The following is a 230,686-nucleotide window of genomic DNA, read 5'->3' as shown; positions in this document are numbered from 1 at the left end:
GCCCTGGGCCACAACGTGCCACGCGTGTTCATGCTGGTGTTCGGCGGTGGCGCTGCGTTGGCCGGTTTGGCTGGGGTGATTGGTGGCAATACCTACATCACCGAGCCAGCGATGGCTCTGGCCGTTGGCCCGATTATTTTTGTCGTGGTGGTGGTGGGCGGCATGGGCTCGCTGGGCGGAGCGTTTGTTGCCTCGATCCTGATTGGTGTGATGCAAACCTTCGCTGTGGCGATGGATTACTCCTTGCTGGGCATGTTGCGCGGCCTGGGTGTGGCCGCTGGACCTGAAACCTTTGGCTACCCGGTTTTGCGTTTGACCATTTCACAGGTGGCGCCGATTCTGCCGTATCTGCTGCTGGTGCTGATGCTCATTTTCCGCCCACGTGGCCTGATGGGAAAGCGTGAGGGCTAAGACTATGAATACATCCGTTTTGACTTCCACTTCCTCTTCAGGCGCCAATCCGCGCATTGGCGAGAATGTGCCCATTTTGAACAAATGGCGTGTGCTGACCTGGGCCATTTTTGCCTTGGTTTTGATTGCTGCGCCACACGTCTTTAGCAGTGGCCTGGCCTTGACCATGCTCTCGCAGATGGGTTACTTGATCATCATTTGTCTGAGCTACAACATCTTGCTGGGGCAGGGCGGCATGCTGAGCTTTGGCCATGCGGTCTATGTTGGTCTGGGCGCGTTTATTGCGATCCACGTGCTCAACAAGGTGGGGGATGGCGCGTTTGCGCTGCCGGTATCACTGATTCCCTTGGTCGGTGGCGTGGCTGGTGCCTTTTTTGCCATCTTGCTGGGCTATGTGACCACGCGCAAATCGGGCACGACCTTTGCCATGATCACACTGGGTATTGGTGAGCTGGTCGCATCGATGGCGCTGATGTTCCCCGAGTTCTTTGGCGGTGAGGGCGGTATCTCTACCGACCGAGTCGTAGGCCAGCCGTTCATGGGTATTACCTTTGGCCCTTCGATCCAGATGTACTACCTGATTGCGCTGTATTGCTTTGTCTGCACGGCCTTGATGTTCGCCTTTACCCGCACGCCATTGGGGCGCATGCTTAACGCGGTGCGTGACAATCCAGAGCGCGTCGAGTTCATTGGTTACAACACCCACAAGGTGCGCTATTTCTCCTTCATCATTGCCGGCTTTTTTGCCGGCATTGGGGGCGGTTTGATGGTGCTGCACTTTGAGATCATCACGGCGATGGACAGCCTCAATGCGATCCGCTCAGGCACGTATTTGCTGTTCACCTTCCTGGGCGGTGCGACCTTGTTTTTTGGCCCCATCATTGGTGCGGTGCTGATGGTCTTGGCGATGATTTTGCTGTCCGAGTTGACACAGGCCTGGATGCTGTATTTGGGCTTGATCTTCTTGTTCATGGTGATGTTCGCACCCGGCGGTGTGGCCAGCATCATCATGGTCAATGTGCGGGTGATCAAATTCCACCGCTTCGGGCCTCTGGTGTTGCCGTATGTGGCGCTGGCCATTACCGGATTGCTGGCTTTTTTGGGTGTGGCCGCATTGATTGAAATGATCTACCACTTGCAGATGAATGCCATCATGAGCACGCAGCTGACATTCATGCGCCAAACGCTGGATGTGGCCAACACCACGCATTGGCTGGTGGTAGGAGGCTGGACCGTGGTGACATTGGCGCTGTTTTTGTGGGCCAGGCGTGGCTTTGTGCAGCGCTGGCACCACCAGCAGGAGTTGATTGAGGCCGATATTCGCCAACTGCAGGAAGGAGTAGCTGCATGAGCCAGTCCACCCCATACGCCTTGGAATTGCGCGACTTGCGCAAAACATTTGGTAAAACTGAAATCATCCGTGGAGCCAACTTGTCGGTGCAGCAGGGTGAGCGCGTGGCCATCATTGGCCCGAACGGCGCAGGCAAGTCGACCTTGTTCAATTTGATCAGTGGCCGCTTGCTGCCATCGGGCGGTGACGTGCTGCTCAACGGCCAGCGCATCAATGGGCAAACGCCGTTCGAGATCAACCGCCTGGGTCTGGCGCGTAGCTTTCAGGTCAGCAACCTGTTCTCCAAGCTCAGCGTGTTTGAAAATTTGCGCTGTGGTTTGCTGTGGAGCTCCGGTTATAAGTACAGCTGCTGGCGCTTTCTGGCCAACTTGCACGATGCCAACCAGCGCACCGAAGAGTTGCTGCACAAACTGCATTTGGAAAAACGCCGCGATGTGTTGGCGATGAATCTGACTTACGCCGAGCAACGTGCGCTGGAGATTGGTGTGACGATTGCAGGCGGTGCCAACGTGATTTTGCTCGACGAGCCAACCGCAGGGATGAGCACCACTGAGACGTCGCACTTCATTGAGTTGATCAAAGAAGTCACGGTGGGCAAAACGCTGCTGACAGTCGAGCATGACATGGGCGTGGTGTTTGGCTTGGCCGATAAGATAGCGGTGGTCGTTTACGGCCAAGTGATTGCCTTTGATACGCCGCAGAAGGTGCGTGCCAATGCGGCCGTGCAAGAGGCCTATTTGGGCTCCACCCTGGCAGACAACCAGGCCAATGCAGTGTTGGCTGCTGACGTTTTGGAACAGGAAGGGGGTGAGCATGCTGCGCATTGACCAATTGCATGCCTACTATGGCAAAAGCCATGTATTGCATGGCGTGCAGTTCAACGTCCGCAAAGGCGAGATTCTGGCTTTGCTGGGACGCAATGGCTCAGGCCGCTCTACCACGGCCAAAGCCATTCTAGGTTTGGTGGACTGCCAAGGTGACATCGTGCTGACCCGTGCGGATGGGCAAGAGGTTAAATTGGTGGGCAAAAAACCCTATGAGATCGCCCATTTAGGCATTGGCTATGTACCAGAGAACCGGGATATTTTTCCCAAGCTCACGGTGCACCAGAACCTGATGCTTGGTGAGAAGCGCGGCCACCAATCGACACGCTGGAGTTTTGAGGATTCCTACCGTTTGTTCCCACGCTTGCGTGAACGGCAGCACACCGAGGCGGGCGTGTTGTCAGGCGGTGAGCAGCAAATGCTGGCCTTGTGCCGCGCGCTGATGGGCGATCCTGATCTGGTGGTGATCGATGAGCCCACAGAAGGTTTGGCGCCGAAAATTGTCGAGCAGGTTGGTGAGTTTTTACTCACATTGAGAGAGCGCGGCGTTTCGGTCTTGCTGATTGAGCAAAAGCTCACGATTGCATTGGAGATTGCCGATCGGTGCCTGCTGATGGGCCATGGCAGCATTGTGTTTGATGGCTCTGCCCAAGAACTCAAAGCCAATGCGGCCATTCGCAAGGAGTGGCTGGAAGTCTGATCAATTGCCGGAAATTTGTTCATGCTCTGCATGCAGATCGTGAACAGGCTCTTGAGGGGCACAAACCCTGTGCTTGGTGGTGTGAATGACCGTATCTTCACACCGCCAAGTACAGGTTTTTTTTTGCTGTCTTTTGCCAGCTTTTTGCCGTGTCTGGTTGGTGCAAGCCTGGCATCTCAAGGCGCATGCGTGCAGATTTCAGGCATTGCTGCGCGCACGTCAACAGTCGGTAACAATGGAATGGCATGGTTTGGATGGCATACTGTTTGCACATCCAGAATGAAAGTCCAGATACAGCTTTTGGCTGGATGTTTTTGATGCCACGGCTAGCATGGAGTTTTTCATGGGGAGACATCACATATGAGCGCACAAGACAATGGCCAGCCTGCACAAGTGCCTGAAGGGTGGCTGCAGATGCAGCAAGCTGCCTGGGAGCAGTGGAGCGCCTGGCTGCGGCAGAGTCAGCCTCCAGCGCAGGCACCAGCGCCAGCCGACATGCACAAGGCAGCTACCGAGTCCTTGGAGATGTGGAAGCAAATGGCCGCCCGTTTGGGCGAGCAGGCCAAGCCGGGCCAGTTTTCAATGGACCCAGAAGCCTTGCAGCAATTGCAGGCCGAATACATGGAACAAATCGGCCAGTTGATGCAACGCAAAACCTCTGAGTTGGGCGAGGTGCTGCGTTCAGACAAGCGCTTTTCCAGTGAGGGCTGGCTCAATAGTGCAGCAGCAGCATCGACTGCTGCGTTGTACAAAATCAATGCCACGGCACTGCAGAAGATGGTCGAGATCACGCAAACTGATGGCAAAAACCAAGCCCGTTTGCAGTTTGCTGTAGACCAGTGGTTGGCAGCGACCTCACCGACCAATTTTGTGGCGCTCAACCCCGATGTGCAGCGCAAGGCCATTGAGTCGCAAGGCCAGAGCATTGCCAAAGGCGTGCTCAATATGTGGCAGGACATGCAACGCGGCCATATCTCGATGACAGACGAGGCGCAGTTCGAGGTCGGCAAAAACCTCGCGATGACCCCCGGCAGCGTCGTGTTTGAGAATGCTTTTTTCCAGCTGATCGAGTACAAGCCCAGCACCGAATCCGTGTATGCGCGGCCGATGTTGCTGGTGCCACCATGCATCAACAAATACTATATTTTGGATTTGCAGCCGGGTAACTCGCTGGTCGAGTATGTGGTCGCGCAAGGCCATCGCACCTTTGTCGTGAGTTGGCGTAACCCGGACGCCTCGATGGATACCAAGACCTGGGACGACTATATCGAGCACGGCGCCATTCGTGCGATTGAGGCCGTGCAGGACATCACGGCCGCGCCCACAATCAATACGCTGGGCTTTTGTGTTGGAGGCACCATTTTGTGCACGGCACTGGCTGTCTTGGCCGCACGCTCCAAGCAAGTGGTGGAAAGCGCAACCTTGCTGACCACCTTGGTGGATTTTGCAGACACCGGTATTTTGGACATTTTCATCGATGAAAACATGGTCCAGTTCCGCGAAATGCAAATGGGCCAAAAGGGCTTGATGAAAGGCCAGGACTTGGCCACCACCTTCAGTTTTTTAAGGCCCAATGAACTGGTCTGGAATTACGTGGTCGGCAATTACCTCAAAGGCGAGACGCCGCCGCCATTTGATTTGCTGTACTGGAACAGCGATGGCACGAACTTGCCCGGTCCGTTCTATGCGTGGTATTTGCGCAATACCTACTTGGAAAACAATTTGATCGAGCCAGGCAAACTGGTGGTTTGCGGTGAGGCGATCGATTTTGGCCAAGTGCAGGTGCCAATGTACATCTACGGCTCCAAAGACGACCACATTGTGCCGATCAGGGGCGCTTATGCCAGTACGCAGATTTTCCCTGGCAAGAAGCGCTTTGTCATGGGCGCTTCTGGCCATATCGCCGGTGTGATCAATCCACCAGCCAAGGGCAAGCGCCACTACTGGACCTCAGAGCAGGCCACTTTCCCCAGCCACTGGCATGAATGGCTAGAGCAGGCTGTGCAACAGCCGGGCAGTTGGTGGCCCGATTGGGCTAAGTGGCTGGCTGGCAACGCAGGCCAGGAAGTGGCTGCCCCAAAGGCCCCCGGCAAAGCCCGGGCTTATGCAGTGATCGAGCCGGCCCCTGGCCGCTATGTCAAGCAACGCGCGTGAGCTGGGTTTGGGGGCTGCGGCGCAGGGTTTGTGCGGCCACCGCCGGATGTGAAAATTCGCTAAATTACTAGTGTTGGTTCTTACAAAAAGGAGATTTCAATATGAGTCAAAAAGTCGCTTACGTTACTGGTGGTATGGGAGGTATCGGGACTGCAATTTGCCAGCGTTTGCACCAGGAGGGCTTTAAGGTGCTGGCCGGCTGTGGTCCAAAGCGCGACTTTCAGAGCTGGTTGGCCGAGCAAAAGGCCTTGGGTTTTGAGTTTTACGCCTCGGTGGGCAATGTGGCCAACTGGGATTCGACGGTGGAGGCCTTCGAGAAGGCCAAGGCAGAGCATGGCACGATCGATGTGCTGGTGAACAACGCTGGCATCACCCGCGACAAAATGTTTGTCAAAATGACGCCAGAGGACTGGGGGGCGGTGATTGAGACCAACCTGAACTCGATGTTCAACGTGACCAAACAAGTCGTTGGGGACATGGTGGAAAAACGCTGGGGTCGTATTATCAACATCAGCTCGGTCAATGGCGCCAAGGGCCAGGCAGGGCAGACCAATTACTCAGCGGCCAAAGCCGGCATGCATGGCTTTACGATGGCGCTGGCGCAAGAGCTGGCCAGCAAGGGTGTTACCGTCAATACCGTCAGTCCTGGCTATATTGGCACCGATATGGTCAAAGCCATCCGCGAAGATGTGCTGGATAAAATTGTCGGAACGATTCCGGTCAAGCGCCTGGGTGAGCCAGGTGAAATTGCCTCGATCATTGCCTGGCTGGCCTCTAATGAGGGCGGTTACTCCACTGGGGCGGATTTCCCAGTCAATGGTGGTTTGCACATGCATTAATGATGAAGAACGCCCACAAAAAGGCGCGCAATGCGCCCTTTTGTGGGCGTGCTGCGCAAATAGGGGTTGGCACAACTGCCCGTCTGCGCTACTCTACAGAGATATTCAATACAAAGAGATCGCGGTTTTTTGCCCCGACTCTTTTTTTTGTGCTGCGTTCATGGAGGGCCAAGCCAGGCTAGGCTGCCTTCATTGATGCTTTTCTCGCCTTTATGCGCTTTCGCCTGTTTGCCAGTCGCTTTCCTGTCAATCGCCGTCGCTTGGTTGTGCGGCGGTTTTTGCCGCGTCCATTGCGCTGGTTGCTGATTGTTCTGCTGCTGGCGTTGTTGGTGCTTGCCGGTTTGGCCAGCCGCTGGGGCATCACCATGGTGGAGCGCTTTGGCAAGCAGGAACAGGCGCAGGCGCAGTTGGCGCGCTTGCAGCAGGACATGCTGGTGTTGCAGCAACAACTGCAAGCCCAGAGTGCCGAGCCTCATGAACGGCAAGAGCCCGCTACAGAGTCCAAAGAGCTTGCTGAGCCCTTGCCTTTGGCTTCTTTGGCTGATGGCTTGGCGGCAAGCAGGCAGGACTTGGAGGTGGTCGATGCATTGGCATTGGTCGATGAGGCGACACAGCAAGCGCTGCGTCAGCAGGTCAAAGAATTGCAATTGGAGAACCAGCACCTCAAAAACGAATTGCGCTTTTATGAAAACCTTTTGCCAGCTGACGACAAGGGCGACTTCTCAATCCGTGGTTTTACAGCGGAGCGGCGCAGCGAAGAGGCACTGAACTGGCAGTTGCTGTTGATGCAACTCAAGCGCGATGCCGGCACATTCAAAGGCGAGTTGGAGTGGCTTATTGTTGGTGAACTGGATGGCAAGCCTTGGCGCTTGCCGGCCAATGAACGCAGACAAGCCATCGACATGCAGAGCTATTTGCGCTTGGAGGGGCAATTGCGCATTCCTGCGCAATTGCAGCTTGGCAGCGTGACCGTCGTGGTTTGGCAAGACAAGCGAGAAAGAGCGCGCCAGTCGATTGCGTTCGATACTGATCCTGAGACAGAGACGCAAGAGTCACCATAAACGCGCTGAGCTACAGCATTCCAAACGCATAAAAATGCATATTGAAGGAGAGAGTGGAGCGATGTTTTCTAAAAACAAATTGGCAGCGATTCGCAGTCTGGTGGCCGATGGCTGCCGGATTCAAGGCGACATCACATTCAAGGATGGCATCCGCATTGATGGCGTGCTGGTAGGCAGCCTACAAGGCGAGTTGGCCGATACCAAAAACGGCAGTTTGGTGTTTGTGGCCGAGCACGGCACGGTGTCTGGTGCTATCAAGGCCGATGTGATCATCGTCAACGGCCGGGTGGAGGGGCCGATCCATGCGAGTCGCATGCTGGAGTTACAGCCCAAAGCCCGAGTCAGTGGCGATATCACCTATGCCAAGCTGGAGATGCACCAAGGTGCCTTGGTCTCAGGCTGCATGATTCCGCTCTTGCCAGTCAAGGAGTCAGTGGGCAAGGCCCTGCTGGAGACCGAGGTGGTGGCGCAAGAGAGGCCTCAGCTGGCTGGCCACAGTGAGTCCAGTCCATCGGCAACTATTGCATTGCAAGGCAGCAGTCGCCAGGTTGAAAGAGCTCAAAACGCATAGCGCGTGGGGATTCGCCGCACCCTAAGATCGTAAACACGTTCTAATGGCACCCCATGTGTTCCCTTGTCGAGGCAGCTCAAAACCAGAGACCCAGCACAGTCATCGGTTTTAGCCTAATATATCGGGTATAAACATGCTGCATACGCAGCGAATTTGCTGTTGGACGCTTGGGTTGCTGCCTCATGATTCCCATGAAGCACGCAGCGGGCAGTCTTCAGCTTTGGAGAAAATCGATGAATGCAGTCGCAGAGTTATCCACCACCACCGAGTTGCCAACCCCTATTGTTTTCACGGATTCAGCTGCTGCCAAAGTGGCCGACCTGATTGCCGAAGAAGGCAATCCTGATTTGAAGCTGCGTGTATTTGTGCAAGGGGGTGGTTGCTCAGGTTTCCAATATGGTTTCACTTTTGATGAAATCACCAATGAAGATGACACGACCATGACTAAAAATGGCGTGTCCTTGCTGATTGACGCAATGAGCTACCAATACTTGCTCGGCGCAGAGATTGATTACAAAGAAGACCTGCAGGGCGCGCAGTTTGTGATCAAAAACCCCAATGCCACGACCACTTGCGGTTGTGGCTCCAGCTTCTCGACCTGAGTTGCTGCGCTCGGAATAAAAAATGCGACCCTTAGGGTCGCGTTTTCTTTGGGCTTGACGATTTGCGCGAGCCCTGCGCTTTAAGCTGCTGCCCAGTACTGCGCGACGAGTTCGACCATTTGGCGTGATGAACGACCGCGGTGGCTATACTGGTTTTTTGTGGCCTCGGACAGCTCTGCAAAGGTGCAGCCAAGCTCAGGCACGATCAATACCGGGTCAAAACCAAAGCCGTTATTGCCCTGTCGCTGTCTGGCAATTTCCACCCGCACCTTGCCAACGGCGATCAAAGGCTCTGGATCGGCGGCTGAACGCACGCCGACCAGCGTGCTGACCATATAGGCGCCACGCTGGTCGATGTGCTGCATTTGCTCCAGCAAGGCTTGCACATTGTTGTCATTGCTTTTTGGATAGCCAAATTGCGTGCAGTAGTAGGCAGTTTGTACGCCCGGCAGGCCGCCGAAAGCATCGACGCACAGCCCTGCATCGTCTGCGATGGCAGGCAGGCCAGTATGGTGTGCGGCAAAGCGGGCTTTGGCTAACGCATTCTCTACAAAAGTGTCAAACGGCTCTTCAGCCTCGCCCTGGAATAATTGGCCTTGTGCAATGATATCAAAGCCAAGCGGTGCAAATAGCGCTTGTAACTCGACCAGCTTGCCTTGGTTGTTGGATGCTAAAACGATTTTCATAATGGAGTCGGGCAGGGCGCCTGCAACGGATTCTTGTTGTGCTGCGGGGCCAGCCCGTATGGGCCGGGTTGGGGGAGATCAGCTTGCCAGGGCTTGCGTTTGCAAGTCAATCAGCTTGGCTATGCCAGCGCTGGCCAAGTCCAGCATGGTGTCCATTTCCTGGCGCGAGAATGCCTGGCCTTCGGCTGTGCCTTGAACTTCGACGAAATGGCCACTGGCGGTCATGACCACATTCATGTCGGTGTCACAGGCAGAGTCCTCGACATATTCCAGATCCAGCAGTGCCTGGCCATCCAGCATGCCGACAGAGATCGCTGCCACGGCTTCGCGGATGGGTGATTGGCTGATGCGCTTGTTCTTGAGCAGCCAAGTGACCGCGTCGTGGGCTGCAATGTAGGCGCCGGTGATGGCCGCTGTGCGCGTGCCTCCATCAGCTTGCAGCACATCGCAGTCCAGGTGAATCGTATGCTCGCCCAGCAGTTTTAGATCAAACACCGAGCGCAGTGAACGGCCAATCAGCCTTTGGATTTCCTGTGTTCGGCCAGTCTGTTTGCCTTTGGCTGCCTCGCGCGCGCCACGCGTGTGGGTGGCGCGTGGCAGCATGCCGTATTCAGCCGTCACCCAGCCCTCGCCTGAACCTTTTTTGTGCGGCGGGACTTTTTCTTCGACCGAGGCGGTGCAGAGTACACGTGTATTGCCAAAACTGATCAGTACCGAGCCTTCAGCGTGGATCGTGTAGTTTCTGATGATCTCTACGGCTCTGAGCGATTGCGCAGAGCGCCCTTGTGGACGTGTGAATGGTGTGCTTGGAGTCGTCATGCAGGTATCTGAAAATCAATAGGTGAGAGAGAGGGCTTGGCGTGGACCAATTGCCAACGCCAGCTCGAAGGCCATGCGGTTGCGCTGTCTGGAGCCAGCTTTGCAATGTGCGTGCTTGCCGTGCAGCTTATGGTGTGTTGCCCGGCTTGCTTTTGCTCAATGCTTGGTTGATGTCATCGAGGCTTTGCTCGATGGCCGAGTCGTCCAGTAAATCGCCGGTGATGGTGGAGGTGAAATCCTCATCGTAGGCATAGTACTCTTCTGCCGGAATCGTTATCTGCGCCTCTTCTTCCCAATGTGCGGCAATCAGCGTGATGTTGTCACTGTGCTTGCCAGCTGCGGCGTAGGCATAATCCACGAGGATTGGACCGGCGTGGTCCACTGGGCCACTGACCAGGCGGGTCACAATGTCCTCTTCACGCAGCGGACCCCACAGCCCGTCCGAGCACAGCAGCACACGGTCGCCCAGGCTCAATGCAGTGCTGGCGCTGAGATCGTAAATCGGTCGGGTGGGGGAGCCCAGACAGGTGAACAGCACATTGCGGTTCATCTCGCCGACTTTGGTCAGAATCGAGTCGCGCAACTCCGAGTACGAGTGGTCACGGGTGCGCAGCACCAGAGTGGATGCGCGTGCAATATACAGGCGCGAGTCGCCACAATGAATCCATTGGATATAGCCGTTTTGGATGACTGCGGCCACAAGCGTGGTGCGCGGTGAATCGGGCATGGCCTTGTCAATCGCATAGCGCAGAATTTGTCGGTGTGCAGTCAGCAGGCTGGATTCGAGAAAATGCCCAACATTCTCAAGGGTGGGCTGGGCTTGTTTCTTGAACAGCGTGGCCATGGTTTGCAGTGCAATTTCTGCCGCAATCTCGCCTTCTGGGTGGCCGCCCATGCCGTCAGCAAGAACAAATAACGCGGACTCTTGCGTAAAACAGTAGCCCATGCGGTCTTCATTTTTTTGACGACCACCTTGGTGACTGGTTTGAAAGACGGAAAATTTCATGAAGCTTGTACAAAGGTATTAGAGCGCAATTGCCAAAGGCAAGTGCTGAGTTATTTGGCGTCTTTTTTGTTGCCGCTAACTAGGGTGCTGATTTGCATGCGCATTTTTTCTGCCATGCTCATTTTCGAATAGCGTAATTCGGACTCATGTGCGAGTTCTTTTTGCAGCGAGAACACCGATTGCGGACGCGCCAGAGGGTCGAGCGCCATGCACCACTCGACGACCTGAATCAGGTTGTCAGAGTAGATGTTGCGGATGCGGCTCAGTGACAGCGACAAGCGGTCTTTTTCGGTGCGCTGTGGTACATCATTGGGGGGCACGCCCAGCATGCAGGCATAAATGCAGGCGCCAATCGCGTAGATGTCTGTCCACGGACCCAGAGCGCCATCGCGCTTGTACATTTCGGGGGCGGCAAAGCCTGGCGTATACATGGGCCGGACAAAATTGCCCTCTTTGGACAAAACTTCACGCGCAGCGCCAAAATCAATCAGGACGGCCTTGTCGTCATCGGTGACGAAAATATTGGCCGGCTTGATGTCCAGATGCAGCATCTTGTGTTGGTGAACGATGCGTAAACCCCGCAAAATTTCATCAAATAGTGAACGTATCGTGGATTCTCGAAATACCTTGCGGCTATCGGGGTTGCGTGCTGTCACAATGAACTCTTGCAAGGTCGAGCCTTCCAGGTGGTTCATGACCATGTAGACGGTCTCGTTCTCGCGAAAAAAATTCAATACCCCCACTACGGAGTCGTGCGAAATTTGCGCCAGTGAGCGGCCTTCTTCAAAGAAGCTTTTCAGCCCCAGGCGGTAGAGGGACATTTTTTCTGGTGCCACCTGAGGAACCAGCTCACCAGGCGCGCGGGTGACCAGGGACCCTGGTAGGTATTCTTTAATGGCCACAGGATGGCCAGTGGGGCTGACGGCAAAATAAACGACACCGAAGCCACCAGAAGAGATGCGATGCAGCAAGCGGTATTCGCCCACCTTGGTGTTGGGTGGCAGCGGAGTGGGCTTGGGTTTGGGGGGCGTGTTCGCGCTGTTCGCTTGAGGCTGGGACATTGCTAAATGTCAATTAGATGATTATTAGGCAGCTTGCACAGGCGATAATAGCGCTATTTAAGCCAAATTCAAGAATGTTTGAAGATGGCCTGCGAGAAGGATTTCGTCATTTATGGCAGTTTACAGTATGACTGGCTTTGCTTCTGGGCAAGTCGAGCCACAAGACAATGCCGAGCAGCTCACGCTGGGATTCGAGATCAGAAGTGTTAATAGCCGTTTCTTGGACCTCGTTTTCAAGCTGCCCGAAGCCTTGAAGTCCGTGGAGTCGCAGTTTCGCCAAATGCTGGTGGATGAGCTCAGTCGCGGCAAAATCGAGGTGCGTGTGTTTGTGCGTCAATCCAGGCCGATAGCCGGTTCGGTGGTTGATTCTGCTGCAATTCAGCATCTGCTCAATCAGCAAGAGATGGTTTTGGCCTGGATGCCGCAAGCGCGAGCCTTGTCGGTGGCTGAAGTGATTGAATTGCAGGCCCGCATGAAGGGCTCCGATGGCGCAGAGGATGCGATCGAGTGGAGTGACGCGGCGGCCAAGGCGTTTGGGCAGTGCATTGCGCAGCTCAAGGCTGCACGTGCGACAGAAGGGGCGCGACTCAAGGCGGTTTTGGATGACAAGATAGAGGCTTTGCGTGACGCAGTTCACAAGGCTGGCCCGTTGATTCCTGCGGCAGTCGAGCAGCATAAGGCCAAGTTCATGGAGCGCTGGAGCGAGATGCTCGCATCCTCCAAGGACACGGTTTCACTGGACCTGCAAGCGATGGAGCAGCGTGCGATTGCCGAATTGACCGCTTATGCGATTCGCATTGATGTGGCTGAAGAACTCGCGCGCTTGCAGGCCCATTTGGATGAAATCACCAGCTTGCTCAAAAAGGGGGGCGCAATTGGCAAGCGTTTGGACTTCCTGATCCAAGAGCTGCACCGCGAGGCCAATACGCTGGGCAGCAAATCGGCCTCTTTGGAGCTCAGCCGCATCAGCATGGAAATGAAAGTGCTCGTCGAGCAAATGCGTGAACAGGTTCAAAATATTGAGTAAGAGAGATTTGACATGTCGAGTCATACAACAAACGATTCATTGAGCCACCAGGCCGCTGTGGCGCAGCCAGAGCCTAGTTTGCAAGACCATTATCCAGGCAGTTTGTTTGTCGTTGCAGCGCCAAGTGGTGCGGGCAAGTCCAGTTTGGTCAAGGCCTTGCTGGAGTTGGATACGCGTGTGCACCCAACGGTCTCGCATACGACCCGCGGGCCACGTGGACAGGAAAAGCACGGGCGCGAATATTTTTTCATCTCCAGCGATGAATTCGATGCCATGGTTGCCAACGATGCTTTCATCGAATGGGCCAATGTGCATGGCAATCGCTATGGCACGGCCAAGAAAGCCGTCGAAGACCGCATTGCCCAGGGTGCCGATGTGGTGCTTGAAATTGATTTTCAAGGCGCGATGCAGGTCAAGAAGATTTTTGCCAATGCCGTGCTGATCTTCATTTTGCCACCTAGCTTGGAAGAGTTGCGCGCACGCTTGGAGCGTCGTGGGGAAGACAAGCTCGATGTGATCGATTTGAGAATGCGCAATGCCTGTATCGAAATGGCACAGGCAGAAAACTTCGACTACGTTATAATCAACGAGGTTTTTGAGCGCGCTGTTTTCGATCTGAAAAGTGTCGTTCACTCGCAACGCCTGCGTTATCCAGCACAGCAAAGAGCCAGGGCCGATGTCTTTAACGCATTGGGCATCGTGGCCAAGGGCTAGGCTGGTTGATTTGGCGTGTCGTTGAGGTGGGCGATTTTTTTTGGCTGGCGCTGCGCCGCTCTGTATCAATCATTGAGAAAGAAGTTATGGCACGTATTACCGCTGAAGACAGTCTTCAAAATATCCCCAATCGTTTTCAGCTGGTGCTGGCAGCCACTTATCGCGCCCGCATGATCAACCAAGGCCATACGCCCAAAATTGAAACCAGCAACAAAGCCGCTGTGACTGCTTTGCGTGAAATTGCCGATGGCAAGACAGGCATTGAAATGCTGCGTAAAGTGCCGGTCTAATTTGGACGGTTGCTGCGGGCCCTGCATGTGGGCTTTTGGGCCCGCTTTGGCAGTCAAACGATAGATGAAACAAAGCACCCCTTTGGGGTGTTTTGTTTTTTCCCAACAGACCGTGCGTATGTTCGCTGCTTTTGATACATTGTCACAATGAAATTGGCAGGTTTAACAAGCCCATCCCCCACACCGCAGACTGCTGCTTTTTTAAAGCAGCAAGAGTCCGATGCGCTCACGCCTGAACACCGGCAGTTGGTCGATCAAGCGTATGCAGACTTTGCGCGCATGATTGAGTACCTGAGCGAGTCCGACCAGCAGCGCGTGCTCGAGGCCTTTCACTTTGCTGAGCGCGCGCATACAGGCCAGTACCGCAATAGCGGTGAGCCCTATATTACGCATCCAATTGCTGTTGCGGCCTTGTGCTCGCAATGGCATTTGGATGCCATTGCCTTAATGGCGGCCTTGATGCACGACGCCATGGAAGACTGTGGTGTCACCAAACATGACATTGAGGTGTTGTTTGGCAATGATGTTGCTGAGCTGGTCGATGGCCTGACCAAGCTCGACAAACTGGAGTTCCACTCCAGAGAAGAAAACCAGGCGCAATCCTTTCGCAAAATGCTCTTGGCCATGGCCAAGGATGTGCGCGTGATTCTGATCAAGCTGGCTGATCGCACCCACAATATGCGCACGCTGTCTGTGGCGCCGCGGAGCAAATGGGGGCGTATTTCAAGGGAAACCCTGGAGATTTACGCCCCTATCTCGAACCGCTTGGGGCTGAATGCGACCTATCGAGAGCTGCAAGAGTTGTCGTTCAAGCATTTGCACCCTTGGCGCTACCAGACCTTGTCCAAAGCGGTTGAGAAGGTCAAGTCGCGCAGGCGTGGCATGGCCGAGCGCATTGCGGCCGAGCTGGAGAAGGCGTTTGCGCAGCGCCAACTGAAGGTGCGCTTGCTGGAGCGTGAACAAGCACTCTACAAGGTCTACCTGCAAATGACCGCCAAGGGCCTGAGTTTTGCGAAGGTCAGCGATATTTTTGGCATCCAGGTTTTGTGCGAAAGCGCCATCGATTGTTATACAGGCCTGGGTGTGGTGCACCAAACCTACCGGCCTGTGCCTGGCTACTTCAAGGACTATATTGCCAGTCCAAAGCCCAATGGCTACCAGTCCTTGCATACGGCCTTGCTAGGACCCTCTTCGGTTGAGGTGGAGGTTGAGCTGCGCACAGAGATGATGCATGTGGTGGCCGAGACCGGCATTGCTGCGCATTGGCTTTACCAGTCCAAAGGTTTGGATCGGATGCTGGCAGACAGCCTCAATGGCCGTTGGCTTGAGTCGATGCTGGAGATTGAGCACTCCTCTGACGAGGCTGCTGACTTCCTCAACGATGTCAAGGTCGACCTGCATCCGGAGTCGGTGTATGTGTTCACCCCCAAAAACCAAATTGTCACCTTGCCGATAGGTGCCACTGTCGTGGATTTTGCCTATGCCATTCACAGCAACGTGGGCGACCATATTGCAGCGGCTCAAGTCAATGGCAATGTGGTGTCGCTGCGTACCATTTTGAAAAACGGCGATACGATTGAAATATTCACCTCGGATGAGGCCAGGCCCCATCCAGGTTGGCTGGAGTTTGTCAAAACGGGCCGTGCGCGCTCGCGCATTCGCAACCAGCTCAAGCATGCAGACCAGGAAGAGACCGCCGGATTGGGCCTGCGATTGCTCAACCAAGCCATGCGTGTGGCAGGCTATGACAATGTCCCCGAGGCGACTGAGCTTGCGCAGACAGTCTGGCAGCAATTGGCAGTGCTCAACCAGGGCCGCTCGCGCGAAGAGATTTTGCAGGAAATTGGTTTGGGTCGCATGATTGCCAGTGAGCTGGTCTCGCAAATTGGACAATTGTTGCAGTCCATAGGCTTCAAGCCTGATGCATTGGTATTGTCCAAGGAGCGCTTGAAGACCAGTGGTGGGGCTGAGGTGGTATTGGCCGTCGGTGGGGTCGATGGTGCGCCGGTGCGGTATGCCACCTGCTGTCGCCCCGTTCCTGGTGATGCCTTGGTGGGCTTGCTCATCAGTGGCAAGGGCCTGGAAGTGCACCGCCAGGAGTGCCCGGTAGCGGCGCGTCGTTTGAGCAAAGACACCTCAACTGCGATGCCGGTTGAATGGTCCGATGAGCCGGTCGGCGATTTTGAGGCCTGTCTTTCCTTGAATCTGCGCAACTCCAAAGGGGCCTTGGCCGAAGCAACCAGGGTCATTGCCCAATCTGAGGTCAATATCTTGCGCATTGACATGCTCGAAGAAGGGCGCCTTGAAACGATCGAGATTCGCATGACCGTCTCTGTGCGCAATCAGGACCACCTGGAGCAATTGCTGCGCAATTTGCGCCGTGTCAGGGCCGTGCAGCGCGTGCAGCGGTTTTTGCCAGATTGAGTGCCAATCGCGCTGGTGCTTGCAGGTCAATCCTGGCCCAGAGATGGGCCGGGCAAGCAGAGTCACAGCAAACACCTGCTAAATAGCAAGTGGATTGTTTCAAGTTGAGCGCAAAACGATAGAATCTCACCGGTTATCACGGCTTCGTTCGATGGGTAATGCTGTACTTGACCATGCAATGCCCTGATCGCCCCACTGATCACCCCTAGTTTGATGGTTTTGTCCCATGGAGCCGCCGCCGCTGCGGCTGCTTGTGTGTGCAGACCATCCCTTGTACTGTTTACATGAACCACATTCGCAATTTCTCCATCATTGCCCATATTGACCATGGCAAATCCACGCTTGCAGATCGACTGATTGAGTACAGCGGTGGTTTGAGCAAACGTGAAATGTCTGCACAGGTGCTCGACTCGATGGAGATCGAGAAAGAGCGCGGCATTACCATCAAGGCACAAACCGCAGCCCTGCAATACAAAGCCAAAGACGGCAAGGTCTACAACCTCAATTTGATTGATACGCCTGGCCACGTGGACTTTTCCTACGAAGTTTCCCGCTCGCTATCGGCTTGCGAAGGCGCGCTATTGGTGGTTGATGCGTCACAGGGCGTGGAAGCGCAAACCGTGGCCAACTGCTACACCGCGCTCGATTTGGGCGTGGAAGTGTTGCCTGTGCTCAATAAAATGGATTTGCCTCAGGCCGATCCAGACCAGGCCAAAGCAGAAATTGAGGATGTGATTGGCATCGATGCGATGGACGCGATTGCCATCTCGGCCAAGACCGGCATGGGCATTGAAGACGTGTTGGAGTTGATCGTGGCCAAAGTGCCAGCCCCTCAAGGCAATCCAGACGCGCCGCTGCGCGCAATGATCATTGACAGCTGGTTTGACCCTTATGTCGGTGTCGTGATGCTGGTGCGCGTGGTTGATGGCCAACTGAAGAAAGGCGAGCGCATTCGCATGATGGCCTCTGGGGCCGCCTACGAAGCCGGCAGCCTCGGGGTGTTTACCCCTGCTTCGACCTCACGCGAGGTCTTGTATGCAGGCGAGGTCGGCTTCATCATTGCCGGCATCAAAGAGCTGAAGGTTGCCAAAGTGGGTGACACCATTACTTTGGAGAAAAAGCTGCCGAATAATTTGGGCCCAGCTGAATCAGCGCTGCCGGGTTTTAAAGAAATTCAACCGCAGGTGTTTGCTGGCTTGTACCCGACTGAGGCCAGCGAGTACGACGCGTTGCGTGACGCGATGGAGAAACTGCAGCTCAACGATGCAGCCTTGCAGTTTGAGCCCGAAGTTTCTCAAGCCTTGGGTTTTGGTTTTCGCTGCGGCTTTTTGGGGCTGCTGCACATGGAAATTGTGCAGGAGCGCCTGGAGCGCGAATTCGATCAAGACCTGATTACGACGGCGCCCAGCGTCGTGTATGAAGTCGTCAAGGCGGATGGGGAAGTGATCCAGGTTGAAAACCCATCCAAATTGCCTGACGCGGCCAAGGTGCAAGAGATCCGCGAGCCCATTGTGACCGTGCACATCTTCTTGCCGCAAGACTACGTCGGTGTTGTCATGACCTTGTGCAATCAAAAGCGGGGTGTACAGCTCAATATGGCCTACCACGGCCGGCAGGTCATGCTGACTTATGAGATGCCGCTGGCAGAAATCGTGCTGGACTTCTTTGACAAGCTCAAATCGGTCAGCCGCGGTTATGCGTCCATGGACTACGAGTTCAAGGAGTACCGCCCATCCGATGTGGTCAAAGTCGACATTTTGCTCAATAGCGAGCGCGTCGATGCCTTGTCCATCATCGTGCACCGCAGCCAGTCGCAGTACCGAGGCCGTGCCGTGGTCGGCAAAATGCGTGAAGTGATTTCCCGCCAGATGTTCGATGTGGCGATCCAGGCTGCGATTGGCGGGCACATCATTGCCCGCGAAACGGTCAAGGCATTGCGCAAAAACGTGTTGGCTAAATGCTATGGCGGGGATATTTCACGCAAACGCAAGCTGCTGGAGAAACAAAAAGCCGGTAAAAAACGCATGAAGCAGATCGGTTCTGTTGAAGTGCCACAAGAAGCATTCTTGGCTATCTTGCAAGTAGAGGATTGATCGTTGTGAAAGCTATTGCTGTAATTACTGGCGCCTTATTGGCTGCTGTCGCGGCCTATATCGCCATGTGGCTGACGGGCCAAATCGAAGGCAATTTCCCATTGCTGCTGCTGCTGGCAACCGTCGTCACGGGGATTTATTGGGTGGCTGAAAAGCTGTACTTCTTACCCAAGCGCAAACGCACTGCACAGGCGCTGGCTGCGCAACTCGAGAGCAGGCAGCAAAGCCTGCAAGCGCAAGGCCTGCAAAACGATGAAGTCGATGTGGCCGGTGTCGTGGCCAAAACCATGCGCCAGCCTTGGTGGCTGGATTGGACTGCCGGTTTGTTTCCAGTGATCATTGTGGTGTTCGTGCTGCGCTCGTTTGTGTATGAGCCGTTTCGTATCCCCAGCGGCTCCATGATTCCGACCTTGCTGGTGGGGGATCTGATCCTGGTGAACAAATTCGCCTATGGACTGCGCATGCCGGTTTTCAATAACAAGCTGACCGAAGGTGAAAAGCCTGCGCGCGGCGATGTGATGGTGTTTCGCTTTCCGCCAAACCCCAAAATGGATTACATCAAGCGCGTGATCGGTTTGCCTGGCGATGTGGTCAGTTACCAAAACAAAAAACTCACCATCAATGGCCAGGCGATCAATTCGGTGGCGCAGCCCGATTTTGATGACAAGGACTCGATGCGCATTGCCAAGCAGTTTGAAGAAACCATTGGCGGGCGCTCCTACAACGTGCTCAATATAGAGCAAGTGCCTGCGATGTTCACCTCGGGTGACAACTTTGCATTCAAGGAAAACTGCAAATACACGATTGAAGGCGTAACCTGCACGGTGCCTGAAGGCCATTATTTTGTGATGGGTGATAATCGCGACAATTCACTGGACTCGCGCGCTTGGGGCTTTGTGCCGCAAGACAATATCGTTGGCAAAGCCGTCGTGGTCTGGATGAATCTGTCAGATTTTGGGCGTATTGGTAAAATCCAGTAATTGGCATCGGCTAGGTTAGCAATGAACGGGGGTTTCATGGGTAATGCACTCGCACAGTACACAACTCGATTGTCATGGCAGCGCCAACGTGGCATGTCTTTTATTGGTGTGTGTCTGCTCTTGGTTGTGCTGATTTTTGCTGGCTATGTGGTGGTCAAGTCCGTGCCCATCGTCAGTGAGTATTTGTCAGTCAAGCGGGTCTTGAAGCAGGCGGCAACTGGCACTACTGTTGAAGAAGTGCGCAGCATTTTTACCCGCCAATCGAATATTGATTATTTGGACGAGTACGACAATCCGCTGCAGGCACAGGACTTGATTGTGAGAAAAGTCAACGATGTGGTGGTAGTTGAGCTGCAGTACGAACGTGAAATCCCTTTGTTTGGCCCGGCCTTTTTGGTTTACAAATTTGACGCCAGTTCCCAATAAGCACTGGTGAGATGGCTGCAGTTCGGTCGAGGCAAATGCCTGGCCCACTGCGTGCTTTTTTTACAAAAGAAACACATTGTTTATTTCAGAATCTGACCTGATTGCCTTGAGCGCGCAATTGGGTTTTCCTGCGCAAAGGGCCTCGCAACTCAGGCACGCTTTGACGCACCGCAGTTTTTCTGCAACGCATAACGAACGCCTGGAATTTTTGGGCGATGCCGTCCTCAACCTTTGTATTTCAGACTGGTTGATGCAGCGTCTGCCAGCAGCCACTGAGGGCGAGCTCTCGCGCACACGGGCCAATTTGGTCTGTGAAGAGTCACTGCACAAAATCGGTTTGCAATTGGGTCTGCCCAAACTCTTGCTTTTGGGCGAAGGTGAGCGTAAAACAGGGGGCAGCCAGCGCGTTTCGATTTTAGCTGACGCGGTAGAGGCCTTGATTGGCGTCGTGTATGCCGAGCAAGGCTACGCGGCAGCGCAAACTTTGGTCAAACGCCTGTTTGAAAACGTGGATTTGTCAGCGACGGCCAAAGCCAAAGCCAAAGACCCGAAAACCAGTTTGCAAGAATGGCTGCAAGCCAAGCGCATGGCCTTGCCGGTCTACACACTCGATGAAGTGCGAGGTGCCGAGCACCAGCAGACCTTTGTGATCTCTTGCAGTGTGCCGGCAATGGATTTGCTCGCCCATGGCCAGGGCAGCTCCCGTAAAGCGGCTGAGCGCGAAGCCGCGGCAGCCCTGTTGAATTTATTGATGACCAAAAAAGGTTTAAAAACGTGATGGATGAATTGTCTGGTTCGGACGAACAAGCCGCTGGTGACGAGCCCGCGCAACGTTGTGGTTTGATTGCCATTGTGGGGCGGCCCAATGTGGGCAAATCCACTTTGATGAATGCACTGGTTGGACAAAAAGTCAGCATCACATCGCGTAAAGCACAAACCACGCGGCACCGCATTACCGGCATACTCACCGAAGGCGATACCCAGTTTGTGTTTGTCGATACGCCGGGTTTTCAGACCAAGAACCAGTCGGCGCTGAACAAGTCGCTGAACAAGGCCGTCACCGGCTCCATCACCGATGTGGACCTGATTTTGTTTGTCGTTGAGGCAGGTAACTTCTCGCTCAAGGATGCGCAGGTCTTGTCGCTGTTTGAAGGCCGTATTCCCGCCATTTTGGTGGCCAACAAACTCGACACCATGCACCGCCGCTCCGAGCTGGCGCCGTGGCTCAAGAACATGTCCGAGCGCCACCAATTTGCCGAATATGTACCGATGTCGGCCAAGAACCCCAAGGATATTGCGCGTTTGCTCAATGTCTGCAAAGGCTACTTGCCAGAGCAAGAATGGTGGTATGACCAAGACGAGCTGACCGACAAGAGTGAGCGCTTCATGGCCGCTGAAATGGTGCGCGAGAAGCTGTTCCGTTTGACTGGCGATGAGCTGCCCTACACCTCAACGGTGTTGATCGACAAGTTCACCGAAGAGCCGGGTAAAACAGCCAATCGCATGATCCGCATTGCGGCCACGATTGTGGTTGAGCGCGAAGGCCATAAAGCGATGGTGATTGGTGAGAATGGCGACCGACTCAAACGCATCGGTACCGAAGCGCGCGTCGAGCTGGAAAAACTGATGGACGCCAAAGTGTTTCTTGAGCTGTGGGTCAAAGTGCGCTCGGGCTGGTCAGACGATGCCACGCGCCTGCGTGCCTATGGTTACGAGTGATCGTGTTGGTCGTGGTCGTGGTCGTGGTCGTGGTCGTGGCCGTGATGCACGCATGGACTGCGTCGTGGTATTGCGCTGATACAAGGCTGCTCAATGCTGTCTAGAACGAGTGCCACCACAGCTCAGCGCAGCACTGCGCCAGCACGCAGTGCGCGCCGCGTCACGCAGCACCAGGCCTATGTGCTGCATCAATACCCGTACAGCGAGTCCAGCCTGATTTTGGAGCTGCTCACGCGTGAGCGCGGGCGCGTCGTGGTGATTGCCAAAGGTGCTAAAAAGCCCACATCCAACTTTCGCGCACTGCTCTTGCCATTGCAGATGCTGCGCGTGGACTACAGCTACACCGAAAGCGAGGGCGGTGAGATCGGCACGATCCGCAGTGCCGAACGCGCAGGAGGGCCAGCGACGCCGCGCGATGAGGCCTTGCTGGCAGGCCTGTATTTGAACGAATTGCTGATGCGCATGATGGTGCGTGGCGAGCCCAACGCGGCGGTATTCGATTCCTACCACACGACCTTGCATGTGCTCAGCCATGCGCCAGGCGCTGCATTGGAGGTTGTGCTGCGCTCGTTTGAATTGGTGCTGCTGCGCCAATTGGGCATGCTGCCAGATCTGGCCTACCAGACGCTGGAGCACCAGCCAGTAGAGCCGAGCGCACGCTATGCCTTGCTGCCCGAGGTGGGGCTGCATGAAATCCGTGATGGCAGGCGCAGTCTCAAAGGCCAGCAATGGCTGGACATCCAGCAGGCCTTGCAAAGCCCGCAGCCATTGGCGCAATGCATGCAGGCCTTGGGCGTGCACTGCACCGACCTCAAGCCCCAGTTGCGTGCTGCATTTGCGCATTATCTGGGCGGTGAGTTGCAAACCCAGCGCTTGATGCGCGGCTTGCGCAGCCTCTAAAGCATCGGGCGGCGCGGATGTCTTTTTTCAACCTGTTATTGCATGCGATTGCGCTGATCGCGCCGGCTTGGGGTATGGCGCTGATCTTTGTTTCGCTCACACGCCTGGTGCTGTGGCGCAGCCAGTGGCGCTATGCATGGGGCATCAATGTCTTGGCTAACGGCCTGCTGGGCAGCGTGAGCCTGCTGCTGGCCTTGGTCATGATGGGCGAGGATGGCACGCTGCTCGCATACACCGGTCTGGTGCTGTGCAACGCGACTGTGCAGTGGGTGTTGTTGCGCCGCTGAACAGGTTCTAAGCGGCGCCGCCTTCAAGCAGGCTTTTAGCGTTCCCAAGCCCGCAGATTCTGCTGCACCAAATCACGCAGCGCGCTGATCCAGCGTGGCTGCTCGTTCAAGCAGGGGATGTAGCGAAACTCCTGGCCACCGTGGTGCAGGAAGGCTTCACGCACCTCCATATTGATTTCTTCCAGGGTTTCCAGGCAGTCGGCTGGAAAGCCGGGGCAGATCACATCGACGACCTTGGTGCCGCTTTGAGCCAATTGTTCCAGTGTCGGCTGCGTATAGGGCTCCAGCCAGCGCGCCTTGCCAAAGCGCGATTGGAACGTCACGCGGTATTGTGATTCGTTCAAACCCAAGCGCTCGGCTAGGCGTTTGGAGGTTGCCAGGCATTGGCTTTGGTACGGATCGCCAAGCTGCACATTGCGCGCTGGGATGCCGTGGTAACTCACCACCAACTGCTCGGGTCTGCCATGGCTGCTCCAGTGCTTGCGCACCGTTTCTTCCAGTGCGGCAATATAACCATCAAACTCGGCATACTGGTTGACGATGCGCAGATCGGGGATATCGCGTTTGCTCGCCGCCCACGCGTAGGCCACATCGTAGACGCTGGCCGTGGTCGTGGCAGAGTACTGCGGATACAGCGGCACGATCAGAATGCGGCGCAAACCGCTTTGGTACCAGCGCTCGAGCAGACTCTTGAGACCAGGCTCACCATAGCGCATGCCGGCTGCGACCTGCACATTGCGGATGCCTGCCTCACCCAGCCAGCCGCGCAGCAGCAGCGCCTGTTGTTCGGTGTGGTAGAGCAGCGGTGAGCCGCCATCTTCCAGCCAGACTTGTTGGTATTTTTGGGCCGATTCTTTAGGCCGGCGCGGCAAAATCAGGCCGTGCAAAATCGGCTTCCAGATCAAGGCGGGAATTTCGACCACACGCGGGTCGCCTAAAAACTCGGCCAAATAACGTTTGACGGCGGCTGGCTCGGGCGCAGAGGGCGTGCCCAAGTTGCACAGAATGACGCCGATGCCAGGTGTTTGGGTGGTGTCATGGTCTGTGGATGTACTGGTCATGAAGTGCCTGTCGCTCTGAATGGAATGCACACGGCCTAACGTTAGGCTGGGCCGTGACAAAGAAGCAAGCGGAAATTGTACCTACTTCGCCAGCGCTGCCAAGTAGCAAGCGGCTGCGCGGGGGAATGCAGGTTTGGCGGCCTCAACATCGCGCACACGTTTGGGCAAGGACAGGGTGGCCATCGCCACAATGGGCGTTTCCGACCTGAAGAGCTGGCCATTGCTGCCGTGCACGGGCCGCTGCGCCATACAGACCAGCGCGGCATAGGCGCGCTGGTGCCGCGCGGCAGAGAGTCGCCTTCGCCATCCTATCGGCTTCAGAAGGCTTGCCAGTCCAATAGCTTGGTCTTGTCATCTAAGATCGTAAACACGTTCTAACAGCCTTCATGTGGCTGGCGCTGGTTGGGCTGCGGCTTCTCGGCGCAGCAGTTCGCGTTTGCGCTCAATGCCCCAGCGGTAACCAGACAGCTCGCCATTGCTGCGCACCACGCGGTGGCATGGAATGGCCACTGCCAGGCAATTGCTGGCGCAGGCCTGTGCCACTGCGCGTGCAGCTTTGGGCGCACCAATGCGCTCGGCCACCTGCGCGTAGCTGGCCGTCTCACCGGGGGGGATCTCGCGCAACGCTTGCCAGACGCGCTGCTGAAAGGCCGTGCCACGCACATCCAAAGGCAAATTCAAACCCAGGCCTGGGGCTTCAATCAGGCCAACCACTTGGGCGATCAGCTGTTCAAAATCCGCATCGCCGCCAATCAGCTCGGCTTTGGGAAACTGGTCCTGGAAATCGCGCACCAGGCGCTCAGGGTCATCGCCCAGCACAATCGAGCAGATGCCCAACTGGCTTTGCGCCACCAATATGGCGCCCAAGGAACTGGCCGCCACAGCAAAGCGGATCACCGCGCCCAGGCCGCCGGCGCGGTAGTCGCTGGCCCGCATACCCAGCACTTGCTGCGATGTTGCGTAGAAGCGGCTATTGGAGTTAAAGCCTGCGCCGTAGATGGCATCGGTGACACTGTTGCTGTCAGCCTGTAGCTCTGTGCGCAGTTTTTGTGCACGCTGGGCAGAGGCATAGGCTTTGGGAGTCAGACCGGTTTGTGCTTTAAAGATGCGGTGAAAGTGGAATGCACTCATGCCCGCTTGTTGGGCCAGTTCGGCCAGTGCTGGCGGGGTTTGAGCCAACTCGATCTGGCGGCAGGCCTTTGCAACGATGGCCGCACGCTCAGCAGCAGCGGCCGTGCGATCACTGAGGGCGCGGCGGCTGGGTCGGTAGCCGGCAGCTTGGGCTTGTGCTTCGGTCGCAAAAAATTCAATGTTCTCGCGTTTGGGTAGCCGGGCCGACGAGCTGGGGCGGCAGTACACGCCAGTAGTGCGCACTGCGTAGACAAAACAGCCATCGGCCTGGGCATCGCGGCTTTGCACCGCCGCCCAGCGGGCGTCGTCGCAGTCATAACTGGGGATGGGGGAGGGTGCACGGGGCATGGCGTCATCCTGTGTGGGTCAATGGCCTATAGATTAAATACTAAGGCCAGCATATGCACTCTGTTTATTGCTATTGAATTGGTCTGTACTCGCCAGGCATGCCTGGGCAGGCGCGCACAAACCACGTGGCGGCGGTGCGTGACGGGGTGGGGCTGCTGGGTGGCATCGGCGCTTGCTTGGCCGCTTACCGGCCTTATAGGTGCGGCAACTGCACCAGATTGCTTCTCGTGCGGACAACTCGCTAGCGCGTAATGCGCCAGTGGTCACCAGAGCGGTTGCGGTCTTGCCCAATGGCGCAAAGGGCGGGGCCTACGAGCTGCTGTGATGGTGCGAATCGCCCCGGGAATTGAGGAGGCTCCAACATCTGAGAAGATAGGGCCATGACAAAGTCAAACAAGTTCTCCCCGGAGGTTCGCGAACGCGCTGTTCGCATGGTGCAGGAGCACCGAGGTGACTTCCCCTCGCTGTGGGCAGCCATTGATTCGATAGCTCCTAAGATTGGCTGCGTGCCGCAGACCCTCAACGAATGGGTCAAGAAGGCCGAGGTTGACAGCGGCCTGCGTGTGGGCACCACCACTTCGGAGGCATAACGCATCAAGGAACTGGAGCGCGAGGTCAAAGAGCTGCGCCGGGCCAATGACATCCTGAAGACAGCCAGCGCGTTTTTCGCGCAGGCGGAGCTCGACCGCCGATTGAAGTCTTGAAGAACTACATCGACCGCCACCGTGATGGCTACGGGGTAGAGCCCATCTGCCGTGTGTTGCAGATGGCCCCGTCGTGTTACTGGCGCCATGCAGCCCGGCAACGCAACCCCCAATTGCGCAGTGCACGCGCCCAGCGTGACGAGGGGTTCAAAGCCGACATCCAGCGCGTGTGGCACGCCAACTGGCAGGTCTACGGGGCTGACAAAGTTTGGCTGCAGATGAACCGCGAGGGCATTCGGGTAGCGCGTTGCACGGTCGAGCGACTGATGCGTGCCATGGGCTTGCAAGGGGCACGCCGTGGCAAGACGGTGCGCACCACCATGCCAGACACCTGCGCACCGTGCCCGCTGGACCACGTCAACAGGCAATTCAAGGCCAGCCGACCCAATGAACTGTGGGGTGTCGGACTTCACCTACGTATCCACCTGGCAGGGGTGGCTGTGCGTGGCCTTCGTGGTGGACGTGTATGCCCGGCGCATCGTGGGCTGGCGGGTCAGTCGCAGCATGCAGACGGACTTTGTGCTGGATGCGTTGGAGCAGGCCTTGTACGACCGCCAACCAGCGGCTAATACCTTGACGCACCATTGCGACAGGGGCAGCCAGTACATTTCCATCCGCTATACCGAGCGCCTGGAGCAGGCGGGCATACGGCCCTCTGTGGGCAGCCGGGGCGACAGTTACGACAACGCACTGGCCGAGACCATCAACGGGCTGTACAAGGCCAAGCTGATTCACCGCAGGGGTCCCTGGAAGACCAGGGACTCCGTGGAACTAGCCACCCTACAATGGGTACACTGGTTCAATCAAGTCCGACTGCTCACGCCGATTGGGGGCATCCCTGCGGCAGAAGCTGAGGCAAAGTACTGGAGGCAATTCGCCAACAGCAACACCTCGACAGAGGTTCCAACTTAAACCAACCAGCCTCCTTGAAACCCGGGGCCGTTCAGCCTCGGTCGTCAACGACTGTCCCAGATCGGCCCAAAGTGGGCTTTGCTGGTTTGGCTAGTATGTTTCAATGAAAAAACAGCAGAACCTCACAACTCATCGCCTACTATTGCGTGCATTGCAGCCTGATGATAGAAATTTCGCGAGCACTTTATTGAGTGACGAAAAAGTACGTCTATACCTTGGCGGTATCGTACCGCTGCACAGCCAAGAACATGCGCTCGCCTCTTTGTTTTCTTTAGAAGCTGACACGATGGTTTGGCTCGCTGTGAAGCAAGCGACACATGAGAGGCTGGGACTGGTTTATCTATCAAAGCATTGTGAAGAAGCGTTTTTTGAATTGTCCTACCAATTTGCCGTCAACGCATGGAGCAAGGGTTATGCGACTGAAGCATGCAAAGCCGTCATAGATTTCGCGTTGCACAATTTGAAATTGGAGCGAATCGTCGCGGAAACTCAAGCTAAGAACCTTGCATCATGCCGACTGCTAGAGCGGTTGAACATGCAGGAACTACGCCGTCTTCAACGCTTTAATGCAGAACAAATAGTGTTCATAACGCAGTAGCTGACTTCCGCTTAGGGTCGAGGCTGTGTGAAAACCCGCAAAAGTCACGTTTTGGGGGGCTCTGTTGCATAAAAATAGCGTAGGCCGAATGACCCCAAACCCTAGACGCAGCTATCCCACAGCAACCGTCTCAGGGCAGCCCAGTTCGGTGAACCGATTGAGAATAGAGGCACGCACATTCAACTCAGCCACTTGCCGCTCGCTGCAGGCTGCCACTGCATGCCCGGCTCGAACCAGACGGTGAGCGAACCTCGCGCCTTCAACGCCTGGTTGTATTCTTTCCAGTTCTTTGTTCGGTATTTGCGCCCTGACCAGCGTGATTCACTCATGCTCACAGCCTACTACCGTTCACGGCTCGATTTGTGCAACAAAGCCTCACCCAGGGCCATCATCGATTCCTTGCCGCCCAGCATGAAGCGGTATCGGAAGGCCTTGACCCCATTGGGTTTGACCTCCAAATAGAGACCGTCACGGTCGTTTAGTCGGTAGAGCCGTTCGCGTGGCTTGGCGGTACGGCAGTGCATGTCGGTGAGCATGGACAGCTCCATACCCACCAGAACGAGAGGTGGTCAAGAGCCATACCCACAAGCGAACCCAATTTTTCCTTGAAAAGACATGAAAAACGACGCAACGTGATGCAACACGAAGCGCCGTCAAAGTCAATCTAACTCGTTGATTTCAAATAATCTATTGAAACATCATGAAACAACGTGAACAGATGCGAAACCTGGCAAGAGTGGTCAGACGTTGAACAAGAAGTTCAGCACATCGCCGTCCTGCACGATGTATTCCTTGCCTTCGGCGCGCATTTTGCCGGCTTCTTTTGCGCCTTGCTCGCCCTTGTACTGGATGTAGTCGGCAAAGCTGATGGTTTGGGCACGAATAAAACCGCGCTCAAAGTCACCGTGAATGACGCCCGCTGCCTGTGGGGCGGTCGCACCTTTTTTCACGGTCCAGGCGCGCACTTCTTTGACGCCAGCGGTGAAGTAGGTTTGCAGACCCAGCAGGCTGTAAGCGGCGCGAATCAAACGGTTCAGGCCTGGCTCGGCCTGGCCAATTTCTTCCAGGAACAGAGCGCGGTCTTCGGCTTCCATGCCGGCCAGCTCAGATTCGATTTTGGCTGAAATGGCAACAACTGGCGCGCCTTGGCTGCTTGCATACTGCTGCAAACGATCCAGGAATGGGTTGTTTTCGAAACCGTCTTCGCTGACGTTGCCAACGAACATTGCAGGTTTAGCCGTGATCAGGCTCAGAGGCTTGAGCAGCAGCAACTCGTCTGCGCTCAGGCCCAAGGTGCGAATCGGTTTGGCTTCGTCCAGTGCAGGCTGGATTTTTTGCAGCACGGTCAAAATTTTCGCTGCTTCTTTGTCCTGGCCAGATCGGGCCAGTTTGCTGTAGCGCTGGATGGACTTGTCGACTGTGCCCATATCGGCCAGGCACAACTCGGTTTGAATCACCTCGATGTCGGCAATCGGGTCGACTTTGCCTGCGACGTGGATGACGTTGTCGTCCTCGAAACAGCGCACAACGTTGATGATCGCATCGGTCTCGCGGATATGGGCCAAAAACTGGTTGCCCAGGCCTTCGCCTTTGCTGGCGCCGGCGACCAGGCCGGCAATGTCGACAAACTCGACCACGGCAGGAAGAATGCGCTCAGGGCCAACAATGGCAGCCAACTCTTGCAGGCGCGGGTCGGGCACTTCCACCACGCCTTCGTTGGGCTCAATGGTGCAGAACGGGTAGTTTTCTGCGGCGATGCCGGCGTTGGTGAGGGCGTTAAAAAGAGTGGACTTGCCAACGTTTGGCAGGCCCACGATGCCGCATTTCAAGCTCATGGAGGTTTCCTTAGGGGGCGCCTGCGCGTTCGTTCGGCAAACCCCGCCTGTTGGAGGCAGGGTGCTTATGCGGCACTCGGCAAAATAACAATGGGGGTTAGCGCTTGGCCGCTCAGTGGTTCAGCAAGGAGCGAGCTGCTACACCAAGATCTCATGCTAGGTTCTTTGAGCTATTGCGCTAGCGAAACGCGTATTTTAAGCCACTCGGAGCGTTTGCTGGCGCTGGCGCGATGTGCGCGGTTAAAGAGCAGGTGATCTTGCTGGGGAAAGGCGCCAAAACGGTGTGTGCTGACAGTGCACGCAGGAGTGAATGTCACCTAAATGACAATGCTGGCTTGCCTTTCAAAAAAGCGCGCCAAATAAGCATTCTTACTATGTCGCCAGCCAGGGCATATTCGTACAATTTGGCCTCTTCTAGGGCGATGCAATCAACTACACCCGCTGATTGCCCAGCCTCACTAGCCTTAATCTGGAGACACCATGCAGGCTCTACTTGCCCTATCAAGGGCTATCGACAGGCTCAATGCTTTCATAGGCAAATATGCGATATGGATCATTTTTATAGCCACCTTCGTCAGTGCTGCGAATGCGATTGTGCGCAAAGTATTCGGCACCAGCTCCAATGCTTATTTGGAGATGCAGTGGTATTTGTTTGCGTGGAGTTTTTTGCTCGCAGCCGGCTATACCTTGCTGCATCGTGAGCATGTGCGCATTGATGTGATCAATAGCCGCCTGCCGAAAAAAGTGCAGGTGTGGATTGATATTGTTGGCTTCGCCCTGTTTTTGACGCCGTTGTGCTTGGTCATCATCTACTACACCTGGCCGGTGCTGGTGCAAATGTATGAGTCCGGCGAAATGTCGGGCAACCCTGGTGGCTTGGTGCGCTGGCCGGTGTGGCTGTCAATTCCTGTGGGGGTTGCGTTGCTGATGCTGCAAGGCTGGTCAGAGCTGATCAAACGCATTGCATTCTTGACGGGCGATGGCCCAGACCCGATGGGCCGGGCCACAGACATCACGGCCGAAGAGGCCTTGGCCGAAGAGCTGCGCATGGAGGCCCAGGCGCGCGAGGCCAAGGCTGTCCAGGAGCGTCAAAACAACACGCTGTCTGCCACTGGGCAGCAGCTCTGATCAGCAGGCAAGGACAAGCACACCATGGAATTCATTGCCTCAAATTTTGCCCCCATCATGTTTGTGGGGCTGATCTTTTTTCTGTTGCTGGGTTTCCCAGTTGCATTCAGCTTGGGCGCTTGCGGGCTGTTGTTCGCTTTTATCGGCGTCGAGATGGGCGTGTTCTCATCGTCGATCATCGCCTGGTTGCCCCAGCGCTTGATTGGGATATTGGCCAATGACACTTTGTTGGCCGTGCCTTTTTTCACCTTGATGGGCTTGGTGATGGAGCGCAGCGGCATGGCCGAAGACCTGATCGAGACCATCGGCCAGGTGTTTGGCTCTATTCGCGGTGGTTTGGCGCTGGCGGTGGTGTTTGTCGGTGCGATGCTGGCGGCCACGACCGGCGTGGTGGCCGCTTCAGTGATCTCAATGGGCTTGATTTCGCTGCCGATCATGCTGCGCTACGGCTATGACCGCAAACTGGCCAGTGGGGTGATTGCGGCCTCTGGGACTTTGGCGCAAATTGTGCCGCCGTCCTTGGTCTTGATTTTGATGGCTGACCAGTTGGGCCGCAGCGTGGGCGAGATGTACAAAGGCGCCATGATTCCAGCGATGATGCTGATTGGCTGCTACATCGTCTGGATTGCACTTTTGGCGATTTTCCGCCCAAACTCTGTGCCGGCGCTTCCACCTGAGGCACGTATTTACCGTGAGGACAATGGCAACGCGGGCTATACCTCACTGGTAGTGCTGATGACTTTGTCGGCCATTGTCTCTGTATTTTTGGCCTCGCACATGGCCGATATCCACTCTTGGATTGAAGGGCGCGAAGTCACCAGCGTTGCAATGGATGAGAAAATTGTCACCGCCATGTGCGGTGGTGTTTTTGTGGCATTTTTGATTGCCAGTGTCAACCGCTTGCTGGGCTTGAAGTTGCTGTCACGTTTGGCCGAGCGCGTGACCTTTGTGTTGATTCCGCCGCTGTTGTTGATCTTTCTGGTTTTGGGCACGATCTTTTTGGGGATTGCCACACCGACCGAAGGCGGTGCGATGGGCGCGATGGCTGCAATCGTGATGGGTTTTTTGCGCAAGCGCCTGAACATGACTTTATTCAAGCAGGCGCTGGCATCGTCGACCCGTTTGACGAGCTTTGTGATGTTCATTTTGATCGGCGCAACCACCTTCAGTATGGTGTTTCAGGCCGCTGATGGGCCGATCTGGGTTGAGCATTTACTGACCTCCTTGCCTGGAGGTGAGGTCGGCTTTCTGATCTTTGTGAACATCCTGGTGTTCTTCTTGGCGTTCTTTCTGGATTATTTTGAGCTGTCCTTCATCATCGTGCCATTGCTGGGGCCGGTTGCGCATGCGATGGGCATCGACCTGATCTGGTTCGGTGTGATTTTGGCGATGAATATGCAGACCTCGTTCATGCACCCGCCGTTTGGTTTTGCGCTGTTCTTCTTGCGCTCGGTTGCGCCTGACAAGCCCTATGTGGACAGAGTCACGCGCCAGACCATTGCACCGGTGACCACCATGCAAATCTATAAAGGTGCGATTCCCTTTTTGTGCATCCAGCTGGTGATGGTGGGGAGCTTGATCGCCTTTCCAACATTGGTGACTGGCAGTTTGGATGCACCCATTGATGTCGACATGGATGCGGTGGGAGCGCAAATGCTGGATTCTTTGGGCGGTCACAGCGGCTATGGCAATGACAATCCGTTTGGTCATGCATATGGCGATGGAGATGGGGGTGATGCCTCGAATGGGTCAGATCCGTTTGCTGCGCCTGGCGATGGCTACGGCTCAGACGATCCTGCCCAAGCCTTGCAAGAGAGCTTGTCGCAGTAAGCTTTGCCAGAATGGTATTGGGCAAGAGCGGCCTTGGCCGCTCTTTTGGTGGGCGTGTGCCAAGGCCATTGCACGGCGTGCATGTGCGCACGCGTGCTGATGGCACAATTGCGCTTATGAACCGAGCGACACACGAACATGACATTCCCCATGCACATGCTGGCCACGGCCACGCCGCCCATGACGCGTTAAACAGTCCAGTACATGGCGAGCGCGCAACGCGCCAGCGGGCTGCGATTCGCGAAGTGATGGTCAAGGAAGCGCGACCGATGTCGCCGCCGGAAATTCTGGATGCGGCCAAAAAATTGGTGCCACGTTTGGGCATTGCCACTGTGTACCGCAACCTCAAGGCGATGGTCGAAGTCGGTGAGCTGTCGCCGGTGCAGCTACCGGGCAACCGCTTGTTCTACGAGTTGGCGCACAAGGCCGACCACCATCACCACCATTTTCGCTGCGAGGATTGTGAGCGCGTTTTTGATATCGATGGTTGCGATGAAACCTTCTCAGCCTTGCTACCTGCCGGTTTTACGCTGCATTCGCATGATTTGACGCTGTATGGCAGCTGCGCCGAATGTGCGACCAAAGCGCTGGCCAGGCAAGCCAAAGCACTGGCCAAGCAGGCCAAAGCAGCAAAGCCGCAAAGTCCCGCCGCCTAAGAACCTGTTTGCGATTTTTTCGCAGACCGCGTTGGAGTCCAAAAGGCAAGGCCGTAATGCCCTTTTGGGTGCCTTGCCAGGCTGCGTGGAAATTTTGAACAGGTTTGAAGGCTTAGCGTTTGGCGCGTTGCCACATCCCTGCAAAGTGGTGAATCGGGCCGTTGCCATGGCCGACATGCAAGCTGTCAGCATGGCGAATGCTTTCGGTGAGCCAAGGTTTGGCAATCGCCACTGCTTGGCCCCAGTTCTGCACTTGGGGCCTTAAGGTGGCCAGTGCCGCTGAGTAAGAACAGCCTGTGCCGTGGGTGTTTTTGGTCTCGACACGCTGGCCCGCAAATTCTTGTATGTGGCCATCGATGGTCACTAACGCATCGGGCGCTCTATGGCCTTGCAAATGCCCGCCTTTGGCCAATACATGCACCTGGTATTGCGCGGCCACTGCGCGCGCCTGCGCCAGCACTTCGGGCCATTCATGGGCTTCCTGGGTTTGCGCCAAGACCGCCAGCTCAGGCATGTTGGGGGTAATCAAGTCAGCTTTGTGCAGCAATTGGCGCAGCGCTGCTTCGGCCTCGGCGTTCAGTAAGCGGTCGCCACTGGTGGCCACCATGACCGGGTCGAGCACGACTACTGGCGGGCGGTTCTGGGCCAGCCAGGCGGTCACGGTGTCAATGATCTCGCTGTTGCCCAGCATGCCGATTTTGACGGCGTCAATCTGGACGTCATCACTGACCGCATCCAATTGCTCACGCAAAAACGCCACTGGTGGAATATGAATCGAGCGCACACCCTGGGTGTTTTGCGCCACCAACGCAGTCACGACGGCCATGCCAAAGCCACCATTGGCGGCAATGCTTTTGAGGTCGGCCTGAATGCCGGCACCGCCGGTCGGGTCGGTGCCCGCAATGCTGAGCACGCGAGGCGGCGGTGTGGTGGGAAAAAGGGTTTCAGTCTCGTGAGTAGTCATGGTCAAACAAGCCCAAAGGGCACGGCGAAGGGAAATTCAAAAAAGCAATGCCCATTGTCGGCTGTCAAGAGCTTGCTCATGGTCATCAAGGCGTTCGGTGCGCAGATCGTCTGCATGCTCTGATGGTAGGCCCACCAGGTGCGTTGTTCAGTGGAAATGGATCAGTGAGGCTTGCCAGTCACACCGAGTTGGGGGGAGGCGAGCTTGCTCTGGTGCAGGCATGGGGCGCTACTGCGATGGCAGCTGGTCTGCCAACGTTGCCCTCAGCTTTGGCTGAAGGGCCGGTGCGCGCAAGCGCTATGCCATGCTTGGGCCTCGGCCGCTATTGTAGAGTGGCCATGATCCAAGAGCCTGCTCATCATCTCCCCAATAGCGCAGGGCACCCAAAAGGGCATTGCGGCACAGAGGATTTTGCAGCGCGCCATCAAGTCAGATTGACTGTGCTGAGTTGGGTCAGTAGGTTGTGCAGTGCATGTGTGGGGGCTTTATCTCGATGCATCACGATATAAAACGGTCTGATTAAGCGTGGCAAAGAGGTTTGCAGTCGCACCAGTTTGCCAGACTGGACCATTTCCGAGACAACCCATTGAGAGACACAGGCGATGCCCAGCCCTTGTGCCGCTGCATATTTAATGGCTTCGGAGCTGCCCAGCTCGATGCTTTTGCGGTAGGTGTGGAGGCTGGGTAGCAGGGCTGCATCCATTGCCATGCGTGTGCCTGAGCCTTGCTCTCGCAGCAGCCAGACTTGCGCTTGCAAGCGGCGCAGAGACACCACGCCAGTGGCGTTATTGGCCTGCATTTTTGCAGCCATTGCTGGCGCAGCGACAAGAACCAGCTCGTCGTTGACCCATGGCCTGGTCTGCAAGTCGGGCTCATGGCTGGGGCCTTCAATCAAGCCGATATCGAGCTCAAAGGCGCAGACCATCCGGCACACTTCCGCGGTATTGCCAATCATGATGCGGGTGTGCCAGTCGGTCGTGGACGAGTGTGTTGTCCAGCGAGCAAGGTATTGCTGCAGCACCTGTGGCAAGACGTGGTTTCCGATGGTGGTGCTGGCACCAATGCGCAGCGGCGGCGGGCTGTTTTCCAGGCAGTCGGCCTCTCGCTCGATGTCTGCCGCTGCATCTAGCAAAGCCAAGGCTTTTGGCAGCAACAGGCGGCCATTCTCGTTGATGACCAAGCGTTTGCCAGTGCGATCAAACAGGGGGCGCGATAGCAGTCGCTCCAGCTCATTCAATGCGGCGCTAGAGGCCGATTGTGATAAGCCCACCTCGTCGCCGGCCGAAGCGGTGCTGCCATTGCGCGCAATCGCTGCGAATATTTGAAGTTGTCTCAGTGTGAGCCGCATAGCTGGATGTGCAATCAATTAATTAAATGGGTTAATGATAGATAAATAACTCATTGGACAGGATGATTATTTTTAAATAAATTCTGGTTATATCAATATTTCAGGCGTTTATAAAAGGTAGAGGTATGACCACGCTGTTGTTGACTGGTGCATTAAGAAAGGCAAACCACGCTGGTGTGCTGGTCCCGGGGATTGTTTTGAGCGCTGCTGTAGGCACGCTCTCCATGTTGCTGGCTGCACAGCCTTGGTTCAAAGGCATGGGGCTGAGTGCTTTGACACTGGCGATTGTGCTTGGGATGCTGCTTGGCAACTCCATGTATGGGCGCTTGAGCGCGCATTGCGGCGCGGGCGTTGGTTTTTCCAAGCAAACACTGCTTCGGCTGGGCATTGTCCTGTATGGATTCCGGCTGACAGTGCAGGATGTGGCTCAAGTGGGCATCGTCGGCGTAGCGACCGATTTGGCCATGGTCGTGACGACCTTTGGCTTGGCCATCTGGATAGGCGTGCGTTGCTTGGGCATTGATAAAAAAACCGCGATCCTGATTGGCGCAGGCAGCTCGATTTGCGGCGCCGCTGCCGTTTTGGCCACCGAGCCGGTTGTGAAGGGCAAGGCTGAGCAAGTGGCGGTGGCGGTGGCAACAGTGGTTGTATTTGGCACGATCGCGACTTTTTTGTACCCCGTGCTGTATGCGTTGAATGGGGCATGGGGCCTGGTGCCCGCAGGAGAGCAGGCATTTGGGGTTTATATCGGCTCTACGGTGCATGAGGTGGCGCAAGTCGTGGCCGCTGGCGATGCCATCAGTGCAAGCACGTCCGATACAGCAGTGATTGTGAAGATGGTGCGCGTGATGATGCTGGCGCCTTTCTTGATTTGCCTGGCAATCTGGTTGCGTGCTCAGGCGCGTGGCCAGGTAGCCGATGCCAAGGATTCGTCGTTTGCCAAGGCAGTGCCATGGTTTGCACTTGGGTTCATTGCGGTGGTGGTCTTGAACTCACTGCAGTTGCAGCCGGCCATTGTCAACGAGTGGATTGTGGTGGTGGACAATTTCTTGCTTGCAACTGCCATGGCTGCATTGGGCTTGACCACGCATTTGAGTGCGATCAAGAAAGCGGGTGTCAAGCCCCTGCTGATGGCTTTGGGCTTGTTCTTCTGGTTGGTGGTAGGAGGCGCGGCATTGAATGCTGGCATGGATGCGTGGCTGGCATGAGACATAGCCGGTTTCTCAAGCATGTCCGAATGCACTTGAGGGCGGGCATCCGCCCTTTAGACCGACAAACAGACTTGCAGCAAGATGGCACTATTCATCGGAATTTCCGATGCTAAGACAGGAAAAATTGAGTTTTGTTAAAAGAAATTCAATTATTAAGATGGGGCTCTGCAGCGTCCTTTCGTCCTAAAGCACGAAAAGCACGAAAAGCACGAAAAGCAAGCTTGTGCACAAAATCAAAAAAGGAGACAAACATGCGGCAAAGCATGGCATCCATCAGTGTGGATGAGATCGCAGCTGAAATCAAAGACGGTTGTCAACTGGCCATGCCGGTGGATTATGCCGGTGTTCCTATGGCCATGATCGGGCCCTTATTGCGATGCGCGCCGCGCAATTTGCATTTGGTGGGGGTGCCTACCGCAGGGCTGTCATTTGATATTTTGATCGGTGCGGGCCTGGTGCGCAGTCTGGAGACCAGTGCAGTGAGTCTGGGAGAAGCTGGCGGTGCGCCTTGTTTTATGCGCGCAATGGCCCGCGGTTCGATTCACATGAAAGACAGTACCTGTCCCGCCATCCATGCTGGTTTGATGGCTGCGCAAAAAGGCGCGCCATTTACCACGCTGCGCGGCCTGATTGGGACGGACGTTTTGTTGCAGCGCTCTGACTGGAAGGTGATGCAAAACCCATTCTCAGCCGAGCCAGATCCCGTGGTGGCAATTCCTGCCTTGCATCCGGATGTGTCGGTGTTTCACGCGCCCATGGCAGATCGAGAGGGCAATGTCTGGATTGGTCGACGCCGTGAGCTGGCGACGATGGCTTATGCCAGCCGGCGCACTTTTGTGACAGTGGAGCGCATTGTCGATCGACGCTTGCTGGATGACGAGGTCACTGCGGCAGGCGTGCTGCCTAATCTGTATGTGGATGGGGTGGCCCTGGCCGAAAAGGGTGCCAGCCCTTATGGCTTGTGGGGGGAGTACCCGCCAGATATAGGCCAGTTGCAGCGTTACGCACAGATGGCTAGAACAGAAGAGGGCTTTGCGCAATGGATGTCGGAGGTGTATGCATGAGTACTGCCACATTACGTGAACGTTTGATTGTGACGATTGCCAGTCTTTTGGACGGCGCGCGCCACGTGGCAGTGGGGGCCTCATCACCCATTCCCGCTGCTGCGGCGATGCTGTTGAGAGCCCAGCAAGAAGCTGCCAAGCAGGCTCCTGTGCGATTGTCGATTTTGGGCTCGGTCAAGCACAACCTTTTTACCAATGGCTCAGCCGAATTGTTCGACTGCGCAGGCCAAGGGCGCATTGATGCATTTTTTTTGGGCGGAGGGCAAATTGATGGGCAGGGCAATATCAATTTGGTGGGTTTGGGCGATTATCCGCAGACCTCTGTACGCTGGCCTGGCTCATTCGGCTCGGCCTATTTGTACTTCACTGTGCCAAAGGTGATTTTGTTTCGTGAGGAGCATTCGCCACGTGTGTTCGTGAACAAGGTCGATTTCATCAGTGCGCCAGGCGTCAGTGATCCGCAGGTCTACCGCAAAGGCGGACCCTATGCGCTATTGACAGGAATGGCTTTGTTCATGTTTGAGCCGCAGCGCGCACGCTTTCGATTACTGCATATCCATCCGGGCCACACTTTGGCTGAGGTCAAGGCTGCCACAGGGTTTGATTTTGACATCGATGCGCAATGGAGCCAGACACCCGATCCTGCGCCAGCAGTCTTGGCTTTATTGCGTGGACGTGTCTTATCCGAGTTGCATGAAACGTATCCTGATTTTGCACAACAACTCACAAAGGAGATCACTGCATATGCAGACTAATCATGTACCTGTAGGCGCTTTGGCGGGCATTCGCGTGATAGATGCCAGCCGTGTGCTGGGCGGGCCTTTTTGCGGACAGATACTGGCCGATCATGGTGCCGATGTCATCAAAGTGGAGCCCCCCATGGGCGACGAGACACGTGGCTGGGGGCCACCGTTTGCAGGTGATGCGGCCAGCTATTTCATTGGCGTCAACCGCAATAAACGTGATGTGTCGATTGACATGACACAGGCGCTTGGTCAGGAGCTGCTGCTGCGCCTGCTTGAGGATGCGGATGTGTTTGTTGAAAACTTCAAAATTGGCACCTTGGAGAAGTGGGGCCTGGGCGCAGATGCACTGAAGCAGCGGTTTCCACGTTTGGTGCATTGCCGCATTTCCGGCTTTGGGGCCGATGGTCCATATGGTGGCCAGCCTGGTTACGATGCGGCGGTACAGGCCATGACGGGCTTGATGAGTGTCAATGGAGAGCAAGGCGGGCCGCCTTTGAGAATGGGCGTTCCCATCATTGACATGGTCACGGGCATGAATGCCGTGATTGGGATTTTATTGGCTCTGCAGGAGCGCCATCGCAGTGGCCTGGGCCAATTTGTAGAAGCCACCCTCTACGACTCAGGCGTGTCCATGTTGCACCCACAACTGCCTAATTTCTACTTGAGCGGTACAGTGCCGCAGCGCTCTGGCAACCGTCACCCCAATATCTGTCCTTACGATGCATTTGAGACCAGCACCAGCCCGGTTTTCTTGGCCGTTGGCAATAATCGCCAGTTCGTGACATTGTGCAAGGTGCTGGGCAGTGCTGATCTGGCGAACGATGAGCGTTATCTGACAAATGCTTTGCGCAACCAGCATCGGGATGCACTGCGCCAAGAGTTGGTGGCCTTGCTTGCCCAGCGCGATGGCCTGCAGGTGTCTCAGGAATTGGTGGCCGCTGGTGTGCCTTGTGGGCCAGTGCGCACGATTGACCAGGTGGTGGACGATCCGCATACGCACCATCGTGGCATGATTGTCGACTTGGATGGATACCGTGGGACCGGCAGCCCCGTGAAACTGTCGCGCACGCCTGCGAGCTATCGCTCGCGTCCGCCGTCCTTTGCCCAGCATACCGACGAGGTATTGGCTGAGCGGGGCATAGATCCTGCGGCGTATGCCAGTGTCTTGCCTAGAGCGCCACAGCTGTAGGCCCGCTCTGGATGCACCCTGGCCATCGTTGGCCGGGGTTTTTTTGACACCAACCTCTCACGTCAGGGCTTTATGCTGATCAGATCGCTTCGCTCCTATTTAGCACTGCATCGTTACGGCACCATTGTGGCTGCAGCCGAGAAGGTCCACTTGTCGCAAGCAGCCGTCAGTGTGCAGCTCAAGAATATGGAAGACGAGCTTGGTATTGCCTTGTTTGTGAGAACCAAACGATCGCTGGAGTTCACCTCTGCGGGCCACCAGTTGGTGCCGTTGGCAGAGAAGATGATTTCTCTGTATGAGGAAATGAAGGCTTTGGAGGGGGGGCCTATCGGCGGTTTTCTTTCGCTCGGCGTGATCAACAGCGCGTTGGGCGGCGTTCTGCCGCAATTGCTCAAGGAAATGACGCTGAAAAATCCCAGCCTGGAGGTCAAGATTGTTGCGGGTATTTCGGGGGAGCTGGTCACGCAAATCAACCGTGGAACTCTGGATATGGCCATTGTCACTGAGCCGCCGCAAAAATTTCCAACGACGCTCAAGGTCCACTATTTGTACAGTGAGCCTTTTGCATTGATTACCCACGCAGATGTGCCCTGTGATGATTTGCAGCAGGCCTTTAAGTCGGGGATGGCTTACATTGCATTTGAGCGCAGCACTTGGGCGGGGCAGTTGATTGATGAGTTTCTCATGAAGCATGGCATCATGGTCAAACCCTCCATGGAGCTCAATTCGCTGGACGCCATTGCGGCTTTGGTGCGGCAAGGCTTGGGCATTTCCATCGTGCCATTGATTCGCGGCGCGGCTTGGCATGACAGTGCGAATTTGAACATCATGCGCTTGGCCAATTTTGAGCGGCCAGTGTCCTTAATCACCCGCACATCCAACCAGCATGATGCTTTTGCAGCGCTGCTGCTGTCCTCGTTCAGCACGGTGCAGTGGGGCAGCAGGCCCCACACCGAGCAGGCAACTGCTGCGGTTTGAGCGCCAATGCGCGCTATGCAAGCCTGGTCTTTGATTGGCCAAGAGCCTGTTCAACATCTCTGCGGTTGCGTCGAGATTATGAACGGGCTCATATAAGCCATTGGCTCTGGCATTAGCCAATGGTGCGGGCTGGCTCGCGCATCAGGACAAACTCTTCTGCCGCCGTGGGGTGCAAGGCCATGGTGCGGTCAAAGTCGCGCTTGGTAGCGCCTGCACTCAGCGCAATGGCCAGGCTTTGCACAATCTCTGGTGCGTCAGAGCCCAGCATATGCATGCCTAGTACCTGGTTGGATTGGCGGTCCACGAGCAACTTCATGAAAGTGCGCTCCTGGCTGCCGATAAAAGCCTTTTTCATGGCGCGAAATTCGCTGATGTAAACATCGGTTGGCCCTTGCTGCGCCGCTTGTGCTTCGGTCAGACCGACACTGGCTGCAGGTGGTATGCAGAACACGGCACTGGCCACGTTGCTGTGGTTGACTTGTACAGCTTGGCCACCGAATTCTGTGTCTGCAAAAGCACGCGCTTCGGCAATGGCTACAGGCGTGAGATTGACCCGGTTCGTGACGTCACCGATCGCCCAGATGCCGCTGGCCTGTGTGCGGCTGTCAGCGTCAACGGCAATCGCGCCAGCACTATTGGTCTGAATGCCCACGGTGTCGAGTCCGAGTTGACTGGTATTGGGTATGCGGCCTGTGGCATTGAGTACGGCCTCTGCCTGCAAAGAGTCAGCCTGCATGCGGTGCAGGCTCAATCCTGCGCTATTGGCTTCCAATGCACGCATGTGAGAGTTGGGGTGCAATACCACGCCCTGATGCTCAAGTGCCTGCGCGATGCGCAGGCGTAGGTCTTCGTCGAATCCGCGCAATGGCAACTGGCTGCGAAATGCCATGCTGACTTGAACGCCCAAAGCGGCGAGGATCGAGGCCAATTCCACGGCAATATAACCAGCGCCAAGCACAAGCAAAGAAGCAGGCAGGGCTGTGGCATTGAGCAGCTCGTCCGATGTCCATGCTTGCTCCAGGCCTGGAATCGCAGACCTGGCTGGTTTGCCGCCAGTCGCAATGACAATGCGTTTGGCATGGTAATGCTGTCCATTGACCGCTACAGTTTCATGGCCTGCCAGCTGGGCGTGTCCATGGATGACATGCACGCCTGCGTTGTTGAGCATTTGCTGGTAGATGCCTTCCAGGCGATCGAGCTCAGCGTCTTTGGCCTGTTTCCAGTCATGCATACTGAATGTGCCAGTGCCCAGGGTCCAGCCAAACGCGGCGGCATCTGAGAAAGCGGTTTGCAGCTCAGCGGCATACATCAGCAGTTTTTTGGGAATACAGCCGCGCAAAACACAGGTGCCGCCTAGGCGCACTCCTTCCACCAAAAGCGTGTTTGCACCGTAAGAGGCAGCGCGTCGCGCGGCCGCAATGCCTCCAGAGCCTGCGCCGATGACAATAAGATCGTAGTGGTGTTTGGCAGTCATGTGGCCGCTTTCGAATTGAGGTCGGGCAGATGCAGTGCCCGCTGCACCGCCGGGCGCAGCGCAATGCGTTCATACCAGCGGTGCAGCTGAGTGCGTGCTGACCAAGCCTCATCCAGCTTCTGCGATAAGCGCAGCCAGGGAAAGATGGCCATGTCTGCGATTGAGTAGTGGCTGCCGGCGAAATAGGCGTGATCGCGCACGTGTTGCTCCATGACCGCATGAATGCGGGCGACTTCAGCACTAAAGCGTGCAAGCGCATAGCCGCCATCGGACTGGTGCCTTGATTTGAAATGGTTGCATTGCCCCATCATCGGGCCTACTGCACTCATTTGAAACATCAACCACTGCATTGTCTGGTATCTGGCCGTGGGCTCGGTGGCCCAGAACTGTTGGTATTTTTCGGCCAGGTAAATAAGAATGGCCCCCGACTCAGCGATGACAAGCGGGCCTTGATTCGAGGCGGCATTATTATCGACAAGCAAAGGGATTTTCTTGTTGATGGTGAGTGAGGCAATTTGAGAGTCAATGCTTTCCTGATTGGAAATATTGACGGGGTGGATGCGGTATTGTGCATCGCACTCTTCCAGCATGATGTGCACTTTATGGCCATTTGGTGTGCCCCAAGTATATAAATCGAGCATGTGTTAATGAAGGCGTAAGGGGAAATGCTGCTAAGGCAGCATTCAATTAATTGCCAAATTGCAGATTGGCCTTTTTCATTGCATCAGCATACATTTGCAAATCGCTGACTACTCTGGCCGACATGGTCTCGGCAGTGCTTGGTGTGACTTCAATATCCAAGCTTTCAATTCTGGCTTTGACATCAGGCATGGCAAGCACCGCATTCAAGCTCGTGTTGGCTTTAGTGACAATATCTGCGGGTGTGCCAGCGGGGAAAACCAGTCCATACCAAACACCAATATCGAAGTCTCCAGGCACACCGGCTTCGGTCAAATGGGGCACGTCAGGCAGTGAGGCAGAACGTTTGCGGCTGGTTACCATCAACGGCTTTAGTTTTCCGGAGCTGATGAAGGGCTTAGCTGCCGTTGTGGTGTCAATGATGTAATCCACTTCATTAGACAGCATCGCATTGAGTGCAGGCGCACTGCCTTTATAGGGCACATGGGTGCCGTTGAGTTGTGTCACGGTCTTGATCATTTCGGCTGCAAAATACGTTCCAAAACAGCAAGATGCATAGTTCAAGTGATTGTTGTCATCGCTTGTAACTGCCTCAAGTTCTTTGAAGCTATTCACAGGTGAGTCGGCGTGCACCAGCATGATGTAGGGGGACTGGCCAATCATGCCAATCGATGCCAGATCGGTGACAGGATTGACGGGGAAATCCTTTTTGACAACTTTGTTGAGTGCAAAGCTGCCGGTAGTGAGACCGATGGTGTAGCCGTCTTTGTCTGCGCGGGCCACAGACTGCAAGGCGATCACCATGTCGCCGCCTGGTTTGTTTTGCACGACGACTGGCGCACCCCATTCCTCGGAAAATTTCTGACTGATGAGACGGGCAAGAATATCGGAGGCCCCACCCGGAGCAAACGGCACAATCATATTGATAGGCTTGCCTTTTTGAGGGTAGTCTTGGCCCAAGGCTGTGCCATGGATTGCCAGCATACTGACCGCAGTTAGAGCCAACGAAAAGAAAATTTTTTTCATGCATGTCTCCTTGATATTTCATTGTTTGATTCAACCTCGATGAAGTTTTTTAAACTTCACGAGATTTAAATATAAAGGATATTTTGCTGAAGAAGATTAGCTTTTATTAATGCTCGATATGGGTATTTTTAAATCTTGCGGGATGGGTCGAGGTTAATCATCCATTGGGTTGCTATGGATTGATTTTGATTTGATTTTCTTTTTATTTATTTATTTTTTAATTTGTTTTGATTTTTGCTTCATTCCAAAATGCCCGTGCGACTGGCGATAAGCGGTTCGAGTTTTGGCAAGCTAGTGCTATATACCGCTGCGTGGTCGGTGTGAGCGGTTTGTATACAACGCCAGGTATGGCATCTGGCAGGGCCAGTCGGGCGAGAATAGAGACGCCATCTCCTTGCGCCACATAGTGCAGGATGGAGGTGATTTGGTGCAGCTCATGGGCAATGCGCGGCTTGATATCGTGCTTGAGCAGCAATCGGTAAATCAAGGGTTTGGAGCCAGCGCGCGTGAGAAGAAAAGGGTATTGCATCAACTCTTTGAGCTGCACGATATCTTCCTTGGCCAATGGGTGCTCGCATGGCAAGACTGCCACCAGTTCGTCCATTGCCAAAGTGCGTGTTTCCAGCTCTAGTTTTGGCAGGGGAACCACAGCCAATTCAATGCGGTGTTCCATCAGGTCTAGGCTGGTCTGGTCTTCTGGCTTCTCAACGATATGGACATCGACCCCAGGGTGCTTGTGGCGGAACGCTCTGAGCAGAGGCGGCAAGGCCCTGAGTGTCCCACTGGCACCAAACGAGCCAATATGCAATTGGCCTGTTTTGAGTTCGGCATCGGAGCGTGCAATTGATTTCATCAGCTGCAAAGCAGCAAAGACTTCTTTGACCAAAGGCAGTATTTGCTCGCCTGAATAAGTCAAAGGGGCACCTGGCGCACTGCGATCTATCAATGGCGCCCCCAAGGCGGTTTCCAGCGCGCGCAGCGCATGGCTGGTGGCGGACGGAGACATGCCCAGCTTCGCTCCCGCGCTGGAGATGCCGTCAGACTGGGTCAGTGCCATCAACAGCTCCAGTTGCTTTAGCGTGGGATAGTTGTGCTTGCCGCCCAGTTTCAATGTGTATGTCCTTTTCGTTGTCCGCGCAACCACGCCGCGCAGCCTTAGAGCCTTTGAACAGGCTCTAAGCCAAGCGTGCCATTGCACACCTGCTATTGGCTTGGCTACGGATGCTACACGCTTGCATAGCCTATGGACATGGGGCAGGCCCTCATGTTTAGGACAAGGTACTGAAAGAGCGGGCATGGTGCGTGCGCACAATATTGCCAGGAATTGGGTTTAGGCTGGCGTGAGTTCAGCTTCGTTAGAGTAGCCAGAAATAAAGGGCTTGCGCTCACTTGTTTCTTGCACAAAGACGTGGCGCGAGATGCGGCCGATATTGCCCCCATACACATGCACGCTGATGGAGACCTGATCATCGAAAGCATTGGAGACGCGGTGGATGTCGCCGATGCTTGGTGAAACGCAATCGACATCGCCAGGGTGGAGTTTTTCTAGGCCCATTGAACGCATGCTTTGACCCGCAGGGGCACATTCAAACAGCTCGCCCACTTCTGCGCCACGCATCATGCCAATCAGTGCCCAGACAGTGTGGTTGTGGATTGGTGTTTTTTGACCAGGTCCCCAAACAAAGCTCACCACGGAAAAGCGCTCCTGCGGGTCGAGATAAAGCAGATATTGCTGGTAGTACTGTGGGTGTGGCTTTGCATAAGCCTCTTGGAGCCAGTCGTCCTGGCTGATCAGGGTTTTGAGCACTGCGGCTCCTTTTTCGAGGATCGCAGGCTCATTGCCATGGTGCGTATCAACAACCTCGGTGAAGTCGCGGACAAAGGTCTGGAATTTTTCGGGCATGGCATGCATAAGGTGTCTCCGGTCTATATGGTTGTTATCAAGAGGGCGCTGATGACAGCGCGAGGCCAAAGCACTATTGTGGTGCTTAATGGGGATTGGTTTGCAGGTAGCCGTTGCGGGTTTGTGGGAGTTTCATATTGAGCAATTTCGAGGCGACCTGTGTGCGCAAAATTTGCGCTGTTCCCCCTGCGATGGTGAACATGCGTGCGTCCCGGACGTGGCGCTCCATTGGATTGTGGCGGCCATAGCCAGAGGAGCCGTAAAATTGCAGTGCATCGTTGGTGACCTTATTGGCCGTCTCTGCGGCAATGATTTTTGCGCGTGCGGCTTTGTCGATGTCAGGAAAATGTTCACCACTAGCTGCTGCGTGGCGCAGCATCAAGCGTGCCGCTTCCAACTGCGTAGACATGTCCGCCAGCATCCACTGCAGGCCTTGGAATTCGGCAATCGGGCGACCGAATTGCTCGCGGCTCTTCAGATAGGCCAGGCCTTCTTCAAAGGCGCCTTGCGCAATGCCCAGGGCAACGGTGCCAGCGCCTACGCGTTGGGCGTTGTAGGCATTCATCAACGAGGCAAAGCCGCGTTGAAGCCCTCCTGGTGGAGTCAGCAGCATGGATTGGTGCACCCGCAGATCGTGAAACTCCATATGCGTCTCGGGAATGCCGCGCACGCCCATCGCGTACAAACGTCTGCCAATCACCAATTGATCACTGGGGGTGCGATCACGCACACAGATGAACGCGCCAATGCCTTGGTCAACGCCGCCATCAAAGACGCGCGCAAAAATCAAGTGCAAGTTGGAGACTCCTCCGCCTGTGATCCAGTACTTCTCGCCGTTAAGAATGTATTCGTCGCCTTTGCGTTCAGCGCGTGTAGTCATTTCACTGGCGGCACTGCCCGCGTTAGGCTCAGATATGCAAATGGCCGGTTTATCGCCGCCAAGTACAAGCTCTGCAGCGATCGCCAATTGCTCGGCTGTGCCATAAGCGGCAATCGCGCCAATCGCGCCCATGTTGGCCTCTACCGTGATGCGTCCCATACTGGCACAGGACTTGGCCATCTCTTCAACGACAATTACTGCATCCAAATAGCTCAGGCCTTTGCCACCGACGCGTTTGGGCAGGGTCATCCCCATGAATCCTGCATCGCGGAGTTTGGCGATGTTGTCCAACGGGTATTGCTCGGTGAGGTCGGTCTGTGCCGCAGTAGGTGCGAAGGCTGTTTGTGCCAGTTCGCGCGCGCGCGCCTGCAGGGCAAATTGTTCCGTGGTGAGTTCGTACATGCTGCGTCTCCATGAATTGAATAGGTTTGGAATAAAAACTTGGACAATTTGGCTCGTCTTGCTCAGCAGCTCAGAGCCAGTCAGCCAATATGCTCTCGGCATGCTCATTCAGGCGTGGCGGAGGGCGGCGGTAAGTTGGCGGTGTCGCAGACATTTTTAGGGGGTTTGCCAGCAGGCTGATTTCGCCCCCTTCGGCCCAGTCGCAGCGCATACGCAGCTCTGCGCCGCGCGCGACAACATGGGGATCAGCAAATACATCTGCCAGATTGTTCACCGGACCACAGGGCACACCTGCTTCTTCCAAGGCCACAAGCCAGTGTTTGCGTTGACGGCTTGACAGACGTTGCGTCAGCAGTGCGCACAGCGCCTCGCGGTTTGCGATGCGTGCACTATTGGTTGCATAGCATGGGTCTTGGGCCAGCTCTGGCAGTTGTGCGACCTCACAAAACCGTGCGAACTGGCTGTCGTTGCCAACGGCAAGAATCATCGGTTCATCCGCGGTAGGGAACACTTGGTAGGGCACTATATTGGGGTGGCCATTGCCCAGGCGGCTTGGCAACTGTCTCTGCGCTAGGTAGTTGGTGCCTGCATTGACTAGCCAAGCAATTTGTGTGTCTAGCAAGGAGATATCGATGTGCTGTCCAGCGCCCGTGGTGTTGCGGTGCTGCAAGGCGGCAAGAATGCCAACGGCGGCATACATGCCTGTCATGACGTCGGCAATGCCAACCCCCACTTTCATAGGCTCGCCTTGCGGCTGGCCGGTCAGGCTCATGATGCCGCCCATGCCTTGAATCAGAAAGTCGTAGCCAGGCCGACTGGCGTATGGGCCGGTTTGGCCAAAACCTGTAATGGAGCAGTAAATCAATCGCGGGTAACGCGCGCGCAATTGTTCATAACCAAGTCCATACTTGGCCAGTCCACCAGCCTTGTAGTTCTCCACCAGAATATCGGCCTTGGCAAGCAACTCATGAATCAAGGCGCAGCCTTCAGGGCTGGCAATATCAATTGCAATCGAGCGCTTGTTGCGGTTGGCTGCCAAGTAATAGGCGCTTTCCTGCGTCGGGAGTCCATTGGAGTCGGCAATATAGGGCGGCCCCCACTTGCGCGTGTCGTCGCCTTCTCCAGGACGCTCTACTTTGATGATGTCTGCACCCAAATCTCCTAATAGCTGGGTGGCGCTGGGGCCGGCAAGAATGCGTGAAAGGTCCAGCACCTTGATACCGGCCAAGGCGCTTGCTGGGGGGGACTCTTGCGTGTTGTGTACTTGCTGCATAGGGAGGCTCTGTCTGAGTGTGAGGGTCTGAATGGTCCGCTGCCCGAGCCACTGTGATCAAACCATGTTGTTGCAGGCAAGTATGTTTGTTGGCCATGTTCATGTTCAATTGAGTTTTTTTTCAATAGAGCGCTTGTATTCTTTCGTCTGTAGGCTGCACTGAATGCAGCATGGACATCTTTCGGTGCACTGGAGGGGGCTTGGGGTGGCGCAATTTGGGTGGCACTTGACCAGAGCGCAGGCCTTAGCCCTATTTTTCAGCGCATTTTTGGCACACACGAATACAGGAGCATCAGATGAAAGCCTTTCAGGACTGTTACCCCATGAAGTACGCCCATTGCTATGGCTGTGGACGTGAGAATGCGATGGGCCTGCAGCTCAAAAGTTACTGGAATGGAGTCGACACGCAAGCCCACTTCACGCCTGGTATGCAATACAGCGGTGGTGTTCCAGGCCATGTGTATGGCGGCATGATTGCGTCTTTGCTCGATTGCCATGGGACGGCATCGGCAGCTGCGTTCGCTTGTCGCGAAAGGGGCAAAGATATGACCCAGGAGGCAAATCCTGCACGTTTTGTAACGGTCTCTCTGTCAGTCAACTTCAAGCGTCCCACGCCGCAAGGTGTTGAGTTGTGCATGCGTGCCCAATTGCTGGGGGTCGAAGGCAGAAAAGTGCGTATGTCCCTGTGCTTGCTTGCAGGTGATCAGGTGTGCGCAACCGCAGACATGCTGGCGATTGAATTGCTGCCAGAAGCGCCGTAAGCCAGCCGGTGGTCTGGCTCGACTGGCGCGACTGGCGTGCAGCCAGCGCAGCAATCAACATGAATTTCAATCCCGCCACGGATCAGCTTGATCCACCAGGCATCCGACATCAGGAGACATGAAAAATGAATGGGGCCAAAAGTTTGGTGAAGACACTGCTTGCTGCGGGTGTCGATACGTGTTTTGCCAATCCAGGCACGAGCGAGATGCATTTCGTTGCCGCGCTGGATCAGGTGGAGGGAATGAAATGCGTGCTGGGCCTGCAAGAGAACGTTGTCACAGGCATGGCCGATGGTTACTATCGGATTGCGGGCAAACCTGCATGCACGCTGTTGCATTGCGCACCAGGACTCGCTAACGGCATGGCGAATCTGCACAATGCCCGTCGTGCCGGCAGCGGCATCGTGAATATCGTGGGCGATCAGGCCACCTACCATCGCCCGTATGATGCGCCGCTGACAGCCGATACAAGCGGCATGGCGCAGACGGTTTCAGCTTGGGTGCGCACCAGCGCGACTGCGGCTGAACTGGGGCGTGATGCAGTAGATGCGGTGCATGCAGCCACCACATTTCCCGGCCAAGTTGCCACATTGATCTTGCCAGCAGATGTTTCATGGGGAGAGGGCGCGGTGGTGGGGCAGCCCACGCCTGCCGCACGGCCACCAGCGGTGGATGGCCATGCCATCGAAACGGCCGCGCGCATTCTACGCAGCAAGAGCCCAGTACTGCTCTTGCTGGCAGGCGCTGCCGTATCTGGTCAAGCGCAGCAGCTTGCCTGGCGTATTGCCCGTGCTAGCGGCGCCTCCTTAATGGCCAGCTATGTCAATGCCAAGGTCGCGCGTGGCCGTGGCAGGCTGCAGTTGGAACGGGTGCCTTATGCGATGGCACCCGCCATGCAAGCGTTGGCCAAATTCAAGCACATTGTGTTGGTGAATGCAGAAGCCCCGGTCGGGTTCTTTGGCTATCCAGACATGCCCTCGATTCAATACAACCGGGCGGCTCAGTTGCATGTGCTGTCTCGCCCAGACCAAGACCCCCTTGAAGCCTTGCAAGCGTTGGTGGAGGCGCTGGGGGCGCCACACGCGGCGATCCCAGATCCTGGGCCGCGTCCTGAAGCTGCCCGGGGAGCGCCAACACCAGAAGGGCTGGCACAAACTGTCGCAGCCCTAATGCCTGAAAATGCCATCATTTCGGATGAGAGCATTTCCTATGGAAGGGGGTTTTACCAGTTCACACATGCTGCCCCAGCGCATGACTGGTTGCATTTGACAGGTGGCGCTATTGGCGATGGGATGCCGGTGGCCACAGGCGCTGCACTGGCTGCCGCCAAGCAGCGGCGAGTAATCAATTTGCAGGCAGACGGCTCGGCGATGTACTCGCTGCAGTCCTTGTGGACTCAAGCGCGTGAACAGTTGCCCGTCACCACAGTCATTCTCAACAACAGCAGATACAACATCCTGATCGGAGAATATGGCAGTGTAGGTGCAACACCAGGCCCAACCGCGATGAGCATGCTTGACCTCGGGCAGCCTCAGTTAGACTGGTTGAAGCTGGCCAACGGCATGGGGGTAGATGCCGCTCGTGCCTCCACCATGGAGCAATGTGCCGATCTGCTTAAAAGCAGTTTTGGACAAACGACACCGTTCCTGATCGAGTTGATGATTTGATCCAAGTCATCACGAGCGTGTGTTTCAGACCAAGGATGCCTCGCGATTAAATCGTTTGCTTACACTTTTATAGGGCCGCCTATCGGTCATTAAGAGCCTGTTCAAAGTCTCCACGCAGACCGTGTTGGAGCCAAAAGGGAACGATACGCGGCAAAAGCCGCAGTCGGGCTGTCTGCCCGGCGAGGATTTTTAGCCAATGCGCACGACATACACCATCATGTGTTTGCATGGCAGTGGCGTCTTGGCCAGTTTCACGCAAACAACAGGCCCAGGTTGCTGTCTATTATTAGAATGAATTATTCGGTTAGTATCTTGGCCTTTAAAAGCCTGTTCATCATCTCGATGCAGTCGTGGCAGATGCTTGCATGGTGTGTCACACACCTGTTGAGGTGTGTCTGTGCACAGTCACACGATAGACGCTTAGCCAAACTGCATGCCGTGGTCTGCGCGCTATCAGGCCATCTGCCAAGCTGTCTTTTTTCCATAGCGATGGCCATGGTTTGTAAAAGACCGAAGGCAGAGGCTGACTGAGCGATAAGTTGGCGCTGATAAACATTTTATGCATGCCATGCAAGCAGCGTTGGGCTGGTGATTGGGCCATGCTTTGGCGCTAGTGCGAGCGTATGCACAATGTATTTGACCATTTCGGCTGTGTGTTTCAGCCGCTTAACCCATTCATGAATATGCCCGCATCCATTGTTGCTGTTGTCATTCCTTCGTACAAAGTCAAACGCCACATCCTGGATGTGTTGAGCGGCATGCCTGAATGTGTGCACCGTATCTATGTGGTTGACGACGCCTGCCCAGATGGCAGTGGCGCGTTTGTTGAGGAAAACAACCAGGATCCGCGTGTGACGGTGCTGTTCCATGAGGAAAACCAGGGCGTTGGTGGCGCGGTGATGACCGGCTACCGCCAGGCCTTGGACGATGGCGCAGCCGTCGTGGTCAAGGTCGATGGCGATGGCCAAATGGATCCGAGCCTGATTCCGCGTTTTATCAAGCCGATTTTGGAGGGGCAGGCCGATTACACCAAAGGCAACCGCTTCTACCGTCCGCAGTCGCTGCAGGTGATGCCCAAGGTGCGCTTGATTGGCAACCTGGGCCTGTCTTTCATGACCAAGCTCAGCAGCGGTTACTGGCCCAATATGGACCCCACCAATGGCTATACCGCTATTGCTGCCAACATGATCAAGGTCTTGCCTTTGGACAAAGTCGCCAAGCGCTATTTTTTCGAGACCGACATTTTGTTTCGCCTCAATACGGTGCGGGCCGTGGTGCGTGATATTCCAATGGATGCGGTCTATGGCGATGAGGTCTCCAATTTGAATGTACGCAAAGTCTTGCCCGAGTTTTTCATGGGCAATCTCTCGCGCATGTTCAAGCGCTATGTCTACACGTATTGGATTCGGGACTTCAACGTTGGCTCACTCTACAGTTTTTTTGCCGTGATTTTCTTGCTGTTTGGCATGACTTTTGGCACGATCAAATGGATGCATAGCTGGCTCAGCCATGTGCCTTCGAGCAATGGCACAGTGATGCTGGCCGGGCTGAGTGTGCTCATCGGCGTGCAGTTCTTGGTGGCATTTTTGCATTTTGATGTCAGCAATGTGCCGACCCAGCCGGTCGCCAAAGAGCTGGAGTAAGCCCGTAAACGCGTTCTCAAACGTTGCGTGCCGCCGAGATGCTCAAGCACGGCACGCGACTGGCCAGCGCTTGCAAGCCTGCTGCGCTGAGTGTGGCTTGCAAGCGCTGCACACGCCTGGCAACGCGCTGCGCGTCATCGTGGCTGGTCCGTTGGACAAACGCAATCCAACCCGCCCAGGCCAGCGTTTGCAGCAGCGGGTTGAGCAAACCTGGGTGGCTGCGGTACGCGGGCAGTTGCGCCAAAGTCGCATAGCTTTGGGAGCCACTTTGCAACGCATCGAAAATGGGTTGTACCTGTGCCAGGGGCAGCTCGACAGGGCCAATGCGGGTTGGCAGCGCGATCGCGGTTGCGTTCGCGCCCGGTTGTGCGGCCTGAGCGGCCGGCAGGAGTACCAGCTGCTGCGCCAGCAGTTGCTGCCGGTGCGCGGTTTCAGACAAAGGCGTTGCGCTTTTTTGGTAGAGATCTCGCCGCAGATTCTGGTGACGGGCAATGTCCTTGGCCGTTTCAATGTGTGCCGCGCCCATGCCCTGAGTCTGCATATGGGCAAACACGCCTTGCAGCTTGGCAGGCAACGACAACGCATTGATGTTCTCGATGGCCGTGGCACTGCCGACATACTGGCAGTCGATGGTTGCGAAGGCCTGCATCACATCTGAGACATGGTGGGCGCACCAATGCGCGTTGAGAAACTCGTGCGCCAGATAGCTGTCGTCCATGCCGTTGATGCGCTCGAGCTCACGCAGCAAGGCTGGCTGCTCTACATAATTGCCTGCCCCTCCCTTGGCCAGTGCCATCACCAGGCTGAGGCTGTCGCGCACTTGGGCCGAGCTGCTGCTGTTGCCAAGCCGCTGGGCATTGAGCACCATCAGGCGCTGCGTAGCAGACAGGCTGGCTGCGCCTGGGTGGCTGTTATAGGCCAGGTAAGCGACACCTTGGGGGGCCAGGTAGCGGCCAATCAGTTGGTGGACCGCTTCGCGCACAGCAGGTGCAATCCACGAATACACGCCGTGGCTGACGATGTAGTCAAAGCCGCTGCCAGTGAGTGTTTGAGCGGTCGTGGTGGGGTCGCCAACATCGGCGCAGACCAGCTGCACATTCTCCAGGCCGCTGGCCCGTGCCCACGCTTGGCCTTGCAGAATTTCACGCGCACTCAGGTCAATGCCTACAAAGCGTGCCTGTGGGTAATTGGCAGCGGCAGCCAGCAAATTGCAGGCACTGCCGCAGCCAAGCTCGAGCCAGGTGAAGGCCGCATCCACGGCAGGAGCGGCAATGCCCAGGCCTGTCAAACAGGCATGCAGCCACTGCGGCATCATTTCGCGATGAAAATGGGCCGGGTAAGCGACATCGGTGATATAGGTGTCAGAGCGGGTGGGCATTACAGGGCTTAGGGTGAAAGCAAAGCAGTCGCTGTGCATGGGTGGTGTGCATCGGCGCAACCAAAGCGCGCGAGCAGTGGCAGCGATGGTCCATGCAAAAACCACCTTGGCTGGGTGAGCCAAAGTGGTTTTGCAGGCAAGCGGCGTTGCGACACGCTGTGCATCGGTGGACTTAGACCCTGTTCATCCTCTCCACGCGGTCTGCGTCGAGAGGAAGGGGAGGCTGTTAGATCGTAAACACGTTCTTAGAACGAGCCGGTCAGTGTCAGGTAATAAGCCCGGCCGGGTTCGTTGTAGGACGCCGCGCCTGCGGATTCGGAGTTGGCCGTGCGGTACAGGCGTTTATTGCCCAGGTTCTCAATACCGAAGCCGGCGCGCAGGTTCTTGTTGATCGTGTAGGTCGCACGCAAACCAAACAGCGCGTAGGAGCCGCGGCCTTCGGTGGTGATCGCATCGCCACGTGAACCTACAGTGCGTGGTTTTTGCTTGCCGTAGACCGTCGCAGTCAACTCGGTGTTGAATTTCTCATGTACGCGCCAGTCCAGCGTGCTGTTCAAAGTGAATTTGGGAATGATAGACAAAGGCTGGCCTGTGTCCTTGTTCTTGTTCTGATCCATCACCGTCAGGTTATTGAACAGCTTGAGCGTGTCGCCGTTGTGGCCCAGAATAGGGATGTTCAGGCTGCCTTCCAAGCCACGCACCTTGGCTTTGCCTGCGTTATACCACTGGAAGCGGCGGAATGTGCCGTAGTCATCGGGTGTCGCGAAAGGCATATCGGCCACAATTTTATTTTTGTAGTCGTTGTCAAAGTACGCGATGGTGGCATCCCAGCCTTGGTGGTTGGTCCAAGCCAAGCCGATTTCTTTGTTGATGCTGGTCTCCGGCTTAAGGTCCGGGTTGCCTTGAATATAACAAGGGCCGCTGATGCCGGTTGGGCAGCCATTGCCCATCGTCGTGTACCAGTACTCGGGGTTGGATTGGTAGATATTCGGTGCTTTGAAGGCACGGGCGATACCGCCGTTGACCGACCATTGGCTGCTCAGCTGGTAAGTAGCGTTCAGGCTAGGGCTCCAGTTGCTGCCAAAGTTTTCGTGGCGGTCCAGGCGCAGGCCTGGTGTGACAACCAATGCCTCGTTGACGGCAATATTGTCTTCCAGGTACAAGGCCCAGGTGTCTGAGCTGGATTTGCCGGTTTTGCTGGTCTCAAAGCCTGCAGGTGGGTTCGCATTTTGCGAGCCTGGATCTTTGATTTTTTCCTGGCGGTATTCGAGGCCTGTGGTCAGCACATGGTTCATGCCACCGGCGCTGAATGGCGTGTACATCTCGCCGTTGAGGTAGTAGTTTTTCAACTCCGAGTTGTTCCACGTGAGCGGATCGGTGAATGCGCCTTCCGAGGAGCCTGCTGCGCCCTGGTTCAGGTAGCGGCGGTTGGTGTCTTCGTATTGGAAGATCACGCGCGAGTTGCCCATATCACCCCAATTGCCACGGTGCGTGACAGCGGCCGTGCGGCGCAGGATGCGGTTGGTCTCTGCGCCTGAGTCGGTCAGCTGCTGCTGAATCGGGTTCAAGCCGCCCTGGATGAAACGCTCGCCAGTGTAAATATTGCCTTGGCGGCTGACACCGGCTTCAAATTCCAACACCTGGTCAGGCGTCAAATCCCAGCGGATCAGGCCGTCGATGTCGCGGTTGCGCACGCCTTCGCGGCCTGCCGCTGGGCTGGCTTGTGTGCCAAATCCGTCATTGATGCCTGGATTGTCGCGGTTGGTTTTGGCGACGTTGCCGTAAAGGCGGAATGACAGGTTCTCGGCCATCGGGCCGGCCAGGTTAAAGCCCAGGCGTTGTGAGCTGCCTTCGTTTTTCTCTTGCGGAGTGCGGTAGTAGACAGTGGCTTCGCCTGAGAGTTGCTCGGTCGGCTTTTTGGTGATGATGTTGATCACACCACCGGCAGCCCCTGAGCCATAACGGGCCGCGGCTGGCCCACGCAGCACTTCAATGCGTTCAACGGCAGTTACTGGCACCCAGTTGGTGTCACCGCGCGTGTCGCGCTCGCCAGTGCGGCGCATCATGGACGAGCTGCGTGACTGCACCGGCTTGCCATCGACCAGAATCAACGTGTTTTCCGGGCCCATGCCGCGAATGTCGATTTGACGCTGGTTGCCGAACGCGCCGCTTGAGCTGGCACCGGTCAGGTTCACGCCTGGCATCGTGCGAATCAGCTCGGCCAAGTCGTTTGCAGGCGGGCGGTCTTCAATTTCCTCGGCGGTGATGATCGACACACCGACGGCCTGCAGCAACTGGCTTTCAGCTGTCACCGTGACTTCCTGCAGCAATGCCTCTTCGGCTGCATCTGGCACCTGGGCCGCACTTGGCTGAATCAGCATACTCGCCGCACTGGCAGCGGCGACGGAAAGCAGGGAGCGGCGAAAGCGATGGTGGATAGGTGCGTGCGGCATACAAATGGTTTCAGTCAATACACAAGAATGATGTTCAATAAATTGTAATGAAAATAAATCGCATTCAACAATCTAAATGGTAATTATCAATAAATTATTAAAAAAACGGCATTCGAGGCCGAAAATGTGGTGCTTTTACCGCACTGCGACACACCACATGGGCTGGCTTTGCCATGCACAACTGCCTGTGCGTTGCAGGAGCGGGGCGCTGCGCGGATAATGCGGCCCTTATGCCTTCAGATGGACAGACCCCTCAAAAAACCAGCCGTGCAACCTTGGGTGATTTGCGCGCGTTGCGCCGCGCTCAAGTGCCCTCCAGCGACCGCGACAAGTCAGTGGCCAGTGCGGAGCCTGGCCAAGAAACAGCCACCACAGCGGAGTCGGCCGCGCCGCGCCAGACGCCCGCTTTGCGCATCGATTTTCCAGACAATTTGCCAGTCTCGGCGCGCCGCCAGGAAATCGAGCGGGCCATGCGCGAGCACCAGGTGCTGATCGTCAGTGGTGAAACCGGCTCAGGTAAAACCACCCAATTGCCCAAAATCGCCTTGGCCCTAGGCCGTGGTTTGGGGCGCAATTACAAAGATCCCCAGAGCGGGAAACGCGGCCAGTGGATTGGCCACACGCAGCCACGCCGCATTGCCGCTTCCAGCGTAGCCAAGCGCATTGCCGAAGAATTGCACACGCCCATGGGCGAGGTGGTTGGCTACAAAGTGCGCTTTAACGACCGGCTGGGCCCGGATGCGCGTGTCAAATTGATGACCGATGGTATTTTGCTGGCCGAAACACAGACGGATCCGCTGCTCAAGGCCTATGACACGCTGATCATCGACGAGGCGCATGAGCGCAGTCTGAATATTGATTTCTTGCTGGGCTACCTGAAGCAAATCCTGCCGCGCCGCCCCGATCTGAAAGTGATCATCACCTCGGCCACCATCGATGCCGAACGGTTTGCCCAGCACTTTGCCAGTCGCAAAGGCGGGCAAAGCATTCCGGCGCCGGTGATTGCTGTCTCTGGGCGTACTTTTCCTGTGGAGATCCGCTACCGCCCATTTGAAGAGACCAGGGACAGCGACCTCAATACCGCGATTGCCGATGCCGTCGATGAGCTCTGGCAAAGCCGTGCTGGCGGCGATATTTTGGTGTTTCTGCCAGGCGAGCGCGAGATCCGCGAAGCGGCCGACCATTTGCACAAGCATTTAGCGCATGACCCCTTGCGCCGCCACAGCATTGTGCTGCCCTTGTTTGCCCGGCTTTCACAAGCCGAGCAGGACCGGGTGTTTGAGACCGGTGGCCCGCCGCGCGTGGTCTTGGCCACCAACGTCGCTGAAACCTCACTGACGGTGCCAGGTGTGCGCTATGTGATTGATGCGGGCACGGCCCGCGTCAAGCGCTATAGCTACCGCAGCAAGGTCGAGCAATTGCTGGTCGAGCCCATCAGCCAGGCCGCTGCCAACCAGCGCAGCGGTCGCTCAGGTCGGGTCGCCGACGGTATTGCGATCCGCCTCTATGAAGAAGAGGGCTTTGCCAGCCGACCACGCTTTACCGACCCCGAAATTCTGCGCAGTTCGCTGGCCGGCGTGATCTTGCGTATGAAGTCACTGGGCTTGGGGGCGGTTGAAGACTTTCCGTTTTTGGAGGCACCGTCACAACGCGCGATCACCGATGGCTACCAACTGCTGCAAGAGTTGGGTGCGATGGACGAGTTCAATACGCTGACTGATGTGGGCAAGCACATGGCGCGCCTGCCGCTGGACCCACGGGTCGGGCGCATGCTGCTCGAAGCCAAGGGCCGCGGCGCTTTGCAGGAAGTGCTGGTGGTGGCTGCTGCCTTGTCTGTGCAAGATGTGCGCGATAGGCCACTGGACAAACAAGCGCAGGCCGACCAGCAACATGCCCGCTTTGACGATGAAAAAAGCGAGTTTGTCAGCTACCTCAAACTCTGGCAATGGCTGCACGATGCCCGTGGCGGCAAAACCGGCGGCTTGCCGTCGGCCAAACAACAAGCACAGGCGGCAGCGCAGGCCAAAAAAGCGGGTAGAAACCATGCCGCTTTGCCGGTCGCACAACGCAGCAGCGGCGCCAGCCAGGCGGCCGCGCCTGCAGCACCACCGGCAACGAACCTGGCTGCGCACAATGAGGCTGCCAGCCACAAACTATCGAATCGGCAGTACGAGCAACTGCTCAAAAGCAGCTTTATCAATATTCGGCGCGTGCGTGAATGGCGCGATATCCACCAGCAATTGGTCGCGGCTGTGACCGAGCAGGGCTGGCGTGTGCAAGAACAAAAAGCGGCTGCCAGTTACGAGGCGCTGCACTTGTCTTTGCTGGCGGGCTTGCTGGGCAACGTGGGCTACAAGCAAGAAGACAACGACTGGTATCTGGGCGCGCGCGGCATCAAGTTCTACCGCCACCCCGGCGCGCATTTGCGCAAGAAGCCAGGGCGTTGGGTGGTTGCTGCCGAGTTGGTCGAAACCACGCGCTTGTTTGGCCGCGAGATGGCCAATATCGAGCCGCAATGGCTGGAAGAAGTCGGCGGGCATTTGCTGAAAAAGCAATTGCTGGACCCCCATTGGGAGCAAAAGGCAGGCGAGGCGATTGCGCTGGAGCGCGCCACGCTCTATGGCCTGGTGGTCTATAGCGGCCGCAAGATTCCATACGACCGCCTGGACCCGTCTGCCGCGCGCGACATCATGATTCGTCAGGCGTTGGTGCAAGGCGACTATGCCGAGGACTGGGAGCGCAAATTCCCGTTTCTGGTGACCAACCGCAAGCGCATTGCCAAAGTCGAAGAGCTGGAACACAAGTCGCGCCGGCAAGACGTGCTGGTGGATGAAGAGCTGATTTATGCGTTTTACGACCAGTACATTCCTGAGGCCATCGCCAATGGTCGCCAGCTGGAGCACTGGTACCGGCAAGAGCGCCAGTTGCAGCCGCAATTGCTGGAGCTGCAAAAAGATGCGTTGATGCGCCACGAAGCCGCAGGCATTACCAGCCAGGCATTTCCGCCAACGATCAAACTCGCCGGCATGGACTTGAATGCCACGTATTTGCACGAGCCGGGCAATCCCCGTGATGGCGTGACTGTCAGCATCCCGCTGTATGCGCTCAACCAGGTGCAGGAAGAGCGCGCTGACTGGCTGGTGCCTGGCATGCTCAAAGCCAAGGTACAGGCCTTGCTCAAAAGCCTGCCGCAGCGTCCGCGCTCGCGTTTGCTGCCTCTGGCCGATACGGCGGAGGCGATTTGCCAGGAATGGCTCGATCCAAGCCATTTTGCGCAAAGTGATTTAAACGAAAAATTGCGCCAGTGGGTGCGGGCCAAGACGGGTTTGGAGATCAAACCCACGGATTTCAAAGCCGATATGCTCAGCCCGCACCTGTTCATGAACTTTCGCGTAGTCGACGAGCATGGCCGCCAGCTGGGCCAAGGGCGCAATCTGGCCGCCCTCAAAGCCGAATGGGGCCAACAGGCGCGTGGCGCTTTCCAGGCCTTGGCGGGCTTGAAACTGGCGGGCGCGGGCAGCGCGGATACGCAGGGGCCACTAGCGGCAGCAACCCCACGGGCTGCGCCCGCGCAAGCTGCTGTAAGCAGCCGTGATCAGCACAGCAAAGGCCACGCAGCGGCCACGCCAGCCAAGCAGAGCAAGGCGCAAAACAGCAAGCCAGCCGCAGCGCAGGCCCACGCGTTGGGCGAGCCAGAACAGCGCCACACTGAATGGGACTTTGGCGAGTTGCCCGAGATCATGGAGTGGGGCAAGGGCAGCCGCAAACTGGTGGGCTTTCCAGCGCTGGTAGACCAGGGCGATGCGGTGACCATCGAGGTATTTGACGAGCCTGAGGCGGCGGCCAAAGTGCACCGCAAAGGGCTGACGCGCTTGTTTGCGCTGCACATCAAGGATGCGCTCAAATATCTGGAGAAAAATATCCCGGATATGCAAAAAATGTCGATGGCCTTTATGCCGCTGGGCAGCCTGGAAGAGTTGCGTGAGCAAATCATCCAGACCGCCATGCAGCTGGCATTTTTGCAAGAGCCATTGCCGATCAATGCCCAGCAGTTTGAGCAACGGGTACAAGACGGGCGGCCGCGTTTGAGCCTGCTGGCCCAGGAGGTGGCCCGTCTGACCGCACAGATACTGGCTGAGTACAGCCTGGTGGTGCGCAAGCTCAAAGACACCAAGGGCGCTGATGCAGCCGTGGCCGATGTGCGCCAGCAGCTCGACCGCCTGGTCAACAAACGCTTTGTGCAAGAAACGCCACAAGCGGCGCTCAAGCACTTTCCGCGCTACCTTAAAGGCATGCTGGTGCGGTTGGATAAATACCGCGAAGACCCGGCACGTGACCACAGTCGCATGCATGAGCTGCTGCCTCTGGAGATGCGTTATTGGAAAAAGCTGGCTGAACGTCGGGGCCAAACCGATGACATTCTGCAGGACTACCGCTGGCTGCTGGAGGAGCTGCGCGTGAGCTTTTTTGCCCAGCAGCTGCGCACGCCACAGCCAGTGAGTGTCAAGCGCTTGGATAAAGTGTGGGGACAGGTGGTGGCTTAAACCATCGCTGGCCGCACCCGTCGGTGTGCGGCCAGTGGCAGCCGCCAGGGACTGTCAACTGATGGATATTGGCTCTCTTTGATGTAAAAAATGCACGCAATGCAATGAAATGCGTGCTTTTTGTTGTCAGATGTGTTGAGGCGCAATACAGAGCGTGCCAAAATACGCCTCCGTAAAATGCCGCAGTTTGCGATTTTTTACTTTTGAGAGTTGAGACGTTTTGAAACTACAAACACTATTCAAAACACTTCAAAACACACTTTCGCCATGAAAGAGTATGGCGCACCACTTTTATTTCAGGATGGGTATAAAAATGCAGAAGCCTAAGAACCAAGCGCGTGGTTTATGGATTGCCGCAGCAGTGGCTACATTGTTTTTGGCAGGTTGCGAAACAACCGGCATTCGCATGGGCGATGCCAGTGCCAAAACTGTCGCCACTGGCAGTGCCGCGGGCTCTGCATACAGCAACGTCCATGACGGGCTGGAGCGTTGCGAATCGCCGCTGGGCACTATTTCCTTGGTGGAAAACGAAACGGCCGGTTGGTACACCATCTTGCGCAATGAGTACCGCTTGCCACCAACGGCCAATCTGCTGCGTTTGCTGGTGCAACAATCGAACTGCTTTGTGGTGGTCGAGCGCAGCAATGCGGGCATGAACGCGATGAACCGCGAGCGTCAAATCGCCCAGGGCGGCCAAATGCGCCAAGGCAGCAATTTTGGAGGTGGCCAGATGGTCGCTTCTGATTACGCGTTGACGCCAGAGATTATTTTCAGCGACGACAATACCGGCGGCATGCTTGGTGCGGTTGGCGGCTTGCTGGGTGGTGGTGGTGGTCGCGCGCTGGCAGCAGTGGGCGCCAGCACCCAGACCCGCGAAGCATCAGCGATGCTGACCTTGGTCGATAACCGCTCTGGTGTGCAGATCGCGGTTTCTGAAGGCAGTGCTTCGAAGACCGACATCGGTGGCTTTGGCGCGCTGTTTGGTGGCGTTGCAGGTGGTGGCCTGGGCAGCTACACCAAAACTCCGCAAGGCAAGGTGATCTCTGCAGCCTTCATGGATGCGTACAACCAAATGGTGGTCTCACTGCGCCAATACCGTGCGCAGACGGTCAAAGGCCAAGGCTTGGGCGGTGGTGGCCGTCTGGGTGTAGATGGTGCAGCAGCTCCGTCGCAAACTTCGGCAGGCGCGCCTCGCATGAATCTGCGCTCTGCGCAGAACCTGCTGAACGACATGGGCTATGACGCTGGCACTGCAGACGGCAAAATGGGCGCGCGCACAGCCAATGCGTTGCGCCAGTTCCAGGAAGACAATGGCTTGCCAGCCACGGGGCGTCTGGACCAGGCCACCTCCAACGCGCTGCAAAACTGAGTTTCTCTGGTTTGAGTGATATCAGGCTGGCGCCCTCATAGGCGCCAGCCTTTTTTATGGCTTGAGGCACCCTCAGCCCTCGCCGCTGCCTATGCTGCAGTGCATTTGCAGTAGTGCAGGCGCATCGGTGACAGACACGCAGGGCTATCGCCGGCTAAGCTGGGGCATGCACTTTCAATCCATGCCCTATCCCGAGATGCCTGCAGCGCAAGCGATTGCCAGCAACGGTATCGTGTTGTCCACCCATGTAGCAGGCCGCGGCCTGCCGGTTGTGCTGCTGCACGGTTTTCCTGAATTGGCGTATTCGTGGCGTTTGCAGATCCCCGCGTTGGTGGCGGCAGGCTGCCAGGTGATCGTGCCGGATTTGCGCGGCTTTGGCGCGACGGGCCAGCAAGGGGAGCTTGGCGATTACCGCATGCAAAACCTGGCCTTGGATGTGGTGGGCATGCTAGATAGTTTGGGTATCGACCGGTGTGTGGTGGTGGGCCATGATTTTGGCGGTGCTTTGGCTTGGACCTTGGCTCGTGACCACGCGAGCCGCTTTGTGGGGGTGGCCTCGCTCAATACACCGTATACGCGCCGCACCGACAAAGACCTGATTGAGACGCTGCGCAGCTACCGTGGCGAGAGCAATTACATGGTGTATTTTCAAACCCCAGGGCAGGGCGAGGCGTTGCTGGGCGCTGATGTACGGGCCACTTTTGCCGGCTTGATGACACGCCCCAACGCATTGCTGCGCAATTTCGAACAAGCACCTCAAGAGCTGCAGAGCTTGCCCGCGACCTTGCTCGGGCAGGACCAGCGCATCCAGGGTGAGTCTTTTTTGAGCGAGCCGCAATTGCAGGTGTTTGTCGATGCATACCAAAAAACCGGCTTCACAGGCGGGCTCAACTGGTACCGCAATTTAAGCCGCAATTGGCATGACACGGCAGGCGTTGTTGACAAGGTTCAGCTGCCAGCGCTGATGGTGTGCGCTGAGTACGATGCATTTTTGCCACCAGCAACGACTGAGGGCATGGAGCGCCATGTCCCCTTGATGCAGCGCGAATTGATTCTGGATTGTGGCCATTGGACGCAGCAAGAGCGACCTGATGAGGTCAATGCCTTGCTGTTGGCATGGCTTCAACAGCAAGCCTGGCTCTGACAATAGCTCAGTAATGCGGCGGCAGCTCGGCCCGCGGGTCAAGGCTGGCATCTTGGCTGCCACGCGCTTGTGACTGCTGCAGGCGTTGCAATTGTGCGCTCAATTGGTCGATGTGTGATTGCTGTTTGAAGACCAGTAAGTTGAGTTGTTCGAGCAAGTCATCGCTGTAACTTTGCTTGATCTCCAGCTCGGTCAGGCGTTTGTCGGTCTCAGTTTGAAAATCGGCATCGCTAGCGGATGGTGCAGGTGTTGGTGTAGAGGTCATGGCTGCAGCTTTAGATTTTGCGAGATTTGGATAGTGTGAGTGTGCCCGTCAATGGGACTTTTTCCGCGCTGGTGGCTGTTTGCCTGACTGCGCTTGGCGCTGTGCGGTTCTGCATGCGCTGGTCTGCGCGCCGCTGCGCCTCTAAGGTTTTGACGTAGATCTCTTCGAGTTGCTGGCGCGCCCACGGGGTTTTACGCAAGAATTTCAGGCTTGAGCTGATCGTCGGATCGAGGTAGAAGCAGCGCACGGGAATGCGCTTGTACAGCTCCTTGAAGCCATAGTGGTGGACCAGGTCCGTCAGAATGCGCTCCAGGGTCAGGCCGTGGAGCGGGTTGCGCGGTTGTTCTTGCAGTGTCATGCGCGCATTGTCGGGGATTTTGCTGCTTGTAGGGTGTGCTGCTTGCTGGCACAGCGATCGTTTTTGCCATGCAACAGGCTCTGAGCACCAGGGCGGCGGCATTTTTTAGTATGCTTGTCAGATCCTGGTTTTACACATGGCCCTTGGCACAGGCCCATCACGCTTTTCTTCTATGTCTAATCGCACCGCTTTTTTCGTCTCCGATGGCACAGGCATTACCGCAGAGGCCTTTGGCAACGCTATTCTTGCCCAGTTTGATTTGAATGTGCGCAAAGTGCGCCTGCCGTTTGTCGACACCGTTGACAAAGCGCATCAAGCGATACGCCAAATCAACCACACCGCAGAGCTTGAGAACAACAAACCGGTTGTGTTCACGACGCTGGTCAACCCTGAGATCCAAGAAGTGGTGGCAACGAGCTGCAAGGGCTTGGTGATGGACATGTTTGGCAGCTTTGTACGTCCGCTGGAGCTGGAGCTGGGCGCCAAATCGCACCACCGCGTAGGCCGCTTTACCGACATCAGCAAGAGCAAGGAATACTCGGACCGGATGGAGGCGATCAATTACACCTTGGCGCATGATGATGGGCAATCCAATAGCGACCTGTCCAGCGCGGATGTGATCCTGATTGGCGTCAGCCGCAGTGGCAAAACGCCCACCAGCTTGTATTTGGCCATGCAATACAGCATGAAAGTGGCCAACTACCCGCTGATTCCGGAGGATTTTGAGCGCCAGCAACTGCCGCCTGCGCTGCTGCCCTTGAAGAAAAAACTGTTCGGGCTGACGATTGATCCCGAGCGTTTGAGTGAAATCCGCAACGAGCGCCGCCCTGGTTCGCGCTACGCCAGCATACACAACTGCCGCATGGAAGTGGGTGAAGCCGAGACCATGATGCGCCGCTCCGGCGTCCAGTGGCTCTCGACCACCACCAAGTCGATTGAAGAAATCTCGACCACAATTCTGCAAGAGCTGATGCCAGAGCGCATGTCGGGACGCTAAGGCGGTCTTATTGTATTTCCCTGCCCTGCACGATGGCTTTTGCAGCGATGCTACTGAGCCGGGATGTCTGTTGGAGTGCAGTGGTCGTAGCAAGCGGCCCTTGCAGGCGTCTGGACGTGAGCTTGCACCGTCGCAGCCTGATCGATTCACTGGATGCACGCTAGCTAGCGATAGGCGCAATCGATGTGCATAGTGGTAGCCCAGCCCACTGGAATGGGCATGGTCGTGAAGGTATTGCCTGGCATTAAGCCAGGCACGGCTATGGCAATAGGCAGCGCGGGCCCGATCAGAACGGCCCTTTGAAAATAAAAAATGCCCCCAGGCCAATGCAGCCAAAGCCTACGAGGTGGTTCAGCGTCAGGCTTTCTTTCAGCACCAACACAGAAAACACGGCAAACACCACCAAGGTGATGACTTCCTGGATGGTTTTTAATTCCGCTGCCGAATAGAAGCTGTGGCCGAGGCGGTTGGCGGGCACAGCCAGGCAATACTCCAGCAAGGCAATCGCCCAGCTGATCAGCACCACTTTGACCAGCGGCGCTTGCGGGAATTTCAAATGCCCATACCAGGCAACGGTCATGAAAACGTTGGAGAGAACCAGTAAAAGAATGGGTAACCACTTAGCCATATGCGACCTTTGCATGAGAGAGCGAGCCTGAGCCACAGGCTTTCGTAGACCCGCATGATGCACGATGTGGGCCTTTGTGCTGGCCCGCTCGCGCTGGATCGCATGCCAATCAATACACATCGCCCCGATCGCATGCAGCCAGCTGTGCAGCAGGCCAATCCTGCAGCGGGTGATGCTTATGGTTGGCTGCCTCTGAAAGAGAACGTGATGTGTTCCTGCATGAGCTGCTCCAGGTGCGCAATCGGCTGCGGCTTGCCGATGAAGTAGCCCTGCCAGCGCATGCAGCCACTGTCAATCAGGTAGTCGATTTGTGCCTGGGTTTCAACCCCCTCAGCGATCACCTGCAAGCCCATGCTGTGGCCTAGGCTGATGATGCTGCGTACCATGCGCGCATCATGGGCATTGTGCTGAATGTCGCGGATGAAGCTGCGGTCGATTTTGAGCTCGGTCAGTGGCAAGCGCTGCAGGTCGCTGAGTGAGGAGTAGCCCATGCCAAAATCATCCAGCGAGAAGCCCACTCCATGCGCGCGCAGAGCGCTGATGCGTGCAATGGCGCTGTCAATGTCCTCAAACAGCATGCTCTCGGTCAGCTCGATGATCAATTGGCGCGCGGGTGCGCCAGTGTTGGCAATGGCCTGTACCACGGTGTCGACAAACTGGGCGTGCTTGAATTGTTTGGGGCTGATGTTCACTGACAGCGTCAGGTGGGCGGTTTCGCTGCGCTCGGCCCATTGCGCCAGTTGTTTACAGGCTTGGTGCAGCACCCAATTGCCCAGCGGCAAGATCAGATTGCTTTGCTCTGCGGTGCTGATGAACTTGTCGGGTGAGACAAACACCTCACCGTGCCGCCAGCGCAACAGCACTTCGGCGCCGATGAAGTTGCTTTTCTCCACCTGGGGCTGGTAATACAGTACAAACTCACTCATCGCCAAACCCGCTTTGATGTTGCGCTCCAGCAAGGCGCGGGCGCTGGCATTTTCCTGGGTTTGGGGGTCAAAGAAATGCACCGTGCTTTGGCCATTTTGAGCCGCTTGCCTGCGCGCGATTTGGGCGCGGCCCAGCAAGTCTTCTGCGCTGTGGCGCGTGCCTTTGAATAAAGTGGCGCCGATGCATGTGCTCAGGTGCAAGCTGCGCTCTGCCAGTGTGTATGGCTGCTGGATGGCCGCGACCACGCTGTTGCCAATTTGCTCACACATGTGCACGGCCGTATCTTCTGCCAGTGCGAGCGCGTTCAGCAATATCGCAAATGTGTCGGTATCGATGCGTGCTATTGTGTGGTCCGCAGGCAAGAGAGGGCGTATGCGCTGCACCGTTTCTTTGAGGATGGCATCCGCCTGTGCGTTGTTTTTGCCATCGCGCAGTCCGCGCAGCTGCTCCAGCTTCAATAGCAGCAAAGCACCATAGTGCGGGTGGTGCAGGCTGCTGATGCAGGCTTGCTGCAGCCTGTCTAGCAGCAGTTTGCGATTGGGCAGCTTGGTCGTGAGGTCGTAAAAAGCCAGCAAGCGGATATCGTCTTCGGCTTTTTTATGGCTGCTCACATCGACCAGTGTCAGCACAATCTGGTCATCGAGCACGATGCCCGAGAGCTCCAACACCCGGTGCTGCTCCTGCTGCCTGCTGTGCAAATGGATCTCTATGGTCTCCAGCATGCCGCTGCGGGTGATGGAGGCGCTCACTTGCTGTTGCCAGCGTTCATGGATGGTCTTGGGGGAGCCGGCCTGGTTCAAGGCCTGCCACCAGTCATCGAGCGTGAGTGGATTGGAGCCTTGCCAAAGAGAATAAGACTTGAAGCGCTCATTGATGAAATGGATGTGCTGCTCTGTGTCGGCAATGCACAGCCCTACGGGCAATTGCTCAAAGATTGTTTCGTTTTTCTCGATCCGCCGCTGAAGCTGGTTTTGCAGCAATTTGGATTGGCTGTTGTCGTGCAACACCATGATGTCGCGGTCTGTCAGCGTATGCTTGATGTTTTCCAGGCTACTGGGTGTATAGCGGATGCGCAGCAAATCCACCCAAACTGGGTAGCCCAAGTTGTGCTGCAGGCGCAAATCAGAGACTTTTTCGTACAGATAGTGGGCATCTTCTGAGGGCAGGATGTCAGGATGCTGGAGCTTGACCAGATCGTCAGGATGGGTGATTGAGGCGATGGTGAGCCGCTGCAGTTCGTCGGCTTTGTAGCCCAGCAATTGGCTCAAGCGCGGCGAGGGCTTGTGAAAATAGCCATTCTCGCGGTCGAGCTCAGCTGCAGGAATCAGCGGGTGGTTGAGAAAGGCGAAATAACGCAACCAGCCTGTATGGGCTTGCTCCTTGTAGCGCTGGCCCGAATCGACCAATTCAGTCTCGCGCATGCGCAGAAGAATCAGCCATGCGATCAGCAGCACCAGGCCAGAAATGACCAGGCCCCAAGGCGCAGCTTGGGAGATGGTCGTGCTTGATGACAGTTGCGCGCTGGAAGTGAAGGCCAGCTCCACGCGCTGGCCCATGATTTGCATGGCAATGTGCAAGCTGTCCTTGTTCCAGCGCATGGAGGGCTGCATTTCTGCAATAGGAACGGGCATTGGCGAGACAAAGGCATGCACATCGAGGGCGTAGGAGGTGGCCAGACGCTGCACTTCACGCAGCCAGTCAGTGAAAACCAAATCTACCCCTATCACGCTGGCAATATCGGGACTGCCAGTGGCGCTGTTGCGTGCTGCCGGTATGGCCACCAAGGTCAAGCCATTGTTTTGTGCAAATGCGCGCACTTCAATGCCGCCACGGTGCTCTTTGAGCGCATTTTCAATTCTTTTGCCCAGCAGGGTATCTGATTCGACTGGAATCATGCGCACAATGCGGGTGCTGGCAAGCTCCGGATTGGCGATGGTGATATTCCAGGCGTCCACCAAGGAACTGCCTTCATGCAGTGGTGCACTGGTGAGGCTGAATTGCACGTTGGTGAGAAAGCGCCCATAGGCTTGTGCACTGGACTGGAGCGCGTAGGCAAACTCCATCGACTGCGCCTCTAAGCGGCTTTTCTCAAGCTCGTTGTTGCGCGCATGGGTGCTCTCCAGTAGCAGTAGCAAGCCGATACCCATGCAGCCGACGATAAGGCCTGCAAACACCCAGAAACTCCGCCTTGTATGGACAGGCATGGCACGTGCTGCAGGCATGCCTGCATTCGCTTGGCAGGCTTGGGAGTGGGGGGTGTTAGAAGGGTGCAAGTCTGGCCTGATGGTCAATGCAATAGCGCAAAGTATGCGTTGAAATCTTGCCTGCAGGAGAGACAGGGTTTTTGCGCAGGCATTGAGGTGCGGCCAATGCGCCATTGGGCCGGACCTATTTAATTATAGACTTACGCGGTTGGAGTCCAACCCGAAGGATGAGGCACACCAAAGCGGCTTGCATGCCTTCTTTGTATGGTGTGCGCGATGGCGTGGAGATTTTGAACAGGCTCTTGGTGCATAGCGGGGCTGCGGCTCAAAGCGGGCCACATTGCTGAGCAGCGCAGCTCAGGATACACGACCGCCACTGCAGCGGATATGGCCGGCCAGATCGTGTCGATGCGCGATGTGTTTAAACCCTGCGCGCTGCAAAATAGTGGCCACATCCTGCGCCTGGTCCCAGCCGTGCTCAAGCAGCAGCATGCCGCCAGGCTTGAGGTGCGCTGGTGCTGCCTGGGCGATCACGCCAATGTCGTGCAAGCCCTGCTGGCTGCTGACCAAGGCCTGCAGCGGCTCGTGGCGCAACTGGGGCAGATGGTGGTCATCAGGCCTGATATAAGGGGGGTTGGAGACGATCAGGTCAAACGGGGCCAATTGGGCCGCCACGACAGGCTCAAACCAACTGCCGTGCAGCCACTGCACGGGCAGCGCCAATTGCGCGCCGTTGGCTTTGGCAACCTGCAATGCATCCTGACTTTGATCGACGGCCCAAACCTGCGCGTCGGGGCGCTGGCTTTGAATGGCCAGTGCAATCGCGCCACTGCCCGTGCCCAAATCCAAGACGCGGGGCTGTTGGGCGCTCTGCAGCACGTCCAAGGCCCACTCCACCAATGTTTCGGTGTCTGGGCGTGGATCGAGTGTGGCGGGGGTAATCTGCAGCGTCAAACCGAAGAATTCTTTTTGGCCGGTCAGGTACGCGATTGGTACGCCATCTTGGCGTTGGGCCAGTAACGCTTCAAACTGCTTGAGCTGTTGTTGCGTTAGCAGTGCATCGTCATGGCTGATCAGCCAGGCGCGCTGGTCCAGTGGGCGGCCAATGCTGTGCAGCAGCAACAGCTGCACATCCAGGCGCGGCAGACCCGCTTGTTGTCCGATCTGTAGCGCGCGCGCGACTGTGACTGTGACAGGGAGGGCAGTGGGCATGGCAAGAGGCGCTAGGTGGTGCGCTGGGTTGACTTGGGGTGGATTGCCGCTGCTTGCTTTACTCTGGCTGCAATTGGGCGATTTGTTCGGCCTCACGGGCGCTTTGCAGTGCGTCCAGCACTTCTTGCAAATCGCCTTCCATGATGCTGAGCAGCTTGTACAGCGTCAGGTTGATGCGGTGGTCAGTCAGCCGCCCCTGGGGGAAGTTGTAAGTGCGGATGCGGTCTGAGCGGTCGCCGCTGCCAATCAGGCCTTTGCGCATGGCGGCATCTTTGGCGGCTTGTTCGTTGCGCTCTTTCTCTTGCAGGCGCGCGGCCAGAACCTGCAGTGCCTTGGCCTTGTTGCGGTGCTGGCTGCGGTCGTCCTGGCATTCTGCAACGATTCCGGTGGGCAAGTGGGTCACGCGCACGGCCGAATCGGTCTTGTTGATGTGCTGGCCACCTGCGCCGCTGGCGCGGTAGGTGTCAATGCGCAGCTCGGCCGGATTAAGCACCACGGCCGCGGTGTTTTCATCGGGCTCAGGCAGCACAGCCACGGTACAGGCGCTGGTGTGAATGCGCCCTTGCGTTTCGGTTGCAGGCACGCGTTGCACGCGGTGGCCACCCGACTCAAAACGCAAGCGGCCATAGACGTCCTTGCCTTCGATGCGCAGCACGACTTCCTTGTAGCCGCCTAGCTCACTTTCATTGGCACTGATGATTTCGACGCGCCAACCCACGCAGTCGGCATAGCGGGTGTACATGCGCAACAAATCACCGGCAAACAGGGCCGACTCATCGCCACCGGTGCCAGCGCGGATTTCCATGAACGCGTTGCGCGCGTCGTCAGGGTCGCGTGGCAGCATCAGGCATTGCAGTTCCGCTTCAAGGCTGCGCATTTGCTGCTCGGCACTGGCGATCTCTTCTTGCGCCATTTGCCGGGTTTCGTCATCGCAGTCCGGGTCTTGCAGCATCTCTTGCGCGGTGTGCAAATCGCCCGCCAAGGTCTGATGGAGTGCATAACGCCCGGCAATTTGTGTGACTTCGGCGTGTTCGCTGGCAATCACCCGATACTGCTTCATATCGGCCATGATGTCTTCGCGAGAGAGCAGAAAATCCAGCTCCTTGAGGCGCTCGGCATACCGCTCGAGCTGGTGCTTCATAAAGGTTTGCATACATTGGATCTGAATGGGGCTTGGGCACTAGGCCAGAGGGATGCCTGTGTGGACTGCCCAAGCACTCAAAAGGAGATGGTCTGCTGCATAGGAGGGGAGGGGCTTGCCTTACCATGCAGAAGGCGTGTGAGCGGGCGCAAGTGGCGCGCGAGCCAAGAGCGTCGCTAATGCGTTTTAGCGGCAGCTGCAGTGCTTTGGTTGCGCAAGAACATGCGCGAGACCATTTGCGCGGTGTGCTGGCGCTCGCTGGCGTCGCCATTGCGCAATTCGGTAACGGCTCCGTGCAGCATTTTTTTCGACAGATTATTGGCCAAGGCTTGCAATACCAGCTCCGGGTCTTCGCCACGTGCGAGCATTTTGCGCGCACGAGCCACTTCCATCGCATTCCAGGTCTGGGCTTGCTGGTTCAGTTGCTGAATCAGTGGTACGGTGGCTTGGCTGCTATTGCGTATCTCCAGCCAGCGTACAAATTGCTGCACGCCAGTGTCAATAATGGCTTCGGCCTGCGCGACCGCAGCAGCGCGGTGGGCTTTGCCGCTTTGCACCACATGGGCCAAGTCGTCAACGGTGTACAAATACACGTTCTCTTGTGCCTTGACTTCCGGTTCAATATCGCGTGGCACGGCCAAGTCAACCATGAACATCGGCTTATTGCGGCGCTTTTTCAAGGCCCGTTCGACTGCGCCCAAACCGATAATGGGAACGCTGCTGGCGGTGCAGGAAACCACAATATCAAATTCATGCAGCATGTCAGGCAGATCGCCTATGCGCAGCGTTTGCGCGCCCAATTTCCCTGCGAGCTTCTCGCCACGGTCCAGCGTTCGGTTCGCTACGACCATGCTTTTGGGGTGCTGCGCGGCAAAATGCGTGCTGACCAATTCAATCATTTCACCGGCGCCGACAAACAGCACTTTCAGTTTGGTGAAATCTTCAAACAGTTGGCTGGCCAGGCGCACGGCTGCAGCGGCCATGCTGATGCTGTGTTCGCCGATCGCCGTGCTTGAGCGCACTTCCTTGGCAACGGCGAAGCTGCGCTGAAACAGTTGGTGCAAAGTGCTGCCCAATGCGCCAGCCTCTTCAGCTGTGCGCACTGCTGTTTTCATTTGGCCCAGGATTTGCGCTTCGCCCAGCACCATCGAATCCAGACCGCTGGCGACACGAAAAGCATGGCGTGCGGCCTTGTCTTCATCCAGGGTGTAGGCATATTGGGACAACATGCTGGCTGACATGCCGCCGTTTTTGGCCAGCCATTCCAATGACGCGGCCTGTAGCGGCGTCTCGGCGGCACAGTAGATTTCTGTTCGGTTGCACGTCGACAAAATGGCCGTTTCGATAGGCCCGGCAGTGGCTGCAGACAACGACTGCTTCAAGCCGTGCAAAGCAGGGGCGATTTGGTCAACCGCGTACGCAAAACGGCCCCGCAAATCCAGCGGAGCTGTTTGGTGGTTGATGCCGAGTGTCCAGACTGCCATGTCTGCTATTATAGTTTTGTCACTATTTGTATATATATCTTGAGTAATGCTCTCAAGAATGAATCATCGTGGGGCTTTGCAGCGCTGCTGTAGCATTTGCCTAGCAAGCAATGACCAGATTGCGCACAAGCCTCCATCATAATACGAACCATGATTTATGGTATTGGTACGGATATTTGTGACATTCGCCGCATCGCGCAATCCTTGGAGCGCCACGGTGCGCGTTTTGCCCATAAAGTCCTCACAGACAATGAGCTGCTGACCTGGCAGAAACGTTCAGCACGCTGGCCGGCGCGTGGCGTGAGCTTTGTAGCCACACGCTTTGCGGTCAAAGAAGCATTTAGCAAAGCCATTGGTTTGGGCATGCACATGCCGATGACCTGGCGGCATTGTGAAGTTGGCCACCACCCTGGTGGCCAGCCGCGCATCATCACGCACGGGCCTTTAACGCCTTGGTGTGAGCAGCGTGGGCTGCGCTTTCATGTCACGCTGTCAGACGAGAAGGAATATGCAGTGGCTTTTTGCATTGCCGAGGTCGGCATGGACCCCACTGCACAGATCCGACCGCTTGCGCAGACATGAGCCAGCCCCCGCGCCACCCTAGCCCTATTGCCTCAACCACTTCTTTAGCCGACCCTGCCCTATGAATAAAAAAGCGCATAAACAGTCCAAGCCTCAGGCCTTTGAAGAGCAGCGCATGCATGCGCCTTTGATGATCGATATTGAAGGCACGCAACTAGACAGCATTGACCGCGAGCGCTTGGCCCACCCACTGGTGGGGGGCCTGACGCTGTTTGCGCGCAATTGGGCAGACCGCCAGCAACTGGTACAGCTGTGTGCCGATATCAAGGCCGTGCGCAGCGATTTGCTGATTGCCGTGGACCAGGAGGGCGGGCGGGTGCAGCGCTTTCGCACCGATGGTTTTACACCGCTGGCCCCAATGCGGGCGTTAGGGCGGATGTGGGACAAGGACGACACCAGCGGCTTGCACCGCAAGCTGCCGGGGAGCGGAGCGATGGCGGCCGTGAATGCGGCCACCGCTGTTGGCTATGTGCTCGCCAGTGAGCTGCGCGCATGCGGTGTGGATATGAGCTTTGCACCGGTGGTTGACCTCGACTGGGGGGGCAGTACCGTGATTGGTGACCGTGCGCTGCACCGCGATGCCCGCGTAGTCAGTATGTTGGCAAAAGCCGTGATGCAGGGCTTGCTGCAGGCGGGCATGGCGCATTGCGCCAAACATTTTCCTGGCCATGGCCATGTGGTGGCCGACTCGCATGTTGCGATTCCGGTGGATGAGCGCAGTTTGACCGCGATTTTGAGTGAGGATGCTGCCCCTTACCAATGGTTGCGCTCGAGTTTGACGGCGGTGATGGCCGCGCATGTCGTCTACCGCAAAGTCGATCCACGCCCGGCAGGGTTCTCTGCCCGCTGGCTGCAGGACGTATTGCGTGAGCGACTGGGTTTTGATGGCGCGATTTTCAGTGATGACCTGAGCATGGAAGGCGCCCGCAGGATGGGCGGTCACAACCTGAGCGCGGTCGAAGCTGGCGTAGCTGCACTGAATGCCGGCTGTGATCTGCTGCTGCTGTGCAACCAAAGCCTGGGCGGTGGTGCCAAGCTGGATGCCTGGATCGATGGCATGGAGCAGGCGCTCGCGCAGGGCGATTGGCGATGCAATCCGCAAAGCGAACAGCGCCGCCTGGCCTTGCTGCCGCAAGCCGCACCTTTGGCCTGGGATGAGCTGATGCAACATCCGGCCTATTTGCAGGCCCTGGAGCAATTGCCCTGATTGAGTTGTTGAGCGCTGGGGGATGGGTCGGCTGAATCCTCCGCTTTGGCATACACCACCAACCGCAGGTGGCGGTCTTCATCGATCGTCAGCGAGGTGTGCTCATAGGGCGTAGTCACACCATCGACCAGCAATACCCGCTGGCCCATGCAGTGTGATTGCACTTGTTGCGTGCGCCACGATGCTTTGAATTCGGGCGAGACTTTCTGTAAATCTGCGACCAGTGCACGTATATCCCCTTCTTGCGATGCGCGTGCATAGTCACGGCGGAAACTGGCCAGCATTCGTGTTGCCTGTTCGTCCCAGTCGCACAGGCGTGCGCGTAATACTGGGCTGGTGAACAGCAGCCACAACAGATTGCGGCGCTCTGGCGGGTGCGCGCCAAAGTCAAACAGTGCATCGGCCATAGTGTTAAAACCCAGTACATCCCAGCGGAGATTGAGCACAAAGGCCGCATGGGGCAGGTCGTGCATCAGGCGGCGCACCAGCGGGGGCAGTACACAAAAGGTTTTGCCCGGCTCTAGGGGCGGGCGCGCATGTGCCAACAGATACAGATGGCGGCGCTGGGCCGAATCCAGCTTGAGCACCTGGGCGAGTTGGTCGAGAAAGTGTGCAGAAACACCAATATCGCGGCCTTGCTCTAACCAGGTGTACCAAGTCAGGCCCACGCCCGCCAGCGCCGCGACCTCTTCGCGCCGCAAACCTGGGGTACGTCGCCTGCCACTGCTGGGCAAGCCCACTTCTTCAGGCGTGAGCCGCTGGCGGTGTGCGAGCAAAAAAGCCGCTAAATCAGGACGTGTTCTTTCTAAGGTGCGCATGCCAAGCTTATTGCTGTTAGTAATAGCATAAATGGTTAAATTGTAATTGTTTAATTGCTGAATAAAAATGGCCAATTTTGTTTCTGAGGCCATTGTATGAGCGCGTATTGCCATTCTTCTTCGCTGCCCCAAGGCGGCGCTCACACCCCGCCATGGCTGGGTTTGTCCGTGTTGCTGCTGGGCGGTTTCATCACGATATTCGATCTGTTTGTAGTCAATGTGGCCATCCCCAGCATGCAGTCCGATCTATCGGCAAGCTTGGCGCAGATCGGCTTTGTCGTGGCTGCTTATGAATTGGCGTTCGGCGCGATGCTGATTACGGGTGGCCGTTTGGGCGATGTGTTTGGACGCAGGCGCGTCTTTGTATGGGGCATGGCGGCCTTCACTGTCGCCTCGGTCTTGTGTGGGCTGGCCCCGAGTGCGGAATTCCTGATTGCCTCTCGCATCTTGCAAGGACTGACCGCAGCCTTGTTGTTGCCGCAGGTCTATGCGTCGATTCGCGTCCATTTCGATGGCCCCCAGGCGCGCCGTGCGTTTGGGTTGCTGGGCATGACTTTGGGGCTGGCGGCAATTGCAGGCCAGGTGCTGGGCGGCTGGCTGGTGTATGTGAATTGGCTGGACTGGGGATGGCGCACGGTCTTCTTTATCAATGCGCCTATTGGCTTGCTGGCGATAGTCACGGCCAGGTGCATTCCCGAGTCGCATGCACCGCAGCGCCCGGGCCTTGACTTGCTGGGGGTGTTGCTGGTGAGTCTAGGCTTGGCATTGCTCTTGGTGCCTTTGCTAGAGGGGCCTGCACAGGATTGGCCTGCTTGGAGTGTCGGGGCCTTGGTGGCAGCCTTTGGCCTGTTGGCACTGTTTTATCTGCAGCAAGAGCGTTTGCGCATTCGCGGCGGCTGGCCGCTGGTGGATATGCGCTTGTTGGCGCAGCCGCATTTTGCGGTGGGCGCCTGGTTGGTGCTGTTGATTTACTCCACCTCCAGCTCTTTTTTCCTGTGCTTTGCGCTGCTGATGCAAAGCGGCCTGGGGCTCGATCCATGGCTGGCAGGCCGTGTTTTTGCGCCCGCCAGTCTGGGCTTTGTACTGGCGTCGTTGTTTGCGCCCAAAGGGGTGGCGCGCTGGGGCATGCAGGCAATTGTGGTGGGGGCGATCGTGTATGCAGCAGCCATTGCGGTCTTGGTTGTCCAGGTGCAGTTGGCTGGCGCAGCCTTGCAGGCACTGCGGTTGATTCCGGTGTTGGTGGTGGTGGGTGCGGCGCAGGGCTTGATCATGACGCCGCTGCTGAATCTGGTGCTCGGCTTTGTGGACAAGGCACAAGCCGGCATGGCTTCAGGGGTGATTTCTACCTTGCAGCAAATCGGTGCCGCATTGGGCGTGGCTGCAGTCGGCATGTTGTTTGGTGCAGCACTAGGCCATACAGGCGCGGCAACGCAGGCCGAGCAATACGCATCGGCGTTTGTGGCAGGCATGCGCTACAACCTGGTGGCGGCCGTTCTGATTGTCGTGCTGCTGCTGGTGTTGGCCAGAGTGCAGCGCACAGCACGCTGAGCCCGCACGAACAGATTCTTGGCGCTACAGTGGCAGCTTTGTCTGGAGTGGGGGTGATGATGGCCTTGGATATTCAATTCGTCGATGTCTTTGGCGCTCAGGCGCTGTCTGGCAACCCGTTGGCTGTGGTGCTGGACGCCCAAGGCATGACGGCTGAACAGATGCAGCAGTTGACGCGCTGGCTGAACCTGTCCGAATGCACTTTTGTGCTGCCAGTGACGGATCCGGCCGCCGATTACCGTGTGCGCATTTTCACCTCCGAGCGTGAAATGCCGTTTGCCGGCCATCCGACCCTGGGCACTTGCCATGCATGGCTGGCGGCTGGCCATACGCCGAAAAATGCCGGGCACATCGTGCAAGAGTGCGGCGTGGGGCTGGTGACAATTGCGCGCCAAGCGGGGGGGCGTTTGGCATTTGCCGCGCCAGCGCTGATCAAGACGGGGCCGGCCAGTGGGCAAGAGTTGCTCCAGGCGCAGCGGCTGCTGGGCATTCGGGCTGAAGACATTGTCGAGGCCGCATGGATCGACAACGGCCCTGGCTGGCTGGGCATTCGATTGGCATCGGCGGAGCAGGTGCTGGCGCTGACGCCTGCGCGCAGTTGGCCAGAACGCATCGATATTGGTGTGGTTGGGCTCCATTCTGCAGGTGCTGAGACAGCCATTGAAGTGCGGGCGTTTTTCAGTGACCAGCATGGCGCGGTTGTTGAAGATCCGGTGACAGGCAGTCTGAATGCGTCGGTGGCGCAATGGCTCACCAGTACCGGCGTGGTTCAACTGCCCTACCTGGCAGCCCAAGGCACTTGTCTTGGCCGGCAAGGCCGGGTCTATGCCAGTCAGGATGCCTCTGGCCAAATATGGATTGCTGGCAATACCTGCACGCATGTGCAGGGCCAGTTGCAGTTTGAAGATGTTTAGACCCAGCCTGCAGCGTAGTGGCTGGTGGGTGTTGCTTTAGAACGTGTTTACGATCTTAGGCTGCTGTGGACAGGGCATGCGCTTGAGCGCGCAGCAAGTCTTCAGGCGTATCGACTCCAGCTGGCGGTGCCTCCTGCGTCAAATGCACAGCGATTCGGTAGCCATGCCAGAGTACTCGCAGTTGCTCCAGTGATTCGTTGTTCTCAGTTGGGGCGGCACTGAGCTGTGGAAATTGCTTGAGAAAGCCCACGCGGTAGCTGTAAATGCCGATGTGCCGCAATGCCGGATGCAGGCCTTGCCCATTCGGTATGGCTTGGCCTAGCGCGCCCGCCTCCTGCCACAGTGTGGCCGGTGGGTCTCTGAAGAAGGGCACCGGTGCGCGACTGAAGTATTGCGCATCCTGGGCGGCATTGAGCACGACTTTGACCACATTTGGATTGAGAAAATCGGCTTGCGTGTGGATTGGGTGGGCGGCTGTGCCCATCACTGCATGGCTGTGCTGGGCCAGCACCTGGGCCGTGGCGTTGATCAGCTCCGGTGGAATGAATGGTTCATCACCTTGTACATTGACAACGATGGTCTCGTCCGGCAGTTGCAATTGCGCAGCCGCTTCGGCCAGACGGTCGCTGCCGCTTTGGTGGTCGGCGCGGGTCATCACGCAGGCAATGCCGTGCTGCTCGCAGGCGGTTTGAATGCGTGCATCGTCGGTCGCGACCACCACCGATTGAGCCTGGCTTTGCTGGGCCTGGTGGGCAACCCGAATCACCATGGGCAGGCCGTTAATCTCGGCCAGTGGTTTATCGGGCAGGCGGCTGGAGCTCATGCGCGCCGGAATCAGAACGATGAAAGGGCTGGAATTTGGCACGGCAGCACTCAAGCAGCTAGTTCATCGTCGCTGAGCGTGCGGGCTTCGTTTTCCAGCAGGATTGGGATGCCATCGTGGATTGGATAAGCCAGACGTGCTGCGCGCGAGACCAGCTCCTGGCGCGCATGGTCATAGGTGAGCTGCCCTTTGGTGACGGGGCAGACCAGAATTTCAAGCAGTTTGGTGTCCATAAAGCAGAGAGTGGGTTGGGCAAAACGGGGTGGGTTGGGCGCGCTGGGTACAGCCCCTTCATGGAGGGGCTGGGCTTTAAGCAGTGCAAGCCGCTGTGGCCTGGGCATGCGTTCAATGCGGCGGCAGGCATGCGCCATGCGCGATGGCTTTATTGTACGGGGCGCGGCGCGGGGGAGGTTTGGATGATGCGGTGTTCTTGAATCGTGCCACCCCCAAATACGCTGCCATCGCGGCGTGTGTTTTGATTGCGCACGCGGTCTTCGCAAGACTGGCGTGCCTCAGGGTCGTTGGCGTAAACCTGGCAGCGTTTGAGCGCGTTGCTGGCAAAATCCTGGTTAGGGTCAACGGGGGCTTTATTGCGCGTAGCGCCCATTTCGCGCTGGCAGGCCACCGGGTCTTGCTTGCCATCAGCGCAGATGCTGTTGGCTGAGGTTTGTGCTTGCGCGGCGTAAGCACCTAGTGCCAGCATGACAGCTATTGCGCTGCGTGCCACGAGAGAAGCTTTGAGTGAATGGGCCATAGTTGAAATCCTCCAGTGTAGAGAGATGAAATCATCGACGCAGGCATACGTGCACAGGACGCAATGGCACGCATGCATGTTGCTATTGTCTGTGACTTGTATGCACTCTGACCAGCAGAGTTTCTTTGCCAACGTATCCTTCAGTAAGCGCGTTACCAATCTGGCCATGGTCTGTGGGCTTGGGTAGTAGCACTAATGCCTCTTAATGGTCCTTTATTGTGCCTTGCACGACTGCCCGGAGACGATGAGCAGGCTCCTGGCGCCAGTTTTTTAAACACGGGCAATCAGCGCAGGTGTTGCATCGCAGAGTCTGCGCAAATCCTGTGGCGATAATTCCACCTCCAGGCCTCTGCGGCCAGCGCTGACAAAGATGCGCTCGAAGGCGTCGGCGGATGTGTCAATGAAGCTGCGCAAGGCTTTTTTCTGGGCCAATGGGCTAATGCCACCGAGCAAATAGCCGGTGCTGCGCTGCGCTTGGGTTGGATCGGCCATGTCGCATTTCTTGCAGTGTGCGGCTTGTGCTAACGCCTTGAGGTCCAGTGAGCCACTGACGGGCACAATCGCGACCAACAGTTCGGCTGTCTCGGTCTGGGCCAGCAGCGTTTTAAAGACCTGGGCTGGTGGCAGTTGCAGCTTGTCGGCCGCCTCCAGCCCATACGATGGCGTTTTGCTGTCATGCGTATAGCTATGCAGCTGGTGTGCGACTTTGGCTTGCTTTAATAAATGAATGGCAGGAGTCATACAGCGAACTTGAAAAGGTTGGTGCGAGGTGCTGCGTGTGTTTGTCAATGCCCATCTTGGGAAGCTCTACAGAACCCGCTGTTGTGGGCTGAGCACAGTCTCGAGTGATTGGATTTTTGGCACTTTAACGCGACTGCGAAAAGAGCATCAACACGTTCTTAGATTGCTGCCTCGGTGAGCGTTTCGTCGCCAAAGCGGACGCCAAGGCTGCGCGCAGTTTGTACCCACTGGTCGTCCGCAGGAACCTGGCGCACTTTGCCTGCCACCTCCGCCAAGGGCACGCTGGTGCAGCTGCTATTGCGCAGCACGACCATTTGGCCAAAGGCCTTGCGCAGTACCAGTTGCGCGGCCCACCAGCCAAATTGCGTTGAAAGCGCGGCGTCAAATGCGGTGGGGGCGCCGCCGCGTTGCACATGGCCCAGTTGGGTGCTGCGCACTTCGCTGGCCACGCGGCTTTGCAGTTGCTCGCGCAGCAATTCGCCAACGCCGCCAAGGCGGATCGGGTCGGGGCTGTGCTCTAGACGCGCTTTGACCACCATGTCGCCATCGATGGCTTTGGCGCCTTCAGCCACACAAATCACCGTATAGCCTTGTTGGCGCTCGCGCTGGCGGCACAGCTGGGCAAGCGCATCGGGTGAGTAGGCAAACTCCGGCAACACAATCGCGTGCGCGCCGCCAGCCAGACCACCAGCCAGGGCAATCCAGCCAGCATAGCGGCCCATGGTCTCCACCACCATGACGCGGCCATGGCTGCGGGCGGTGGTTGCAATGCGCTGCAAACTCTCAGCCACAATCGCGACCGCGCTGTCAAAGCCAAAGGTGCGCTCGGTATGCATCAAATCGTTGTCAATCGTTTTGGGTACTCCAACGACCGGCAGTCCCAGCTGGTGGATGCGGTTGGCAATCGCCATCGTGCCATCACCACCGACGACGATCAGCGCATCCAGACCCAATTCGCGGGCGTAGGCCAGCACCTCGTGTGAGACATCTTGGGCGGGCACATCGGCCTGTGCAGTCCAGCGAAAAGGATTGGCGCTGTTGTGCGCACCAAGAATGGTGCCGCCCTCGTGCAAGATAGCGTCGACGGTGTCTGCGGTCAATGTGCACACCTGGCGTGCAATCAAGCCATAAAAGCCTTTTCGGATGCCTGTCACGCGTGCGCCAGTGTGGTGGATCAGGCTGAGCGTGACGGCGCGAATGACCGCATTAAGGCCGGGGCAATCACCGCCGCCGGTCAGAATGCCGATATGCAAAGAAGAAGAGTCAGACATGGAGATGCAATGCTTGAATGAATGGCGCCCAATAAGCGCTTTGTGTGTCTTGTCATGATGGGTCAGTGCACATCAGCATCAAACTCGGATGCGCGTACCAACGCCTTTAACATGCCAGTATTGCACTAATCAATGCGCTTGCTGCGTGGCGCTCAGTACAAATTTGGCTTTGATGCATGTTGTTTGCGTATTGGCGCTCGCATATGCCATTGGCCATTCTTATGTAGTGGTACACGCCACAGTGCTTATAAGCGGCAAATGCATTGCGCAAGCCAACGCCCATGGGAGGAGCGCGTGCCCGGCAGCGCCGGCAAGAGGCTTGCGGCCTCAATGGCTTGATTGGCTCATGCGATGTAGCATGCGCTCGTTGCATTGCTGGAAGATAAACACAAGCGTCGTCTGGTGAAAGACTGGCGCAGTGCTGCGGCGAAAAAAAACCCTTAGTGATTGCTCACTAAGGGTTTGCGATTTTTGGTGGCGCATCCCTGATTCGAACAGGGGACCTGCGGATTATGATTCCGTCGCTCTAACCAGCTGAGCTAATGCGCCAAAGACGTTAGTGTAACCCGTTTTCAGAGGCCGAATTGGAAACTCGCGAGAAATGGTAAAAAAACTGCCATTTTTTTGATTGTTCAATGGAGGCGCCTGTTTGCAAGCCTGTCAAGGACAGCCAACTGTGCGCTGTATGTGCTGTATGTGGTTTGTGAGCGCATTGTTTGGGCAAGGCCTGCTCCAGTCAAACCAGCGGCCACCATGCAGATGCATGGGGCAAGTGGTGCGCGGCCAAAGTCGTTGGATGGAGGTGGTGTTGGCGGCAGTCGGCATGACACAATGGCGCCTTGGCCGCTTGAGGCTGGCTGGTGTGCAACGGACTTTCAATCCCAAAGGGTGGAGTGCCGCCATCCAGTTTTTTTGGCAGCGCAGGCTGGCAGCGGCGTAGCATTGCATGGGCTGCCGCTAGCATTTGCCGATGTTTTTTGATTGCAGACCCGTACTGGGTGTGTTTTGCCGTTTTATTTGGGGTAGCGCACGCGATGACTTTTCCTTTTCATATGACCTCCATCACTTCCCGTGAGAATGCCCAAGTCAAGGCATGGCGCCGTTTGGCGCAGGAGTCGCATGCGTATCGCAAGCTGGGGCAGATTTGGCTCGAAGGTGAGCATTTGTGCAGCGCCGCGCAGCAGGCTGGTTTGGCCGTACACACCTTGGTGCTGTCGCAATCGCGCTGGGATGCACAGGAGCTGGAGCGCTGGTGGCCAGCTGCCGTATCTGGCGGGCGCGGCGATGGGCGCTTGGCGGTGGTGGTGTTGGAAGACTCCCTGTTTGCCCATGTGAGCGGACTGGAAAGTGCGGCTGGCCTGGCCTATGTGGTGGCACGCACGGATGTGCCTGACCAATTGCAGGCCGGCGTTGCCACCGTGGTGTTAGACCGCCTGCAAGACGCTGGCAATGTGGGGGCGATTTTGCGCTGTGCAGCCGCGTTTGGCTTCAAGCAAATTGTGGCCTTGCAGGGCACGGCTGCGCTGTGGTCGCCCAAGGTGCTGCGCGCTGGCATGGGGGCCCATTTCGGATTGGGTTTGGTCGAGCAGGCGACGCATGGCGATGTCGCGGCCTTGGCCGTGCCGCTGTTGATTACCAGCTCCCATGATGGCGCTTATGTGCACAAGGCGGATTTGCCTTGGCCGTGTGCGTGGGTGATGGGCCATGAAGGGCAGGGCGTGAGCGAAGCCTTGAGTGCGCTGCCCCATACACCAGTGCGGATTGCCCAGCCTGGTGGGCAAGAGTCCTTGAATGTGGCGACTGCAGCGGCCATTTGCCTGCATGCCAGTGCCGCTACCTGGGCGTGATCGCTTTGAGGTGAGAGCTGCATGGCTCTGCTTACATCCCATACAGTCTGATGCAGGGTGCGGCCCCTACAATGGCAGGCCGTATTGGAAAGCTGTGCTTGGCCTGTGCAGGCGTGCTGCGCAGCGCACTTCCATATTCTTGTGTGTGTCGCTGATGGCGCCTGAACAGGCGAAAAGTGTGTGTCTCTTTTTAAAGCAGCCTCTACCGTTTCCTTATTGACCTTGGTGTCGCGTTTCACCGGGCTGGCGCGTGATTTGTTGATGGCGGCCATCTTTGGTGCGAATGCCTTGACCGATGCTTTCAACGTCGCTTTTCGCATCCCCAATTTGTTTCGGCGTTTGTTTGCCGAAGGGGCATTCAGCCAGGCCTTTGTACCCGTGTTGGCCAGCTCGCGCACCGTCGATGGTGATAAGGCCACGCTGCAATTGATCGACCACGTGGCGACCGTGCTCGCCTGGACGTTGCTGCTCTTTAGTATTTTGGGGGTGCTGTTTGCGCCCGTGCTGGTGTGGCTGCTGGCCAGTGGTTTAAGACAGGATGCGGGCTCGTTTGATGCAGCCGTGACCATGACGCGCTGGATGTTTCCCTACATCGGCTGCATGTCGCTGGTGGCGTTGGCAGCTGGGGTGTTGAATACCTGGCGGCGTTATGCGGTGCCTGCCGCCACGCCGATTTTGCTCAATCTCAGCATGATCGCCGCTGCGTTGTTGCTCAGCCCTTGGTTTGAGCGGCGTGGCATTGAGCCGATTTTTGCGATGGCTGCAGGTGTGATGGCTGGTGGTGTATTGCAGCTGCTGGTGCAAATTCCGGCACTCAAGCGCTTGGGTTTGTTGCCGCGCTTGGGCATGCGACCTGGCAGCATTCGCGCTGCTTGGCGTGACAGCGGTGTGCGCCGCATTTTGGCCTTGATGGCGCCGGCCTTGCTGGGGGTTGGGGTGGCGCAAATCTCCTTGATGATCAATACCCAGATCGCCTCGTATTTGCAGGCTGGCAGCGTGACCTGGCTGTTTTATGCCGACCGTTTGATGGAGTTCCCAACGGCCTTGTTAGGTGTGGCTTTGGGCGTGGTACTGACGCCGTATTTGGCCGCCGCCAAGGCCGCGCAAGATGGGCCTCAATATTCGGCGATGCTGGACTGGGGCCTGCGCATGGTGTTTGTGCTGGCCTTGCCTTGCGCGGTCGGCTTATTGCTGTTTGCCAAACCCTTGGTGGCCAGCTTGTTCCATTACGGCGCCCTGCGCGATTCGGATGTGAATCAGATCGCGCTGGCCTTGATGGGGTATGGGGTGGGCCTGTTGGGCTTGGTTGCGATCAAAGTGCTGGCGCCTGGTTATTACGCCAGCCAAGACATGCGCACACCAGTGAAGATCGCGGTGGCGGTGCTGGTGTTTACCCAGCTCTTGAATGCCGTGCTGGTGCCATGGATTGGCCATGCCGGGCTGGCCTTGTCGATCGGCTTGGGCGCCTTGCTCAATGCCCTGTGGCTGTTGCTGGGCCTGATGCGCCGTGGTGCTTTTGTGCCCAGTCCCGGTTGGTGGCGCTTTGGCTTTCAGGTTTTGGCGGGCGTGGTTGCGCTGGCAATTTTCTTGTGGTGGGCTTCGCAGGCGGTGGATTGGGTGGGTTTGCGCGCCACCCCCTGGCTGCGCCTTGGCCACTTGGCCTGGATGCTGTGCGCCTCAGCGGTGGTGTATTTCGGCGTGCTGTGGGCCACGCGTTTTGATTTGAAGGGATTGCTGAGATCTTCACGCCGCTTGGGCTGAATGGGGGCGGGCTTTCCAGGCCCTGGAAACTCAGCGCAGTGCTGGCTTTATTGCTACACTGAGATGCAATGGTTTCATCGCAGGGCGTTGGCTTTGCGCTGTTCAGCATAGAGTGTCCAACCAACTTCTTGACCTGACCGTGTTCTGATGCTTTTGAATTTGCAGCCTCCCACACCGCTAGAGTATTTTGCAAGCCTCGTGCAATCCGATGCCGAATTGCCTTTGATGGAGGCCGCTATCAGCTTGGCACAAGATGAATACCCCGAGCTGGATTTAGAGCAGACGCTGTCTGTGATTGACAATATGCAGGCGCGCTTGCGCAAACGCAATGCGCAGCAGGGCACGGCGCTAGAGCGCATTCACCAGCTCAACCAGTTTTTTTATGGTGAGTTGGGCTTTAGCCTCAACAGCAACGACTACTACGATCCGGACAACAGCTATTTGCACCATGTGCTGCAATCGCGGCGTGGCATTCCGATCTCCATTGGCGTGCTGTGGTTGGATCTTGCGCGCAGCATTGGCCTGGATGCATATGGCGTGTCGTTTCCTGGGCATTTCATGCTCAAGGTCTTGCTCTCCCAAGGCCAGGTGATTTTGGACCCGCTGACAGGCAAGTCATTTTCCAGCCATGAACTGACCCACCAGTTGCAAGCGCAAATTCCGCGGCTGACGCTCTACAACGAGGAAACCATGCCGCTGGGGCTGTTTCTGCAAAGCGCGTCCTCACGCGAAATCATCACGCGCATGCTGCGCAACCTCAAGGAAATTTTCCGTGTGCAGCAGGATGCGGGCAGGCAGTTGGCGGTGATGGAGCGTCTGGTCGTGGTGCAGCCCCAGGACTGGCTGGAGCGGCGTGACCGCGGCCTCGCTTATGAGGCCTTAGGCCGCACACAAGAGGCGATTGCCGATTTTCAGGCGTATCTGGACTTCTCGCGTGAAGCCACTGATGCCAGTGAAGTGGCGCAGAAGCTCCATGTGCTGAAAAATCAGGCCTAGCAAGATGCGTGCAGAGTGCTTTTGAGTGTTTTTAAAACCTTCAGTCCCAGCACGCAGTCGGCTCAAAGATCTTCAAGAATGGGATAGGGGGCCTTGCTCAGGCGCACTGGAATGTCTGGGTTGGCTGGCTCAAGGCGCTCTGATGGGGCTTCCGCATCACTGGCAGCCACTGCGCTGCGGATCAACAGGGCTTGTTCGGCGGCATCGGTTTTGATTGACACAATCGCATCAAAGGCCTGTGGCTTGTTTGCTTCTGTTGGATGGGGCAGGGTGCTGGCGCTCAGTGCCACCTGAGCGACCGTGCCGCAAGGCTGCTCCAAATCATCGGCACTGTAGATTTCATCACCCGCTTTGGGCAGGTTCACGGCTTGGCCGTGGGCCAGAAAAGCACGACGTTTGATCGCTCCGCGAAATTGGCTGCGTGCGACGACTTCCTGGCCGGGGTAGCAGCCTTTTTTGAAGTTCACCCCGCCGACGGACTCGTAGTTGAGCATTTGCGGCACAAACAGATCCACCACTGGCGCGCTGATGGTGGCAATGCCCGCTGCCACCTCAGACCAGGCCCATTGCTGCGCGCGCTCGGCCGCTTGTGCTGGATCGGCCAAAGCGGCCACGGCTTCGGGCAATGCAGCTCCTTGGGGCTGAATCAGCAAAGCCCGTGGCAGACCAGCTGCTGGGTAGAGCGCAACCGCCCAGCTCGGGGCGTGTGCCTGAGTGGCGTCTGCGCCTGCTTCTGGACTTGGCAGTCCTGCTTGCGCATCGCCGTTGCTGACGCATTGCCAGGGCACAGGTGCAGACTCCAAGGCGCTGTCTTGCAGGGCTTGCAGCGTGCTGAGCGCCGCATTCCCAAGGGCGCCATGCAACTGCCATTGGGCGCTGGCATCGGTGATTTTGACTTTGGCACGCAGCACAAACATCGACAAGCGTTTTTGAACTGCGGCCAAAATGCTTGTGTGGGCAAGCAGCAGCACGTCGTGTGGGCCGTAACGCACGGCGATAAAGCTCGCTTGCATGCGCCCCTTGGCACTGAGGAAGGCGGCCAAGCGCGCCTGGTTGTGGCGCATCAGGGCAAAGTCATTGCTGAGCTGGCCTTGCAGGAATGTCAGCGTATCGGGCCCAGCGCAATGCAGTACGCCGAGCTCGGGAACAGGGGTGATCGCATGGAGGGACAGTGTCATGGCGTCGTCGGGTTTGAAAAAGGGTGTAAAAATAGGCTGGTGATTGCCGCGCACTGCAACTGCAACTGCAACTGCAACTGCAACTGCAACTGCAACTGCAACTGCAACTGCAACTGCAACTGCAACTGCAACTGCAACTGCAACTGCAACTGCAACTGCAGCACCAGCAGGATATGCAGGAATTCGCAGTGCGGCGGCACGCCACAAAAAGCGGGGGGGGCTGGGCAGCAGCTGTAGCTGCAAAACAAGCAGCTGGCCATCACAGCGTACGGCTTTTAAAACATGCTATTGTCCCAAGCTTTTTAAAATGCTGCAGACTCGTGCTCGGTGAATAAGGGCTTTGTTGGGCCTGCTGCGCATGGCCAGAGGTGGTGGCATTGCGGCAAGCCTTGCTCTGGCCCAAGATAGGCATGCTAGGCATGCTAGGCGTGCATTCAGGGCTTGTTCAAAAGGAATACCAATTTTGCTTAGACGTTTGTTTTATCTCGTGATGCTGGCCCTGCTGTTGCTGGGGGCTGCGGTGGCTTATGGCGTTTGGTGGCGCGACCAACCTCTGCGCATTGACGCCAGTCCGGCAGAGGTGACGATTGCACGTGGCACCTCGGCGCGTGGCGTGGCCGAGCAATTGGTTGCCAGCGGCGTGATGGCTGTGCCCCCCGACCTGCTGTATGCATGGCTGCGCGCTACTGGCGAGGGCACGCGCATCAAGGCCGGCTATTATGAGTTCTCGTCTGGCGTCAGCCCGCAGCAGGTGGTTGACCGTTTGGTCAAAGGCGAGCAAAGCCTGCGCCCGCTCACTATTGTCGAAGGTTGGAATTTCAAACAGGTCAGGGCCTTGCTGGCGCAACAGCCGCTGCAGCATGACACGGCTGAGTTGACGGATGAACAAATCATGGAAAAACTCGGGCGCAAAGGCCAGCACCCTGAGGGACGTTTTTTTCCAGATACCTATTTGTTTGCCAAAGGCAGCAGCGATGTCGCCGTGCTCAAGCAAGCGATGGAGGCGATGGACCGCATGCTCGAAGCCGCCTGGCAACAGCGCGACCGCAGCGTGCCGCTGAAAACACCGGATGAGGCCTTGGTGCTGGCCAGTATTGTTGAAAAAGAAACGGGCCAGCACAGCGATCGAGGCCGTATCGCCGGCGTGTTTGTCAACCGCCTGCGCGTGGGCATGTTGCTGCAAACCGATCCGACGGTGATCTATGGGCTGGGTGATGCGTTCGATGGCCGCTTGCGCCGCCGCCATCTGGAGACCGACACACCATGGAATACCTATACACGAGCGGGGCTGCCGCCTACACCGATTGCGATGCCAGGTCGCGAGTCTTTGCTGGCTGCGGTGCAGCCTGAAAAAACCACGTCGTTTTATTTTGTGGCCCGCGGCGATGGCACGAGCGAGTTCAGCGACAACCTTCAGCAGCATAATCGGGCCGTCAATCGTTTTATCAGGGGGCGGCCATAATGGCGCAAAGCAAGGACGCACACGCTGTGCGCAGAGGCTGGTTTATCAGTGTCGAAGGCATCGATGGCGCGGGCAAGTCCTCGCACATCACGGCGATGGCCGAGGCTTTGGAGCAGCAGGGCCATGCAGTGGTGCTGACCCGCGAGCCAGGCGGCACGGCTTTGGGCGAGAAATTGCGCGCGCTGCTGCTGCACGATGAGATGGATGCACTGAGCGAGACCTTGCTGGCCTTTGCCGCACGCCGCCAGCATTTGCGCGAGGTGATTGTGCCGGCGCTGGCGCGCGGCGCCAGCGTGGTCTGCGACCGTTTCACTGATGCGACCTTCGCCTACCAAGGCGCAGGCCGCGGGGTGGAGCTGAGCTGTTTGCAGCAATTGGAGCAATGGGTGCAGGGCGATTGGGAAGTACCAGCTGGCCCGCTGGCAACGGCCCCATCGACTGCCTTGCTGGAGCCCGATTGGACATTGTGGTTTGATGTGCCAGCCGAGGTAGCCGCAGCGCGCTTGCACAACGCGCGTGAACCAGACCGGTTTGAGGCCCAGGCGCGTACATTTTTTGAGCGCGTGGCAGCTGGCTACGCCAAGCGTGCACAAGCGCAGCCGCAGCGCTGGATTCGCATTGATTCGAATCTGGAGCGCGAGGCCGTGCGTGCGCAAGTACTGGCTGCGCTGCAGGCGCGCGGCGTTCTGACCAAGGAGTCCTGAGAATGGCGACCCGTTCGGCCCCAGCCCGCGCCCCAGTGCCTGCGGCCCCCGAGATGCCTTGGCTGCCCGCCCAGCTCAATGCTTTGCTGGCCCAGCAAGGCCATGCCCTGCTATTGGAGGGGCCTTCAGGCTTGGGCCAGTTTGCTTTGGCCATGGGCTGGGCCAAGGCCTTGTTGTGCGAGGCGCATGCGCTGGGCACGCCGCTGGCACCGGCCTGTGGCGTGTGTGAGAGTTGCCACGCAGTGCAGGTGCATACGCACCCGGATTTACTCGTGCTGCTGCCTGAGGCCATGCAATTGGACTTGGGCTGGAGCAGTGCCGACACGGACAGTGCCAGCGAAGCCAAGCGCAAGCCCAGTCAAGAGATTCGGGTCGAGGCCATGCGCAAGATGATCACGTTTTGCCAACGCACGGATGCGCGTGGACGTGGCAAAGTGGTGGTGGTTTACCCGGCTGAAAGCATGAATACGGTGACAGCCAATGCCTTGCTCAAAACACTGGAGGAGCCGCCTGGAAACTCGCGTTTTGTGCTGGCCACCGAGGCTTCGCACCGGCTGCTGCCAACGATTCGCAGCCGCTGCCACAGCTGGAAAATGGCCTGGCCAGCCGATGCCGAGATCCATGCCTGGCTCAGCGCGGGCCATAGCACCGCCGAGCAGGTGCAAGGTGCCATGCAGGCCAGCGGTGGTCGACCTCAGAATGCCTGGGAATTGCTGCAGTCTGGTTTTGAGCCGCAGGCCTGGAGCCAGTTGCCCAGGCAGTTGCTCCAGGGGCAGGCCGGTTTGTTGGCTGCTGCCTCGCCCAGTCAAACCATTGCTGTTTTGCAGCAGCTGTGCCATGACGTGATGGCGATGGTGGTTGGGGCTGTGCCTCGTTATTTTTCGCAGGACTCGCTCAAGCCGTTGGTGGCGCATCTTGGTGCGCAAACTGGCGAGACCATTACCCAGCAATTGCAACAAGGCGGCCAGTCGCCGCGCCAGCGCACCTTGGAGCGCTTGGCGCAATGGTCGGTGGATTTGCAACAAGCGCAGCGCACCAGCGAGCACCCATTTGCCCCGGAGCTGATGTTGACCGCCTTGCTGGACCAGGCCAGTCAAGCGCTGCAGGCCAAGCGTTAAGCGAGCGCTGCCAATCGCTGTGCTGAAGCAGCCGCCCGCGTGCGTAGTACACTGCAACACGGCTGGCGTATAGCAGGTTGGCCTTATCCATCTGTGCTGTCCGCCAGGTGCTGGCCTTGTCCCCTCAGTTTGTCCAAGGTATGCCAATAGCGCCAAGTTTTTTGCTCTTTTTTGCATCTTTATGAACGCCACTCCAGAAGACTCCAGCAAAGCCACGCGCCCCAGCGTGATTCAGCTCAATATCAAAGAGAAGGCTGCGCTCTATGCCTCGTATATTCCGCTGTTCAAGGAAGGTGGCATTTTTGTGCCCACCGAGCGCGACTACAGCATGGGCGACAGCATTTTCGTCATGTTGTCCTTGCCCGAGGACCCGCGAAAATACGCGATTGCAGGCACGGTGGCCTGGATTACACCCAGTGGCACGACCGGTGGCCGTGCGCGCGGGGTTGGTGTGCGCTTTCCTAATGATGACAAATCGGCCGAATTGCGCGCGGCGATTGAAAGTCGCCTGGGGGCCGCACTGACCTCAGACAAGCCCACGCACACGATTTAAGCGCGCAGCTTGTGCCGGGCTCGGCCAGGCGCTGATGGCCCTGGCAAAGCTGTTTCCATTTTTCCCATTTTGACCTTGTGAGTGCCATGCTGACCGACTCCCACTGCCATTTAAGCCATGCGCAACTGGCAGGCCAACTTGACCAAGTGCTGCAAGAAATGCAGCAAGCAGGTGTCAACCGGGCTTTGTGCATTGCCACCACACTGGAAGAGTTTGAGCGCGTGCATGCGATGGCGCTGCAGCATGCCAGCTTGTGGTGCTCGGTGGGCGTGCATCCCGACAACGAAGGTGTACGCGAGCCCGATGTTGAGACCTTGAGCCGCCTGGCTGGCTTGCCGCGCGTGCTTGGTATCGGTGAGACCGGACTGGATTATTTTGACATGGCTGGACGCAAAGGCGGGCGCAGTATTGCCGATCTGGAGTGGCAGCGCGAGCGCTTTCGCGTGCATATCCGTGCGGCGCAGCAAGTGCGCAAACCTTTGATCATCCATACCCGCAATGCAGCGGATGCCACGCTGGAGATTTTGGCGCAAGAAGGCGAAGACGGGCGCAGCTCGCAAGCGGGCGGGGTATTCCATTGCTTTGCCGAAGACCTGGCTGTGGCGCGCCGTGTGCTGGATATTGGTTATTACGTGTCTTTCGCTGGCATTGTGACGTTCAAGAATGCCCAGGCGTTGAAGGAAGTGGCGCGGTATGTGCCACTGGATCGCATGCTGGTGGAAACCGATAGTCCCTATCTGGCGCCGGTGCCACACCGCGGCAAGCTTAATACGCCAGCCAAGGTGGTGCATGTGGCGCAGTGCATTGCAGAGTTGCGCGGCATCGAGTTTGGGCAAGTGGTGCAGGCAACGACTGTGAACTTTGATGCCTTGTTTGCTTGTGGAGCTGGGGCGACTTAAAAAGAAAGATGAGCAAGTACCTGTGGCGGCATCCTTCTCTTATGATGGATGCCGCTTGTATCGCGTAGTCCCGCCAGTGGTGGAAGGTTTTTCATGATGTTCAAACACAATCACGCCGTAACAAAAGGCGCTGTTCTGGCTCCTCGTCGCATGCCCCGTGTGATGGCATGTGCCCTGGCTGTACTGTTGGCATGTGGTGTTGCGCCAGTGCAAGCGCAGCCCTTGAGCGGCCAGAGTACAGATGCCGCCGCCCATGCCGCGCCAGCCCAACCATTGACAAAGCAAGAAGGTGACTTGTTCATCTACGTCACGCGTGACAATGCCAATACAGTGCGCCGCTTGCTGGAGCAAGGAGCCAATCCGAATGTACGCGATCAGAATGGCCAGACACCCATGACCTTGGCGCTGCAGCTGGGCAGTCTCAATGCCTTTGATGCGCTGATGGCCTCGGCCCAAACGAATGTGGAGTTTCGCAACAGCAGGGATGAAAGTCCGCTGATGTTTGCTGCTATTCGTGGCCATTTGGATGCGGTGACCCGTTTGATTCGCCAAGGGGCTCACGTCAACAAAACCCTGTGGTCGCCACTGCACTATGCAGCCGCGGGCGGCGGTGAGCAGCAGTTGGAGATTGCCCGCTTGCTATTGGCCAAGGATGCGTATATTGATCCGCGCTCGCCCAATGACACCACGCCTTTGATGATGGCTGCGCAATATGGCAGCGACGCCATGGTCAAGCTGCTGTTGGAGGCGGGTGCAGACCCGACGATGACAAACCAATTGGGTTTGACGGCGGCCGATTTTGCGGCCCGTGTTGGCCGCGATACCCTGGCACGACAGCTCAATGACAGTGCAGCGCAGTTGCAGCAACAGCGTGACCAACCACGCAAGATGACTCGATAAAGCGATCAGGCACTGGCTGGCGCAAGCGCTCTGATGCAGCTGGCCTGCATGCTTGCAATGCCTGCCCAGTGCGTGCTGGCAGGCATAGTCTGGAGACAATAGACCCCATGCATTGGGCAGATTTCTGACACTTGACTTCGGGCTTGACCGGCAGTGCAAACACTACAATCGGCGACTATGGCAACACAGACTAAAAACACTGCAGCGGGCGGCAATAGCGGCTATTCTGAGGGCTCGATCAAGGTATTGAAGGGCCTGGAGCCGGTTAAGCAGCGCCCAGGGATGTACACCCGCACCGACAACCCATTGCACATCATCCAGGAAGTGCTGGACAACGCCGCCGATGAGGCCTTGGCAGGCCACGGCAAAAAAATCCGTTTTTGCTTGCACGAAGACGGCTCGATCAGCGTTGAGGATGATGGCCGTGGCATTCCGTTTGGCTTGCACCCCGACGAGAAGGCGCCTGTAGTGGAGCTGGTCTTTACGCGCTTGCATGCGGGTGGCAAGTTTGACAAAGAGTCAGGTGGTGCGTATAGCTTCTCAGGTGGCCTGCATGGCGTTGGCGTATCGGTCACCAATGCCTTGTCAACCCGCCTGGAGGTGACTGTCTATCGTGATGGGCAAGTGGCCCATCTGGTGTTTGGCAATGGCGGTGAGGTGCTTGAGCCTTTGACGGTGCGGGCAGCGCAAAGCGGTGACCGCAAGCAAGGCACGACGGTGCGCGTGTGGCCCGATGCCAAATACTTTGAGTCCAAAGCCCTGCCAATGCCTGAGCTGCAGCATTTGCTGCGCAGCAAGGCGGTGCTGATGCCTGGTGTGACGGTGTCGCTGACCAATGAGAAAACCAAGCAAAGCCAAAACTGGCAGTACAAAGGCGGCTTGAGCGATTATTTGAGTCAAACCCTGAGTGCCGAGCCCATTATTCCGATGTTCGAAGGCGCAGGCTTTGCCGACAAGCACAACGATAGTTTTGCCTTGGGTGAGGGGGCCAGCTGGTGCGTGGCGTTCACCGAAGACGGCCAGCCGATGCGTGAGAGCTATGTGAACCTGATTCCAACCACTGCTGGCGGTACGCACGAGAGTGGCTTGCGTGATGGCCTGTTCCAGGCGGTCAAAGGCTTTATTGACATGCATGCGCTGCTGCCCAAGGGGGTCAAGCTGATGCCTGAAGATGTGTTCTCGCGCGTCAGTTATGTGCTCTCGGCCAAAATTCTGGATCCGCAATTTCAGGGCCAGATCAAGGAAAAGCTCAATTCACGCGATGCCGTGCGATTGGTGTCCAGCTTTGTGAAGCCGGCCATGGAGTTGTGGCTCAACGACCATGTCGATTACGGCCGCAAGATTGCCGAGCTGGCGATCAAAGCGGCGCAAACACGCCAGCGTGCCGGGCAAAAAGTGGAGAAGCGCAAAGGCTCAGGCGTGGCTGTATTGCCTGGAAAGCTGACTGATTGTGAAAGCCGTGACCTGGCTTACAACGAAGTGTTTTTGGTCGAGGGTGACTCGGCTGGCGGCAGTGCCAAGATGGGGCGCGACAAAGAGAACCAGGCGGTGTTGCCACTGCGTGGCAAGGTGCTCAATACCTGGGAGGTTGAGCGCGACCGCCTGTTTGCCAATAACGAAGTGCACGATATTTCGGTGGCCATTGGTGTGGATCCACACGGCCCCAATGACGAGGTGGACTTGTCAGGGCTGCGCTACGGCAAGATTTGCATCCTCAGTGATGCCGATGTGGATGGTGCGCACATCCAAGTGCTGTTGCTGACGCTGTTTTTCCGCCACTTCCCCAAACTGATTGAGGCGGGTCATGTCTTTGTGGCGCAGCCGCCGCTCTACAGCATTGCTGTGCCTGCACGTGGCAAAAAACCTGCGACCAAGCTGTATGTGCTCAGTGAGCAGGAGTTGCATGCGGCACTGGAGAAGCTGCGCAAAGACGGTGTGCGTGAAGGCGCCTGGAGCATTGGCCGCTTCAAGGGCCTGGGTGAGATGAACGCCGTGCAGTTGTGGGATACCACGCTCAATCCCGATACGCGGCACCTGATGCCCGTGCAGTTGGGCCTGTTTAATTTTGCGCAGACAGAAGGGCTTTTTACGCAACTGATGGGCAAGGGTGAAGCAGGTGCCAGGCGTGAGCTGATGGAGCTGCATGGCGATGATGTTGAGGTGGATGTGTGAGCTGCATGCAGGCGCAGCGCAAGCTTGCGCTGCCTGGTGTCTTGGTCAACGCCGCTGTCACGAGGTGAAGGGTCATGGGGCCATACTGATCGGGTCTCGTCCAAAGGTGGGGGCGATCGTTGGCGGCGGTTACTTGGTTGAATTGGGGTTGGTCTGGGCATTGCGCCTGGTATTTGGGGAAAAATGGAAATCGCTTTTTTATTGTTCGTTGTCACAGTGCTGTGGCTGGTTTTGCGAGCGCGATACCAGGCGCAGCGCATTGTATTTTTAGGCCAGCATTTGGCAGGCTTGCAGGTGGAGCGCCATATGGAGACGCTGACGCAAGGCTATTTGCGCGCCATTCGTGAGCAAGATGCGGTGCGACAAGAGCAGATTTGGCCTACTTTCGAGCCCAGTGAGCGCGGTGTGGCAGGGCAGGTCCAGCGTTTGGCTGAAGCCGTGGGGCAAGCCCCTGATGCCTTGACGCGCATGGGCAAATGGGCTTTGTGCGTGCCTTATGTCGAGCGTTTCATGTACTCGTCGACCTTGGATTTCAAACGTTTGTTGCAAATCCATGCGAGCGGTATACGTGCGGCGGTTGCTAATGAGCAGGGCCTGTCTGCCAAAGAGCGCGCTTACCAGCTCTCGGCCGAGCTGTTTTTGCTGCAGCATAGCTGCCATTGGTTTTGCAAGTCACGCACGATTGCAGATGCACGCCTGGTGGCGCGCCACAATGTCAACCGTGAAAAAGTGCTGACGGCGGTGTCGCCAGCCACGCGTGCAGCCTACCAACAGTGGCTCCAATCCTGACGGCGCGTTACGACGTGGCCGATCACGCCGATTGCAGGTTTTTGAAAATATCGGCTACAATTAGTGGTTAATCACGCCTCAGCTTTATTCCAGCTGCGGCGCATGTGGCAACGGGGCGCTTTGGAATGCGCCCTCAATTGAAGGAAAATCATGATTGCTTCGTCTATCAAAGCAGAAGTTGTTAAAGCCAATGCTCGTGCTGCCAATGACACAGGTAGCCCAGAAGTGCAGGTGGCTTTGTTGACAGCCCGTATCAACGAGCTGACTCCCCACTTCAAACAACACGCCAAAGACCACCACGGTCGCCGCGGCTTGTTGCGTATGGTGAGCCGCCGCCGCAAGCTGCTGGACTACCTGAAAGCCAAAGATGCTGAGCGTTACACAGCATTGATCGCCAAGTTGGGTCTGCGTAAGTAATTCGCACATGGTGCATGGAACGCCTGGGTTTGCTGTCGAGCGCTCAGGCGTTTTGTGTTTGTAGGTTTTTGTTTTTTCAGGGTGTGGGTGGAGCGAAGCTGTGTCATTCCATTGGGGTCGCCAGAGTAGGCGGTGTCAATGGAATGGCATCGTGTTCTGCGCATCGGTGAATTTCACCAGCTCTGGAGTGAGGTGCTCGGTCTACGCGCCCAATGGGCATGTGGGGCTGAGTGCATTTTTTGTATCGCTTGCTATCAACTCAAGGAGCAATGATGTCTATTTTTAATAAAGTCGTAAAAGAATTCCAATGGGGTGAGCACAAGGTCATCATGGAGACTGGCGAGTTTGCGCGCCAGGCCACTGGTGCTGTGCTGGTCAATATCGAAGACACGGTGGTGTTGGCTACGGTGGTTGCCAGCAAAAGTGCCAAGCCAGGTCAGGACTTTTTCCCATTGACCGTGGACTACATTGAGAAAACATACGCAGCAGGCAAGATTCCTGGCAGTTTTTTCAAGCGCGAAGCCAAGCCTAGCGAGTTCGAGACACTGACTAGCCGTCTGATTGACCGCCCGATTCGTCCGCTGTTTCCAGAAGGTTTCTACAACGAAGTGCATGTGGTGGTTCACACTGTGTCGCTGAATCCAGAGGTGGATGCCGATATTGCTGCAATGATCGCTGTGAGCGCGGCTTTGGGTGTGTCCGGCTTGCCATTCAATGGCCCGATTGGCGCCGCCCGTGTGGGTTATGTCAATGGCCAGTATGTGCTCAACCCAGGCAAAACAGCCCGCAAAAACAGCAGTCTTGATCTGGTGGTGGCAGGTACTGAGTCCGCCGTATTGATGGTCGAGTCTGAGGCTGACCAACTGACCGAAGACGTGATGTTGGCCGCTGTGGTGTATGGCCATGAGCAAGGCAAAATTGCCATCAATGCGATCCATGAATTGGTGCGTGATGCGGGCAAGCCGGAGTGGGATTGGCAAGCGCCTGCCAAGGATGAGGCATTTATTGCCAGCGTCAAAGGTCTGGCAGAAGAAGAGCTGCGTGCAGCCTACCAAATTCGCTCCAAGCAAGACCGCACGCAAGCAACCCGCGCTGTATACGCCAAAGTCAAAGAGAGCCTGACTGCCCAGGAAGTGGCATTTGATGCGACCAATGTCGACAATATTTTGTTCGACCTGGAAGCTGGCATTGTGCGTGGCCAGATTTTGGCCGGCGAGCCGCGCATCGACGGTCGCGATACCCGCACTGTGCGCCCCATCGAAATTCGCAACAGTGTGCTGCCGCGTGCACACGGCTCCAGCTTGTTCACCCGTGGTGAGACACAGGCTTTGGTGGTGACAACGCTGGGTACGGAGCGCGATGCGCAGCGCATCGATGCCTTGGCGGGCGAGTACGAAGACCGCTTCATGCTGCACTACAACATGCCTCCGTTCGCCACCGGTGAAGTGGGTCGCATGGGCTCGACAAAACGCCGCGAAATTGGCCATGGCCGTTTGGCCAAGCGCGCTTTGCAGGCTGTTTTGCCTGCCAAGGAAGACTTCCCATACGTGATGCGCGTGGTCTCGGAAATCACCGAGTCCAACGGATCTTCGTCGATGGCCTCAGTCTGCGGTGGCTGCTTGTCGCTGATGGATGCTGGTGTGCCTCTGAAAGCGCACGTCGCCGGTATCGCCATGGGCCTGATCAAGGACGACAGCCGCTTTGCAGTGTTGACCGACATCTTGGGTGATGAAGATCACCTGGGCGATATGGACTTTAAAGTCGCAGGTACAACTGCCGGTATTACCGCGCTGCAAATGGACATCAAAATCCAAGGCATTACCCGTGAAATCATGCAGGTGGCATTGGCGCAAGCCCAAGAAGCACGTCTGCATATTCTGGGCAAAATGAACGAGGCCATGGGTGAGGCCAAGGCTGAAGTCTCGTCTTTTGCGCCTAAGCTCTACACGATCAAGATCAATCCCGAGAAAATCCGTGATGTGATCGGCAAAGGTGGTGCCACCATTCGCCAATTGACTGAAGAAACAGGCACGCAAATCGATATCGCTGAAGACGGCACGATCACGATTGCCGCTGTTGACGGTGCTAAAGCCGATGAGGCCAAGCGCCGCATCGAAGAGATCACTGCAGAGGCTGAAATTGGCCGCGTCTACGAAGGCTCAGTGACTAAGTTGCTGGACTTCGGTGCTTTGGTGAACATCTTGCCAGGCAAGGATGGCTTGTTGCATATCAGCCAAATCGCCCACGAGCGCGTTGAAAAAGTCTCTGACTACCTGAAAGAAGGTCAAGTGGTCAAAGTCAAAGTGCTCGAGACCGATGACAAGGGTCGCATCAAGTTGTCGATGAAGGCGTTGCTGGATCGCCCTGCGCGCCAGGAAGCACCACAAGAGCCAGTGCAAGAGTAATTGCAGAAACCCAGTACTTTGACCTTTGAAGGTGAAGTCATGACAACAATGCAAGCGGTATTGCTGCGTGAATTTGGCGCTGCTGATATGTTGTATCTGGGCGAGACCTCTCGCCCGGCTGCAGCAGCTGGCGAGGTGCTCATCCGCGTGGCGGCAAGCGGCATCAATCGCCCAGACATCCTGCAGCGCACCGGCAATTACACCCAGCCCGCTGGAGTGAGCCATTTGCTGGGCCTGGAGGTGGCGGGCGAAATTGTCGATGGTGATTTGGTCGCACTGGCGGAGGCTGGTCTGGCCATAGGAGATCGCGTCTGTGCGTTGGTTGCAGGTGGTGGGTACGCACAATACTGCGTCGCCCCAGTCGCCCAATGCTTGCCAATTCCAGCGGGCCTGACGGATGTCGAGGCTGCCAGCCTGCCAGAGACCTTTTACACAGTCTGGAGCAATGTGTTTGATCGGGGCGCCCTGCAAGCCGGTCAAACATTGTTGATTCAGGGTGGAAGTAGCGGTATTGGAGTGACTGCCATCCAATTGGCCAAGGCCATGGGCGCTCGCGTGATTGTCACGGCCGGCAGTGAGGCCAAATGCCAGGCTTGCCTGGATTTGGGTGCGGATTTCGCAATCAATTACCGCGAGCAGGATTTTGTTGTGGAAGTGGCGGCAATGACGGGCGGCAAGGGTGTCGATGTCATTTTGGATATGGTCGCTGGCGACTATGTGCAACGCGAAGTGCAGTGCCTTGCGGAAGATGGCCGTTTGGTCATCATTGCGGTGCAAGGAGGTCTGAATGCCGAGTTCAATGCGGGTTTGGTCATGCGCCGCAGATTGACCATTACAGGCTCAACATTGCGTCCGCGTTCGGTGGCGTTCAAGGCGGCGATTGCCAAGAGCCTGCAGCAGCATGTTTGGCCTTTGCTTGCTGCTGGAGCAGTCAAGCCGATCGTGTATCAAGTATTCCCGGCCAGTCAGGCCATGCAAGCCCACGCCTTGATGGAGTCCAATCAGCAGATTGGCAAAATCGTGTTGACGTGGTAAGTGTGCAAACCCATTGAATAGAGGACAAGGAATGCCCCGGAAACTGGTGGTTGGAAATTGGAAAATGAATGGCAGTTTGGCTGCCAATGAAGCCTTGCTTGGTGCTATTCACGCCCAATTGGGTGCGGGTAGTGCGGCTGTGTCGGTGGCTGTGGCGCCGCCGCTGGTCTATGTGCCTCAAGTATCGCAGTGGCTGGCCGCGCATGGCAGCGCGCTGGCACTGGCGGTGCAAGATGTCTCGAATCAGTCTGTCGGCGCCTACACGGGCGATGTCGCTGCAGTGATGGCGGCTGAATTTGGGGTGACGTATGCGATCGTAGGCCACTCCGAGCGTCGTAAATACCAAGCGGAAGATGATGCGCGGATAGCGCAAAAAGCCGTTGCCGCTCAGGCTGCTGGCTTGACGGCCATTGTTTGCTTGGGCGAGACCTTGGAGCAGCGTGATGCAGGAGCTGCATTGCAGGTTGTACATGCGCAGCTGGCAGCAGTCCTCAAGCATGTGGACTTGGATCTGACGCGTTTGGTGGTGGCCTACGAGCCGGTGTGGGCGATTGGCACAGGCCGCACAGCAACGCCAGAGCAGGCGCAGGAGATTCATGCGGCCATCAGGGCGCAGCTGCGAGCGCAATCGCCGCAGGCGGCGGAACAAACTCCGCTGTTGTATGGTGGCAGCATGAATGCAGGCAATGCAGCTGAGCTTTTGGCGCAAGCAGATATTGATGGTGGTTTGATTGGTGGCGCCGCCTTGAAAGCGCCGGACTTTATGGCAATTGTGCAAGCTGCCGAGCAGGCTGCTGGCGTGGGTGCTGCTGAGTAAGCGCAGCCGCTGCGAATGGTGAATTGCTAATCTATTTTGAATATACAAAAGGTGATTGAGTATGAGTATGTGGATGACGGTCGTCTTGGCGTTTCAGATTCTGGCTGCCCTGACCATGGCCGGTTTGATTTTGGTGCAGCACGGCAAAGGTGCTGATATGGGGGCATCACTGGGCGCTGGAAGCGCTGGGAGTTTGTTTGGCGCCTCTGGCAGTGCCAACTTTCTCTCGCGCATGACAGCTTTGAGTGCAACCGTGTTCTTTGCTGCGACCTTGGTGCTGGCGTTCATGGCAGGCTCTGGCATGCAGCGCCCCAATACAAGCACTGGCTCTAGCGTGTTGGAAAATGCTACGTTCCCAGTTCCAGGTGAGACTGGTCCGGTCTCTGAAATTCCTGGAGCAGGTGCTACTGCTGCGCCTGCAGTGAATGTGCCGCCTGCGACTGGCAGTGCAACTGTAGACTCCATTCCAGACGCGGCTCCGGCTGCCAACAACGAGGTTGCGCCTGAAACGGCGCCTGCAGCGGATGTGCCTGCTGCGGCCTCAGGCGAGATAGCGCCAGCTGCAGGTGACGCGCCTGCTGCTGCAAGTGCGAATTGATTGGTATAGGTGTGGATGAGGTATTGAGGCGCCTGGCTCGTCAATAAGAGGGGAGGCGTCCTCAATTGCTGCGTACAACCCAACTAAAAGCAGCCTCTTGGTGAGGCTGCTTTTTTATGCCTTCAATGTCCGAACTGAGGTTTGTGTGATCAGTGGCGCGGGGCAGTGGTGTTGTGTAAAAGCTTGTGGGAGGCGTATGAAGCCCTGACAAAGGGTCGGCGCCATGGGGTATGCTCTGGCTGTGGCATGAAATTGGCAAATGGGCCAAATAATTAAAAATATTCATGCAGAATACTCAAGTCTTGTAGAGGGGCGTGGTTTTTGAGGTTAGAATTCTGGCTGTTTCGCAGGGTCACAACCCCTCTAGTTGCTCACGATGCAACTGCCTTGCGAGATGAGTGAAAATTAAAAAAGAAGCCGTCGTGGTGAAATTGGTAGACACGCTATCTTGAGGGGGTAGTGGCCCATGGCTGTGCGAGTTCGAGTCTCGCCGACGGCACCATAACCAGATAAAAAAAGTCCCGCTGCTAGCTTGTATGCTGCAGCGAAAAGACTTTGCACGATGGCGGCTATCCATGAATCTCGAACAATATCTACCGGTTTTACTCTTCATTCTGGTTGGTAGCGCGGTTGGGGTTTTACCTCTTGTTCTGGGGTGGATTCTTGGGCCAACAAAGCCGGATCCGGCTAAAAATTCTGCCTACGAGTGCGGATTTGAGGTCTTTGATGATGCGCGCATGAAATTCGATGTGCGTTATTACCTCGTTGCGATCCTATTCATTTTGTTTGATTTGGAGATCGCATTTCTTTTCCCATGGGCAGTTGCGTTGCGCGATGTTGGCTTGGCCGGCTTCGTTGCGGTGCTGATATTCCTGACAATTTTGGTTGTGGGTTTTGCTTATGAATGGGCAAAAGGTGCCCTGACTTGGGAATAATCAGATCTTTCTGATCTTGATTGCGGGCGTTCTCGCCAAGGAGTGCTAGGATGATTGAAGGTGTCCTCAAGCAAGGATTTGTAACCACGACCTATGATTCGGTTGCAAATTGGGCTAAGGCGGGTTCGCTGTGGCCGATGACTTTTGGTTTGGCGTGTTGTGCGGTGGAAATGATGCACACCGCTGCAGCGCGTTATGACTTGTCCCGTTTTGGTGCTGAGGTGTTTCGTGCCAGTCCACGTCAGGCAGACGTGATGATTGTGGCTGGCACCTTGTGCAATAAGATGGCTCCCGCGCTGCGCAAAGTCTACGACCAGATGGCAGAGCCGCGCTGGGTAATCTCGATGGGCTCATGCGCCAATGGCGGTGGTTATTACCACTACAGCTATTCGGTGGTGCGTGGCTGCGATCGTGTGGTGCCGGTTGATATATATGTCCCAGGCTGCCCGCCAACTGCGGAGGCTTTGATGTACGGCATTATTCAGCTACAGGAAAAAGTGCGGCGCACTAATACCATTGCACGTGTTTGAGGGGTGAAAATGACAACAATAGATACCACGATCCCTTCACCTGAATTGAAGCTGCAAGATCCAGTATTGTCCAAGGCAGTGTTTGAGCGAGTTCTGGAAGGCTTGGTGAAGTCGGTCAGCATCTCACTTGATCAGGTGGTGGTCGATGTTGCTGCTGAGCATTACATGGCGGTAATGCAGCGCTTGCAAACCGATGCGGAATGCCGTTTTGAAGTGTTGATTGATCTGTGTGGTGTGGACTTTTCCGAGTACGCCGATGGCGTATGGGAGGGGCCTCGTTTTGCAGTGATTACGCAGTTGCTCTCGGTGAGCTTGAATCAGCGCGTGCGCGTGCGCGTGTTTGCTGTCGATGATGATTTTCCAGTGCTGCCGTCGCTGATGGGTATCTGGAAGGCGGCGAACTGGTTTGAGCGTGAGGCCTTTGACCTGTTTGGTATTATTTTTGAAGGTCATGACGATTTGCGCCGTATTCTGACTGATTACGGCTTTATTGGTCATCCATTCCGCAAGGATTTTCCATTGTCTGGCCATGTCGAAATGCGCTATGACGAACAACAAAAACGTGTCTTGTACCAGCCGGTAACGATTGAGCCGCGTGAGATCACGCCGCGCATCATTCGCGAAGACAACTACGGAGGCCTGCACTGATCGGCTGTGTGCCAGTATTGGTGAATCTGAACTATGGCTGAAATCAAGAATTACTCGCTGAACTTTGGTCCCCAGCATCCGGCGGCGCACGGTGTGTTGCGTCTGGTTCTGGAGCTCGACGGTGAAGTCGTGCAGCGTGCCGATCCGCATATCGGTTTGCTGCATCGTGCAACAGAAAAACTGGCTGAACATAAGACGTTCATCCAGTCATTGCCTTATATGGACCGTTTGGATTACGTGTCCATGATGTGCAATGAGCATGCGTACTGCATGGCCATTGAAAAAATGCTCGGTATCGAGGTGCCGTTGCGTGCCCAGTACATCCGTGTGATGTTCTCGGAAATTACCCGCATTTTGAACCATTTGATGTGGCTTGGCGGCAATGCCAACGATGCGGGCAGCTCCACGGTCTTGATCTATGCGTTCCGTGAACGTGAAGACTTGTTTGACATGTACGAGGCGGTGTCGGGTGCGCGTATGCATGCGGCGTATTTCCGTCCGGGTGGTGTCTACCGTGACCTGCCCGATAGCATGCCGCAATACAAAGCCTCCAAAGTGCGTAACAAGCGCAGTTTGGATGCCTTGAATGCAGCGCGCAGTGGCAGCTTGCTGGACTTCATTGATGATTTCACCAAGCGCTTTCCTGGTTGTGTGGATGAATACGAAACCCTGCTGACAGACAACCGTATCTGGAAGCAGCGTACGGTTGGTATTGGTGTCGTGTCTGCCGAAGATGCATTGAATCTAGGTATGTCTGGCCCGATGCTGCGTGGCTCCGGTGTGGCTTGGGATTTGCGTAAAACCCAGCCTTACGAAGTCTATGACAAGTTGGACTTTGATGTGCCAGTGGGTGTGACTGGTGATTGCTACGACCGCTACCTGGTGCGCATGCGCGAGATGCGTGAGTCCAATCGCATCATCAAGCAATGCGTCGATTGGCTCAAAGCCAATCCCGGTCCGGTAATCACCAGTGACCGCAAGGTGGCGCCGCCGCCTCGCACCAATATGAAATCAGGTATGGAAGACCTGATTCACCACTTCAAATTCTTCACTGAAGGTTTTAAAGTGCCAGCCAGCGAGACCTATGCTGCAGTTGAGCACCCTAAAGGGGAATTTGGTATTTACATGATCAGTGATGGGGCAAACAAGCCTTATCGCTTGAAAATTCGTGCACCTGGTTTTGCCCATTTGGCTGCGATGGATGCGGTCACACGCGGTTATATGCTGTCAGATGCGGTGCTGATTCTTGGAACGTTGGATATTGTGTTCGGGGAGGTTGATCGATGATTACCGAAGCTACCAGGGCGCGCTTTGCGCGTGAGGTCGCCAAGTACCCTTCTGAGCGCAAGCAATCGGCCGTCATGGCGTGCCTGTCTATCGTTCAGCAAGAATTTGGCTATGTGTCGCAAGAGAGCGAGGCTGTGATCGCTGAAGTGCTGGATATGCCAGAGATCGCAGTGCACGAAGTCACAACCTTCTACAACATGTACAACCAGCAGGCTGTGGGCCAATTCAAGCTGGCTGTTTGTACCAATTTGCCTTGCCAATTGCGCGGAGGCAAAGAAGCGTTGCGCCATTTGGAAGAGCGTCTGAAAGTGCATATGGGCGAGACCACGGTCGATGGTCTGTTCACTTTGCAGCAATGCGAGTGTTTGGGCGCTTGCGCCGATGCACCAGTGATGCTGGTCAATGACCGTGATATGTGCAGCTTTATGAGCAATGACCGTCTGGACCAATTGGTCGACGCATTGCGGGTGGAGGGGGGCAAATGAGTTTGCGTTCTGTACTTCAGGGTTTCAAGGCCACCGGTGTTGAAACCTGTTTTCATGACCGCCACATTGAGCCACAAATTTTGGATGGTTTGAACGGCCACAACTGGTCGATCAAGGACTATGAGGCACGTGGCGGCTACCAGGCCTTGAAAAAAGTCCTGGCCAAGGACGGTGGTGCGGGTCTGTCGCAGGACGACATGATTGCCACGTTGAAAGAGTCAGGCTTGCGTGGTCGCGGTGGTGCGGGTTTCCCGACAGGCTTGAAGTGGAGCTTCATGCCGCGCTCATTCCCAGGCCAAAAATACGTGGTCTGCAACTCGGACGAGGGTGAACCTGGGACTTGCAAAGACCGTGACATCCTGATGTTCAATCCGCACATCGTGATTGAAGGCATGATCATTGCCGGCTACACCATGGGCGCAAGCGTGGGCTACAACTACATCCATGGCGAAATTTTCGAGGTGTATGAACGCTTTGAAGCTGCTTTGGAAGAGGCGCGCGCCGCAGGCTACCTGGGCGAGAATATTCTGGGTTCTTCGCTGAGCTTTCAGCTGCACGCCCACCATGGTTTTGGTGCTTATATCTGCGGTGAAGAAACCGCTTTGCTGGAGTCGCTGGAAGGCAAAAAAGGCCAACCACGATTCAAGCCGCCGTTCCCAGCCAGCTTTGGCCTGTACGGCAAGCCCACTACCATCAACAACACCGAAACCTTTGCAGCTGTGCCATGGATTGTGCGCAACGGCGGCAAAGCGTATCTGGAGTGCGGCAAGCCGAATAATGGCGGCACCAAAATTTATTCGGTCAGTGGCGACGTGCAATTGCCAGGCAACTACGAAGTGCCAATGGGCACGCCATTTGCCAAACTGCTGGAGTTGGCCGGTGGCATGCGCCCAGGTCGCAAACTCAAGGCTGTGATTCCTGGCGGTTCTTCGTCTCCGGTGGTTCCTGCTGACATGATGATGGAGTGCACGATGGATTACGACTCCATCGCCAAGGCCGGCTCGATGCTGGGCTCTGGTGCAGTGATCGTCATGGACGACTCACGCTGCATGGTGGAGTCCTTGGCTCGTCTGTCATATTTCTACGCCCATGAATCCTGCGGTCAATGCACGCCTTGTCGTGAAGGCACAGGCTGGCTGTCGCGTGTCGTGCACCGTATTTTGGAAGGTCAAGGCAGGCCAGGCGATTTGGAGCTGCTTGACAACGTTGCAGGCAATATCCAAGGTCGTACGATTTGCGCCTTGGGTGATGCTGCAGCAATGCCCGTGCGTGCGATGCTCAAGCATTTCCGCCCTGAATTTGAGGCTTTGATCGCCAAGGCGCAGCCACCTGCGCCAACAGACCCGGTCTTGCCTGGTATGGCGGGGGCCATTGCGGCAGCCGCAGCCGCTAACGCCGCACAACGCGCGGCCGCCTGATGGAGAAAGTCACAAATGGTTGAAATCCAACTGGACGGCAAAAAGGTTGAAGTGCAAGAAGGCAGCATGATCATGCATGCTGCTGAGAAAGCCGGCACCTACATTCCCCATTTTTGCTACCACAAAAAACTATCCATCGCCGCCAACTGCCGCATGTGCTTGGTGGACGTGGAAAAAGCCCCTAAAGCCTTGCCGGCCTGCGCGACACCAGTCACGCAAGGCATGGTTGTGCATACCAGCAGCGCCAAGGCCGTCCAGGCCCAGCAGTCTGTGATGGAGTTTCTGCTGATTAACCACCCGTTGGACTGCCCGATCTGCGACCAAGGTGGCGAATGCCAGCTGCAAGATTTGGCCGTCGGTTATGGCCAAGGCAGCTCGCGCTACCAAGAAGAAAAACGTGTAGTACTGCATAAAAATGTCGGCCCGCTGATCTCGATGGAAGAGATGAGCCGCTGCATTCAATGCACCCGCTGCGTGCGCTTTGGTCAGGAAGTGGCTGGCGTCATGGAGCTGGGCATGATCAACCGTGGTGAGCATGCAGAAATCACCACAGTGCGTGGCGATACGGTCGACTCGGAACTGTCTGGCAATATGATCGATATTTGCCCAGTTGGTGCCTTGACCAGCAAGCCATTCCGCTACAGCGCCCGCACTTGGGAGTTGTCACGCCGCAAATCGATCGCTGCGCACGACTCGTCTGGCGCGAACCTGATTGTTCAGGTCAAAAACCACAAAGTCATGCGCGTGCTGCCATTCGAGAACGAAGCGGTGAACGAGTGCTGGATTGCTGACCGTGATCGCTTCTCTTATGAAGCTTTGAATGGCGCTGACCGTTTGACCACGCCAATGGTCAAGCAAGGCGGCCAATGGCATGAGGTGTCTTGGCAACAAGCCTTGGAATACGTCGCCAACGGTTTCAAACAAATCAAAAATGACCACGGTGCTGGCAGTATTGGCGCTTTGGTAAGCCCACACAGCACTCTGGAAGAGCTGTTCCTGACGAAACAATTGATCAACGGTCTGGGCAGTGACAGCATCGACTACCGCCTGCGCCATGCTGATTTTGAATCAGCACAAGGTGTGCGCTGGCTGGGTACGTCGATTGCATCGCTGTCGTCTCTGGGCCAGGCAGTGGTGATTGGCTCAAACATCCGCAAAGAGCACCCTCTGTTTGCATTGCGTTTGCGCGAAGCCACCAAGGCAGGGGCACAGGTCTATTCATTTGCAGAGGCCGCTTACGACTGGGCGATGCCATTGGCCAAGGCCTGGACACTGCCAGCTACGCAATGGCTGACACGCTTGTCGCAGTTGGTGGCTGCCGTTGCCGCTGAAAAAGGCGTGGCCTCGCCAGTCGGGACCCAAGCACAAGCCGAAGACGCCGCTGTAGCCAAGCAATTGCTGGCAGGCACGGGTGCCAAAGCGATTTTGCTCGGCAATGCCGTTGCACACCATGCGCGTGCCACAGCGATTTTGCGTTTGGCCAACTGGCTGGGCGAACAGATTGGTGCATCGGTGGGTTTCTTGACCGAAGCGGCCAATACTGTCGGTGCGCAATGGGTTGGTGCGACACCTCAAAAGGGTGGTTTGAACGCCAAGCAAATCCTTGACGGTGGTTCGAAAGCGGTTGTGCTGCTCAATACTGAGCCGCAATTTGATAGCGCTGCTGGTCAAGCTGCCGTTGCAGGCCTGCAAAAAGCCGAGATGGTTGTGACCCTGAGCCCGTTCAAAACGAACTTGGAGTTCTCTGACGTCTTGCTGCCAATCTCGCCGTTCACGGAAACCTCGGGCAGCTTTGTTAACGCTGAAGGCCGACTGCAGAGCTTCCACGCGGTGGTCAAGCCATTGGCTGAAACCCGTCCAGCGTGGAAAGTCCTGCGCGTCTTGGGCAACCTGCTGGGTGTGCCAGGGTTTGATTACGAAGATTCGCAGCAAGTGCTTGCCCAGTGTGTTGGTGCGGACAAGCCTGCATTTGTGCCGGCACAGCTGCTGAGTAACGCTGCTGGTGCGGTTGATGCGCAAATCCAGGAAGCAACAGCAGCACCCGTGGTTGCAAGCATGTACCAGTTGGATGGCTTGGTACGCCGCGCTCCTGCATTGCAGGCCACTAAAGATGGCCAATTGGGTGCGTTGGCTGGAGTTGAGGTTGAGTTGGAAGGACAGATTCAAGCATCTGCGCCTCGTGCCAATGCAGAAGAGGTGAATGCATGATGGACTCTTTCTATAACTGGGGCGCAGCCACGTTGGGTGGCATTGCTTGGCCAGTGATTTGGAACTTGATCAAGATCATCGCCATCGTGGCGCCGTTGATGATCGCTGTGGCGTACTTGACATTGTGGGAGCGTAAGCTGCTCGGTTGGATTCAGGTGCGCTACGGCCCCAACCGTTTGGGTCCATGGGGTTTGCTGCAGCCATTGGCTGACGGCTTGAAGCTGTTGACCAAAGAGCTGATCCGTCCAACGGCTGCCAGCTATAAGTTGTATCTGCTGGGGCCTGTGATGGCCATCATGCCAGCCTTGGCTGCGTGGGTGGTGATTCCTTTTGGTCCTGATTTGGCACTGGCCAACGTCCATGCAGGTGTGCTGCTGGTCATGGCGATTACCTCAATCGAGGTGTACGGTGTGATCATTGCCGGTTGGGCGTCCAACTCCAAATACCCATTCCTGGGGGCGATCCGCGCTTCTGCGCAAATGATCAGCTACGAGATTGCTTTGGGCTTTTGCTTCTTGGCTGTTGTGATGGTCACTGGCAGCATGAACCTCTCTGAGATCGTGCGTGTTCAGGAAGTTGGCTGGTTTGCTGATAAGGGGCTGAACTTCCTGTCCTGGAACTGGTTGCCGCTGCTGCCTTTATTTGGTGTCTACATGATCTCGGTCGTGGCTGAAACCAATCGCCCACCATTCGATATGGTTGAGAGCGAAGGCGAGATCGTGGCTGGTCACATGGTGGAATACTCCGGCATGGGCTTTGCGATCTTCTTCCTGGCCGAGTACGCCAGCATCTGGCTCGTTTCGTTCCTGGGTGCGGTCTTGTTCTTGGGTGGCTGGAGCTCTCCAGTGGCATTCCTGGACTTTATTCCAGGCTGGATCTGGCTGGGTCTGAAAGCTTCCGTGATCGTCAGCTGGTTTATCTGGATTCGCGGTACATTCCCACGTTTCCGTTATGACCAGGTGATGCGCTTGGGCTGGAAAATTTTCATCCCTGTGACCCTGATTTGGGTAGTAGTGGTTGGCGCTTGGTTGTTCTCGCCACTGAACATCTGGCACTGATGGAGCGATACGATGGCTGTTACTACTGAAGAAAAAGTGGCGCAAGTTGCCCCACAAAGTGCCTTCTCGTTGAAAGACTTCTTTAAGAGCTTTATGCTCTGGGAGTTGTTCAAGGGCATGGCTTTGACTGGGCGCTACGCAATGAGTCGCCACGTTACGGTGCAGTTTCCTGAGGAAAAAACACCGCTGTCACCTCGTTTTCGTGGTCTGCATGCGTTGCGCCGTTATGAAAATGGCGAAGAGCGCTGCATTGCTTGCAAACTGTGTGAAGCAGTCTGCCCAGCAATGGCGATCACCATTGAGTCCGATGTGCGTGACGATGGTTCACGCCGCACGACACGCTACGACATCGATTTGACCAAATGCATTTTCTGCGGCTTCTGCGAAGAAAGCTGCCCGGTTGATTCGATTGTGGAGACGCAAATTCTCGAATACCACGGCGAAAAACGCGGTGACCTGTATTTCACCAAAGAAATGCTGCTCGCTGTTGGCGATCGCTATGAAAAGGACATCGCCGCAGCCAAGGCAGCGGATGCGCCTTACCGTTGATGAAAATGCGGCGCTGCATGCAAACACAGTTTCAGTGTGTAGGCGTCGCGCTTGCATTCCGTATTGAGGTCACAAACGTCAAGGGGGTTGGTGCCTTGTTGTGTGCCACATCTTCTAAATGAATCGCCTTGTTCAAGGGCCGAAGAGAACACAGAGATGGACGTCAGAACCATATTTTTCTATTTGTTCGCTGCCGTACTGCTATTTTCAGCAGTGCGCGTCATCACGGCACGCAATCCTGTGCATGCCGTGCTCTACCTGATTTTTGCCTTTTCTCAAGCGGCTGGCATTTGGTTGCTGATGCGCGCAGAGTTTCTGGCGATCTTGCTGGTGATGGTGTATTTGGGAGCGGTGATGGTGCTGTTCCTGTTCGTTGTGATGATGCTGGATATCCGTATTGAGCGTTTGCAGGGCTCATTGAAAAAGCACTTGCCATTGGCTTTGCTGATTTTTGCTGTCATCGTTGGCCAAATGATTGCGGTGTTGTGGATTGGTTTCCCAAGCACCGATGCAGCTGGCGAATTGATTGCGATCAACCCTGACTACAACAACACCAAAGAGCTGGGCATCTTGATGTACACCGAGTATGTTCTGCCAGTCCAAGTGGCGGGTGTGATTTTGCTGGTCGGTATGATTGCGGCGATTGCACTGACACTGCGCAAGCGCGAAGACAACAAAATGACTGATCCGGCATTGCAAATTGCAGTCAAGGCCAAAGACCGCGTACGCATTGTGAAAATGGCTGCGGTCAAAAAAGCCGAGCCAGTCGAATCTACTCAAACCCAAAGCGATGCAGTACAAGGTGAGGTGAAGCCATGAGTTTGTCGTTGGGCCACTTCCTGTCACTGGGGGCCATTCTTTTTGCAATTTCCGTGGTTGGGATTTTTCTCAACCGCAAAAACCTGATTGTTCTGTTGATGGCCATTGAGTTGATGCTCTTGGCTGTGAACATGAATTTTGTGGCCTTTTCGTACTTTTTGGGCGATCTGCATGGCCAGGTCTTTGTGTTCTTCATCATGACCGTGGCTGCTGCTGAAGCGGCGATCGGTTTGGCTATTTTGGTGCAGCTCTTCCGCGCTCGCACCAGCATCAGCGCTGATGATTTGACGACACTCAAGGGCTAAGGCAGAGGGATAACAACAATGACTCCTACACTCTCCGCTTCCACGCTGATTTGGGTGCCTATGGCACCACTGATCGGCTCAGCCATCGTTGGTATCTTCGGCACCAAGATGGGGGGCAATAAACTTGGCCGTAAAGCCAGCCACAGCATCACGATTGCCGGCGTATTCATTGCGCTGATGATCTCTTTGATGACTTTGTGGAAAGTGCTCAACGGCGCGCCAGTTTTCAATGAAACGCTCTACCAGTGGGCTGTTCTGGGCAATTTGGTGATGGAAGTGGGCTTCCAGATCGACTCGCTCTCAGCCATGATGATGGTGGTGGTGACGTTTGTGTCCTTGATGGTGCACATCTACACCATTGGCTACATGCACGAAGACGAGGGCTATAACCGCTTCTTCTCATACATCTCGCTGTTCACCTTCTCGATGTTGATGCTGGTGATGAGCAACAACATGCTGCAACTGTTCTTCGGTTGGGAAGCTGTGGGCCTGGTGTCGTATTTGCTGATTGGTTTCTGGTACACCAAATCCACCGCAGTGTTTGCCAACTTGAAGGCCTTCCTGGTCAACCGTGTTGGTGACTTCGGCTTCATCTTGGGTATTGGCCTGCTGGTGGCCAGCACCAATACATTCAGCTATAGCGAGCTGTTTGCACAAAAAGACCAGCTGATCGGTCAGGTCGTGCCTGGTACGGATTGGAGCTTGTTGACTGCTGCGCTGATCTGTTTGTTCATCGGTGCGATGGGTAAATCGGCCCAGTTTCCTTTGCATGTCTGGCTGCCTGATTCTATGGAAGGCCCAACACCTATCTCGGCGCTGATTCACGCCGCGACGATGGTGACTGCAGGCATTTTCATGGTGGCGCGTTTCTCCCCACTGTATGAGTTGTCGGATACTGCGCTGAACTTCATCATGATCATCGGCGCGATCACTGCTTTCTTCATGGGTCTTTTGGGCTTGATTCAAAACGACATCAAGCGTGTGGTGGCCTACTCGACACTCTCGCAGCTCGGTTACATGACAGTGGCTTTGGGAGCTTCGGCTTACAACGTCGCCGTATTCCACTTGATGACCCACGCGTTCTTCAAAGCATTGCTGTTCTTGGGTGCTGGCTCGGTCATCATGGGGGTGCACCACAACCAAGACATGCGTTATATGGGCGGCTTGCGCAAATACATGCCAATCACCCACTGGACTTCGTTGATTGGTTCGCTGGCCTTGATCGGTACTCCTTTGTTCGCAGGCTTCTATTCAAAAGATGCGATCATCGCTGCAGTGCATTCGAGCAATCTGTGGGCTGCTGACATTGCTTACTGGGCCGTTTTGTCTGGTGTATTTATCACTGCGTTCTATTCGTTCCGCATGTACTTCCTGGTGTTCTGGGGTCCAGAGCGCTATGACCAAGATCCGCATGCGCATGAGCACCACCATGATGATCATGGCCATGACAGCAAACCGCATGAGTCACCATGGGTTGTTACCGTGCCACTGATGTTGTTGGCGATTCCTTCAATTGCTGCCGGTTACTTGGTCATTGGTTTCCTGTTCGGTGAGTTCTTTGACGGTGTGACCTTTGCCGATGTGAATGGCCACCCAGCAATGGCCGTGCTGCGTGAAGAATTCACCTCTGTCATGGGCATGACCATGCATGCGATTTGGACTGCACCGTTCTGGTTGGCCTTGGCAGGTGTGCTTGCCGCTTGGTACTGCTACTTGATCAATCCGGCTTTGCCAGCTGCTGTTCAGCGCACGCTCAGCCCGATCAACAAGTTGCTGGAAGAGAAGTACTACATGGACAAACTGTGGATCAATGTATTCGCAGGTGGATTCATGAAGCTCGGTAAGGTGTTCTGGAAAGTCGGTGATCAAAAAATCATCGACGGTACCGTGGTCAATGGTTCTTGGAGAATGGTGGGTTGGCTCTCTGGCATCGTGCGTAAGTTCCAATCCGGTTTCATTTATTACTATGCGTTGGTCATGATTCTGGGTGTGTTCGCGCTCATGACGTATTTCGTGTGGCGGAACTACTAGGAGAACAATAAAAATGGCTTGGTTAAGTCTCGCGATTTGGGTGCCCATTGTGGTGGGTGTCTTGCTGCTGCCCCTCAATAAACCTGGGCATGCCAATATGGTGCGCTGGCTGGCGTTGGTTGGCTCGATTGTGGGCCTGCTAGTGACGGTGCCGCTCTACACAGGCTTTGACACGCAAACTGCGCAAATGCAGTTTGTTGAAAAAGCACTGTGGATCTCCAGCTTCAATGTCCACTACTACCTGGGTGTTGATGGTTTGTCGTTCTGGTTTGTGCCTTTGACAGCGTTCATCACGGTCATCGTGGTGATTGCTTCCTGGCAGAGCATCACCGAGCGTGTCAACCAGTACATGGCTGCATTCTTGATTTTGTCTGGCTTGATGGTTGGTGTCTTCACAGCGCTCGATGGCATGTTGTTTTACGTGTTCTTTGAAGCCACGCTGATTCCGATGTATTTGATCATCGGTGTCTGGGGTGGTCCACGTAAGATTTATGCTGCGTTCAAGTTCTTCTTGTATACCTTGCTGGGTTCGTTGTTGACCTTGGTGGCCTTGATCTACTTGTACAACGTCTCTGGCGGCAGCTTTGACATCCTGAGCTGGCATGCGCTGCCTTTGTCGCTGACAGAGCAGACTTGGATTTTCTTTGCTTTCTTTGCCGCATTTGCCGTGAAGATTCCAATGTGGCCAGTGCATACCTGGTTGCCTGACGTGCACGTAGAGGCGCCAACTGGTGGCTCTGCTGTGTTGGCTGCGATCATGTTGAAGCTCGGCGCTTACGGCTTCCTGCGCTTCTCGCTGCCGATTTCTCCTGATGCTGCCCAAGAATATGCATGGCTGATGATCGGCCTGTCACTGGTCGCTGTGATCTACGTAGGCCTGGTGGCAATTGTTCAGCAGGACATGAAAAAGCTGGTGGCTTACTCATCTGTTGCACACATGGGCTTTGTCAGCTTGGGCTTTTTCCTGTTCAACCAGTTGGGCATGACCGGTGCGATTGCACAAATGATTGCCCACGGCTTTGTTTCAGCTGCGATGTTCTTGGCCATCGGTGTCTTGTATGACCGCATGCATACCCGTGAAATCTCTGATTACGGTGGTGTGGTCAATACGATGCCCAAGTTCGCCGCTTTTGCACTGCTGTTTGCAATGGCCAACGCGGGCTTGCCAGCCACTGCAGGCTTTATTGGTGAGTGGATGGTGATCCTGGGCGCGGTGCAGCACAGCTTCACAGTCGGCTTCTTGGCTGCGACGGCTCTGATTCTTGGCGCTTCGTATTCGCTCTTGATGTACAAAAAGGTCTACTTGGGTGATATCACCAACGACCATGTCAGAGAGTTGCAAGACATCAACTGCCGCGAAATGCTGGTGATGGTGATTTTGGCGGTCTGCGTGATTTACATGGGTGTGCATCCAAAACCATTCACGGACATTATGGACACCTCGGTCGTTAACCTGCTGGCGCACATCGCGCAAAGCAAACTGCAGTAATAGCCCAGAGAGAGAAACGATGATTGACAGATATAGCTGGGTAGCCGTTTATCCCGAACTTGTACTCCTGATCATGTCCTGCGTGATTACGCTGGTCGATCTGGGCGAGAAGCGCCGTATGCGCGACACCACTCATTGGCTCACGATGCTGACGCTGGCGGTGGTGGCGGGCATGTTCTTCACCTATGCGGTGAATGCCAATACGATTTATGGTTTTGGCAACATGTTTGTAGCCGATTCCTTGGCCAGCTGGCTCAAAGGTTTCGCTGCCGTCAGTGTGATGGTGGTGCTCATTTACGCACGCCCATATGCGGCTGATCGCGACATGATGCGTGGCGGTGAGTTGTACTCTCTGTCGCTGTTCTCTTTGCTGGGTATTTGCTTCATGATCTCTGGCAACAATATGCTGTTGCTCTACTTGGGTCTTGAATTGCTGACACTGTCAAGCTATGCATTGGTAGCCTTGCGTCGCGATGACAGCCAAGCGACTGAAGCGGCAATGAAGTACTTCGTGCTGGGCGCGATGGCCAGTGGTTTCCTGCTCTATGGCATGTCGATGATTTATGGCGCAACAGGCTCCTTGGACATTGGTGAGATTTTCCGTGTGATCAACTTGGGGCTGTTCGAGCACCAGCAAGTGTTGGTGTTTGGTCTGGTCTTTCTGGTTGCCGGTTTGGCGTTCAAACTGGGTGCGGTGCCATTCCATATGTGGGTTCCTGACGTCTACAACGGCGCGCCAACTGCGGTGACCTTGTTGATTGCCTCGGCGCCTAAGCTGGCCGCTTTTGGCATCATCATCCGTTTGTTGGTCGATGGTTTGCTGCCGCTGGCCGCTGACTGGCAGCAAATGTTTGGCATCTTGGCTGTTGCATCGCTGTTCATCGGTAACGTCGCTGCCATTGCACAAAGCAATATCAAGCGCATGCTGGCGTACTCGACCATCTCTCAAGTAGGTTTCATCCTGCTGGGCTTGATGTCAGGTGTGCAAAGCGGTGAGTTCACTGCAGACGCTGCGCAAGCCGCTTACGGCTCTGCGATGTTCTATGTCATCACCTATGTGCTGACGACACTGGCGACTTTCGGCATCTTGCTGCTGCTGGCCCGTGATGGTTTTGAGGCCGATCAGATCTCCGATCTGGCGGGTTTGAACCAGCGCAGCCCTTTGTATGCCGGCATCATGGCGATGTGCATGTTCTCAATGGCTGGTATCCCACCATTGGTCGGTTTTTACGCCAAGTTCGCTGTATTGCAAGCTTTGATCTCGACAGGTACAGTGACCCACATTGCGATTGCCGTGTTTGCTGTGATCATGTCCTTGATTGGCGCTTTCTATTACCTGCGCGTTGTGAAAGTCATGTACTTCGATGCTGCTGACCCACAAGCAGGCCCGATTCGTGCACGCTGGGATGTCAAAGGCGTTTTGTCTATCAATGCCGCATTGATGCTGGTGTTGGGCCTGGTTCCAGGTGGCTTGATGGCCTTGTGTACAGAAGCCATTCTGAATGCACTCAGAGGCTAATGGCAGCCAGCCATAACTGACTGCAAAAAGCTCCGTATTTACGGGGCTTTTTTTATGGCTTCCAGGTCCTGCTTAACAGCCTTTTTTCTGGCTGTGCATGCCGTGTTTGGGGCGAGGGTAGGGGGCCAATGTGTGCATTTGCAGACAAATATCCAACACTGCTATACCATGGCTTACTGACTTTTTAATGATGAACAGGCTCTAAGGGGCGTTTTGGTGTGAGGCATGGCCAGTCAGGCATGCTGATCTGTATTTTCTTTTGTTTATAAAGACTGTTGACATGAAGGTTTTGGATCTTCGGTGTGAGCGGGGCCACCAGTTTGAAGGCTGGTTCAGCTCGGAAGATGACTACCAGACGCAGCGCGCCAAGCGCATGCTGACTTGCCCGGTATGCGATAGCTTGCATGTCGAGAAAAGCCTCAGTGCGCCATATGTCGCAATGAAAAGCAACCGCCAAACGGAGGTCAGACCCCGGGCTGTTACAGAGCATACGCCGCAGCACGCTGCTGTTGAGCCAGCGCAAGCTGTCGCCAGTAGTGCGCAGGTTGCACCAAGCCCTGAGCAGCAGCAAGCCCTGGCAGCCCTGCATGCACAGTGGCTGGCGTACTCCAGAGCGGTATTGGCCACAGCAGAAGATGTGGGCAGCGATTTTGCCGATGAGGCGAGAAAAATCCACGAAGGCCAGGCCCCTGAGCGCCTCATTCACGGCCAGGCCAGTATGGACGAAGTGGTTGAGCTGCTGGAGGAGGGAGTGCCTGTGTTGCCCATGGCAGCACAAGCCAAAGAGCCGCTGCAGTAATGCCCGCTCAAAAACAGGCTGAGGCCATACGCATCAGATGACAGCGTTATGCGCCTAGCGCCAGGCCCGATGGCATAGCCTGGTCAGGCGCAGTGATTGGTTTGGGGGAATGCGTTCAACGAAACGCTATCTGCAAACGCGCGCGTTGTAAATCGAGGGCTTGAATCAGCTGTTGATGCAGCGCGTGTGGAGTGGCTGCCTGTGATTCCCAGCCAGCCAAATCGGGGCTTTGGGCCTTGAATAAACGCGTCTTGTTGTCGAACCAAATAATCAAAGTCAGCAAAGGATTGGTTGTCGAATACAGAGACAGTGGAGAAGCAATCATGGTACGAGGTTGATGTTTTTTTGATATTCTAAACCTGTTCAAACAGCCAGGCTCCCATGACTGTGTTTGCGTGCATGCGCCAGCTTGCCCCAATTGACCTGCAACAGCGAGTGCGTCGTCGCGCAGCTGTGGGCCGCGGGTGCAGCGCACCTGTCGACGCTTTAGGCTCGTCTGCATCGCCTTTGGGGCGGTGCCTTAGCCGATTGGTGCTGGTTTGGTGGTCATGAAGGGCAACGGCTGGGAGACGCCATAGCCCTGCGCGTAATTCACCCCAATTGTGCGCAGCTGATCAATGATGGCGCTGTTTTCGGCAAATTCGGCTACCGTTTGTATCTCCATCATATGGGCAAGATGGTGGATCATTTCGACCATGGCGAGGCTGGCGGGATCTTCAAGCATGGACACAATCAAGCTGCCATCGATCTTCAGTATGTCCACTGGCAAGTGTTTGAGGTAGCGAAACGAAGACATGCCCGCGCCAAAGTCATCCAGCGCAAAGCGGCAGCCAATTTGTCGCAGCGAGGTGATCAGGCTTTGGGCTTGCGCCAGTTTGGTAATGGCACTGGTTTCTGTGACTTCAAAGCAAATAAGTGCTGGATCGATGCGGCTGACCGAGAATTGTTCGTGGATGTATTCGAGTAGCTCGGGATCACCAATGCTGGTTGCGGAGAGGTTAATCGCGCATAGGCCTATCAGCTGGCCTTGTATGCGTGGGGTATTGCGCAGGTGCTTGAACGCATGCCGAATCACCCAACGGTCAATTTCAGGCATCAGACCATACAGTTCTGCGGCAGGGATAAAGGTGCCAGGCGGCACCAGATTGCCGCGCTCATCGCGCAGCCGCAACAGCAGCTCGATATGCACGCCTGCTGAGGTGTTTGGCCCGTTCTGCAAATCGAGCAGCGGCTGTGCATGCAGCTCAAACCGGTGGGTATCGAGTGCATTGCGCAGCCTGCGAATCCAGTCCATTTCATTGTGCAAGCGAGAGAACTCGTCGTTATGGGGCTCGTACAGGCACACACGGTTGCGGCCATCGTCCTTGGCCTGGTAGCAGGCCATGTCGGCCAGGCGCATCACCTCTTCCATAGTGTCAAACTCGTTGCTCAGCAGCACCATGCCAATGCTCAGACCGGTGCTGAGCTCACGCTCTTGCCAACGAAAGCGTGTCTCGCGCACTGCATAGCGCAATTGCTCGGCAATTGCCATGCCCGCTTGCAATGAGTGGTTGAGCAGCAAAATGCCAAACTCGTCCCCGCCCAAGCGCGCCAATGCTTGATCGCGGCTGACTTTGCTTTGTAAGATAGCGCAGATTTCGCGCAAAATAAAGTCGCCTGCTTGGTGGCCGCAGGTGTCATTGACCAGCTTGAATTGGTCAATATCGATGTAGAGCAAAACCCCTTCTGCGCCAACTTGACGGGGCTGGCTGAGTACTTGTTGCAAGCGCCGCTCGAATGCGCGCCTGTTCATCAGATAGGTCAAGGAGTCGTGGTTGGCGTGCCAGCTCACTTGCTCCAGAAAGCTTTGCTCTTGCGTGGCGTCATGCAAGACCACGACTTTGCCGTCAACATCGCCCTCAAAACCTGAGCGGTTGGTAGTCACAGTGCGCACCGAGATGACTTGGCCATCATGGCGCTGGATTTGGCGTATCTGGCGGCTTGGGTCTTGATGCGCGGTATCCGCCTCAGATTCGTACGCGGTGCAAGCCCCGTTTGGGCGGCTCTCAAAGCGCAAGACCTCGTGCAGGGGCCTGCCTTGCGCTTGCGCCTCAGGCAGCGCCAAAATGCGCTCGGCGGCATGGTTCATGTACAAGACCCGCTCTGCCGCATCGGTGGTGACTACGCCATCACCAATCGCAGCCAGTGTGACTTTTGCTTGTTTGCGTTCATTGTTGAGCGCGCGCTGTACACGTTCGCGCTGCATGATCAAAACGTAATTGCGCCATACGATCAAAACCCCCATCAGCACGGCGGTGCAAGCGGTTGTCCACATCAAAATCTGCACGACCAGGCGTGAGCTGTGGCCTAGGGAGGTGGTAAAGCTGGCCGCAAAAGGGGCGATCTCAGTGTTGAGTTGGTTGATGCTTGTAAGCCATTGGTCCTGGATCGCGGAATCGACAATCCCGCTTTGCCAGTGGCTGTGGATTTCATCGCCCAAGTCTTTGATTTGGGCAATATATTGGTCACCTATTTCCCAGTACTTGACAGTGTCCCGCATCAGGGCTGATGTACCAAAAAACAGCATCAAGTTGATGGCGCTGCCAATGTCATCGGAATGGTTGCCGCCTTTGGCCAAACCGATGCTGGCCGCGACGTGATCGGGATCGCCGTGCATGAGGGCCACCCTGGCATCCCTGTTACCCAGCGGAATGCTCAAGGCTTTGGCATAGGCCGCATAGGCACTGTTATCGCCTGTCAGGGCATAACGGCTGAGTTGGTAGATCGCCTCTTTCTGGCCTTTGCTCCACAGGCTCTCACCACCAACATAGGTGCGCACGGCTGACAAAATATAAATGGAATACAGTGCAATCAGTGCCTGAATCACGATGATCGTGATCAAAGGCCAGCTTGCACGCAGCGTGCCGAGCAACGGCACCCATTTGGCGCGCCATGGTGCTTCTTGATTGGTGGGGGCGGCCTCAGAGGGCCTTATTGGCACGCGAGACTTCAAGTGGTGTCGCTGAGCATCCATTATTTACCTTTTGATCTCTGGCGAAGCGTTCCTATGCTAGTGGTAGCTATATCAAATAATTAGCGCTGTGCGCGTATTGCCATACAACAGACATTGCGTGGTTCAGAAACGCCAAATCCATGCAGCCACTGCTGAATGCACACAGCACAACGCAACCGACTCTCTGAATGAACCTATGCCCAAATTGTTGCTAGATTTCAATTGGTATTATTTGTATCACATTGTTTGATTGTTTGATCACTTTTCTTGTATTTTCCCATCAATCGATGCGATGGTCTGCCAGAATCAATCTCTAAACCCATGGTTTTGCTGGTTTAAGGCCAGAAGGCTCCGGTCGGCAGCTTAGAGTCTGCACATGATCACCACGCAGTCGCGTTGAAGTACAAAAGGCTGCAATGCGCGGTAAATAACCAGTCAGGCTACTTGGCTGATGATGATTTTTAACAAAACAGTGGCCTTTTAGTCGCCAGTCCTAAGGGCAAGGCACACCAAAGCGCATTGCGGCGTGCCAGTAGTGCCCATACTCATGTCTGAGCTGCAAAAGGCGCTTTACACTGCCTCTTTTTTGTGCCTTGCGCGACTGCACCGAGACTTTGAACAGGCTCTAAGGCGTGATTGCCTTGAATTGCATAGGGTGCAATGACGGATTAACGCAAACGGTGATGGTTGAGGACAATTTATGGATGCTTATGAAACGCCCAACGATCCGTCGTTGATTTATATAGAACACATTGGCTCACGCCAAAAGCGCATTCGTGTGACGCTCTTTTGGCGCACGTTTATTTTGTTGGCGCTGCTGCTGATTGCCACTATTTTGGCCTGGTTACAGTCTTTCCGTGCTTTGGATTTTGAGCCGCGCACACTGCATACGGCCCAGCAAATTGCCAGCATGGTCAACCTGAGCCGGGTGGGGCTGACGCATTCGGATTCGATTGCGCGCATTTCATTGCTCAAAACCCTGTCTGAGCAGGAGGGCATGCGCATCCAGCCCCATGAGCCTACTGATACCTATGAGTTGATGCCCGATACCGCTTTGGGCCAAAAAATTACTGAAGAACTACGCAAACGGATCGGCCCTGAAACCCTGGTGGCCACTAGTGTCAATGGCATTCAAGGCCTATGGGTGAGTTTTCTTTTGGGCGATGACTACACCTGGTTGCTGATGGACGGCTCGCGGCTGACGCCGGTTGGTGGGCGCACCGTTTTGCTGTGGTTGATCATTGCGATTGCCGTGTCTTTGTTAGGTGCAGCGGTGATTACACGCTTGCTCAATAAACCCATTCAGGAACTCTCTAATGCGACCTTCCGTTTGCGCGAGGGTGATTTTGGCAATAGCCAGCTCAATGAGGAGGTGGCCACCAGTGAAATTCGCCAGCTTAATATTGGTTTTAACCGCATGGCCGAGCAATTGGCCAAGGTTGAACAGGATCGGGCCGTGATGATGGCCGGTATTTCGCACGACTTGCGAACGCCATTGGCCAGGTTGCGACTTGAGACCGAGATGAGCGTCAACGACGAAGTAGCCCGTGACCACATGGTCGCAGATATCGTGCAGCTTGATGCCATTATTGACAAGTTCATGGATTATGCGCGCCCAATCTCAGGCGTGCGCGCCAGTGTGAATTTGCAGGCGGTGGTCTCCAACTGCGTGTTCTCGATCCAAGAGTTTGGCGAAATGAAGGTACGTGCCAACGTGCCAGAAGACTTGTATGTGTTTGCCGACGAGGTCGAGTTGGCCCGTGTGATCACCAATCTACTAGAGAATGCACGCCGCTATGGTAAAACCCCAGGAACCAGCACCACAGAGGTAGACATTCTGGCCACCACATTTGCCAATGAGAAATACGTGTTCCTTAAGATCAGGGACCATGGCCCCGGTGTGGCCGAGTCTGACTTGGGTAATTTGCTCAAACCATTTTTCCGTGGTGATACGGCGCGCACAGCCGATGCAGGTGCAGGCGCGGGCCTTGGCCTGTCGATTGTAGACAAGACGATCCAGCGCATGGGCGGGCGTTTTGCGCTGACCAATACGCCTTCGGGTGGCTTGGTCGCGCACATTCGCTTGGACCAGGCCCCAAGCAATCAGCAATGGGAAGAAGAGCAGCGTTTGCAACGGCCAAAAATCAAGCGCAATACGTTTCGACCTTCGCAGCTGTAAATGGGCATGTAGAGGCGCGCCAGTAGCACTGGCGATCCAGCACGAAGGCGCAAAAAAGGGCTTTACAGCGCGTTGCTGTAAAGCCTTTTGAAGTTGGTTTTCAAGAGCGGTAGAAGCGCTTAATTGTTGCCATCGGGTACGAACACATAGCCCACACCCCAGACGGTCTGAATATAGCGTGGCGAAGTCGCGTCTTCTTCAACCAGCTTGCGCAGCCGCGAAACTTGCACATCCAGGCTCCGATCAAAAGGCTCAAACTCACGGCCACGTGCCAAAAGAGCCAGCTTTTCACGCGAGAGTGGCTGGCGTGGGTGGCGTACCAGCGCTTTGAGCATCGCGAATTCACCTGTGGTCAAAGGCAGCTCTTCGCCGTTTTTATGCAATGAGCGCGCGCCCATGTCGAACGTGAAGGAGCCAAAGTGTGCGATCGCGCTGTCACCAGCTGGGGCGCCGGGGGCTTCCAGTGCAGGTCTGCGGCGCAGCACGGCGTGGATTCGCGCCAGCAATTCGCGCGGGTTAAAAGGTTTGCCCAAATAGTCATCAGCACCGACTTCCAGGCCCACGATGCGATCGACTTCTTCGCTTTTCGCTGTGAGCATGATGATCGGGATGCGGTCGTTATTGCCACGCAGGCGGCGGCAAATCGACAAGCCATCTTCGCCAGGTAGCATCAGGTCCAGCACAATCAGATCAAACGTATCACGCAGCATGATGCGGTTGAGCGCCTTGCCGTCTTCAGCGACCATGACCTCAAAGCCTTCTTGAGACAGGTAGCGGCGCAGCAGATCACGAATGCGAGCATCGTCATCCACAATCAGGATTTTGTCTGCGCGGCCCGCACTGGAGGGCTCTTGCCCATCTTCAATCAGAACGTTTTCTTCAGTATTCATAGTCGGAAGTGAATTTGTAACAAGGGTATTGTGACCAAAAAATCAAAAAAAATCTTTATAAGCCTTTGATTTTTATAACTGTTACAAATTCTAGAACTCTGATGCGAAATTGGCAAGAGAGAAAACACTGCCGGCAAAGCCGCTGCTGGCCTGCTGGTGCCGCCAATTAGACGCTGAGGCGGTGGGCAGATTGCGCATCGTGGCACGCTGCGCTTTCTACTCAAAAGTGTTGCATTAAACCGCATATACCAGATGGTTATCTGCACACTTTCCCGTTGACACTGCGCAGATTGAACCATTGGCACTGTGATGATGGGCGACGGCCACGACCAGGTGCAGCATGCGGCTGGTCGCATCCGCTTTACGAGTCGCGCTTTTTGCAAGCAGCATTGCGCTTATTGGCGATGCGAATCTTTGGCATTTTTTTCTGCGTCAAGCAGGTTTTGGCGCAGTGTTGCACGCAGCTCCTTGCGGCTGGTCTTGCCCACTGCCGTGGTGCCAAATGAGTCAACAAAAACGATCTGGTCTGGAATTTTGAAGGCTGCTACGCCACGCGTCTTAAACCATTGTTTGAGTTCAATTGCACGCGGTTGTTCGCCTGCTTTGGCAATGATGAAGGCACAGCTGCGCTCACCTAAAAATTCGTCAGGAACGGAAACGACAGTGGCATCAAACACTTGCGGGTGGGCGAGCAAATGGTCTTCAATTTCTTCCGCCGAGATTTTCTCGCCTGCACGGTTGATATGGTCGGTGGCACGGCCTTGCACGATCAGATAGCCTTCGGCCGTGCGCAGCACCACGTCGCCAGTGCGGTAGAAGCCGTCTTCGGTGAAGCTGCGGGCGTTGGCCGCATCGTCGTTGTGGTAGGCGCGCAATGTGTACGGGCCGCGTGTGAGCAAATAGCCTGTCTTGCCAGAATCCAGTGGGTGGCCGTGGTCATCAACGACCAGGATCTCATCGCCTGGGCTGATGGGGCGCCCTTGCGTGCCAATGATCGTCTCTTCCGAGTCGTTGAGGCGGGTGTAGTTCACCAGGCCTTCTGCCATGCCAAAGACTTGTTGCAATTGGCATTGCAAACCGCCGATGACGCGGCGAGCCGCCTCTGGCGTTAGCTTGGCGCCACCGACTTGTACAACCTGCAAGCTGGTCAACGCATATGCGCTGCTTTGCGCTGCTTGTGCCCACAGCAGTGCCAATGGAGGAACCAGGCCCACGGCCGTGACCTGCTCCTGTGCGATCAGTGGAAAAGCGGCTTCTGGCGAAGGGTTGGGGCTGAGGACTACGGCCGCGCCCGCATACAAGGCGCCAAATGCGCCCGGTGAGCTCATTGGGAAGTTGTGTGCGGCGGGCAAGGCCACCATATAGACGCTGCGTTCGGTGATGTTGCAAATCTCGTTGCTGGCTCTAAAGCTGTAGATGTAGTCGTCGTGCGTGCGCGGAATCAATTTCGACAGGCCAGTGCTGCCACCCGAAATTTGCAAGAAGGCCACGGCTTGCGGGTCGGCGTCTTGTGTGGGCAGCAACCCAGGCTGGGCTTTAAAGCCATGGAATGCATGGAACTCTTGGGCTTCGCCGATGATGACCACATGCTCCAGTGCAGGGCACTGGGCCTGGACTTCGCGTGCCAATGCGCGGTAGTCAAACTGCTCATACTGCTGCATCGTCACGTAGGCCGAAGCCTCGGCTTTGCGTGCGAAATGCACGATTTCAGTGTGGCGGTGCGCAGGCAGTGCATACACCGGAATCAGACCCGCGCGAAAGAGGCCAAACACGGTGCTGTAAAACTCTGGCATATTGCCAATTTGCACGACCACACGGTCGCCAGGTTGCAAGCCAAGAGCCAGGAAGCCGGCGGCTGCGGTCTCCACCTTGTTCCACAATTGCGCATATGTCCAGCGCTGCCATTGGTCGCCACTGAAGCCGGCAATCGCAATGCGTTCGGCAAACTCGCTGGCATTGTGGCGCAAAAAGCCAGTCATGGTTTCGCCGCGCCAGTAACCGGCTTCGCGGTATTTTTGAACCAGCTCAGCAGGCCACTCTTGTTTGAGAGGGTATTGGTGTCGGCTAGTGGAGGTTGAGGACTGTGGCATAGAGTTCAATCAATGGTGATGGCAGGGGGGGCGCATGCAATGAGCCGCTGCGCAGTGCACCATGCAGCGCTGCGCTATAAGCGGACTCAGCCTGCGGCTGGCATGCACTGAGGCGACTTTATTTGGCTATGCGGCCCAGCTTAGCACGGTACAGCAGGACCAACGTCAGTGCGATTAAAGACAGTGCGATCCATGCATAAGGCGCAATGGGCGACAAGGTGTAGAGCGCGGTGCCAATCAAGGGGCCCAGTACCATGCCCAAACCTTGCGCGGCCGAGACGTTGCCAGCAGCCGCACCTTGTTCTGTTGCATGTACTGCGTTGGCGGCCATTGCCTGGAATGATGGAAAAATAAATCCCATGCCGAACGCACTGACTCCATAGGCCAGCAGCAAGGACCAGGTTTGGTGGACAAACATCACGCTGCCAAAACCCAGCATCGAAATCAACGCACCGACGATCATCCAGTGGTGCAAGGCAATGCCTTTGAGACGAATCACAAATTGCTGTGACACTACTACGGCAATGCCCACGCAAGCCAAGGCATTGCCGGCTGCGCGCACGCTTTGGTCGGCGGCCAAGCCCAGGCGGTCCATCGCAAAAAAGCCGACCGAGACTTGGGCAATGGAGACGCTCATCATCGCCACAAAGGCGGTCGCCATCGCCAGTCGCAAGCGCACATCCAACAAGGCGAGCTTGCCAGTCGCAGGAGCAGGGTTGCTTGAGGTGCCTGGCGCTGGTGTTGGGACTGCGCGTGGCGCGGTGCCGTGTGGCCAGTACAGTGCAATGGCTAAAAAACCCATGATCGGCAGTGCCGCAGTTGCATAAAAGCCCCATTCAAGGCCGTAGGCACTGACGTAGCTGACGATTGCAGGGCCAGCCACAATCCCTAATGCATTGGCGGAACCAAGTTTGGCCATGACTTGCTGGCGCGTCTGCGGTGTCGTGTGGTCGGCAATCGCTGCGGCCGCAGTAGGCGGTACAGCCGCATAAAACGCACCAATCACGGCACGCGCTGCAATTAGAACCCCAGCCAGCAGTACATGGTTGAGAGCGGTATGCAATGCCATGTCGACAAAAACTGCCAAAGCCACATAACCCATGGCAAATACGCCTAGACCGATCAGCAAGACGCGTTTGCGGCCTTTGCGGTCGCTCATGCGGCCCCAGGGCCGGGCCATAAGCATCCAGAAAATGCCGCCAACGGCCATTGAGACGCCGGCGATGACCTCAGAGACACCCAGCTGGCGCACGACAGGACCGATGATGGCCACATAAGCCATCATGGCCATGGTGCCAACTAAAGTGGTAAAAAGAAGAGGGATTAGGCGAAATGGGCTGGTGGGCATGGCGTAGCGTAGGTGCGCAAAGCAAACCGTAGATGATAACGCCTTTCATTCTCTTTATTGGCGTGCTGCTTTGACCTCGGTCAGACTCTTTAATTAATCAACACGTTCTTATTAAAGCCTGTTCAAAATCTCGACGCAGCCGCGTTGAAGTCCACAAGGCAAGGCACGCAAAAGCGCATTGCAGCGTTGCCCGTTGTGCTCATACAGCATGTCCGAGCCGCATCAGACGCCTCGCACAGCCTCATTGGGGGCTTTGCGCGGCTGCGTGGAGGTGATGAACAGGTTTTTAAAAACTTTCCCAATTCGCATCGTCTTTGGTGTTGCGCGGGGTGCTTGATTGGTGATTGGCGGCCTTTGGGGCGGGGGGCGCCGGATGGGCTGTGGCAGTATGCGCGTAGGACGTGTGCTGCAAGCCACTGCGGCCAGGCTCTTTGGAACCTCCGGCAAGGTGCTCGGCCATGGGCTTGCGCTGATGCATGGCGGCGGTCTCTGTGTGTGCCAGTTTGAAGACTTCAACCGAGCTGAGCAGCTCCTGCGCCTGGTGGCTGAGGCTGACTGCTGCTGCAGCGCTTTCTTCGACCAAGGCCGCATTGCGCTGGGTGACTTGGTCCATTTGCACAATCGCCTCACCAACCTGGGAGACGCCGGCGCTTTGCTCGGTGCTGGCGGCACTGATCTCTCCGACCAGGTCGGTGACATGGCGAATGCTTTGGACGATTTCTTCCATGGCCTTGCCTGCTTGCCCCATCAAATCGGCGCCTCGGTTAACGCGTGCCGCATTGCCTGCGACCAGGGCTTTGACTTCTTTGGAGGATTCAGCGCTGCGTTGTGCCAGGCTACGCACTTCATTGGCGACGACGGCAAAGCCGCGGCCTTGTTCACCGGCGCGCGCGGCTTCAACGGCGGCATTGAGCGCCAGAATATTGGTTTGGAAGGCGATATTGTCGATGACTGCAATGATCTCTTCGATCTCGCGCCCACCGTCGAGGATGGTCTGCATGGTCTGCACCGCTTGCTGCATGACTTCGCCACCATCGATGGCGGTTTTGGTCGTATTGATCACCACTTGGTTGGCCATGTGCGCATGGTCGGCATTTTGATGCACGGTCGAGCCTAGCTCCTCCATCGACGCAGCAATCTCTTCGAGCGAACTGGCTTGTTGCTCGGTGCGAATGGACAGGTCGTTATTGCCTTGGGCGATCTGGCTGCTGGCCGCTGCCACGCCTTCGGCATTGCTGCGCACGCCAGACACCACAGACTGGAGTTTTTGGCGCATTGATTCAAGTGCCATCAGCATCTGGCCCATTTCGTCTTTGCCGGTGATGCTGATCGGGGCGGTCAAGTTGCCTTGTGAGACCGCTTGCATTGCGTTGACTGCACGGCGCACCGGCTCGGTGATCAAACGCGTGATCAGAATCGTCAACACCAGTGCTGCTGCAATGGTCAAGATCAAGACGATGGAGATTTGCACAATCGCTGCGCGGTAGGTGCTGGCAACCACCAGATTGGCCTCATCGGCCTTGTCATTGCTCCACTTTTGCAGTCGGCTGATCTGGTTCTCGACTTCTGCGAAGCTTTGCTCCAACGGGCCAGAGTAGTAGTCCCTGATGCCTTGGAACAATTCCTGGTTGCGGACTTGGTGCTCTACTAAATACTCCAGTGCTTGTTGCGCCAAGCCTAACAATTCGACCCGGGCCGTGTTGTAAGCCGACAGTGATCGGTTGTAGTCAAGCAGCAGTGCGCTGGACTGGGCATCGCTGGCGCTTTTTTCAAAGCGCGCTTCATGCTCTTTGAGCTGCTCCAAACGCTGGTCGATGATGGACTGGAATTGCTGCAGCTCTGCCATGTTGCGCACCGTGGAGAGGCGGCTTTCAATGCGGCGCACGCGGTTCAGTGCAGTGGAGAGCTGGCCAGACTCGGAAATCGCCGGTAGCCAGCGCAGATTGACCTCTTCACTGGTCAGGTGCACATGCATCAGCTGGCGCAAGGACACAAAGCCCAAAACGCCGGCTAGAGCCACCAGTATGAAAAAGGCCCACAACAGCTTGGAGCGGATGGAGATATTGGCAAACCACATGTGGCAGAGCTTTCTAGGTCGGCAGGTCGTAAAGACTGAACGCGGAGTGTGCGTGCACAATGGCCAAGGCGGTCGAAGGCGCACATCGAACGCAATCAATGCGGTGATGTTTGAATAGATTGTTAAAGTGTAGCGGCTGCCACGCTGTTTTCAAACCATTTGGCCGCACGACTGGTCGGCTTTGCGGCTCACGCAATAGCAGCTGCTCAGATGCAGCAGCGATGGTGCAGGCTTGCGCTGCAACTCTCGCTGTTGTGTGGTCTGCGTGGAGATTTTGAACAGGCTCTTAGCGGTTACGCATCCAGTCGGCCGTTTGCATGAAGCTGTGGCTGAGTCTTGTGCGCAAAGCCTCAGGCACCTCCAGCTCCTGCATCGCCTGGTCCATGCAGGCGACCCATTCATCGCGCTCACGAATCCCTATGGCGAATGGCATGTGGCGCATGCGCAGGCGTGGATGGCCAAAACGCTCGATGAAATAATCAGGGCCGCCAAGCCAACCGCACAAAAACCAAAACAGTTTATTGCGCGCCTCATCCAAAGAATCACCATGAACCGCACGCAAGGCTTGGTAGGCGGGCTCCAAGTCCATCAGGTCGTAAAAACGGTCGACCAGTGCGCGCACTTGTTGCTCGCCACCAATCCATTCAAACGGGCTGGCCTGAGGGTTGGGCTGTTCAATCTGCTGCATGTTCAAAATACTGGTTCAGCACGGCCTGATCTGGCGTGGCTAAAGTGGGGGGGGCGTCTGGCCAGCGGAAGGCCCCACAGCAACATTCGTGCAGGCCTTGGAGTGTTGCTGGTCACTGGCGCTGGCCAGGCAGTGCGTGCCGTCGGCTGGTGTTTACATCACCAGCAGGCCATCGCTGTCAAAATCGGCTGGCCTTGCGCACCAAAACCCAATAGGGCGTCGCGATGGCCGAGCAAGACCGTGCTCTGAGCTGGGCCGCCATATTGGCAGCTTGCTGTGACAACCGCGTCAGTTGGTGATTGAAGAAGTTTAAGCGGCCAGCAACTTTTGCAGCTCGCCCGATTCGTACATTTCCATCATGATGTCCGAGCCGCCAACAAACTCGCCGTTGATATACAGCTGAGGAATGGTGGGCCATTGGCTGTAATCTTTGATGCCTTGGCGAATTTCCGCGTCATCGAGCACGTTGACGGTGGTGAGTGTCTTCAGATCAACGCCTGAGGCCTTGAGGATTTGGGTTGCGCGGCCCGAGAAGCCACACATTGGGAAGCTGGCCGAGCCCTTCATGAAAAGCACGATGGGGTTGTTTTTGACTAATTGGTCAATGCGTTGTTGAACGTCGCTCATGGGTTTTTCCTGTGTGTTCCAGATCGGAAATGGACTCAACGCGTGCTCAGTGGGGACTGTGACACGCGTTTTAAGACGTAATTGTGGCAAATTCTTTGCTCAGTTGCAGCGTAATCAGTGCGATAACCTTGAACCATTGTTTGGCATATTGATTTCTCTGCGCGTAATGCATAGTGCGCAACGCAAACAACCAGGTGGCGCAGCTTATTCAGGCGTTCGCTCAGCAGGATTGAACAAATCTGCACCTGGTTCGCACCGCAATTCAATCGCCTCGTTGCTGCTTGGATGGCTGAATTTCAGACGCCAGGCGTGCAAAAACATGCGCGGCAGGCCTTGTTTGGCCAAACGCTTGTTCCAGTCAAAGTCGCCGTATTTGTCATCGCCAGCAATCGGATGGCCGCTGCTGGCGGTGTGCACCCGGATTTGGTGGGTGCGACCGGTCTTGATCGTGACTTCCAGCAGACTGGTCGCTGGCAAGCCCTGCTGTGCGATCGGTTCATAGTGCGTGCGCACCCGCACCAGCGATAAGGAGCGCATGCTTTCTGCATCGTCCTTGGTTGTTGTGCGCACGCGGCGCTCGCCGTCGGGCAGCAGGTATTTGCGCAGCGGCGTATCAACCACTTTCTTATTCAGTGGCCAATGCCCTTTGACAAGCGCCAAATAGGTTTTGCCGGTGCTGCGCTCGCGGAACTGGTCTTGCAAATGCACCAAGGCACTGCGTTTTTTTGCAATCAGCAAGATGCCAGAGGTTTCGCGGTCCAAGCGGTGCACCAATTCAAGAAAGCGGGCCTCGGGTCTGGCTGCGCGCAATTGCTCAATCACGCCAAAGCTCACACCACTGCCGCCATGCACAGCCACGCCGGCGGGTTTGTCAATCGCCAGTAGCCAGTCATCTTCATACAGGATGGGAAAGCTTTTGGCTGGCGCAGCAGGCGCTTTGGCTTGTTCAGTAGAGATGCTGGCCAGCCGCACCGGCGGCACGCGAATCATGTCCCCAGTCGCTAGGCGCGTATCTGCTTGCGCGCGGCCCTTGTTAATGCGCACCTCACCGCTGCGGATAATTCGGTAGATATGTGTTTTGGGCACCCCTTTGACCGTGCGGAACAAAAAGTTGTCCAGGCGCTGCCCATCCCATTCTTCTTCTACGGTCAGAAATTGGACTTGTGGAGTTTGTGGAGACGGAGTGGGGGCTGCCATTTTGTGAAATGAGTGAGGGGCCATGTGCGCAATGGCTGTTTTGGCCTCTATAATCAGACTGCCTGTATGAAAGGTAGATGATAGTCTTCTTGAAAAGCGCTGCGAGTGTAGTGCATTGATTCAATTGTCGTCACGCAAAACGCTGCGAAGAGGCAAGTTTTAGCATTTCGCGGCCTTTTAAGCTGGCTTTGTCCATAGCAAGGTCGGCTTCGAGATTGATTTGAAGAGCGACTGCGCGACCCGATACAGAGCATTTGAGCCACATTGAACCTGCCCACAGGCCATAAGCCTATAACAACTTGGGCCAAGCAGGGGCAATCGATGGCATTGAACACATTGTTGATTGGAATTTTGCAAAAAGCAGCAGGCAGTTTGGGTGCGTATCCACTGCTTAAGCGGCAGTCACCGTGGTGCCCGGCTTAGTGCCGCTTTTTGTCTATGTTGAGCAAACTCATGCTGATGGTTTTTTTGTCCTTGATCCTGCTGCTGTCTGTGCTTGCGCCTGGGCAACGGTTGACACGCCCATGTGGGGTGGTGGATCGACGCGCCCATCTGCCTGAGATTCAGCAGTCGCCATTGGCTCCCAGGAGAAAGCCTGTGGTGCATGGCTCAAGCCCTGCTTTTGCTTCTATTTTGGTAATCCCACCCTACTTAAGATTGGCACTGTAAACGGAGTGCGCATGGTGGATTGCTATCTGTAATTCCTTGATCGGCGGATGTTCAGTGTCATCAGTGGCACCAGTGACAGATTCAAAAAATCTGTCGACTTTTGAACACTAGATTTGGTGTGTGGATCGGGCTTGGAGGCCCGTATAGCATATGCCGGACGCATCGTATGAAGGAACACATCCATGAAGCGGATGTTGATTAACGCCACTCAGCCAGAAGAGCGCCGTTTGGCGATTGTGGACGGGCAAAAACTGCTCGACTATGAAATCGAAATTGAAGGCCGTGAGCAGCGCAAAGGCAATATTTACAAAGCCATTGTCACGCGCATTGAGCCCAGCCTTGAGGCCTGCTTTGTTGATTACGGCGAAGAGCGCCACGGCTTTTTGCCCTTCAAGGAAATCTCCCGTCAGTATTTTGCTGAGGGCATTTCGATCAGCCAGGCCAAGATCAACGAGGCCATCCATGAAGGCCAGGAATTGCTGGTTCAGGTTGAGAAAGAAGAGCGTGGCAACAAAGGTGCGGCACTGACGACTTTTATCAGTCTGGCTGGCCGCTATGTGGTGTTGATGCCCAACAACCCACGCGGCGGCGGGGTGTCGCGCCGCATTGAAGGCAATGACCGCAGCGAGCTCAAGGAAGCGATGGACAAGCTCGAATATCCCAAAGGGATGTCGATCATTGCCCGCACTGCAGGCATTGGCCGCACGGCCGAAGAATTGCAGTGGGACTTGAACTACTTGCTCAAACTCTGGGCAGCGGTTGATGAGGCTGCACAAAGCAAGGGCGCATTCTTGATCTACCACGAGTCGAATCTGGTGATTCGCGCCATTCGTGACTACTTCAACAGCGATATTGGCGAGATCCTGATCGACACCGATGCGATCTACGACCAGGCCGCGCAATTCATGGCTTATGTGATGCCAGAAAATGCATCACGTGTGAAACGCTACCGCGATCCAGCGGCATTGTTCTCGCGCTTCCAAATTGAGCACCAGATTGAGTCGGCCTATGCCCGTACCGTGCAACTGCCATCGGGCGGCGCAATTGTGATCGACCAGACCGAGGCCTTGGTGGCCGTTGACGTCAACTCAGCCCGTGCGATCAAGGGCGGCGATATTGAAGAGACGGCCACCCGTACCAACCTCGAAGCCGCAGATGAAGTGGCGCGCCAGTTGCGCCTGCGCGACCTGGGTGGTCTGGTGGTGATTGACTTCATTGATATGGAAGAGGCGAAAAACCGCCGTGAAGTCGAGAACCGCCTGCGCGATGCGCTGCGCCAGGACCGCGCCCGCGTGCAATTTGGCTCCATCAGCAAGTTCGGCTTGCTGGAGATGAGCCGCCAGCGTCTCAAGCCTGCACTGTCAGAAGGCGCCTCGATCCCATGCCCACGCTGCGGCGGCACAGGCCATGTGCGCGATATCGAAAGCTCGGCATTGCAAATCCTGCGTGTGATCCAAGAAGAGTCGATGAAAGACGGCACAGCGGCAGTGAACTGCCAGGTGCCAGTCGAAGTTGCCAGCTTTTTGCTCAATGAAAAACGTGCAGAAGTCACCAAGATTGAGATCCAGCAGCGTGTCAACGTGCAGATTGTTGCCAACAAGGCATTGGAGACGCCTAACTACCGGATGGAGCGCCTCAAGAGTGACGACAACCGCCTTGACGATCCAGAAGCCAGCTACACACTGGCTGAAGAGATCGAAGATCCGCTGGCCAACTCACGCCGCTCCAAGGAGCCGACCAACCGCCAGACACCGCGTATCAAAGGCGTAGTGCATGACGCGCCGCCTCCGGTAGTGGCCAAGCCGGTTGAAGCGGTAGCGCCAGCTGCCAAATCCTCAGCATGGGGATGGTTGGACCGTATTTGGAACCGCCTGTTTGGTGGCTCGGCTGGCTCCAAGCCCGTGGCCAACGCGCAAGAGAGCGCAGCCAAGGAAGGCAGTAAATCCGATGCGAGCGCAGACCGCAAGCGCAATGGCGCCAGTGGCCAAGAACGACGTCAAGATGCACGAGGTCGAAGCCGCAATGGCAGCGGCGGCAATGCCGGCCGATCTGTAGGTCGTGCTGAGCAAGGTGAAGCAGGCCGTGGCGAGCGCCAAGAGCGTGCCGCCCGTGGCGAGCGCCAGGAGCGTGGTGAACGCAGCAACCTGCAAGAGCGCAATGAGCGCAGCAATGGCAAGCCCGAGCGCGCCGAGCGTCTGGAGCGTTCAGAAGCACGTGGCGAGTCACGTCAAGACCGTGCAGAGCGCTCGGATCGCAATGAGCCACGCCAGGGCCGCAATAACCGCAATGAGCGCCGCGACGCTGACCGTCCAGAACGTGGCGAGGCAGAACGCGTAGAGCGCCAAGAGCGCTCGGAACGCCGACCACGTCCACAAATCAGTGTGGAGCAGGACGGCCAAGTGCCTGGCCAACCTGGCCAGGAAGCGCAGACGCAGGACAGCACTGGCAATGTGAGCGCATCTGAGCGTGAAGGCCAGCGTACTGGCCGCAACCGCAACCGCCGCAACCCAGGCGAAGGCCGTGAAGGCCAGCGCAATGGGCGTGACGAGCGTGGCGTGGAAGAGGTTGGGCTGCAAGATGCTGCTGCGTTGGGCGTGGCCCAAGAGGCAAAACTGCAAGCCGATGGTGACGCTGGAGTGGATGCGCCAGCAAGCCCCCAAGCCGGTGAGCGTGAAGAGCGCCGTGAGCGCCGCTCGCGTGATCGCTATGGCCGTGATCGCCGCCGTCAGGACCGGGAGGCGGAAGAGTCCAATGGCGCACTGACGGGTGACCTGAGTCAGCCAGAAGTTCAGGCCGCGCAAGATGAGGCTCACAGCCCAGGCGCAGGCATTGCGTCCGAGCAAACCGCGGTCGCCGCAGAGGACGCACCACGCCGCCGCAGCTACTTTGAGCGTGCGGCAGCACAGGGGACACAGCCAACCCCAGCGGCTGAGCCAACAGTGGCTGAGGTTCAGCCTGCAGCAGCGGTGCAAGCGGCAATTGTTCAGCCTGCGGAAGCTCCTGTTGCACCAGCAGCACCAGCTGCACAGGCTATTGAGCAAGTTGCTGCAGCAAGCACGCCAGTGGCCGAGCCAGCTGCAGTGGTGCAGGCCAGCGCGCCGCAAGCGCCTGTGCCCTCTGAAAGCGTGCAGGCCGATGCCCCAGTGGCATCAGCAACACCAGCAGCGTTTGTGTTGGATGTGGCAGGGCTGTCCTCAGTGGCGTCTTCTGCAGGCTTGCAGTGGGTGCATTCGGATGCCGACAAAGTGGCGCAAGTACAAGCGGCCATTGCGGCTGCACCAAAAGCCGTACACGTGCCGCGTCAGCGTCCTGCCGCTGTGGTGCTCGATGACAAGCCGCTGAAGTTGGTTGAGACCCGCAAGGATTTGCGCAGCCAGCATTTCCCATTTGACCAGTGATGCGCTGAAGCCGGGTCTGACTTAGAGGCAGCCATGCTGCGCGCTAGGTCATACCCAGCGATGGATGTTGAACCTGGCAAGCCGCCTTGCTGCTCACCAACTCAGGGTACAGCCGGTCTTGCTGGACTAGCATCGCAGTGCGTGAGACACGCCACTCTTATCTAACGCCGACATGCTTGTCGGCGTTTGTGTACCTGCCTACAGCCGCTCACACCACGCTTGATGCATCGTTGTACTGCCTGGTCGTACCTGTTGCACTGCCAATGGTTTTACGCCAGGTTTGCACCGCAAACCTTCGGTTGGCTGGGCGGCGTCAGCCGCGCTTAGGCGCCCGTGTGTGGCAGGCCGATGGCACTGCGCGCGCAGGCCTATGCAGGTACAGGCTCTTGCCCGGTGTTGCGGTTGCCAGTGGGCGCTTGGTGTGCTTGGGCAGGGCAGGGCAAAATTATGCCAAAACAGGTTTGGCCCTGTGCGGACTGCACGAACACCGAGCCACCGTGCAATTTGGCGATTGCTTGCACAATAGCCAATCCCAAACCATGGTTTTGGGGCGTTGCAGCCGAGTTGTCTGCGCGGTAGAAGCGCTCAAAAATATGTGCGAGATGCTCCGGTGCAATCTCCGGGCCACGATTGGTCACACTGATCACTGCTTGCTCTTGCGCAGGTGCGGCAATGTGAATCGAAATGCAGGTGCCTGCCTGCGCGTAACGCGTGGCATTGCTGAGCAGGTTGAAAATGGCGCGTCGCATCAGCGCGGCATCGCATGGCGCAAGCGCATCACCATGCACTTGCAGTGTCACATCGGCTTCCAAAGCCACTGCATCGTAAAACGATGCGACCTCCTGCGCTATCGCCGCAAGGCTGTAAATACCGGTGGCTCGCGTGCCGATACCTTGGTCAGCACGCGAGAGAAACAACATGTCTTTGACAATGGAGGCCAGTTGCCTGAGCTCTTCAAGATGCAAGCCCAAAGTCTCTTCCAGGGTGTGTGCCGATCTTGGCTGGCGCAATACCACTTCGGTGCTGGAGATCAGCGTGGCCAGTGGCGTGTTCATTTCATGCGCCACTTCGGCATTGAATGATTCAAGTTGCCGATACGCTTCAGACAAACGGTCTAGCAAGGCATTGAATTGCGTCACCAGAGGCATCAACTCTTGCGGCAGCCCTTGGCCATCAAGCCTGCGTTCGAGTTGTTTGGCAGACAGGTCGTTGATTTGTTCAACCAGGGATTGCATTGGACGCAGACTCAGTCGCACCAGCAGTCCACCAAGCAGCGACAAAATCACAGCACCGGCAAGCATCGATGCGGCCAAGATCCAGGCGAGAGTACGCAGCAGTGCGTCATCCGAGCGCAAATCCATGACCAAGGTGGCCTTGGCATGGCTGGCTGTGGACGAGCCAGGGGGCGTGATAGGCAGCTCAAAGACACGTTGCAATACGCGCCCCGCTTGGGCTTGGGGCAAGGTATTGTCAAACAACGTCCGGCCGTCGGCTGCGGTCAAGCGCATTGTGTAGCTGGCGTCTGCCGCCATGAAGTCCGTCAGCATATGGGTCAGTGTTGTGTTGACTGGCGCGCTGCTGGCGTCGGCAAACCAATGCAGCAGAACCTGTTGCTTGCGCTCTAACAGCTGCTGTTGCCTAGCGCTGAGGTTGGCGTCAAAGAGACCATACACGATCACACTGACCGTGCCCAAGCCCAATAAGCTCAGCCATGCCAGCCAGCCGGACAGACGTTGGCCCAAATGCGATGCGCGGCTTGCTAGTTTCATGGTGCGGCTCGGCTCTCCAAGACATAGCCCATGCCGCGTACCGTGTGAATCAGCGCCGATACAAATGGCTGATCCACTTTGATGCGCAAACGCCGTACCGCGACTTCAACCACGTTCGTGTCGCTGTCAAAGTTCATGTCCCAGATTTGCGAGGCCAGTTCGGTGCGGGAGAGCACCTGGCCCTGCCTGCGCAGCAGCAGCGTCAGCAGATTGAACTCCTTGGCGGTGAGTTCGAGCCGCAGGCCAGCGCGCACGGCTTTGCGGCGAATCAGATCGACCTCCAAGTCGGCAATTTTGAGTGAGGTGGGCTCGGCGGTTTGGTGGGGTGCATGCAGCCTGCGCAGCAGCACTTGAATGCGCGCCACAAGCTCAGAAAATGCAAAGGGTTTGATCAGGTAGTCATCGGCTCCGCTTTGCAGCCCGCGCACACGGTCTTCGATATCGGCACGAGCGGTCAGCATCAAGACCGGAGTGGTTTTCGATTGCCTCAGCGCCGTGAGGAGTGAAAAACCATCGATACCAGGCAGCATGCCATCCAAAATGATCAGGCTGTAGTCGAGTTCCATGGCCAGGTGCAAGCCTTCAATTCCATCGGATGCCAGATCGACTATGTAGCCTTCTTCCGTGAGGCCTTTGCGCAAGTATTGGCCTAGTGTGGCCTGGTCTTCAATCAACAACAATCGCATGAGTATCTTTTTCCTAGTGCAGCCGCCACGGGCGCGCGCAATGATGACAAATTTGTAATCCTCCAGACAGCTTTATGTCGGCACGCCATTCCTATATTCGTGCCACTGCACATGAAGTCCGCATTAGATGGAGAGCGAAGTGCTGCCTCGATGGCCTGCGTGATGGCTGTCAGGGCCGCACATTGCTCGCACTTGGAAGATCAAGGGTGGCATTGTTGCCCACAGGTGGTACTCAAGTTGGTCATGTGTCAATCAATCCTATTTTCTGGAGAAGTTCGCATGGCCACCCCATCGCAGCAGAGCGATCACCCCCGTGATCGCATGCACGGCAAACTCTTGGCATGGCTTGCTGCTCTTGCCGCTATCGCGGTGACTGCGCCTTGGCCCGTACTCGCTGTAGCGCAGACAGGAGCTGTCGCGCCAGTATTGGCCACGGACGATCGCGCATCGGTCTTGCCGCATACCATTACGCTGGAGATGGCCATGCGACAAGCATTTGCTGCCAATCCAGGTTTGCAAGCTGCGCAATATGGCGTTGCCGCCAGCGAAGGGGCGATCTTGCAAAGCCAGGCGCGGCCCAACCCAGAGCTGGCATACAGCCAGGAAGATACGCGCTCAAAAGAGCGCTCGATCACGCTGCAAGTGAATCAGTTGATTGAGATTGGTGGCAAGCGCGAAGCCCGCATACGCGAGGCCGAAACCGAGAAAGCGCTGGCCAGTGCCAACATCTTTGAGACCGAAGCCGCATTGCGCTTTCAGGTCGTCACGGCTTTCTATGAGCTGCTGCTGGCGCAAGAGCGCGAAGAGAATGCGCTGAAAACGCACGCGCTGGCCCAGCAGGCCTTGGATGCGGCGCAAAAGCGGGTGAGGGCTGGCACCTCAGTGCCGCTGGAAGCCAGCCGTGCGCAAGTGGCTGAGGCCAATGTCTTATTGGAGGTACAGCAGGCACAATCATTGATCGTGGTGGCCCAGCAAAGTTTGGCCTCGCTATGGGGCGGCAGGGCGGGCGCGCTTGGCCGCGCCACTGGCGATTTCTCCAGCATCCCTGAGCCCCCGACGGCAGATCAGATTGAGCACCTGATCGACCAGGCGCCAGACATGCTGCTGGCGCGCCGAGCGCTGGAGCAAAGCCAGGCCGTCTCCAGCGTAGAGCGCAGCAAGCGCTTGCAGGACCCGACTCTGAGTTTGGGTGTGAAACGGGCCAATGACCTGGGCAGAAACCAGTTGGTCGTAGGGGTCAGTATTCCGCTGCCGCTGTTTGACAGCAATGCAGGCAATCAACTGCAGGCCCTGCGCAAAGTCGACCAGGCGCAGCAAATGCTGCAGAACCAGCGCCTGCAATTGCAGGCTGAGGTTTTGGTTGCGCGCCAGCAACTGCTCAGCAGCAACCAGCAAGTGGCCTTGCTAGAGAGCCAGGTCGTGCCAACGGCTGAGTCCGCTTACAACCTGGCTGTGCGTGGCTTTACTTTGGGCCGCTTCAATTTTTTAGAGGTCCTCGATGCCCAGCGCTCCTTGTTTGAAGGGCAGCGCCAGCTGCTGGAGCAACGCATGGCCTCGCACCGTGCGCGCGCTGAAATTGACCGCCTTTTGGGCACCTCTTCGTTGATCCCTACTGCCACCGTGGCCCCTACAGCGACTATCCCCAGCGGAATTTAATCATGTCCGAGAAACAACAATTCGACTCAGCCCTTTTAACTCCCAAACACTGGATTGCGGTTGCCGTGATCCTGGCCTGCGGCATGGTTGGTGGCGCACTGATACTGCGCGCGCCACAGACTGCAACGCAGACGGCCGCAGCCGTGCATGCAGAAGATGACGACGACGACCACGACGAGGAGGGCGTTGTCGAGCTCACTGAGGCGCAGGCCAAGATGATTGGTATTGCACTGGCCGAAGCGGGGCCGGCGGTGATTCGCAAAGACACATTGCTGCCCGGTGAAATTCGCTTTGATGAGGACCGCACGGCCCATGTGGTGCCGCGTGCGGCAGGGGTTGTGGAGTCAGTGCATGCCCAACTGGGCGAGCAAGTCAAAAAGGACCAGTTATTGGCGGTCATTCAAAGCGCTGCAGTGGCAGATCAGCGCAGCGAGCTGCAAACAGCACGCCAGCGCCTGGCTTTGGCGCAAACAATCTACCAACGTGAGAAGCAATTGTGGGAAGAGAAAATTTCCGCAGAACAAGACTATTTGCAAGCACGCCAAGCGTTGCAAGAGGCAGAAATCGCAGTGCGCAATGCCTCTCAGCGGCTGAGTGCGATTGGTGTCAGTGTGGCTGCCACTGGCGGTGCGGCTGGCGTGAGCCGCTATGAATTGCGTGCCCCATTTGAGGGGGTTGTGGTGGAAAAACATTTGACCGTGGGGGAGTTGGTCAATGAAAGCACCGCTTCTTTCACCATCTCAGACATGCGCTACGTCTGGGCAGAGATGAATGTCTCGGCTCCGCAGCTGCCCTTGGTGCAAGTTGGTGCACCGGTGAGGGTGCGTGCCACCGCATTTGATGCGTCCGCTGAAGGGAAGGTGGCCTACGTCGGGGCCTTGATTGGTGAGCTGACCCGTACCGCAGCTGCACGCGTGGCATTGGCCAACCCGCAGGATCTGTGGCGGCCGGGCTTGTTTGTCAATGTCGAGGTCATGACCGAGGAAAGCCAGGTGCCGATTGCGGTCAAGAGTAAGGCCATTCAATGGCTTGATGCGCAGGAGAGCGTTGTGTTTGTGCTGGACGATCATGGCTACAAAGCCCAACCTGTGCAGATGGGGCGCAGCGATGCGGAATATACGGAAATCCTGGCTGGCTTGAGTGCCGGTCAGACCTATGTCACCGAAGGGGCGTTCATGCTCAAAGCGGAGTTGGGTAAATCGTCTGTCGATCACGGCCATTGAGTAGGAAGTCCCATGTTTGAACGCATTATTCGCTTTGCCATTGAGCAGCGCTGGCTTGTCATGATGGCCGTGGTGGGGATGGCCATTTTTGGGGGCTATAGCTACCAGCGGCTCTCTATTGACGCTGTGCCTGACATCACCAACGTACAGGTGCAAATCAATACACAGGCGCCTGGCTACTCACCGCTGGAGACCGAGCAGCGCATCACCTACCCGATTGAGACAGCGATGGCGGGCTTGCCCAACTTGGAGCAAACCCGCTCGCTCTCGCGCTATGGACTCTCGCAAGTCACGGTGATTTTCAAAGATGGCACGGATATTTATTTCGCGCGCCAATTGGTCAACCAGCGTATCCAAGAAGCGCGCGATAGCCTGCCGGCAGCGATTGCGCCAACCATGGGGCCCATCTCCACCGGGCTGGGGGAGATCTATTTATGGACCGTCGAAGCCGAGGAGGGGGCCACTAAAGCAGATGGCAGCCCTTATACGCTGATGGATTTGCGCGAGATCCAGGACTGGGTGGTCAAGCCACAATTGCGTACCGTGCCAGGAGTCACCGAGATCAACTCGATCGGCGGTTTTGCTAAAGAGTACTTGATTTCCCCCCATCCAGACAAGCTGGTCTCCTACGGCATTTCATTGGATCGGCTGGTCACTGCACTGCAGAACAACAACACCAATGTGGGCGCCGGCTTTATTGAGCGTCAAGGCGAGCAATACCTGATTCGTGCCCCTGGCCAGGTGCAAGGCATTGAAGACCTCAAAGAGGTGATTGTGAGCACCGTGCAAGGCCAGCCTGTGCGCATCCGCGATCTCGCCGAAGTGGGGCTTGGGCGTGAGCTGCGCACCGGCGCAGCCACCGATAACGGCCGTGAAGTCGTGCTGGGCACAGTGTTCATGCTGATCGGTGAGAACAGCCGCGTGGTCTCCAAAGCGGTGGATGAGCGCATGCAGTCGATTCGCAACTCACTGCCAGAAGGCGTACACATCGTCACCGTGTATGACCGCACCAACCTGGTTGAAAAAGCCATTGCCACAGTCAAAGGCAATTTGCTCGAAGGCGCGGCTCTGGTCATCGTGGTGCTGTTTCTTTTCTTGGGCAATATCCGTGCGGCCCTGATCACCGCCTTGATCATCCCGCTGTCCATGCTGTTCACTTTCACCGGCATGGTGCAATACCGCATCAGTGCCAATTTGATGAGTCTGGGGGCACTGGATTTTGGCATCATCATCGATGGTGCTGTGGTCATTGTCGAAAACTGCGTCAGACGCCTGAGCCACGCGCAAGCGCTCAAAGGCCGTTTGCTCACCCGTGCTGAGCGTTTTCAAGAGGTCTTTGCTGCTGCGAAGGAGGTGCGTAGGCCTTTGCTGTTTGGGCAATTGATCATCATGGTCGTCTACCTGCCGATCTTCGCCCTGACCGGTGTGGAGGGCAAGATGTTCCACCCGATGGCGCTGACTGTGGTGTTGGCACTGGCTGGCGCGATGATTCTCTCGATCACCTTTGTGCCCGCTGCCGTGGCGCTGTTTATTGGCAAACGTGTGGGCGAGAAGGAAAACCGCCTGATGGGCTGGGCGCGCAATGCGTATGCGCCATTGCTCAAAGGCGTGATGCGTGTGCCTTTGCTGGTGATTGCTGGCGCTCTAGTTGCCGTAGCGCTTAGTTTGGCACTGGCGACACGTTTGGGCAGCGAGTTTGCCCCAAACCTGAATGAGGGCGACTTTGCGGTACAGGCCATGCGTGTGCCTGGCACCAGCCTGACCCAGTCTTTGGAGATGCAGATGCAGCTAGAGCGTGCGCTGATAAGCGAAATCCCAGAGATTGAACGTGTGTTTGCGCGCACAGGCACGGCCGAGGTCGCCTCAGACCCCATGCCGCCGAGCATTTCTGATGGCTACATCATGCTCAAACCCAAGAACCAGTGGCCCAACCCCGGCCGCAGCCGTGATGATTTATTAGCCGAGATTCAGGAAGTGGCTGAGAGCATTCCTGGCAGCAAATACGAGTTTTCTCAGCCTATACAGTTGCGCTTCAATGAGTTGATTTCTGGTGTGCGCAGCGATGTGGCGGTGAAAGTGTTTGGCGATGACATGCAAGTGCTGGAGGGCATTGCGCAAAACATTGCCAATACGCTGCAAAACATTGCCGGGGCGTCTGAGGTGGCGGTGGAGCAAACCACTGGCTTGCCCATGCTGACGGTACAGATTGACCGTGAAGAGGCCTCACGCTATGGCCTCAACATGGACGAAGTTCAGCAGGCGATTGCGATCGCGATTGGCGGTCAGGAAGCGGGCACACTCTTTGATGGCGACCGCCGGTTTGATATCCAGGTGCGATTGCAAGACGACGTGCGCAATGACTTGGCGGCGTTGGAGCGCCTGCCCATTGCCTTGCCTCAAAGCGCCGACAGCCGCACCGGGTTTATTCCACTCAATGCGATTGCCAAATTTGAACTGGCCCCTGGCCCGAACCAAGTCAGCCGTGAAGATGGCAAGCGTCTGATCATTGTCAGTGCCAACGTGCGTGGCAGAGATGTGGGCTCATTTGTCGAGCAAGCGCAGCGCGAACTGACGACCATCGCGTTGCCCAGCGGCTACTGGACGCGCTGGGGGGGAACATTTGAGAACCTGCAATCAGCCCAACAGCGCTTGCAAATTGTGGTTCCTGCAGCCTTGATGCTGGTCTTTACCTTGTTGTTTGCGATGTTTGGCAACGTGCGCGATGGGTTGGTGGTGTTCACCGGCATTCCGTTTGCCTTAACGGGCGGTATCTTGGCCTTGTGGATGCGTGGTATTCCGCTGTCCATTTCCGCTGCGATTGGCTTTATTGCGCTGTCGGGGGTCGCTGTGCTCAATGGGCTGGTGATGATTTCCGCGATTCGCAGCTTGCGTGAAACCGGCCTGTCAGTGCCGCAAGCGGTGGAAGAAGGTGCTTTGTCGCGTTTGCGTCCGGTGCTGATGACCGCCTTGGTGGCCTCGCTGGGCTTTGTGCCCATGGCCATTGCGACCGGCACCGGAGCGGAAGTGCAGCGGCCTTTGGCGACTGTGGTGATTGGCGGGATTATCTCGTCGACGATACTGACCTTGTTGGTGCTGCCGCTGCTGTACCGGCTGGTGCACCGCCATGATCCATCCGAAGATGCCCCAGAGACTGCCCCACGCCCACTAGCGGCCCACTAGCGGCATGTCTTGACGCTGCCCTCTACTTACGTTGGGGGTGGCGCTCGAGTGCAGTGGCCGACCAGGACAGCTTTGCGCCTCGACAGCGGCTCAAAATAGGCATTGGAATGCGCACGGTGTGACATTGTTTTTCAAAATAAGCCCACATTGCCTGGGGCGCTCCATCCAAGGCACAATGCGCGGTGATTGAGCGCATTGATGTCATTGAATGAAGTGGATTTGGAATGCTTTTTTTACTCTCTCCGGCGAAATCGCTGGACTATGAAACTCCGGTTGATCCTGCGCTGGAAGCTTCCCAACCGGTATTTGTCAAACAGGCGCAGACGGTGATGGAGGTGCTCAAGCACAAAACCACGGCTGAACTCTCGTCCCTGATGTCCATCAGCGAGAAGTTGGCGCAATTGAATGTGGAACGCAACCGTGCCTGGAGCAGCCGCTTTACGCCCAGCAATTCACGCCAGGCGGTCTTGGCATTCAATGGCGATGTGTACGAGGGCTTGCAGGCCGCTACCCTGGATGCGGACGCACTAGCATGGGCCCAGCACCATGTGCTGATCCTCAGTGGGTTGTACGGCGCGCTTCGCCCGTTGGACCGCTTGCAGCCGTATCGTCTGGAGATGGGCACGAAAATGGCCGTTGGCTCGGCTGAAAATCTCTACCGTTACTGGGCCGAGCCCCTGAGCCAGTATTTGAATGAACGCATCCAGGCCCAGACTATGCCGGTCATTGTGAATCTGGCCTCGAACGAGTACTTCAAGGCGGTGCAGACCAAGCGCCTTAAAGCGCGCGTGATTGAGTGCGTGTTCCAGGATGAAAAAGCGGGCCAGTACAAAATCATCAGCTTTCTGGCCAAACGCGCACGCGGCTTGATGGCGCGTTACGCGATTGAGCACCGGCTAGAACACCCGCAGGCCCTGCAGGCATTTGACAGTGAAGGCTATCGTTTTGATGCAGAAGCTTCTTCAGAAGAAAAGCTGGTATTTAAGCGCAAGGAATCAGATAGGCTGGGGGTTTGAGGCGGCTACGCACCCATGTTTAGCGTTAGACACAGCCACCGTTTCGACGGTTTATTTTGAGGAGATCGAGCTATGGCATTGACCGTCAACCCCCATTTGGCTTCAGTAACGCCGGAGCTGCGCCAGTGGATCATTGACCAAGCCGAAGCTGGCGTTTCAGCCCCCAAGGCCTTGCAAGCCATGCTGGATGTGGGCTGGTCCGAAGACGTCGCACTGGCCGCTTTGGAGTCCGTGCTCTCAGAGCATTTGCAAGAGCGCAATGCCATGCCTGGTCAGCTGCACACTGCAGCAGCCAGCGAAGCTGCGCCCGCTGCAGTGCCTGTGCCTGATTTGGCGTTAGAGGGCTCGCCAGCCTGGGTGCGCGCAGGCGATCGTGATGTGAAAGTGGTCATGAGCATGAAGCTGCCCCGAGTGGTGGTGCTGGAGGGCTTGCTGACGGCTGACGAATGTGAGCAGATCATTGCACTGGCCAGGCCACGCATGCGTCGCTCATTGACGGTCAATAGCCAAAGTGCCGACGGCGGTGATGAGCTCAATGAAGACCGCACCAGCGAAGGCATGTTTTTTGAACGTGGCGAGTCCGCTGTGATTGCCGCCCTGGAGCAGCGCATTGCCGATTTGCTCGGCTGGCCTGTTGCCAATGGCGAGGGCTTGCAGGTCTTGCACTACGGCCCCAAGGCGGAATACAAACCACATTACGATTACTTTGAGCCCGACGCGCCCAGTGCCCCGGCTTTGCTACGCCGAGGTGGCCAGCGCGTGGGCACCTTGCTGCTCTACCTGAATACGCCAGTTGCAGGCGGCGGCACGACTTTCCCCAACGCCGGCTTAGAGGTGGCCGCCCAGCAAGGAACGGCCGTGTTTTTCAGCTATGACAAACCACACCCCAATACCTTGTCATTGCACGGTGGCGCGCCGGTGGTCGAAGGCGAGAAATGGGTGGCAACCAAATGGTTGCGTGAGCGCGAATTCAACTAAGAGCCTGTTCAAAGTCTCGACGCCGTCGCGCAAGGCACAAAAAGAGGCAGTACAAGACGCCTGTTGCAGCGCATACGTCTGTATGAGCAAAATTGGCAACGCAGCCATGCGCTTTTTTGTGCCTTGCAGCTCTTTTTGGTATTGGGGGTTGGAGTCCAAAAGGCACGCTGCTTTGTTGAAAATCTTCGCCGGTCAGATAGCCCGACTGCGGTTTTTGCCGCGCATCGTATCCTTTTGGGCTCCAACGCGGTCGGCGTGGAGACTTTGAACAGGCTCTAAGAACGTAAACACCTTCTAAAGACCAATGCCAAGCACATCCAACACGTGCCAGCCATTGGCGCGTGCATGCTGGTGCAATTGTGGGTCGGGATTGACGGCAATCGGCTCGCCAACTTGGCTCAGCAGGGGCAGATCGTTGATTGAGTCGCTGTAAAAATAGGCACTTGCCAGTGTCTGGGGTGGCAGGCCCTGCTCAATCAGCCAGGCGTGCATGCGCAGGCATTTGCCTTCACGCATATTAGGAGTGCCTTGCACCTGGCCAGTAAACACTCCGCCTTCCAGCGCCAATTCTGTGGCAATGCAGTGGTGAAAGCCCAGCTCTGCGGCGCTGGGCTCGGCAATCACACGGTTGCTGGCGGTGGTCAACACCACAGTGTGGCCTGCGGCGCGGTGCGCGGCCACCAAAGCGTAGGCTGCGGTGGGCAAACGAGGTCGAATCTCTTGAACTAAAAACAACTGCAGCCAGTGCCGCCATTGTGCCGGCGAGCGTCCGGCCAGCAGGCTGGCGTAGAACGCGCTGAAGTCATGGGCTGACACAAGACCGGCGCGGTAGTCGGCACCCAGCTGCTCATTACGCGCTTGCACATCGCGCTGCAGCAGGCCGTGGCGCAGCAGAAATCGGCACCACAAATCATCGCCATCGCCATTGAGCAAAGTGTGGTCCAGATCAAACAAGGCCAGTGGTCTGGAGAAGAGGGAGGGCATGATTGAAGGGCATGTGGCGCGGGTTTGCGCGCTGGCGATGTGGCGGATCACCTCAGAATGCAATCGCTGGACCATACGGCTCTACATAGCTCAGATGCGTACACAGGCCGTACAAGGGCGTCCATCGGTGCAGCGAAATTTGTGGCGGCTCCAGTTGGGCGTGCAGGCTTGCACCTGGCTGCAGATCTAGCGCGATCTGGTGCGCTACCGACGGTGCGACATGCACGGGCACACCTGCAAACTGCATCTGCACGGCGCGGTGCAGGTGTCCACACAAAATGCCCTGTACCCGAGCGTGCTGGCGTATCAATGCAGCCAGTTGTTCACTGCCTACCAGCAGGCTGCAGGCATCCATCGCCTCGATGCCGCTAGGCAGTGGCGGGTGGTGCATGAAGAGCAGGACTGGCAGGCCACTGCACGCTTGCAAGGTGTTAGCCAGCCATGCCAGTTGCGGCGTGTCCAGCACACCATGTGCATGCCCGGACACAGAAGTATCCAGCGCCACGCAGTGCAGGCCTTTGAGTTGGATGTGGTAGCAGCAGCGGCCTGCTGGTGCATCCTGCGCCACAGGCATATAAGCGGGCAGTGCTGTGCAGGCCGTATGGCTGTCGTCGTGGTTGCCAGGCACGGCATAAATCGGCATATCCAGTGGCGCGAGAGCAGCTGCCACGCGCGCGTATTCGTCTGGCCTGCCATGCTCGGTCATATCGCCAGTCAATAACACCAGGTCAGGCCTGGGCTGGAGTGCGGCCACATGGGTTACAGCACGCTGGAAGGCGCGCTCGGTATCGATGCGACCGCCTAAAAAAGCAGGCCCAGTGCCTAGGTGCGGGTCGGTGAGTTGGGCAATCAGAAGAGGGGAGTGCATGCTGCCAAGTCTAGGTCGTTTCCTCAAAATTCCATAGTTTGTTGTGGAAATTTTTTGATTTATGTGGATTTCATGAGTTTGTCACGATTGCCAGTCAGCATACGGCCTGCGATGTCCGCCTGAGTCCCATCTTGCACTGAAAGTACCTTGCCATGTCCGCTTCCAAACCTGCTTTGCCCAGCCAGATTCTGTCAAGCCAGCGCCGCCAATTTCTCAAGACCAGCATGACTGTGTCCGCCGCAGCGATGCTGGGCGGCATGCCGCTGTTGGCTAGCGGCCAACAACACGTCAAACTCGCATTCATGTACCCGGTTGGTGTCTCGGGCGATATCAATCGCATTGTCTCGACGATGATCAGCAGCTTCAACGCTGCGCATAGCGACATCCAGGTTGAGGCGATCTACGCAGGCAGCTACGACAATACCGAGCAAAAAGTCATGACCGCGCTGGGCGTGGGCGAGCCACCGGCTGCCTGGTTGCCCATCAACTCGATGATGACCACTTTCCAAAACATGGACGCGCTCGAAGACGTGACCGCACTGGCCAAGGCCGACGATGTGTTTCAGGATTTTCTGCCCGGCTTCCTGGGCACCTGCATGGCCGATGACAAGCTGTATGGCCTGCCATTCCAGTGCAGCACACCGGTGCTGTACTACAACAAGGCGGCGTTTGAGAAAGTGGGTCTCAAAGCCGCGCCGACCGATTGGGTCGAATTGGAAGCTGCTGCCAAGGCGCTGGCTGTGCGCAAAGGCGATGCGACCGAGCAATGGGGGGTGACGATGGGCGGCGGCTGGCACGACTGGATTTTTGAGAGCTTTGTGCGCCAAAATGGTTTGGTGTTTTGGAACAAGGACGGCGTGCGTTTCGACGCGCCAGAAAGTGTGCATGCGCTGGAGTTTTGGCTGCGCATGGTGCAAGCGGGTTACATGCCCGCGGCCTCGACCTGGGAGAGTTCAGCCAATGACTTCATGGCCGGGCGCACCGCAATGCTCTACCACTCGACTGGCTCGATGACGAATATCTTGAAGTCTGCATCCTTCCCGGTGGGCGTGGCACCGATGCCCAAAGGCAAGCAACTGGGCTCGACGATGGGCGGCGGGCCGATCCTGATCGCCAAGAACCAGCCCGATGCCCACAAGCAGGCGGCCTGGACGTTTGCGCGCTGGATGACCAATACTGCCAACCAGGCCCAGTGGTGCATTGATACCGGCTATCTGGCCGCACGCAAGTCGTCGTGGGATACGCCCGAGTTGCAAGCCCATGTAGCCAAAGTGCCCGAGTCGCGCTCAGCCTTTGTCACGGCAGAGGTCGCTGGGGCATTTTTGCAGGTGCCTGGCTACCACAAGGTGCGCAGCCATTTGCAAAGTGCGATTGACCGCACGCTGATTGGCGAGGTGGCGCCCGATGCGGCGCTGCGCGATGCCAGCGCCAAGTCGAATCAGGAGATTCAGCGCTTGTCACGCCGCCGTGGTTGAGCACACCATGAATCTGTTACCCGCCAAACCCTACGCGTCCACGCATGCCCTTTGGCGTCGCGGACGCCGGCGAGAGCTCGCAACGGCAGTGGTGATGCTCGCTCCTTCGTTGCTGTTTCTGTGTGCATTCACCTACTGGCCAATCTTGCGCTCAGTGGTGTATGGGTTGTTTGACGTGCAACTGGGCTCGCCCGAGATTTACTTCGTTGGCCTGGAGAACTATGTCAGGCTCTGGCATGACGCCTTGTTCTGGAAGTCACTGCGCAATACGGTGGTTTATATGGTGGTCACGGTGCCCACGTCGATTACGCTGGCACTGATGCTGGCCGTGGCGCTCGACCGCGGGCTGCGTGGCACGGCCTTGTACCGCTCGGCATTTTTCTACCCGGTAATGATTCCCTCTGTGGCCGCGGGCATGGTCTGGGTGTTTTTGTATGCACCCGGCTATGGCCCCATCAACAGCCTGATGGGGTTCTTGGGCCTGCCCAAGCTCGAATGGCTCTACGACCCGCGCTGGGCCTTGCCAGCCATCATCTTCATGAGTGTGTGGAAGTACGCCGGCTACTTCATGCTGATTTTGCTGGCGGCCTTGCAATTGGTGCCGCGTGATTTGTACGAGGCAGCCCGGCTCGATGGCGTGTCGGGGTTTCGCCAGTTGCTGCACATCACCGTGCCCTTGATTTCGCCAACGCTGTATTTTGTCGTCGTCATAGGGGTGCTGCATTCCTACCAAATCTTTGACTACGTGTTTGTGATGACCCAGGGTGGCCCGGCTGACGCCACGAATGTGCTGACCTTCTACATTTACCAGAATGCCTTCCAGTTCAGAGACATCGGCAGCGCTTCGGCAATTGCCAATATCCTGCTGCTGGTCGTGGGCGGCCTGATCGGTATCGTCGCCCTGACGCTGGGTCGGCGTGTGCATTACATGGGACGCTGACCATGCCTGCTTTCAAACCTTTTGCACGTTCGCGCTGGATGCACTGGCTGCTGGTGCCGGCTTTGCTGCTGTGGCTCAGCCCACTGGTGTGGATGCTTTTGACCTCGCTCAAAACCCGCACGGAAATCTTTGATCCGGCCGCTGGCTGGTGGCCGCAAGTGCTGCAGTGGGGCAATTACCCAGCGGCGCTGTCGGTGGCGCCATTTGGCACGTATTTGATCAATTCCATCTTGGTCACGGCAGGCATTTTGCTGGCACAGTTGACCACTATCACACTGGCTGCCTATGCGTTTGCGCGTCTGCGATTTCCGGGCCGTGATCTGCTGTTTGGCCTGTTCTTGCTGCAGGTGATGTTCCCGATATACGCGACCTTTCTGACCAATTTCATCACCGTGCGCGAGCTGGGTTTGATGAATACCTTGTGGGCCTTGATGGTGCCGTTTGTTGCCAGTGGCTATGGCACCTTCATGTTGCGCCAGGCCTTTCGCCAGGTACCGCAAGACTTGGCCGATGCGGCGCGCCTGGATGGCTGCGGCCACTGGGCGACGTTGTGGTATGTGTATTTGCCGCTGGTCAGGCCGACCCTTATTGCGTTTGCGATGATCTCGGTGGTCACGCACTGGAATGACTATATGTGGCCTTTGCTGGTGACCAATAGTGAAGCCGTGCGAACCTTGCCGATTGGCCTGGGCCTGCTGGCCAAAGCCGATAGCGGTGCTGACTGGCCCCGCCTGATGGCCGCAACCATGGTGGTCAGTGCACCGTTGATGCTGGTGTTCATTGTCTTCCAACGCCGCTTCGTCTCCAGCTTCATGCACGCTGGCTTAAAGTAAGCCTTCTGCGTATTAGTAAGCTTTTTTCCTATTAGCCACTACGATTCAAACCCATGTCTGCCATCTCATTACAAGGCATTAGCAAGCACTATTCCGACCATGTCGTGGTTGACCAGCTCGACCTCGAAGTTCAGGCCGGTGAGTTCATGGTGCTGGTTGGGCCATCGGGCTGCGGCAAATCCACGACCTTGCGCATGATTGCCGGATTGGAGGACATCAGCGCAGGACGCCTATTGATTGGCGGACGTGATGTCACGCATGCTGCGCCTCATGAGCGCGACATCGCGATGGTATTCCAGTCCTATGCGCTCTATCCGCATATGACGGTGTACATGAATATGGCCTTTGGTTTGCTGCGCACCAGCAAGCTCTCACGCAGCGAAATCGATCAGCGCGTGCAAGAGGCCGCTGCGCGCCTGCAGATCACCGATTTGTTGCAACGCAAGCCCAATGCGCTATCGGGTGGCCAGCGCCAGCGCGTGGCCATTGGGCGCGCGCTGGTGCGCAAACCCAAGGTGTTTTTGTTTGACGAGCCGCTGTCCAATCTCGACGCCAAGTTGCGCACGCACATGCGCGGTGAGCTGGAGCGTTTGCATGCCGAGCTGGGCATCACCATCGTCTACGTGACCCACGACCAGGTTGAAGCCATGACCTTGGGCACGCGCATTGCGGTGATGGATCGCGGCCAGGTGTGCCAGGTCGGTGCGCCGATGGAGGTCTATCGTCAACCCGCAAGCCGTTTTGTTGCCTCGTTCATTGGCTCGCCGCAAATGAATTTTCTACCTGTGCCTGCTGGTGCGGGTGTTGGCGAGAATGGGTTGCAAGCGCAGTTTGGTGATGCCGTGCTGCAGCCCGGTGCCGTGTTAGGCTTGCGCCCTGAAGAGCTGCACCTTAGCAGTGCAACAGATTCTGCCGAAATGCCCCTGAGCGCGTTGCGCTGGCACGGCGTTGTGCAGCGGGTCGAGCGGCTGGGCGCAGAAGCGTATGTGCAGATCCGCGTCGGCAGTGCCGACGTGCTGGTACGCGCGGATGTTGATGCGGCCCTGGTGACCCAGCAAGCGATTTTGCTGACACCAGAGCTGTCGTGCCTGCGCCTGTTTGATGCCCAGTCCGGCGCACGCTTATTGTCTTTGGCCGCCTGATACCATGCACATGACTCCAGTTCTAAGTGTGCGCCAAGAGCGCATTATTGAAATTCTTAAGGCGACACCGACGATCACCACACACGAGTTGGCGCTGCGTTTGGGCGTCTCTGGCGAAACCGTCCGGCGCGAGCTGCAAGCCATGGAGGGCGACGGTATCGTGCAAAAATTCCATGGTGGCGTGAGCTTGCACCGAGACATGCAGGAGTCGCCGTTTCAATTGCGCTTGCATACCAACGTAGGTGTCAAGCGGCGCCTGGCGCGGCAGGTCTCCAGCTTGCTGCCTGACGGTGCCAGCCTGATGCTGGACAACAGCAGCACCGCTTGCTATGTTGCCCAAGCCTTGGCCGAGCGACGCGGCATGACAGTGGCAACGCCGTCTTTGGAGGTCGGCAGAGCACTGGCGCACAGCGGTGAGCGCCACACGGTATTGCTGCCCGGTGGTACCTTGAGGGCCAGTGACATGACCATGGCCAGCGCCAATGCGCTGCGCTTTGCAAGCCAATTGCATCCCGATTATTTTGTGTGTTCTGTAGCCGCTCTGAGCGCTGGCGGCTGCTTGGACTTCGATCCGTTCGAGGCCGAATTCAAGCAAGCGGTCGTCACGCAGGCGGCCAAGGTGGTTGTGGTGGCAGATGCGAGCAAGTTTGCCGCTGCCGGGCTGATCACCAGTTTGCCTTGGTCGGATGTGCATGTGCTGGTCACCGATTGCCCACTGCCAGCAGATTTGGCGCAGGCCTGTGCCGGGGTTCAATTGGTGGTGGTTGATCGGGCAGATGCAGACTGATGCCCAGCGTGGCTGTTATGCCTTGCGCGACTGCGTCGAGACTTTGAATAGGCTCTAAGCCAGCGCGGTGGTGCTGCACGGTTTGGCGATCTCCAGCCCTGCAATGCCTTTGGATGCGGCATCAAAGCAGGCCAAATCGGCTGCGTTCAATTGGGCATCGAGTGCATGCAGCCGCCGCGGCAGTGCGGCCAGGCCCACGCTGATGCTCAGCAGCATGGGCACGCCTTGGTAGCTGGCCTGCAAATGGGCAATCGTGCGCTGCAAATGCTTGGCCAGCTGCTGGGCGTGCTGCGCATCCAGCCCAAAGCAGGCCACTGCAAATTGCTCTTTGTGGATGTGGCCCAGAAGATGGCGCAATGGCAATTGGCTCAAGGCGTTGGTCAGGGCATTGGCGGTGTAGCGCAAGGCCTCATCGCTGAATGCGTGGCTGCCAGCACTGCTTAAGCTGGCAAAGCCATCAATGGCCAAGTACAGCACGTAGCCTGGCGGGGTGGATTGCAACTCGCTCAGGCGCAACTGGCCTGCTAGCAGCGCATGCCAATACGCGAAGGTGGGCAGGTGACAGATTGGGTTGAGAAGCTGCTCTGTCAGCGGCAGCAGATTTGCTGGGCACAGGCGTGCAAGCCGCGCCTGCTCGGCCTCAAACACCACCAAGCGCTGGTGCGGGGCATCGGCGCTGGGCGGATAAATTTGGGCGTAGACCACATGGCGAAAACCCAGGCCATCGATGATTTCAGTCGTCAGGCTAAACGGTTGCAGATTTTGGCCAGCAGCGCCAATCAAGAAACGCAGGCGCTCATAGTCGGCTGGTTGTGCCAGCAATTTGTGGATGGCACGCGGCGTGGGCTGTGCTCTGTCTGCTTGCAGAAACTCCAAAGCTGCCTGGCTCATCGCTTGGATCTTGCTGTGCTGCAGCAAGACCAGGCATTGGCGGGAATGCTTGAGCTGGTCCATGCTCAGGCTCAGGGGCAGGCTGCCTGGTGGTAGTTGGCCGTGTGGTGTTGTCGGGGGTGGCCCCTGGGAGTCAAACGCCTGCTCCGCATTGCCCGGCGTCAGGCCTGCATGTCTGTGGGAGTGGCTGGATTTCAATCGATCCGAATTGGCGCTGGCGCCCGGCTGCAATGTGAAGCTGTCTGGCGTAGGCCCAGTCCTGCTGCGCTGGTAGACGCAGCTGCGCCAAGCCAGCAGTCCCAACCCTAGAGCCAGGCTCAAAACCAATAGCGCCCAGCTCAACGCCTCATCTTCGGTTGCCAGACTCAAGGCTTGGCCCCCGCTCCAGAATTCTGAGGTCTGTGTTTCTGCTTGGGCGATTGCTAAACCCATCTGCCATGTGGTGCCTGGAATACGCTGCCATTGCAGTGCGTAGTCCATCTGAGACCGAGGCGGGTTTGCTGCTTGCCACTGCATTGAAGTTTGATTGAGCAGTGCTTGTAGCTGCTCGGTGTCTTGCCCGGCCGAGGTGGCCAGCAATTGTTTGTGGGCATTGATGATAAATGGCCCGAGCACCGCTGCGTTCGATGGCAGGGGCAGCGTGTACTGGCCATCTGGGGTGTTCAGACAGCCAATGCCATCGAGCGATAAATAGCCACTCAATGGCGTCAGGGCAACCAATACAGCGATCGGCACACCTTGCTTGTTCAAGGCCGGGCTGGCATGGACTACGCGTGTTTGGCCTTGTTCGACCAGGTATGAGATTTCAATACTGGTGGTGAGCTTGTGCGCAAGTATTTCGCTGAACTTGCCAGCGACTGGGCCGGTGAGCGGTGTGGCCACTGCTGCTTGGCCAGGACGCAGTAACCAACTGACCAAATCGGCAGGTGCAGCATTTGAGGAGGAGGCACTGGGCAAAAACACCAGCCAGGTTTCTTCAAACAGTCGACTCACCAGATCGCCGTGGCTGTTAAGCCATTGCTTCTTGGCAAGGCTGTCGTTGCTATCGACAAAACCCAGCGTGTACGCATAGGCATCGAGCAGGCGTTGTTTGTCACTCAGGGCCTGGTTGGTGAGTTGTGCGGTATAGCGCAGCAGCGACGGCTCTGCGTTCAGCGATGTAGTGACTGCCGGTGTAGGAACGCTTTGCTTGAGCACAGTGCCCAGCAGGTATGCCAATGCTATTAGCAGGGCGCCCACGCCCAGCACGATTGCCCATACCCAGCGCGGCAGCTTGAGGCCGCGTTGTGGATTGGGGGCAAGGTGAAGTGGTGTCACTGTTTCCCTATGGACTGCTGGGGCCCTGATCACAATCGCCATGCAGCCCTGTAAGGCGCCTATACGGTGGCAGTAATGGCGGCCTGCTACTGCCCATGTGTGTGAGGGGGTAAACAGGCCATGCCGCACTGCGCACTTGGCGGCGCAAGGTGTTGTTGGAGCCCCAGCGCGAATGGCGTGGAGATTTTGAACCGCTTAGACGCATCTGATCATAAAAAACCCCAGCGCTTACAGGCAGTCGTGCCAACCCTATTAGGGATGCTCAGCATACGCAATCCTTCGGCTCGCGTGTACGCCAGCACGCATTGGGTGCTGATTTGAACCGGGCGTGCATCGACGGCAATGAATCTATTCTGATGATTGGTCAGTAATTAGTCAGACATAAGTCAGCTTCAAGTCAGATTGCATTGCAAAAGGCATAAAAAAGACGAACAAATGCGTAAGCATTAGGGGTTTCCTTGTAATGACAACACAGCTGAAGCGCGAGAATTCCGCCGGTGAAAGCTTCAGTGGCATTGTTTTGACCTTGTGCAATACAGGAGCAGGGCAATCGCCTGTTGTCGAGTTAAAGCGCGTTTTTTAGGAGTTTTGCGCATGCTCATAAAAAGTCAAAAAGATTTTTTTGCTGGCTTGATGTTTACCGCAATCGGTGTGACCTTTGCGGTTGGCGCAACCAATTACACGGTGGGGTCAGCGGCCCGTATGGGGCCTGGCTACTTTCCGATGATTCTGGGAATCTTGCTGTCTATCCTGGGCGGGCTGATTGTGCTGGCATCGATCTTCAGAAGAAACCCTCCGCCAGACGGTGACCCGATTGGCAAATGGGGTTGGAAGCCTTTGTTCTATATCCTGGCGGCCAACTTTGCTTTCGGTATTTTGCTGGTGGGTTTGCCTTCGGTGGGCATTCCCTCTTTTGGTCTGATCGTGGCGATTTTTGCACTGACGATTATTGCCAGTCGTGCAGGCCATAACGTTTCGTTCAAGTCCAGCGTGATTCTGGGTGCCGTATTGGCGCTTGGCAGTTACTTGATCTTCATCAAGAGCTTGAGTTTGGTGCTGCCTGTGTGGCCCAGCTTCATTGGATAAGCGCAGCGGAGAATAAATCATGATGGAAATGTTTGACCATTTGGCGCTGGGTTTCAGCGTCGCACTGACGGCGCAAAACCTGCTCTACGCTTTTGTCGGTTGTTTGTTAGGTACTTTGATTGGTGTATTGCCAGGACTGGGCCCGGTGCCCACGATTGCGATGCTGCTGCCAATCACCTACGGCTTGGAGCCTGTCTCGGCCCTGATCATGTTGGCCGGTATTTACTATGGCGCCCAGTACGGCGGCTCGACCACGGCGATTTTGGTGAACTTGCCAGGTGAATCGGCCTCGGTGGTGACGGTGATCGATGGCTATCAGATGGCCAAGAAGGGGCGAGCGGGACCAGCGTTGGCCGCGGCCGGTATTGGCTCCTTCATCGCCGGTTGCTTTGGTACCTTGGTGATTGCAGCGTTTGCTGTGCCATTGACTGCTGTGGCGTTCATGTTCGGCCCGGCTGAGTATTTCTCGCTGATGGTACTGGGCTTGATCGGTGCGGTGGTGCTGGCTTCGGGCTCGTTGCTCAAAGCGATTTCGATGATTGTGCTGGGTCTGCTGTTGGGCATGATTGGTACCGACATCAACTCTGGTGTTGCGCGTTACGCCTTGGATATTCCTGAATTGACTGACGGCATCGACTTCGTCGTGATTGCGATGGGGGTGTTCGGCTACGGTGAGATCATCGCCAACTTGGCCCGTCCAGCAGAGAGCCGCGACATCATGGTCACCAAAGTGACCGGTTTGATGCCAACCAAGCAAGACTTCAAATTGATGGTTCCTGCGATCTTCCGCGGTACTTTGCTTGGCTCTGTGCTGGGTATCTTGCCTGGTGGCGGTGCTTTGTTGTCATCTTTTGCGTCCTACACACTGGAGAAGAAAACCAAATTGCGTCCGGGCGAAGTGCCGTTCGGTCAGGGCAATATCCGCGGTGTGGCTGCGCCTGAATCGGCGAACAACGCTGGCTCACAAACTTCCTTCATTCCATTGTTGACATTGGGTATCCCACCTAACGCGGTGATGGCTTTGATGGTGGGTGCGATGACAATCCACAACATCCAGCCGGGCCCTGAGGTGATGACCAACAACCCTGAGCTGTTCTGGGGCTTGATTGCATCGATGTGGATCGGTAACGCCATGCTGATCATCTTGAACCTGCCATTGATTGGCATCTGGATCAAATTGCTCACCGTGCCTTACAACTGGCTGTTCCCATCGATTGTGCTGTTCTGTGCATTGGGTGTTTACACCACCAATAACAACGCTTTCGACATCTGGTTGGTCGGTATTTTCGGCTTCATCGGTTATGTGTTCCATAAACTGGCCGTTGAGCCTGCACCGCTGCTGTTGGGTTTTATCCTGGGTCCGATGATGGAAGAGTACCTGCGCCGCGCCTTGCTGCTCTCGCGCGGTGACTGGAGTGTGCTGATCAATCGCCCAATCTCTGCTGGCTTGCTGATTGCTGCAGGCCTGCTGCTGTTGATTGTGCTGCTGCCATCGATTCGCAGCAAACGTGAAGAAGCATTCGTCGAGGATTGAGTGGTTTAAACGCTCAGCCAATACGTCAAAACCGCCTGCAATAGGCGGTTTTTTCATTCCTTTGCCGTGGTGCACTGGCTGTACACCGAGCGTGGCACGATGGACGCAAGCAAGGCACAATGTGGCGCTGTTGTGAATTGAGGTCGCTGGTGGCTTTAGATGCCGCCAAGCGTCCAAATCATTTTAAGGAAAGTGGTCTCTCACCATGAAATTGGGTATCGAAGGTCGTTGGGCGCTGGTGTGTGGCTCCAGCGCAGGTTTGGGTCTGGGATGCGCACGGGCGCTGGTGCAAGAGGGCGTCAACGTCGTCATCAATGGCCGAGGCGGAGTGCGTCTGAACAAGGCTGCCGATGAGCTGGGCAAGCTGGCCCGAACCTGGGCGCAAGAGCGCGGTAAAAGCCAAGCACCGCTGGTGCTGGCGGTTGCTGCCGACATCACCACACCCGCAGGCCGTGAACAGGTATTTAGCGTGAAAGAGGGGCCAGGCATCGCGTTTGACATTGTTGTCAATAATGCCGGCGGCCCGCCTCCTGGCGATTTCCGCAATTGGGGCGATGCCGAGTGGTTGGCTGCAATCCAGGCCAATATGTTGACGCCCATCGACATTATCAAAACCGTTGTTGATGGCATGGCCGAGCGTGGCTTTGGCCGCATTGTCAACATCACCTCCAGTGCAGTCAAAGCACCTATTGACATCCTGGGCTTGTCCAATGGCGCACGCAGCGGCTTGACAGGCTTTGTTGCAGGCCTGGCGCGCTCTGGCATTGCCGCCAAAGGGGTGACGATCAACAACCTGCTGCCAGGCAAATTCGACACGGACCGCCTCAAAGGCAATTTCGCAGTAATGGCTGAGAAATCCGGTCAGACCATTGAACAAGTGCGCCACCAACAAGCCGCGGCCATTCCGGCTGGACGTTTGGGGCAGGCTGACGAGTTTGGTGCTTATTGCGCCTTCCTCTGCAGCCAGCAGGCGGCCTATATCACCGGGCAAAACTGTCTGATTGATGGTGGCAGCTACCCAGGCACGTTCTGAGGTCGTACATACGTTCAGATAGGCACGGCGCCAGCTTGGCTGGTGTGCAGGCAGTGCCAGCGGCGCTGCCTTGAGTCGATTTCCAAATCCAATACACAAGGAGATATGTTCATGGTCAAGGCGGTGCAAATTCAGCAATTTGGTGGGCCTGAAGTCATGCAGATCGTTGATCTGCCCGTTGGCCCAGTCCAAGCAGGGCAGGTGCGTATTCGCCACCATGCGGTTGGTGTCAACTACATCGATGTCTACCACCGCACAGGCCTGTATCCCAATGATTTGCCACTGGGCCTGGGCATGGAAGCTGCTGGCGAGGTGCTGGAGGTCGGCCAAGGCGTTGAGCACCTGCAAGTCGGTGACCGGGTTGCTTATGCCAGCGGGCCGATTGGCAGCTATACCCAGGAGCGCGTGATGCCTGCGCAAAACGTCTGCCGTCTGCCCAAGGAAATCTCCTATGAGAGTGGCGCGGCGATGATGCTCAAAGGTCTGACTGCGCAGTATTTGCTGAAAAAATGCAAACCTGTTGAAGGCCTGGAGCCGGGCGATTATGTGTTGTTTCACGCCGCCGCCGGTGGTGTTGGCTTGATTGCTTGCCAATGGGCCAAACTGCTGGGCTTGCAATTTATTGCGACGGCCGGCTCGGACGAGAAATGCGCGCTGGCCCTGGCCAATGGCGCCCGCTATGCGATCAACTACCGCAAAGACAATTTTGTAGAGCGCGTGCGCGAGATCACCGGTGGCAAAGGCGTGAAGGTGGTATATGACTCCGTGGGCAAGGATACTTGGGATGGCTCGCTCGATTGCCTGCAAGCCTTTGGCTTGATGGTCACCTTTGGCAATGCCTCTGGGCCTGTGCCCGCGTTTGCCCCTGCCTTGCTGGCGGCCAAAGGCTCTTTGTACGTGACGCGCCAGACCTTGTTTGCGCACACTACCTCGCGCGAGCGCACACAGGCCATGGCCGATGATTTGTTCGCCGTGGTGGCCAGTGGCGCAGTGAAAATCCATGTGGAGCAGCGCTTTACGCTGGACGATGTCCAGCAGGCCCACCGCCAGTTGGAAGCGCGGCAAACCATCGGCTCAACGATTTTATTGCCTTGAGCGGCATGCAGTGCGCCTTGCAAACGGGTGACGCGCTGTATTGAAGCCATTAAAAAAGCGCCTACAAGGCGCTTTTTTAATGAGTGGCAGAGACGTCGGCTTATTTTTCGACGTTTTTACCGATCAAGCCAGCCAGTTCAAACATGGTGATCTGGTCTTTACCGAACAATGGACGCAGCTTGTCGTCGGCATTGATGTTGCGTTTGTTCGCTGCGTCTTGCAGGTTATTGGCTTTGATGTAGTCCCACAATTTTTTCACGATTTCAGTGCGTGGAACTGGAGTTGCGCCAATCACAGCGGCTAACGCAGCATTCGGTTTGAGAGGCTTCATGAATGCCGCATTAGGAGTGCGCTTTTGGGCTGTAGCCATTGTAAGTTCCTTAGAGTATTAGGTTGACAAATGCCATGCAAGCACTTGCTTGATGAGGCAAAGGCTGATGCTTGGAGTTTAGCTGCTGCTTCACATCCTTGTGAGCATTGCAGGTCAGTGCAATCGAAAAAAGTCGCTGCTGCGAACAGACAACCTGATTCTAGCGCTTGCTGTGCGATCTTCCATTTTCGCCGCAGCCCAGTCGCGTCAGAATGAATCGAAAACGACTCAGGTGACATGTTTGAAATCTGCGAACTGCCAGCGGTGAGAGGCGATTGTAAATATGAAATCTGTCCCACTGTATCCAGTTCGTGCAAAGAGCGCGAAAAACCTATGAAACAAAGCGCATCTTTGTATCGATCCGCTGGTTTTTTGACACTTGGCTGGCCGTCAACAGGTATTTGGGCGATGTGCAGAGCCTGCCTTGGCATCAAGAGCGCGGATCGCGCGCGTGCTCAGCGTGCTCTGTATGCGGCCAGCGGCAGATTTGGCAAAGCAGGCGCCAACATGTTCTTGCGGTCTGGTAGTGCGGTTACAATCGATGCTGACTATCATTCTCATTAATCAAGCTATTGCTGTGCTGCTGCCCCGATCATCCATTGGAGCTGCGGTGCTTTTGGCGTTTTCAGTGTGACCACTATGCGTGCTTTGCTTTCTCGTGTCGGTTTTGCAACCAGTGAACAAACAGTGGCTTTGCAGCCAAAGACGGCCCAGACTGCTGCTGCTGCTGCTGCTGCTGCTACTCGCGTCAAGCACGTATTCCAAGCCTGCGCAGCAGCTTCGGCTCTGGTCTTGATCGGCATGGGCGTGGCACTGCAGGCCCAGGCGCAAAGCGCAGCCGCTCCAACAGTGGCGGCGCAATCAGGCCAGCGCTACGAGTTCGTGCAGCTCAAAGGCAGCACCAATGTGCCTTTGAATCCTCAAAAAGTGGTGGTGTTTGATTTGGCCACGCTGGATATGCTGGACGCCTTGGGCGTCGATGCAGAGGTGGCTGTGCCTGCTTTCAAGATGCCAGAGCATTTGAAAGCCTACGAAGCGGCCAGCGTGCCCAAGGTGGGCAGTTTGTTTGAGCCCAATTACGAGGCCATTCGTGTGTTCTCGCCCGAGGTGATCTTCATTGGCCGTCGCAGCGAGGCGCGCCAAGCAGAATTGGCCAAACTCGGCCCTACGGTCGACATGGCCATTGACGAGAGCAATGCGGTAGAGAGCGTGTTTGCCAATCTGCGCAAACTCGGCGAGTTGTTTGGCAAGCAGGGCCAGGCCGAGTCCTTGATCCAGCAAGCGCAAAGCGAAATCGAGGATTTGAAGGCCATTACCCCTCATGCAGGTAAAGCCATGCTGCTGCTGGTCAGTGGCGGTCGCATTAACAGCTATGGCCCAGGCTCGCGCATGGGCGTGCTGTTTGATAGCTATGGCGTGCAGCCTGCCCAGGCCAACAGTGGTGATGCACGCCATGGCCAGTCGATCTCGTTCGAGTTTATTTTGCAGGCCAATCCCGATTGGCTGCTGGTGCTCGACCGTGACAGTGCGATTGGCCGTGAAGGCGCAGCCGCTGAGCGCTTGCTGGACAACGGCTTGATCAAGGCGACCAATGCTGGCAAGCAATCGCAGATCGTCTATTTGAATGCGACCAACTGGTATGTGCTGGACAATGCCGGCATCACGGCGCTGCGCCAGAACGTGCGCCAATTGCACCAGGTGTTCGCCAAAACTGCTGGCGGCACTGCGACACAATAAGCTGCCATGCGCTGATTGAACGTGGTTTTCCTTTGAATGACCGATTGAGCTTTTGTTTCCATTGTTTGCATGCCAGTGACTTCTCTCAAAGACCAGCGTGAAAGTCTGTGGCGGCGCGCCTTGCAGGGCACAGGCGCCTACGTGCTGGCCTGTCTGGTCCTGTGTGGCCTGGCGCTGTGGAGCACGCTGGTTGGCGCCAGTAGCATTTCATTGCGCGATGTGCTCAACCCCGCAGCCAATGATGTGATTGCACAAGTGCTGTTCATCAGCCGCATTCCCAGAACCTTGGCGCTGCTGCTGGCGGGTGCCAGTATTGCAGTGGCTGGCATGATCATGCAAATGGTTGCACGCAACCGCTTTGTCGAGCCAGCGACCGTGGGCACCGTCAGTGCTGCCAGCTTGGGCATGCTGGTCGTGGCCTTGGTGGCGCCTGGCATGGCTTTGCTGGGCAAAATGCTGATTGCCGCCTGTTTTGCCTTGGCAGCCACAGGCGTGTTCTTGCTGATCTTGCAGCGCATTCCGATGCGCAGCGCCCTGGTTGTGCCGCTGGTTGGGTTGGTATTTGCTGGTGTGATTGAGGCCGTGACCTCGTTTCTGGCGTACCGCTTTGACATGCTCCAAGCGATACGCGCATGGACGGTTGGCGATTTTTCTGCGGTGCTGCAAGGCCGGTATGAGTTGCTCTGGGTGTCCTTGGCCTTGACGGTGGCGGCTTTTTTTGCCGCAGACCGTTTCACGGTCATTGGCATGGGTGAATCGGTGGCCACCAGTTTGGGCGTCCATTACGGTCGTTGGATGTTTGTCGGGTTGCTGATTGTGGCCATGGTGACCTCATCGATTGTCGTCACCGTGGGCGTCATTCCCTTTTTGGGTTTGATCGTGCCCAATGTGGTCAGCCTCTTCATGGGCGATCAAATGCGCCGCTCGGTGGTCTGGGTGGCGATTGCAGGTGCGGCCTTGATGTTGCTGTGTGACATCATTGGCCGCTTGGTCATCCATCCGTTTGAAATCCCGATCGGCACCATCATGGGCGTGTTGGGCAGTGTGTTGTTCCTGGCATTGCTATGGCGCAAACGCGCGGAGCTGGGGTAATTGTTGATGGATGCACTGACTCAAGCTTCTCGTGCTGGCACAGCTGGCCGCGCGTGGTCTGGCCGCCTCACCGGCATAAGCCCAGGTGTCAAACTGGGCTTGCTGGCGCTGCTCGCGCTGGTGTGCGTGCTGATGTTCATGACCATTCAGGTCAAAACCGACTGGGCGTTTGTGTTGCAATACCGTGGCAGCAAACTCGCTGCCATGGTGTTGGTGGCCTATGCGGTGGGGGTTTCCACCGTGCTGTTTCACAGCATCACGCACAACCGCATTCTGACGCCGGCCATCATGGGCTTTGATGCCTTGTATTTGTTGATCCAGACCAGCCTGGCCTATGTGTTTGGGATGCAGGCCGTCTCCACGTTCAGCCCCACATGGAAGTTTGCAGGCGAAACAGCGGTGATGGTGTTGATGGCCTTTGTGCTGTTTCGCGCACTGTTTTCAGGCGCTGTGCGCAGCTTGCATTTGATGCTGCTCGTCGGGGTGGTGCTCGGGGTCTTGTTTCGCGCGTTGACTGGGTTGATGCTGCGCCTGATTGACCCGAGTGAATTCGGCTCCTTGCAAGACCGCTTTTTTGCCAGTTTCAATGTGGTTGCCGTCGATTTGCTGCTGGCGTCTAGCGTGGCTCTGGTGCTGCTGAGCCTGTTTTTGTGGCGCATCCGCCATAGCTTTGATGTCATTGCCCTGGGGCGCGATATGGCCATCAGCCTGGGGGTCGACTACCAAAAGCGTGTGATGCAGATTTTGTTTTGCATTGCCGTACTTGTTTCGATCTCGACCGCTTTGGTGGGGCCAGTGACCTTCCTGGGCTTGCTCGTGACCAATCTGGCCTACCAGTTCATTGGCAATATGCGCCACCGCTATACCTTGGCGGCCTCGGTGTTGCTGGGGGTGGTGGCTTTGGTGGGCGGTCAACTGATCTTGGAATATGTATTGGGCTACAACTCGGCCTTGAGCATGGTGATTGAATTCATTGGTGGCATGGTGTTTTTGTTATTGCTCTTAAGCGGTAAAAAACGCTGAGTGCGCGAGTGGGGGGACTGGAATGATTGAAATTGAAAATGTCACCAAACGCTATGGCCAGACGGCTGTTGTCGACCGTGTTAGTCTGACAATCCCCAAGGGAGGTGTGACCACTTTTATTGGTCCCAACGGTGCAGGCAAATCGACTTTGCTGTCGATGATCAGCCGTCTGATGCCAATGGACAGCGGCCGCATTCTGATCGATGGCATGGATGTCAGCAGCACACGCAGCGATGTGCTGGCCAGGCGCTTGGCGATTTTGCGGCAGGACAACCCGATGTCTTTGCGCTTGACAGTGCGCGATTTGATTGCGTTTGGACGCTTTCCGCATTCCAAAGGGCGCTTGAGCAGCGACGACGTGGTGCATATTGACCGTGCATTGGAGATGCTCGAGCTAACACCACTGGCTGGCCGCTATTTGGATGAAATCTCGGGCGGCCAGCGCCAACGTGCATTTGTGGCAATGGTGATGTGCCAGGACACCGATTACATCTTGCTTGATGAGCCGCTGAACAATCTCGATATGCACCATGGCGTCAGCATGATGGGCTTGCTGCGCAACCTGGCCGATGAACATGGCAAAACCGTGGTCGTGGTGATTCACGACATCAATTTTGCATCCACCTATTCAGACTGCATCGTGGCGATGAAAAATGGTCAGCTGGCCTCTATGGGCACGCCCAAAGAGTTGGTGCGCCCCGAAGTGCTGCAGCCGCTGTATGAGCTCGACATTCAGGTCCATGAGATCCATGGTCAAAGAATCTGCGTTTACTACCGCTGAAAACGACTGACAACGACTGGTTTGTGCATGCGAAAAGGGGCCATTAGGCCCCTTGGTGTTTGAGTACGGGTCTTTTAGAGCCTGTTCTTTGTTGAGATGATGAACAGGTTCTTAGGAGGCCGATGGCGGCTCCTTACCCAGCAAGAACAGCGACAGCGAATCGCCCAGCCAGATTTGAATATTGTGCTCGCGCGCATAACGCAGTGCTGGCGGGCTGAGCTCGCCGCCTGCTGCGATGTACAGACCCTGGTTGATGCCAGTGGACTCCATGGCTTCGGCCAATTGGCGCAAGGGCTCCAGGCCATGTACCGAGGCTTTCCAGCGGCGCGCATACACCAGTGTGTACTTGCCATCCTGGGCAATGCGCCAGTCTGCGCCCGCGTGCTCAGGCTGGCTGGCATGGATGCCCAGGATGCGCCAGGACTCATTGGCTCTTTTGGCAAAACTGTCCCAGTTCATGTGCCCAGCTTCTGCCAAAATCGCTTCGCGACGCTCTTGGCTAGGGGTTTGCAGCTGCCGCCACAGCGCCACCACACCCACAATAAACAGCGGTAAGGTGCCGACGATGGCAAAAAACACATATTCGCGCGGGATTAAGGCCGCGAGCAGTGCAGACAAAGCGATGGCCAGCATAATGCTAATCCACCACGGTGAACGTAGCAAAAGACCAAAAAGAGAATGGCGTGGAATTCTGAATTTCACAACGTATTGCGATGTAAGTGATAGAGAAGAAGCGGGCTGGCTGCTGGCTGCAGCAGATCGTTTTTATGTATTGTGCGCAAATCGCAGCGTTCTTTTTGGCGTGGTTGTCGTCATTGGCCCTTTATGGCTGCGCCTTGCATGAGAGGCTTGGCATCCGATGCCGCGGGCCCTCAGGCCGCACCGATGAAGCCAGCCATTTTATCGATGGACAACCATTGCGTTTGATCTCCCTTATTTGAGGAAAGTACTATTCCAATATGGCAGTGCAGGAACAAGCCCTGCTCGCAGAACTGGCGAGTGTAAAAGATATTTATACAGGTGAGGGGTTTGTCGTAAGCAAACGCATCCAAAACCTGCAAATTGACGGGGATCGTGTGTCCCTCAAAGTGCTGATGCCGTATCCGGCGCGCTCACAGCACGTGCAGATTCGTGCCGACATAGAAGCGGCGGCCCAGCGCGCGGGCGCAGCCAGCGTACAGGTGGAGTTTGAGCTCAAGGTCGCTGCACACGCGGTGCAGCAAGGCGTGCAATTGCTGCCACAAGTGCGCAACATCATCGCGGTGGCATCAGGCAAAGGCGGTGTGGGCAAAAGCACTACCGCAGTCAATCTGGCCTTGGCATTGGCACAAGAGGGGGCCCGTGTCGGTATTTTGGATGCCGATATTTACGGCCCCAGCCAGCCAATGATGCTGGGTGTGCAGCAGCGGCCGGAAAGCGACGACGGCAAAACCATGCATCCGGTTGAAAACCATGGCATCCAAGCGATGTCGATTGGTTTCCTGGTCAAACAGGACGAAGCCATGGTCTGGCGTGGCCCGATGGCCGTGCAGGCGCTGGAGCAAATGCTGCGCCAAACCAATTGGCTTGACCTGGATTACTTGATCATTGACATGCCGCCTGGCACCGGCGATATCCAGCTGACCCTGAGCCAGCGTGTGCCATTGACTGGCGCGGTGATTGTCAGCACGCCCCAGGACATCGCGTTGCTCGATGCCCGCAAAGGCATTCGCATGTTTGAAAAAGTCGGTGTGCCGATCTTGGGCATGGTGGAGAACATGGCTGTGCATATTTGCAGCCAATGTGGCCACAGCGAGCACATTTTTGGTGAAGACGGTGGCAAACGCCTGGCCGCTGAAATCGGCATTGACTACTTGGGCGCTTTACCGCTGGACATGCAAATCCGTTTGCAGGCCGATGGTGGCGCACCCACGGTGGTGGCAGATCCTGCGGGCAAGGTGGCAGGTTTGTACCGCGATATTGCCTTGAAAGTGGCGTCCAAAGTGGCCCAGCGCAGCAAAGACTACAGCCACAAGTTTCCATCTATTACGATTAGCAAATCGACTTGATAGCACGCATGCGCCAAGTGGCCGGGCTTGCTCCGGCCACTTGGCGATCAGCACAGCATTGGCCAATCGCACACCGTGCGTTGGCCTTTTTTTGTGAATCGAGGCTGAGCGGCGTAGGCCGCTTTTTACCTGCGTCTTGCTACCTGCGTCTTGCGAGTCGGACGCTCAGGCCCTGCAGGTCTTGGCACAAACACAAGGCATTGGCCGTTTGTTGCTGGGGGTATCCGCTATGGGCAGCTGAACTCGCATCAAGGGTAGCGCTGGCGCGTTTGGTCAAGCGCTTGGGCAGTAGCGGTAGCGCTGTTTTGCGCACGCTGGCTCCTTTGGGCGCCGCTGGTCGCCACAATCCGCAGGGCCTTGGCTAGGAAGCTGTCAGCCATGACGGCCAGCCGCCGGAGCATGCAGTTGACAGCGCTGGGCGTGCACAATGCGATGCCTTGTTTGGCCGCCTGCAGCAGTCAGGCGGGGTTCAAACCAGCTTGCAGTGCGCTCAAGCCAGCGCGATGCGCTGGTAATACCCGCCTGGCATCCGCTGCACCTGCTGCGTCAATTCCAACTCCAGCAATTGGGCTTGCAATACTGCTGTAGCCAGTCCTGTGCGGGCTTGCAGTTGCTCTAGTGGCACAGGGTCGTAGCCCATCGCCTCCAAGAGGGTGGCGGCGCTGTTGTGTTTGTGTTCGGATTGCTTGAACTGATCTGGCATTGCTGGTGGTGTTGCGTGGTGTGTCAGGCTGGCTGCCTTGGTGAGGGCGCTGGGCGCTTGTGCGGTGCGCTGCGTGGCACGCGCTGGTTTTGCCACTGTGGCTGATCTGATGTCCGTTGGCAAGCTGTTTGCGATGCCATCTACAGCAGGGGCAGGCAGGCCAAATTCCGCCAAAATATCGCCCACCTGGTCGACCAATTGTGCGCCTTGTTTGATCAGACCATGGCAGCCTTTGGATTGGAGCGCGTGGATCGAGCCGGGAATCGCCATCACATCGCGGCCTTGCTCTGCCGCCAGCCGTGCTGAAATGAGTGAGCCGGATTTTTCGGTTGCCTCTACCACCAACGTCGCTTGCGACAGACCAGTGATGATGCGATTGCGTTTGGGGAAGTTGCCAGCCAGTGGGCCAAGGCCCAGTCCGTACTCCGTCAATAGCAGGCCGCAGTTGGCAATGCGTTGGGCCAAATCTTGGTGGTAATGGGGGTAGATGCGGTCAATGCCCGTGCCCATCACGGCCACCGTGGCCAAGCAGCCTTGCGGGGCATTTGTCAGTGCGCCAGCATGGGCTGCGGCATCGATTCCCTGGGCCAAACCGGAAACTACGCACAGGCCCGCTTGTTGCACTGCGGCGCTGAAGTACAAGGCGTTGTGTTGGCCTTGTGGCGTGGGAGCACGGCTGCCGACTACAGCCAATAACCCCAGGCATTGCTGCCACCACAGTGGTGCGTTGGACTCCAGCAGGGCACTGGCACCCAACGCATACAGCAACAGTGGTGGGTCGGCAATTTCTTTGAGTTGCGCAGGATAGCGCGCATCCGCTTGGGTAATGAGGGCTTTCTCCAGCGGCACATGGCTTGGCCATGGCACGGGGCTGTGCAGCCATGCAAACACGGCCTCATGCGCCAAGCGTTGCTCGGGGCGCAGGGCCTGCCGCAGCGCTATGGCGTAGCGTTCGCTGCCCAACACATCGGCCAGGGTGTTTGTGGGTTGCGCAAACACGGCGCTGGCCGAGCCAAATTGCCGAATCAAGGTGTTGGCGCGAAATGGCCCGATGCCTGGGCAGTTCTGCAGGGCCAGCCAGGGGGCAATATGGTGCTCAAATTCCTCTCGCGTCATGCAGCTCTCCTTGAGGTGGGCAGAGGCGCTGCGTGCTGCAGCAGGTCAGTTGTGCGTGCGAAGGCCCAGGCGCGAGTATAAAAAAAACCGCCAGGCTGGCCTTGGCGGTTGTTGATCAATGCTTGCCTACGTGGGCAAGCTGGGGTGTATCAGGACGGGCTGGTGAGCTTATCGCCGACGTTGACTGCGTCGGTGTTGTCCATGATCAAGCCGTACGAGACACGGTCAAATACGCGGAAAATCAGCAGCACTCCATTGGGCTCATCGGGCAAGCGAATGCGTGCATTCGGCCCGCTTTCTGGATCACGGGCCAGTCGGCCACTTTTGAGCAATTGCAAAACCTGACCAGGTTCAATGCCATTGTCGCGTCCCAGATTGACTGCGACGACCTGGCCCGAGCTGGCGTTAGAGAGGGCGACATCGGCATACAGCGAGACCACACGGCCAGCCGTATCCGCAGGCGGCAAGCGTGGTACAAAGCTGGCGTAATCGGCATCTTCCTGAATCAGGTCGAGTCGGTCGCCAATCCGCACTTCCGCTGCCGACTTGGTGATTTGCATCGTGGCTGGGCGGTATTCTTCCAGCGCTTTGCCGTTTTTGTCGGTCACTTCTTCAAAGAACTCATCGCGCACAATGCGCGCCTGGCCGACGAATTCGCCTTCGTAACCCAGCACCTCTTTGGTTTCAGGGTCAAGCAAGGGTTTGGCCTGGCGGAAGATGGAATAGTTATTGGGCGCGCCATCGCGGGTTGACAAGGGCAGGCGGTCACTGCCACGCGCATAGATGGTGTCGCCTTCGCCAGAAATCAGGCGTTCATGGGCAGAGGCCAAGATATCGGGCAGGCGCTCGAGCTCTGACTCGTCCTTGATGACCGGGCGCACCAGGAAGGGCTCAATCAGGTCGCGACGAATGGTGGGCAAGGCCGTGGCAGACAAAGGCTCTGAACGCACCGAGGGCGAGAGCTTGAGGGTGCTGGTGGCGCTTGGATCGACAGAAAGCCTGGCCATGCCGTTGTCGATGCTCAAGTGCAGCACTTGGCCTGGATAAATCAAATGCGGGTTGTGAATCGCATCCAGGTTCATGCCCCACAGCTCAGGCCAGCGCCAAGCCTGATTCAGGTACAGCGCTGAAATGCCCCACAGGGTATCGCCACGTTTGACGGTGTAGGAGCTGGGTGCATTGGCATTCAAGGCCGACACAGGAACGCCTTGCGCCGCCACTTGGTTGGCAAGCTGGGCCTGGTTGGCTGTCACAGGATAGGTGGGAGTTTGCGCGTTGGCCCAAGCACTGCAAAGCAGCAGGGCAGCAGCCAGGGCAAGGCTTGTTTTATCCGAAAAACGGCTGAGGCTGTATTGAATTTTTATAGGTTGGTTCAAAATCATGGTGATAAACAAGCCTGAATCAGACATTGAAATGCGCCTTAGGAGCAACACAGTATCCTAGCAGCCAAGCAGCATGCGGAAATGACAAACGCGTCAGATATAAGAGATGTTCTTGCCCAAGCGGTGAGGCCGGTCTTGCTGGCAATCGTCCCAAAATGTGACAATTTGCATAGATTCTCATTGTAAGGCCTTCATTAATCAATGATTAATGCCCGTTTCAGTGCGATAGATCGCAAAAATTGCGAAAATAGCGACAGTTTACTAAGTGATCGACTATGGCAATCCTCAACATTCTTGAATATCCAGACCAACGCTTGCATACAGTGGCCAAACCCGTGGCCGAGGTCAATGAGCAGATCAAGCGCACAGCCGCTGATATGCTGGAGACCATGTACGCAGCCAATGGCGTTGGCTTGGCTGCCACGCAGGTCGATATCCACGTGCGTATGTTGGTGATGGACACGACCGAGGAGCGCAACGAGCCGCTGGTGCTGATCAATCCTGAAATTGTCTGGGCCAGTGCCGAGAAGTCGCTCGGCGATGAAGGCTGTTTATCGGTGCCTGAGATTTACGATGGCGTCGAGCGCCATGTGGCAGTCCATGTGAAGGCGCAGGACGAGCATGGCCAGTGGCGCACGATCGAGGCTACCGGCTTGCAAGCGGTTTGTGTGCAGCACGAGATGGACCACCTGATGGGCAAGCTGTTTGTCGAGTATTTGTCGCCGCTCAAGCGCAATCGCATCAAAACCAAAATGCTCAAGCGTTCGAAAAACAAGTCTGAGGCTTGAGCGCTTGACTCGGCTGTGAATTGGACAGGTTCACCAATAGCCTATCGTTGCAACTGCCAAGTGCGCGCCCATCTGCCCCAGGGCTGATGCCTTGTTCGCCCCCCTTTACCTTTGGACTCTGACGCATGAAGCCCAGTATTGTTTTCTCGCTTGTTTTGGCTGTTGCTGCGCTGGCTGGCTGCGCGTCGCCTGACAACGGCTTGCGCAATTCGTCGAATGCCTCGGCCGCGCCCAGCACGTTTGCACAAGGCATGCCGCAGGACCAGTTGCGCCAAATTCGGGGTGAGCCGTTTGCGATCTACTCCTACCCCGAAGGCAGTAGCTGGTTTTACAACGTCGCAATCCGTGACATGCAGCGTGATCGGGTCGATTTTGATGCGCAGGGCTTGCTGATCAGTGCCGGGCCTGCCTGGAATCGCAGCAATTTTGAGCGGGTCCAGCCCCAGGTTTGGACCTCGGCACAATTGCAGCAAAATTTCGGCCCGCCACAACGCCAAGACCGTCTGCGAGCGAGCATACTTGATGCATTGGGAGATGCGCCTGCGCCGGTTGAATCTGCCGAAGCTGCCGAGGAGCGTGCAAGCAGCCGCAATTGGATATACGGTTTTCGCGAGTACAACCGCTACTTCATTGTCAGCATCACCGTCAATGCCAAAGGCCTGGTCACTGCCATCAAGATCGAGGCTGACCCCAACAATACGACCATGTAATGTCCCCACTTCGTTTTGCCTATGCTGGCACGCCTGAGTTTGCCAGCCAAGCCTTGCAGGCTTTGATTTCCGCCGGTTTTACCCCCTCCCTGGTGCTCACACAGCCTGATCGGCCTGCAGGGCGCGGCATGCGAGAGCAGGCTTCAGCCGTCAAGCAGCTGGCCTTGCAGCACGGCATTGCGGTATTGCAGCCGCATGGGCTGCGCTTGAATGGCAAATTCGCAGAGCAAGCACAGAGCGCCCAAGCGGCAATGCAGGCGCTGAACCTGGACGTGCTGGTCGTTGCGGCCTATGGTTTGATATTGCCCACCTGGGTGCTGGAGTTGCCGCGCTTTGGTTGTTTAAACATCCATGCCAGCTTGCTGCCTCGCTGGCGTGGTGCAGCGCCCATTCACCGTGCGGTCGAGCAAGGCGATTCAGAAACCGGCATCAGCATCATGCAAATGGACGAAGGACTGGATACCGGCGCTATCATTTCGATGGATGCATTGGCGATCGAGGCAGGCGAGACGACGGGACAATTGCACGACCGTCTGGCGGTGCTGGGCGGGCACAGCATTGTGCAGGCGATGCAGCGGCTGCAGCAATCGGCCACGGCGCTGCCAAGCCAGCCCCAGCCCCAAGAGGGCGTGACCTATGCTGAAAAAATCAGCCGGGCAGAAAGCCGTCTGGATTGGACGCGCGATGCGCGCAGCCTGGCCCAGCAAGTGCAAGCCTTCAACCCATTCCCTGCCGCGCAAGCGCAGTTTGTCAAACACGGCGTGGAGCTGGCAACACCCGAGCAGGCTGAGACCATCAAGGTTTGGATGGCGCAGCCGGAATCTGTCTCTGCCACGGAGCCATTGCAGCCAGGGCTTGTGCTGTCAGTCGACCGCAATCAGGGTGTGCTGGTCGCTTGTGGCGGGCAATCGGCGCTGCGCTTGCTTGAATTGCAGCGTGCAGGCGGCAAGCGCTTGAACGTGCAGCAATTTCTCAATGGTTTTGAGATGCAGGCAGGCGATCGATTCATTTAATCGCCTTGCGCCAGGGCCTCAATAAAGGCTGGCCAACCAGCTGTGCTGGTTGGCCATCGGCGTAAACGGTACATAATAGAGAGCTAGCCTGTGTGGCGCTGCCATTGGCGGCATGCCCGCGGGCAGTTGTGGCCTGGCTGACAGCGCAGTCCAGGCCCCCAGCCAAGCCATTACCCATGGCCTCAATGGCGCTTAGCCAGCAGCAGTTTGTTCAGACGCTGCCATGGTGCGCTCTTTTATCTAAGATTTAAGCAGTGTTCGCACTGACCACACGAGCCCAGCCGGTTTATGAGTCTTCCTGACACCTCCCAGGCACTGCCATGGCAGCGCAAAATCCGCCAAGCCTTTGCCCATCCAGCGTTCCGCGCAGGTGCCAAAGACCAGGCGCAGGTCGCCTTGGGCGTGGGGGCATGGGGGCTGGTGACTGGTGTGGCGATGGTCAAAAGCGGTTTGTCAGTGCCAATGGCTGCGCTGATGTCCTTGCTGGTGTACGCCGGCAGCTCCCAATTGGCAGTGCTGCCGCTGCTGGCCAGCCAGTCGCCGCTGTGGGTGATGTGGCTGACTGGTTTGTGTGTGAACCTGCGTTTCATTATTTTCAGCAGTCTGTGGCGCGAGCCATTTGGCCATCTACCCAGGCACAAGCGCTTGTGGATGATGTATATGGGCACCGACATGCTGTTTGTGATGTTTTTCAGGCGCTATAAAAAGGCCGAGCCCTCACCTGAGCAAGGCTTGTATTTTTGGGGCGGGGCGACGGTGACCTGGTGCGTGTGGCAGGGCACCACGTTTGCAGGCATTTTCATGGCCCAGTTTGTGCCGCTGCACTGGGGTTTGGGCTTTGCCGGTATTTTGGCTTTGCTGGGCGTGACCTTGTCCTTGCTGGTTGATCGCTATACCTATTTGGCTGTGCTGGTTGCGGGGGCGGTGGCGGTGGTGGCCTATGCGCTGCCGCTCAAGCTCAATATCCTGGTGGCGATTGCTGCGGCGATTGTGATTGGTTTGATCTTTGAGTCGCTGGAGCAAACCCTCAAAGCCAGACAGTCCTCTTCTTCCTAACGCAGGCAAGTTCATGTATAGCAACGATTGGTGGGTGTTGGCCATGATTGTCGGCCTGACCGCAGTGACTTTGATCACGCGCGGCTTTTTTATGTTTCCTGATAAAGAGATTCCGCTGCCAGCTTGGCTTAAGCGCGGCTTGAAATACGCACCCCTGGCCGCATTGGCGGCGGTGATCATTCCCGAGATGGTGATTACCGATGGCATGCTGAGCCAGACGCTGCGTGATGCGCGCATCTGCGCGGTCCCGTTTGCTGTCGCGTACTACTACTGGCGCAAAGGCATTTTGGGCACGATTGTGGTGGGCATGGCTGTGTATTTGCCGCTGCGTCTGGGTATGGGCTGGTAGGGCGCGGCCAGCTAGCATGTGACTGATAAGGTGCGATTTGGCGCATCGGCGGTAGGTTTTACGCGACAATACAGCCCTTTCTCAATCGCCTTGCCACCTGGGACGCGCTGCGCAGCGTTGTTTTGAGGTGGCATGCCCAATGTCATCTCCATGGAGCCAAGTATGCAGTTCATCCGTTTTTCCGATTTGTGCGAGCAAGGCCGCATCAAAGACAAGCGTGTCTTCATTCGCGCCGATCTGAATGTGCCTTTGAATGAGCAGGGCCAGATCACGGAAGACACACGCATTCGGGCCTCGATCCCGGCGATTGAGCTGGCACTCAAAGCGGGCGCAGCTGTGATGGTCACCAGCCATCTGGGTCGCCCAACCGAAGGCCAGTTGCAAGCCAAGGATTCGCTGGCACCGGTGGCCAAACGTTTGAGTGAGCTGCTTGGCCAAGACGTGCCCCTGGTGGCCAACTGGGTCGATGGTGTCGAGGTCGCGCCTGCTCAGGTGGTCTTGCTCGAGAATTGCCGTGGCAATGTGGGCGAGAAGAAAAACGACCCTGCCTTGGCCAAGAAAATGGCTGCGCTGTGCGATGTGTTCGTACACGACGCATTTGGCACGGCCCACCGCGCCGAGGCCTCGACCTACGGTATTGCCGAATACGCGCCGATTGCCTGTGCTGGCCCATTGCTGGCAGCTGAAATCGATGCCTTGAGCAAGGCGCTGAGCCAACCCAAGCGCCCGCTGGTGGCGATTGTTGGCGGCTCCAAAGTCTCCAGCAAACTGACGATTTTGCGCAGCCTGGCCGAGAAGGTCGATGCCTTGATCGTCGGGGGCGGCATTGCCAACACGTTTATGCTGGCCGCAGGTCTGCCAATTGGCAAAAGCCTGGCTGAAGTGGACTTGGTTGACGAAGCCAAGCGCATCATGCAACTGATGGCCGAGCGTGGCTCCGTCGTGCCGATTCCTGAGGATGTGGTGACTGCGACCGAGTTTGCTGCTGATGCCAAAGCAGTGGTGAAAAATGCCACGCAAGTGGCTGCTGAAGACATGATTTTGGATGTGGGCCCGCGCACTGCGCAGCGTCTGGCTGAGCAATTGAAGACAGCAGGCACGATTGTCTGGAACGGTCCGGTTGGGGTGTTTGAATTCGATGCGTTTGAGAACGGCACGAAAACCCTGGCTGAGGCGATTGCCAACTCAGAGGCGTTCAGCATTGCCGGTGGTGGCGATACCTTGGCCGCCGTTGCCAAATACGATTTGGAGTCGCAAATTGGCTATATCTCTACAGGCGGCGGGGCGTTTTTGGAGGTGCTGGAAGGCAAAACCTTGCCAGCGTTTGAAATTTTGGCCAAACGCGCGGCCTAAACAAATGCCTGCTTGGACTGGCGCTGGAGGTGGGCGAGTGGCGCAAAAATGTCGCTTTCTCGTCAATTTTGGAATGTTTTTGGAAAAAAGCACCAAAACCCTGGCCTTCAGCGTCTGGCCTTGCGCAAGATTGTTATCCAATACAGAATCTATTCGCTAACAAGTTACTTTAAGAAACTTTTCTGACGTCTTGCGCTGGATGCGCAAGCTGCAGATGTGCAGCTTGCATGCGCAACGCGGGGTGTCTGGTGAAAGTTTCTGCTTGGCTCAACAAACAAACGGCCGATCCGACCACCCAATCGTTTTGGCCATCAGGAGAGTTACGATGCATCAGCGCCTTTTGAGCGTAAGCGCACTGTGTCTGGCCGTGGCAGCTTTGGCCGCAGGTTGCACCAGCAGCGCGATTCCTTTGTCGCAGAATTTTGAACAGACGTCACAGTACAAAGTCCGTTCTGCCCAGCATTGGCATGCCCTCAGTGCCGATGCCGCAGACCGCACGGTGCAGACGCTGGAGTCCATCGGCGTGACGCAGGCTGCGCCTTTCTATGTGGCGCTGCCCGAGCAACCATCCAAATTCGATCTGGCATTTCGTGACATGATCACCACTGACCTGGTCGAGCGTGGCGCCGCCGTGCAAAGCCAGCCTCAAGGCAGCCAGTTCTACGTCGTCTACAACGCGCAGGTCGTGCCCCACAAATCCAATCTCGCGCTGGAACACCTGTCCTCACCTGGGCCTGGTTATTCGGCCCAAACTGGCACAGAGTTGGTGCTGACGACCTCGGTGATCAACCAGGGCCGGTTTGTTTCTCGCACCACCGATGTGTACTATTTGGAAAATATCGATGCCGGTCTCTATGATGTGGGCAATCAATTTAATAGCTTGAATATGAAAGTGGTGAGTCAATGAAAGTCCCATTCCTAGCTTCATTGGTCGCGGCCCTGGCTTTGACCGGCTGCTCTTACAACACCCATGCGGTGCGCACTGACCCGAGCTACCAGGAAGCGTCTGCCAATACCTTTTTGAAGACCAACCAGGACGCCGCCTTGGAGCTGATTGCAGGCTTTGCGCCTGAGACATTCCAAAACCGTCCATTGCTGGTGGCGACGATTGTGGATGTCAATGACACACGCGTGTCCGCTCCACTGGGCCGTACGTTGTCCGAGCAATATGCCTCTGCATTGGCCAATGCAGGTTTGAATGTGCGTGAAATTAAACTGCGTGGCAATGTGTTTGTGCAAGAAGGCACCGGCGAATTGCTGCTCTCGCGCGAAGTGCAAAACGTGGCCAAAAGCCAAAACTCCTCATTGGTCTTGGTGGGCACTTACTCGGCCGCTTCGCGCTTTACTTATGTCAGCCTGAAACTGGTGCGCACCGAAGACAGCCGCATCATCAGCGCTTACGACTACGCACTGCCTAACAACCGCGACGTGCGCCGTTTGCTGCAAATGCCGTAAGCATGGCTCACTAGCCTGCTCAGGCCAATAGTCAAAACCGCTGCAAGGCTTGGGCCGTGCAGCGGTTTTTTCATGGCCGGTCAGTTGGCCGGCGAAGATCAGATAAACCGATTGAGCCAGGTGTTGATCTCGTGCTCGGTGCGGATCGCGTCTGAGGCCGGCACGAAGGGGCTTTGCATGAAGTGCAGCAAGGCTTGGCAGTCGATTGCAGTGCTGGAGTCCACAACCAGCGTTCGGCTGGGGTTGTAATCAGGCTCTTGCAGGGCCAACTGGCGCGTGGTGATCAGTTTCTTGTTCAAGAACAAGGCTTCGACACTGCGCATGGTTGCACCTGACTGGGTCGCCTGGACGATGTCAATCAGGCAGCGCGCCCGTTGCGACAAGGCCATATTGTCTGCGTACGACAGGTAGCCCGTACTGAGCATGGCTTGTTCGGCGGCGCTGTAGGTTTTGCCGGCATCGGGCAAGATGTGGAAGTGGCAGCTCAGCCCCAGCGTATCGGCGGCTTGTTTCAGACGCATCAAAAGCGGCAGTCGTCCTTTGTCGTAACCTAGAAAAAAGAAATCGGTTGGTGGTGACTGGGCAGCGGCAGGCGCATCACCTGCCTCCATGTGGCGAAACGGCTGGGGGGCATAGAGCAAGCCGTATTGGGCCACGTCGGCGCGGTCAAAGCTGTAGATGGATGGCGTCAGCTGTTCAATTGCAGTCAGCCGCTCAAGGGCTTTGGCAATGCCTTGTGGCGTGTTGTGCTCCAGTACTGGGTTCCACAAAAACGCATGGACTTGTTTGCCGTGCAAATACTTGCCCAGCAACACCATGTCCTTGGTATTGCCCAGTGCAAAAATCAGCACGCTGTCGCCTGGGCCAATGCCATCGAGCTGGGCCCGCAACGCGGCGGGGTAGTACCAGTCCAGGCGGCGCTTGGGGAACTGTACCTCTAACCAGCGCGTGAGCTTGCCAGCCAGTGTCGCGGGCTTGCTGTGGTATTGAATCAAGCGCACATCGTCTCTTTGCAGTCCAGCAAAAATGAACTGCGTGAGCGCAGACTCGAAGTTCGAGATGATGTAGAGCATGCAGTGCAGGTGTTGGCAAAAAAAGAACAGCTTGTCCCAAGCAAGCGGCATCAATGCAGGCTTGCGCTTGCAGCGACCTGCTCGGCAATCGCCAGGCAACTGGTCAGGCCTGGTGATTCAATGCCAAACAGGTTGACCAGGCCCGGCAAGCCGTGGCTTGTTGCGTCCTGGATCAGAAAGTCGGGCGAGACCATGTGAGGGCCGCCAATATTGGGCCGCATGCCCGCATAGCCGGGCTGCAGACGCTCTGCATTGAGCGTCGGCCAATAGGTCTGAATCGCCTCGGCAAAGCGTTGCTGGTCAGCCGGATTGACGACTAAATCATCGGCCCTGTCGGTCCACTGCACATCGGGGCCGAATTTGGCTTGGCCGCCCAAATCAAGCGTCAGGTGGATGCCCAAGCCGCCAATTTGCGGCACCGGGTAAATCAAGCGCTGAAACGGCACTTGGCCGCTGAGTGTGAAATACTGGCCTTTGACAAAGAAGGCCGTAGGAATGTGCTGCGCATCCAGGCCCTGGGTGCGGTGGGCCAGCCCAATGGCGCCGTGGCCAGCGGCATTGACGACCAGGCCAGCTTCGAGCTCGGTGCCATCTTCAGTGCGAACCAGCAGCGGTGCCTGGGCATTGGCAGCGTGCGCACGGGCGTCGATCTCCGCGACCGGTGAGGCGATGGCCACCACGCCACCGGCGTTTTCCAAATCGCCTTGCAGGCTCAGCATCAGGCCATGGCTGTCAACAATGCCGGTGCTGGGCGAGAGCAGGGCGCTATGGCAGCGCAGCTCTGGCTCTAAGACGTGCACCTGGGCCGCGCTCAGCCATTGCAGATCGTGCACGCCATTGGCTTGGGCCCGCTCGGCCATCGTGGCCAGCTGGGTTTGTTGCGCTGCTTCGGTGGCCACAATCAGCTTGCCAATGCGCTGGTGCGCAATACCGCGCGCTGTGCAGTAGTCGTACAGCATTGCTTTGCCTGCCACGCACAAGCGGGCTTTGGCTGAGCCTGGTGGGTAGTAAATGCCAGCATGCACCACCTCGCTGTTGCGCGAGCTGGTTTGCGTGCCAATGGCGGTTTCGGCTTCGAGCACAATCACTTCCTGGCCTTGCAGGGCCAGTGCACGAGCTACTGCCAAACCCACGACACCGGCACCAATGACAACGGTTGGATAGGCCATTGAAGTCAGAAGGGGGAAAGGGCGGGGTGAGGGGGCAGGGAGCTGTGGTGCGCCCCCTGCCTGCCATCAGGCTTCGTGTTGCTCCAGGAAGCGCTGTGCATCAAGCGCAGCCATGCAACCGGTGCCTGCGCTGGTGATCGCTTGGCGGTAGATATGGTCTTGCACGTCACCGGCGGCAAACACGCCTGGTACGCTGGTTTGCGTGGCAAAGCCGTTCAGGCCGCTTTGCGTGACGATGTAGCCGTCTTTTAAGGTGATCTGGTCTTTGAAAATCTCGGTATTGGGACTGTGACCAATCGCAATAAAGGCACCATGCAGTAATACATCCTCGGTCTGATCGGTGTTGGTATTGCGAATGCGCACACCGGTCACACCCGAGGTATCGCCCAGTACTTCGTCCAGCACACTGTGCAGTTTCAGCTCAATCTTGCCGACCTTGACCTTGTCCATCAGCTTATCGATCATGATCGGCTCGGCGCGGAATTTGTCGCGGCGGTGGATCAAGGTCACTTTGCTGGCGATGTTGGACAGGTACAGCGCTTCTTCGACTGCGGTATTGCCGCCACCAACCACAGCGACTGGCTTGTCGCGGTAGAAGAAGCCATCGCAGGTCGCGCAAGCTGACACGCCGCGGCCCATGAACGCTTGCTCGGATGGCAGGCCCAGATAACGTGCCGAGGCACCGGTGGCAATGATCACGCTGTCGGCGGTGAATGTGCCGCTGTCGCCGTACAGCGTGAATGGGCGTTTGGAGAAATCAACGCGGTTGATCTGGTCAAAAACGATGCGGGTTTCAAAACGCTCGGCGTGTTTGAGAAACCGCTCCATCAGCTCTGGGCCTTGCACACCCAAAGGATCTGCTGGCCAGTTGTCCACTTCAGTTGTGGTGGTCAGTTGACCGCCTTGCGCCATGCCGGTGACCAAAACGGGCTCTAAGTTGGCCCGGGCGGCGTAAATGGCAGCGGTGTATCCGGCAGGGCCTGAACCCAGAATCAGAACTTTGGCGTGTAATGTGTTGGATGTGCTCATATTTGGAACCAATTTTTGCAAAGGAATCGCATCTCGCGCTGCTCTTTGCGATAATCGCAAACGAATGTCGGTGATGCATGGCTGCATGCCACCATTGTAGGGAGTTCGCTAGGTGTGGGGGCGAAGCCCGAGCAATACAACACCGTGACAAGGGAGGATGCTTTGATTCAAGGCGTTTTCCACCGATTTATGCGCTTTCAGCCGCTCTTAAGAGCCTGGTCAGTTTGCTAATGCGATCTTCAGCTAATACATTTAATTCTTCTTCTAATCAGGCAGGGCAAGGTTTCTTGAGTCGTTTTGGCCAAGACGTGCTGCTGTTTTCTGCGTTGATTCTGGGCGCTGTCTGGGTGCTGTCGCTTTGGAGCTATTCGCCCAACGATCCAGCGTGGTCATCGTCGGGGCAGACTGCGCTGGAAGGCCAGTCGCACAACTGGCTCGGGCGCATTGGGGCGTACTGGGCCGATATCAGCTACTTCCTGTTCGGTTACTCGGTCTGGGTGCTGGTTGCGGCGCTGGCTTTGTGCTGGTGGTGGGCTTTCAGGGCTTGGATGCGCGGCAAAAGCCAGGCGCGCCCTGATGGCCGCTTGATGATGCTCAAGGTGTGGGGCCAGCGCATAGGCTGGCTGGCCAGTGTGCTGCTGCTGTTATGCGCTTGCGCGGTGCTGGAGTGGACGCGTCTTTACCGCTTTGAGGTCAATTTGCCCGACCATTCTGGTGGCATTTTGGGCTACTGGGTGGCGCCGTTGGCCGTGCGCTGGCTGGGCTACACCGGCTCGACTGTGGCTGCCATCGTGCTGGCCTTGCTGGCATTTTCGTGGGTGCTGGGCTTTTCCTGGGGCAAATTGGCTGAGCGCACCGGTGCCTGGATTGAAAAATGGGTGGACCGCGTGCGGCTGGTGGGCGAGCGCATGCGCGACGCACGCACGGGTCGTCGTGCTCAAAAAGAACGTGAAGAACATGTGGCCAAAGACGTGGTGTTGACCCGCGAAGCCTTGCTGGACGAGCCCGATGGGGATTTGGGCCTGTCGGACAGCGTGCTGCCGCCGCTGCAAGAGATCAAGCCCGAGCCTGCGCCCAAAGGCAAGCGCCAACGCGCCAGCACGGCAGAAGAAGATGCCGCGCCGATTGAGCCGGTGATGTACCAAGGCAATAACGATTTGCCTTGGGATGAGGAGCCAGCGCCAGGGCGCAGCTATGCGACCACCACGCCTGAAGAGCGGCTGGAGCCGATGTGGGATGACCCATTGCCCAGCGCGCCCAATGAAACGGCGTTGGTCACGACCGCCGTCAAACGCCAAAAGCATTTGTTTGAAGATGCCAAGAGCGGGGCTTTGCCCTCGGTGAATTTGCTCGATCCTGTGCCAGTGCGCCAGGAGACTGTTGCGCCAGAAACCCTGGAGATGACCAGTCGCCTGATTGAGAAAAAGCTCAAGGACTTTGGCGTGGAGGTGCGCGTGGTCGAGGCCCAGCCAGGCCCAGTGGTTACGCGCTACGAGATCGAACCCGCTACCGGCGTCAAAGGCTCGCAAATTGTGAACTTGTCCAAGGACTTGGCGCGCTCGCTGTCGCTGTTGTCAGTGCGCGTGATTGAAACCATCCCTGGCAAGAACTACATGGCGCTGGAGCTGCCCAATGCGCGCCGCCAGTCGATCCAGTTGAAGGAAATTCTGGCCGCGGAGGTTTACCAGGACGAAAAGTCCAAGTTAGCGCTTGGCCTGGGTAAGGACATCATTGGCAATCCGGTTGTGGCCGACTTGGCCAAAATGCCGCATTGCCTGGTCGCAGGTACGACCGGCTCTGGGAAATCCGTGGGTATCAATGCGATGATTTTGTCGCTGCTGTTCAAGGCCGAGCCCAGCGAAGTGCGGATGCTGATGATCGACCCGAAAATGCTGGAAATGTCGGTCTACGAAGGCATTCCGCACCTGCTGTGCCCCGTCGTTACCGATATGAAGCAGGCCGCGCATGGCCTCAATTGGTGCGTGGCGGAGATGGAGCGCCGCTACAAGCTGATGAGCAAGATGGGGGTGCGCAATTTGGCCGGCTTCAATGCCAAGGTCAAGGCGGCTGAAGAGTCCGGTGAGATCATTGGCAACCCATTCAGCCTGACGCCCGAGCAGCCTGAGCCTTTGGAAACGTTGCCGCACATCGTCATCGTCATCGACGAATTGGCCGATTTGATGATGGTCATCGGCAAGAAGATCGAGGAGTTGATTGCACGCTTGGCGCAAAAAGCACGCGCCGCTGGTATCCATTTGATTTTGGCTACGCAGCGCCCCAGCGTCGATGTGATTACTGGCCTGATCAAGGCCAACGTGCCAACACGCATTGCCTTTCAGGTCTCCAGCAAGATCGACAGCCGCACGATTCTCGACCAAATGGGCGCCGAGGCCCTGCTGGGCATGGGCGATATGCTCTACATGAAGGGCGGCACCGGCCTGCCAGTGCGTGTGCATGGCGCGTTTGTCAGCGATGACGAGGTCCACCGTGTGGTCGAATTCATCAAGCAAAGCATGGGTGAGGCCGAATACATTGACGGTGTGCTCGAAGGCGTCAGCAGCGAAAACGAGAGCGAATGGGCGGTGGACTTTGAAGGCACGGCCGCAGGCGGTGGCGCAGGGGGCGAGAAAGACCCGATGTACGACCAGGCGGTGGAGATTGTGCTCAAAGACCGCAAAACCAGTATTTCCTACGTGCAGCGCAAGCTGCGCATTGGTTATAACCGTTCAGCGCGCTTGCTCGAAGACATGGAAAACGCCGGTTTGGTCAGTGCGCTGACCAGCAACGGCCAGCGCGATATTCTGGTGCCCAACCGAGGTGGGGATTGAGAATGGCTGCACATGACTGAGGCGGCCCCAGCATTGCGGCTGATTGGCCTGTGTGCTGCCTGGTGCGGTGTATGCCGCCAATTTCAGCCAGCTTTTGCACAAGTGCAGAGCAGTTATGCCGAGCAGGCCCCAGGGTTTGAGGCCCACTGGGTCGATGTCGAAGAACCGGCAATTTCTGACGCCTTGGGCGAGGTCGATATCGAGACTTTTCCCACGGTCGCCATCGGCTATGGCAATACGCTGGTGTTTTGGGGCGAGATCCTGCCCAGCGAGGCTGTGCTGCGCCAATTGATTGCGCGCCTGGACGCCCAGCCATCTGCCGCAGCCCAGGCGCCTGCACTGCAAGCGGCCTGGCGTGCGCTGTGTGCACAGATCTGGCCCTGAGCCTGTTCACAATCTGCGCTCAGCCGCGCTGAAGCCCAAAAGGCAAGGCCCCAAAAGCGCATTGCGACGCTGCCCTTTGCTCATACAGACACATGAGCGGCAACAGGCGCCTTGCACTGCTTTTTTTGTGTGGCTTACGCACCTGCGCGGAGATGGTGAGCAGGCTCTGAGCCGCTGGAGAGTGCCGGTAGCGCCAACCTGCGGCTTATCTGAATGCGACATCGCCATAACTGCGCAGTTTGCGGCTGTGCAGTCGCCTCGATTCCTGCTCTTGCAATAATTCAATCGCCTTGATGCCAATTTGCAAGTGCTGCAAGATGCGGCCACGGTAGAAATGGTTGGCCATACCAGGCAATTTCACCTCGCCATGCAGTGGCTTGTCGCTGACGCACAGCAAGGTGCCGTAGGGCACGCGGAAACGAAAGCCATTGGCGGCAATGGTGGCGCTTTCCATGTCCAGGGCAATTGCGCGGCCTTGTTTGAAGCGTTGGAGTGGAATGGCATGCTCCAGCAACTCCCAGTTGCGGTTGTCGGTGCTGGCCACCGTGCCAGTGCGCATGATGCGCTTGACTTCCAAGCCGCTGACGCCGGCAACTTCTGCGACGGCCTTCTCCAGTGCCAACTGCACTTCAGCCAACGCCGGAATGGGCACCCAGGTCGGCAGGTCCTGGTCGAGCACATGGTCATCGCGGATATAGCCGTGCGCCAGCACGTAGTCGCCCAGTTGCTGGCTGTTTTGCAGGCCGGCGCAGTGGCCCACCATCATCCACACATGCGGTCTGAGCACAGCAATGTGGTCGGTGATGGTTTTGGCGTTGGCCGGGCCTACGCCAATATTGACCAGGCTAATGCCTTGCTGGTTGTCTTTGACCAAATGGTAGGCCGGCATTTGTGGCAGGCGGCTGGTATGGGCGCCTGAGGCGCTGGCAGCGCTCTGGCCGCGCAACTGCAATTGCAGTGGGTGGTCTGGTGCTGGGCTATAGCCAGTGCGCCAGGTGATGCGGTTGCCTGGCTCGACCAAGGCGATATAGGGGCTGTTCTCGCGCGCCATTTCCAGCTGGGCTGTGCGCACAAACTCTTCCACATAAAACTGGTAGTTGGTGAACAGCACATAGCTTTGGAAGGCTTCGGCGGCTGTGCCGCTGTAGTGGCGCAGGCGCTGCAGCGACAGGTCGACGCGCTGGGCATTGAACAAGGACAGCGGCTCGGCAGTGCCAGCAGCCGTTTGCTTTGTGCCATTGGCAATCGCGTCATCAATGCGGGCCAGATCGGGCGCATCAAAATACATGTGCAGCAACTGCTTGCGGTGCATGCTCAATTCCGCATCGGCCAGGCCTTGCTCCAGCGAGGCAAAGTGCACCGGAATCGGCTCCTGGCTCAGGCCCACCTCCAGCGGCACATGGTGGTGGTTGATGAGCAATTCAAATTGCTCCAGGTAATAGCTGGCAAACAGGTCGGGACGTGTCAGCGTGGCCTCAAAGCAGCCAGGCCCGGCAACAAAGCCATAGGCCCAGCGGGTGTTGAAAGATGCCAGTGCACTCTCGACCGTGTCCGTGGGTGTGATGCGCACAAACGGGTAATACGCATGGATTGGGCCGGTGTCTTCGCCTTTGAGAAAACGTGCCAAACCGTCTTGCAGGCGCTGGGTTTGCTCGGTGTAGAGCTGCGTGATGGCTTGCAGCGCACTGCTGGCGCTGTGGTGCAGGGTCGTCTTGGTGGTATGCGTCATGGTGTGCAGTATCGGTTCAGTAATCAATGCATTATTGTTGGGTTTGATTATGACGCGGCTTCAAAGGCCTCAATGCCAGCTTTAAGATGCGAAAAGCGGCTGAACTTGTCAACCCCAATCGGTTCATACCGTTGGTGGCTATAGCACGGCTTACATGCAGCAAAGTGCGAGCGCCGTGTAGTCGCCCTGGCAGATCAGGCACAATCCCTATGCAAAGCAATCGAAGGATCAGATGAAAAAAATTACTTTGGCATTGGCAATCACACTGTGTTCAACATGGAGCATGGCCGATGGCCTGCAAGCACTGGATGGCTTTTTGCTGAATGTCCGCTCAGGCCAGGCAGATTTCACGCAGACCGTGACGGCGCCAGAGAAAAATGGCGAGCCAGGCCGTGTGAGCACATCCAGCGGCACTTTTGCGTTTGAGCGCCCGGGTAAATTCCGTTTTGACTACACCAAGCCATTCCCTCAGGAAATTGTTGGCGATGGCAAGACCTTGTGGGTGTACGACGAAGACCTGAATCAGGCCACCTCGCGCGACCAGGCGCAAGCGCTCAACAATACGCCAGCAGCGATTATTTCTTCTGCGACATCGCGCGCTGCGCTGGAGAAAGATTATGTGCTTACAGCCGAGCCCGAGGCCGGCGGCCTGCAGTGGGTGCTGGCCACGCCCAAGGCCGCAGATGGCCAGTTGCGCAGCCTGCGCATGGGTTTTAAAGGCGAGGTCTTGCAGGCACTGAATATTGAGGACAATTTTGCACAGCTGTCGCAATTGCAATTCAGCAATTTCAAAGCCAATCAGCCGGTGGATGCCGCGCAGTTCCAGTTCACGCCGCCAGCCGGTGCGGATGTGATTCGCGAGGCGCAATAAACGCGGCGGCTAGGGCGCTTGCGCCTTGGTGCGCCATGACTGATTCGGCCTGCTTTGCAGGCCGTTTTCATGTCGTTTAGCTGTCGGCCATACTCAAGGCCGCTTCCATATCGACGGCCACAATGCGTGAGACGCCGCGCTCTTGCATGGTCACACCAATCAGTTGCTCGGCCATTTCCATCGCGATTTTGTTGTGGCTGATATAGAGAAACTGCGTGTAGGCGCTCATGCGTTTGACCAGGCGTGCATAGCGCTCGGTGTTGGCGTCGTCCAGCGGCGCATCGACCTCGTCGAGCAAACAGAATGGCGCTGGGTTCAGCAGAAAAATGGCAAATACCAAGGCAATCGCCGTCAGGGCTTTTTCACCGCCTGACAGCAGATGGATGGTCTGGTTGCGCTTGCCCGGTGGCTGGGCCATCACCTGCATGCCCGAGTCCAGGATTTCGTCGCCGGTCATGATCAGCCTGGCTTGGCCGCCGCCGAATAACTCGGGGAACATCTCGCCAAAGTGGCCGTTGACGGTGTCAAAGGTGTTTTGCAGCAACTCGCGGGTTTCGGCATCGATGGTGCGAATCGCCTCTTCCAGGGTGGCCATCGCCTCTTGCAAGTCGGTGGTTTGGGCATCGAGGTAGAGCTTGCGCTCTGAGGCTTCATTCAGCTCTTGCAGCGCGGCCAGGTTGACCGGCCCCAGGGCCTCGATCTGCCGTTGCATCCGATCGATTTCGCTTTGCAGGCCTTCGAGTTTGACTTTGCCTGTCTCAATGCTGTGGGCAATGGCTTCTTTGTCGGCTTTGGCCTCGGTCAGCAGCTCTTCAAATTGTTGCCAGGTCAGCTGCGCTGCTTGTTCTTTCAGGCGCAATTCGGTGATGCGCTGGCGCAGCGGCTCCTGGCCGCGCTCGCGTTGCATGCGGGCTTCGTCGGCCGCACGCAGTTGTTTACCCATTTCGTCGTAGTGCTGGCGTGCTTGGTGCAGCGTCTCTTCGCGCGCGATTTTCAGCGCCTGGGCTTCTTCCAGGCCGTCGACGCTGGCTGCCTCGGTGAAGCGCTCTAACTCGATGTGCGCTTGCTCCAGCTCGCTGCCCAGGCTGTGCAATTGTTGCTCCGCTGTGCTGAGATTGCGCTGCAACTCTTGCCTGCGGCTTTGGATGTTTTGCTGGCCAAATTGCGACTCTTGCAGCTGGCGCTCCAACTGGCGCAGTTGCTCGCGTGCATCGCTCAGCTGGCGCTCGGCCTGGATGGCCGCGTCTTCTGTCTCGACTTGCTGTGACTGGTGCTCGCCCAACTGCATGTCCAGCTCTTCAAAGCGCGCCTCCGCATCGATGGTGCGCTCTTCCAGCTCTTCCAGGGATTGTTGCAGCTCTTGCCAATCTTCATCCAGACGGCTATTGGCCGCGCGGATTTTTTCGGCTTCTTGCGTCAGGCGCATGACCTCCATTTGCAGAGCATGTGCTTGCTTTTGCGCGTGGTCAGCGCTGCTGCGCTGCTGGTGCAAGGCGCTGGCGGTATTTTGGTAGGCGCTTTCAGCCTGTGCCAAGGCGCTGCGTGCTTCGCTGACGACCGCGGTTTGCGCGCTGCATTGCTCTTCCAGACTTTCGATTTCTTGTGCACGCGCCAGCAAACCGGCTTGCTCGCTGTCTTCGGCGTAAAACCCCAGGCTGTGCTGCGTGATGCAATGGCCTTGTGCCAGGAATACTTGTTCACCAGCTTGCAATTGGCCGCGTATGGCCAGCGCATCGTCCAGGTGGCCGGCGCTATAGCAGCCTTGCAGCCAGTCGGCAATCACGCGTTGCAGGCCGGGCTCGTCGCAGCGGATTTTGCTCGCTAGCGCAGGCAAGCTGATGGCGGGATTTGGGGTGGGCGCTGGCGTGCTTGCGCCTTCGTTTGCTTGTGCGTAGAACACCAGCTTGGTGGGCGGGCGGCGATCGGCTTGGGCAAAGCCGCGTACGCTGTCCAGGCGTGAGACGGGCAGGGCGGCCATGCGTTCGCGCAAAGCCGCTTCGACCGCTTGCTCCCAGCCGTTGACAACATGCAGGCGCTTCCACAGTTGCTCAAAATCGGCCAGGCCCTGGGCACTCAGCCAAGGCGCGAGCTTGCCGTCGGACTGGACTTTTTCCTGCAGCGCCCGCAGCGCTTGCAGGCGCGCTTCCAGGCTGGCCAATTTGCCTGCGCTGTTTTGCACAATGTCTTGCTGGTTGCGGCGCTGTTCATCGAGTACGGGCACACTGTCTTGCAATTCCAGCAGCGCGGCTTGCGCGACTTCGGCTTCTTCGCGGGCGATCTCCAGCGCTTCTTGCTGCTCGGCCAGCTGGGCCTCATCGACTTGTTGCAGGCCTTTGCGTTCTTGCTCAATGCGCTCTAGGCGCAGCTGTGCTTGCTGTTTGCGCTCAGCCACGCCGCGTTGCTCGGCTGCTAATACCTGCAACTGCTGCTGCACTTGCTGGGCTTGCTGGCGCACTTGCTCCACCGCCTCGCGCGCTTGGCGCCAGGCCTGCTCAAGCTGCGGCACTTGCGCCGTGTGTTCATCGAGCTGGGCGGCCAGCACTTCGGTGCGTTCTTCGGCGCTGGCGTCATCGCCTTCCAGCGCAGCCAAGCCTTCGCTGGACTGGCTGGAGGTGCTGTGCCATTGCTGCATTTGTTGCTCCAGCGCGGCGATGCGTTGCTCGGTGCGCTGCTTGCCTTCGAGCACAAAGCGGATTTCAGCCTCCAGTTTGCCGACCTCGGCCGAGGCTTCGTATAAAGCACCTTGCGCACTGTTGACCTGCTCACCGGCGGCGTAATGCTGCTCGCGAATCTCCTCCATTTGCGCTTGGGCGGTCTCCATGTCGCCGGCGTGTTTTTGCAGGTCCTCCATCGCTTGCTGGCCTGCGGATTGGGCCTGGCTCAGCTCTTTCTGGGCTTTGTCCTGTCGCAGCAGCCACAGTTGCTGCTGCGACAGCGTGACCTTGGTTTGCAGCTGCGTGTATTGGGCGGCGACCTCGGCCTGGGCTTCGAGCTTGCTGAGGTTGTTGTTCAGCTCGCGCAAAATATCGTCGATGCGCGTCAGGTTCTCGCGTGTGTCTTTGAGGCGCGCTTCGGTCTCTTTGCGGCGTTCTTTGTACTTCGACACGCCAGCAGCTTCTTCCAGAAACAGCCGCAGCTCCTCAGGCTTGGATTCGATGATGCGGCTGATCGTGCCCTGGCCAATGATGGCGTAAGCGCGCGGTCCAAGACCTGTGCCCAGGAACACGTCCTGAATGTCCTTGCGGCGCACTTGCTGGTTGTTGATGTAGTAGCTGCTCGCGCCTTCGCGCGTCAAAATGCGCTTGACGGCAATTTCTGCGTACTGGTTCCATTGGCCGCCGGCGCGGTGGCTGGCATTGTCAAACACCAGCTCGACGCTGGAGCGGTTGGCCGGTTTGCGGTTGTTCGTGCCGCTGAAGATCACATCCTGCATCGACTCGCCACGCAGCTCGCTAGCTTTGGACTCGCCCAGCACCCAGCGCACCGCATCCATGATGTTGGATTTGCCGCAGCCGTTGGGGCCCACCACGCCCACCATTTGACCGGGGAGGAGGAAGTTGGTGGGTTCCGCAAAGGATTTGAAACCGGCTAATTTGATGGAATTAAGACGCACGAATTAGTCCACTAGATGAGAAGCATCAGGCCCGCGCATGGCCCAGCAAGGTCCCTGCGCATGCAACAGGCAATGGTAATAGAAAAAGACCGCAGCACCGATAAAGCCAGGTGCGGCGTTGTTGGCGCGCAGAGATGGCGCTGGGGCACTTGCAAAAATGCCCGTTTGGCCGTGCAACCAATTCCACTCTTGGGACACAATAGCAAAGGATGGCGTGGCGCTGCGATGTGCTTGAGTTGTGAGTCGCAGATTAGCCGCAGTCCCTGCCAGGTGAGCAGGGCTAACGCCTGCGTTTGGCCAGTATTTCGCCACTGTTATTGATCTAGGGACATCTTATGCGTTCACCATTCGTTCGTTGTTTGCCTGCCTGTCTTGTCGCCGGTGTGCTGCTGGGCCTTGTGCAGTTGCCAGTGATGGCTCAAAACGATCCTTTGGGGGACTTGATCCTGCAGAAAACACAGCCCAAAGCAGCGCCTAGCCAGCCAGCAGTGGCTGCAGAGACCAAGGCCGTGACCAACACCCCTGCTGCTCCCAGCGCATTTGGCCTGCCGGCTGCTGCGCCGAATACGTCTGCAAACACCCCGCCAGGCACGGCCGCCACCGGCAACGCTTGGGGCCAGGCGGGCAGCTTAGGCGCTGCCGCTGCAGGGGTGCTCAATGGCGGCGGTGTGGATGCTGCAGCCCTGTCTTCGCTGGGCCTGCCCAGTCTGTTTGGCGGCTCAGCCGGCAACGTTGCAGGGGTCTTGCAGTACTGCGTGCAAAACAATTACCTGAACAAGGCCAAAGAACAGGTCAATGCGCTCAAGGGTGGGTTGTTGTCGATGGCCGGGCTGCAAAACGACCCTGCGCCGCAAGCGAGCAACAGCAATTATGCGAGTGGCTTGGCTGGTATCTTGATGGGCGGTGAGGGCGAGCGATTTGATCTGAACAGTATTCAGGCCAATTTGAAAGAAAAGGCCTGCAGCTACGTGCTTGAGCAAGCCCCTTCGCTGCTATGAAAACGGGTTCTTGTGCGTGTTGGCACGCCGTTTGAGCGCTGTTGCGTTTAAGATGTGCGCCATTCCAACCAACAGGCAGGCCAGGCCGATCGCTTAGCTTGCGCCAGTAGGTTGTTAGAGCCTGTTCCTCATCTCCGCGCAGTTGCGCGGCGATGAGGAACAGGCTCTTAGACAGTTACTGGTGCGGGTGTGGTGCTGTCTTGTTATGTACACTGAACACCACCGCATGAAGAGGATACAAACATGTTGATGACGGCAGATCAAGGGCAATTGGTACTGGTCGATTACCAAAGCAAGCTGATGCCAGCTATTTTCGAAGCCGATCGCGTCTTGGCCAATGCCACTGTGCTGGCGCGTTTGGCCCATTTGTTTGAAGTGCCATGCTGGGGCACCGAGCAAAACCCGGAAAAACTGGGCCAGAACGATGCCACACTGCGCGGCTTGTGCCGAAGCACATTTGCCAAAATGCATTTTGGTGCTTGCGCGGAACCTGATTTGGTTGAGGCCTTGCGTCCTCCGGCAAAGCCTTTGAGCGGCAATGCCAGAAGCCTGCCCAAGCATTTGCAAAAAGCCAAGCAAAACCAGGCACCTGTGCGCGAGCAAATCGTGCTGGCTGGCTGCGAAGCCCATGTGTGCCTGCTGCAAACCGCTTTGGGTTTGCTGGAGCAAGAGTTTGAGGTTTGGGTGGTCACGGATGCTTGCAGCTCACGTACCGAGCGCAGCCGCGATGCTGCATTTGACCGTTTGGCGGGGGCTGGTGCTGAACTGGTCACCACCGAGATGGTGGCCTTTGAGTGGTGCGAAACCGCCGAAGATCCGCGTTTCAAAGAGTTGCTGGCACTGGTCAAGTGAGGGGCTGTGTGCCGGGCACCAGTTTGTTGGTCCTTGGCGCATTGGGCTGCGCGTACCGCATGACCAGGCGATCGGCATCGGCATTATGGTCAGCGTCACAGAACCTGGCTCTGCTGATGGGGGGCGAATATGGCGCGTCATTGCGGCGCTCAAGCCTTATCTGGCCATCAGCGCGCGCGCAATCCTGTGAAGGTGCATCTGCAAGAGCTCGGCTGCAGGGGAAGGTGCTTCATGCCAACCCGTCTCCAGACGAAAAAAAAGCCCGGATAACCGGGCTTTGAAAGGATCCATGAAAATGGTTTCGAAAGGATCCAAGGAGACAATCGTTGCCTTGGCCTGCAGCTATAGCTGCAGTGCCAAGCCATGTACCCATCAAGTTGTGCTTGAAATCATGCGGGTCATGGCCAAAGCCATAGGCTCAATGCATTCTTTGCTTCTGCGCAAGCACCAGGCTTTTTGAATGGGTTCAAGCAAAGCCTGCTGCCTGCCAGCAACACAATTTAGATATTGCGTTGGATGTTGTTGGCGTTTTTGGTCGCGCTGTCAGCCACTGCGTTGAAATTGGCCTGGGCCACATCAGAGGCTTGTTTCACTGTCTTTTGCACAGATTCGTAAGCATTGTTGGCTGCAGAGAGCGCGCTGCGCACGACGGCTACAGAAGCTTCGGTACCAGCAGGTGCGTTTTTGGCTGCGCTTTCAACCAGATTGTTGACAGCTTTCTGGGCGTCGGCTGTGCGTTCTTCAACCACTTTGCTCAGTTCCTGGCCGTTTTCGGAAGCGATTTCGTACAGCTGGCGGCTGTAGTTCGAGACTTTTTCAGCCAGTGGCTGCAGGATGCTGGTTTGCAAGGCGGCCAATTCTTGGGCATCTTTGGCAGACAGAACTGCCTGGCTGTGTTTGGCTGCGTCTTGCAGGGCTTCACGCGAGACTTTGACGTTCAGGTCGATCAGCTTTTCCACACTGGCAAAAGCTTTGTTGGTCAAGCCAAACAGTTGCTCAATATTGGCTTTGTGTGCCGCGATGATTTGTTCAGGTGTCAGCGCCATGTCAATCTCCTTCAATGGGTCAGTGGTAGAAATGAAACTGCCACAACATGAAAATCACTTATCGAGTCTTGCAGTTGTGTATGTTGCGGTGCAGCATGGTTTGAATTATGGACCATGCTCCCAATCTACGCAAGCATTTTGTTGCGCTGCAACAAAAAAGTTTGACTGAGCAAGCTGCGATGCTTTGAAGGCTGTGTGTGTTGAGTAACTGGTGCTTGAGGCCACTTGGGCTGTGCAGTCTGCGCAAACAGGCTCTTAACTGCTGCTTAGGCTAGGGTAATAAGCCAAGAGCTGCATCAATGCATGCATGGTCGCTGCCTGGCGAACCGCTTGACGATCACCTGGGAATACGCGCTTTTCGCTCAAGGTATGTCGTCCAGAGGACCATGCAAACCACACAGTTCCGACTGGTTTTTCAGGGCTTGCACCTGAAGGCCCTGCGATGCCTGTGATGGCGATGCTCAGTTGTGCGTTGGAATGTGTGAGAGCGCCTTCTGCCATCGCACGTGCCACTGGCTCGCTGACCGCGCCGTGGCTTTGAATCAGCTGGGCTGGTACACCCAGCATGGCCTCTTTGGCTGCGTTTGAATAGGTCACCATTGCGCGGTCAAACCACTGGCTTGAGCCGGCCATGTCCGTGCAACTGGCGGCAACCAGGCCGCCAGTGCAGCTTTCTGCGGTTGCGAGCATCCAGCCATTGGCTGTGAGCGTGCGTGCAACATCTGCGACCAGCGTTTCAAGAGAGGGGGGAGCTGTATGCATTGGTCAAGTGCTGATGGGCCTTTGGCTGCGCTGAGACAGCAGCAGCCAAAGGCGTGATTAAAACAAGTATTTGACGATGGCAAATACCAGCAGGGTGCAGAACGCGGCCACCAAGTCATCAAAAATGATGCCCCAGGCACCGCGCCAGCCTGTGCCTTTGAAGCTTTGGTCTGCCCATTTGACGGGCTGCGGCTTGACCGCATCAAAGAAGCGAAAGACGATAAAAGCGGCCAGCTGCAGCAAGAAGTCACTGGGCGCAATCAGCCACAAAATGAGCCAAAAACCGATCACCTCATCCCAGACGATATGGCCTGAGTCCGGCACGCCCAAGGAGTCAGAGGTTTTTTTGCAGGCCCACCAGCCCACTACCAATGAGACCACCAGCAATGCTGCCATTGCAGTATTGCTCAAATGCGTCAGCAGTACGGCATAGACCAGCCAGGCCCAGAGCGTGCCGCAGGTGCCCGGCGCGATCTTGCTCAAGCCGGAGCCAAAGCCCATCGCGATCAGATGTGAGAGCTGGCTGAGGTCTTTCAGACCCACAGGCCGGTGAGTGGGCTTGTCGGAGGTCGGCATGGATGTATAGCTAGATAAACAAATACAAGAGTGTAAGCGCAGCCTGTTTGCGCTTACGCGAACAGGCCAAGCAAGCTTTAAGAGGCTGCTTGTCGTCTGCAAGCAAGCCGCGTAAGGCTTTAAAACAAGCGGTGCAAGGCGGCTGTTGCAGTTCGCACCACTGAAGCAGCAAAGCGGGCATACCTATGGCGCGCTGTGATGCCTTGCGGTTCGGGTGAGGCTCTCAAAGTACCTTATTTTGTCAAAATATTTGTCGAGCCATGCGGATGGCATCGGTGTTTGTGCCCGTCGTGGTTTTTTTCTTCTTCAGCACGGCCGGCATCGAAGTGGACGGGCCTTGACCTGTCCTTGAGCCTGCAGAATGCATCATGGATACCTGTGCAATCGGTGAGTCATTCATTGGCGAACTTGAAACGTTTTTTGTCAGCCTTTCAATTTGGCTCAGGCGCTGTGTCAGTGTTATCGATCTTAGGAATGTCACCTACGTTGGTGCCTAAAGCGCACATTAAAAGACGATATTCAGACAGAATGGGGCAGCTTTACGATGAAGAGCTGTTAACACAACCCTTGATACGCCGCTGCGAAACATTGTTGTACTACCTGTACTGCTTGCGGTTTCACGCTTGGTCTCAGTCGCAAACCCTTGGTTTGCTCGGTCGTGTGAGCAGCTCTAAAAAGAGGCAAGAGCCGTAAGCGTGCGGTTCACCTTTAAAGGAGTGTGCCTGTATGAGTTATCGACCTTGGCTTTCTTCCTATCCAGATGGGGTGCCGGCTGATATTGACCCAGATCAATACCAGTCCTTGATTGATGTAATGGATCAGGGGTTTAGAACCCATCGAGACAAGATCGCTTACAACTTCATGGGCAAAGAGTTCAGCTTTGCCACGGTCGATACCGAAAGTATGGCGTTTGCCGCTTATTTGCAGGGCTTGGGCTTGCAAAAAGGCGATCGCGTTGCGGTCATGATGCCCAATGTTGTGCAGTATCCGGTGGTGGTCGCAGGCATTTTGCGGGCCGGCTTGGTACTGGTTAATGTGAATCCGCTGTATACGGTGCGTGAATTGGAGCACCAGCTCAACGACTCAGGCGCAACTGCGATCATCATCATCGAGAACTTTGCCCATACACTGCAACAGTGTTTGGCCAATACGCCAATCAGGCATGTGGTGGTCGCCAGCATGGGGGACCGCTTAGGATTGATCAAGGGCGGTATTGTCAATTACGTTGTGCGCAACGTGAAAAAGATGGTGCCTGCATTCTCGCTTCCAGGCGCTGTCGCGTTCAATGTGGCCTTGCAGCAAGGCCGTGGCAAAAGCGTGAAAAAGCATGCGATTGATCGCAATGATGCTGCTTTGCTGCAATATACCGGCGGCACGACCGGCGTCAGCAAAGGCGCGCTTTTAACGCATCGCAATATCATTGCCAATATTTTGCAGTCTGAAGCATGGAATGAACCGGCGATGAGCCGTATTCCCAGCACAGAACAGCCCACTGCGGTATGTGCCTTGCCCCTCTACCATATTTTTGCCTTCACGGTGAATATGATGCTGAGCTTGCGCAATGGTACAAAAAACATTTTGCTGCCTAATGCGCGCGACTTGTCAGCAGTGCTCAAAGAGTTGTCCAAGCACACCTTCCATTCGTTTCCTGCGGTCAATACGTTGTTCAATGGCCTGTTGCACCATCCCGATTTCGGCACTGTGAACTGGACCAACCTGAAAATCTCGATTGGCGGCGGTATGGCAGTGCAGGGCGCTGTAGCCAAACTGTGGCTGGAGAAAACTGGCTGTCCGATCTGTGAGGGCTATGGCTTGTCTGAAACCAGTCCTTCAGCCACCTGCAATCCCGTGACCATGAAAGAGTACAGCGGCACGATTGGCGTGCCGCTGCCCAGCACCTACGTGCAGTGCATTGATGATGATGGGCGCGAGGTCCCCGTTGGTGAGCGTGGAGAGATTGCGATCAAGGGGCCGCAGGTCATGCAAGCGTACTGGCAGCGCCCAGACGAGACGGCCAAAGTCATGACTGCCGATGGCTATTTTCGCACCGGCGACATAGGCGCCATGGATGCCAATGGTTTTTTCAAGGTGGTAGATCGCAAGAAAGACATGGTCATTGTCAGTGGCTTCAATGTGTATCCCAATGAAGTCGAGGATGTGATGGCGACCTTGCCAGGTGTGTTTGAGTGCGCGGTGGTGGGCATCGCCGATGACAAATCGGGTGAGGCTGTGAAACTGGTGATTGTGCGCAGTGATCCTGGCTTGACTGAAGAGGCGGTGCGGCGCTTTGCGGCTGAGAAGTTGACCAACTACAAGCGACCCAAAGTCATCGAGTTTCGAGATGCCTTGCCCAAAACTTCTGTGGGGAAAATATTGCGTCGAGAACTACGGTCTTGATTGGGGTTATCTGCATGCCTTTGGCATGGTTCCTGGCAACTGTTGCAACTGGCAGGCGTTGATCAGAAGTGCTCTGGCGATGCGATAAACGCGCGCGCGCTTATCGCATCACACCATTCTGTTATTGTGTGTTGGGAAGGGTGGGCTTTAACCATGGCTGCGGCACTGAGGGTTGAATGCCAAGACTCGAATTTGCATGCCCAGATGCTGAAATGAGACCTGTTTAGCCATTGGGGCGTCATGCGTCTTTTGTGCTGCTCAAGATGGAATCAAGGGCATTTTGTAACATTGCATTTTTTTATTTTGATTGTTTTAACAGATTTAATTGACTAGATGAGCGCTTTAAAAAACAGTGCGCTTAAAAAACAAAAAACTCGCCAATGCCGCTTGTGGCAAGGGTTTGAAAAGTACGGGCGGTTTGCTTGACGGCGAGAGATTAGCGACTATGATGTGCGCAAGAAGCAATTATTTGCAGGTTTCAGCATGGGTATCTCAATGCCTTTATTTCATGCTTGTTACGTTTTGGGATGAGTGAAGAGGCGTTTGTCGAGGCGGTTTGGCGACTTCATTGGACAAGCGCATGCAGCCAGAATCACTCACGCACAGACTTTTATTTTTCCACCAACCACTGGGAGTTATTGATGACATCGAATTCTTCTAACGCGTCGCAAGATGATGCAGTTTTCGGTTCTGTAGACCTGTCCTACGTGATGCCGAAATATAAGATCCCAGAGCAAGAGCACTCTGCGGCGCACGCCTACCAAGTGGTGCATGATGAGCTCATGCTTGATGGCAACTCCAGACAAAACTTGGCGACGTTTTGCCAAACCTGGGTGGATGAGGAAATCCACAAGTTGATGGATGAGTGCATCGACAAAAACATGATTGACAAGGATGAATATCCACAAACTGCCGAGCTTGAGTCGCGCTGCGTCCATATGCTGGCCGATTTGTGGAATTCGCCAAATGCAAAAACCACACTGGGTTGCTCAACGACAGGATCTTCTGAAGCGGCCATGTTGGGCGGTCTGGCACTGAAGTGGAATTGGCGCAAAAAACGCCAAGCGGCTGGCAAGTCGACTGATAAACCGAACCTGATCTGTGGTCCAGTGCAAATTTGCTGGCACAAATTCGCGCGTTACTTCGATGTCGAGTTGCGCGAAGTGCCGCTGGAAGGCGATCGCCTGCTGATGACGCCTGAGGAAGTGCTCAAGCGTGCTGATGAAAACACCATTGGTGTTGTGCCGACGCTGGGTGTGACTTTCACCTGCGATTACGAGCCAGTCAAGGCGATCAGCGATGCGCTGGACAAGTTGCAGGCTGACACTGGTTTGGATATTCCAATCCACGTTGACGGCGCCAGCGGTGGTTTCTTGGCGCCGTTCTGCGCGCCTGAGTTGGAGTGGGACTTCCGTCTGCCACGCGTGCATTCGATCAACACTTCGGGCCATAAATTTGGTCTGGCTCCGCTGGGCGTGGGCTGGGTGGTTTGGCGTGATGCCAGCAATCTGCCTGAAGAGCTGATTTTCAACGTCAACTACCTGGGCGGCAATATGCCCACTTTTGCGCTGAACTTCTCTCGTCCAGGTGGTCAGATTGTGGCGCAGTACTACAACTTCCTGCGTTTGGGCAAAGACGGTTATCGCAAAATCCATACGGCTTGCTATGACACAGCGCGTTACCTGTCCGACGAAATCGACAAGCTGGGCCCATTCAAGGTGCTGTTCAACGGCGACATGAAAAAAGGCATTCCTGCGCTGTCATGGACCTTGAAGGAAGAGTACAAAGACCGCGGCTATACCTTGTATGACTTTGCCGACCGCTTGCGTAGCCGTGGCTGGCAAGTGCCTGCGTACTCGATGCCAGCCAACCGCGAAGACTTGGTCGTGCAGCGGATTTTGGTGCGCCATGGTGTCAGCCGTGATTTGGCAAGCCTGCTGATTGAGGACATGAAGCGCACGCTCGATTACTTCAAGAAGCACCCAGTGCAAGTTCCAACGACTGAAAAAGAAGCAGGTGGCTTCCGCCATTAAGCCTTGTAAGCGCGTCGCAAGCAAGGCGCGCTCAAAGACCTTTGCGTCTGTTGATGGCGTTTGCGCTGAATGCGTTGAGGCCGTGAGCAGGCGCGAAAGCGCCGCTGTTGCAGTCAATGGATACTGCGGCAGCAGCGCAATGTCTCTGCCAGACTTGGCTTCTGGTTGTTAGCATGGGCGGTGGAGACTTTCTGGTGTCAGTATTTTCATGCAGCCATTTCACACACGATAAGCCATGACAGAATCAGTCTCCTCTATTGATCAGATTTTTACCCTCAGCGGTTTGCGCACAGACCACTGGCGTGACTTGCTGGCTATTGCCCGCAAATGGCATGCTGGCAAGGCAGAGGCAGTGCAAGTGAGGCAGGCTTACGACGCTTTGCAAGCGGTCGAAACCCTGCATGCCTATCCTGGGCCGCAACTGCTCAATGCGCTGACAGCTGCGCTGGATGCCAACAACAAAGAGAGTTTTGTCGATTTGGCCGGGCGCATCTCTTTTTCGATCCTGGCGCGTTACTACAAAGAAGACGCCCGTGAATGGGCGGTAACGCCTGAGCAAGGCCGAGAGTTGGCAGGTAGTTTTACTGGCTCAGATCCTACGGCGCCTCATCGTCCATATTTTGAAGTGTTGGTTGTCGCTCCGCCTGATAGTCCACGCGTGGCGCAAAATGTCCAACTCATCCGCTCACAGCGTCGCAAAGAAGACGAGTTTGTCTATGAGCCTGTGGTGGTGACGAATTTTCAAGATGCTTGCTGCGCTATTGCGACCAACAGCAATATCTGCGCAGTCGCCATTTTTGAAGGCTTTAACTACGCCAGCCAATTTCCGATGCCGCAGCTCAATGTGATGTTGCAGCAGCTCAACATCACCGCCAACGATGACGATGAGCATCTGGCGCTAGAGTTGGCCCAGACGATGGCTGACCACCGCCCGGAGTTGGATATCTATCTGATGTCCGACCGCAATCCGCAAGAAATCGCCAGCGATTCGCGCTCCGCGCATGTGCGCCGCATTCTGTACGCCGTGGAAGAGCCGATCGAGCTGCATCTGTCGATTCTCGAAGGCATTCGCCACCGTTACGAAACCCCATTTTTTGACAACTTGAAGCGCTATGCACAGCGCCCTGTCAGCACCTTCCATGCACTGCCTATCGCACGTGGCAAGTCGGTGTTCAAGTCCGATTGGATCAAGGACATGGGCGAGTTCTATGGCCGCAATCTGTTTTTGGCCGAGTCCTCTGCGACTACGGGCGGGCTCGATAGCTTGCTGGAGCCCACTGGCAACATCAAACGTGCCCAAGAAAAAGCGGCTCGCGCATTTGGTGCAGACCATTGTTTCTTCGTCACCAACGGCACCAGTACATCCAACAAGATTGTGCTGATGTCGGTGGCCCAGCCGGGGGACATCTTCATTGTCGACCGCAACTGCCACAAGTCCCACCATTACGGTGCCGTGCTGGGCGGACTGCAGCCGTACTACGTGGAGGCGTATCCTATGAAGGAATACTCCATGTATGGCGCGGTGCCGCTGCGCGTGATCAAGCAGGGCTTGCTCAAGCTCAAGGCCGAAGGCAAGCTCGACCGCGTGCGGCTGCTGGATTTGACCAACTGCACCTTCGATGGTCATGTCTACAACACCTTGCGGGTGATGCAAGAGTGTCTGGCCATCAAGCCCGACTTGGTGTTCCTGTGGGATGAGGCCTGGTTTGGTTTTGCCCATTGGTCGCCATTCTTGCGCCCACGCACTGCAATGGGCGCGGCTGCGACACTGGAGAAATACCTGCGCTCGCCCGAGGCGCAGCAAGCCTATGACGCGCAGCAGCAGTTGCTGGGTGAGAATCCCGATGATGAGGCACTGCTCAACACCCATTTGGTGCCTGATCCGAGCAAAGTGCGACTGCGTGTGTACCAGACCAATTCCACGCACAAGTCGATGTCGGCGATTCGCCAAGGCTCGATGGTCCTGGTCAAAGATGTGGACTTCCACCGCATCGAGCCACAATTGCACGAGGCGATTTTCACGCACTCGACCACCAGCCCTAACCAGCAGTTGATTGCTTCGCTGGATGTGGCGCGACGCCAGATGGAATTGGAAGGCTATGGCCTGGTGAGCAATGCGATTCAGATTGCTTTGGATATTCGCAACCAGATCAATACACATCCACTCATTTCGCGTTATTTCCGCGTTTTGGGGGCCGATGAGATGATTCCTGAGCAGTACCGAAACAGCGGCTTCAAAGACTTTTTGGCGCCCGGCACGAATTGGAGTAATGCGGCACTGGCCATTCGCGACGACGAGTTTTTCCTCGACCCTACGCGCATTACCTTGGTGTGCGGCACGGCCGGGTTTGATGGCACGCAATTCAAGAATCTGCTGGCCAATCAATACGACATCCAGCTCAATAAGACTTCCCGCAATTCGATTCTGCTGCAGTCCAACATCAACAATACGCGCAGCGACGTGGCCCAGCTGATCCATGTATTGCTGGAAATCTCCAGCCAGATTGATGAGCGCCTGCGCAATGACGGTGAAGGTGCCAGAGAGGCCTTTGAGCAGCGTGTGACAAGTTTGATGACCGATGTGCCAGATCTGCCCAACTTCAGCGCATTTGATGCCAAGTTCCGCAACGACGTGAACGGCCAAGTGGCAGTGGAGGGTGATATTCGCACGGCGTTCTATAAGAGCTGGGATGAGAGCAACACCGAATACGTCGGTCTCAATAGCCCTGAGTGCGACCAGCGCTTGAAGGATGGCCCGCCAATGGTGTCGGCGAAACTGGTGATCCCATACCCACCAGGCTTCCCGATTCTGGTGCCAGGCCAGATCATCAACCACGAAGTGATCTCGTTCATGCGCAAGCTGGACGTCAAAGAAGTGCACGGCTATGACTCTAGCCGTGGTCTTCAGGTTCTGAAGAGTTAAGTAAGAGGCAGGATCCAAGCCGTGTGCCTCACGCCTGTGTGGGCCACGGCTTTGGTCGTTAGCGAATCACAGCAATGTGGGTTCTTAATACATATTGATTGGGCGCTTTATGTTAGAGATTTGGGATTGGTTGGCATCAACCCTGCGCAGCTACCCTGAACTGGCGATTTTTTTAACGCTGGCAGCTGGTTACTGGTTGGGAGCGGTTCGATTTGGCTCCTTTAATCTGGGGGCGGTGACAGGGACCTTGCTGGTCGGGGTGCTCGTGGGGCAATTGGGCATCACGATTTCACCGCAAATCAAGTCGGTGTTTTTCATCATGTTCTTGTTTGCGGTTGGCTTTGGTGTCGGGCCGCAGTTTGTGCGTGGTATTGCCTCCGATGGCTTGCCGCAGGCGGTCTTTGCCGTAGTGATTTCCTGCCTGTGTTTGGGGGCGGTGTATTTTGCAGCTGTGGTGTCTGGCTATGGTCCAGGCTTGGCCGCAGGCTTGCTCGCTGGAACGCAAACGATTTCGGCCTCGATTGGTTTGGCCACTGATGCGATTGGCAACCTGGATCTCACACCGGACCAAATCAAGGCCCAGCTTGATTTGATTCCAGTCGCGTATGCGGTAACTTATTTGTTTGGTACCGTGGGCACGGGCTGGATCATTGCCTTCGTAGGCCCTAAATTACTGGGCGTTGATATTGAGAAAGAATGCAAGCGCTACGAAGCTGAAATGCAGCACGGCGAACCAGCCGATGGCATGCAATCGGCTTGGAATCAGTACATTGTGCGCGCTTTTAAATTGACAAAGCCAGGAGTCATCGCTGGTTTGACAGTGGCCAAGGCCGAGCAAGAGGCCAGCGGTGGCAAGCGCATGTTCCTGGAGAATCTGCGCCGCAACGGCAAGATCATTCCTTTTGACGACAACACCGTGCTGGAGGTGGGAGACATCATTGCGGTCTCTGGCCCACATGAAGACCTGGTGGCCTGGACGCACCGCGCCGAAGAAGTCACAGACAAAGAGCTGCTTAATATTCCGGTCGAGTCGGTTGATGTGCTGGTGACCAGCAAAAAGGCCGATGGCAAGACCTTGATTGAGCTGGCCAAGCACTCCGCTGCACGTGGCGTATTTGTCACCCGCATTCGCCGTGGCTCTATGGGCGTGGACATCCCGGTGCTGGCCCAAACCAAACTCAACCGTGGTGATATCGTCACTGTGAGCGGCTCACGCAAGCACGTGCAAACCGTTGTTGACCAGTTTGGTTTTGCCGATCGTCCTACCTCGGTCACCGACATGGTGCTGGTTGGTTCAGGCATTGTGATTGGCGGTATTATCGGCGCCATTGTCGTGCCCATTCATGGCGTGCCCATCACTTTGTCGACGTCGGGCGGGGCTTTGATTGCCGGCTTGGTGGTCGGTTGGTTGCGCAGTTTTGTGCCTAAAATTGGCACCGTGCCCAGCGCCACTTTATGGTTCATGAATTCGGTGGGCTTGAATGTGTTTATCGCTGTCGTCGGTATCACTGCCGGGCCGACCTTTATTGCCGGTTTGAAAGAAGTGGGTTTCACCATTTTCTTCTGGGGCTTGTTTGCCACGGGGGTGCCGATGTTGCTGGCGCCATTGATTGGCAAGTACATTTTCAAGTTTGATCCAGCCATAAACCTGGGCTGCTGCGGTGGAGCACGTACCAGTACCGCATCGGTGGCCATGGTGGCCGATGTGGCCAAAAGCAATGTACCCATGCTCGGCTATACAGTTCCGTATGCGGTCAGCAATACATTGTTGACCCTGTGGGGCTTGGTCATTGTTTTGATGATTGGCTAAACTGTTGCCTACCCGGTGCCCGAACCAATCGGGCACAACCAATGAATGAAGTGCCTATGCCTTTTTTAGCACAAAGAGTGAAAAACCCACTGTACCGCCGCCTGCTGGCTTTGTTGAAAGTGGGATTTGCATTGAGTTTAGGCTTGGGCTTAAGCGCCTGCTCGCAAGGGCAGGCGCCTTCCTTTTTGCTGTTTGATTCCTACTTCCCCAGTTGGCTGGTCGGTATCTTTGTGGCTGTGCCGATTACCCTGGTGCTGCGGGTGATTTTTATACGCATCGGCATTGATGAGGTGATGCCGTTGAGGCTGTTGACCTATCTCTGCATTGGCGCCTGCATTGTTATGGCATTTTCTTTCTACTATTCACCGCGCTAACAGCCTATGACTCAGAACGCAAAGCGCTCGCCACGGCGATTTTTCGCCATTTTGATTGTTGTCTTTATCCTGGTTGTGACAGCCTGGGCTGGCTGGGTGTTGTTGCAGCACGCGCGCAGCAATCCATTGTCTGAAGATGCGGTGATTCAGGCTGACATTGTGCATATCAGCTCGGCCATTCCTGGACAGCTCAAAACCATCCATGTGCAAGAGGGCTCGCGCGTCGCCAAAGGCGACTTGCTCTATGAGCTCGACCCATTGGTGTATGAGCTGCAAGTGCAGCAGGCCGAGGCCCAGTTGGCGATTGCCCAATCGGCGCTGACTTCGACTGGGCGGCGCATTCGCGCAGAGACCGACAATGCCTCGATTGCCAATGAGCAGATCACCCGCGCGCGCACCAATTTGGCATACGCCGAAAGCAGCTTGCGCCGCTTGACGCCATTGGCAGCCAAAGGTTATGTGACACAGCAAGAGCTCGATACTGCCAAAACAGCGGTCAACGATGCACGCATCAGCCTGAGCCAAGCACAGTCACAGTATTCGGCGGCAGGCAATCTGGTGGGTCAGGTAGATGGCACCGAAGCTGCTGTGCGCAATGCCGAGGCTACCCTGGGATTGGCACAAAAAGCCTTGAAGGACACCGCGATCTACGCACCCAGCGATGGCCTGGTGGTGGGGCTGACAGTTTCTGCGGGTGAACACATGATCAGTGGCCAGTCACTGTTCACGCTGATCAATACCAATACTTGGAATGCGACGGGTTTTTTCCTGGAGACCGATCTTGACAAAATCCAAGTGGGCCAATGCGCGTCGGTGTTTGTGTTGTCCAGCCCCAAGCGCGAGCTCAAAGGGCGTGTGAGCAGCATCGGCTGGGGCGTGAATAACGCCGAAATGGTGTCCTTGCCACGGGCTTTGCCTTATGTGCAAAAGTCACTCAATTGGGTGCATGTGGCGCAGCGTTTTCCAGTTCGCATCGCGCTCGAGACCGCGCCTGAAGAGCTGATGCGCATGGGCGCCTCTGCCACCGTGATGATTCGTGACATGCAGGATTGTGAATGAGCCCATCCGTCCTTCGCACCTTTTTTCCGGTCGCTCTCGATGAGCTGATGCCTTTTGATGGGCGTCTGGCCTCAGCGATACGAGTGGCCTCGGTGTGTGCCCTGACCACGATGTTATTCATGGTGTATGGCATCCCGTTGGTGGCGATTGGCTGTTATCTGGTGATTTTTGTCATGAAGCCCAATATCAGCGGCAGTATGCTGATGGCCATTGGCATCATTGTTTTGGCGTCGTTGATTATCTGGTTGATGTTATGGGCTGTGCAAATGACGATAGACCGCCCAGTACTGCGCATGGCCATGTTGGCGTTTTTCTCGTTTCTATTCTTGTATTTGGGGGTGGCCAGCAAGGTAGGTGAGGCCGGCAGTATCCTGGCACTGGTGATGGCGTTTGTGATCTCGATGATTGGCCAGATTCCGCTGGGCGAGATCGCCACGCGTGCTGTCTTGTACGCCTGGCTGATGGCCGTTGTGCCCATGGGCGTGTTGCTGGCTTTTACACTGACCTTTGCCCCATCTCCTGGCAAGATCTTGCGCAACAATCTGGCCCAGCGTATGCAGCGCATTGCCGAACAATTGGATTTAGAGGCCAATCCCGCCGCCTGGCTTGCACCACTGAGGCAAGGCAATGCCGACATCGCTATCACGATGCTGTTTGTGAAAGTGTTTGCGGTATTGCCACGGGCCGAAATCGCTCGTCTGCAGCAAACCGTCAATGCCAGTTATATGGTGGCCGCTGCCGCCCAAGTGGCGCAGCGCAATGGCATTCAAACCGCAGCCCACCCCGCATTGGCTGCCTATTGCCGCGCACTCAGTGAGGCGATTCAGAATGGCCAGCCGTTTCCTGCGCCGCCAGCGCAACTGCAAGCGCCTTTGCCAGCTGAGGCCCAGGCCTTGGAGCCGCTGCAGCAACATTTGTTGTGCTTTCCTGCCCAGCCGGTGCTGGCATTCCACGAGCAAGTGGTGCAGCCCAAAGAAGGTTTTTTGAACCCCGACGTCAAAACCAACCGACTCTATAGCCAATACGCATTGAAGGCGACGTTTTGCGCGATTGCCTGCTATGTGGTCTATACCGCGTTGCAGTGGCAAGACATCCATACGGCCTTGATCACCTGCTATGTGGTGGCGCTCAGCACCACTGGTGAAACGGTGCACAAGCTCAGCCTGCGCATCTTAGGGTGCTTGATTGGGGCGAGCTTTGGCATGTTGTCGATTTTCTTTGTGATTCCCTATATCCACTCAATCGGCGCGCTGATGGTGCTGGTATTTGCGGTCACGCTGGTGGCAGGCTGGGTTGCTAGTGGCTCAGAACGCAGTGCTTATGCGGGGGTGCAAATTGGTCTGGCTTTTTTATTGACGGTGTTGCAGGGCTTTGGCCCAGAGGTCACGCTGGATGCAGCCATGGACCGTATTGCGGGGATCTTGTTGGGCAATTGCATGATGTACATCGTCTTCACGCGCGTCTGGCCAGTCTCGGCTGGACAGGCTGCGGCAGAGCAGCTTAATGCGTTGGCGGCGAAGTTCAAATTACTGCTCGATCAGCCTGTCGCGACAGCGCAAACATCGAATGACTTGCAGCGCTTGCTGCCTAAATTGCAAGCTGTGCGTGACCAATTGATGATGAACGACTACGAGCCCCTGTCAATGCGGCGCAGCGACGAAGACATGGCTGCGATGCAGCAAGCGGCAGACCAGCTTGAAAACCTGTATTTGCAAACAGCCTTCGCTACACAAGGATCTATTTCAGAGAGTAAGAAGCAAGGTGCTGCTCAATTGAGCCATCAGCTCGCCATATTGGCTCAGCCTTCTTCATGAAGCGAATCATGCACAGTACCCCCCCTACTAACACCACTGGCTTGGGGATCAAGCCAAAGTTGACCACGGCTGGCAAATGCGTGGCTTTGCTGGCCTGTGCGCAGCTTTTGAGTGCCTGTGTCAGTAATACATTGGACCGTTACGCGCCTCCATCACCAAATGAGGCCTGGCGTCCGGCAGCAGATTCGCCGTGGCAGGGTGAAGTCCCTAGTTTGAAAATCCCAGCAGAGCAGCGTGGTCCGAGCTTTGCAATTCCTGCGCTGCCAAACCAGTTGCCCCGATTGGCGCCGGTGGAGCCAGATACGCGCTTTGAGCAGTCCGCACCACTGAATCTGGCCCAATTGATTGATATTGCGCAGCGTGAGAACAAGGAAACCAAGCAGGCCTGGAACAGAGCTCGCGAAGCGGCATTGACCGTGGGTGAGGTGGAGTCCCTGTGGCTGCCGAACCTGTCCGTCAATGTGCTGTCTGGCTATCAACGCAGACGCACTCCAGTGACACTGCCTTTGGGAATGGGGGAGACAACGGTCCATAGCAATGTCCACGGAACGATTCCGGCACTCACGTTAAATTGGCTATTGTTTGACTTTGGTCTGCGAGAGGCTGCATTGGATGGCGCGCAGTATGTCTCGCTGGGGGCGAATATTCTTTTCAATGCCAGCCACCAAAAAGTCATACGTGATGTAACCAGCCATTACTACAGCTATAACGCCGCCCGCGCAAGGACTGAGCTGGCGCGCAAAACCCAGCTCAACCATGAAGCGGTGATGCAGGCCGTGCAAGAGCGCATGGATGCCGGTGTGGCGACGCGCGTGGACCTGGCGCTGGCCCAGCAGGCCAACGCCCAAGGCAAGCTGCATCTGGTCACCAGCGAAGGGTTGGAGCGCAATGCTTATCTAGCCTTGGTTGGCTCCTTGGGGCTGGCTCCCACCAGTATTGTGCCGATTGCGCCCACTCCCGACGTCACGTTGCCAGCGGCCAATGACCCTATTACTGAGCAGCGCCTGCAAGACGTTTTGAGTGAACGGGCCGATATTGCCGCGGCATACGCTGCCGTGCGCGCGGCTGAAGCTGCCGAGCGGGTCGCAGAGGCGGCTTTCAGGCCCAAAGTCTTTATGGCCGGCTCATTGGCCCACACGAGCAGTCGGCTTGATGTCGGCAACCTGCCCACTTTGAGCCCGCAAGGCTCATCCACAGGCGTCTTAGTGGGCATCACCATGCCGTTATTTGATGGTGGTTTGCGCAGCAGCGAGCGCGCCAAAGCGCAAGTGCGGGTAGAGCAGGCGCAAGAGGCCTTGCAGCAATTGCGTGACTTGGCGATTCGCGAGGTGGCTGGGGCCGAGACCGTGCTCAATACTGCCCTGCAAAGCTACGAAGCTGCCACCGAATTGGTGGCGACGGCCACGGTGGCCTATGACGCTGCATTTGAGTCCTACCAACATGGCCTGGTCAGTATCCAGCTGGCAACGATGGCCGCCAGTCAGCTCAATATCGCACTCCAGGCTCAGCTTGATGCGCGATACGCCGCATTGACTGCAGCAGCGAATTTGGCATTTGTGATGGGTGATATGGTGGCTGCCCAAGACCAATGGCTGCCGCCCACCCAGTGATTCTCCATTTCATTTGCACGTGTTTTCTCACCAACCGCTTCATAAGGAGTAAGACGATGGCCCCGAAACAGAACATGCTCACACGCAGTATTGTGGCAAGCCTTGCATCCCTGGCACTGATTGCGCCTGTGGTCAGCCAGGCATGCACCTCCATGCTCTACACCGATGCCCATGGTGCACCGTACGCGGGACGGACGATGGAATTGCCAATGTCACTGCCCTATAAGATTGCCTATTTCCCGGCTGGGACGAAATTTGGCTCGAAGGCAGATAACCACCATGTGCTGGATTTTGATACCAAGCATGCGTTTATCTCGGTGGCTGTTCCTGATCCTGTCAACGGTGAGCTGAAAGTGTCCGAAGGCCTCAATGACAAAGGCCTGAGTTTCAGCTTGCTGGCATTCGCAAGCACTGATGGGCCTGCCGATATGATGTCCAAAACCCAGGCCGTTTTGTCTGCCATTGATTTGGGCTCATGGACCTTGTCGCAGTTTGGCACTGTGCAGGAAGTCAAAGAGGCATTGGAAAAACAGCCGGTCTTGGTGACTGCACTTTTGCCTTTGGGCTTGTTGAAAACGCCGTTTCACTACTCGTTGCACGATGCCACAGGCAAATCGATTGTGATTGAATTTGCCAATGGCAAACAAAACGTGATTGACAACCCGATTGGCGTAATGACCAATGGACCTGAGTTCAGCTGGCATATGACCAACCTGAACAATTACACTTTTCTGAGCAATATTGACCACTCCACACTTGAGATCAACGGCGTCAAGCTCAGCCAGCCAGACTCCGGTATCGCGACCGTGGCGCTGCCTGCATCGAATACATCAGTGGGACGCTTTGTCCGCGCCGTGTATTACTCGCAGTTTGCTGAAAAAGGCGACACTCCTGCCAAAGCCATGCAGACGCTGGCCAATGTGATGAACAACTTTGACCGTCCGCGCGGCATTTCGGCTGACAACCGCTTCACGGCAGGGGCGATTAACGCGACAGCACCGGGGCTGACCGAGCATGAGATGTATGTGAGCGAATACACCAACTGGACGAGTTTGATGGATCTGCGCAATCTGCAGTTCAATATCCGCAGTTATGACAGCCTGAATTACGTGCACTTTGACCTCAATGAGTTGAAAAAAACCACGGAGAAGAAAGTGCTGGCCTTGTCTGATATTGCCACAAACTCCATCAATGGCACGCAATTGCTGCAGGCGGCGAGCAAATAAAGCAGGCTGGTGCGGCAATTTCGATGCCAAATACCAATCGGTTGAATGCGGTTGAGTGGCTGCGTTGAGATTACCACTCATGGGGCTGGCCCAGGTTATTTCAGTCCCCATGCTGTCAATAGGGATATGTGCTGTGTGAAATCACAGACATATTGACCGTTTAATATCGATTTTCTTCATTAATTTTCTTTATATGCAAAGAAGGTGAAGGGATTAAGTTCGATTTGATTGGTGGTATTTGTTGCGCTTCGAATGCGTAAGAAGCCCGATTTGGCTCGGCCACGCTGCACGTGACGCGAATGTTGCCGTTTAATTTCTTCGTTTCGTCTATTTTTGTGTCTTCAATTGCTGGTTCTTTTTCAATAATGTTGAAAATGCTGCTGGCTTTTAGGGTGTTTATGGTAGGATCGTCGAAGCTCGAAATTGTTGCAGATTGTTATTTTGCGTAATGGAATTGTCTTGCCAAAACCAATTTCTATAGGTGTTGCTTATGTCCCTAGATATTAATGCGTCGATCAAGGCTGCTTACGAAGCTGGTTTGAAAGCTTCTGGCGGTAAGAATGCAGACTACATCCCTTTTCTAGCCAAGGTCCCAAGCGACTTGTTTGGGATCTGCATCGTGACTGTGGATGGCCAATGCTTCAAAGTCGGTGATACAGACTACCAGTTTGCGCTGGAGTCGATCTCCAAGGTTTTTACCCTGGCCTTGGTGATGGAGAACATCGGCCCAGAAGGCGTGCGAGAGAAGTTGGGTGACAGCCCAACGGGCATGCCATTCAACTCGGTGGAGGCCATTGAATTGAATCAGGGCAAGCCACTGAGCCCATTGGTCAATGCCGGAGCGATTGCAGCCGTCAGCTTGGTGCCAGGAGATTCCGCAGATGAGTGCTGGGCCAAGATTCTCGACATGCAAAGCCAGTTTGCTGGTCGCTCCATTGCACTCAGTGACGAAGTCAATGTGTCTGAGCAGACCACCAACTTCCACAACAGAGCCATTGCCTGGCTGCTGTACAGCGCAGGCACCGCTTACAGCGACCCGATGCGCGCAGTGGAGGTCTACACAAGGCAATGTTCTACTTTGGTAGATGCCGTTGATTTGGCCACGATGGGGGCCACACTAGCCAACGGTGGTGTGAATCCGATCACCAAAAAACGTGTGATTCAAGAAGGTAACGTCGCACCTATTTTGGCTGAAATGATGATGGAGGGCCTCTACACAAGCTCTGGCGATTGGGCATTCACGACCGGACTGCCAGGCAAAAGCGGCGTTGGCGGCGGTTTAATGGCAGTCATTCCTGGCAAGCTGGCGATTGCGGCTTTTTCTCCACCACTGGATGATGCGGGCAATTCTGTGCGCGCGCAGGCAGCGATTGCAGAAGCTGAGCGCCATTTAGGCGGCAATATTTTCAGACCCAAAGTCTGATGTAGGAAAGAGGGCAAGGGCGGACCGACTCTTTTCACTTACTTTGCCTTCTTCATTCTGGGGAATTAATTCATTATTTTTGGATATTGGTCATTTTAAAAATAATGAATTAATTCTATTAATCGTTTGTGATTTATGGGGGTGACTACCATGGCTACATCCAGTGCGGCTGTATCAAGTAAGCAGCTTTCAATGATTGGCTTCTTTGCCATTACCGCTTCCATGGTAATGGCGGTTTACGAATATCCGACCTTTGCGACCTCAGGCTTTAGCTTGGTGTTCTTCTTGCTGCTTGGGGGGATTTTGTGGTTTATTCCAGTTGGCCTGTGTTCAGCGGAAATGGCCACGGTGGACGGCTGGCAAGAGGGCGGGGTATTTGCCTGGGTATCCAACACCCTGGGTGAAAAATGGGGGTTTGCAGCCATTTCATTCTGCTATCTTGAAATTGCGATTGGTTTTTTGCCAATGCTGTATTTCGTACTGGGCGCGCTGTCGTATATTCTCAACTGGCCTGCACTGAATGCCGATCCGGTAACTAAGACGATTGCTGCTCTGGTGATTTTGTGGGGTCTGGCGTTCACCCAATTGGGCGGCACCAAATACACAGCCATCATTGCCAAAGTGGGTTTCTTCGCTGGCATTTTGTTGCCTGCTTTGATTCTGGCTGCGCTGGCGATCAGCTTTCTCACCAGCGGCGCGCCCTTGCAGATCGAAATGTCTGCTAAAACATTTTTCCCTGATTTCACCCAAATCGGTACCTTGGTGGTTTTTGTCGCGTTCATCTTAAGCTACATGGGGGTTGAGGCTTCAGCCACGCACGTCAATGAGATGAAAAATCCTGGCCGTGACTACCCGATTGCAATCATCTTGCTGATGATTGCCGCAATCGTTTTGAGCTCCATTGGTGGTTTGTCGGTCGCAGCAACGATTCCTGCTGACCAGATCAACCTGTCTTCGGGTGTGGTGCAGACCTTCAGCTTCTTGGTCGGCCATTTTGGTCCAGGCTTTGAATGGACTGTACGCATCATTGCCGCTTTGCTGCTGCTGGGTGTTTTGGCTGAAATCGCCTCCTGGATCGTTGGCCCATCGCGCGGCATGTTGGTGACGGCTCAGAAAGGCATCTTGCCTGCCATGTTTGCGAAAGTGAACAAAAATGGCGTGCCCGTGGCATTGGTGGTAGCACAGCTGATTCTGACCACGATTGCGATTGTGGTGCTCACCAACTCCAGCGGTGGCGGCAACATGTCGTTCCTGATTGCCTTGGCACTGACCGTGGTGATTTACCTGTGCACTTATTTCTTGCTGTTCCTGGGCTACATCAACCTGGTTCGTAAGCAAAAAGGTCTGAAAAGAACTTTCAGCGTGCCTGGTGGTGACACTTTCAAAGTCATTGTGGCTGCGGTTGGTTTTGTGGTGTCTGTGTTTGCCTTCTTCGTCTCCTTCTATCCACCCTCATCGATTGGCGGCGAGAGTGCAGACCGCTCTTATGTGATGCTGCTGGTGGTCAGCTTTGTGGTTGTGGCGGCAATTCCATTCGTGATTTACGCCTTCCATGACAAGTCTGCCAAGAAATTGAATGCGAATTTGGTGCACATCAAAACCCACAATGCACCCGATGGCCACTTTTTCATGCACCCACGTGCTCGTTCGACCCACCATGTGGTGCCAACTGACACCCCTGATGGTGCTGGCAAATAATCAGCTTGCCTTGATTGTCTAGTTGATTAGACAATCGGGGCGGTGCTTGCCCAGGTCAAAGGCTGAATCATGTGCATGATTCAGCCTTTTTTCATGGGCATCGCTGGCTGCGCCCGTTGTACTGATATGCAAAACGCATCCAGCGCTAAGAGCCGTGTTAAAGGGTTGGGTGCAGGGCGCATCTTAGTTGGCTGAAAAGAATAAATTTCACCCTTCGATCACTCTGGAGCGGCATGGATGCCATCAATTGAAACTACCACCAGCTTTATGCTGGTCATTTTCCTGTTGGGCTTTACTCCAGGTCCGGACAATACCTTTGTGCTGATGCAATCGATAAGCCGCGGTAGACGAGCAGGGTTTATCGCCATAGCAGGATTTTGTGTGGGCATTTGTGTACACACCGCTGCAGTGGCACTTGGTTTGGCTGCATTGGTGGCCGCATCGGCGGTCGCATTGACGGTGTTGAAAATTGCTGGTGCGGTGTATCTTGGCTACCTTGCATGGCAGGCATTTCATGCGCCTGTGCAGGTTTTGCCGAACCAGCAAGTCGGTGCAGGTGATGGTCTGCGGCTTTTCATGCGTGCGATTGTGATGAACCTCAGCAATCCGAAACTGTTGTTGTTTTTTGTGGCATTTTTGCCGCAATTCGTCGACAGTGGCGCTGGGCCGGTTGAATTGCAGGTTGCCTGGTTTGGCTTGTGCTTTGTGATGAATACGGTGCTGGTCTTCGGCACAATCGTGCTGTGTGCCAGCTGGATAGGCCGGGGGCTGCGCCAATCACCGCGCGCGCAGCGCTACCTCAACCGTGCTTGCGGTGTTGTATTCGCTGCGTTGGGCGGGCGTTTGTTGGCATCGGCATAGTGGCAGCGCCACCAGCATGGATGATGTGCCCATTGCCTGTGCGCGGGTGGATTCGTGGGTCGGCTGTTTTTTTATGAGTGCAAAGAGCGCTGGAGGTAGCGGGCACCCACACCATAACCGGCCAGCTTGCTGTGCAGCTCGGGCGCTGGGTTGGCGGGTGGCTCAAAGCCCAGTCGTTGCCAATAGCCTACTGCTGTTTCTAACGCCACCAAGGAGGCGCTGTGCAAACCCAGTGTGCGGGCGTGTGCAATGCCTGTTTGGTACAGGCGTTGACCAATCTGCCGGCCTTGCGCAGCGGGAGTCACGGCGCAGTCGTGCAAGAACCAGTGTGTGGCTTGCACTGGAATGCGCTGCAGCGGTACATTCAAGCTCGGCGGCAGGCTGCCATCCCATGGGTAGGCAATCAAATAGCCCAGCATGGCCCCAGTCTGGGCATCACGGGCTGACCAGCATGTTGCGGCAGACAAGGCCAGGCGGTTGTGAAAAAAATCGGCATCTTCCAGCAAGTGGGTAGGGTAGGCGCTGCTTTGTACCTTTAAAACATCATCAATGTCTTGGGTTTGCAGCGTGTGGATATGCATTTGTTGAGCGTTTGTCGGCATTTGAAAATTGCAGCGCACAGTACCCCTTCAGGCAGCAGCTGCCGCATCAGCATGCAGTAGCGGGTGTTCTCTGTACCAGGAGTGCTGTTTTCAAGGCTGGGGCGCTTATGTCATTGGTGGTTGAGGAGCGGGGCTGAGGACTTCACCAGCACGGTTTTGAGCGGCTTCAGCTTCGGCTTCGGCCAGGGATTGTGCAAGACTGGCAGACAGCAGCAAGATGGCGCTGGAGAAATACAGCCACATCAGCAAAGCCACCAGCGAGCCAGCAGCGCCATAGGCCGAGACTGCGGCAGCGCCAGACAAGTACACGGCCATTGCATGCTTGCCAATCGTAAATAGCACTGCGCCAATTGTGGATGCTGCCATCAAATACCGCAATGACGGCTTTTTCCCATCACTGATGCGCATCAGGCCAACAAATAGCAGAGTGACAAATACGAAGGCCAAGGTTTCATTGAGCACGGTCCACAGCAGTGGGTAATTCAAGGTCTCGCCCAGCAGATTCGAGAGAACACGCAGCACGGTTGACAAGACCAGGGAGCCCATCAGCAAACCACCCAGCGCCAGCATATAGCCGACGCCACGCAGGCGCAGCACGGCGACCCACCACCAGGGCTGCTCGGGACTTTTGGGCACACCCCAAATCACTTTGAGTGAATCTTGCAAAGCCACAAACACACCGGTGGCAGCCATCAGTAACACGCCAAAGGCAATCACGCTGGCAATCAGGCCTTGTTCAGGTGCTGTGGCGCTTTGCATGGCCTGTTCTACGGCGGAGGCAACCCGCTCGCCGGTGACTGCTTGGATTTGCGCCACGACGGTGCTCTCGACAGTGGAGCGATCCAGCCACCAGCCTAGGCCAGCAACCATTAAAACCAGCAGCGGGGCTAGGCTTAGCATGGCATAGAAGGCCATTGAGGCACTCATGCGCATGCCATCGAGCTCCAGCCAGTGCATTGTGCCTTTGACCAGCCACGAGCTCATGACACGCGATTGAAGGCGGTGCAAGGTCGATGTGGGAGGAGTTGGAGTAGTGGGCGTCATATGCACTACTTTAACAGCGCCTAGTGTCTGGCGGCCTAAACCCTGGCGCTTGATCTTTGTGGCCCAAAAAAAAGCCATGGCAACTGCCATGGCTTGTTCGCAGACGTAGCGTCTCAATCAGGCTTTGCTGCCCAGTGCTTCAAATGCACGCTGGGTGATGTCGCTGACCGAGCCAACACCGCTGATTTTGCGGTACTGGGGTGCAGTGCCTGCATCTTTGCTGGCCCATTCCGAGTAGTAGGCGACTAACGGGCGGGTTTGTTCGTCATAGACTTTCAGGCGTTTGGTGACGGTTTCTTCCTTGTCATCATCGCGCTGAATCAGCGGCTCGCCTGTCACATCGTCAATGCCTTCAACTTTTGGTGGATTGAATTTGACGTGGTAGGTACGACCGCTGCCTGGGTGCTGGCGGCGACCGGTGGCGCGCTCGAAAATATCGGCAAATGGCACGTCGATTTCCAGCACATAGTCCAGTTTGACACCGGCTTCCTTCATCGCATCGGCTTGTGGAATCGTGCGTGGGAAACCATCAAACAAGAACCCATTGACGCAGTCAGGCTCGGCAATGCGCTCTTTGACCAGGCCGATGATGATGTCGTCGCTGACCAGTTGGCCTGCATCCATCACGGCTTTAGCTTTGACGCCCAGTGGCGTGCCGGCTTTGACCGCTGCGCGCAGCATATCGCCTGTGGAAATTTGAGGAATACCGAATTTTTCACAGATAAAGGCCGCTTGTGTTCCTTTTCCGGCACCAGGTGCGCCCAGCAAAATCAGTCTCATTGGATGTTCTCGACTTTCGTTATATTGAACTTAAAAGATTCTCAAGATGGCATGAGGCGCTGTTGGTGCGGCTCTTGCCATTCAATTTCAGTGCATGCACACGCACAAAAAGGCCCAAGCTCAAGGGCTTTGCGCGGCTATGAGCTGCGCGTGGTTGCGTTGCATGTGGTGTATCGTCGTAATAAGCATAGCATGGCAATGTAGCCTGTTGAGCACATTGGCGTCATCCTTTGGTTGGCAGGGAAAACTCTAGTTTTTCCATCAAACAGCAGGAAAAAGCCATAGCCAAGCCAGCAGGCGGTCTGAGCCAATTTTAGATCTTCATGACCTGCTCGCGGTAGTATTGCAGCTCGTCAATTGATTCGTGCACATCGGCCAAGGCCGTGTGCTTTTGGGCTTTTTTGAAGCCGGTGGTGATTTCTGGCTTCCAGCGGCGTGTCAGTTCCTTGAGCGTGCTCACATCAATATTGCGGTAGTGGAAGTAGGCCTCCAGCTTGGGCATGTACTTGACCAGAAACCGGCGGTCCTGGCCAATCGTGTTGCCGCACATCGGCGACTTGGCTTTGGAGACATACTTGCGCAAGAACTGCAGAATGAGTGTCTGGGCCTGCTCTTCATCAATGGTCGAGGCGCGCACCTTGTCAATCAGGCCGCTGCGGCCATGTGTGCCTTTGTTCCAGGCGTCCATTTTGTTGAGAAGCTCATCGCTTTGGTGAATGGCAATCACCGGCCCTTCGATGCGCGGTTGCAGTTGCGGCCCCGTAATGACGACGGCAATTTCCAATAAACGGTCAGTCTCAGGGTTCAGGCCCGTCATCTCACAATCGAGCCAGATCAGGTTCTCGTCTGATTTGGCCAGCGTGGCGGGAATGGTCGGTGCGAGTGTCTCTGCGCTGTGCTCGTTCGTCGAGGCGGAAGTGGCGGCGATGGTATTCATCCCTGAATTGTCGCCCATTCAGACACGGCGCTGGAGTCCTTTGCGCATTTTTTCTGCAAACTAAGTGCTTTCAAGGCTTGATATTGCATTGACTGGCTGCTATCTGCAAATATGGCGTTGTAGCGTATCCCTTACACTGCCAACTTCGCGTACAGCAATTGGTATTTAGCATGGAGCCTAGTGCGCCACCAACATGAGTTATTCATCTTATTCACCCGTGTGGATTTTCACCGTACTGTTTGCCAGCGCCCTGGTGCTGCAATTGGGCATTGAGTTGTGGCTGGCATCGCGTCAGGCACGCCATGTCATGCAGCACAGAGGCGTGGTGCCGCCTGCATTTGCGCACCGCATGACCTTGTTTGCCCACCAAAGGGCGGCCGATTACACGGTGGACTGCGTGCGCCTGGGCATGCTGGAGAACGTGTTCTCTGCCTTGGTGCTGATCAGCTGGACTTTGCTGGGCGGTTTGGACGCGCTCAATCAAGCATTGCTGGGCTGGACCGGACCCGGTTTTATCCAGCAATTGGCGGTGCTGCTGGTGTTTGCTGTGGTCTCGGCGTTGTTGGGCTTGCCCTGGAGTCTCTTCAAAACCTTTGTGATTGAGCAGCGCTACGGCTTCAATAAGATGACTGCGCGCTTATGGCTTGCCGATGCCGTCAAGTCAATGCTGGTGGCAGCCTTGCTGGGTATTCCATTGGCCGCGGCCGTGCTGTGGCTGATGCAAATGGCTGGCAGCCTGTGGTGGCTGTGGGCTTGGGCTTTATGGGTTGGCTTTAATGTGCTGCTGATGTGGTTGTTTCCCACGGTGATTGCGCCGCTGTTTAACCGCTTCAAACCGCTCGAAGACATCCAGCTCAAAGAGCGCATTGAGGCTTTGATGGCGCGCAGCGGCTTTCAAGCCCAGGGCTTGTTTGTGATGGATGGCAGCAAGCGCAGTGCCCATGCCAATGCGTACTTCACCGGGCTTGGCAATGCCAAGCGGGTGGTGTTTTTCGACACCTTGCTCAATAAGCTCAATCCGGCTGAATTGGAGGCGGTGCTCGCGCATGAGCTGGGGCATTTCAAATACAAGCATATTACCAAGCGCCTGTGGTCATTTTTTGCGCTGAGCTTTGTGGGTTTTGCTGCTTTGGGTTGGTTGCTGCACCAAGCCTGGTTTTATTGGGGGCTGGGCGTGATGCCGGCCATGGCGGTGAATACGTCAGGCATTGAACTGGCCGTTGGCAACAACAGCGCGCTGGCATTGATTCTGTTCAGTATGGTGATCAGTGTGTTCGGTGGCTTGTTTCAGCCGATCTTGTCGCAGCTGTCACGCAAACATGAATTTGAGGCCGATGCTTATGCAGTGGCCCAAACCAATAGCCAGGATTTGGCCAATGCCTTGCTCAAGCTGTACGAGGACAATGCTTCAACACTGACGCCAGATCCGCTGTATGCCCGTTTTCACTACTCTCACCCGCCAGCGACCGAGCGCTTGGCCAGAATGCAAGCCCATGGATAAAGCGATTCGCGCAGCGCGCAACGAAAGACAGGCATGAAACCCGTATTAGACAATGGCCTGGTGGTCACGGGACATGGCCGCCATTACGTAGTGGAAACAGAAGATGGCGCAAGACGCATTTGCCACCCGCGTGGCAAAAAAAGCCAGGCAGTGGTGGGCGACCGGGTGCGCTGGCTGGCACCTGCCGCAGGACAAGGCGAGGAGGGCACGATTGAGCAAATCCTGCCGCGCAGCAATTTGTTTTATCGCCAGGATGAAATCAGAACCAAGGCATTCGCTGCCAATATCGACCAGGTGCTGGTCTTGCTTGGGGCTGAACCCGTGTTTTCCGAATGGCAATTGGCCAAAGCCTTGGTAGCCGCAGAGGCCGCTGGGATTCCGGCGCTGATTGGTTTGAACAAGCAAGATTTGCCCGAACCCTTTGAGCAGGCTTGGCAGCGCCTGGCCGCCTACCGGCAACTATGGCCTGCTGTGAACCCCAATGCGGATCAGCAAGGGGCAGGACCTGAAGGTGCTGCTATGCAGCCGCTTTACCCAGTCTTTCGTTTGCAGCTTGGTGCCACACATGCAGGCGCGGACGGCGCGGCGCTGTTTGAGCGCTTGCGCGGCAAATCGACCTTGGTGCTCGGTCCCTCTGGCGTTGGCAAGAGTACTTTGATCAACCGCTTGGTGCCCAACGCAGCTGTGCAAACCGCAGAAATATCCCGAGCGCTGAACAGCGGCAAACACACGACCACGACGACAACCTGGTACTGGGTCGATCGCGCTGCCGGTACCGCAGTCCTTGATTCACCGGGCTTTCAGGAGTTTGGTCTGAACCATATCGAGTGGCAGTCGCTGCCGCAGTGGATGCCCGATATTGGCCGCCACGCGACCGGATGCCGTTTCTACAACTGCACCCATATCCATGAGCCAGGCTGTGTGGTGCGTGATGCGGTCGTAGAGGACGGTGGGGAGGTGGCATCTGCCGTGTATGGGGGGGCATTGGCGATGCCGCGCATTGCAGCCAGCCGTTATGCCTTGTACGAGGACTTGTTTGCCGAGCTGCGCGGCAGATAAAAGCCTGTTTTAACTACCTTTGTGTGAAAGCCTTGCCTTTCGGGGTGGGGCACAACAGGCACGCTGCCTGGTTAAAAATCCTCGCTGGGCAGGCAGCCCGGCTGCGGTTTCTACTGCACACCGCATCCAGTTGGGCTGTTCATTGCTTACCAAAGATCATTCTTGTTGGTTACGTTAGGGCGCATTTCCAATTGGGGGGCACTGGGCACTTGGCGCAGCTGGTCTTCAATTTGGCCCAGATACGCGGCAGTCGAGTTGTCGGAGTCATCGGCGCGGTGGCGCAGGCGCTCTTCCAAATCGTCGATTTTGTTGAGCAAGACTTCTTGGCCTTCTTTGTGTTGTTGCAGCAAAAATTCACGCAATTCGGTAAAGCGAGAGGCTTCGGCTTTGTCGGCCAATTCACGCTGGTGTTTCAGTTCTTTGGTGTGGCGGTGGTAGTCCAGAATCACCGTGCCTTTGAGCCACAGGATGTATGCCAGAAAAAACACACCCAAAATCGCCATCAGCGACAGCAAAATCAGGCCAAGGGGCGCTTGGGTTTCGGTGAAACCGAAGGACACGGTAGAGACCGCTGTCAGCGCTTCCCAGTTGAGAAAAGCCAAACCACCAATGGCCAACACCAGCAAAATGATCAGCTGCAAGCGAATATTCATGTGTTAAACCCTTTTTATTGATTCCAAGATGGGACTTTACGCCATGTAAGGCATGGGGCTGAGATTATCATGTATCTCTGTGCGCTGAACGGTTTAGCAGGCTCTGTCAAACGTCCAGAGCCGTTAGAGCCTGTTCAAAGTCTCCACGCAGACCGCGTTGGAGTCCAAAAGGATACGGTGCGCGGCAAAAACCGCAGTCGGGCTAGCTGCCCGGCGAGGATTTTTAACAACGCAGCGTGCCTTGCGCGACTGCGTCGAGACTTTGAACAGGCTCTTAGGGCCGTGCTTGCAATACCCCATACAACATTTTTTCTCCAGAGGAACTCCATGGCTCAACCCAGCACGGCACCTGTCAGCCCCTTGACGACCGTCTCGCGCAGTGCCGGATTTTTGCGGATTTGGCGCCGTTTAATGGGCTCGCTCCATGGCAGGGAAGAGGGCAGCGGCAGTGAGCAGGCTTTTGATATCAAGCAATGGGACCTGGTTGACAGGTTGCTGCAAGAGGCAGCCAGCCCGATTGATAGCGAAACACGTATTCGTGCACGCGTGCGGCAACTGCTGGAGATGTACCTGCAGGCCACAGCGGAAGACCGCTTGCAGTTCATGAATCGGTTGGCGGCTGGGTTTGGTGTTGACGAGGCTGTTTTGGAAGACGCCATTGAGTCCTTTCAAGAAGCGCGCTTGCCGATTGACAAACTGCATGCGCAAGCCCGCATTGCGGAGGCGTTGGAGTCGCCGCGCCAGCGCATTTTGCGCCAGTTCAATTTGTTGCCCAATGGCATCGAGTCGCTGGTGTTCATGCGTGCCGAATTGCTCAGAGCTGATGACCAAGAACGTTTGGCGCCGCTGGAGCATGATTTGCTGCGGCTGTTGACGCTGTGGTTTGATGCAGGCTTCCTGGAATTGCAGCGCCTGAGCTGGTCTTCGCCAGCGGCCTTGCTAGAGAAGCTGATGCGCTACGAGGCCGTGCATGAAATCAAGTCCTGGGACGATTTGCGCAATCGCCTCGATTCGGACCGCCGCTGCTATGCCTTTTTCCATGGTCGCATGCCCGACGAGCCACTGATTTTTGTCGAAGTGGCCTTGGTGAACCACTTGGCCAGCAATGTGCAAATGCTGCTCGATGAAAGCCAGCCCACCACTGATCCGGAGCTGGCCACCACAGCGATTTTCTATTCGATCTCGAACGCGCAGCCGGGCTTGCGTGGCGTCAGCATGGGCGAGTTCTTGATCAAGCGGGTCGTGGCGCAATTGGCGCAGGACTTCCCAGCACTGCAAACCTTTGCCACGCTCTCGCCCGTGCCTGGCTTTAGCAAATGGCTCAAAGAGTCACTCGACGAGGACAGCTATGTCGCGCAGTTGCCACTGCAAGTGCGTTTCATGATGGAAGGCGACAGGCAGGAGAGCCGTTTTGATCGTTTGCAAACAATTGTGCAGGATCAGGAATGCGCACGCAGCAGCGGCTTGGTGACCAAGGACGATTTGCTGGCCTTGCAACAATGGTTGCTCAGCGAGTGCGCGCACTACCTGCTACAAGAAAAAAGCCGGCAAGACCCGCTTGATTCGGTCGCACGCTTCCATTTTGGCAATGGCGCGAGCTTGCAGCAAATCAACTGGATGGCTGATACATCGCCTAAAGGCATGCGTGAATCCTTGGGGCTGATGGTCAACTACCTCTACCAGCTCGATGCCATTGACGAGCAATACCACGCGTTTGCCAAAGAGGGGCGCTTGGCGCACTCCAGTGAGGTGCGCAAATTGCTGACTGTGCGTGAGGCCTTGCGCATTAAAAACTGAATGGGCTGCTAGTAGCAGCCGGGCAGCAGGTTCTTGGAGGAGGGAGTGCCATGCGGACCAGAGAAAATTTTCTATATAACTGAAAGTTTTTAATGATGGTAAATAATATGCACACCAAACCACTGACATGTGTGCATACACGATTGCCTAATGATGACCCCGCCAAACCTGCCGTTGTTGAATTCTGCACGTGAGTCGATTGACTGCGCGGCTGCTGCCAATGGCGGCGAATGCGTGCTGGTCGGCGCAGGACCGGGTGATCCAGAGTTGCTGACGCTCAAAGCCGTTAAAGCCATTGCGCGCGCTACCGTGTTGCTGGTCGATGACTTGGTCAATCAGGCGGTCCTGGACTACGCCTCACCCACGGCCCGCATCGTGCATGTGGGCAAGCGCGGCGGCTGCAAAAGCACGCCGCAGGCCTTTATTGAACGGCTGATGATTCAGGAGGCCCAGGCCGGTGAAGTGGTGGTGCGCCTCAAAGGGGGGGATCCGGCGATTTTTGGCCGTTTGGGTGAAGAGCTGGAGCATGTGCACGCAGCTGGTGTGCGCGTTAGCGTTGTCAACGGCATTTCATCGGGGGTGATGGCAGCCACTGCGCTGGCTTGTCCTTTGACGCACCGTGACCATGCACACGGCGTGTTGCTGCTCACGGGCCATGCGGCACCTGGTCAGCAAGAACTCGATTGGGCGCAGATTGCCCAGCTGGCGCATGCGCAGCGCTTGACCTTGGTCATTTACATGGGCGTCAAAGGTGCGGCGGGTATCCAGGCCGGCTTGCTGCAAGGCTTGCCGCAGCACACGCCTGTGGCGCTGGTGCAGTCGGCGACCTTGCCAACCCAAAGACGCATCATGACCGACTTGAGCGGCCTGGTGGAGACCATTGCCGCTGAACAAGTGCAAAGCCCAGCCATCATTTTGGTCGGAGATGTGCTCAAAGCCAGTCTGGTGCTGCAACAATACGGGGATGGCCACGATACCACCCACCACTACCGCAGCGCAGAGCCCATCTGGCGCAACCAAGCCATCGGCTAATTCGCCACAGACCCAAGCGCCAGTGCGCACCCAGCGCTTTGATGCGGTTGTGATTGGCGCCGGTGCTGCCGGTCTTTTTTGCGCCGCACAAGCTGGCGCATTGGGTTTGCGGGTGCTGGTGATTGACCACGCCAAACGCCTGGCCGAAAAAATCCGCATCTCTGGTGGTGGGCGCTGCAATTTCACCAACCGCGACTTGGATGTACGCCAGCCACAGCACCATTTTGTCAGCGACAACGCACAATTTTGTCGCTCGGCGCTGTCGCGTTTCACGCCGCAGCACTTCATTGCCCTGTTGCAGCAACACGGCATTGCGTTCCACGAAAAGCACAAAGGCCAATTATTTTGCGACCACAGCGCGCAAGACGTGATTGGCATGCTGCTGCAATTGTGCAAAGAGGCCAATGTGGACATTTGGCATCCGTGTGAAGTCGAGTCCATCTGGCGCTCTGATCGCAGCCAAGCGGAGGGCGAGTCTGCCGATGCGCCAGCGACCCCAGCGCCCTTTTATTTGCGTACTTCGCAAGGTCAAGTGCAGGCGGGCGCCTTGGTGATTGCAACCGGTGGCTTGTCGATTCCCAAAATTGGCGCGAGTGATTTTGGCTACCGCATTGCCAAGCAGTTTGAGCTGCCCTTGATTGCACGCCGCCCAGGTCTGGTGCCGCTGACTTTTGCCCCGCAAGACTGGGCCGCGTTTGTGGCTCTGGCTGGCTTGGCCTTGCCGGTGGAGATTGCCACTGGCCAGGGCAAGCAGGCCATGCGCTTCAAAGAAGATCTGCTGTTCACGCACCGCGGCCTGTCTGGTCCGGCGATTTTGCAAATCTCCAACTACTGGAAGGTGGGTGCACCGCTGCAGATCAACTTGCTGCCGGAGCTGGACCATGTATTGGATGAATTGCTGCAAGCCAAACGCACGAGCAAACGGCTGCTGAGCAATGTGCTGGCGCAATGGCTGCCTACGCGCTTGGTCGACACCATGGTCGCGCAGCGCACCGAATGGCAGCGCCCGATCGACCAAGTGCCGGACAAGGCATTGGCGGCGCTGGCCGAGCAGTTGCAGGCGTGGCAGATTACGCCCAGTGGCACAGAGGGCTACGCCAAGGCCGAGGTGACATTGGGCGGTGTCGATACACGTGCACTGTCATCCAAAACCATGGAGTCGCAGCAGCACCCAGGCCTGTATTTCATTGGGGAAGTCGTTGATGTGACGGGCTGGCTGGGCGGCTACAACTTCCAATGGGCGTGGGCCAGTGGCCATGCCTGTGCGACTGCAATGGCCCAGCGGCATGCAGGCACCACCAGCTAACTAACTGTTGGCGTGTGCGCTTTGAATCAGCGCTTTGTGCTGAAAAATTTGCATTGTTGGCCTTGCACGGAGTGTGATACTGGCTATAATGCTTGACTTTGCTGGCAAATGCCCTGTTGGCCATACTAGTTACTGAACAAACGGGGCGAAACCGCTTAGCTTGCTGCACGAGGCCTGATCTTCCTTTGCACACAGCTTCGCACCATATTTTAGATTTGAATGACTACTATCCGCGTCAAAGAAAACGAGCCCTATGAAATTGCTTTGCGTCGCTTCAAGCGCACGATTGAAAAGCTGGGCCTGCTGAACGAATTGCGTGCTCGCGAGTTCTACGAAAAACCAACGACAGAACGCAAGCGCAAAAAAGCAGCTGCTGTGAAACGCCACTACAAACGTGTGCGCAGCATGCAATTGCCTAAGAAAATGTATTGAGCATACAAGCCTTTGGCTTGTTGGCCTGATCACCAAATACCATGGTCAGGCAGCCCAATCAAACCGCGCAAAAGGGACGCCTTGCGCGGTTTTTTTGTTTTTGTGATGAACGCCTTGTGTGTTGCTTGCAATGCACGCAGGCACTAGGGAGAATCTCATGACATTGAAAGCACAAATCACCGAGGATATGAAAGCTGCAATGCGCGCCAAAGAGGCCAATCGCCTGGGCACGATTCGTATGTTGCAAGCTGCGATCAAGCAACGCGAAGTGGATGAGCGCATTGAACTCGATGACGCCGCTGTCGTGGCCATTGTCGATAAGCTGGTCAAACAGCGCAAAGATTCCATCGCCGCATTCGAGCAAGCCAATCGCCAGGATCTGGCCGACCAGGAGCAGTCAGAGCTGGTGATTTTGCAAGGCTATCTGCCAGCCCGCATGAGTGCTGAAGAGGTCAGTGCTGCGATCGGCGCGATCGTGGCGCAACTGGGTGCTGCCGGCCCAGGCGATATGGGCAAGGTGATGGGCCAAGCCAAGAAGGAGTTGGCGGGCAAGGCCGATATGGCCGTTGTCTCTGCTGCTGTCAAGGCTGCGTTGGCTGGCTAATAACCCGCCGCGCGCACTCGTTTGCGGCGCTGTCAAACACCGGCTGCCATTGGTCGCTTGTGTGCTTGCAGTGCCGCGCTGCGCAATTTGTTGCGCAGCAACCCCAACAAGCACACGGCCGTGATGGCCAGCGCAGCCACACTGGCTGCCCAAAAAGGCCAAGCGCCGGTTTGCGCAGGCCAGCCCAGCAGGCCGTGGTAGGCCAGCAAATAACCACCTGTGACCCCAATGCCCCAAAGCATCACCGGGTACAACACCATCGGTGCAATCGTGATGCGCCAGCTGCGCAGCAAAAAGATCGAGATGACCTGCGTCGCATCGGCAATATGGTAGAGCGCAATCCAGCCCAGCAGGGCTGCGCTGGTGGCGTGTACCACTGCATTGTTGGTGTAGAGCCCGGTCAATGGTTCGCGCAGCAGATACATCACACTGGCCAGTAGCAGCGACAGGCCAAAGCCAAACAGCAGGCAGGCGCGCGCGAGCCTGATCGCCATCAGCTCATGGCCAGCGCCACGCCAATAACTGACCCGCGCACTGGCAGCGATGGCCAGCGACAGCGGGAACATATAGCTGATGCCGGCAAAGTTGCTGGCAATCTGGTGCGCCGCTGTCACTGCATCGCCTTGGCGTGCAATCAATAAGGCCATGATGGCAAACGAGCTGACTTCGACCGAGGCCATCAAACCGGCTGGAATCGCCAGGCGGGCGAATTCACGCTGCTGCTGGCCATCGATGGGCTCCATCTTCGCCCACAGCCGCAATTGTTGATAAGCGGTTTGGGTGTTGAGCAGCCAAAATGCCAGTCCTATCAAGCTGATTTGCACGCACAAGGTGGCCCAGGCGCTGCCAGCAATGCCCAGCTCAGGCAGGCCGGCATAGCCGTTGACCAGCATGACAGTCAGCGGCACTTTGACAGCCAGGCCTGCCACTTGCAGCCAGGTGACAAAGTGCGGGATGCCGATGGCTTGGCTGAGCGTGGCAAACACCCGGTAGCCTAGCGCCATGGGCAGCGACACAGCCAAAATCAGCAGGTACTGTTTGACAGCCGCATGCATTTCTACGGGCACTTGCATCAGCGGCAAAACCAGCGCTGGAGCGCCAAGCAGCAACACAATGCCCAGCACGCACAATGCGCCAGCCAGGTACAGACTCTGGCGCACCGAGGCGCCAAGTTGCGCCAGTTTTTTGGCACCCAGCAACTCGGCCCACACCGGCAAAATGCCTTGCACACTGGCCAGCAAGCTGATGTAGACCATGATGAACAGCGCGCCAGCAACCGACAATGCCGCCTGCGCTTGCACCGAGTAGTGGCCAATGACGGCGACATCGGTGATGCTGTAACCCATCGTGGCAAGCTGGCCCACCAGGATGGTGCTGGCATGGGTGGCAATGATTTTTCGTTCAGACATAGGGTGGGGGTACTGGGCAACAACCAAGACCTTTGGCCTGCGCTGCAGTCTGCGAAAAGTCGATGGCTGGCAATGTAGCGCAAATTGGCAGCTTGCCGCCAGCTTTAGAGTCTGTTCACCATCTCGACGCAGCCGCGTTGAAGCCCAAAAGCAGACGGTGTGCGGCAAAAAACGCAGTCGGGCGATCTGTTTGGCGAGGATTTTTAACAAAGCAGCGTGCTTGTGGGGGCCAACCCCCAACCCCTGGTCCCCAAAAGCGCTGCAAGGATCCCAAAAATGCATTGTGGCGTTGGCCGTTTGGCTCAAACCGACCTATGGTGGCAACAGGCGCATTGCGCAGTTTTTTTATGTTTTGCGCGACTGCAAAAAGATCGTAAACACGTTCTTATGGCCTCTAGCTAGGAACTGCCTGCGCATTGCCGTAAAATCAAAGGTTTGGTGCGCTGCACTAGGGCTTTGTGCTGGCCACATTGTGCTGGCCATGCCTATGGCGCTGCTGCGTCCATATCCGAATCTCTTTTTGTTATTCCAATCCGTTAGGCCGTCATGTCCAATACCATTTTGCAATCCATTCCTGCTGGCCAGAAGGTCGGTATCGCTTTTTCGGGAGGTCTTGATACCAGTGCGGCCCTGTTGTGGATGAAGCAAAAAGGCGCGACCCCGTATGCGTACACCGCCAATCTGGGCCAGCCCGATGAGAGCGATTACGACGCGATCCCACAAAAAGCCATCGCTTATGGCGCTGAAGTGGCGCGTCTGATCGACTGCCGCAAGCAATTGGTGCACGAAGGCATTGCTGCGATCCAATCCGGCGCCTTCCACATCAGCACCGGCGGCATCACTTACTTCAACACGACACCGCTGGGTCGCGCCGTGACTGGCACGATGCTGGTGGCGGCGATGAAGGAAGACGATGTCAATATCTGGGGCGATGGCTCGACCTTCAAAGGCAACGACATCGAACGTTTTTACCGCTACGGTTTGCTCACCAACCCAGCGCTGAAAATCTACAAGCCATGGCTGGACCAGGCTTTCATCGACGAGCTGGGTGGCCGCAAAGAAATGAGCGAGTTCCTGGTGGCCAATGGGTTTGACTACAAAATGTCGACCGAAAAAGCCTACAGCACCGACTCCAACTTGCTGGGCGCTACGCACGAGGCCAAAGACTTGGAGTTCTTGAACTCTGGCATTCGCATTGTGCAGCCCATCATGGGCGTGGCTTTCTGGAAGCCAGAAGTTGAAGTCCAAGCCGAAGAAGTCACTGTCCGCTTTGAAGAAGGCGTGCCCGTGGCCTTGAATGGCAAAACCTTTGCCGACAGCGTTGAGCTGTTTTTGGAAGCCAACCGCATCGGTGGCCGCCACGGTTTGGGCATGAGCGACCAGATCGAAAACCGCATTATCGAAGCCAAGAGCCGTGGCATTTACGAAGCACCTGGCATGGCTTTGCTGCACGCTGCTTACGAGCGCCTGGTCACTGGTATCCATAACGAAGACACGATTGAGCAGTACCGTATCAATGGCTTGAGACTGGGCCGCTTGCTGTACCAAGGCCGCTGGTTTGACCCGCAAGCGATCATGCTGCGTGAAACCGCTGAGCGTTGGGTTGCCCGTGCGATCACCGGCGAGGTGACCTTGGAGCTGCGCCGTGGCAATGACTACTCGATCATCAACACCGAGTCGGCCAACCTGACTTACGCGCCAGAGCGCCTGTCGATGGAAAAAGTGGAAGACGCGCCGTTCAGCCCAATCGACCGCATTGGCCAGTTGACGATGCGCAATCTGGACATCGTCGACACCCGCGCCAAATTGGGCATTTATGCTGCAAGCGGCTTGCTGCTCACAGGTGCAGATGGTGGCGTGCCTTTGTTGGGCGGTCAAGACAAGTAAGCCCAGGTTTTTAGACCACGTTATTAGGGTGGGTTGGAGTGTCGCGTAACCCGCAGTAGCCTCTCTAGCCCCCCATTGTCCGAACACAAGCCCTCGCAGCGCCACGCTGTGCTGGGCTTGAATGCTTTTTGCCATGTTTCACATCGTCCTGGTTCACCCCGAAATCCCGCCCAATACCGGCAATATCATCCGCTTGGCTGCCAATACTGGCAGCCAATTGCATTTGATCGAGCCGCTGGGGTTTTCTATGGAAGACCGTTATATGCGCCGCGCTGGGCTGGACTACCACGAATACGCCAAAACCTTGCGCTACAGCAGCTGGGACGTTTTTTTGGAAACTGAACAGCCCGCTGCCGAGCGGATGTTTGCGATGACCACACGAGGCAGCCGCAATTTGTTTGAAGTCGCTTTTCAGCCCGGTGACTGGCTGGTGTTTGGCGCAGAGACACAAGGCCTGCCCGAGTCGGTGCGCGAACATTTCCCGCTACCGCAGCGCCTGCGCCTGCCCATGGTGGAAGGCCAGCGCAGTTTGAATTTGTCGAACTCGGTGGCGGTGACCGTGTTTGAGGCCTGGCGACAAAACGGTTTTGCCGCAGGGCGCTAAGAACCTGTTGACGATCTTTTCGCAATCGCGCAAGGCACACAAAAGCGCATTGCGGCGTTGCCCGTTCAGGTTCGAAAGTTCAGGCTGCAGAGCTGGCCTGGGGCTTGTGCATCACGGCTTGAAACAATGGCAGGGCCAGCCAGTGCTGGCGCCACTGCTGCAAGTGCGGCAAGGCCTGGGCATTCCACCAGTCTTCGTCAATCGCAGCAAATTGCCGTACAAATGGAAACAGGGCGGCATCGGCCAAGCTGGCATGTGTGCCAAACAAGAATGGCTGCATGCCCAGGCGCTGCTCCAACTGGGCCAACCATTGCAGGGCCAATGCGCGTGAATCGGCTAAGCGCACCTCGGTATGGCGTTCGGGGTATTTGCAGCGGTCAAGCAGGGGTTTGAAGTTGCGGTCCAAATCGCCAATCAGCGCCAGCATCTGCGCCTCATTGCCGGCGCTGGGACTGAGCCAATGCAGCGGGTCATTGCGGCGCAGAGCCCACAGCATGATGTGCAGACTTTCATCCACTACTTCCTGGCTTGGCAACACCAACACCGGCACCGTGCCTTTGGGCGAGGCTTCTAGCAATTGTGCAGGCTTGTTGCGCAGCACGACTTCAATGGCTTGGTAAGGCTGCTGGGCGGCGGCCAAGGCCAGGCGTGCACGCATCGCGTAGGGGCAGCGGCGGAATGTAAACAAGACCGGCAGCGCTGCCGTGTCTTGTGCCGAGGTGTTGAGGGGGAGGGCGGCAGTGCTCATGGGGCAGGTGTTTTGGGTTTGAAGTCGCACCAGGTGCTGACGCGGCATTCCCAGCAGCGCGGCTTGCGGGCCTGGCAAATATAGCGGCCCAGCAAGATCAGCCAGTGGTGGGCGTGCACGGCGTATTCAGCGGGCACGCGCTTGAGTAGTTTTAATTCGACTTCCAATGGATTTTTACCAGGTGCCAGGCCAGTGCGGTTGCTGACACGGAAAATGTGGGTGTCGACGGCCATTGTCGGCTCACCAAAGGCGACGTTGAGCACGACGTTGGCGGTTTTGCGGCCTACGCCTGGCAGCTCTTCCAGCTCAGGCCGCGTGCGTGGAATCTCGCCGCCGTAGTGCTCGACCAGCATCTGGCAAGTCGCCATCAGGTTTTTGGCTTTGCTGCGGTACAGGCCAATGGTTTTGATGTGCTCCTCCAGGCCTTCCTGGCCCAAATCCAGAATGGCTTGTGGCGTGCCTGCGACCGGGAACAGCTTGCGTGTGGCTTTGTTCACGCCCACGTCGGTGGCCTGGGCTGACAGCAAGACTGCGGCCAGCAATTGGAAATCGCTGCCGTATTCGAGCTCGGTCACAGGATGTGGGTTGGCCGCTTGCAGCTCGGCAAAAAACAAGGGGATATCGGCTTTTTTCATCGTGGTTGCGGGGCCATTATGGGGTTTGCTGAGCTTACGCGGTCACTGCGCTGCTTTGCACGGGTTTGCACCGGTTTCAACAAACGCTGTGGCGACTGCGCCCCATGACCATATGGGTGAGCTCCACAACGCGGATGCCTGCGAGTGGTTGGGGGCGGGGAGTGGTGACAGTGGGGTGCATGGACTGGTCAAGAGAGAAAGCAGGGCGTAAAAAAGCCCATCAGAGATGGGCGATCATATCGGGCTTGGAGCGCGCAGTCAGTGCAAAGGTCAATCTGCAGCTGATGCGTGCTGTCTTGCTGGTTTAGCGCAGCACCAACACAGGCACTTTTGCGCCAGTCAGCACATGCTGGGTTTCGCTGCCCAGCAGCAGGCGGGCAAAGCCTTTGCGGCCGTGTGAGGCCATCACAATCAGATCCACTTCATCGACCGAGGCCGCTTGCAGAATCAAATCAGAGATGCTGTCACCGCTGAGCACTTGCACATCGGTGGCAATGCCGCGCGCTTGGCCTTCTTCAAGCACCGAGGCCATGGCGGTTTGCGCCTCTTCACGCCATTGGCGTTCGCTGGTTTCTGCGAATTCGCGGTTATTGACTGAGCTGCCTTCCAAATAAGTCACAGGATAGCTAGGAGTCACTGTGAGGATCGTGACGCGCGCGCCAGTCAGTTTGGCCAGGTCAAAACCATGTGAGATGGCTTTTTTGGAAAGTTCGCCGCCGTCTGTGGGAATCAAAAGATGCTTATACATGGTTGCTCCTTGTTGTATGAATGGAGAGTGAAACGAATAGACTGGCTCGCACGCACAGCGCTGAGGTGCTCGCTTGTTCAAGCTAAGTATACGCAGCGATACGCAAAGCCATGTCATTTCTTGAGAAATTTGCTCAATACGCCGGTCTGTGTACTGGAGCGTGTGGGCCTATCTGCTTGGTATGGATACCAGTGTGAATGGTTTTACCTATGAATCAAGAAATTTGCTGGGTTTATTTTTGGTTTTATTCAGTTTTTAAGGCTACTTTGTTTTTGGGCTAAAAAAGTGTTGTATACTTTCGTTTTTAGTCGGAGCGT

At 56.4% G+C, this 230,686-nt stretch carries 196 protein-coding genes, 2 tRNA genes, 3 pseudogenes and 1 other annotated feature (1 of these 202 cut by a window edge); of the genes and pseudogenes, 130 read left to right on the top strand and 71 right to left on the bottom strand.

The annotated features are described in order from the left end of the window. The 9 genes from E8K88_RS00990 to erpA form a co-directional block, all read left to right on the top strand. Nucleotides 1–411, top strand: partial view of a branched-chain amino acid ABC transporter permease gene (locus E8K88_RS00990; protein ID WP_136404765.1) — the 3' end only. The gene continues 543 nt to the left of window position 1, outside the view; the window shows 411 of its 954 coding nt (coding positions 544–954); its start codon lies beyond the left edge, outside the window; it ends in the stop codon at nucleotides 409–411. Nucleotides 412–415: 4 nt separating this feature from the next. Then, nucleotides 416–1,762, top strand: a complete 1,347-nt coding sequence (locus E8K88_RS00985) for a branched-chain amino acid ABC transporter permease (RefSeq protein WP_136404764.1) — start codon at nucleotides 416–418, stop codon at nucleotides 1,760–1,762. Then, nucleotides 1,759–2,589 (top strand): ABC transporter ATP-binding protein, encoded by an 831-nt coding sequence (locus E8K88_RS00980; RefSeq protein WP_136404763.1) that lies wholly within the window; start codon nucleotides 1,759–1,761, stop codon nucleotides 2,587–2,589. Before E8K88_RS00985 ends, E8K88_RS00980 begins: the two co-directional genes overlap by 4 nt. After that, the gene (locus tag E8K88_RS00975) at nucleotides 2,576–3,286 is read left to right on the top strand and encodes an ABC transporter ATP-binding protein (protein ID WP_136404762.1); all 711 of its coding nucleotides are present in this window, start codon (nucleotides 2,576–2,578) and stop codon (nucleotides 3,284–3,286) included. Before E8K88_RS00980 ends, E8K88_RS00975 begins: the two co-directional genes overlap by 14 nt. Before the next feature lie 360 nt (nucleotides 3,287–3,646). Then, on the top strand, nucleotides 3,647–5,440 hold the full coding sequence (locus tag E8K88_RS00970; protein ID WP_420813546.1) for a PHA/PHB synthase family protein: 1,794 nt from the start codon (nucleotides 3,647–3,649) through the stop codon (nucleotides 5,438–5,440). Between the two features lie 101 nt (nucleotides 5,441–5,541). Further along, nucleotides 5,542–6,279 (top strand): acetoacetyl-CoA reductase, encoded by a 738-nt coding sequence (gene phbB, locus E8K88_RS00965; RefSeq protein ID WP_136404761.1) that lies wholly within the window; start codon nucleotides 5,542–5,544, stop codon nucleotides 6,277–6,279. Between the two features lie 212 nt (nucleotides 6,280–6,491). Beyond that, complete coding sequence (locus E8K88_RS00960) at nucleotides 6,492–7,340, top strand: DUF6776 family protein (protein ID WP_136404760.1); 849 nt, start codon at nucleotides 6,492–6,494, stop codon at nucleotides 7,338–7,340. A 61-nt stretch (nucleotides 7,341–7,401) separates the two neighbouring features. Continuing rightward, complete coding sequence (locus E8K88_RS00955) at nucleotides 7,402–7,911, top strand: bactofilin family protein (RefSeq protein ID WP_136404759.1); 510 nt, start codon at nucleotides 7,402–7,404, stop codon at nucleotides 7,909–7,911. 233 nt (nucleotides 7,912–8,144) lie between these two features. Beyond that, nucleotides 8,145–8,513: an iron-sulfur cluster insertion protein ErpA gene (gene erpA, locus E8K88_RS00950; RefSeq protein ID WP_136404758.1), complete on the top strand. Its 369-nt coding sequence runs from the start codon at nucleotides 8,145–8,147 to the stop codon at nucleotides 8,511–8,513. A gap of 80 nt (nucleotides 8,514–8,593) precedes the next feature. Here erpA and rdgB read toward each other — a convergent pair whose 3' ends face one another. The 4 genes from rdgB to E8K88_RS00930 form a co-directional block, all read right to left on the bottom strand. Then, the gene (gene rdgB, locus E8K88_RS00945; RefSeq protein WP_136404757.1) at nucleotides 8,594–9,199 is read right to left on the bottom strand and encodes an RdgB/HAM1 family non-canonical purine NTP pyrophosphatase; all 606 of its coding nucleotides are present in this window, start codon (nucleotides 9,197–9,199) and stop codon (nucleotides 8,594–8,596) included. Between the two features lie 78 nt (nucleotides 9,200–9,277). After that, on the bottom strand, nucleotides 9,278–10,018 hold the full coding sequence (gene rph / locus E8K88_RS00940; protein WP_136404756.1) for a ribonuclease PH: 741 nt from the start codon (nucleotides 10,016–10,018) through the stop codon (nucleotides 9,278–9,280). 127 nt (nucleotides 10,019–10,145) lie between these two features. Further along, a complete protein-coding gene (locus tag E8K88_RS00935) occupies nucleotides 10,146–11,024 on the bottom strand; it encodes a PP2C family protein-serine/threonine phosphatase (RefSeq protein WP_136404755.1) in 879 nt (292 codons plus the stop codon). A 50-nt stretch (nucleotides 11,025–11,074) separates the two neighbouring features. Beyond that, nucleotides 11,075–12,085: a serine/threonine protein kinase gene (locus tag E8K88_RS00930; protein ID WP_136404754.1), complete on the bottom strand. Its 1,011-nt coding sequence runs from the start codon at nucleotides 12,083–12,085 to the stop codon at nucleotides 11,075–11,077. 112 nt (nucleotides 12,086–12,197) lie between these two features. Between E8K88_RS00930 and E8K88_RS00925 the strand changes: the two genes are divergently transcribed. From E8K88_RS00925 to E8K88_RS00875, 11 genes are all read left to right on the top strand, one after another. Next, nucleotides 12,198–13,112: a YicC/YloC family endoribonuclease gene (locus E8K88_RS00925; RefSeq protein ID WP_136404753.1), complete on the top strand. Its 915-nt coding sequence runs from the start codon at nucleotides 12,198–12,200 to the stop codon at nucleotides 13,110–13,112. A gap of 12 nt (nucleotides 13,113–13,124) precedes the next feature. Beyond that, nucleotides 13,125–13,826 (top strand): guanylate kinase, encoded by a 702-nt coding sequence (gene gmk / locus E8K88_RS00920; RefSeq protein WP_136404752.1) that lies wholly within the window; start codon nucleotides 13,125–13,127, stop codon nucleotides 13,824–13,826. Nucleotides 13,827–13,912: 86 nt separating this feature from the next. After that, the gene (gene rpoZ / locus E8K88_RS00915) at nucleotides 13,913–14,116 is read left to right on the top strand and encodes a DNA-directed RNA polymerase subunit omega (RefSeq protein ID WP_136404751.1); all 204 of its coding nucleotides are present in this window, start codon (nucleotides 13,913–13,915) and stop codon (nucleotides 14,114–14,116) included. A gap of 147 nt (nucleotides 14,117–14,263) precedes the next feature. Next, a complete protein-coding gene (locus E8K88_RS00910; RefSeq protein WP_240754247.1) occupies nucleotides 14,264–16,540 on the top strand; it encodes a RelA/SpoT family protein in 2,277 nt (758 codons plus the stop codon). Between the two features lie 284 nt (nucleotides 16,541–16,824). Further along, on the top strand, nucleotides 16,825–18,633 hold the full coding sequence (gene lepA / locus E8K88_RS00905) for a translation elongation factor 4 (RefSeq protein ID WP_136404750.1): 1,809 nt from the start codon (nucleotides 16,825–16,827) through the stop codon (nucleotides 18,631–18,633). A gap of 5 nt (nucleotides 18,634–18,638) precedes the next feature. After that, nucleotides 18,639–19,613, top strand: a complete 975-nt coding sequence (lepB, locus tag E8K88_RS00900) for a signal peptidase I (RefSeq protein WP_136404749.1) — start codon at nucleotides 18,639–18,641, stop codon at nucleotides 19,611–19,613. A gap of 36 nt (nucleotides 19,614–19,649) precedes the next feature. Beyond that, entirely contained in the window at nucleotides 19,650–20,039 is a 390-nt protein-coding gene (locus E8K88_RS00895) for a DUF4845 domain-containing protein (RefSeq protein ID WP_168797209.1), read from the top strand. An 82-nt stretch (nucleotides 20,040–20,121) separates the two neighbouring features. Next, nucleotides 20,122–20,817, top strand: coding sequence for a ribonuclease III (rnc, locus tag E8K88_RS00890; protein ID WP_420813549.1), 696 nt, complete (start codon nucleotides 20,122–20,124; stop codon nucleotides 20,815–20,817). Next, nucleotides 20,817–21,758 (top strand): GTPase Era, encoded by a 942-nt coding sequence (gene era / locus E8K88_RS00885; RefSeq protein ID WP_136404747.1) that lies wholly within the window; start codon nucleotides 20,817–20,819, stop codon nucleotides 21,756–21,758. Before rnc ends, era begins: the two co-directional genes overlap by 1 nt. A gap of 93 nt (nucleotides 21,759–21,851) precedes the next feature. Next, nucleotides 21,852–22,658: a DNA repair protein RecO gene (gene recO, locus E8K88_RS00880; protein WP_136404746.1), complete on the top strand. Its 807-nt coding sequence runs from the start codon at nucleotides 21,852–21,854 to the stop codon at nucleotides 22,656–22,658. 17 nt (nucleotides 22,659–22,675) lie between these two features. Then, nucleotides 22,676–22,945: a hypothetical protein gene (locus E8K88_RS00875; protein ID WP_136404745.1), complete on the top strand. Its 270-nt coding sequence runs from the start codon at nucleotides 22,676–22,678 to the stop codon at nucleotides 22,943–22,945. A 35-nt stretch (nucleotides 22,946–22,980) separates the two neighbouring features. On the opposite strand, the gene hemH is transcribed toward E8K88_RS00875, so the two are convergent. Beyond that, nucleotides 22,981–24,006, bottom strand: a complete 1,026-nt coding sequence (gene hemH / locus E8K88_RS00870) for a ferrochelatase (protein WP_136404744.1) — start codon at nucleotides 24,004–24,006, stop codon at nucleotides 22,981–22,983. Nucleotides 24,007–24,390: 384 nt separating this feature from the next. After that, a complete protein-coding gene (ada, locus tag E8K88_RS00865) occupies nucleotides 24,391–25,485 on the bottom strand; it encodes a bifunctional DNA-binding transcriptional regulator/O6-methylguanine-DNA methyltransferase Ada (RefSeq protein ID WP_136404743.1) in 1,095 nt (364 codons plus the stop codon). Nucleotides 25,486–25,865: 380 nt separating this feature from the next. Between ada and E8K88_RS18550 the strand changes: the two are divergent. The 4 genes and pseudogenes from E8K88_RS18550 to E8K88_RS00855 form a co-directional block, all read left to right on the top strand. Then, nucleotides 25,866–26,069: pseudogene (locus E8K88_RS18550) on the top strand (transposase); the annotation flags it as partial. Nucleotides 26,070–26,143: 74 nt separating this feature from the next. After that, nucleotides 26,144–26,260 (top strand) — a sequence feature (AL1L pseudoknot). Further along, a pseudogene (locus E8K88_RS18545) lies at nucleotides 26,252–26,434 on the top strand (IS3 family transposase); the annotation flags it as partial. Its footprint overlaps the feature before it by 9 nt. A 52-nt stretch (nucleotides 26,435–26,486) precedes the next feature. Then, nucleotides 26,487–27,101: an IS3 family transposase gene (locus tag E8K88_RS18540; RefSeq protein ID WP_420813545.1), complete on the top strand. Its 615-nt coding sequence runs from the start codon at nucleotides 26,487–26,489 to the stop codon at nucleotides 27,099–27,101. 103 nt (nucleotides 27,102–27,204) lie between these two features. Beyond that, entirely contained in the window at nucleotides 27,205–27,699 is a 495-nt protein-coding gene (locus tag E8K88_RS00855) for a GNAT family N-acetyltransferase (RefSeq protein WP_136404742.1), read from the top strand. A 191-nt stretch (nucleotides 27,700–27,890) separates the two neighbouring features. Here the strand turns inward: E8K88_RS00855 and E8K88_RS17960 are convergent. The 3 genes and pseudogenes from E8K88_RS17960 to ychF form a co-directional block, all read right to left on the bottom strand. Beyond that, nucleotides 27,891–28,028: pseudogene (locus tag E8K88_RS17960) on the bottom strand (IS5/IS1182 family transposase); the annotation flags it as partial. 12 nt (nucleotides 28,029–28,040) lie between these two features. Continuing rightward, entirely contained in the window at nucleotides 28,041–28,235 is a 195-nt protein-coding gene (locus tag E8K88_RS00850; protein WP_136404741.1) for an Arm DNA-binding domain-containing protein, read from the bottom strand. 204 nt (nucleotides 28,236–28,439) lie between these two features. Next, the gene (ychF, locus tag E8K88_RS00845; RefSeq protein WP_136404740.1) at nucleotides 28,440–29,534 is read right to left on the bottom strand and encodes a redox-regulated ATPase YchF; all 1,095 of its coding nucleotides are present in this window, start codon (nucleotides 29,532–29,534) and stop codon (nucleotides 28,440–28,442) included. A 480-nt stretch (nucleotides 29,535–30,014) separates the two neighbouring features. On the opposite strand from ychF, the gene E8K88_RS00840 reads away from it, so the two are divergent. From E8K88_RS00840 to E8K88_RS00830, 3 genes are all read left to right on the top strand, one after another. Beyond that, the gene (locus E8K88_RS00840; RefSeq protein ID WP_136404739.1) at nucleotides 30,015–30,662 is read left to right on the top strand and encodes a TRAP transporter small permease subunit; all 648 of its coding nucleotides are present in this window, start codon (nucleotides 30,015–30,017) and stop codon (nucleotides 30,660–30,662) included. Between the two features lie 24 nt (nucleotides 30,663–30,686). Next, complete coding sequence (locus tag E8K88_RS00835; protein ID WP_136404738.1) at nucleotides 30,687–32,492, top strand: TRAP transporter large permease; 1,806 nt, start codon at nucleotides 30,687–30,689, stop codon at nucleotides 32,490–32,492. Between the two features lie 116 nt (nucleotides 32,493–32,608). Next, nucleotides 32,609–33,148: a Fur family transcriptional regulator gene (locus E8K88_RS00830; RefSeq protein WP_136404737.1), complete on the top strand. Its 540-nt coding sequence runs from the start codon at nucleotides 32,609–32,611 to the stop codon at nucleotides 33,146–33,148. A 112-nt stretch (nucleotides 33,149–33,260) separates the two neighbouring features. Here the strand turns inward: E8K88_RS00830 and thiD are convergent, their stop codons facing one another. After that, nucleotides 33,261–34,112: a bifunctional hydroxymethylpyrimidine kinase/phosphomethylpyrimidine kinase gene (gene thiD / locus E8K88_RS00825; protein WP_136404736.1), complete on the bottom strand. Its 852-nt coding sequence runs from the start codon at nucleotides 34,110–34,112 to the stop codon at nucleotides 33,261–33,263. 424 nt (nucleotides 34,113–34,536) lie between these two features. Continuing rightward, on the bottom strand, nucleotides 34,537–35,460 hold the full coding sequence (locus E8K88_RS00820) for a LysR family transcriptional regulator (RefSeq protein ID WP_136404735.1): 924 nt from the start codon (nucleotides 35,458–35,460) through the stop codon (nucleotides 34,537–34,539). A gap of 125 nt (nucleotides 35,461–35,585) precedes the next feature. On the opposite strand from E8K88_RS00820, the gene E8K88_RS00815 reads away from it, so the two are divergent. The 5 genes from E8K88_RS00815 (at nucleotide 35,586) to E8K88_RS00795 (ending at nucleotide 40,648) form a co-directional block, all read left to right on the top strand. Next, nucleotides 35,586–36,668 (top strand): YeiH family protein, encoded by a 1,083-nt coding sequence (locus tag E8K88_RS00815; protein WP_136404734.1) that lies wholly within the window; start codon nucleotides 35,586–35,588, stop codon nucleotides 36,666–36,668. A 254-nt stretch (nucleotides 36,669–36,922) separates the two neighbouring features. After that, nucleotides 36,923–37,735, top strand: coding sequence for a CoA transferase subunit A (locus E8K88_RS00810; protein ID WP_240754246.1), 813 nt, complete (start codon nucleotides 36,923–36,925; stop codon nucleotides 37,733–37,735). Then, a complete protein-coding gene (locus E8K88_RS00805; protein WP_136404733.1) occupies nucleotides 37,732–38,490 on the top strand; it encodes a CoA-transferase in 759 nt (252 codons plus the stop codon). Before E8K88_RS00810 ends, E8K88_RS00805 begins: the two co-directional genes overlap by 4 nt. Then, nucleotides 38,480–39,670 (top strand): CaiB/BaiF CoA transferase family protein, encoded by a 1,191-nt coding sequence (locus E8K88_RS00800; RefSeq protein WP_136404732.1) that lies wholly within the window; start codon nucleotides 38,480–38,482, stop codon nucleotides 39,668–39,670. Before E8K88_RS00805 ends, E8K88_RS00800 begins: the two co-directional genes overlap by 11 nt. Before the next feature lie 72 nt (nucleotides 39,671–39,742). Then, nucleotides 39,743–40,648, top strand: coding sequence for a LysR substrate-binding domain-containing protein (locus E8K88_RS00795; protein ID WP_136404731.1), 906 nt, complete (start codon nucleotides 39,743–39,745; stop codon nucleotides 40,646–40,648). Between the two features lie 112 nt (nucleotides 40,649–40,760). Here E8K88_RS00795 and gorA read toward each other — a convergent pair whose 3' ends face one another. The 7 genes from gorA to E8K88_RS00760 all read right to left on the bottom strand — a co-directional run bounded on the left by gorA (nucleotide 40,761) and on the right by E8K88_RS00760 (nucleotide 48,245). Next, nucleotides 40,761–42,122 carry a glutathione-disulfide reductase gene (gorA, locus tag E8K88_RS00790; RefSeq protein WP_136404730.1) on the bottom strand — a complete coding sequence of 454 codons (1,362 nt, stop codon included), beginning with the start codon at nucleotides 42,120–42,122 and terminating at the stop codon, nucleotides 40,761–40,763. Continuing rightward, the gene (locus tag E8K88_RS00785; protein WP_136404729.1) at nucleotides 42,119–42,763 is read right to left on the bottom strand and encodes a glutathione S-transferase family protein; all 645 of its coding nucleotides are present in this window, start codon (nucleotides 42,761–42,763) and stop codon (nucleotides 42,119–42,121) included. Before E8K88_RS00785 ends, gorA begins: the two co-directional genes overlap by 4 nt. Nucleotides 42,764–42,809: 46 nt before the next feature. Further along, a complete protein-coding gene (locus E8K88_RS00780) occupies nucleotides 42,810–43,787 on the bottom strand; it encodes a Bug family tripartite tricarboxylate transporter substrate binding protein (protein WP_136404728.1) in 978 nt (325 codons plus the stop codon). 217 nt (nucleotides 43,788–44,004) lie between these two features. Continuing rightward, a complete protein-coding gene (locus E8K88_RS00775; protein ID WP_338092859.1) occupies nucleotides 44,005–44,931 on the bottom strand; it encodes a LysR family transcriptional regulator in 927 nt (308 codons plus the stop codon). A 186-nt stretch (nucleotides 44,932–45,117) separates the two neighbouring features. Further along, nucleotides 45,118–45,699 carry a cysteine dioxygenase family protein gene (locus E8K88_RS00770; protein ID WP_136404726.1) on the bottom strand — a complete coding sequence of 194 codons (582 nt, stop codon included), beginning with the start codon at nucleotides 45,697–45,699 and terminating at the stop codon, nucleotides 45,118–45,120. Between the two features lie 76 nt (nucleotides 45,700–45,775). Then, complete coding sequence (acdA, locus tag E8K88_RS00765; RefSeq protein ID WP_136404725.1) at nucleotides 45,776–46,972, bottom strand: 3-sulfinopropanoyl-CoA desulfinase; 1,197 nt, start codon at nucleotides 46,970–46,972, stop codon at nucleotides 45,776–45,778. Between the two features lie 70 nt (nucleotides 46,973–47,042). After that, entirely contained in the window at nucleotides 47,043–48,245 is a 1,203-nt protein-coding gene (locus E8K88_RS00760; protein WP_136404724.1) for a CaiB/BaiF CoA transferase family protein, read from the bottom strand. Between the two features lie 323 nt (nucleotides 48,246–48,568). Between E8K88_RS00760 and E8K88_RS00755 the strand changes: the two genes are divergently transcribed. The 3 genes from E8K88_RS00755 to E8K88_RS00745 all read left to right on the top strand — a co-directional run bounded on the left by E8K88_RS00755 (nucleotide 48,569) and on the right by E8K88_RS00745 (nucleotide 52,316). Then, nucleotides 48,569–49,006, top strand: coding sequence for a PaaI family thioesterase (locus E8K88_RS00755; RefSeq protein WP_240754244.1), 438 nt, complete (start codon nucleotides 48,569–48,571; stop codon nucleotides 49,004–49,006). A 125-nt stretch (nucleotides 49,007–49,131) separates the two neighbouring features. Further along, the gene (locus E8K88_RS00750) at nucleotides 49,132–50,673 is read left to right on the top strand and encodes an acetolactate synthase large subunit (RefSeq protein ID WP_136404722.1); all 1,542 of its coding nucleotides are present in this window, start codon (nucleotides 49,132–49,134) and stop codon (nucleotides 50,671–50,673) included. Between the two features lie 677 nt (nucleotides 50,674–51,350). Further along, complete coding sequence (locus E8K88_RS00745; protein WP_420813548.1) at nucleotides 51,351–52,316, top strand: glycosyltransferase family 2 protein; 966 nt, start codon at nucleotides 51,351–51,353, stop codon at nucleotides 52,314–52,316. A 16-nt stretch (nucleotides 52,317–52,332) separates the two neighbouring features. On the opposite strand, the gene E8K88_RS00740 is transcribed toward E8K88_RS00745, so the two are convergent. Beyond that, the gene (locus E8K88_RS00740) at nucleotides 52,333–53,694 is read right to left on the bottom strand and encodes a class I SAM-dependent methyltransferase (RefSeq protein WP_168797207.1); all 1,362 of its coding nucleotides are present in this window, start codon (nucleotides 53,692–53,694) and stop codon (nucleotides 52,333–52,335) included. Nucleotides 53,695–53,939: 245 nt separating this feature from the next. Next, complete coding sequence (locus tag E8K88_RS00735; RefSeq protein WP_136404720.1) at nucleotides 53,940–56,147, bottom strand: FepA family TonB-dependent siderophore receptor; 2,208 nt, start codon at nucleotides 56,145–56,147, stop codon at nucleotides 53,940–53,942. Between the two features lie 230 nt (nucleotides 56,148–56,377). Here E8K88_RS00735 and hrpA point away from each other — a divergent pair, with 230 nt between their 5' ends. From hrpA to E8K88_RS00720, 3 genes are all read left to right on the top strand, one after another. Continuing rightward, complete coding sequence (gene hrpA, locus E8K88_RS00730) at nucleotides 56,378–60,691, top strand: ATP-dependent RNA helicase HrpA (protein WP_136404719.1); 4,314 nt, start codon at nucleotides 56,378–56,380, stop codon at nucleotides 60,689–60,691. A gap of 313 nt (nucleotides 60,692–61,004) precedes the next feature. Continuing rightward, nucleotides 61,005–62,060, top strand: coding sequence for a peptidoglycan-binding protein (locus E8K88_RS00725; protein WP_136404718.1), 1,056 nt, complete (start codon nucleotides 61,005–61,007; stop codon nucleotides 62,058–62,060). Between the two features lie 166 nt (nucleotides 62,061–62,226). Continuing rightward, nucleotides 62,227–63,204: an alpha/beta fold hydrolase gene (locus E8K88_RS00720; RefSeq protein ID WP_168797206.1), complete on the top strand. Its 978-nt coding sequence runs from the start codon at nucleotides 62,227–62,229 to the stop codon at nucleotides 63,202–63,204. Nucleotides 63,205–63,211: 7 nt separating this feature from the next. On the opposite strand, the gene E8K88_RS00715 is transcribed toward E8K88_RS00720, so the two are convergent. Both E8K88_RS00715 and E8K88_RS00710 read right to left on the bottom strand, forming a co-directional pair. Next, nucleotides 63,212–63,469, bottom strand: coding sequence for a SlyX family protein (locus tag E8K88_RS00715; RefSeq protein WP_136404716.1), 258 nt, complete (start codon nucleotides 63,467–63,469; stop codon nucleotides 63,212–63,214). Between the two features lie 10 nt (nucleotides 63,470–63,479). Then, on the bottom strand, nucleotides 63,480–63,827 hold the full coding sequence (locus E8K88_RS00710) for a VF530 family protein (RefSeq protein ID WP_136404715.1): 348 nt from the start codon (nucleotides 63,825–63,827) through the stop codon (nucleotides 63,480–63,482). Nucleotides 63,828–63,999: 172 nt separating this feature from the next. Here E8K88_RS00710 and ppsR point away from each other — a divergent pair, with 172 nt between their 5' ends. Then, nucleotides 64,000–64,824, top strand: coding sequence for a posphoenolpyruvate synthetase regulatory kinase/phosphorylase PpsR (gene ppsR, locus E8K88_RS00705; RefSeq protein ID WP_136404714.1), 825 nt, complete (start codon nucleotides 64,000–64,002; stop codon nucleotides 64,822–64,824). Between the two features lie 286 nt (nucleotides 64,825–65,110). Here ppsR and E8K88_RS00700 read toward each other — a convergent pair whose 3' ends face one another. The 5 genes from E8K88_RS00700 to hemA form a co-directional block, all read right to left on the bottom strand. Continuing rightward, nucleotides 65,111–65,452: a DMT family protein gene (locus tag E8K88_RS00700; protein WP_136404713.1), complete on the bottom strand. Its 342-nt coding sequence runs from the start codon at nucleotides 65,450–65,452 to the stop codon at nucleotides 65,111–65,113. Between the two features lie 176 nt (nucleotides 65,453–65,628). Then, nucleotides 65,629–68,553 (bottom strand): putative bifunctional diguanylate cyclase/phosphodiesterase, encoded by a 2,925-nt coding sequence (locus E8K88_RS00695; protein WP_168797205.1) that lies wholly within the window; start codon nucleotides 68,551–68,553, stop codon nucleotides 65,629–65,631. A gap of 387 nt (nucleotides 68,554–68,940) precedes the next feature. Continuing rightward, nucleotides 68,941–69,795, bottom strand: a complete 855-nt coding sequence (gene prmC, locus E8K88_RS00690) for a peptide chain release factor N(5)-glutamine methyltransferase (protein WP_136404711.1) — start codon at nucleotides 69,793–69,795, stop codon at nucleotides 68,941–68,943. 58 nt (nucleotides 69,796–69,853) lie between these two features. Further along, nucleotides 69,854–70,948 carry a peptide chain release factor 1 gene (gene prfA / locus E8K88_RS00685; RefSeq protein WP_136404710.1) on the bottom strand — a complete coding sequence of 365 codons (1,095 nt, stop codon included), beginning with the start codon at nucleotides 70,946–70,948 and terminating at the stop codon, nucleotides 69,854–69,856. Between the two features lie 164 nt (nucleotides 70,949–71,112). Continuing rightward, a complete protein-coding gene (gene hemA, locus E8K88_RS00680) occupies nucleotides 71,113–72,420 on the bottom strand; it encodes a glutamyl-tRNA reductase (RefSeq protein ID WP_136404709.1) in 1,308 nt (435 codons plus the stop codon). Between the two features lie 150 nt (nucleotides 72,421–72,570). On the opposite strand from hemA, the gene acpS reads away from it, so the two are divergent. Continuing rightward, nucleotides 72,571–73,002: a holo-ACP synthase gene (gene acpS / locus E8K88_RS00675; protein ID WP_136404708.1), complete on the top strand. Its 432-nt coding sequence runs from the start codon at nucleotides 72,571–72,573 to the stop codon at nucleotides 73,000–73,002. Nucleotides 73,003–73,063: 61 nt separating this feature from the next. Then, nucleotides 73,064–74,209 (top strand): beta-N-acetylhexosaminidase, encoded by a 1,146-nt coding sequence (gene nagZ / locus E8K88_RS00670; RefSeq protein WP_240754242.1) that lies wholly within the window; start codon nucleotides 73,064–73,066, stop codon nucleotides 74,207–74,209. Here the strand turns inward: nagZ and E8K88_RS00665 are convergent. After that, nucleotides 74,179–75,027 (bottom strand): helix-turn-helix transcriptional regulator, encoded by an 849-nt coding sequence (locus E8K88_RS00665; protein WP_136404707.1) that lies wholly within the window; start codon nucleotides 75,025–75,027, stop codon nucleotides 74,179–74,181. The two genes, nagZ and E8K88_RS00665, sit on opposite strands and share 31 nt — an antisense overlap. A gap of 96 nt (nucleotides 75,028–75,123) precedes the next feature. Here E8K88_RS00665 and E8K88_RS00660 point away from each other — a divergent pair, with 96 nt between their 5' ends. Together E8K88_RS00660 and E8K88_RS00655 are read left to right on the top strand one after the other, a co-directional pair. Further along, nucleotides 75,124–76,575 carry an MFS transporter gene (locus E8K88_RS00660; RefSeq protein ID WP_136404706.1) on the top strand — a complete coding sequence of 484 codons (1,452 nt, stop codon included), beginning with the start codon at nucleotides 75,124–75,126 and terminating at the stop codon, nucleotides 76,573–76,575. Between the two features lie 59 nt (nucleotides 76,576–76,634). Then, nucleotides 76,635–77,489, top strand: coding sequence for a PhzF family phenazine biosynthesis protein (locus tag E8K88_RS00655; protein ID WP_136404855.1), 855 nt, complete (start codon nucleotides 76,635–76,637; stop codon nucleotides 77,487–77,489). 55 nt (nucleotides 77,490–77,544) lie between these two features. Here E8K88_RS00655 and kdsB read toward each other — a convergent pair whose 3' ends face one another. From kdsB to E8K88_RS00625, 6 genes are all read right to left on the bottom strand, one after another. Beyond that, nucleotides 77,545–78,354 carry a 3-deoxy-manno-octulosonate cytidylyltransferase gene (gene kdsB / locus E8K88_RS00650; protein WP_136404705.1) on the bottom strand — a complete coding sequence of 270 codons (810 nt, stop codon included), beginning with the start codon at nucleotides 78,352–78,354 and terminating at the stop codon, nucleotides 77,545–77,547. Between the two features lie 8 nt (nucleotides 78,355–78,362). After that, entirely contained in the window at nucleotides 78,363–78,545 is a 183-nt protein-coding gene (locus tag E8K88_RS00645) for a Trm112 family protein (RefSeq protein ID WP_136404854.1), read from the bottom strand. A gap of 149 nt (nucleotides 78,546–78,694) precedes the next feature. Next, nucleotides 78,695–79,066 carry a hypothetical protein gene (locus E8K88_RS00640; RefSeq protein ID WP_136404704.1) on the bottom strand — a complete coding sequence of 124 codons (372 nt, stop codon included), beginning with the start codon at nucleotides 79,064–79,066 and terminating at the stop codon, nucleotides 78,695–78,697. A 270-nt stretch (nucleotides 79,067–79,336) separates the two neighbouring features. After that, nucleotides 79,337–79,807, bottom strand: a complete 471-nt coding sequence (ybaK, locus tag E8K88_RS00635) for a Cys-tRNA(Pro) deacylase (protein WP_136404703.1) — start codon at nucleotides 79,805–79,807, stop codon at nucleotides 79,337–79,339. Nucleotides 79,808–79,965: 158 nt separating this feature from the next. Beyond that, the gene (locus tag E8K88_RS00630; protein WP_136404853.1) at nucleotides 79,966–81,060 is read right to left on the bottom strand and encodes a 6-phosphofructokinase; all 1,095 of its coding nucleotides are present in this window, start codon (nucleotides 81,058–81,060) and stop codon (nucleotides 79,966–79,968) included. 490 nt (nucleotides 81,061–81,550) lie between these two features. After that, nucleotides 81,551–81,627 (bottom strand) — tRNA-Met (locus E8K88_RS00625). 485 nt (nucleotides 81,628–82,112) lie between these two features. Here E8K88_RS00625 and E8K88_RS00620 point away from each other — a divergent pair. From E8K88_RS00620 to E8K88_RS00610, 3 genes are all read left to right on the top strand, one after another. Next, complete coding sequence (locus E8K88_RS00620) at nucleotides 82,113–82,925, top strand: TrmH family RNA methyltransferase (protein ID WP_240754240.1); 813 nt, start codon at nucleotides 82,113–82,115, stop codon at nucleotides 82,923–82,925. A gap of 180 nt (nucleotides 82,926–83,105) precedes the next feature. After that, nucleotides 83,106–84,686, top strand: a complete 1,581-nt coding sequence (murJ, locus tag E8K88_RS00615; RefSeq protein ID WP_136404702.1) for a murein biosynthesis integral membrane protein MurJ — start codon at nucleotides 83,106–83,108, stop codon at nucleotides 84,684–84,686. Nucleotides 84,687–84,833: 147 nt separating this feature from the next. Continuing rightward, nucleotides 84,834–85,682, top strand: coding sequence for a SirB1 family protein (locus tag E8K88_RS00610; protein ID WP_136404701.1), 849 nt, complete (start codon nucleotides 84,834–84,836; stop codon nucleotides 85,680–85,682). Between the two features lie 62 nt (nucleotides 85,683–85,744). On the opposite strand, the gene ygfZ is transcribed toward E8K88_RS00610, so the two are convergent. Next, nucleotides 85,745–86,860: a CAF17-like 4Fe-4S cluster assembly/insertion protein YgfZ gene (gene ygfZ, locus E8K88_RS00605; RefSeq protein WP_136404700.1), complete on the bottom strand. Its 1,116-nt coding sequence runs from the start codon at nucleotides 86,858–86,860 to the stop codon at nucleotides 85,745–85,747. After that, nucleotides 86,857–87,120: a hypothetical protein gene (locus E8K88_RS17955; protein ID WP_168797196.1), complete on the bottom strand. Its 264-nt coding sequence runs from the start codon at nucleotides 87,118–87,120 to the stop codon at nucleotides 86,857–86,859. Before E8K88_RS17955 ends, ygfZ begins: the two co-directional genes overlap by 4 nt. Before the next feature lie 194 nt (nucleotides 87,121–87,314). Here E8K88_RS17955 and mltG point away from each other — a divergent pair, with 194 nt between their 5' ends. The 29 genes from mltG to E8K88_RS00455 all read left to right on the top strand — a co-directional run bounded on the left by mltG (nucleotide 87,315) and on the right by E8K88_RS00455 (nucleotide 116,809). Continuing rightward, entirely contained in the window at nucleotides 87,315–88,322 is a 1,008-nt protein-coding gene (gene mltG, locus E8K88_RS00595; RefSeq protein WP_338092860.1) for an endolytic transglycosylase MltG, read from the top strand. A 26-nt stretch (nucleotides 88,323–88,348) separates the two neighbouring features. After that, entirely contained in the window at nucleotides 88,349–89,026 is a 678-nt protein-coding gene (gene tmk, locus E8K88_RS00590) for a dTMP kinase (protein WP_205879997.1), read from the top strand. A 2-nt stretch (nucleotides 89,027–89,028) separates the two neighbouring features. Continuing rightward, a complete protein-coding gene (locus tag E8K88_RS00585) occupies nucleotides 89,029–90,144 on the top strand; it encodes a DNA polymerase III subunit delta' (RefSeq protein ID WP_240754238.1) in 1,116 nt (371 codons plus the stop codon). A 181-nt stretch (nucleotides 90,145–90,325) separates the two neighbouring features. Continuing rightward, on the top strand, nucleotides 90,326–90,697 hold the full coding sequence (locus E8K88_RS00580; protein WP_136404697.1) for a PilZ domain-containing protein: 372 nt from the start codon (nucleotides 90,326–90,328) through the stop codon (nucleotides 90,695–90,697). Between the two features lie 86 nt (nucleotides 90,698–90,783). Then, entirely contained in the window at nucleotides 90,784–91,596 is an 813-nt protein-coding gene (locus E8K88_RS00575; protein WP_136404696.1) for a TatD family hydrolase, read from the top strand. Between the two features lie 222 nt (nucleotides 91,597–91,818). Beyond that, nucleotides 91,819–92,496, top strand: coding sequence for an ankyrin repeat domain-containing protein (locus tag E8K88_RS00570; protein WP_168797204.1), 678 nt, complete (start codon nucleotides 91,819–91,821; stop codon nucleotides 92,494–92,496). Nucleotides 92,497–92,673: 177 nt separating this feature from the next. Further along, nucleotides 92,674–94,668: a DNA topoisomerase IV subunit B gene (locus E8K88_RS00565; RefSeq protein ID WP_136404694.1), complete on the top strand. Its 1,995-nt coding sequence runs from the start codon at nucleotides 92,674–92,676 to the stop codon at nucleotides 94,666–94,668. A 183-nt stretch (nucleotides 94,669–94,851) separates the two neighbouring features. Next, complete coding sequence (locus E8K88_RS00560; protein ID WP_136404693.1) at nucleotides 94,852–95,457, top strand: hypothetical protein; 606 nt, start codon at nucleotides 94,852–94,854, stop codon at nucleotides 95,455–95,457. A 150-nt stretch (nucleotides 95,458–95,607) separates the two neighbouring features. Beyond that, a complete protein-coding gene (gene rpsO, locus E8K88_RS00555) occupies nucleotides 95,608–95,874 on the top strand; it encodes a 30S ribosomal protein S15 (RefSeq protein WP_136404692.1) in 267 nt (88 codons plus the stop codon). Between the two features lie 272 nt (nucleotides 95,875–96,146). After that, nucleotides 96,147–98,279, top strand: coding sequence for a polyribonucleotide nucleotidyltransferase (gene pnp / locus E8K88_RS00550; RefSeq protein WP_136404849.1), 2,133 nt, complete (start codon nucleotides 96,147–96,149; stop codon nucleotides 98,277–98,279). Nucleotides 98,280–98,327: 48 nt separating this feature from the next. Continuing rightward, nucleotides 98,328–99,314: an NAD(P)H-quinone oxidoreductase gene (locus E8K88_RS00545; protein WP_136404848.1), complete on the top strand. Its 987-nt coding sequence runs from the start codon at nucleotides 98,328–98,330 to the stop codon at nucleotides 99,312–99,314. Nucleotides 99,315–99,345: 31 nt separating this feature from the next. Then, on the top strand, nucleotides 99,346–100,131 hold the full coding sequence (gene tpiA / locus E8K88_RS00540) for a triose-phosphate isomerase (protein ID WP_136404691.1): 786 nt from the start codon (nucleotides 99,346–99,348) through the stop codon (nucleotides 100,129–100,131). A 61-nt stretch (nucleotides 100,132–100,192) separates the two neighbouring features. Beyond that, entirely contained in the window at nucleotides 100,193–100,729 is a 537-nt protein-coding gene (gene secG, locus E8K88_RS00535; RefSeq protein WP_136404690.1) for a preprotein translocase subunit SecG, read from the top strand. Between the two features lie 416 nt (nucleotides 100,730–101,145). After that, nucleotides 101,146–101,231: transfer RNA gene (locus E8K88_RS00530), tRNA-Leu, on the top strand. A gap of 73 nt (nucleotides 101,232–101,304) precedes the next feature. Then, nucleotides 101,305–101,664: an NADH-quinone oxidoreductase subunit A gene (locus E8K88_RS00525; RefSeq protein WP_136404689.1), complete on the top strand. Its 360-nt coding sequence runs from the start codon at nucleotides 101,305–101,307 to the stop codon at nucleotides 101,662–101,664. A 50-nt stretch (nucleotides 101,665–101,714) separates the two neighbouring features. Further along, on the top strand, nucleotides 101,715–102,194 hold the full coding sequence (locus E8K88_RS00520; RefSeq protein ID WP_136404688.1) for a NuoB/complex I 20 kDa subunit family protein: 480 nt from the start codon (nucleotides 101,715–101,717) through the stop codon (nucleotides 102,192–102,194). 9 nt (nucleotides 102,195–102,203) lie between these two features. After that, nucleotides 102,204–102,842 (top strand): NADH-quinone oxidoreductase subunit C, encoded by a 639-nt coding sequence (locus E8K88_RS00515; protein ID WP_136404687.1) that lies wholly within the window; start codon nucleotides 102,204–102,206, stop codon nucleotides 102,840–102,842. Nucleotides 102,843–102,875: 33 nt separating this feature from the next. Then, nucleotides 102,876–104,129: an NADH-quinone oxidoreductase subunit D gene (locus tag E8K88_RS00510; protein WP_136404686.1), complete on the top strand. Its 1,254-nt coding sequence runs from the start codon at nucleotides 102,876–102,878 to the stop codon at nucleotides 104,127–104,129. Then, nucleotides 104,126–104,614 carry an NADH-quinone oxidoreductase subunit NuoE family protein gene (locus tag E8K88_RS00505; RefSeq protein ID WP_136404685.1) on the top strand — a complete coding sequence of 163 codons (489 nt, stop codon included), beginning with the start codon at nucleotides 104,126–104,128 and terminating at the stop codon, nucleotides 104,612–104,614. The genes E8K88_RS00510 and E8K88_RS00505 overlap by 4 nt, the downstream gene beginning before the upstream one ends. Next, nucleotides 104,611–106,032, top strand: coding sequence for an NADH-quinone oxidoreductase subunit NuoF (gene nuoF, locus E8K88_RS00500; protein ID WP_136404684.1), 1,422 nt, complete (start codon nucleotides 104,611–104,613; stop codon nucleotides 106,030–106,032). The genes E8K88_RS00505 and nuoF overlap by 4 nt, the downstream gene beginning before the upstream one ends. 15 nt (nucleotides 106,033–106,047) lie before the next feature. Continuing rightward, nucleotides 106,048–108,240 (top strand): NADH-quinone oxidoreductase subunit NuoG, encoded by a 2,193-nt coding sequence (gene nuoG, locus E8K88_RS00495; RefSeq protein ID WP_136404683.1) that lies wholly within the window; start codon nucleotides 106,048–106,050, stop codon nucleotides 108,238–108,240. After that, the gene (gene nuoH, locus E8K88_RS00490) at nucleotides 108,237–109,298 is read left to right on the top strand and encodes an NADH-quinone oxidoreductase subunit NuoH (protein ID WP_136404682.1); all 1,062 of its coding nucleotides are present in this window, start codon (nucleotides 108,237–108,239) and stop codon (nucleotides 109,296–109,298) included. Before nuoG ends, nuoH begins: the two co-directional genes overlap by 4 nt. Before the next feature lie 12 nt (nucleotides 109,299–109,310). Next, the gene (nuoI, locus tag E8K88_RS00485) at nucleotides 109,311–109,847 is read left to right on the top strand and encodes an NADH-quinone oxidoreductase subunit NuoI (RefSeq protein WP_136404681.1); all 537 of its coding nucleotides are present in this window, start codon (nucleotides 109,311–109,313) and stop codon (nucleotides 109,845–109,847) included. A gap of 156 nt (nucleotides 109,848–110,003) precedes the next feature. Then, nucleotides 110,004–110,666: an NADH-quinone oxidoreductase subunit J gene (locus tag E8K88_RS00480; protein ID WP_136404680.1), complete on the top strand. Its 663-nt coding sequence runs from the start codon at nucleotides 110,004–110,006 to the stop codon at nucleotides 110,664–110,666. Next, nucleotides 110,663–110,971 (top strand): NADH-quinone oxidoreductase subunit NuoK, encoded by a 309-nt coding sequence (gene nuoK / locus E8K88_RS00475; protein ID WP_136404679.1) that lies wholly within the window; start codon nucleotides 110,663–110,665, stop codon nucleotides 110,969–110,971. The genes E8K88_RS00480 and nuoK overlap by 4 nt, the downstream gene beginning before the upstream one ends. An 18-nt stretch (nucleotides 110,972–110,989) precedes the next feature. Then, complete coding sequence (gene nuoL, locus E8K88_RS00470) at nucleotides 110,990–113,002, top strand: NADH-quinone oxidoreductase subunit L (RefSeq protein ID WP_136404678.1); 2,013 nt, start codon at nucleotides 110,990–110,992, stop codon at nucleotides 113,000–113,002. A 13-nt stretch (nucleotides 113,003–113,015) separates the two neighbouring features. After that, nucleotides 113,016–114,491 (top strand): NADH-quinone oxidoreductase subunit M, encoded by a 1,476-nt coding sequence (locus tag E8K88_RS00465; protein ID WP_136404677.1) that lies wholly within the window; start codon nucleotides 113,016–113,018, stop codon nucleotides 114,489–114,491. Between the two features lie 19 nt (nucleotides 114,492–114,510). Then, on the top strand, nucleotides 114,511–116,010 hold the full coding sequence (nuoN, locus tag E8K88_RS00460) for an NADH-quinone oxidoreductase subunit NuoN (RefSeq protein WP_136404676.1): 1,500 nt from the start codon (nucleotides 114,511–114,513) through the stop codon (nucleotides 116,008–116,010). Nucleotides 116,011–116,290: 280 nt separating this feature from the next. After that, nucleotides 116,291–116,809, top strand: coding sequence for a DUF1178 family protein (locus E8K88_RS00455; protein ID WP_136404675.1), 519 nt, complete (start codon nucleotides 116,291–116,293; stop codon nucleotides 116,807–116,809). Between the two features lie 115 nt (nucleotides 116,810–116,924). Here the strand turns inward: E8K88_RS00455 and E8K88_RS00450 are convergent, their stop codons facing one another. Together E8K88_RS00450 and E8K88_RS00445 are read right to left on the bottom strand one after the other, a co-directional pair. After that, the gene (locus tag E8K88_RS00450; RefSeq protein WP_136404674.1) at nucleotides 116,925–117,134 is read right to left on the bottom strand and encodes a hypothetical protein; all 210 of its coding nucleotides are present in this window, start codon (nucleotides 117,132–117,134) and stop codon (nucleotides 116,925–116,927) included. Between the two features lie 195 nt (nucleotides 117,135–117,329). After that, nucleotides 117,330–119,789: an EAL domain-containing protein gene (locus E8K88_RS00445; RefSeq protein WP_240754236.1), complete on the bottom strand. Its 2,460-nt coding sequence runs from the start codon at nucleotides 119,787–119,789 to the stop codon at nucleotides 117,330–117,332. A 712-nt stretch (nucleotides 119,790–120,501) separates the two neighbouring features. Here E8K88_RS00445 and E8K88_RS00440 point away from each other — a divergent pair. Beyond that, nucleotides 120,502–121,980 carry a sensor histidine kinase gene (locus tag E8K88_RS00440; RefSeq protein WP_136404672.1) on the top strand — a complete coding sequence of 493 codons (1,479 nt, stop codon included), beginning with the start codon at nucleotides 120,502–120,504 and terminating at the stop codon, nucleotides 121,978–121,980. A 119-nt stretch (nucleotides 121,981–122,099) separates the two neighbouring features. On the opposite strand, the gene ompR is transcribed toward E8K88_RS00440, so the two are convergent. From ompR to E8K88_RS00405, 7 genes are all read right to left on the bottom strand, one after another. After that, entirely contained in the window at nucleotides 122,100–122,870 is a 771-nt protein-coding gene (gene ompR / locus E8K88_RS00435) for an osmolarity response regulator transcription factor OmpR (protein ID WP_136404671.1), read from the bottom strand. Between the two features lie 395 nt (nucleotides 122,871–123,265). Further along, nucleotides 123,266–124,960 (bottom strand): (2,3-dihydroxybenzoyl)adenylate synthase, encoded by a 1,695-nt coding sequence (locus tag E8K88_RS00430; protein WP_136404670.1) that lies wholly within the window; start codon nucleotides 124,958–124,960, stop codon nucleotides 123,266–123,268. A gap of 118 nt (nucleotides 124,961–125,078) precedes the next feature. After that, complete coding sequence (locus tag E8K88_RS00425) at nucleotides 125,079–126,308, bottom strand: MFS transporter (protein ID WP_136404669.1); 1,230 nt, start codon at nucleotides 126,306–126,308, stop codon at nucleotides 125,079–125,081. 286 nt (nucleotides 126,309–126,594) lie between these two features. After that, the gene (locus tag E8K88_RS00420; protein WP_136404668.1) at nucleotides 126,595–128,385 is read right to left on the bottom strand and encodes a methyl-accepting chemotaxis protein; all 1,791 of its coding nucleotides are present in this window, start codon (nucleotides 128,383–128,385) and stop codon (nucleotides 126,595–126,597) included. A gap of 286 nt (nucleotides 128,386–128,671) precedes the next feature. Then, nucleotides 128,672–129,073 (bottom strand): group II truncated hemoglobin, encoded by a 402-nt coding sequence (locus tag E8K88_RS00415; protein WP_136404667.1) that lies wholly within the window; start codon nucleotides 129,071–129,073, stop codon nucleotides 128,672–128,674. 309 nt (nucleotides 129,074–129,382) lie between these two features. Continuing rightward, complete coding sequence (gene grxD / locus E8K88_RS00410) at nucleotides 129,383–129,700, bottom strand: Grx4 family monothiol glutaredoxin (protein WP_136404666.1); 318 nt, start codon at nucleotides 129,698–129,700, stop codon at nucleotides 129,383–129,385. 204 nt (nucleotides 129,701–129,904) lie between these two features. Continuing rightward, nucleotides 129,905–130,897, bottom strand: coding sequence for an RluA family pseudouridine synthase (locus E8K88_RS00405; protein WP_240754235.1), 993 nt, complete (start codon nucleotides 130,895–130,897; stop codon nucleotides 129,905–129,907). Between the two features lie 851 nt (nucleotides 130,898–131,748). Here E8K88_RS00405 and E8K88_RS00400 point away from each other — a divergent pair. Next, the gene (locus E8K88_RS00400; RefSeq protein ID WP_136404664.1) at nucleotides 131,749–134,964 is read left to right on the top strand and encodes an Rne/Rng family ribonuclease; all 3,216 of its coding nucleotides are present in this window, start codon (nucleotides 131,749–131,751) and stop codon (nucleotides 134,962–134,964) included. Between the two features lie 368 nt (nucleotides 134,965–135,332). On the opposite strand, the gene E8K88_RS00395 is transcribed toward E8K88_RS00400, so the two are convergent. Beyond that, nucleotides 135,333–136,733: a heavy metal sensor histidine kinase gene (locus E8K88_RS00395; protein WP_136404663.1), complete on the bottom strand. Its 1,401-nt coding sequence runs from the start codon at nucleotides 136,731–136,733 to the stop codon at nucleotides 135,333–135,335. Beyond that, complete coding sequence (locus E8K88_RS00390; RefSeq protein WP_136404662.1) at nucleotides 136,730–137,419, bottom strand: heavy metal response regulator transcription factor; 690 nt, start codon at nucleotides 137,417–137,419, stop codon at nucleotides 136,730–136,732. The genes E8K88_RS00395 and E8K88_RS00390 overlap by 4 nt, the downstream gene beginning before the upstream one ends. A gap of 279 nt (nucleotides 137,420–137,698) precedes the next feature. On the opposite strand from E8K88_RS00390, the gene E8K88_RS00385 reads away from it, so the two are divergent. The 5 genes from E8K88_RS00385 to E8K88_RS00365 all read left to right on the top strand — a co-directional run bounded on the left by E8K88_RS00385 (nucleotide 137,699) and on the right by E8K88_RS00365 (nucleotide 145,472). Next, entirely contained in the window at nucleotides 137,699–139,075 is a 1,377-nt protein-coding gene (locus tag E8K88_RS00385) for a TolC family protein (RefSeq protein WP_168797202.1), read from the top strand. A gap of 2 nt (nucleotides 139,076–139,077) precedes the next feature. After that, on the top strand, nucleotides 139,078–140,298 hold the full coding sequence (locus tag E8K88_RS00380) for an efflux RND transporter periplasmic adaptor subunit (protein ID WP_136404660.1): 1,221 nt from the start codon (nucleotides 139,078–139,080) through the stop codon (nucleotides 140,296–140,298). A 12-nt stretch (nucleotides 140,299–140,310) separates the two neighbouring features. Next, on the top strand, nucleotides 140,311–143,478 hold the full coding sequence (locus E8K88_RS00375; protein WP_136404659.1) for an efflux RND transporter permease subunit: 3,168 nt from the start codon (nucleotides 140,311–140,313) through the stop codon (nucleotides 143,476–143,478). Nucleotides 143,479–143,702: 224 nt separating this feature from the next. Next, entirely contained in the window at nucleotides 143,703–144,494 is a 792-nt protein-coding gene (gene yaaA / locus E8K88_RS00370; RefSeq protein ID WP_136404658.1) for a peroxide stress protein YaaA, read from the top strand. A 72-nt stretch (nucleotides 144,495–144,566) separates the two neighbouring features. Next, nucleotides 144,567–145,472 carry a 2OG-Fe(II) oxygenase gene (locus tag E8K88_RS00365; protein ID WP_136404657.1) on the top strand — a complete coding sequence of 302 codons (906 nt, stop codon included), beginning with the start codon at nucleotides 144,567–144,569 and terminating at the stop codon, nucleotides 145,470–145,472. Between the two features lie 294 nt (nucleotides 145,473–145,766). On the opposite strand, the gene E8K88_RS00360 is transcribed toward E8K88_RS00365, so the two are convergent. Together E8K88_RS00360 and E8K88_RS00355 are read right to left on the bottom strand one after the other, a co-directional pair. Beyond that, nucleotides 145,767–146,456 carry an HAD family hydrolase gene (locus E8K88_RS00360; RefSeq protein WP_136404656.1) on the bottom strand — a complete coding sequence of 230 codons (690 nt, stop codon included), beginning with the start codon at nucleotides 146,454–146,456 and terminating at the stop codon, nucleotides 145,767–145,769. A gap of 52 nt (nucleotides 146,457–146,508) precedes the next feature. Beyond that, entirely contained in the window at nucleotides 146,509–147,324 is an 816-nt protein-coding gene (locus E8K88_RS00355) for a phosphodiesterase (RefSeq protein ID WP_136404655.1), read from the bottom strand. A gap of 152 nt (nucleotides 147,325–147,476) precedes the next feature. Between E8K88_RS00355 and E8K88_RS00350 the strand changes: the two genes are divergently transcribed. Genes E8K88_RS00350 through E8K88_RS00330 form a run of 5 tightly spaced genes read left to right on the top strand, consistent with a single transcriptional unit; the run spans nucleotide 147,477 to nucleotide 152,501 of the window. Then, entirely contained in the window at nucleotides 147,477–148,799 is a 1,323-nt protein-coding gene (locus E8K88_RS00350) for an ABC transporter substrate-binding protein (protein WP_136404654.1), read from the top strand. A 7-nt stretch (nucleotides 148,800–148,806) separates the two neighbouring features. Continuing rightward, nucleotides 148,807–149,739 (top strand): carbohydrate ABC transporter permease, encoded by a 933-nt coding sequence (locus E8K88_RS00345; protein WP_168797201.1) that lies wholly within the window; start codon nucleotides 148,807–148,809, stop codon nucleotides 149,737–149,739. 2 nt (nucleotides 149,740–149,741) lie between these two features. Further along, nucleotides 149,742–150,572 (top strand): carbohydrate ABC transporter permease, encoded by an 831-nt coding sequence (locus E8K88_RS00340; RefSeq protein ID WP_136404652.1) that lies wholly within the window; start codon nucleotides 149,742–149,744, stop codon nucleotides 150,570–150,572. Between the two features lie 53 nt (nucleotides 150,573–150,625). Then, nucleotides 150,626–151,714 carry an ABC transporter ATP-binding protein gene (locus E8K88_RS00335; RefSeq protein WP_136404651.1) on the top strand — a complete coding sequence of 363 codons (1,089 nt, stop codon included), beginning with the start codon at nucleotides 150,626–150,628 and terminating at the stop codon, nucleotides 151,712–151,714. Between the two features lie 10 nt (nucleotides 151,715–151,724). Beyond that, nucleotides 151,725–152,501 (top strand): DeoR/GlpR family DNA-binding transcription regulator, encoded by a 777-nt coding sequence (locus E8K88_RS00330; RefSeq protein WP_168797200.1) that lies wholly within the window; start codon nucleotides 151,725–151,727, stop codon nucleotides 152,499–152,501. A gap of 54 nt (nucleotides 152,502–152,555) precedes the next feature. On the opposite strand, the gene E8K88_RS00325 is transcribed toward E8K88_RS00330, so the two are convergent. After that, entirely contained in the window at nucleotides 152,556–154,709 is a 2,154-nt protein-coding gene (locus E8K88_RS00325; protein ID WP_168797199.1) for a GGDEF domain-containing protein, read from the bottom strand. A 594-nt stretch (nucleotides 154,710–155,303) separates the two neighbouring features. Between E8K88_RS00325 and E8K88_RS00320 the strand changes: the two genes are divergently transcribed. The 4 genes from E8K88_RS00320 to E8K88_RS00305 all read left to right on the top strand — a co-directional run bounded on the left by E8K88_RS00320 (nucleotide 155,304) and on the right by E8K88_RS00305 (nucleotide 159,457). After that, the gene (locus E8K88_RS00320; RefSeq protein WP_136404648.1) at nucleotides 155,304–155,795 is read left to right on the top strand and encodes a tripartite tricarboxylate transporter TctB family protein; all 492 of its coding nucleotides are present in this window, start codon (nucleotides 155,304–155,306) and stop codon (nucleotides 155,793–155,795) included. A 22-nt stretch (nucleotides 155,796–155,817) separates the two neighbouring features. Next, entirely contained in the window at nucleotides 155,818–157,329 is a 1,512-nt protein-coding gene (locus tag E8K88_RS00315; protein WP_136404847.1) for a tripartite tricarboxylate transporter permease, read from the top strand. A 205-nt stretch (nucleotides 157,330–157,534) separates the two neighbouring features. After that, a complete protein-coding gene (locus E8K88_RS00310) occupies nucleotides 157,535–158,362 on the top strand; it encodes an SDR family oxidoreductase (RefSeq protein ID WP_136404647.1) in 828 nt (275 codons plus the stop codon). Nucleotides 158,363–158,473: 111 nt separating this feature from the next. After that, a complete protein-coding gene (locus tag E8K88_RS00305) occupies nucleotides 158,474–159,457 on the top strand; it encodes a quinone oxidoreductase family protein (RefSeq protein WP_136404846.1) in 984 nt (327 codons plus the stop codon). Between the two features lie 100 nt (nucleotides 159,458–159,557). Here E8K88_RS00305 and E8K88_RS00300 read toward each other — a convergent pair whose 3' ends face one another. After that, nucleotides 159,558–159,827, bottom strand: a complete 270-nt coding sequence (locus tag E8K88_RS00300) for an SWIB/MDM2 domain-containing protein (RefSeq protein WP_136404646.1) — start codon at nucleotides 159,825–159,827, stop codon at nucleotides 159,558–159,560. 639 nt (nucleotides 159,828–160,466) lie between these two features. Between E8K88_RS00300 and E8K88_RS00295 the strand changes: the two genes are divergently transcribed. The 4 genes from E8K88_RS00295 to E8K88_RS00280 all read left to right on the top strand — a co-directional run bounded on the left by E8K88_RS00295 (nucleotide 160,467) and on the right by E8K88_RS00280 (nucleotide 164,460). Beyond that, nucleotides 160,467–161,564: a siderophore ABC transporter substrate-binding protein gene (locus tag E8K88_RS00295; RefSeq protein ID WP_136404645.1), complete on the top strand. Its 1,098-nt coding sequence runs from the start codon at nucleotides 160,467–160,469 to the stop codon at nucleotides 161,562–161,564. 69 nt (nucleotides 161,565–161,633) lie between these two features. Next, complete coding sequence (locus E8K88_RS00290) at nucleotides 161,634–162,656, top strand: ABC transporter permease (protein ID WP_136404644.1); 1,023 nt, start codon at nucleotides 161,634–161,636, stop codon at nucleotides 162,654–162,656. A 6-nt stretch (nucleotides 162,657–162,662) separates the two neighbouring features. Further along, a complete protein-coding gene (locus E8K88_RS00285; RefSeq protein WP_136404643.1) occupies nucleotides 162,663–163,679 on the top strand; it encodes an iron chelate uptake ABC transporter family permease subunit in 1,017 nt (338 codons plus the stop codon). A gap of 22 nt (nucleotides 163,680–163,701) precedes the next feature. Beyond that, the gene (locus E8K88_RS00280; RefSeq protein WP_136404642.1) at nucleotides 163,702–164,460 is read left to right on the top strand and encodes an iron ABC transporter ATP-binding protein; all 759 of its coding nucleotides are present in this window, start codon (nucleotides 163,702–163,704) and stop codon (nucleotides 164,458–164,460) included. A 111-nt stretch (nucleotides 164,461–164,571) separates the two neighbouring features. On the opposite strand, the gene E8K88_RS00275 is transcribed toward E8K88_RS00280, so the two are convergent. After that, nucleotides 164,572–165,093: a restriction endonuclease gene (locus E8K88_RS00275; RefSeq protein WP_136404641.1), complete on the bottom strand. Its 522-nt coding sequence runs from the start codon at nucleotides 165,091–165,093 to the stop codon at nucleotides 164,572–164,574. 326 nt (nucleotides 165,094–165,419) lie between these two features. Here E8K88_RS00275 and apbC point away from each other — a divergent pair, with 326 nt between their 5' ends. Further along, entirely contained in the window at nucleotides 165,420–166,508 is a 1,089-nt protein-coding gene (gene apbC / locus E8K88_RS00270) for an iron-sulfur cluster carrier protein ApbC (RefSeq protein WP_136404640.1), read from the top strand. Between the two features lie 490 nt (nucleotides 166,509–166,998). Here apbC and dprA read toward each other — a convergent pair whose 3' ends face one another. Continuing rightward, nucleotides 166,999–168,327, bottom strand: coding sequence for a DNA-processing protein DprA (gene dprA, locus E8K88_RS00265; RefSeq protein WP_136404639.1), 1,329 nt, complete (start codon nucleotides 168,325–168,327; stop codon nucleotides 166,999–167,001). 149 nt (nucleotides 168,328–168,476) lie between these two features. Next, nucleotides 168,477–169,736: a LysM peptidoglycan-binding domain-containing protein gene (locus tag E8K88_RS00260; protein WP_136404638.1), complete on the bottom strand. Its 1,260-nt coding sequence runs from the start codon at nucleotides 169,734–169,736 to the stop codon at nucleotides 168,477–168,479. A 248-nt stretch (nucleotides 169,737–169,984) separates the two neighbouring features. Between E8K88_RS00260 and def the strand changes: the two genes are divergently transcribed. The 8 genes from def (at nucleotide 169,985) to E8K88_RS00220 (ending at nucleotide 176,433) form a co-directional block, all read left to right on the top strand. Next, nucleotides 169,985–170,497 (top strand): peptide deformylase, encoded by a 513-nt coding sequence (def, locus tag E8K88_RS00255; protein WP_136404637.1) that lies wholly within the window; start codon nucleotides 169,985–169,987, stop codon nucleotides 170,495–170,497. A gap of 125 nt (nucleotides 170,498–170,622) precedes the next feature. After that, nucleotides 170,623–171,207 (top strand): hypothetical protein, encoded by a 585-nt coding sequence (locus E8K88_RS00250; RefSeq protein ID WP_136404636.1) that lies wholly within the window; start codon nucleotides 170,623–170,625, stop codon nucleotides 171,205–171,207. Then, complete coding sequence (fmt, locus tag E8K88_RS00245) at nucleotides 171,207–172,220, top strand: methionyl-tRNA formyltransferase (protein WP_136404635.1); 1,014 nt, start codon at nucleotides 171,207–171,209, stop codon at nucleotides 172,218–172,220. Before E8K88_RS00250 ends, fmt begins: the two co-directional genes overlap by 1 nt. Before the next feature lie 288 nt (nucleotides 172,221–172,508). Beyond that, complete coding sequence (locus E8K88_RS00240; protein WP_136404634.1) at nucleotides 172,509–173,276, top strand: AzlC family ABC transporter permease; 768 nt, start codon at nucleotides 172,509–172,511, stop codon at nucleotides 173,274–173,276. A gap of 13 nt (nucleotides 173,277–173,289) precedes the next feature. Then, entirely contained in the window at nucleotides 173,290–173,625 is a 336-nt protein-coding gene (locus E8K88_RS00235) for an AzlD domain-containing protein (protein ID WP_136404633.1), read from the top strand. Between the two features lie 162 nt (nucleotides 173,626–173,787). Further along, nucleotides 173,788–174,978, top strand: a complete 1,191-nt coding sequence (locus tag E8K88_RS00230) for a phosphoglycerate kinase (RefSeq protein WP_136404845.1) — start codon at nucleotides 173,788–173,790, stop codon at nucleotides 174,976–174,978. 325 nt (nucleotides 174,979–175,303) lie between these two features. After that, on the top strand, nucleotides 175,304–175,885 hold the full coding sequence (locus tag E8K88_RS00225) for a hypothetical protein (RefSeq protein WP_136404632.1): 582 nt from the start codon (nucleotides 175,304–175,306) through the stop codon (nucleotides 175,883–175,885). Further along, nucleotides 175,882–176,433, top strand: coding sequence for a FlgO family outer membrane protein (locus E8K88_RS00220; RefSeq protein WP_136404631.1), 552 nt, complete (start codon nucleotides 175,882–175,884; stop codon nucleotides 176,431–176,433). The genes E8K88_RS00225 and E8K88_RS00220 overlap by 4 nt, the downstream gene beginning before the upstream one ends. A gap of 98 nt (nucleotides 176,434–176,531) precedes the next feature. Here the strand turns inward: E8K88_RS00220 and E8K88_RS00215 are convergent, their stop codons facing one another. The 3 genes from E8K88_RS00215 to trxB all read right to left on the bottom strand — a co-directional run bounded on the left by E8K88_RS00215 (nucleotide 176,532) and on the right by trxB (nucleotide 179,704). Further along, nucleotides 176,532–177,506 carry a WaaS/CpsH family glycosyltransferase gene (locus E8K88_RS00215; protein WP_136404630.1) on the bottom strand — a complete coding sequence of 325 codons (975 nt, stop codon included), beginning with the start codon at nucleotides 177,504–177,506 and terminating at the stop codon, nucleotides 176,532–176,534. A 50-nt stretch (nucleotides 177,507–177,556) separates the two neighbouring features. Next, nucleotides 177,557–178,675, bottom strand: a complete 1,119-nt coding sequence (locus tag E8K88_RS00210) for an NAD(P)/FAD-dependent oxidoreductase (protein ID WP_136404629.1) — start codon at nucleotides 178,673–178,675, stop codon at nucleotides 177,557–177,559. 66 nt (nucleotides 178,676–178,741) lie between these two features. After that, nucleotides 178,742–179,704, bottom strand: a complete 963-nt coding sequence (gene trxB, locus E8K88_RS00205) for a thioredoxin-disulfide reductase (RefSeq protein WP_136404628.1) — start codon at nucleotides 179,702–179,704, stop codon at nucleotides 178,742–178,744. A gap of 287 nt (nucleotides 179,705–179,991) precedes the next feature. Here trxB and E8K88_RS18455 point away from each other — a divergent pair, with 287 nt between their 5' ends. Continuing rightward, nucleotides 179,992–182,532, top strand: coding sequence for a DNA translocase FtsK (locus E8K88_RS18455; RefSeq protein ID WP_276606643.1), 2,541 nt, complete (start codon nucleotides 179,992–179,994; stop codon nucleotides 182,530–182,532). Between the two features lie 12 nt (nucleotides 182,533–182,544). Next, nucleotides 182,545–182,916 carry a thioredoxin domain-containing protein gene (locus E8K88_RS00195; protein ID WP_136404626.1) on the top strand — a complete coding sequence of 124 codons (372 nt, stop codon included), beginning with the start codon at nucleotides 182,545–182,547 and terminating at the stop codon, nucleotides 182,914–182,916. A 205-nt stretch (nucleotides 182,917–183,121) separates the two neighbouring features. On the opposite strand, the gene E8K88_RS00190 is transcribed toward E8K88_RS00195, so the two are convergent. Then, nucleotides 183,122–184,645 carry an AMP nucleosidase gene (locus E8K88_RS00190; RefSeq protein WP_136404625.1) on the bottom strand — a complete coding sequence of 508 codons (1,524 nt, stop codon included), beginning with the start codon at nucleotides 184,643–184,645 and terminating at the stop codon, nucleotides 183,122–183,124. Between the two features lie 232 nt (nucleotides 184,646–184,877). Here E8K88_RS00190 and lolA point away from each other — a divergent pair, with 232 nt between their 5' ends. Further along, a complete protein-coding gene (lolA, locus tag E8K88_RS00185) occupies nucleotides 184,878–185,516 on the top strand; it encodes an outer membrane lipoprotein periplasmic chaperone LolA (RefSeq protein WP_136404624.1) in 639 nt (212 codons plus the stop codon). Nucleotides 185,517–185,592: 76 nt separating this feature from the next. Here lolA and smc read toward each other — a convergent pair whose 3' ends face one another. Beyond that, the gene (gene smc, locus E8K88_RS00180; RefSeq protein ID WP_136404623.1) at nucleotides 185,593–189,129 is read right to left on the bottom strand and encodes a chromosome segregation protein SMC; all 3,537 of its coding nucleotides are present in this window, start codon (nucleotides 189,127–189,129) and stop codon (nucleotides 185,593–185,595) included. 335 nt (nucleotides 189,130–189,464) lie between these two features. Here smc and E8K88_RS00175 point away from each other — a divergent pair, with 335 nt between their 5' ends. Both E8K88_RS00175 and E8K88_RS00170 read left to right on the top strand, forming a co-directional pair. Next, on the top strand, nucleotides 189,465–190,127 hold the full coding sequence (locus E8K88_RS00175) for a DUF2501 domain-containing protein (RefSeq protein ID WP_136404622.1): 663 nt from the start codon (nucleotides 189,465–189,467) through the stop codon (nucleotides 190,125–190,127). Nucleotides 190,128–190,370: 243 nt separating this feature from the next. Next, entirely contained in the window at nucleotides 190,371–190,979 is a 609-nt protein-coding gene (locus E8K88_RS00170) for an isochorismatase family protein (protein WP_136404621.1), read from the top strand. 500 nt (nucleotides 190,980–191,479) lie between these two features. Here E8K88_RS00170 and E8K88_RS00165 read toward each other — a convergent pair whose 3' ends face one another. The 3 genes from E8K88_RS00165 to E8K88_RS00155 all read right to left on the bottom strand — a co-directional run bounded on the left by E8K88_RS00165 (nucleotide 191,480) and on the right by E8K88_RS00155 (nucleotide 193,363). After that, nucleotides 191,480–192,025, bottom strand: a complete 546-nt coding sequence (locus E8K88_RS00165) for a phasin family protein (protein ID WP_136404620.1) — start codon at nucleotides 192,023–192,025, stop codon at nucleotides 191,480–191,482. A 255-nt stretch (nucleotides 192,026–192,280) separates the two neighbouring features. Continuing rightward, nucleotides 192,281–192,787 carry a CinA family protein gene (locus E8K88_RS00160; protein WP_136404619.1) on the bottom strand — a complete coding sequence of 169 codons (507 nt, stop codon included), beginning with the start codon at nucleotides 192,785–192,787 and terminating at the stop codon, nucleotides 192,281–192,283. Between the two features lie 57 nt (nucleotides 192,788–192,844). Then, a complete protein-coding gene (locus tag E8K88_RS00155) occupies nucleotides 192,845–193,363 on the bottom strand; it encodes a phosphatidylglycerophosphatase A family protein (RefSeq protein ID WP_136404618.1) in 519 nt (172 codons plus the stop codon). A gap of 726 nt (nucleotides 193,364–194,089) precedes the next feature. Here E8K88_RS00155 and E8K88_RS00150 point away from each other — a divergent pair. The 12 genes from E8K88_RS00150 to E8K88_RS00095 all read left to right on the top strand — a co-directional run bounded on the left by E8K88_RS00150 (nucleotide 194,090) and on the right by E8K88_RS00095 (nucleotide 212,591). Next, entirely contained in the window at nucleotides 194,090–195,760 is a 1,671-nt protein-coding gene (locus E8K88_RS00150; protein ID WP_136404617.1) for a long-chain-fatty-acid--CoA ligase, read from the top strand. A 641-nt stretch (nucleotides 195,761–196,401) separates the two neighbouring features. Beyond that, nucleotides 196,402–197,793: a glutamate decarboxylase gene (gad, locus tag E8K88_RS00145; protein ID WP_136404616.1), complete on the top strand. Its 1,392-nt coding sequence runs from the start codon at nucleotides 196,402–196,404 to the stop codon at nucleotides 197,791–197,793. A gap of 235 nt (nucleotides 197,794–198,028) precedes the next feature. Continuing rightward, nucleotides 198,029–200,716, top strand: a complete 2,688-nt coding sequence (locus E8K88_RS00140; RefSeq protein ID WP_136404615.1) for an aminotransferase class I/II-fold pyridoxal phosphate-dependent enzyme — start codon at nucleotides 198,029–198,031, stop codon at nucleotides 200,714–200,716. Between the two features lie 109 nt (nucleotides 200,717–200,825). Further along, complete coding sequence (aspT, locus tag E8K88_RS00135) at nucleotides 200,826–202,526, top strand: aspartate-alanine antiporter (protein ID WP_136404614.1); 1,701 nt, start codon at nucleotides 200,826–200,828, stop codon at nucleotides 202,524–202,526. 56 nt (nucleotides 202,527–202,582) lie between these two features. Beyond that, nucleotides 202,583–202,900 (top strand): YtcA family lipoprotein, encoded by a 318-nt coding sequence (locus tag E8K88_RS00130; RefSeq protein WP_136404844.1) that lies wholly within the window; start codon nucleotides 202,583–202,585, stop codon nucleotides 202,898–202,900. Nucleotides 202,901–202,906: 6 nt separating this feature from the next. Continuing rightward, nucleotides 202,907–203,959, top strand: a complete 1,053-nt coding sequence (gene mdtN / locus E8K88_RS00125; protein WP_136404613.1) for a multidrug transporter subunit MdtN — start codon at nucleotides 202,907–202,909, stop codon at nucleotides 203,957–203,959. Then, the gene (locus E8K88_RS00120; RefSeq protein WP_136404612.1) at nucleotides 203,956–205,773 is read left to right on the top strand and encodes an FUSC family protein; all 1,818 of its coding nucleotides are present in this window, start codon (nucleotides 203,956–203,958) and stop codon (nucleotides 205,771–205,773) included. Before mdtN ends, E8K88_RS00120 begins: the two co-directional genes overlap by 4 nt. An 8-nt stretch (nucleotides 205,774–205,781) precedes the next feature. Next, nucleotides 205,782–207,383: a TolC family protein gene (locus E8K88_RS00115; protein ID WP_168797198.1), complete on the top strand. Its 1,602-nt coding sequence runs from the start codon at nucleotides 205,782–205,784 to the stop codon at nucleotides 207,381–207,383. Nucleotides 207,384–207,439: 56 nt separating this feature from the next. Then, nucleotides 207,440–208,609 carry a linear amide C-N hydrolase gene (locus tag E8K88_RS00110; RefSeq protein ID WP_136404610.1) on the top strand — a complete coding sequence of 390 codons (1,170 nt, stop codon included), beginning with the start codon at nucleotides 207,440–207,442 and terminating at the stop codon, nucleotides 208,607–208,609. 490 nt (nucleotides 208,610–209,099) lie between these two features. Further along, entirely contained in the window at nucleotides 209,100–210,032 is a 933-nt protein-coding gene (gene glsA / locus E8K88_RS00105) for a glutaminase A (protein WP_136404609.1), read from the top strand. 135 nt (nucleotides 210,033–210,167) lie between these two features. Then, nucleotides 210,168–211,730 (top strand): glutamate/gamma-aminobutyrate antiporter, encoded by a 1,563-nt coding sequence (gene gadC, locus E8K88_RS00100; RefSeq protein ID WP_338092858.1) that lies wholly within the window; start codon nucleotides 210,168–210,170, stop codon nucleotides 211,728–211,730. Between the two features lie 237 nt (nucleotides 211,731–211,967). Next, nucleotides 211,968–212,591 (top strand): LysE family translocator, encoded by a 624-nt coding sequence (locus E8K88_RS00095; RefSeq protein WP_136404607.1) that lies wholly within the window; start codon nucleotides 211,968–211,970, stop codon nucleotides 212,589–212,591. Between the two features lie 71 nt (nucleotides 212,592–212,662). On the opposite strand, the gene E8K88_RS00090 is transcribed toward E8K88_RS00095, so the two are convergent. The 4 genes from E8K88_RS00090 to orn form a co-directional block, all read right to left on the bottom strand. Further along, nucleotides 212,663–213,193 carry a GNAT family N-acetyltransferase gene (locus E8K88_RS00090; RefSeq protein ID WP_240754234.1) on the bottom strand — a complete coding sequence of 177 codons (531 nt, stop codon included), beginning with the start codon at nucleotides 213,191–213,193 and terminating at the stop codon, nucleotides 212,663–212,665. 105 nt (nucleotides 213,194–213,298) lie between these two features. Next, on the bottom strand, nucleotides 213,299–214,315 hold the full coding sequence (locus E8K88_RS00085; protein ID WP_240754233.1) for a YihY/virulence factor BrkB family protein: 1,017 nt from the start codon (nucleotides 214,313–214,315) through the stop codon (nucleotides 213,299–213,301). Between the two features lie 39 nt (nucleotides 214,316–214,354). After that, entirely contained in the window at nucleotides 214,355–215,017 is a 663-nt protein-coding gene (gene adk, locus E8K88_RS00080) for an adenylate kinase (RefSeq protein ID WP_136404606.1), read from the bottom strand. A gap of 313 nt (nucleotides 215,018–215,330) precedes the next feature. Continuing rightward, nucleotides 215,331–215,954: an oligoribonuclease gene (gene orn / locus E8K88_RS00075; RefSeq protein WP_136404605.1), complete on the bottom strand. Its 624-nt coding sequence runs from the start codon at nucleotides 215,952–215,954 to the stop codon at nucleotides 215,331–215,333. A gap of 193 nt (nucleotides 215,955–216,147) precedes the next feature. On the opposite strand from orn, the gene E8K88_RS00070 reads away from it, so the two are divergent. Together E8K88_RS00070 and rsgA are read left to right on the top strand one after the other, a co-directional pair. Beyond that, nucleotides 216,148–217,455 carry a M48 family metallopeptidase gene (locus E8K88_RS00070; RefSeq protein WP_136404604.1) on the top strand — a complete coding sequence of 436 codons (1,308 nt, stop codon included), beginning with the start codon at nucleotides 216,148–216,150 and terminating at the stop codon, nucleotides 217,453–217,455. A 33-nt stretch (nucleotides 217,456–217,488) separates the two neighbouring features. Further along, on the top strand, nucleotides 217,489–218,514 hold the full coding sequence (gene rsgA / locus E8K88_RS00065; protein WP_136404603.1) for a ribosome small subunit-dependent GTPase A: 1,026 nt from the start codon (nucleotides 217,489–217,491) through the stop codon (nucleotides 218,512–218,514). Between the two features lie 146 nt (nucleotides 218,515–218,660). Here rsgA and E8K88_RS00060 read toward each other — a convergent pair whose 3' ends face one another. Beyond that, nucleotides 218,661–219,167 (bottom strand): LapA family protein, encoded by a 507-nt coding sequence (locus tag E8K88_RS00060; RefSeq protein WP_136404602.1) that lies wholly within the window; start codon nucleotides 219,165–219,167, stop codon nucleotides 218,661–218,663. Nucleotides 219,168–219,494: 327 nt separating this feature from the next. Here E8K88_RS00060 and E8K88_RS00055 point away from each other — a divergent pair, with 327 nt between their 5' ends. From E8K88_RS00055 to E8K88_RS00035, 5 genes are all read left to right on the top strand, one after another. Next, nucleotides 219,495–220,964 (top strand): malonyl-CoA decarboxylase, encoded by a 1,470-nt coding sequence (locus tag E8K88_RS00055; protein ID WP_168797197.1) that lies wholly within the window; start codon nucleotides 219,495–219,497, stop codon nucleotides 220,962–220,964. 153 nt (nucleotides 220,965–221,117) lie between these two features. Further along, nucleotides 221,118–221,996, top strand: a complete 879-nt coding sequence (gene cobA, locus E8K88_RS00050; protein WP_136404841.1) for a uroporphyrinogen-III C-methyltransferase — start codon at nucleotides 221,118–221,120, stop codon at nucleotides 221,994–221,996. A gap of 22 nt (nucleotides 221,997–222,018) precedes the next feature. After that, on the top strand, nucleotides 222,019–223,302 hold the full coding sequence (locus E8K88_RS00045) for a BaiN/RdsA family NAD(P)/FAD-dependent oxidoreductase (protein WP_240754254.1): 1,284 nt from the start codon (nucleotides 222,019–222,021) through the stop codon (nucleotides 223,300–223,302). A 219-nt stretch (nucleotides 223,303–223,521) separates the two neighbouring features. Next, nucleotides 223,522–223,734, top strand: coding sequence for a 30S ribosomal protein S21 (gene rpsU, locus E8K88_RS00040; RefSeq protein WP_136404599.1), 213 nt, complete (start codon nucleotides 223,522–223,524; stop codon nucleotides 223,732–223,734). A gap of 157 nt (nucleotides 223,735–223,891) precedes the next feature. Continuing rightward, a complete protein-coding gene (locus E8K88_RS00035) occupies nucleotides 223,892–224,338 on the top strand; it encodes a GatB/YqeY domain-containing protein (protein ID WP_136404598.1) in 447 nt (148 codons plus the stop codon). A 32-nt stretch (nucleotides 224,339–224,370) separates the two neighbouring features. Here E8K88_RS00035 and E8K88_RS00030 read toward each other — a convergent pair whose 3' ends face one another. Next, nucleotides 224,371–225,747, bottom strand: coding sequence for an MATE family efflux transporter (locus tag E8K88_RS00030; protein ID WP_136404597.1), 1,377 nt, complete (start codon nucleotides 225,745–225,747; stop codon nucleotides 224,371–224,373). A 546-nt stretch (nucleotides 225,748–226,293) separates the two neighbouring features. Here E8K88_RS00030 and argG point away from each other — a divergent pair. Beyond that, complete coding sequence (gene argG / locus E8K88_RS00025; RefSeq protein WP_136404596.1) at nucleotides 226,294–227,634, top strand: argininosuccinate synthase; 1,341 nt, start codon at nucleotides 226,294–226,296, stop codon at nucleotides 227,632–227,634. A gap of 133 nt (nucleotides 227,635–227,767) precedes the next feature. Continuing rightward, nucleotides 227,768–228,238, top strand: coding sequence for a tRNA (uridine(34)/cytosine(34)/5-carboxymethylaminomethyluridine(34)-2'-O)-methyltransferase TrmL (gene trmL, locus E8K88_RS00020; RefSeq protein WP_136404595.1), 471 nt, complete (start codon nucleotides 227,768–227,770; stop codon nucleotides 228,236–228,238). 79 nt (nucleotides 228,239–228,317) lie between these two features. On the opposite strand, the gene E8K88_RS00015 is transcribed toward trmL, so the two are convergent. The 3 genes from E8K88_RS00015 to E8K88_RS00005 form a co-directional block, all read right to left on the bottom strand. Beyond that, nucleotides 228,318–228,986, bottom strand: a complete 669-nt coding sequence (locus E8K88_RS00015) for a glutathione S-transferase (RefSeq protein ID WP_136404594.1) — start codon at nucleotides 228,984–228,986, stop codon at nucleotides 228,318–228,320. Next, nucleotides 228,983–229,621, bottom strand: coding sequence for an endonuclease III (gene nth, locus E8K88_RS00010; protein ID WP_136404593.1), 639 nt, complete (start codon nucleotides 229,619–229,621; stop codon nucleotides 228,983–228,985). Before nth ends, E8K88_RS00015 begins: the two co-directional genes overlap by 4 nt. 304 nt (nucleotides 229,622–229,925) lie before the next feature. Next, entirely contained in the window at nucleotides 229,926–230,369 is a 444-nt protein-coding gene (locus E8K88_RS00005) for a universal stress protein (RefSeq protein WP_136404592.1), read from the bottom strand. Nucleotides 230,370–230,686: the final 317 nt, after the last annotated feature.

The sequence above is a fragment of the Lampropedia aestuarii genome, from assembly GCF_004803635.1.
Classification (GTDB): domain Bacteria; phylum Pseudomonadota; class Gammaproteobacteria; order Burkholderiales; family Burkholderiaceae_C; genus Lampropedia; species Lampropedia aestuarii.
The sequence above is the reverse complement of the archived record's forward strand: the minus strand, read 5'-3'. Positions and strand labels throughout refer to the sequence as shown.

Excerpts from the sequence above, each read along its gene's own strand:
- E8K88_RS00985 (WP_136404764.1), top strand. The coding sequence starts at position 416 with ATGAATACATCCGTTTTGACTTCCACTTCCTCTTCAGGCGCCAATCCG.
- E8K88_RS00980 (WP_136404763.1), top strand. The coding sequence starts at position 1,759 with ATGAGCCAGTCCACCCCATACGCCTTGGAATTGCGCGACTTGCGCAAA.
- E8K88_RS00975 (WP_136404762.1), top strand. The coding sequence starts at position 2,576 with ATGCTGCGCATTGACCAATTGCATGCCTACTATGGCAAAAGCCATGTA.
- E8K88_RS00970 (WP_420813546.1), top strand. The coding sequence starts at position 3,647 with ATGAGCGCACAAGACAATGGCCAGCCTGCACAAGTGCCTGAAGGGTGG.
- phbB (WP_136404761.1), top strand. The coding sequence starts at position 5,542 with ATGAGTCAAAAAGTCGCTTACGTTACTGGTGGTATGGGAGGTATCGGG.
- E8K88_RS00960 (WP_136404760.1), top strand. The coding sequence starts at position 6,492 with ATGCGCTTTCGCCTGTTTGCCAGTCGCTTTCCTGTCAATCGCCGTCGC.
- E8K88_RS00955 (WP_136404759.1), top strand. The coding sequence starts at position 7,402 with ATGTTTTCTAAAAACAAATTGGCAGCGATTCGCAGTCTGGTGGCCGAT.
- erpA (WP_136404758.1), top strand. The coding sequence starts at position 8,145 with ATGAATGCAGTCGCAGAGTTATCCACCACCACCGAGTTGCCAACCCCT.
- rdgB (WP_136404757.1), bottom strand. The coding sequence starts at position 9,199 with ATGAAAATCGTTTTAGCATCCAACAACCAAGGCAAGCTGGTCGAGTTA.
- rph (WP_136404756.1), bottom strand. The coding sequence starts at position 10,018 with ATGACGACTCCAAGCACACCATTCACACGTCCACAAGGGCGCTCTGCG.
- E8K88_RS00935 (WP_136404755.1), bottom strand. The coding sequence starts at position 11,024 with ATGAAATTTTCCGTCTTTCAAACCAGTCACCAAGGTGGTCGTCAAAAA.
- E8K88_RS00930 (WP_136404754.1), bottom strand. The coding sequence starts at position 12,085 with ATGTCCCAGCCTCAAGCGAACAGCGCGAACACGCCCCCCAAACCCAAG.
- E8K88_RS00925 (WP_136404753.1), top strand. The coding sequence starts at position 12,198 with ATGGCAGTTTACAGTATGACTGGCTTTGCTTCTGGGCAAGTCGAGCCA.
- gmk (WP_136404752.1), top strand. The coding sequence starts at position 13,125 with ATGTCGAGTCATACAACAAACGATTCATTGAGCCACCAGGCCGCTGTG.
- rpoZ (WP_136404751.1), top strand. The coding sequence starts at position 13,913 with ATGGCACGTATTACCGCTGAAGACAGTCTTCAAAATATCCCCAATCGT.
- E8K88_RS00910 (WP_240754247.1), top strand. The coding sequence starts at position 14,264 with ATGAAATTGGCAGGTTTAACAAGCCCATCCCCCACACCGCAGACTGCT.
- lepA (WP_136404750.1), top strand. The coding sequence starts at position 16,825 with ATGAACCACATTCGCAATTTCTCCATCATTGCCCATATTGACCATGGC.
- E8K88_RS00895 (WP_168797209.1), top strand. The coding sequence starts at position 19,650 with ATGGGTAATGCACTCGCACAGTACACAACTCGATTGTCATGGCAGCGC.
- era (WP_136404747.1), top strand. The coding sequence starts at position 20,817 with ATGGATGAATTGTCTGGTTCGGACGAACAAGCCGCTGGTGACGAGCCC.
- recO (WP_136404746.1), top strand. The coding sequence starts at position 21,852 with ATGCTGTCTAGAACGAGTGCCACCACAGCTCAGCGCAGCACTGCGCCA.
- E8K88_RS00875 (WP_136404745.1), top strand. The coding sequence starts at position 22,676 with ATGTCTTTTTTCAACCTGTTATTGCATGCGATTGCGCTGATCGCGCCG.
- hemH (WP_136404744.1), bottom strand. The coding sequence starts at position 24,006 with ATGACCAGTACATCCACAGACCATGACACCACCCAAACACCTGGCATC.
- ada (WP_136404743.1), bottom strand. The coding sequence starts at position 25,485 with ATGCCCCGTGCACCCTCCCCCATCCCCAGTTATGACTGCGACGACGCC.
- E8K88_RS00855 (WP_136404742.1), top strand. The coding sequence starts at position 27,205 with ATGAAAAAACAGCAGAACCTCACAACTCATCGCCTACTATTGCGTGCA.
- E8K88_RS00850 (WP_136404741.1), bottom strand. The coding sequence starts at position 28,235 with ATGCTCACCGACATGCACTGCCGTACCGCCAAGCCACGCGAACGGCTC.
- ychF (WP_136404740.1), bottom strand. The coding sequence starts at position 29,534 with ATGAGCTTGAAATGCGGCATCGTGGGCCTGCCAAACGTTGGCAAGTCC.
- E8K88_RS00840 (WP_136404739.1), top strand. The coding sequence starts at position 30,015 with ATGCAGGCTCTACTTGCCCTATCAAGGGCTATCGACAGGCTCAATGCT.
- E8K88_RS00835 (WP_136404738.1), top strand. The coding sequence starts at position 30,687 with ATGGAATTCATTGCCTCAAATTTTGCCCCCATCATGTTTGTGGGGCTG.
- E8K88_RS00830 (WP_136404737.1), top strand. The coding sequence starts at position 32,609 with ATGAACCGAGCGACACACGAACATGACATTCCCCATGCACATGCTGGC.
- thiD (WP_136404736.1), bottom strand. The coding sequence starts at position 34,112 with ATGACTACTCACGAGACTGAAACCCTTTTTCCCACCACACCGCCGCCT.
- E8K88_RS00820 (WP_136404735.1), bottom strand. The coding sequence starts at position 35,460 with ATGCGGCTCACACTGAGACAACTTCAAATATTCGCAGCGATTGCGCGC.
- E8K88_RS00815 (WP_136404734.1), top strand. The coding sequence starts at position 35,586 with ATGACCACGCTGTTGTTGACTGGTGCATTAAGAAAGGCAAACCACGCT.
- E8K88_RS00810 (WP_240754246.1), top strand. The coding sequence starts at position 36,923 with ATGCGGCAAAGCATGGCATCCATCAGTGTGGATGAGATCGCAGCTGAA.
- E8K88_RS00805 (WP_136404733.1), top strand. The coding sequence starts at position 37,732 with ATGAGTACTGCCACATTACGTGAACGTTTGATTGTGACGATTGCCAGT.
- E8K88_RS00800 (WP_136404732.1), top strand. The coding sequence starts at position 38,480 with ATGCAGACTAATCATGTACCTGTAGGCGCTTTGGCGGGCATTCGCGTG.
- E8K88_RS00795 (WP_136404731.1), top strand. The coding sequence starts at position 39,743 with ATGCTGATCAGATCGCTTCGCTCCTATTTAGCACTGCATCGTTACGGC.
- gorA (WP_136404730.1), bottom strand. The coding sequence starts at position 42,122 with ATGACTGCCAAACACCACTACGATCTTATTGTCATCGGCGCAGGCTCT.
- E8K88_RS00785 (WP_136404729.1), bottom strand. The coding sequence starts at position 42,763 with ATGCTCGATTTATATACTTGGGGCACACCAAATGGCCATAAAGTGCAC.
- E8K88_RS00780 (WP_136404728.1), bottom strand. The coding sequence starts at position 43,787 with ATGAAAAAAATTTTCTTTTCGTTGGCTCTAACTGCGGTCAGTATGCTG.
- E8K88_RS00770 (WP_136404726.1), bottom strand. The coding sequence starts at position 45,699 with ATGCATGCCATGCCCGAAAAATTCCAGACCTTTGTCCGCGACTTCACC.
- acdA (WP_136404725.1), bottom strand. The coding sequence starts at position 46,972 with ATGTACGAACTCACCACGGAACAATTTGCCCTGCAGGCGCGCGCGCGC.
- E8K88_RS00760 (WP_136404724.1), bottom strand. The coding sequence starts at position 48,245 with ATGCAGCAAGTACACAACACGCAAGAGTCCCCCCCAGCAAGCGCCTTG.
- E8K88_RS00755 (WP_240754244.1), top strand. The coding sequence starts at position 48,569 with ATGAAGTACGCCCATTGCTATGGCTGTGGACGTGAGAATGCGATGGGC.
- E8K88_RS00750 (WP_136404722.1), top strand. The coding sequence starts at position 49,132 with ATGAATGGGGCCAAAAGTTTGGTGAAGACACTGCTTGCTGCGGGTGTC.
- E8K88_RS00745 (WP_420813548.1), top strand. The coding sequence starts at position 51,351 with ATGAATATGCCCGCATCCATTGTTGCTGTTGTCATTCCTTCGTACAAA.
- E8K88_RS00740 (WP_168797207.1), bottom strand. The coding sequence starts at position 53,694 with ATGCCCACCCGCTCTGACACCTATATCACCGATGTCGCTTACCCGGCC.
- E8K88_RS00735 (WP_136404720.1), bottom strand. The coding sequence starts at position 56,147 with ATGCCGCACGCACCTATCCACCATCGCTTTCGCCGCTCCCTGCTTTCC.
- hrpA (WP_136404719.1), top strand. The coding sequence starts at position 56,378 with ATGCCTTCAGATGGACAGACCCCTCAAAAAACCAGCCGTGCAACCTTG.
- E8K88_RS00725 (WP_136404718.1), top strand. The coding sequence starts at position 61,005 with ATGCAGAAGCCTAAGAACCAAGCGCGTGGTTTATGGATTGCCGCAGCA.
- E8K88_RS00720 (WP_168797206.1), top strand. The coding sequence starts at position 62,227 with ATGCACTTTCAATCCATGCCCTATCCCGAGATGCCTGCAGCGCAAGCG.
- E8K88_RS00715 (WP_136404716.1), bottom strand. The coding sequence starts at position 63,469 with ATGACCTCTACACCAACACCTGCACCATCCGCTAGCGATGCCGATTTT.
- E8K88_RS00710 (WP_136404715.1), bottom strand. The coding sequence starts at position 63,827 with ATGACACTGCAAGAACAACCGCGCAACCCGCTCCACGGCCTGACCCTG.
- ppsR (WP_136404714.1), top strand. The coding sequence starts at position 64,000 with ATGTCTAATCGCACCGCTTTTTTCGTCTCCGATGGCACAGGCATTACC.
- E8K88_RS00700 (WP_136404713.1), bottom strand. The coding sequence starts at position 65,452 with ATGGCTAAGTGGTTACCCATTCTTTTACTGGTTCTCTCCAACGTTTTC.
- prmC (WP_136404711.1), bottom strand. The coding sequence starts at position 69,795 with ATGCCCACTGCCCTCCCTGTCACAGTCACAGTCGCGCGCGCGCTACAG.
- prfA (WP_136404710.1), bottom strand. The coding sequence starts at position 70,948 with ATGCAAACCTTTATGAAGCACCAGCTCGAGCGGTATGCCGAGCGCCTC.
- hemA (WP_136404709.1), bottom strand. The coding sequence starts at position 72,420 with ATGGCAGTCTGGACACTCGGCATCAACCACCAAACAGCTCCGCTGGAT.
- acpS (WP_136404708.1), top strand. The coding sequence starts at position 72,571 with ATGATTTATGGTATTGGTACGGATATTTGTGACATTCGCCGCATCGCG.
- nagZ (WP_240754242.1), top strand. The coding sequence starts at position 73,064 with ATGAATAAAAAAGCGCATAAACAGTCCAAGCCTCAGGCCTTTGAAGAG.
- E8K88_RS00665 (WP_136404707.1), bottom strand. The coding sequence starts at position 75,027 with ATGCGCACCTTAGAAAGAACACGTCCTGATTTAGCGGCTTTTTTGCTC.
- E8K88_RS00660 (WP_136404706.1), top strand. The coding sequence starts at position 75,124 with ATGAGCGCGTATTGCCATTCTTCTTCGCTGCCCCAAGGCGGCGCTCAC.
- E8K88_RS00655 (WP_136404855.1), top strand. The coding sequence starts at position 76,635 with ATGGCCTTGGATATTCAATTCGTCGATGTCTTTGGCGCTCAGGCGCTG.
- E8K88_RS00645 (WP_136404854.1), bottom strand. The coding sequence starts at position 78,545 with ATGGACACCAAACTGCTTGAAATTCTGGTCTGCCCCGTCACCAAAGGG.
- E8K88_RS00640 (WP_136404704.1), bottom strand. The coding sequence starts at position 79,066 with ATGGCCCATTCACTCAAAGCTTCTCTCGTGGCACGCAGCGCAATAGCT.
- ybaK (WP_136404703.1), bottom strand. The coding sequence starts at position 79,807 with ATGACTCCTGCCATTCATTTATTAAAGCAAGCCAAAGTCGCACACCAG.
- E8K88_RS00620 (WP_240754240.1), top strand. The coding sequence starts at position 82,113 with ATGACTTTTCCTTTTCATATGACCTCCATCACTTCCCGTGAGAATGCC.
- E8K88_RS00610 (WP_136404701.1), top strand. The coding sequence starts at position 84,834 with ATGCTTTTGAATTTGCAGCCTCCCACACCGCTAGAGTATTTTGCAAGC.
- ygfZ (WP_136404700.1), bottom strand. The coding sequence starts at position 86,860 with ATGACACTGTCCCTCCATGCGATCACCCCTGTTCCCGAGCTCGGCGTA.
- E8K88_RS17955 (WP_168797196.1), bottom strand. The coding sequence starts at position 87,120 with ATGGCCAGCTGCTTGTTTTGCAGCTACAGCTGCTGCCCAGCCCCCCCC.
- E8K88_RS00585 (WP_240754238.1), top strand. The coding sequence starts at position 89,029 with ATGGCGACCCGTTCGGCCCCAGCCCGCGCCCCAGTGCCTGCGGCCCCC.
- E8K88_RS00580 (WP_136404697.1), top strand. The coding sequence starts at position 90,326 with ATGAACGCCACTCCAGAAGACTCCAGCAAAGCCACGCGCCCCAGCGTG.
- E8K88_RS00575 (WP_136404696.1), top strand. The coding sequence starts at position 90,784 with ATGCTGACCGACTCCCACTGCCATTTAAGCCATGCGCAACTGGCAGGC.
- E8K88_RS00565 (WP_136404694.1), top strand. The coding sequence starts at position 92,674 with ATGGCAACACAGACTAAAAACACTGCAGCGGGCGGCAATAGCGGCTAT.
- E8K88_RS00560 (WP_136404693.1), top strand. The coding sequence starts at position 94,852 with ATGGAAATCGCTTTTTTATTGTTCGTTGTCACAGTGCTGTGGCTGGTT.
- rpsO (WP_136404692.1), top strand. The coding sequence starts at position 95,608 with ATGATTGCTTCGTCTATCAAAGCAGAAGTTGTTAAAGCCAATGCTCGT.
- pnp (WP_136404849.1), top strand. The coding sequence starts at position 96,147 with ATGTCTATTTTTAATAAAGTCGTAAAAGAATTCCAATGGGGTGAGCAC.
- E8K88_RS00545 (WP_136404848.1), top strand. The coding sequence starts at position 98,328 with ATGCAAGCGGTATTGCTGCGTGAATTTGGCGCTGCTGATATGTTGTAT.
- tpiA (WP_136404691.1), top strand. The coding sequence starts at position 99,346 with ATGCCCCGGAAACTGGTGGTTGGAAATTGGAAAATGAATGGCAGTTTG.
- secG (WP_136404690.1), top strand. The coding sequence starts at position 100,193 with ATGAGTATGTGGATGACGGTCGTCTTGGCGTTTCAGATTCTGGCTGCC.
- E8K88_RS00525 (WP_136404689.1), top strand. The coding sequence starts at position 101,305 with ATGAATCTCGAACAATATCTACCGGTTTTACTCTTCATTCTGGTTGGT.
- E8K88_RS00520 (WP_136404688.1), top strand. The coding sequence starts at position 101,715 with ATGATTGAAGGTGTCCTCAAGCAAGGATTTGTAACCACGACCTATGAT.
- E8K88_RS00515 (WP_136404687.1), top strand. The coding sequence starts at position 102,204 with ATGACAACAATAGATACCACGATCCCTTCACCTGAATTGAAGCTGCAA.
- E8K88_RS00510 (WP_136404686.1), top strand. The coding sequence starts at position 102,876 with ATGGCTGAAATCAAGAATTACTCGCTGAACTTTGGTCCCCAGCATCCG.
- E8K88_RS00505 (WP_136404685.1), top strand. The coding sequence starts at position 104,126 with ATGATTACCGAAGCTACCAGGGCGCGCTTTGCGCGTGAGGTCGCCAAG.
- nuoF (WP_136404684.1), top strand. The coding sequence starts at position 104,611 with ATGAGTTTGCGTTCTGTACTTCAGGGTTTCAAGGCCACCGGTGTTGAA.
- nuoG (WP_136404683.1), top strand. The coding sequence starts at position 106,048 with ATGGTTGAAATCCAACTGGACGGCAAAAAGGTTGAAGTGCAAGAAGGC.
- nuoH (WP_136404682.1), top strand. The coding sequence starts at position 108,237 with ATGATGGACTCTTTCTATAACTGGGGCGCAGCCACGTTGGGTGGCATT.
- nuoI (WP_136404681.1), top strand. The coding sequence starts at position 109,311 with ATGGCTGTTACTACTGAAGAAAAAGTGGCGCAAGTTGCCCCACAAAGT.
- E8K88_RS00480 (WP_136404680.1), top strand. The coding sequence starts at position 110,004 with ATGGACGTCAGAACCATATTTTTCTATTTGTTCGCTGCCGTACTGCTA.
- nuoK (WP_136404679.1), top strand. The coding sequence starts at position 110,663 with ATGAGTTTGTCGTTGGGCCACTTCCTGTCACTGGGGGCCATTCTTTTT.
- nuoL (WP_136404678.1), top strand. The coding sequence starts at position 110,990 with ATGACTCCTACACTCTCCGCTTCCACGCTGATTTGGGTGCCTATGGCA.
- E8K88_RS00465 (WP_136404677.1), top strand. The coding sequence starts at position 113,016 with ATGGCTTGGTTAAGTCTCGCGATTTGGGTGCCCATTGTGGTGGGTGTC.
- nuoN (WP_136404676.1), top strand. The coding sequence starts at position 114,511 with ATGATTGACAGATATAGCTGGGTAGCCGTTTATCCCGAACTTGTACTC.
- E8K88_RS00455 (WP_136404675.1), top strand. The coding sequence starts at position 116,291 with ATGAAGGTTTTGGATCTTCGGTGTGAGCGGGGCCACCAGTTTGAAGGC.
- E8K88_RS00450 (WP_136404674.1), bottom strand. The coding sequence starts at position 117,134 with ATGATTGCTTCTCCACTGTCTCTGTATTCGACAACCAATCCTTTGCTG.
- E8K88_RS00440 (WP_136404672.1), top strand. The coding sequence starts at position 120,502 with ATGGATGCTTATGAAACGCCCAACGATCCGTCGTTGATTTATATAGAA.
- ompR (WP_136404671.1), bottom strand. The coding sequence starts at position 122,870 with ATGAATACTGAAGAAAACGTTCTGATTGAAGATGGGCAAGAGCCCTCC.
- E8K88_RS00430 (WP_136404670.1), bottom strand. The coding sequence starts at position 124,960 with ATGCCACAGTCCTCAACCTCCACTAGCCGACACCAATACCCTCTCAAA.
- E8K88_RS00425 (WP_136404669.1), bottom strand. The coding sequence starts at position 126,308 with ATGCCCACCAGCCCATTTCGCCTAATCCCTCTTCTTTTTACCACTTTA.
- E8K88_RS00420 (WP_136404668.1), bottom strand. The coding sequence starts at position 128,385 with ATGTGGTTTGCCAATATCTCCATCCGCTCCAAGCTGTTGTGGGCCTTT.
- E8K88_RS00415 (WP_136404667.1), bottom strand. The coding sequence starts at position 129,073 with ATGCAGCAGATTGAACAGCCCAACCCTCAGGCCAGCCCGTTTGAATGG.
- grxD (WP_136404666.1), bottom strand. The coding sequence starts at position 129,700 with ATGAGCGACGTTCAACAACGCATTGACCAATTAGTCAAAAACAACCCC.
- E8K88_RS00405 (WP_240754235.1), bottom strand. The coding sequence starts at position 130,897 with ATGGCAGCCCCCACTCCGTCTCCACAAACTCCACAAGTCCAATTTCTG.
- E8K88_RS00400 (WP_136404664.1), top strand. The coding sequence starts at position 131,749 with ATGAAGCGGATGTTGATTAACGCCACTCAGCCAGAAGAGCGCCGTTTG.
- E8K88_RS00395 (WP_136404663.1), bottom strand. The coding sequence starts at position 136,733 with ATGAAACTAGCAAGCCGCGCATCGCATTTGGGCCAACGTCTGTCCGGC.
- E8K88_RS00390 (WP_136404662.1), bottom strand. The coding sequence starts at position 137,419 with ATGCGATTGTTGTTGATTGAAGACCAGGCCACACTAGGCCAATACTTG.
- E8K88_RS00385 (WP_168797202.1), top strand. The coding sequence starts at position 137,699 with ATGGCCACCCCATCGCAGCAGAGCGATCACCCCCGTGATCGCATGCAC.
- E8K88_RS00380 (WP_136404660.1), top strand. The coding sequence starts at position 139,078 with ATGTCCGAGAAACAACAATTCGACTCAGCCCTTTTAACTCCCAAACAC.
- E8K88_RS00375 (WP_136404659.1), top strand. The coding sequence starts at position 140,311 with ATGTTTGAACGCATTATTCGCTTTGCCATTGAGCAGCGCTGGCTTGTC.
- yaaA (WP_136404658.1), top strand. The coding sequence starts at position 143,703 with ATGCTTTTTTTACTCTCTCCGGCGAAATCGCTGGACTATGAAACTCCG.
- E8K88_RS00365 (WP_136404657.1), top strand. The coding sequence starts at position 144,567 with ATGGCATTGACCGTCAACCCCCATTTGGCTTCAGTAACGCCGGAGCTG.
- E8K88_RS00360 (WP_136404656.1), bottom strand. The coding sequence starts at position 146,456 with ATGCCCTCCCTCTTCTCCAGACCACTGGCCTTGTTTGATCTGGACCAC.
- E8K88_RS00355 (WP_136404655.1), bottom strand. The coding sequence starts at position 147,324 with ATGCACTCCCCTCTTCTGATTGCCCAACTCACCGACCCGCACCTAGGC.
- E8K88_RS00350 (WP_136404654.1), top strand. The coding sequence starts at position 147,477 with ATGTCCGCTTCCAAACCTGCTTTGCCCAGCCAGATTCTGTCAAGCCAG.
- E8K88_RS00345 (WP_168797201.1), top strand. The coding sequence starts at position 148,807 with ATGAATCTGTTACCCGCCAAACCCTACGCGTCCACGCATGCCCTTTGG.
- E8K88_RS00340 (WP_136404652.1), top strand. The coding sequence starts at position 149,742 with ATGCCTGCTTTCAAACCTTTTGCACGTTCGCGCTGGATGCACTGGCTG.
- E8K88_RS00335 (WP_136404651.1), top strand. The coding sequence starts at position 150,626 with ATGTCTGCCATCTCATTACAAGGCATTAGCAAGCACTATTCCGACCAT.
- E8K88_RS00330 (WP_168797200.1), top strand. The coding sequence starts at position 151,725 with ATGACTCCAGTTCTAAGTGTGCGCCAAGAGCGCATTATTGAAATTCTT.
- E8K88_RS00320 (WP_136404648.1), top strand. The coding sequence starts at position 155,304 with ATGCTCATAAAAAGTCAAAAAGATTTTTTTGCTGGCTTGATGTTTACC.
- E8K88_RS00315 (WP_136404847.1), top strand. The coding sequence starts at position 155,818 with ATGGAAATGTTTGACCATTTGGCGCTGGGTTTCAGCGTCGCACTGACG.
- E8K88_RS00310 (WP_136404647.1), top strand. The coding sequence starts at position 157,535 with ATGAAATTGGGTATCGAAGGTCGTTGGGCGCTGGTGTGTGGCTCCAGC.
- E8K88_RS00305 (WP_136404846.1), top strand. The coding sequence starts at position 158,474 with ATGGTCAAGGCGGTGCAAATTCAGCAATTTGGTGGGCCTGAAGTCATG.
- E8K88_RS00300 (WP_136404646.1), bottom strand. The coding sequence starts at position 159,827 with ATGGCTACAGCCCAAAAGCGCACTCCTAATGCGGCATTCATGAAGCCT.
- E8K88_RS00295 (WP_136404645.1), top strand. The coding sequence starts at position 160,467 with ATGCGTGCTTTGCTTTCTCGTGTCGGTTTTGCAACCAGTGAACAAACA.
- E8K88_RS00290 (WP_136404644.1), top strand. The coding sequence starts at position 161,634 with ATGCCAGTGACTTCTCTCAAAGACCAGCGTGAAAGTCTGTGGCGGCGC.
- E8K88_RS00285 (WP_136404643.1), top strand. The coding sequence starts at position 162,663 with ATGGATGCACTGACTCAAGCTTCTCGTGCTGGCACAGCTGGCCGCGCG.
- E8K88_RS00280 (WP_136404642.1), top strand. The coding sequence starts at position 163,702 with ATGATTGAAATTGAAAATGTCACCAAACGCTATGGCCAGACGGCTGTT.
- E8K88_RS00275 (WP_136404641.1), bottom strand. The coding sequence starts at position 165,093 with ATGCTGGCCATCGCTTTGTCTGCACTGCTCGCGGCCTTAATCCCGCGC.
- apbC (WP_136404640.1), top strand. The coding sequence starts at position 165,420 with ATGGCAGTGCAGGAACAAGCCCTGCTCGCAGAACTGGCGAGTGTAAAA.
- dprA (WP_136404639.1), bottom strand. The coding sequence starts at position 168,327 with ATGACGCGAGAGGAATTTGAGCACCATATTGCCCCCTGGCTGGCCCTG.
- E8K88_RS00260 (WP_136404638.1), bottom strand. The coding sequence starts at position 169,736 with ATGTCTGATTCAGGCTTGTTTATCACCATGATTTTGAACCAACCTATA.
- def (WP_136404637.1), top strand. The coding sequence starts at position 169,985 with ATGGCAATCCTCAACATTCTTGAATATCCAGACCAACGCTTGCATACA.
- E8K88_RS00250 (WP_136404636.1), top strand. The coding sequence starts at position 170,623 with ATGAAGCCCAGTATTGTTTTCTCGCTTGTTTTGGCTGTTGCTGCGCTG.
- fmt (WP_136404635.1), top strand. The coding sequence starts at position 171,207 with ATGTCCCCACTTCGTTTTGCCTATGCTGGCACGCCTGAGTTTGCCAGC.
- E8K88_RS00240 (WP_136404634.1), top strand. The coding sequence starts at position 172,509 with ATGAGTCTTCCTGACACCTCCCAGGCACTGCCATGGCAGCGCAAAATC.
- E8K88_RS00235 (WP_136404633.1), top strand. The coding sequence starts at position 173,290 with ATGTATAGCAACGATTGGTGGGTGTTGGCCATGATTGTCGGCCTGACC.
- E8K88_RS00230 (WP_136404845.1), top strand. The coding sequence starts at position 173,788 with ATGCAGTTCATCCGTTTTTCCGATTTGTGCGAGCAAGGCCGCATCAAA.
- E8K88_RS00225 (WP_136404632.1), top strand. The coding sequence starts at position 175,304 with ATGCATCAGCGCCTTTTGAGCGTAAGCGCACTGTGTCTGGCCGTGGCA.
- E8K88_RS00220 (WP_136404631.1), top strand. The coding sequence starts at position 175,882 with ATGAAAGTCCCATTCCTAGCTTCATTGGTCGCGGCCCTGGCTTTGACC.
- E8K88_RS00215 (WP_136404630.1), bottom strand. The coding sequence starts at position 177,506 with ATGCTCTACATCATCTCGAACTTCGAGTCTGCGCTCACGCAGTTCATT.
- E8K88_RS00210 (WP_136404629.1), bottom strand. The coding sequence starts at position 178,675 with ATGGCCTATCCAACCGTTGTCATTGGTGCCGGTGTCGTGGGTTTGGCA.
- trxB (WP_136404628.1), bottom strand. The coding sequence starts at position 179,704 with ATGAGCACATCCAACACATTACACGCCAAAGTTCTGATTCTGGGTTCA.
- E8K88_RS00195 (WP_136404626.1), top strand. The coding sequence starts at position 182,545 with ATGACTGAGGCGGCCCCAGCATTGCGGCTGATTGGCCTGTGTGCTGCC.
- E8K88_RS00190 (WP_136404625.1), bottom strand. The coding sequence starts at position 184,645 with ATGACGCATACCACCAAGACGACCCTGCACCACAGCGCCAGCAGTGCG.
- lolA (WP_136404624.1), top strand. The coding sequence starts at position 184,878 with ATGAAAAAAATTACTTTGGCATTGGCAATCACACTGTGTTCAACATGG.
- E8K88_RS00175 (WP_136404622.1), top strand. The coding sequence starts at position 189,465 with ATGCGTTCACCATTCGTTCGTTGTTTGCCTGCCTGTCTTGTCGCCGGT.
- E8K88_RS00170 (WP_136404621.1), top strand. The coding sequence starts at position 190,371 with ATGTTGATGACGGCAGATCAAGGGCAATTGGTACTGGTCGATTACCAA.
- E8K88_RS00165 (WP_136404620.1), bottom strand. The coding sequence starts at position 192,025 with ATGGCGCTGACACCTGAACAAATCATCGCGGCACACAAAGCCAATATT.
- E8K88_RS00160 (WP_136404619.1), bottom strand. The coding sequence starts at position 192,787 with ATGCATACAGCTCCCCCCTCTCTTGAAACGCTGGTCGCAGATGTTGCA.
- E8K88_RS00155 (WP_136404618.1), bottom strand. The coding sequence starts at position 193,363 with ATGCCGACCTCCGACAAGCCCACTCACCGGCCTGTGGGTCTGAAAGAC.
- E8K88_RS00150 (WP_136404617.1), top strand. The coding sequence starts at position 194,090 with ATGAGTTATCGACCTTGGCTTTCTTCCTATCCAGATGGGGTGCCGGCT.
- gad (WP_136404616.1), top strand. The coding sequence starts at position 196,402 with ATGACATCGAATTCTTCTAACGCGTCGCAAGATGATGCAGTTTTCGGT.
- E8K88_RS00140 (WP_136404615.1), top strand. The coding sequence starts at position 198,029 with ATGACAGAATCAGTCTCCTCTATTGATCAGATTTTTACCCTCAGCGGT.
- aspT (WP_136404614.1), top strand. The coding sequence starts at position 200,826 with ATGTTAGAGATTTGGGATTGGTTGGCATCAACCCTGCGCAGCTACCCT.
- E8K88_RS00130 (WP_136404844.1), top strand. The coding sequence starts at position 202,583 with ATGCCTTTTTTAGCACAAAGAGTGAAAAACCCACTGTACCGCCGCCTG.
- mdtN (WP_136404613.1), top strand. The coding sequence starts at position 202,907 with ATGACTCAGAACGCAAAGCGCTCGCCACGGCGATTTTTCGCCATTTTG.
- E8K88_RS00120 (WP_136404612.1), top strand. The coding sequence starts at position 203,956 with ATGAGCCCATCCGTCCTTCGCACCTTTTTTCCGGTCGCTCTCGATGAG.
- E8K88_RS00115 (WP_168797198.1), top strand. The coding sequence starts at position 205,782 with ATGCACAGTACCCCCCCTACTAACACCACTGGCTTGGGGATCAAGCCA.
- E8K88_RS00110 (WP_136404610.1), top strand. The coding sequence starts at position 207,440 with ATGGCCCCGAAACAGAACATGCTCACACGCAGTATTGTGGCAAGCCTT.
- glsA (WP_136404609.1), top strand. The coding sequence starts at position 209,100 with ATGTCCCTAGATATTAATGCGTCGATCAAGGCTGCTTACGAAGCTGGT.
- gadC (WP_338092858.1), top strand. The coding sequence starts at position 210,168 with ATGGGGGTGACTACCATGGCTACATCCAGTGCGGCTGTATCAAGTAAG.
- E8K88_RS00095 (WP_136404607.1), top strand. The coding sequence starts at position 211,968 with ATGCCATCAATTGAAACTACCACCAGCTTTATGCTGGTCATTTTCCTG.
- E8K88_RS00090 (WP_240754234.1), bottom strand. The coding sequence starts at position 213,193 with ATGCCGACAAACGCTCAACAAATGCATATCCACACGCTGCAAACCCAA.
- E8K88_RS00085 (WP_240754233.1), bottom strand. The coding sequence starts at position 214,315 with ATGGCTTTTTTTTGGGCCACAAAGATCAAGCGCCAGGGTTTAGGCCGC.
- adk (WP_136404606.1), bottom strand. The coding sequence starts at position 215,017 with ATGAGACTGATTTTGCTGGGCGCACCTGGTGCCGGAAAAGGAACACAA.
- orn (WP_136404605.1), bottom strand. The coding sequence starts at position 215,954 with ATGAATACCATCGCCGCCACTTCCGCCTCGACGAACGAGCACAGCGCA.
- E8K88_RS00070 (WP_136404604.1), top strand. The coding sequence starts at position 216,148 with ATGAGTTATTCATCTTATTCACCCGTGTGGATTTTCACCGTACTGTTT.
- rsgA (WP_136404603.1), top strand. The coding sequence starts at position 217,489 with ATGAAACCCGTATTAGACAATGGCCTGGTGGTCACGGGACATGGCCGC.
- E8K88_RS00060 (WP_136404602.1), bottom strand. The coding sequence starts at position 219,167 with ATGAATATTCGCTTGCAGCTGATCATTTTGCTGGTGTTGGCCATTGGT.
- E8K88_RS00055 (WP_168797197.1), top strand. The coding sequence starts at position 219,495 with ATGGCTCAACCCAGCACGGCACCTGTCAGCCCCTTGACGACCGTCTCG.
- cobA (WP_136404841.1), top strand. The coding sequence starts at position 221,118 with ATGACCCCGCCAAACCTGCCGTTGTTGAATTCTGCACGTGAGTCGATT.
- rpsU (WP_136404599.1), top strand. The coding sequence starts at position 223,522 with ATGACTACTATCCGCGTCAAAGAAAACGAGCCCTATGAAATTGCTTTG.
- E8K88_RS00035 (WP_136404598.1), top strand. The coding sequence starts at position 223,892 with ATGACATTGAAAGCACAAATCACCGAGGATATGAAAGCTGCAATGCGC.
- E8K88_RS00030 (WP_136404597.1), bottom strand. The coding sequence starts at position 225,747 with ATGTCTGAACGAAAAATCATTGCCACCCATGCCAGCACCATCCTGGTG.
- argG (WP_136404596.1), top strand. The coding sequence starts at position 226,294 with ATGTCCAATACCATTTTGCAATCCATTCCTGCTGGCCAGAAGGTCGGT.
- trmL (WP_136404595.1), top strand. The coding sequence starts at position 227,768 with ATGTTTCACATCGTCCTGGTTCACCCCGAAATCCCGCCCAATACCGGC.
- E8K88_RS00015 (WP_136404594.1), bottom strand. The coding sequence starts at position 228,986 with ATGAGCACTGCCGCCCTCCCCCTCAACACCTCGGCACAAGACACGGCA.
- nth (WP_136404593.1), bottom strand. The coding sequence starts at position 229,621 with ATGAAAAAAGCCGATATCCCCTTGTTTTTTGCCGAGCTGCAAGCGGCC.
- E8K88_RS00005 (WP_136404592.1), bottom strand. The coding sequence starts at position 230,369 with ATGTATAAGCATCTTTTGATTCCCACAGACGGCGGCGAACTTTCCAAA.